Origin of the sequence: Thalassotalea litorea (assembly GCF_005843925.1) — a bacterium.
Lineage (GTDB): Bacteria > Pseudomonadota > Gammaproteobacteria > Enterobacterales > Alteromonadaceae > Thalassotalea_A > Thalassotalea_A litorea_A.
In genome coordinates, this window is sequence record NZ_VCBC01000002.1 from 57,672 (window position 1) to 288,357 (window position 230,686).

General features: G+C 44.1%; 188 protein-coding genes and 3 tRNA genes (2 of these 191 only partly in view). 76 read left to right on the forward strand and 115 right to left on the reverse strand.

The features are described 5' to 3' along the window. A protein-coding gene (locus tag FE810_RS00720) for a S9 family peptidase (RefSeq protein ID WP_246036828.1) crosses the window boundary here: on the reverse strand, positions 1-1,996 show its 5' portion. 509 nt of this gene lie to the left of the window's left edge; the window shows 1,996 of its 2,505 coding nt (coding positions 1-1,996); the start codon lies at positions 1,994-1,996; its stop codon lies beyond the left edge, outside the window. A 113-nt stretch (positions 1,997-2,109) separates the two neighbouring features. Continuing rightward, positions 2,110-2,289, reverse strand: a complete 180-nt coding sequence (locus tag FE810_RS00725) for a hypothetical protein (RefSeq protein ID WP_138318112.1) — start codon at positions 2,287-2,289, stop codon at positions 2,110-2,112. Positions 2,290-2,300: 11 nt separating this feature from the next. Between FE810_RS00725 and FE810_RS00730 the strand changes: the two genes are divergently transcribed. Further along, positions 2,301-4,526, forward strand: coding sequence for a YgiQ family radical SAM protein (locus FE810_RS00730; protein ID WP_138318113.1), 2,226 nt, complete (start codon positions 2,301-2,303; stop codon positions 4,524-4,526). 582 nt (positions 4,527-5,108) lie between these two features. Further along, on the forward strand, positions 5,109-6,206 hold the full coding sequence (locus tag FE810_RS00735; protein WP_171022171.1) for a retropepsin-like aspartic protease family protein: 1,098 nt from the start codon (positions 5,109-5,111) through the stop codon (positions 6,204-6,206). A 128-nt stretch (positions 6,207-6,334) separates the two neighbouring features. On the opposite strand, the gene FE810_RS00740 is transcribed toward FE810_RS00735, so the two are convergent. Beyond that, entirely contained in the window at positions 6,335-6,586 is a 252-nt protein-coding gene (locus FE810_RS00740) for a hypothetical protein (protein WP_138318115.1), read from the reverse strand. 131 nt (positions 6,587-6,717) lie between these two features. Continuing rightward, positions 6,718-7,608 (reverse strand): LysR substrate-binding domain-containing protein, encoded by an 891-nt coding sequence (locus FE810_RS00745; protein ID WP_138318116.1) that lies wholly within the window; start codon positions 7,606-7,608, stop codon positions 6,718-6,720. A 1,034-nt stretch (positions 7,609-8,642) separates the two neighbouring features. Here FE810_RS00745 and FE810_RS00750 point away from each other — a divergent pair. Beyond that, positions 8,643-9,296, forward strand: coding sequence for an NAD-dependent epimerase/dehydratase family protein (locus FE810_RS00750; protein WP_138318117.1), 654 nt, complete (start codon positions 8,643-8,645; stop codon positions 9,294-9,296). A 56-nt stretch (positions 9,297-9,352) separates the two neighbouring features. Here FE810_RS00750 and ligA read toward each other — a convergent pair whose 3' ends face one another. The 3 genes from ligA to smc form a co-directional block, all read right to left on the reverse strand. Then, positions 9,353-11,413, reverse strand: coding sequence for an NAD-dependent DNA ligase LigA (gene ligA / locus FE810_RS00755; protein WP_138318118.1), 2,061 nt, complete (start codon positions 11,411-11,413; stop codon positions 9,353-9,355). Between the two features lie 99 nt (positions 11,414-11,512). Next, positions 11,513-12,679, reverse strand: coding sequence for a cell division protein ZipA (gene zipA / locus FE810_RS00760; RefSeq protein ID WP_138318119.1), 1,167 nt, complete (start codon positions 12,677-12,679; stop codon positions 11,513-11,515). 12 nt (positions 12,680-12,691) lie between these two features. Further along, positions 12,692-16,177: a chromosome segregation protein SMC gene (gene smc, locus FE810_RS00765; protein ID WP_138318120.1), complete on the reverse strand. Its 3,486-nt coding sequence runs from the start codon at positions 16,175-16,177 to the stop codon at positions 12,692-12,694. Positions 16,178-16,442: 265 nt separating this feature from the next. On the opposite strand from smc, the gene cysZ reads away from it, so the two are divergent. After that, a complete protein-coding gene (gene cysZ, locus FE810_RS00770) occupies positions 16,443-17,192 on the forward strand; it encodes a sulfate transporter CysZ (RefSeq protein WP_138318121.1) in 750 nt (249 codons plus the stop codon). Between the two features lie 117 nt (positions 17,193-17,309). Here cysZ and FE810_RS00775 read toward each other — a convergent pair whose 3' ends face one another. After that, positions 17,310-18,173, reverse strand: coding sequence for an ATP-grasp domain-containing protein (locus tag FE810_RS00775; protein WP_138318122.1), 864 nt, complete (start codon positions 18,171-18,173; stop codon positions 17,310-17,312). A gap of 287 nt (positions 18,174-18,460) precedes the next feature. On the opposite strand from FE810_RS00775, the gene FE810_RS00780 reads away from it, so the two are divergent. Both FE810_RS00780 and FE810_RS00785 read left to right on the forward strand, forming a co-directional pair. Next, positions 18,461-18,790, forward strand: a complete 330-nt coding sequence (locus tag FE810_RS00780) for a hypothetical protein (protein ID WP_138318123.1) — start codon at positions 18,461-18,463, stop codon at positions 18,788-18,790. Between the two features lie 158 nt (positions 18,791-18,948). Then, the gene (locus tag FE810_RS00785) at positions 18,949-19,614 is read left to right on the forward strand and encodes a YiaD family glycine zipper/OmpA-like lipoprotein (protein WP_212744438.1); all 666 of its coding nucleotides are present in this window, start codon (positions 18,949-18,951) and stop codon (positions 19,612-19,614) included. Between the two features lie 207 nt (positions 19,615-19,821). On the opposite strand, the gene FE810_RS00790 is transcribed toward FE810_RS00785, so the two are convergent. Further along, entirely contained in the window at positions 19,822-21,630 is a 1,809-nt protein-coding gene (locus FE810_RS00790) for a M1 family metallopeptidase (RefSeq protein WP_138318341.1), read from the reverse strand. A 310-nt stretch (positions 21,631-21,940) separates the two neighbouring features. Here FE810_RS00790 and rnt point away from each other — a divergent pair, with 310 nt between their 5' ends. Next, positions 21,941-22,660, forward strand: coding sequence for a ribonuclease T (gene rnt / locus FE810_RS00795; protein WP_138318124.1), 720 nt, complete (start codon positions 21,941-21,943; stop codon positions 22,658-22,660). A 19-nt stretch (positions 22,661-22,679) separates the two neighbouring features. On the opposite strand, the gene FE810_RS00800 is transcribed toward rnt, so the two are convergent. From FE810_RS00800 to FE810_RS00810, 3 genes are all read right to left on the reverse strand, one after another. After that, positions 22,680-23,075, reverse strand: coding sequence for a VOC family protein (locus FE810_RS00800; RefSeq protein WP_138318125.1), 396 nt, complete (start codon positions 23,073-23,075; stop codon positions 22,680-22,682). Positions 23,076-23,245: 170 nt separating this feature from the next. After that, the gene (locus tag FE810_RS00805) at positions 23,246-25,336 is read right to left on the reverse strand and encodes a S9 family peptidase (protein ID WP_246036830.1); all 2,091 of its coding nucleotides are present in this window, start codon (positions 25,334-25,336) and stop codon (positions 23,246-23,248) included. 237 nt (positions 25,337-25,573) lie between these two features. Beyond that, complete coding sequence (locus FE810_RS00810; RefSeq protein ID WP_138318126.1) at positions 25,574-27,103, reverse strand: fumarate hydratase; 1,530 nt, start codon at positions 27,101-27,103, stop codon at positions 25,574-25,576. Positions 27,104-27,451: 348 nt separating this feature from the next. Here FE810_RS00810 and pabB point away from each other — a divergent pair, with 348 nt between their 5' ends. From pabB to FE810_RS00825, 3 genes are all read left to right on the forward strand, one after another. Further along, entirely contained in the window at positions 27,452-28,834 is a 1,383-nt protein-coding gene (gene pabB / locus FE810_RS00815) for an aminodeoxychorismate synthase component I (RefSeq protein WP_138318127.1), read from the forward strand. A 22-nt stretch (positions 28,835-28,856) separates the two neighbouring features. Then, positions 28,857-29,429 carry a CoA pyrophosphatase gene (locus FE810_RS00820; RefSeq protein WP_212744439.1) on the forward strand — a complete coding sequence of 191 codons (573 nt, stop codon included), beginning with the start codon at positions 28,857-28,859 and terminating at the stop codon, positions 29,427-29,429. A 222-nt stretch (positions 29,430-29,651) separates the two neighbouring features. Further along, positions 29,652-31,028, forward strand: a complete 1,377-nt coding sequence (locus FE810_RS00825; RefSeq protein ID WP_138318128.1) for an L-serine ammonia-lyase — start codon at positions 29,652-29,654, stop codon at positions 31,026-31,028. A gap of 164 nt (positions 31,029-31,192) precedes the next feature. On the opposite strand, the gene cysB is transcribed toward FE810_RS00825, so the two are convergent. The 3 genes from cysB to FE810_RS00840 all read right to left on the reverse strand — a co-directional run bounded on the left by cysB (position 31,193) and on the right by FE810_RS00840 (position 37,947). Further along, a complete protein-coding gene (cysB, locus tag FE810_RS00830; protein ID WP_138318129.1) occupies positions 31,193-32,167 on the reverse strand; it encodes an HTH-type transcriptional regulator CysB in 975 nt (324 codons plus the stop codon). A 232-nt stretch (positions 32,168-32,399) separates the two neighbouring features. Further along, a complete protein-coding gene (topA, locus tag FE810_RS00835; protein WP_138318130.1) occupies positions 32,400-35,063 on the reverse strand; it encodes a type I DNA topoisomerase in 2,664 nt (887 codons plus the stop codon). Between the two features lie 478 nt (positions 35,064-35,541). Next, on the reverse strand, positions 35,542-37,947 hold the full coding sequence (locus tag FE810_RS00840; protein ID WP_138318131.1) for an Ig-like domain-containing protein: 2,406 nt from the start codon (positions 37,945-37,947) through the stop codon (positions 35,542-35,544). Between the two features lie 183 nt (positions 37,948-38,130). Between FE810_RS00840 and FE810_RS00845 the strand changes: the two genes are divergently transcribed. Next, positions 38,131-39,474: a dicarboxylate/amino acid:cation symporter gene (locus FE810_RS00845; RefSeq protein ID WP_138318132.1), complete on the forward strand. Its 1,344-nt coding sequence runs from the start codon at positions 38,131-38,133 to the stop codon at positions 39,472-39,474. Between the two features lie 749 nt (positions 39,475-40,223). Here the strand turns inward: FE810_RS00845 and sohB are convergent. Both sohB and FE810_RS00855 read right to left on the reverse strand, forming a co-directional pair. Then, positions 40,224-41,261, reverse strand: a complete 1,038-nt coding sequence (gene sohB / locus FE810_RS00850) for a protease SohB (protein WP_138318133.1) — start codon at positions 41,259-41,261, stop codon at positions 40,224-40,226. A 146-nt stretch (positions 41,262-41,407) separates the two neighbouring features. Continuing rightward, entirely contained in the window at positions 41,408-43,780 is a 2,373-nt protein-coding gene (locus FE810_RS00855) for a VolA/Pla-1 family phospholipase (RefSeq protein ID WP_138318134.1), read from the reverse strand. Between the two features lie 299 nt (positions 43,781-44,079). On the opposite strand from FE810_RS00855, the gene FE810_RS00860 reads away from it, so the two are divergent. Then, positions 44,080-44,829 (forward strand): YciK family oxidoreductase, encoded by a 750-nt coding sequence (locus tag FE810_RS00860; RefSeq protein WP_138318135.1) that lies wholly within the window; start codon positions 44,080-44,082, stop codon positions 44,827-44,829. Between the two features lie 55 nt (positions 44,830-44,884). Here FE810_RS00860 and prmC read toward each other — a convergent pair whose 3' ends face one another. Genes prmC through hemA form a run of 3 tightly spaced genes read right to left on the reverse strand, consistent with a single transcriptional unit; the run spans position 44,885 to position 48,185 of the window. After that, positions 44,885-45,784, reverse strand: coding sequence for a peptide chain release factor N(5)-glutamine methyltransferase (gene prmC, locus FE810_RS00865; protein ID WP_281278309.1), 900 nt, complete (start codon positions 45,782-45,784; stop codon positions 44,885-44,887). A gap of 14 nt (positions 45,785-45,798) precedes the next feature. After that, complete coding sequence (prfA, locus tag FE810_RS00870; protein ID WP_138318136.1) at positions 45,799-46,887, reverse strand: peptide chain release factor 1; 1,089 nt, start codon at positions 46,885-46,887, stop codon at positions 45,799-45,801. 26 nt (positions 46,888-46,913) lie between these two features. Further along, on the reverse strand, positions 46,914-48,185 hold the full coding sequence (hemA, locus tag FE810_RS00875; protein WP_138318137.1) for a glutamyl-tRNA reductase: 1,272 nt from the start codon (positions 48,183-48,185) through the stop codon (positions 46,914-46,916). A gap of 258 nt (positions 48,186-48,443) precedes the next feature. Between hemA and lolB the strand changes: the two genes are divergently transcribed. The 10 genes from lolB to FE810_RS00925 all read left to right on the forward strand — a co-directional run bounded on the left by lolB (position 48,444) and on the right by FE810_RS00925 (position 58,030). Further along, complete coding sequence (gene lolB / locus FE810_RS00880; protein WP_171022173.1) at positions 48,444-49,058, forward strand: lipoprotein insertase outer membrane protein LolB; 615 nt, start codon at positions 48,444-48,446, stop codon at positions 49,056-49,058. An 18-nt stretch (positions 49,059-49,076) separates the two neighbouring features. Then, positions 49,077-49,946: a 4-(cytidine 5'-diphospho)-2-C-methyl-D-erythritol kinase gene (ispE, locus tag FE810_RS00885; RefSeq protein ID WP_138318139.1), complete on the forward strand. Its 870-nt coding sequence runs from the start codon at positions 49,077-49,079 to the stop codon at positions 49,944-49,946. 7 nt (positions 49,947-49,953) lie between these two features. Next, a tRNA-Gln gene (locus FE810_RS00890) sits at positions 49,954-50,028 on the forward strand. A gap of 139 nt (positions 50,029-50,167) precedes the next feature. After that, positions 50,168-51,115, forward strand: coding sequence for a ribose-phosphate pyrophosphokinase (locus FE810_RS00895; protein ID WP_138318140.1), 948 nt, complete (start codon positions 50,168-50,170; stop codon positions 51,113-51,115). 224 nt (positions 51,116-51,339) lie between these two features. Continuing rightward, positions 51,340-51,969, forward strand: coding sequence for a 50S ribosomal protein L25/general stress protein Ctc (locus tag FE810_RS00900; protein WP_370738908.1), 630 nt, complete (start codon positions 51,340-51,342; stop codon positions 51,967-51,969). 16 nt (positions 51,970-51,985) lie between these two features. Further along, complete coding sequence (gene pth, locus FE810_RS00905; RefSeq protein ID WP_138318142.1) at positions 51,986-52,579, forward strand: aminoacyl-tRNA hydrolase; 594 nt, start codon at positions 51,986-51,988, stop codon at positions 52,577-52,579. 19 nt (positions 52,580-52,598) lie between these two features. After that, entirely contained in the window at positions 52,599-53,690 is a 1,092-nt protein-coding gene (gene ychF / locus FE810_RS00910) for a redox-regulated ATPase YchF (protein WP_138318143.1), read from the forward strand. A 398-nt stretch (positions 53,691-54,088) separates the two neighbouring features. Further along, complete coding sequence (locus FE810_RS00915; RefSeq protein WP_138318144.1) at positions 54,089-55,909, forward strand: DUF3604 domain-containing protein; 1,821 nt, start codon at positions 54,089-54,091, stop codon at positions 55,907-55,909. A gap of 196 nt (positions 55,910-56,105) precedes the next feature. Next, positions 56,106-56,981: a peptidylprolyl isomerase gene (locus FE810_RS00920; protein WP_138318145.1), complete on the forward strand. Its 876-nt coding sequence runs from the start codon at positions 56,106-56,108 to the stop codon at positions 56,979-56,981. Then, a complete protein-coding gene (locus tag FE810_RS00925) occupies positions 56,978-58,030 on the forward strand; it encodes a HupE/UreJ family protein (RefSeq protein ID WP_138318146.1) in 1,053 nt (350 codons plus the stop codon). Before FE810_RS00920 ends, FE810_RS00925 begins: the two co-directional genes overlap by 4 nt. 25 nt (positions 58,031-58,055) lie before the next feature. On the opposite strand, the gene FE810_RS00930 is transcribed toward FE810_RS00925, so the two are convergent. Both FE810_RS00930 and FE810_RS00935 read right to left on the reverse strand, forming a co-directional pair. Next, positions 58,056-59,714, reverse strand: coding sequence for an AMP-binding protein (locus FE810_RS00930; protein ID WP_138318147.1), 1,659 nt, complete (start codon positions 59,712-59,714; stop codon positions 58,056-58,058). Between the two features lie 640 nt (positions 59,715-60,354). After that, the gene (locus tag FE810_RS00935; protein WP_138318148.1) at positions 60,355-60,564 is read right to left on the reverse strand and encodes a cold-shock protein; all 210 of its coding nucleotides are present in this window, start codon (positions 60,562-60,564) and stop codon (positions 60,355-60,357) included. A gap of 474 nt (positions 60,565-61,038) precedes the next feature. On the opposite strand from FE810_RS00935, the gene FE810_RS00940 reads away from it, so the two are divergent. Beyond that, positions 61,039-61,425: a hypothetical protein gene (locus FE810_RS00940; RefSeq protein ID WP_138318149.1), complete on the forward strand. Its 387-nt coding sequence runs from the start codon at positions 61,039-61,041 to the stop codon at positions 61,423-61,425. Between the two features lie 16 nt (positions 61,426-61,441). Here the strand turns inward: FE810_RS00940 and truC are convergent, their stop codons facing one another. Continuing rightward, the gene (gene truC, locus FE810_RS00945; RefSeq protein ID WP_171022175.1) at positions 61,442-62,254 is read right to left on the reverse strand and encodes a tRNA pseudouridine(65) synthase TruC; all 813 of its coding nucleotides are present in this window, start codon (positions 62,252-62,254) and stop codon (positions 61,442-61,444) included. 3 nt (positions 62,255-62,257) lie between these two features. Further along, positions 62,258-62,608: a YqcC family protein gene (locus FE810_RS00950; protein WP_138318150.1), complete on the reverse strand. Its 351-nt coding sequence runs from the start codon at positions 62,606-62,608 to the stop codon at positions 62,258-62,260. Between the two features lie 201 nt (positions 62,609-62,809). On the opposite strand from FE810_RS00950, the gene FE810_RS00955 reads away from it, so the two are divergent. Beyond that, positions 62,810-63,862 carry a DUF3549 family protein gene (locus tag FE810_RS00955; RefSeq protein WP_138318151.1) on the forward strand — a complete coding sequence of 351 codons (1,053 nt, stop codon included), beginning with the start codon at positions 62,810-62,812 and terminating at the stop codon, positions 63,860-63,862. An 11-nt stretch (positions 63,863-63,873) separates the two neighbouring features. Then, positions 63,874-64,176 carry a DUF3301 domain-containing protein gene (locus FE810_RS00960; RefSeq protein ID WP_138318152.1) on the forward strand — a complete coding sequence of 101 codons (303 nt, stop codon included), beginning with the start codon at positions 63,874-63,876 and terminating at the stop codon, positions 64,174-64,176. Between the two features lie 155 nt (positions 64,177-64,331). Here the strand turns inward: FE810_RS00960 and FE810_RS00965 are convergent, their stop codons facing one another. From FE810_RS00965 to mutY, 5 genes are all read right to left on the reverse strand, one after another. After that, entirely contained in the window at positions 64,332-67,163 is a 2,832-nt protein-coding gene (locus FE810_RS00965; protein ID WP_138318153.1) for a hypothetical protein, read from the reverse strand. Between the two features lie 125 nt (positions 67,164-67,288). Continuing rightward, positions 67,289-67,364: transfer RNA gene (locus tag FE810_RS00970), tRNA-Thr, on the reverse strand. 87 nt (positions 67,365-67,451) lie between these two features. Continuing rightward, a tRNA-Phe gene (locus FE810_RS00975) sits at positions 67,452-67,527 on the reverse strand. A gap of 176 nt (positions 67,528-67,703) precedes the next feature. Then, positions 67,704-67,973: an oxidative damage protection protein gene (locus FE810_RS00980; RefSeq protein WP_138318154.1), complete on the reverse strand. Its 270-nt coding sequence runs from the start codon at positions 67,971-67,973 to the stop codon at positions 67,704-67,706. Further along, on the reverse strand, positions 67,973-69,022 hold the full coding sequence (gene mutY / locus FE810_RS00985; RefSeq protein WP_138318155.1) for an A/G-specific adenine glycosylase: 1,050 nt from the start codon (positions 69,020-69,022) through the stop codon (positions 67,973-67,975). The genes FE810_RS00980 and mutY overlap by 1 nt, the downstream gene beginning before the upstream one ends. Before the next feature lie 323 nt (positions 69,023-69,345). Here mutY and trmB point away from each other — a divergent pair, with 323 nt between their 5' ends. Then, positions 69,346-70,074, forward strand: coding sequence for a tRNA (guanosine(46)-N7)-methyltransferase TrmB (gene trmB, locus FE810_RS00990; RefSeq protein ID WP_138318156.1), 729 nt, complete (start codon positions 69,346-69,348; stop codon positions 70,072-70,074). A gap of 680 nt (positions 70,075-70,754) precedes the next feature. Beyond that, positions 70,755-71,246 carry a hypothetical protein gene (locus FE810_RS00995; protein WP_138318157.1) on the forward strand — a complete coding sequence of 164 codons (492 nt, stop codon included), beginning with the start codon at positions 70,755-70,757 and terminating at the stop codon, positions 71,244-71,246. Between the two features lie 73 nt (positions 71,247-71,319). Here the strand turns inward: FE810_RS00995 and FE810_RS01000 are convergent, their stop codons facing one another. Continuing rightward, entirely contained in the window at positions 71,320-71,850 is a 531-nt protein-coding gene (locus tag FE810_RS01000; RefSeq protein WP_138318158.1) for a protein tyrosine phosphatase family protein, read from the reverse strand. 79 nt (positions 71,851-71,929) lie between these two features. Further along, positions 71,930-72,739, reverse strand: coding sequence for a ThuA domain-containing protein (locus FE810_RS01005; protein WP_138318159.1), 810 nt, complete (start codon positions 72,737-72,739; stop codon positions 71,930-71,932). A 387-nt stretch (positions 72,740-73,126) separates the two neighbouring features. Between FE810_RS01005 and FE810_RS01010 the strand changes: the two genes are divergently transcribed. Then, positions 73,127-73,567, forward strand: a complete 441-nt coding sequence (locus FE810_RS01010) for a hypothetical protein (RefSeq protein WP_138318160.1) — start codon at positions 73,127-73,129, stop codon at positions 73,565-73,567. A 97-nt stretch (positions 73,568-73,664) separates the two neighbouring features. Here the strand turns inward: FE810_RS01010 and FE810_RS01015 are convergent, their stop codons facing one another. After that, positions 73,665-75,842 carry a multiheme c-type cytochrome gene (locus FE810_RS01015; protein ID WP_138318161.1) on the reverse strand — a complete coding sequence of 726 codons (2,178 nt, stop codon included), beginning with the start codon at positions 75,840-75,842 and terminating at the stop codon, positions 73,665-73,667. Positions 75,843-76,193: 351 nt separating this feature from the next. After that, entirely contained in the window at positions 76,194-81,197 is a 5,004-nt protein-coding gene (locus FE810_RS01020; RefSeq protein ID WP_171022177.1) for a S8 family serine peptidase, read from the reverse strand. Between the two features lie 266 nt (positions 81,198-81,463). Here FE810_RS01020 and FE810_RS01025 point away from each other — a divergent pair, with 266 nt between their 5' ends. From FE810_RS01025 to FE810_RS01040, 4 genes are read left to right on the forward strand one after another with little or no spacing between them, the layout of a single operon-like run. After that, complete coding sequence (locus FE810_RS01025) at positions 81,464-82,390, forward strand: MipA/OmpV family protein (RefSeq protein WP_138318163.1); 927 nt, start codon at positions 81,464-81,466, stop codon at positions 82,388-82,390. Next, on the forward strand, positions 82,390-82,758 hold the full coding sequence (locus FE810_RS01030) for a DUF3019 domain-containing protein (protein ID WP_138318164.1): 369 nt from the start codon (positions 82,390-82,392) through the stop codon (positions 82,756-82,758). Before FE810_RS01025 ends, FE810_RS01030 begins: the two co-directional genes overlap by 1 nt. Beyond that, the gene (locus FE810_RS01035) at positions 82,743-83,465 is read left to right on the forward strand and encodes a response regulator transcription factor (protein WP_138318165.1); all 723 of its coding nucleotides are present in this window, start codon (positions 82,743-82,745) and stop codon (positions 83,463-83,465) included. Before FE810_RS01030 ends, FE810_RS01035 begins: the two co-directional genes overlap by 16 nt. A gap of 11 nt (positions 83,466-83,476) precedes the next feature. Further along, positions 83,477-84,697, forward strand: a complete 1,221-nt coding sequence (locus tag FE810_RS01040; protein WP_138318166.1) for an ATP-binding protein — start codon at positions 83,477-83,479, stop codon at positions 84,695-84,697. An 18-nt stretch (positions 84,698-84,715) separates the two neighbouring features. Here FE810_RS01040 and FE810_RS01045 read toward each other — a convergent pair whose 3' ends face one another. The 7 genes from FE810_RS01045 to FE810_RS01075 form a co-directional block, all read right to left on the reverse strand. Continuing rightward, the gene (locus FE810_RS01045) at positions 84,716-85,690 is read right to left on the reverse strand and encodes a hypothetical protein (protein WP_138318167.1); all 975 of its coding nucleotides are present in this window, start codon (positions 85,688-85,690) and stop codon (positions 84,716-84,718) included. A gap of 446 nt (positions 85,691-86,136) precedes the next feature. Beyond that, a complete protein-coding gene (locus FE810_RS01050) occupies positions 86,137-86,463 on the reverse strand; it encodes a YbaB/EbfC family nucleoid-associated protein (RefSeq protein ID WP_138318168.1) in 327 nt (108 codons plus the stop codon). A 191-nt stretch (positions 86,464-86,654) separates the two neighbouring features. Continuing rightward, positions 86,655-89,219: a DNA polymerase III subunit gamma/tau gene (gene dnaX / locus FE810_RS01055; protein WP_138318169.1), complete on the reverse strand. Its 2,565-nt coding sequence runs from the start codon at positions 89,217-89,219 to the stop codon at positions 86,655-86,657. Between the two features lie 8 nt (positions 89,220-89,227). Beyond that, a complete protein-coding gene (gene apt, locus FE810_RS01060; protein WP_138318170.1) occupies positions 89,228-89,773 on the reverse strand; it encodes an adenine phosphoribosyltransferase in 546 nt (181 codons plus the stop codon). Between the two features lie 99 nt (positions 89,774-89,872). Further along, positions 89,873-90,262: a response regulator gene (locus FE810_RS01065; protein WP_138318171.1), complete on the reverse strand. Its 390-nt coding sequence runs from the start codon at positions 90,260-90,262 to the stop codon at positions 89,873-89,875. A 587-nt stretch (positions 90,263-90,849) separates the two neighbouring features. Further along, positions 90,850-92,178 carry a ferredoxin reductase family protein gene (locus FE810_RS01070; RefSeq protein WP_138318172.1) on the reverse strand — a complete coding sequence of 443 codons (1,329 nt, stop codon included), beginning with the start codon at positions 92,176-92,178 and terminating at the stop codon, positions 90,850-90,852. Between the two features lie 310 nt (positions 92,179-92,488). Next, positions 92,489-92,851 carry an HvfA family oxazolone/thioamide-modified RiPP metallophore gene (locus FE810_RS01075; RefSeq protein ID WP_138318173.1) on the reverse strand — a complete coding sequence of 121 codons (363 nt, stop codon included), beginning with the start codon at positions 92,849-92,851 and terminating at the stop codon, positions 92,489-92,491. Positions 92,852-93,714: 863 nt separating this feature from the next. Between FE810_RS01075 and FE810_RS01080 the strand changes: the two genes are divergently transcribed. Further along, positions 93,715-94,323 (forward strand): transposase, encoded by a 609-nt coding sequence (locus FE810_RS01080; protein WP_138318174.1) that lies wholly within the window; start codon positions 93,715-93,717, stop codon positions 94,321-94,323. Positions 94,324-94,336: 13 nt separating this feature from the next. Here the strand turns inward: FE810_RS01080 and FE810_RS01085 are convergent, their stop codons facing one another. Both FE810_RS01085 and FE810_RS01090 read right to left on the reverse strand, forming a co-directional pair. Continuing rightward, complete coding sequence (locus FE810_RS01085; RefSeq protein WP_138318175.1) at positions 94,337-95,044, reverse strand: M15 family metallopeptidase; 708 nt, start codon at positions 95,042-95,044, stop codon at positions 94,337-94,339. Beyond that, positions 95,044-96,429, reverse strand: a complete 1,386-nt coding sequence (locus tag FE810_RS01090) for a Na+/H+ antiporter NhaC family protein (RefSeq protein ID WP_138318176.1) — start codon at positions 96,427-96,429, stop codon at positions 95,044-95,046. Before FE810_RS01090 ends, FE810_RS01085 begins: the two co-directional genes overlap by 1 nt. Before the next feature lie 557 nt (positions 96,430-96,986). Between FE810_RS01090 and FE810_RS01095 the strand changes: the two genes are divergently transcribed. The 4 genes from FE810_RS01095 to FE810_RS01110 all read left to right on the forward strand — a co-directional run bounded on the left by FE810_RS01095 (position 96,987) and on the right by FE810_RS01110 (position 105,087). After that, entirely contained in the window at positions 96,987-98,486 is a 1,500-nt protein-coding gene (locus FE810_RS01095) for an SH3 domain-containing protein (RefSeq protein WP_171022179.1), read from the forward strand. Between the two features lies 1 nt (position 98,487). Continuing rightward, a complete protein-coding gene (locus FE810_RS01100; RefSeq protein WP_138318178.1) occupies positions 98,488-99,579 on the forward strand; it encodes a dipeptide epimerase in 1,092 nt (363 codons plus the stop codon). Positions 99,580-99,598: 19 nt separating this feature from the next. Further along, positions 99,599-101,824 carry a transglutaminase domain-containing protein gene (locus FE810_RS01105; RefSeq protein ID WP_138318179.1) on the forward strand — a complete coding sequence of 742 codons (2,226 nt, stop codon included), beginning with the start codon at positions 99,599-99,601 and terminating at the stop codon, positions 101,822-101,824. Positions 101,825-102,213: 389 nt separating this feature from the next. Continuing rightward, positions 102,214-105,087: a TonB-dependent receptor gene (locus FE810_RS01110; RefSeq protein ID WP_281278310.1), complete on the forward strand. Its 2,874-nt coding sequence runs from the start codon at positions 102,214-102,216 to the stop codon at positions 105,085-105,087. Positions 105,088-105,097: 10 nt separating this feature from the next. On the opposite strand, the gene FE810_RS17025 is transcribed toward FE810_RS01110, so the two are convergent. Genes FE810_RS17025 through FE810_RS01120 form a run of 3 tightly spaced genes read right to left on the reverse strand, consistent with a single transcriptional unit; the run spans position 105,098 to position 106,598 of the window. After that, entirely contained in the window at positions 105,098-105,241 is a 144-nt protein-coding gene (locus FE810_RS17025; RefSeq protein WP_171022181.1) for a hypothetical protein, read from the reverse strand. Positions 105,242-105,300: 59 nt separating this feature from the next. Further along, the gene (locus tag FE810_RS01115) at positions 105,301-105,759 is read right to left on the reverse strand and encodes a methyltransferase family protein (protein ID WP_138318180.1); all 459 of its coding nucleotides are present in this window, start codon (positions 105,757-105,759) and stop codon (positions 105,301-105,303) included. Then, positions 105,756-106,598, reverse strand: coding sequence for a formyl transferase (locus FE810_RS01120; protein ID WP_138318181.1), 843 nt, complete (start codon positions 106,596-106,598; stop codon positions 105,756-105,758). The genes FE810_RS01115 and FE810_RS01120 overlap by 4 nt, the downstream gene beginning before the upstream one ends. Positions 106,599-106,759: 161 nt before the next feature. Here FE810_RS01120 and FE810_RS01125 point away from each other — a divergent pair, with 161 nt between their 5' ends. Next, entirely contained in the window at positions 106,760-107,581 is an 822-nt protein-coding gene (locus FE810_RS01125; protein ID WP_171022183.1) for a sulfotransferase domain-containing protein, read from the forward strand. Positions 107,582-107,645: 64 nt separating this feature from the next. Here the strand turns inward: FE810_RS01125 and FE810_RS01130 are convergent, their stop codons facing one another. From FE810_RS01130 to FE810_RS01140, 3 genes are all read right to left on the reverse strand, one after another. After that, positions 107,646-108,221 carry a hypothetical protein gene (locus tag FE810_RS01130; protein WP_138318183.1) on the reverse strand — a complete coding sequence of 192 codons (576 nt, stop codon included), beginning with the start codon at positions 108,219-108,221 and terminating at the stop codon, positions 107,646-107,648. A gap of 356 nt (positions 108,222-108,577) precedes the next feature. Then, entirely contained in the window at positions 108,578-108,901 is a 324-nt protein-coding gene (locus FE810_RS01135) for an Mpo1-like protein (RefSeq protein WP_138318184.1), read from the reverse strand. 19 nt (positions 108,902-108,920) lie between these two features. Next, positions 108,921-109,556: a GNAT family N-acetyltransferase gene (locus FE810_RS01140; protein WP_138318185.1), complete on the reverse strand. Its 636-nt coding sequence runs from the start codon at positions 109,554-109,556 to the stop codon at positions 108,921-108,923. A gap of 249 nt (positions 109,557-109,805) precedes the next feature. On the opposite strand from FE810_RS01140, the gene FE810_RS01145 reads away from it, so the two are divergent. Beyond that, on the forward strand, positions 109,806-110,036 hold the full coding sequence (locus FE810_RS01145) for a DUF2789 domain-containing protein (RefSeq protein ID WP_138318186.1): 231 nt from the start codon (positions 109,806-109,808) through the stop codon (positions 110,034-110,036). Positions 110,037-110,087: 51 nt separating this feature from the next. On the opposite strand, the gene FE810_RS01150 is transcribed toward FE810_RS01145, so the two are convergent. Then, positions 110,088-110,462, reverse strand: a complete 375-nt coding sequence (locus tag FE810_RS01150; RefSeq protein ID WP_138318187.1) for a DUF3192 domain-containing protein — start codon at positions 110,460-110,462, stop codon at positions 110,088-110,090. 318 nt (positions 110,463-110,780) lie between these two features. Between FE810_RS01150 and FE810_RS01155 the strand changes: the two genes are divergently transcribed. Further along, positions 110,781-111,110: a hypothetical protein gene (locus FE810_RS01155; RefSeq protein WP_138318188.1), complete on the forward strand. Its 330-nt coding sequence runs from the start codon at positions 110,781-110,783 to the stop codon at positions 111,108-111,110. A gap of 60 nt (positions 111,111-111,170) precedes the next feature. On the opposite strand, the gene syd is transcribed toward FE810_RS01155, so the two are convergent. Then, positions 111,171-111,746: a SecY-interacting protein gene (syd, locus tag FE810_RS01160; RefSeq protein WP_138318189.1), complete on the reverse strand. Its 576-nt coding sequence runs from the start codon at positions 111,744-111,746 to the stop codon at positions 111,171-111,173. 182 nt (positions 111,747-111,928) lie between these two features. Between syd and queF the strand changes: the two genes are divergently transcribed. The 7 genes from queF to FE810_RS01190 all read left to right on the forward strand — a co-directional run bounded on the left by queF (position 111,929) and on the right by FE810_RS01190 (position 118,778). Then, complete coding sequence (gene queF / locus FE810_RS01165) at positions 111,929-112,780, forward strand: NADPH-dependent 7-cyano-7-deazaguanine reductase QueF (protein ID WP_138318190.1); 852 nt, start codon at positions 111,929-111,931, stop codon at positions 112,778-112,780. A 202-nt stretch (positions 112,781-112,982) separates the two neighbouring features. Continuing rightward, on the forward strand, positions 112,983-114,341 hold the full coding sequence (gene ppnN, locus FE810_RS01170; RefSeq protein ID WP_138318191.1) for a nucleotide 5'-monophosphate nucleosidase PpnN: 1,359 nt from the start codon (positions 112,983-112,985) through the stop codon (positions 114,339-114,341). Between the two features lie 3 nt (positions 114,342-114,344). Further along, positions 114,345-115,166 (forward strand): flap endonuclease Xni, encoded by an 822-nt coding sequence (gene xni / locus FE810_RS01175; RefSeq protein ID WP_138318192.1) that lies wholly within the window; start codon positions 114,345-114,347, stop codon positions 115,164-115,166. Positions 115,167-115,236: 70 nt separating this feature from the next. Further along, positions 115,237-115,617, forward strand: a complete 381-nt coding sequence (locus FE810_RS01180; RefSeq protein ID WP_138318193.1) for a DUF3192 domain-containing protein — start codon at positions 115,237-115,239, stop codon at positions 115,615-115,617. 302 nt (positions 115,618-115,919) lie between these two features. Beyond that, positions 115,920-116,927, forward strand: a complete 1,008-nt coding sequence (locus tag FE810_RS01185; RefSeq protein ID WP_138318194.1) for an isocitrate dehydrogenase — start codon at positions 115,920-115,922, stop codon at positions 116,925-116,927. Positions 116,928-117,610: 683 nt separating this feature from the next. Beyond that, a complete protein-coding gene (locus FE810_RS17030) occupies positions 117,611-117,754 on the forward strand; it encodes a hypothetical protein (RefSeq protein WP_171022185.1) in 144 nt (47 codons plus the stop codon). A 97-nt stretch (positions 117,755-117,851) separates the two neighbouring features. Then, entirely contained in the window at positions 117,852-118,778 is a 927-nt protein-coding gene (locus FE810_RS01190) for a DUF4861 family protein (RefSeq protein ID WP_138318195.1), read from the forward strand. 417 nt (positions 118,779-119,195) lie between these two features. Here FE810_RS01190 and rlmM read toward each other — a convergent pair whose 3' ends face one another. The 27 genes from rlmM to rpsB all read right to left on the reverse strand — a co-directional run bounded on the left by rlmM (position 119,196) and on the right by rpsB (position 148,358). Next, positions 119,196-120,284, reverse strand: a complete 1,089-nt coding sequence (rlmM, locus tag FE810_RS01195) for a 23S rRNA (cytidine(2498)-2'-O)-methyltransferase RlmM (protein WP_138318196.1) — start codon at positions 120,282-120,284, stop codon at positions 119,196-119,198. Beyond that, positions 120,281-120,664, reverse strand: a complete 384-nt coding sequence (locus FE810_RS01200) for a DUF423 domain-containing protein (RefSeq protein ID WP_138318197.1) — start codon at positions 120,662-120,664, stop codon at positions 120,281-120,283. The genes rlmM and FE810_RS01200 overlap by 4 nt, the downstream gene beginning before the upstream one ends. Then, positions 120,664-121,344, reverse strand: coding sequence for an alpha/beta family hydrolase (locus tag FE810_RS01205; RefSeq protein ID WP_212744440.1), 681 nt, complete (start codon positions 121,342-121,344; stop codon positions 120,664-120,666). Before FE810_RS01205 ends, FE810_RS01200 begins: the two co-directional genes overlap by 1 nt. Continuing rightward, positions 121,344-122,270 (reverse strand): transcriptional regulator GcvA, encoded by a 927-nt coding sequence (locus tag FE810_RS01210; RefSeq protein WP_138318198.1) that lies wholly within the window; start codon positions 122,268-122,270, stop codon positions 121,344-121,346. Before FE810_RS01210 ends, FE810_RS01205 begins: the two co-directional genes overlap by 1 nt. Before the next feature lie 124 nt (positions 122,271-122,394). Continuing rightward, the gene (gene kdsA / locus FE810_RS01215) at positions 122,395-123,237 is read right to left on the reverse strand and encodes a 3-deoxy-8-phosphooctulonate synthase (RefSeq protein ID WP_138318199.1); all 843 of its coding nucleotides are present in this window, start codon (positions 123,235-123,237) and stop codon (positions 122,395-122,397) included. A gap of 12 nt (positions 123,238-123,249) precedes the next feature. Next, positions 123,250-124,494: a DUF819 family protein gene (locus FE810_RS01220; protein WP_138318200.1), complete on the reverse strand. Its 1,245-nt coding sequence runs from the start codon at positions 124,492-124,494 to the stop codon at positions 123,250-123,252. A 70-nt stretch (positions 124,495-124,564) separates the two neighbouring features. Continuing rightward, positions 124,565-125,365 carry a tetratricopeptide repeat protein gene (locus FE810_RS01225; protein WP_138318201.1) on the reverse strand — a complete coding sequence of 267 codons (801 nt, stop codon included), beginning with the start codon at positions 125,363-125,365 and terminating at the stop codon, positions 124,565-124,567. Between the two features lie 63 nt (positions 125,366-125,428). Beyond that, positions 125,429-125,800 (reverse strand): SirB2 family protein, encoded by a 372-nt coding sequence (locus tag FE810_RS01230; protein WP_138318202.1) that lies wholly within the window; start codon positions 125,798-125,800, stop codon positions 125,429-125,431. 412 nt (positions 125,801-126,212) lie between these two features. Beyond that, positions 126,213-127,388: a dicarboxylate/amino acid:cation symporter gene (locus FE810_RS01235; RefSeq protein ID WP_138318203.1), complete on the reverse strand. Its 1,176-nt coding sequence runs from the start codon at positions 127,386-127,388 to the stop codon at positions 126,213-126,215. 81 nt (positions 127,389-127,469) lie between these two features. After that, positions 127,470-128,900 (reverse strand): tRNA lysidine(34) synthetase TilS, encoded by a 1,431-nt coding sequence (gene tilS, locus FE810_RS01240; RefSeq protein WP_138318204.1) that lies wholly within the window; start codon positions 128,898-128,900, stop codon positions 127,470-127,472. Positions 128,901-129,223: 323 nt separating this feature from the next. Then, on the reverse strand, positions 129,224-130,180 hold the full coding sequence (accA, locus tag FE810_RS01245; RefSeq protein ID WP_138318205.1) for an acetyl-CoA carboxylase carboxyl transferase subunit alpha: 957 nt from the start codon (positions 130,178-130,180) through the stop codon (positions 129,224-129,226). 41 nt (positions 130,181-130,221) lie between these two features. Further along, complete coding sequence (gene dnaE, locus FE810_RS01250) at positions 130,222-133,707, reverse strand: DNA polymerase III subunit alpha (RefSeq protein ID WP_138318206.1); 3,486 nt, start codon at positions 133,705-133,707, stop codon at positions 130,222-130,224. 8 nt (positions 133,708-133,715) lie between these two features. Then, on the reverse strand, positions 133,716-134,318 hold the full coding sequence (gene rnhB / locus FE810_RS01255) for a ribonuclease HII (protein ID WP_138318207.1): 603 nt from the start codon (positions 134,316-134,318) through the stop codon (positions 133,716-133,718). Between the two features lie 30 nt (positions 134,319-134,348). After that, a complete protein-coding gene (gene lpxB / locus FE810_RS01260; RefSeq protein WP_138318208.1) occupies positions 134,349-135,497 on the reverse strand; it encodes a lipid-A-disaccharide synthase in 1,149 nt (382 codons plus the stop codon). Positions 135,498-135,500: 3 nt separating this feature from the next. Continuing rightward, entirely contained in the window at positions 135,501-136,271 is a 771-nt protein-coding gene (gene lpxA / locus FE810_RS01265) for an acyl-ACP--UDP-N-acetylglucosamine O-acyltransferase (RefSeq protein WP_138318209.1), read from the reverse strand. A 3-nt stretch (positions 136,272-136,274) separates the two neighbouring features. Then, the gene (gene fabZ, locus FE810_RS01270) at positions 136,275-136,727 is read right to left on the reverse strand and encodes a 3-hydroxyacyl-ACP dehydratase FabZ (protein ID WP_138318210.1); all 453 of its coding nucleotides are present in this window, start codon (positions 136,725-136,727) and stop codon (positions 136,275-136,277) included. 15 nt (positions 136,728-136,742) lie between these two features. Then, complete coding sequence (gene lpxD / locus FE810_RS01275) at positions 136,743-137,783, reverse strand: UDP-3-O-(3-hydroxymyristoyl)glucosamine N-acyltransferase (RefSeq protein ID WP_138318211.1); 1,041 nt, start codon at positions 137,781-137,783, stop codon at positions 136,743-136,745. 10 nt (positions 137,784-137,793) lie between these two features. Beyond that, positions 137,794-138,312, reverse strand: coding sequence for an OmpH/Skp family outer membrane protein (locus FE810_RS01280; protein WP_246036832.1), 519 nt, complete (start codon positions 138,310-138,312; stop codon positions 137,794-137,796). A gap of 51 nt (positions 138,313-138,363) precedes the next feature. Continuing rightward, a complete protein-coding gene (gene bamA, locus FE810_RS01285) occupies positions 138,364-140,826 on the reverse strand; it encodes an outer membrane protein assembly factor BamA (protein WP_138318212.1) in 2,463 nt (820 codons plus the stop codon). 24 nt (positions 140,827-140,850) lie between these two features. Next, a complete protein-coding gene (rseP, locus tag FE810_RS01290; RefSeq protein ID WP_138318213.1) occupies positions 140,851-142,215 on the reverse strand; it encodes a sigma E protease regulator RseP in 1,365 nt (454 codons plus the stop codon). Beyond that, positions 142,208-143,452, reverse strand: coding sequence for a 1-deoxy-D-xylulose-5-phosphate reductoisomerase (gene ispC, locus FE810_RS01295; RefSeq protein WP_138318214.1), 1,245 nt, complete (start codon positions 143,450-143,452; stop codon positions 142,208-142,210). The genes rseP and ispC overlap by 8 nt, the downstream gene beginning before the upstream one ends. A 6-nt stretch (positions 143,453-143,458) precedes the next feature. Beyond that, positions 143,459-144,361, reverse strand: coding sequence for a phosphatidate cytidylyltransferase (locus tag FE810_RS01300; protein ID WP_246036834.1), 903 nt, complete (start codon positions 144,359-144,361; stop codon positions 143,459-143,461). Between the two features lie 29 nt (positions 144,362-144,390). Further along, positions 144,391-145,110, reverse strand: coding sequence for a polyprenyl diphosphate synthase (gene uppS, locus FE810_RS01305; RefSeq protein ID WP_138318215.1), 720 nt, complete (start codon positions 145,108-145,110; stop codon positions 144,391-144,393). Positions 145,111-145,242: 132 nt separating this feature from the next. Then, positions 145,243-145,800, reverse strand: a complete 558-nt coding sequence (gene frr / locus FE810_RS01310) for a ribosome recycling factor (protein ID WP_138318216.1) — start codon at positions 145,798-145,800, stop codon at positions 145,243-145,245. 39 nt (positions 145,801-145,839) lie between these two features. After that, entirely contained in the window at positions 145,840-146,580 is a 741-nt protein-coding gene (gene pyrH, locus FE810_RS01315; RefSeq protein WP_138318217.1) for a UMP kinase, read from the reverse strand. Positions 146,581-146,720: 140 nt separating this feature from the next. After that, on the reverse strand, positions 146,721-147,560 hold the full coding sequence (gene tsf, locus FE810_RS01320; protein WP_138318218.1) for a translation elongation factor Ts: 840 nt from the start codon (positions 147,558-147,560) through the stop codon (positions 146,721-146,723). 69 nt (positions 147,561-147,629) lie between these two features. Further along, positions 147,630-148,358, reverse strand: coding sequence for a 30S ribosomal protein S2 (gene rpsB / locus FE810_RS01325; RefSeq protein WP_138318219.1), 729 nt, complete (start codon positions 148,356-148,358; stop codon positions 147,630-147,632). A 369-nt stretch (positions 148,359-148,727) separates the two neighbouring features. On the opposite strand from rpsB, the gene map reads away from it, so the two are divergent. From map to dapD, 3 genes are all read left to right on the forward strand, one after another. Beyond that, positions 148,728-149,624, forward strand: coding sequence for a type I methionyl aminopeptidase (gene map, locus FE810_RS01330; protein ID WP_138318220.1), 897 nt, complete (start codon positions 148,728-148,730; stop codon positions 149,622-149,624). A 104-nt stretch (positions 149,625-149,728) separates the two neighbouring features. Further along, on the forward strand, positions 149,729-152,314 hold the full coding sequence (gene glnD / locus FE810_RS01335; protein ID WP_138318349.1) for a [protein-PII] uridylyltransferase: 2,586 nt from the start codon (positions 149,729-149,731) through the stop codon (positions 152,312-152,314). A gap of 231 nt (positions 152,315-152,545) precedes the next feature. Then, positions 152,546-153,370, forward strand: coding sequence for a 2,3,4,5-tetrahydropyridine-2,6-dicarboxylate N-succinyltransferase (dapD, locus tag FE810_RS01340; RefSeq protein WP_138318221.1), 825 nt, complete (start codon positions 152,546-152,548; stop codon positions 153,368-153,370). A 102-nt stretch (positions 153,371-153,472) separates the two neighbouring features. Here dapD and kdsB read toward each other — a convergent pair whose 3' ends face one another. The 5 genes from kdsB to FE810_RS01365 are packed head-to-tail and all read right to left on the reverse strand — an operon-like array spanning position 153,473 to position 159,725. Continuing rightward, positions 153,473-154,246, reverse strand: a complete 774-nt coding sequence (gene kdsB, locus FE810_RS01345) for a 3-deoxy-manno-octulosonate cytidylyltransferase (protein ID WP_138318222.1) — start codon at positions 154,244-154,246, stop codon at positions 153,473-153,475. Between the two features lie 8 nt (positions 154,247-154,254). Beyond that, positions 154,255-154,434 (reverse strand): Trm112 family protein, encoded by a 180-nt coding sequence (locus FE810_RS01350; protein WP_138318223.1) that lies wholly within the window; start codon positions 154,432-154,434, stop codon positions 154,255-154,257. Next, a complete protein-coding gene (gene lpxK / locus FE810_RS01355; RefSeq protein ID WP_138318224.1) occupies positions 154,434-155,429 on the reverse strand; it encodes a tetraacyldisaccharide 4'-kinase in 996 nt (331 codons plus the stop codon). The genes FE810_RS01350 and lpxK overlap by 1 nt, the downstream gene beginning before the upstream one ends. A 56-nt stretch (positions 155,430-155,485) precedes the next feature. After that, a complete protein-coding gene (msbA, locus tag FE810_RS01360) occupies positions 155,486-157,258 on the reverse strand; it encodes a lipid A export permease/ATP-binding protein MsbA (protein WP_138318225.1) in 1,773 nt (590 codons plus the stop codon). Between the two features lie 52 nt (positions 157,259-157,310). Next, positions 157,311-159,725: a DNA internalization-related competence protein ComEC/Rec2 gene (locus FE810_RS01365; RefSeq protein ID WP_138318226.1), complete on the reverse strand. Its 2,415-nt coding sequence runs from the start codon at positions 159,723-159,725 to the stop codon at positions 157,311-157,313. Positions 159,726-159,781: 56 nt separating this feature from the next. Between FE810_RS01365 and FE810_RS01370 the strand changes: the two genes are divergently transcribed. Next, a complete protein-coding gene (locus FE810_RS01370) occupies positions 159,782-160,300 on the forward strand; it encodes a DUF2062 domain-containing protein (protein ID WP_138318227.1) in 519 nt (172 codons plus the stop codon). A gap of 315 nt (positions 160,301-160,615) precedes the next feature. On the opposite strand, the gene lolE is transcribed toward FE810_RS01370, so the two are convergent. From lolE to FE810_RS01385, 3 genes are read right to left on the reverse strand one after another with little or no spacing between them, the layout of a single operon-like run. After that, positions 160,616-161,866, reverse strand: coding sequence for a lipoprotein-releasing ABC transporter permease subunit LolE (gene lolE / locus FE810_RS01375; protein ID WP_138318228.1), 1,251 nt, complete (start codon positions 161,864-161,866; stop codon positions 160,616-160,618). An 8-nt stretch (positions 161,867-161,874) separates the two neighbouring features. Then, a complete protein-coding gene (lolD, locus tag FE810_RS01380) occupies positions 161,875-162,597 on the reverse strand; it encodes a lipoprotein-releasing ABC transporter ATP-binding protein LolD (protein WP_138318229.1) in 723 nt (240 codons plus the stop codon). Further along, positions 162,590-163,825 (reverse strand): lipoprotein-releasing ABC transporter permease subunit, encoded by a 1,236-nt coding sequence (locus tag FE810_RS01385; RefSeq protein ID WP_138318230.1) that lies wholly within the window; start codon positions 163,823-163,825, stop codon positions 162,590-162,592. The genes lolD and FE810_RS01385 overlap by 8 nt, the downstream gene beginning before the upstream one ends. 261 nt (positions 163,826-164,086) lie before the next feature. On the opposite strand from FE810_RS01385, the gene mfd reads away from it, so the two are divergent. The 4 genes from mfd to FE810_RS01405 all read left to right on the forward strand — a co-directional run bounded on the left by mfd (position 164,087) and on the right by FE810_RS01405 (position 171,755). Beyond that, a complete protein-coding gene (gene mfd, locus FE810_RS01390) occupies positions 164,087-167,578 on the forward strand; it encodes a transcription-repair coupling factor (RefSeq protein ID WP_138318231.1) in 3,492 nt (1,163 codons plus the stop codon). An 11-nt stretch (positions 167,579-167,589) separates the two neighbouring features. After that, positions 167,590-168,846, forward strand: a complete 1,257-nt coding sequence (locus tag FE810_RS01395) for a CsiV family protein (RefSeq protein WP_171022187.1) — start codon at positions 167,590-167,592, stop codon at positions 168,844-168,846. Between the two features lie 306 nt (positions 168,847-169,152). Next, the gene (locus FE810_RS01400) at positions 169,153-169,449 is read left to right on the forward strand and encodes a DUF1244 domain-containing protein (protein WP_138318233.1); all 297 of its coding nucleotides are present in this window, start codon (positions 169,153-169,155) and stop codon (positions 169,447-169,449) included. 149 nt (positions 169,450-169,598) lie between these two features. Continuing rightward, on the forward strand, positions 169,599-171,755 hold the full coding sequence (locus tag FE810_RS01405) for a TonB-dependent receptor (protein WP_138318234.1): 2,157 nt from the start codon (positions 169,599-169,601) through the stop codon (positions 171,753-171,755). 97 nt (positions 171,756-171,852) lie between these two features. Here FE810_RS01405 and rsuA read toward each other — a convergent pair whose 3' ends face one another. From rsuA to FE810_RS01425, 4 genes are all read right to left on the reverse strand, one after another. Beyond that, positions 171,853-172,542, reverse strand: a complete 690-nt coding sequence (rsuA, locus tag FE810_RS01410; RefSeq protein ID WP_138318350.1) for a 16S rRNA pseudouridine(516) synthase RsuA — start codon at positions 172,540-172,542, stop codon at positions 171,853-171,855. Positions 172,543-172,669: 127 nt separating this feature from the next. After that, positions 172,670-173,023, reverse strand: a complete 354-nt coding sequence (locus FE810_RS01415; protein ID WP_138318235.1) for a ribbon-helix-helix domain-containing protein — start codon at positions 173,021-173,023, stop codon at positions 172,670-172,672. Further along, the gene (locus FE810_RS01420; RefSeq protein ID WP_138318236.1) at positions 173,010-173,678 is read right to left on the reverse strand and encodes an AAA family ATPase; all 669 of its coding nucleotides are present in this window, start codon (positions 173,676-173,678) and stop codon (positions 173,010-173,012) included. Before FE810_RS01420 ends, FE810_RS01415 begins: the two co-directional genes overlap by 14 nt. Before the next feature lie 59 nt (positions 173,679-173,737). Next, positions 173,738-174,043, reverse strand: a complete 306-nt coding sequence (locus FE810_RS01425; RefSeq protein WP_138318237.1) for a PilZ domain-containing protein — start codon at positions 174,041-174,043, stop codon at positions 173,738-173,740. Between the two features lie 215 nt (positions 174,044-174,258). Here FE810_RS01425 and FE810_RS01430 point away from each other — a divergent pair, with 215 nt between their 5' ends. After that, positions 174,259-174,804, forward strand: coding sequence for a gamma carbonic anhydrase family protein (locus FE810_RS01430; RefSeq protein WP_138318238.1), 546 nt, complete (start codon positions 174,259-174,261; stop codon positions 174,802-174,804). Positions 174,805-175,333: 529 nt separating this feature from the next. On the opposite strand, the gene FE810_RS01435 is transcribed toward FE810_RS01430, so the two are convergent. The 15 genes from FE810_RS01435 to recR all read right to left on the reverse strand — a co-directional run bounded on the left by FE810_RS01435 (position 175,334) and on the right by recR (position 191,780). Then, positions 175,334-175,672 (reverse strand): hypothetical protein, encoded by a 339-nt coding sequence (locus tag FE810_RS01435; protein WP_138318239.1) that lies wholly within the window; start codon positions 175,670-175,672, stop codon positions 175,334-175,336. 294 nt (positions 175,673-175,966) lie between these two features. After that, complete coding sequence (locus FE810_RS01440; RefSeq protein WP_138318240.1) at positions 175,967-176,977, reverse strand: TolB-like translocation protein; 1,011 nt, start codon at positions 176,975-176,977, stop codon at positions 175,967-175,969. A gap of 107 nt (positions 176,978-177,084) precedes the next feature. Beyond that, positions 177,085-177,885, reverse strand: coding sequence for a tRNA-uridine aminocarboxypropyltransferase (locus FE810_RS01445; RefSeq protein ID WP_138318241.1), 801 nt, complete (start codon positions 177,883-177,885; stop codon positions 177,085-177,087). A gap of 14 nt (positions 177,886-177,899) precedes the next feature. Then, a complete protein-coding gene (locus FE810_RS01450) occupies positions 177,900-178,397 on the reverse strand; it encodes a YcgN family cysteine cluster protein (RefSeq protein WP_246036844.1) in 498 nt (165 codons plus the stop codon). A gap of 106 nt (positions 178,398-178,503) precedes the next feature. Continuing rightward, the gene (locus FE810_RS01455) at positions 178,504-179,547 is read right to left on the reverse strand and encodes a lytic murein transglycosylase (protein WP_138318243.1); all 1,044 of its coding nucleotides are present in this window, start codon (positions 179,545-179,547) and stop codon (positions 178,504-178,506) included. A 14-nt stretch (positions 179,548-179,561) separates the two neighbouring features. Next, positions 179,562-179,840 (reverse strand): YcgL domain-containing protein, encoded by a 279-nt coding sequence (locus FE810_RS01460; RefSeq protein WP_138318244.1) that lies wholly within the window; start codon positions 179,838-179,840, stop codon positions 179,562-179,564. A gap of 202 nt (positions 179,841-180,042) precedes the next feature. Continuing rightward, on the reverse strand, positions 180,043-181,185 hold the full coding sequence (gene rnd, locus FE810_RS01465; protein WP_138318245.1) for a ribonuclease D: 1,143 nt from the start codon (positions 181,183-181,185) through the stop codon (positions 180,043-180,045). Between the two features lie 380 nt (positions 181,186-181,565). After that, entirely contained in the window at positions 181,566-183,221 is a 1,656-nt protein-coding gene (gene fadD / locus FE810_RS01470) for a long-chain-fatty-acid--CoA ligase FadD (protein WP_138318246.1), read from the reverse strand. A 344-nt stretch (positions 183,222-183,565) separates the two neighbouring features. Continuing rightward, entirely contained in the window at positions 183,566-184,444 is an 879-nt protein-coding gene (locus FE810_RS01475) for an alpha/beta fold hydrolase (protein ID WP_138318247.1), read from the reverse strand. After that, positions 184,441-185,100 (reverse strand): M50 family metallopeptidase, encoded by a 660-nt coding sequence (locus tag FE810_RS01480; RefSeq protein WP_138318248.1) that lies wholly within the window; start codon positions 185,098-185,100, stop codon positions 184,441-184,443. The genes FE810_RS01475 and FE810_RS01480 overlap by 4 nt, the downstream gene beginning before the upstream one ends. A gap of 57 nt (positions 185,101-185,157) precedes the next feature. Then, positions 185,158-185,862, reverse strand: coding sequence for a tRNA (adenosine(37)-N6)-threonylcarbamoyltransferase complex dimerization subunit type 1 TsaB (gene tsaB, locus FE810_RS01485; RefSeq protein ID WP_138318249.1), 705 nt, complete (start codon positions 185,860-185,862; stop codon positions 185,158-185,160). After that, complete coding sequence (yoaA, locus tag FE810_RS01490; protein ID WP_138318250.1) at positions 185,859-187,829, reverse strand: DNA repair helicase YoaA; 1,971 nt, start codon at positions 187,827-187,829, stop codon at positions 185,859-185,861. The genes tsaB and yoaA overlap by 4 nt, the downstream gene beginning before the upstream one ends. A 254-nt stretch (positions 187,830-188,083) precedes the next feature. Then, positions 188,084-188,728, reverse strand: a complete 645-nt coding sequence (gene adk, locus FE810_RS01495; protein ID WP_138318251.1) for an adenylate kinase — start codon at positions 188,726-188,728, stop codon at positions 188,084-188,086. Between the two features lie 305 nt (positions 188,729-189,033). Further along, the gene (htpG, locus tag FE810_RS01500; protein WP_138318252.1) at positions 189,034-190,974 is read right to left on the reverse strand and encodes a molecular chaperone HtpG; all 1,941 of its coding nucleotides are present in this window, start codon (positions 190,972-190,974) and stop codon (positions 189,034-189,036) included. A gap of 206 nt (positions 190,975-191,180) precedes the next feature. Continuing rightward, complete coding sequence (gene recR, locus FE810_RS01505; RefSeq protein ID WP_138318253.1) at positions 191,181-191,780, reverse strand: recombination mediator RecR; 600 nt, start codon at positions 191,778-191,780, stop codon at positions 191,181-191,183. A 418-nt stretch (positions 191,781-192,198) separates the two neighbouring features. Between recR and FE810_RS01510 the strand changes: the two genes are divergently transcribed. Genes FE810_RS01510 through FE810_RS01540 form a run of 7 tightly spaced genes read left to right on the forward strand, consistent with a single transcriptional unit; the run spans position 192,199 to position 198,143 of the window. Beyond that, entirely contained in the window at positions 192,199-193,014 is an 816-nt protein-coding gene (locus FE810_RS01510; protein WP_138318254.1) for a putative hydro-lyase, read from the forward strand. Positions 193,015-193,058: 44 nt separating this feature from the next. Then, positions 193,059-193,784 carry a 5-oxoprolinase subunit PxpA gene (locus FE810_RS01515; protein ID WP_138318255.1) on the forward strand — a complete coding sequence of 242 codons (726 nt, stop codon included), beginning with the start codon at positions 193,059-193,061 and terminating at the stop codon, positions 193,782-193,784. Further along, entirely contained in the window at positions 193,775-194,542 is a 768-nt protein-coding gene (gene pxpB / locus FE810_RS01520; protein ID WP_138318256.1) for a 5-oxoprolinase subunit PxpB, read from the forward strand. Before FE810_RS01515 ends, pxpB begins: the two co-directional genes overlap by 10 nt. Further along, a complete protein-coding gene (locus tag FE810_RS01525) occupies positions 194,539-195,486 on the forward strand; it encodes a 5-oxoprolinase subunit C family protein (RefSeq protein ID WP_212744441.1) in 948 nt (315 codons plus the stop codon). Before pxpB ends, FE810_RS01525 begins: the two co-directional genes overlap by 4 nt. Beyond that, positions 195,486-196,352, forward strand: a complete 867-nt coding sequence (locus tag FE810_RS01530) for a DUF4392 domain-containing protein (protein WP_138318257.1) — start codon at positions 195,486-195,488, stop codon at positions 196,350-196,352. Before FE810_RS01525 ends, FE810_RS01530 begins: the two co-directional genes overlap by 1 nt. 14 nt (positions 196,353-196,366) lie before the next feature. After that, a complete protein-coding gene (locus FE810_RS01535; RefSeq protein WP_138318258.1) occupies positions 196,367-197,227 on the forward strand; it encodes an aminotransferase class IV in 861 nt (286 codons plus the stop codon). Further along, entirely contained in the window at positions 197,214-198,143 is a 930-nt protein-coding gene (locus tag FE810_RS01540) for an alpha/beta fold hydrolase (protein ID WP_171022189.1), read from the forward strand. Before FE810_RS01535 ends, FE810_RS01540 begins: the two co-directional genes overlap by 14 nt. A 134-nt stretch (positions 198,144-198,277) precedes the next feature. Here the strand turns inward: FE810_RS01540 and galU are convergent, their stop codons facing one another. Next, positions 198,278-199,186 carry a UTP--glucose-1-phosphate uridylyltransferase GalU gene (gene galU / locus FE810_RS01545; protein ID WP_138318260.1) on the reverse strand — a complete coding sequence of 303 codons (909 nt, stop codon included), beginning with the start codon at positions 199,184-199,186 and terminating at the stop codon, positions 198,278-198,280. 79 nt (positions 199,187-199,265) lie between these two features. Further along, entirely contained in the window at positions 199,266-200,354 is a 1,089-nt protein-coding gene (locus tag FE810_RS01550) for an NAD-dependent epimerase (protein ID WP_138318261.1), read from the reverse strand. Positions 200,355-200,714: 360 nt separating this feature from the next. Between FE810_RS01550 and FE810_RS01555 the strand changes: the two genes are divergently transcribed. The 4 genes from FE810_RS01555 to FE810_RS01570 all read left to right on the forward strand — a co-directional run bounded on the left by FE810_RS01555 (position 200,715) and on the right by FE810_RS01570 (position 210,089). Next, positions 200,715-201,578, forward strand: coding sequence for a universal stress protein (locus tag FE810_RS01555; RefSeq protein ID WP_138318262.1), 864 nt, complete (start codon positions 200,715-200,717; stop codon positions 201,576-201,578). Positions 201,579-201,758: 180 nt separating this feature from the next. Next, positions 201,759-204,521, forward strand: coding sequence for an insulinase family protein (locus tag FE810_RS01560; protein WP_138318263.1), 2,763 nt, complete (start codon positions 201,759-201,761; stop codon positions 204,519-204,521). 331 nt (positions 204,522-204,852) lie between these two features. Then, the gene (locus tag FE810_RS01565; RefSeq protein WP_138318264.1) at positions 204,853-209,238 is read left to right on the forward strand and encodes an EAL domain-containing protein; all 4,386 of its coding nucleotides are present in this window, start codon (positions 204,853-204,855) and stop codon (positions 209,236-209,238) included. Positions 209,239-209,549: 311 nt separating this feature from the next. Beyond that, entirely contained in the window at positions 209,550-210,089 is a 540-nt protein-coding gene (locus FE810_RS01570) for a hypothetical protein (RefSeq protein WP_138318265.1), read from the forward strand. Between the two features lie 294 nt (positions 210,090-210,383). On the opposite strand, the gene FE810_RS01575 is transcribed toward FE810_RS01570, so the two are convergent. The 3 genes from FE810_RS01575 to fadI form a co-directional block, all read right to left on the reverse strand. After that, positions 210,384-210,584: a hypothetical protein gene (locus tag FE810_RS01575; RefSeq protein WP_138318266.1), complete on the reverse strand. Its 201-nt coding sequence runs from the start codon at positions 210,582-210,584 to the stop codon at positions 210,384-210,386. 317 nt (positions 210,585-210,901) lie between these two features. Beyond that, complete coding sequence (gene fadJ / locus FE810_RS01580; RefSeq protein ID WP_138318267.1) at positions 210,902-213,034, reverse strand: fatty acid oxidation complex subunit alpha FadJ; 2,133 nt, start codon at positions 213,032-213,034, stop codon at positions 210,902-210,904. Beyond that, positions 213,034-214,344: an acetyl-CoA C-acyltransferase FadI gene (gene fadI, locus FE810_RS01585; RefSeq protein ID WP_138318268.1), complete on the reverse strand. Its 1,311-nt coding sequence runs from the start codon at positions 214,342-214,344 to the stop codon at positions 213,034-213,036. The genes fadJ and fadI overlap by 1 nt, the downstream gene beginning before the upstream one ends. Before the next feature lie 450 nt (positions 214,345-214,794). Here fadI and FE810_RS01590 point away from each other — a divergent pair, with 450 nt between their 5' ends. From FE810_RS01590 to putP, 9 genes are all read left to right on the forward strand, one after another. Continuing rightward, positions 214,795-215,751 carry an AAA family ATPase gene (locus tag FE810_RS01590; protein ID WP_138318269.1) on the forward strand — a complete coding sequence of 319 codons (957 nt, stop codon included), beginning with the start codon at positions 214,795-214,797 and terminating at the stop codon, positions 215,749-215,751. A 51-nt stretch (positions 215,752-215,802) separates the two neighbouring features. Continuing rightward, entirely contained in the window at positions 215,803-216,789 is a 987-nt protein-coding gene (locus tag FE810_RS01595) for a DUF58 domain-containing protein (protein WP_138318270.1), read from the forward strand. Beyond that, the gene (locus FE810_RS01600) at positions 216,777-217,265 is read left to right on the forward strand and encodes a DUF4381 domain-containing protein (RefSeq protein WP_171022190.1); all 489 of its coding nucleotides are present in this window, start codon (positions 216,777-216,779) and stop codon (positions 217,263-217,265) included. The genes FE810_RS01595 and FE810_RS01600 overlap by 13 nt, the downstream gene beginning before the upstream one ends. Further along, a complete protein-coding gene (locus FE810_RS01605; protein ID WP_138318272.1) occupies positions 217,262-218,284 on the forward strand; it encodes a vWA domain-containing protein in 1,023 nt (340 codons plus the stop codon). The genes FE810_RS01600 and FE810_RS01605 overlap by 4 nt, the downstream gene beginning before the upstream one ends. Next, a complete protein-coding gene (locus FE810_RS01610; RefSeq protein WP_138318273.1) occupies positions 218,274-220,241 on the forward strand; it encodes a vWA domain-containing protein in 1,968 nt (655 codons plus the stop codon). Before FE810_RS01605 ends, FE810_RS01610 begins: the two co-directional genes overlap by 11 nt. After that, entirely contained in the window at positions 220,235-221,875 is a 1,641-nt protein-coding gene (locus FE810_RS01615; RefSeq protein WP_138318274.1) for a BatD family protein, read from the forward strand. The genes FE810_RS01610 and FE810_RS01615 overlap by 7 nt, the downstream gene beginning before the upstream one ends. Positions 221,876-222,036: 161 nt before the next feature. Further along, positions 222,037-222,606: a sigma-70 family RNA polymerase sigma factor gene (locus FE810_RS01620; RefSeq protein ID WP_138318275.1), complete on the forward strand. Its 570-nt coding sequence runs from the start codon at positions 222,037-222,039 to the stop codon at positions 222,604-222,606. Beyond that, positions 222,599-223,312 carry a DUF3379 family protein gene (locus FE810_RS01625; protein WP_171022192.1) on the forward strand — a complete coding sequence of 238 codons (714 nt, stop codon included), beginning with the start codon at positions 222,599-222,601 and terminating at the stop codon, positions 223,310-223,312. Before FE810_RS01620 ends, FE810_RS01625 begins: the two co-directional genes overlap by 8 nt. Positions 223,313-223,618: 306 nt before the next feature. Next, on the forward strand, positions 223,619-225,088 hold the full coding sequence (putP, locus tag FE810_RS01630) for a sodium/proline symporter PutP (RefSeq protein WP_138318277.1): 1,470 nt from the start codon (positions 223,619-223,621) through the stop codon (positions 225,086-225,088). 150 nt (positions 225,089-225,238) lie between these two features. On the opposite strand, the gene galE is transcribed toward putP, so the two are convergent. The 6 genes from galE to FE810_RS01660 all read right to left on the reverse strand — a co-directional run. After that, entirely contained in the window at positions 225,239-226,249 is a 1,011-nt protein-coding gene (galE, locus tag FE810_RS01635; RefSeq protein WP_138318278.1) for a UDP-glucose 4-epimerase GalE, read from the reverse strand. 19 nt (positions 226,250-226,268) lie between these two features. Next, entirely contained in the window at positions 226,269-227,225 is a 957-nt protein-coding gene (locus FE810_RS01640) for a DHHA1 domain-containing protein (protein ID WP_138318279.1), read from the reverse strand. Positions 227,226-227,288: 63 nt separating this feature from the next. Next, a complete protein-coding gene (locus FE810_RS01645) occupies positions 227,289-228,050 on the reverse strand; it encodes a glycosyltransferase family 2 protein (RefSeq protein WP_138318280.1) in 762 nt (253 codons plus the stop codon). Between the two features lie 182 nt (positions 228,051-228,232). Further along, positions 228,233-229,039: a glycosyltransferase family 2 protein gene (locus FE810_RS01650; protein WP_171022194.1), complete on the reverse strand. Its 807-nt coding sequence runs from the start codon at positions 229,037-229,039 to the stop codon at positions 228,233-228,235. A gap of 4 nt (positions 229,040-229,043) precedes the next feature. Next, the gene (locus tag FE810_RS01655; RefSeq protein ID WP_171022195.1) at positions 229,044-229,985 is read right to left on the reverse strand and encodes a glycosyltransferase family 2 protein; all 942 of its coding nucleotides are present in this window, start codon (positions 229,983-229,985) and stop codon (positions 229,044-229,046) included. After that, a protein-coding gene (locus FE810_RS01660; RefSeq protein ID WP_171022197.1) for a glycosyltransferase family 2 protein crosses the window boundary here: on the reverse strand, positions 229,978-230,686 show its 3' portion. 551 nt of this gene lie beyond the right edge of the window; the window shows 709 of its 1,260 coding nt (coding positions 552-1,260); the start codon falls outside the window, past its right edge — the gene reads right to left on this strand; it ends in the stop codon at positions 229,978-229,980. The genes FE810_RS01655 and FE810_RS01660 overlap by 8 nt, the downstream gene beginning before the upstream one ends.

The following is a 230,686-nucleotide window of genomic DNA, read 5'->3' on the forward strand; positions in this document are numbered from 1 at the left end:
CGGTACGCCAATCTCGGCCATAACCTTTCGATGCCCGATAATCCATATCGATAACCGTATAGCCTTGTTGAACTAACATTGAATGGAACATAAATTCGCGGAAATATCCGGACCAGCCAAGATGTGAGTTTTGTAAGTAACCTGCGCCATGCACAAACATCACGGCTTTGCCTTCGCCGCCCTTACCTGCCAGAGCATCGCCTTGGTAAACTCGGGAGAAAACCCCTTGTTGTGTGTGCTTTGACGGCACTTCAACGATACTTGGGGCAACCCAAGGCATTGCTTTAAACTCGTCCGATACAGTATCTGTTAACTGGCTTGCTTTGTTATTGGAAGTCAGATCTTTGATATAGAGTTCTGGTGGCATGGTGGTCGTTGAATGCTCGATAAGCAACTTGCTTTCATCTGGTGACAAAGCATATTGATTCATACCGCCAAGGTCGGTCAACGCTTCGAAGGCACCACCATCTTTGCTCACTCGGTAAATTTCATAAATGCCCGGATGTTTAACATTCCCTTGAAAGTAAAACGCATCCTGATCCTTCGCCACGGTCACATTACGAACTTCATATTTTCCTGAGGTTAGTGCCTGGGGTTTTCCATCAACAGGTTTCACATACAAGTGGGAAAAACCCGACTCTTCCGAAAGAAAATAAAGGCTCGGCTCGTCTTGTAGCCAGCCAAATTCATTAAACTCCCAGTTAATCCAGGCATCGTCATGTAAGCGATGCTGACTAACCAGTTGTTTTTCTTCAAAATCAATTGTCGCTATCCAGCGGTCTTTGTTGTCCCAGGCTTCCATCATCACGGCAACCTGAGAACCATCGGGATGCCATTTAATGCTATCGGAAAAGCTCAACAAATGAATGTTTCGAGCGGATTTTTTCGACTCGTAGGTTTTACCTTCGCGGGCATGGTTTTCTTCACGCACATCGGCCAGCACATCCTCATCAAAGCCATCTAAGCTATCGTAGTTCATTAGATATTGTGCATTGTATTGCAAGTCAAGAAGATACAATTGCTCAGAATACTGTCGGTTGTCGCCTACCCGGCGGCGGGCAGGAACCGCTGCAATATTGCCATCCTCGGTAATATAATTCGGCATGATATCGGCGTCATTGCGCCAGTTTTCATTGCTACTGGTGCTAACGACTAAATAACGAGCATCTGGAGAAAGCTTGGCCTGAACGATGCGCTTGTCTTTGCCAAAATAGAATACCGCTTTGTTAATGCTGTCGTTTTCTGCACGAAGGGCGTTGTTCTTGTCATTTTGCAGGGCTTTATTGCGCTGCTGCAAAGCAACATAATCAATCAACTTGCTTTGCTCATTCGCCAAATAATTTGAATCACCGTTGCCGGATTTCGGTGTATCCGTCATTTGCAAATTCGCCAATTCTGCAATTTGGAACGTCGCAAGATCCAACGCATAGAAACTATTGCCTTGACGATAGGCGATGCGGTCATTGGTTAAGAATTGTACCGAAGATTCTTTGGCGGTGGTAAAGGTCAATTGTCGTATTGAGCTTTTATCCAAGTCTTTTAAAAATACGTTGCCTTCAAAAGTGTATAGCTCTTTACTGCCGTCGGGAGATGCAACCGCGTTGCGATCGGCAAATTTGTGAAGCTCAGCCAAACTAACCAACTGCCCCTGCTTTTCACCGAGTGCATGTTGGTAGAGATCGCGTACCGGATTACCTTCGCGTTTTTGTAAATATAGGACTTGTTCGCTGTTATCGCCCCAATACCAATTTGTCGGCGTACGGCCAATCCAGTCGGGGTTCGACATGATCTTTTCCATGGTGATCACATCGCTATTTTCACCTAACTTCTGGTTATCGGCCTTGATGGTTGGCGTAAGTTCGACATTTGCCGTCTGGCTTTCATTTGGTTGGGTGCTCTGTGAGGCTGCACAAGCTTGCAGACCGAACACGATTGATGCCACCAGCGCAGTACGTTTGGCCGTGCACATGATGCTCAATTGGTTAACTTTTGTCATTGACATCCCATTTATTTTAATCTTTAAACACTCATTTAAACAAAAACTTACCCATCAGGGCAAACAGAACTTGTCGTAACAGGTTAATCCGCCCTTTTTTCAAGATTAACGGCTTAAACTTTACGCCAGTTTCTGCATGGCTCGGTAATCGCAACCCGATTACCACGTTTTCGAATCGAAATATTGCTCGTCATCCTGACCACAATGTGCCCGATATGTTGCAATTTTATAAAACAAAGCTCAACACCTGCTTCTTGCTCTTTGCTATAATGCCCTACTATTTTCTCCATCATTGTTGTTTTCTATGATCCCACAACCAAAAGTCGGACTGTTTGACTATCCAAAATATTGGGCGGAGTGCTACGGCACCGCGCCATTCTTACCTATGAGTCGTCAGGAAATGGATGAACTGGGTTGGGACAGTTGTGACATAATTCTGGTTACGGGAGATGCCTACGTCGATCATCCAAGTTTTGGCATGGCGGTGATTGGTCGAATGCTCGAATCGCAAGGCTTTCGGGTCGGTATTATCGCGCAACCGGATTGGCATTCAAAAGACCCTTTTATGGCGTTAGGTAAACCGAATCTATTCTTCGGGATTACTGCTGGCAACATGGATTCGATGATTAATCGCTATACCGCTGAACGTCGGTTGCGTCATGACGATGCCTACAGTCCAAACAATGAAGGCGGTAAACGACCTGATCGAGCGGTTCTCGTCTATTCGCAACGATGTAAAGAAGCCTACAAAGATGTGCCTGTGATTTTAGGCGGCATCGAAGCCAGCCTTAGACGTATCGCTCATTATGATTATTGGTCTGACAAAGTTCGTCGTAGCGTTATTTTTGATGCCAAAGCCGATTTATTAATTTACGGCAATGCCGAACGACCACTGGTTGAAGTGGCGCACCGCATTGCTCGTGGTGAAACTGCAGATACATTAACCGACGTACGCGGTACGGCGTTTATCACCAAGCAAGCCTTGACCGGTTGGCGTGGTGTCGATTCGAGAAGTATTGATCGACCAGGTAAAATCGATCCGATCCCCAGTCCTTATCAGGAGATGACAGCACAAACCTGTGCCAGTGAAGATAAACCTGAGCAGGAATCTGCCGACGTGCAGATTGTCGATGTATCGAAAGAGGCAGTACCGATTCAAATAAGCGATTATCAAAATAAGAGCTGGGATAAGCGACACAAACCGTGGGAAAAAACCTATGTAAAACTGCCGAGCTTTGAGCAGGTTAGTAACAACAAAACCTTATATGCCCATGCCTCGCGAATTTTTCATCAGGAAGTGAACCCCGGAAGCGCGCGCGCGTTATTGCAAACCCACGGGGATCGCAGTGTCTGGCTAAACCCTCCAGCCTATCCCCTCGATGAATCAGAAATGGATGGTGTATTTGGCCTTCCTTATGCGCGAGTACCGCACCCTGTGTATGGCGATGCAAAAATCCCGGCCTATGACATGATTAAAACCTCAATCAATATCATGCGCGGATGTTTCGGCGGGTGCTCATTTTGTTCAATTACAGAACATGAGGGAAGAATCATTCAGTCCCGCTCTGAGCAATCGATTTTGGATGAAATTGAAGACATCAAAGAAAAAGTGCCAGGGTTTACGGGGGTGATCTCCGATTTAGGCGGGCCTACGGCAAATATGTATAAATTGCGCTGTAAAAGTCCAAAAGCAGAAGCGACCTGTCGCCGGCCGTCGTGCGTATGGCCGGATATCTGTGGCCATATGGATACCGATCACACTCCGACAATTAACCTGTACCGTAAAGCCCGCAAAGTTCGCGGCATTAAAAAGGTTCTTATCGCATCTGGCGTGCGATACGATTTGGCGATTCAAGATCCTGAATATGTAAAGGAATTAGCTACCCATCATGTCGGCGGTTATCTAAAAATCGCCCCTGAGCATACCGAAGAAGGCCCATTGTCAAAAATGATGAAGCCGGGTATGGGTACCTATGACAAGTTTAAAGAGATGTTTGATCATTACTCTAAAGTTGCCGGTAAAAAGCAGTTTTTGATCCCTTATTTCATTTCGGCACATCCTGGAACCACCGACGAGGACATGATCAATCTGGCCCTTTGGCTTAAAAAGCATGATTTTAAATTGGATCAGGTGCAAAATTTCTACCCTTCGCCGCTCGCGAACGCAACGACGCTGTATCACACCGAGATTGATTCGTTATCCAAAATCCGTAAAACGTCGGCCAGTGTTCCGGTTGCCAAAGGTGGTCGTCAGCGTCGACTGCACAAAGCCATTTTGCGCTACCATGATCCTGCGAACTGGCCAATCATTCGTGAAGCATTAACTAAAAAAGGACTGGCCCGAAAACTCATTGGTAGCGGTCCACAATTTTTGGTGCCTGCAGAGACACGACAAGAGAAATCCATGCAATATCGCAAGGGCAAGAATAACTCCAGCGGACACAAAACCTCGCCAGGACAAAAGAACAACCGTCGTTCGAAGCCCGGGCAACAGGGATTGACTCGATTCAGCAAGGATCAGTTTAAATAAATCCTTGGTTATTTCGGATGTAGGTTCTACTGCCAGAGCAATATAAGACAATCAATAGTGCCGTGATAATCGATTTGTTGCGAGCTGATTCATCTTTTTGTACTTGTGTTTCGTATCGAGTTCTATAACCTGTTAACAAACGATTTACGATGCGATGGTTTCAACACTAAAACGATTGGTGAAGGCCGGGGTCATGCTACTAGTTTTAAAAAAAGCTAAATCCAAAAAAGTTCAGGCCGAAAAAGACTCAGGTCGATACAAGCTCAATTAGAAAAATTTAGCTAATGAAAACTAAGTTCGTGAAAAGAATGATCTAACACTATAATTTGAAAAAAGAACAATTAGCAAGTTAACAGGGTTATCAATCAATGTAGTGGGTAGAATAATTTTCCTGGCTGTCTGCTACATCGATAAACACAGACTGTTTAACTGGATAACAACTTGAAAAGCAAACTTATACTATATTTAGGCACCCTGCTGCTTCTGTCAGTCGGCCTTAACACCTACCAGTTTTTCTCCAAAGTCGAGAAAACTCATGGCCCTATGTCCGCCCTCGCAGAAACCTTAACTGCGCAAGCCTCTATGAATAGACCCTCCTTAACAAACGAAGCATCAGTGGCAGCAACGGAGCCGGAATCAGAGGTTCAGCTGTCATTAGCGGAAATTCCAATTGGTGAATCCGATAGTGAAAATGTGCAGCTTCTCGCGGCAACGGCACAGCAATTTTTCCATGTTCGTCAATTTGATAATGCCGCCGATATTTTTACCGACCTCGAAGGTTTATCTCAGGTTTCGGCAACGCAATTAAAGAGCCAATGGGTCGCGCAATCCTATCAATGGCTTGACCAAAAACAGTTTACTTTGCTCAGTAGCTTGCTCGACAGCTTTCTTGCTTACGACCCGGAAGATGAAGACTGGTTGCTGGTGAAGATAAATTACTTCGAAGCCATCGACAAAAAACAAGCGGCTATATTTTTGTATTACGAGCTGATCCACAGTTCTTTCGACTATGAGAAAGAAGAGATGTGGTTAAGCCAAATTCATCAAATTGCCGAAAAGCAACGACGTAGTTACGCTCATAATGGCGCATGGCACGAACAAATCGACTTTTTCGAACCCTTATTGATGGAAGAGCCAAACTATCCTCCCTATATTCTGGCGTTAAGTCAGGCATTTATTCAACTTGAAGAATTTGTGATCGCAGATTCATATTTGGATAACATCTCGCACCTTACGGCCTACCAGGGGCAAGTCGCGAAGCTACGTCGACAAATGCATAGCTCGCAAACTGAGCTGCAAGCGATAAAACTGAATAAACTCAATGAACACTTTATGGTAAATGCGCGGATTAACAAACAGTATCGTACCAATTTAATGATTGATACCGGTGCCTCGATAACGGTGCTGTCTGAAGCGTATTTTAATGCCCTGAAAGAAAGTGGTGATATTCGTGTCAACAGGCAGCTAGAGATCAACACCGCCGCAGGCAACCAAGCGGCGTATTCGGTGATTGTTGAATACTTTAATATTGGTGAACACCAATTAGAGGATTTTGAAATTGTGGTGATGGAATTGCCCGGGTTCGAACATGCCGATGGTTTGTTGGGAATGAACTTTTTAAAACAGTTTAAGTTTGAAATTGATCAAGAAAACTCCTTGTTGTTCCTCTCTGAACCTTAATCATCACGTTCATCCACTACCCGTCTTGAACAAGAAGCAGTTGCATCTCTGATGCAACTGCTTCTTTTTATCAGTCAACCATCAATAACTGCGTATTGTATTTCCAACCGTATTGTTTTCCGACATGGTTATGCCGCCTTGCTTCTTCTTGCTTTCATCATGCGGTGCTTGCGTTTAATGGCTGGGAAAGATAAAAGTCTAAACCTTAATTGTTTGCCCTGCTCGTTAAGTAACACTCGTGCAAAATGTGTATCCAAAACCTTGGCCACTATCATTAATGCGAGACAAATTAAAGGCACATAAACCAGAGAAACAATCACCTGATCGAACCAAATCATATCCAGAATAATAGGCAAAGCAATGATTAGAATTGCTGACATTCTAAAAAACCATAAGTATTGCGTTCTTGTACTATTCATTGTGAACCTCACAATTAAACTAACCTCGAAGCTAAGAATAGAGAGAATCGTAAAATTCAGCAAAGGGATAATATTCACTCAATAGGTGAATTTCATTCACCTTCCATTAACATTTGTCGTACCCAGCTGATAAATGTCTGAATATCATGATTTTGTCGGTCAGCATCTCGGTAAACCGCATAAAGCGACATTGGAAAATCGGCTTTAAGATTGAAGGGATCCACCAATATTTTAGATTTTAATAGGTAGTTTTCGATTGGTGTCATCGCCAAGGCTATGCCTAGTCCCTGTTCGGCGGCCTGCAGCGAAGCATCATAGTCATTAAAGGTTAACTTGGGCAATACTTTCAGCCTGCCATTGCCAACAGCCTTGCTCCAATTGCCCCAGATATTGTCAAATCCAGCGAGATCGATTAACGGTACATCGGTAATTTGCGACACATCCGTTAATTGATTTTGTTCTTTAAAACTCATCGAGCAAACCGCTATAATTTCAACGTCCATGATTTTTTCAACCGCAACATCTGGCCATTCACCAGCGCCGATACGAAAAGCCAAGTCGATGTCTTCATAGCGCAGATCCAATAAGTTCATTGAGGTTTCAATGCGTATGTCCAAGCTTGGGTTTTGCTGTTGAAAGCTGGCGAGCTTAGGCAAAATAATATTTCGCGATAAGGATGGGAATGTCGAAATTTTTAACGTATTGGATTGAAAGCGATTTTGTAATTGTCGGGTTGCATGCTCGAGCTTTTGTAATGACATACTCACTACATTTAAATAGCTCTGTCCCGCCGCATTTAAACTTACCCCGCGTTTATCTCGCTGAAATAACTCAAAGCCAAGGAACTCTTCCAATGAACGGATTTGATGGCTGACTGCCGATGGGGTGATAAACAACTCAGCACTGGCTTTTTTGAAGCTCTGATGACGACCCGCCGCTTCAAATACGACGAGCAGATGCGCCGGTGGTAATTTTCTGGCCATAATGTCCTTCTGGGAATTAAATCTAACTCGTCACTGCATACTTAAATTCGCTATCTTTATAGTAGTCGTTCTATCTTTGTCTTTTGGTTAATCCGTGTCTTTTTGTCGTTTTCTTTTCACTCTTTATGTTCGTTTTTATACTCACTATTTATTCGTCGCGTGAATCAATTCAAACTCGTGTGTTCGCGGAAGAATCGAAAGGATTGGTAAATTAGGTTGATAAGTGAGGTTGATTAGTGACGGTGATAGGTGAGATGAATAATTACCATCTGCTTCCACGTACTAAACATACTTTTAACACGACGATGACGGCAGGTTATCCACTATTTAAGTCATTTTCAGGCATTAATTTGTTGATAAGTTAAAAAAGTTTGATTTCTCTCTCATTGCTTCCATTGTTGAGCGAGCGGAAAAACAGAAGGAGGAAACCGTAAGCAGTTCCTCCTTAACTTGTTTTTTGAATCGGCAAAGCATTAATAAATGCATTATGAATTTTCTTGATTGCATTTATAAATGGTTTAAAAAATATCCGATAACTGCCTGTTTACTCGTACGATTTCAAGTTTTTTCTGAATCTTTCATAAAAAACAAAAGTAATCTTGAGTGGTAATTGAAAAATCTACTCAACGGTTAACGCGAATTCGATCGGGATTTATTCCTCCCTTAAAGTTTAGAAATTCTGCAAATACAATTTAGATTTGACCACAAACCACCTGTGGATAACTATGTGGACAAATAAAACCTCAATAAAATTAATGCCTAGAGCACAGAAAACAAAAAAATCCAGTTAAAAAACCAAAGTAAAGATATTTTTTGCAATTTATTTTTTGAATTTTTATATGATTTATTAAGTTTTACACAAAAACAGTGGATAACTTTTGCGGTGCCTTGCCGTGTCTACCCTCTACTTTTGCAAGCACTTTTTAAAACTTTTTTTAGATGATTTTATTCTTGAAAAAAACCTTGGACCATGTTTCGATTTTGCACCAAAATGGATTACAATTTTATCCATCACCATCATTCTTGGAACATCAATGAAAACCGCATTAGTATTGGGCGCCACAGGACTCACCGGCTCTATTTGTATACAAAAGCTTCTTAACGATGAACGTTATACGAATGTGATCGCCATGAGTCGCCGTCAATTAGCTATCAGCCATGCCAAATTGGTTCGCGTTGAGATGAATGATGAGCAACTGCAATCCGTGTTTCATCAGCACAACATCGATGAAGTCTATTGTTGCCTAGGCACCACAATCAAAAAAGCTGGTAGCCAGCAAGCATTTAAAGCCATCGACAAAGATTTGGTCGTGGATCTCGCCAGCTGTGCGCTTGATTCAGGTGTGGGTAAGTTTGCCGTGATCTCAGCATTGGGAGCCAGTGAAAAAGCGTTTGGCTTTTACAATCGAGTAAAGGGCGAAATGGAGCAAGGATTGATCGCATTGGGATTTGCGCAGTTGGTCATCGTCAGGCCAAGCTTGATATTAGGGCCAAGAATTGAATCCCGTACCGGCGAAGATTTGGCAAAATCCTTTTATCGCATGGTGGCGCCAATTGCCAACAAGCTACTACCTGACCATCGACCAATCGAGGCAGAAGCCATAGTCACTGCGATGATTGATGGGGTTAACCAAGTGCAACCCCATGCCGTTACGATTATTGAGAATAAGGAAATGCACGTCGCCTGAAAAACCCTAAGCTAATCGCACAGCATTCATTCTACACGCGGTGATTTAACGTCAATTCAGATCGCACCATGCTCGGTTAACAATGCGATTAACTGCTCTTCTGTTAACACACCTACACCGAGATCTGTCGCTTTGGTAAGTTTAGAGCCTGCCTTTTCTCCAGCAACCAGATAACTGGTTTTTGCTGAGACACTGCCGGAAACTTTTGCCCCCAGCGATTGCAAATGGCCTTTTGCTTCGGTGCGCCCCATCTGACTTAAGGTGCCAGTTAGCACGAACGTTTGATCTTTCAAAGGCAATTCGTTTTCGGCTTTGACCTCAATTTCCGGCCAGTGAAGTCCCACAGCAATAAGCTGCTCAATGACTTGCTGGTTATGCGCTTCTGCGAGGAAATGGAGGATATTATTGGCAACAACTTCACCCACATCATCGACATCAATTAACTGTTCAAATGAGGCAACCTGTAAGGCCTCTAGCGTCTTAAAATGTTGTGCCAGATTGCCCGCGGTGGCCTCTCCGACTTCTCGAATGCCTAACGAATATATGAATTTGGCTAACGTCGTAGTTTTTGCGGTTTGCAATGCTGCCAGCAGATTATCCGCGGATTTAACGCCCATACGTTCAAGCGTGGTAAGCTGTGTTTGGTTTAAGGTAAATAAATCGGCGGGAGTTTGGATCAAATTTTCATCGACCAGTTGTTCCACCAGTTTATCCCCCAAACCATCAACGTCTAAGGCCTTTCTAGAGGCAAAGTGTTTGATTGCTTCTTTGCGCTGCGCACCACAAAACAAACCGCCGGTACAACGCAATACGGCTTCACCCACAACGCGCTCTACTGCCGAGTCGCATACCGGGCAAGCGCTTGGAAATTCAATGTCTTTGGCATCATCAGGGCGTTTATCCACGACCGCACTAACAATCTGAGGGATCACATCCCCTGCTCTGCGAATAATGACGGTGTCATGAATTTTGATCCCTAAGCGATCGATTTCATCCTGATTATGCAAAGTTGCATTCGAAACCGTAACACCACCGACAAAAACCGGCTCGAGACGCGCTACAGGTGTAATCGCACCGGTGCGACCAACCTGAAACTCGACATCAAGCAACGTCGTTAACTCTTCCTGAGCTGGAAACTTATAGGCGGTTGCCCAACGCGGAGCCCTGGCGACAAAACCAAGCTGTTGCTGGAAAGCGATGCTATCGACTTTTAATACCACTCCGTCAATTTCGTAACTGAGCTGGTCGCGACGATTCAAGATATCCTGATAAAAATCTACACACTCACTCGGATGTTCAACCTGAACGATTTCCGGGCACATCGGTAGCCCCAAACGTTTTAGCATCACTAACCGTTGATAATGGCTGTTTGGCAAGTAATTGTCGGCGTCTTCAACAAAGCCGACACTATAGGCATAGAAAGACAAGTTTCGCTTTGCGGTGATTTTGGAGTCCAACTGGCGTAATGATCCGGCCGCCGCATTCCTGGGATTGGCAAAGGCTTTTTCACCTTTGTTGATCGCTTGTTCATTTAACGCATCAAAACTTGCCTTTGGCATAAATACTTCGCCGCGCACTTCAAAAATGGCAGGGATATTTTCGCCGCGCAGTTTTAATGGAATTGCATTAATGGTTTTAACATTTTCGGTGATATTCTCACCCACCTGGCCATCACCACGGGTCGCGGCTTGCACTAAGATACCGTTTTCATAACGAAGACTTACCGCCAGGCCATCGAGTTTCGGCTCACAGCAAAAACGCAAACCGTCGCCATCAATACGACCAGCATTGCGACCAAGACGATCATTGATACGGCTGATAAAACCTTGCCATTCGGGTTCGTCAAAGACATTGTCCAATGACAACATCGGGATCTGATGAGTGACCTGAGAAAATGACTTAAGGGCTTCACCACCCACTTTTTGTGACGGTGAGTCTGCTCGCTTTAAATCGGGGTATTGGCTTTCCAGGGCCATTAAATCGCGCATTAAGCGATCATAATGGCTATCCGGTACGGTAGGTGCATCCAAGACATAATATTGGTAATTGTACTCATGTAGCTGGCCAATAATTTCTGCCATCTGGCTTTGTATTTGTGTGTGAGTTTGCTCAGACATCTATCTATACAACCTTAGTCACGTATCTCTTAGGTTTGATAACCTGTGGGTTCGGCTTATAAAAGTAAAGCCTCCACCGGAGGCTTTGAAAAGAATCTATTATACGTTAGCAATTCGGCTTTTGCGGTCGAATTCACGAATTTTGGTGAGGTAATGTTGCTCGGTTTGACGGGTCATCACACTGCGCTGCCCATCTAATACCTGGCCACCAAATTCACTGGCCAGCTGTTTTGCCGCAGACAACATAAGTTTGAACACTTTACTGGGATCGCCTGCATTTGGCAGGGTCATAAATAATGTTAACCCTGTGGTGGCAAAATGTTCCATATTGTCCAAATCAAACGTGCCTGGATTTACCATATTGGCCAGTGAAAAATGGATTGGACCTTTACCGGAATTATCCTGGTGGCGATGAAAGACGTTCATATCACCGAACTTCATACCTAAGGTGAGAAGACTCGGTAATAACGCAGCACCTGAAATTAATTGATGCTGACCGGCAACCACACTGATAGCCAGGACTTCTTGTTCAATATCGCTAGCAGGTTTGGGCGTTTCTTCGTCGACAAAATCGATTTCCATTTGATCGCGGCGAATTTGCGCTTTGGTTTTTTCAACACGGCGCTTCGTTTGAGTGCTCTCTTTAATTTGCGGCTCTGGTTGCTCCACAACTTCCGGTTGAGAATCAAACGTTGGCTCAGTAAACTTCATTTCCCTAGCTGGAGCGTCTTGCTCGTGGGCTTGAAAAATTCGTTCCATTTCTGCCATTGCCGGTTCACTGGCAACACTTAACGCCGCATCATTGGTATATTGGTCTTGCACAGAAATAATTTCTTCGGCAATGACGCGCTCATCAAAATTTTCACCTGAGTTATGCGTTGTCGTATTGAATCCTTCAGTGGCCACCGTTTCGGCCGCCAATGATTCCCTGCTATACGGCTCTGAGCTAAATGATTCAGAGCTATACGATTCAGAGCGAGTAGAGCCGGCACTAAAAGACGGCGCGGACAAATTATCGGTGATCGGATTCCCTTCTTCACCAGGATTTACCGTAACTTTTTTCGGACGACCGACTCCATCCTGATCAAAGCCAGAATTGTCGAACATCCTAAGATCTTTTTCTTCCGTTGACTCAGTGACAACGGTTTTCTTTAACTTATAGGGATTTTTGCGTTCTTTACGCAGGGTATACATACCGTGAATACAAAGTCCGGCAATCGCCAGAACACTGATAATGAGGAGAATATCTCTTAAATTAAATTCCATATTTAAGCCTGTTTATGATGCTTGCGCCATAGCGACTGCTTCATCGATATCCACGGCAACCATTCTCGAAACACCTGGTTCATGCATGGTTACACCGGTTAGATGCGTCGCCATTTCCATCGCAATTTTATTATGACTAATGTAGATAAACTGCACCGTTTTCGACATTTCCTTAACCAACTTACAGAAACGTTCTACGTTGGCATCATCCAACGGCGCATCAACTTCGTCCAACATACAAAATGGTGCTGGATTTAGACGGAAAATCGCAAACACCAATGATAATGCTGTTAGGGCTTTTTCACCACCAGAAAGTAAGTGAATCGTACTATTTTTTTTACCTGGAGGTCTAGCCATGATAGTAACACCGGTATCGAGCAAATCTTCACCAGTTAAATCCAGATACGCACTACCACCGCCGAACACTTTCGGGAATAAGTTTTTCAAATCGTCATTGACCTGGTCAAATGTCTGTTTGAATTTCGCCCGACTTTCACGATCAATCTTATGAATCGCGTTTTCAAGGGTCGACAGGGCATCTTCCAAATCGTCATTTTGCTTATCCAGAAACCCCTTGCGTTGCTGCTGGAGTTCATATTCTTCAATGGCGGCGAGATTAATCGCTCCTAAACCATCGATTTCTTTGGCAATGCGCGCAAGTTTAATTTGCCATTGATTTTCTTTTGCATCCATTGGCAGGTCTTGCAAAACATCCTTAATTGATTGATGCAATTCATCAAGTTGCTCAATAGCGGTATTGGCTCTTACCCGGTAGTTTTCCCCATCGAGGCTAAGTTTTGCCATCTTGTCTTTGATTAGACCGATGTGATTGACCAGCCCTTGTTGACTCTGATTAAACGCAAGAATCTCATCGTTTGCTTTGGATTGTTGCAGATGCAAGGCTTGTTGCTGTTGCTCAAGATCACTACTTTGCATCAATTTTTTCTGCAACCGTTGTTCATCATCAAGCAGCGGAACTTCGAGCTCCTGCAGGGCAATTTGCAATTCTTGCTGCTGCTCTGTGGCAAACTTAATTTGCTCTTCGATGCGCTGCATCATCAACATTGAATTTTTCAGGGTCGAAGCATATTGCTCGCGCTGCACCAGCTTTTGTTGCAATTGCTGATTGAAATTATTGATTCGGCTTTGCCATTGTTGCAGTTCCTGGCTTGCAGTTGTTCTTTGTAGCTCCAGCGAATCACCACCATCGACAAACGATTCCAGCTGCTCTGACAGCTCCTCTTCGGTAAATGCCAAGATTTGTGCTTGTTCGGTTTTTTCAGCAATCCCGTCATCCAGGCCGGTTAGCTCTTCATTAAGGGTGAGCGCTTGCTGTTGCAGTAAGCTCAATTGTTGCGAAGTCAGCTGCAATTGTTGCTGTTCCTGAACCAATTGTTGCTTGCTATGTTGCAATGATTGTTGTGCCGATTGCGCCTCAGCCTTGCTATTTTGCGCATCAAGTTGCGCTTGTTCACTGTCACTGACAATGACCTCGACGGCGTGAGCCTGTTTCCCTTGCAACGCTTTTAGATCCTGCAATTGGTTTTGTCTTGCCAGTTGACCGGACTCTCCCTGCAACATGCCTTTTTGCATCCAGTGTTTTCCAAACCAGACACCTTGCGGGCAAATTACCGACTCCCCGTCTTGCAAGCTTGCCACTTTATCTTTGGCTGCCTGCTCGTTGTCAGCGATATACACGTTTGCCAATAAACTTTGGACAACATTACCCTTGAGCACCTTCGCGCTCAAAGTGCCTGGCACAATCGTAACCTTTGCACCTGCATTTGCATCCACAACCAATGCCCCTTGTGGCAGGTCAAACTGTTCAGGCAGTTGCTCAAGGACATCCGCATCTAGCCAATGGCCCAGTACCATTTCTACCGCTAGCTCCCAACCTTTAGTTACATTAAGTTGCTCTGCAAGAGCGGTGTGACTCTTGATGTTGTGCTCGCCAAGATACTGCTGTTGTTGCTGTTGCCAGTCGCTTCTGCTCTGGCAAATCTGTTGCAAAGCATCGATTTGCGCGTCGATTTTCGCTAATGATTGTTGGCGCTGTTGTTGCGCATTGGCTAACTGCTGGGAACTTTGCTGTTTTTGTTCTGCAATCGCTTGCGCTCTGTCAAAATCGTCGGCAAGTTCCCGCACTTGTATTGTGAGAAGTTCGACTTGGCGTTGCTGCTCAGATTGTTTTTTTAATATTGTGTCGAGATCAAAATTGCGCTGTTGCACAGCAAGCTGTTGACGACGTTGGGTTAACTGCTGGATTTGCTGTTGTAACGATTCCACCTGGGATTTTGCCAACTGTCGCCTTTGCATCAGCTCATGCTTTTGTTGCTGAAATGATTGCCATTTATCCTGCCACGACTGCTGCTGCTCACTAACGAGTTCGGATTGCTCACGCGCCTGTTCCAGTTGCAGTTGCAACTCTTCAATCTCGGGCTCAATAATACTTAATTGTTGCTCAAGTTCCTGGCGGCGACCATTCTCCTGATTTAACTGTTGTTGATTTTCCTGAGCGCGCAGAGTCAACTTGTCCAAATCCTTAGACAAAGTAAGCTTGCGTTGCTTGCCATGCTTGATATTCTCTTCAAGCCTGGTGATATCAGTACTCAAGGTTAATTTTTGCTGGGCAAGCGTATTCAGTTCACTGGTGCTTTGCTCTTGGGCTTGCCGAGCTTTGACTATACTGAGTTCGCGCTCAGTTTGTTCCGCATTAAATTGCGCTAACTGGACCTCGAGCTTTTGCTCATCGGTTTTGAGTTTGTCCAATTTATTCTGGCAATGTTGCCAACGGATCGCAGCGATTTGCGATTTAAACAAACGTTCTTGTTGTTTTAATTCTTTAAAGCGTATCGCCGCTTGTGATTGACCATGAAGTTTTTCTAACTGGCTATGCAGTTCATGACGAATATCGGTCAGCCGTGATAAGTTTTCGCGTGTGGCCCGGATCCGGTTTTCCGTTTCCCGGCGTCGCTCTTTGTATTTCGATACCCCAGCCGCTTCTTCAATAAAGATACGCAAATCCTGAGGCTTGGATTCAATCAGGCGGGAAATCATCCCTTGTTCAATAATCGCATAACTGCGGGGACCAAGGCCTGTCCCTAAGAAGATATCAGTGATATCTTTGCGCCGGCATTTACTGCCATTGAGGTAATAAGTGTTTTGACTGTCACGGTTTACGACGCGACGAATGGATATTTCAGTGCGATCCGCCATCGAACCACGAATCCGTTGTTGCTGGTTATCAAACACGAGTTCCACACTGGCTTGGCCGGTTGGTTTTCGGGCAGTAGAGCCATTAAAGATAACGTCGGTCATTGAATCGCCACGCAGATTTTTAGCCGAGCTTTCACCCAGCACCCAGCGCACGGCGTCGATGATATTGGATTTACCACAGCCATTTGGACCGACAATGGCGGTCATCTCCTGCGGAAATGGCACATTGGTGACATCCACAAAGGATTTAAATCCGGCGAGTTTTATCTTTTTTAAGCGCATCGATTCTTATCGTTATGAGACAAACATTAAGTCTGCAATTACGTATCCTCGTTCTTACTGGTCGGTGATTTTACATTTGACTACTATTCTTCACCGGCGGTGGACCGTATTGATTTTCCAAGAATAACGGTACACTTTTAAGAACTGCTAAGTTGATAATACCTGATTCAAATAAATATTGAAGAAGTTTGTAACACTTATTCAGTTGCCAACCCCCATTCTTTCAGTAAGATATTTAGCATATTTACGTATTGTGGAAAACAGGATGAATCAGCCGCAGTTACAACAATCGGCAGCCCAAAGTGGCGCCAGTTATTTTATGCAGGGTTTTAAATTAATTCGTACCAAAGGTATTCGTCGGTACGTTTTCGTGCCACTTATCGTCAACCTGATATTGTTTGCTTGCGCATTTTATCAGTTAAGTTTTTATATTGATGACTGGATTGGGCAATTGGAAGCCTGGTTGCCTTCGGCACTTAGCTGGTTAATCGTTATCGTTGAACCACTAATTTATATCGCCAGCGTCATCGCCGCGTCGTTTGTATTTTCTACGGTTGCCAACTGGCTGGCGGCGCCATTTAATGGCTTATTATCGGAAAAAATTGAGCAGCATTTAACCGGGCAATCACTCAGCGATGGCGGCTTTATGGATATTGTCAAAGACATTCCAAGAACTCTATTTCGCGAATGGCGCAAGCTGATGTATTACATCCCTCGTGCCCTTGGTTTCTTTTTGATCTTCTTGTTTGTTCCTGTGATAGGGCAAATTATCTGGTTTGCTTTTATCGCCTGGATGATGGCGATTCAGTATTGTGATTACCCATTTGACAACCATAAAATCGATTTCCAGACGATGCGTGCCAGTCTCAGTAATCAACGGGGCAAATGCTTTAGCTTTGGCCTGACCGTATCCTTGTTTGCGATTATCCCAATTCTCAATCTGGTATTAATGCCAGTGGCTATCTGTGGCGCAACGGCGATGTGGGTTGATCACTTCCGCCGCGATCACGTTTAACACCGTTCTTTATTTTTGCCTTTTTATCAAGGGGTCAGAGTTGTTGAATTATCAACAACTCTGACCCCTTGATATTTAATTGCTGTGAAAGTCGTTGGTTAATCTATTGGTCGGCAATTAACCCATACGTTTTACAAAACAATCGACAAAGCGTTGCGGCGATGTCGGGTCCATATTGAAATATAAGGAAGGTTCGATAAGCTCTGCTTCCATCATCGCAAAGCCATCTTGATAACGAACAAAATCGAGGCGGGCGTACATGGGGATTGAGGGTAATTGTTGTAATGCGTGTTCTGCGTGCGCCAGCAATGTTGCTTCGGGTTCAATTAGCGCTAACCGACCACCGTGTTCTTCCTGTACTCTAAAATCATCTTGTTTCGGTGTTTTTAAAATACTGTGACTGTACTGACCGTTAAAGTAGAAACACGAAAATTCACCTTCGCCAATCACATGTTCCATAAACGGCTGTACCATAAAATCGCCTCTGGTAAACGCGCGTTCCAGAGCATTTAACGAATCCTGGAAATTGTGTTTATGCAGCCAGAAGGTATTATCGGCATTGGCCGATACACAAGGTTTGATAACAATCTGTTCGGTATCAAAATGTTCAAAGTAGCTTGCTAACTCAGACGCTGAAAAGTGTTGCTGCCATAACGTTGGTACTATGGTGACCTGATCCTGCTCGAGTTGTTGCAAATATTTCTTATTGATATTCCAACGCACCGTTGCCAGATCATTTTCCAAAATAGCCGTGGATGCTTCAATGGTTTCCAGCACCGCGATAAATTCTTGCTCATATTGCTGGTAATCCCAGGGACTGCGGATCAAAACCACATCATAAGCATTCCAGTCAATTGATTTATCATGCCAGTCAAGGGTATGGGTTTGCCATCCAGCCTCAAGAAATGGTGTATCGAGCAGTTCATCATAAACTTCGAACTCTTCCAGGTTTGCCATCGACAATATCGCACAGTGTTTCAAATTGGGCCTCTCAACTAACATCGGTAATGGTATTGGTATCAAGTGCGAGAGTGTAAACTCGATATTGTCTCGATAGCAAGACCAAGACAACAATTGTAGATAAACACTGTGTCGTTAACGAATTTGCTGAATTTAACCAATATTCAATTCGTTAATCCGGCTTTCGGGTCATAGGTATCATGAATTTACTTGACGATGTGCGGCGAAAAATTTACATTGTGGGACGAAAGTATTCGTGAAGTAATAGTGACGCAATGATATTAAAAATAATGTTAAAAAGAATGTTTGTGCTTTTACCACTCTTAGCCAGCGCAACTTTAGCCAGCGCCGAAGAATCCCAGGTAACCGATCCCGTCGTGGCGATCCCATTGACCAATGATGCTAAGGTTTTCTCTCGTTATGACGATGACTACCCTGCCATTTTGACGTTTTTCAGTCAGTTATCTGAATCCGAAATCAAATCATTTTATGATGATGAATTGGGTGAGCCGTTATCGGCGAAAACCGTATACGGTCGCCTAGAGCTTAAATACGCTCAAAACGACAAATCCTATCGCGTGATCATCGACTCTTTGCAAGAGAATCATCGTGAAGTCGATGTCTTGGTAAGCGAATAATTCAATACCAATGCCAGTCACCTGGCATTGATAAAATACCCTGCCCCCACACAATTTTCACTGCCTGGCTTTGGCCCGGCGGTTACTATGCCAATTCTGATGCGATCACTTATCTATCAATCTTGGTATCAATATCTGTAAAAAAAAAAGGAATAACCATGACTAAAACCATGAAAGCGTCTGCTTTATCTATCGCCTTAGCTTCTTCTGTTCTTTCTGGTTGTGTAACCACTGTCGATCCCTATACCGGCGAAGAAACAGTATCAAATACAACGGTTGGCACCACCGTCGGTGCGGTAGCAGGATCGCTACTTGGCGTTGCCATCGGTGACAATAAAGAGTCGGCAGCCATCGGTGGTGTCGTCGGCTCTGCAATCGGTGCCGGTATTGGCTATAACATGGATCAGCAAGAAGCTGTTTTACGTCAAAAGCTTAAGAACTCAGGCGTTAAAGTCGTACGTCAGCAAGACGGTTCAATCAAATTAATCATGCCATCTAACATTACGTTCGGTAATGATGAAACTATGGTAAACCCTGCGTTTGTAAATACCCTGGATGCAATCGCCGAGGTATTAAAACAAAATGACAATACCCGTATTCGAGTAATTGGCCATACCGACAGCATTGGTAAAGCCGAGTACAACCAAGGGTTATCCGTACAGCGCGCTGCGGCGGTAGCAACGGAAATGCGAGTACTAGGTGTTGCGGCAAACCGTATCGCTTCGATGGGAATGGGCGAGAGTCAGCCATTAGCCGACAATAGTTATGCCAACGGTCGTGCGTTAAATCGTCGTGTAGAACTATATATCGTACCCTCAGCTTAGGTTTAAGCCGATTTGACAACGCCCAGGGAGAAGGTTCTCTATCGAGGCGGTCTTGATATCATGTAAGTGAAATCCAATTGAAAAAGCCCCGGTTTAATTTTTAAACCGGGGCTTTTTATTGGCGGTAAATTAACGCGATTTATTTAGCTTTATCGACCATAAATAAGCAATTTCGATAAGAAATATTGGGCACGTAAACACGCTTAATTACCGCTTTAAAATCTCGTCGACTGTCCCCTGAGCGAGCGGATGATACCCTGGACGAGCTTTCTGATAAACCGGTTTTACCCAGGCCAGTCCTGCATCTGTTTCTGCCAGTTTAAGGTACAGCGGCACAATCAGTTTGCGTCGACCAATATTGATTAAATAATCTTCCAATTCAGGTTTGATCACATCATAGCCATTATTTAACGCTAACAAATACCAGGCATGGGCGATTTCCGCATTTTGACTGTGCGTTAAATCAAACGCTTTATCCAGTTCCTGCATCTTTTCCAAATCAAGATCACGTGGTAGTTCATTGATGAAATACAACCACTCATGAACCGTCCATTTATTGGTTGGGATCTTAGCTAAAGACAGTTTTCCCTGTTGCCAGGAAGATGACTGGCTCTTTACTTTGGTAAATACATCAGACGAAGGATTAGGTGCTGTTTTTGGCAGGCCTTCGCCAAACACCCATTCATCAATTTCTGCCTTACTTACCACACCCGGATACTTATTGATCAGGTTATTATTTAAGTACTGCAGAAAGTCCTTGGTACCAATACTCTGAAAACTAAAGTGATTAAAATAAGCAAGTACAAACGGGTCGAAACGATCGCGTCCAAAACGTTGCTCTAAAAACATCAAAAACAGCTGACCTTTAACATAAGGCACATTGGAAAACGCGGCATCTGGATCTCGGCCTTGTAAATCAAGATAGAGAATTGAGTCCGCAGCCGGTAGGGATTGCAAATCACCTTTTAAACTAGCAACGCCTAATACCTGCTCCATCACCGCGCGCTCTTTAGAGAAGACTTCTTCCATAATGCGGTTTTCCACATAAGAGGTGAACCCTTCATTAAGCCATAGGTCACGCCAAGTGGCGTTGGTGACTAAATTACCGGACCAGGAATGGGCGAGTTCATGGGCAATCAGATTGACTAAAGATTTATCGCCTGCCACAACGGTTGGAGTGATAAACGACAATCGCGGATTTTCCATACCACCAAATGGGAAGCTTGGCGGCAACATCAATAAATCATAACGTCCCCAGCGATACTCTCCATACATTTTCTCTGAAGCGACGATCATAGCTTGAGTATCATTAAACTCTTGTGCCGAAGCTTCAAGAATATAATTTTCCGCATACACACCGGTTTGCTCACTCATGGCTTTAAATTCAAGATCGCCGACCGCAATCGCAATCAAATACGCAGGAATGGCCTGTGGCATGGTAAATTGATAATCACCATCTCGCTCTGTACCCGGCTCGTTGTTGGCGCTCATCACCGCTAACACAGACTTATCGGTATTAATTTGAGCGCTATAGGTCATGCGAACGGCCGGAGTATCTTGAATTGGGATCCAGCTACGGGCATGAATGGCCTGATTTTGACTGAACATAAATGGCAGCTTTTTGCCTGCCGTCTGCTCTGGCGTCAACCATTGTAGACCTGACGCCTGTGGTTGAGACTGATAAGTCACTAACAGTTTATCCGCTTGAAACTTGGGAGAAACCGTCAATTTTGCGCCCATCACATCATCGCGCTTGGCAAGTTTAAAAGGAACCTCTACCCATTCTCCCTCACCTTCTTTGGCTTGGACCTGTTCAACGACGAGATCACGGGTATCCAGGTAGATTATTTGTTGATCTTTTGTTAGCCAATCGAGCGTCAATTGTGCCGAACCCACCAAGGCTTTTTGATCAAAATCGACCGTTAAATCCAAATGTACATGGGACACCTTAACCTGATCATAATTGGCATAGGTTAAATCATCATCTACCTTAGCGTATCCCTTTAACATCAACATCACATTCACGGCCAACGCAGCCGTAACTTGCTTGAACAAGCGTGTATTTAAAAACAACATGTTTAACTAAATCCTTAAAACAATTTGGCGGCATCGGTTATCAAGCAAATAACTAAAATTTGCGAAAACGACTGCCCCGATAAGTTGTACACGCTTAAGTGTACCGATGAAGTCACTGGTTGCAAGTATTGTAGGCACTCAAAAATTCGCCATAGCGAGCAACCGGACAACAAAATGATTGGCCTTAGCACGTGGTTTTCTGCGATAATTGTCAACCTTGATGTTCTTTAAAATTTATTGTGAAAAAGTCATGAGCGACACCCAAAAAACTCTGTTTGCGCAACGATTCCGAGGTTATTTCCCTGTCGTTATCGACGTTGAAACGGCCGGATTTAATGCCGCCACCGATGCATTATTGGAAATTGCTGCCAGCATATTGCAAATGGACGAGACAACGGGGTTGTTGTCATTAAAAGAAACTTTGCATTTCCATGTTGATCCCTTTGAAGGCGCGAACCTCGAGCCTGCCGCATTGGAATTCACCGGGATTGACCCCACCAACCCATTGCGTGGCGCGGTGGATGAAAGTGTCGCGTTAAAAGCAATCTACAAAGCGGTGCGTAAAGAAATGAAAGCCGTCGGCTGTCAACGCGCAATCATGGTGGCGCATAACGCGGCCTTCGATTTAGGTTTTGTCAATGCGGCGACTGAGCGTACATCAATTAAGCGCAGTCCTTTTCACCCGTTTGTCACTTTCGATACCGCAACCTTGTCCGGTTTAGCGTTAGGCCAAACCGTATTGGCAAAAGCGGCAATTGCCGCCAATCTTGAATTTGATAATCGAGAAGCGCACTCCGCCCTATACGATACGGAAAAAACAGCTGAACTATTCTGTTATATCGTCAATCGCTGGCAGGAACTTGGCGGTTGGCCATTACCGGAAGTGGAATCCAAAGATGAACCGGAAGATGAAGGTGAAGGTGAAGTGGAAGATAAAGGAGAAGCTCCGGAGAAGTCCGATAAGGATTAACTCTGGCGTTCGGTAATTATCACTTATCTGTGTGGTTTTTAGTCTTTGTGACTCGCCATGGTGGGTTTAAGCGGTTTTCACCGGCCCAATACAGTTTAATTTTATTATCACTTGGGTCTCTTAAAACCGCTTCTCGCCATAAATACCCCTTATCCTGGGCATCATGTTCAAATGTAATGCCGCGGGCTTTTAATTGCTCAACCCACTGATCTAATTGTTCATGTTCAAAATATATCACCGCTGAATTTTGAAATGACGTTTGTTCTAACGACAAAGAGAAAGTTGCATCACCTTGTGGACACATAAACCTGGCATAATGCGGCGTATCAACGATTTGGGTAAAACCAAGAGTTAAATAGAACTCTACCGCTTGTTCCATGTTATTTACCGGTAAAGTGATTTGATTGAGATTCAAAATCATTCCTGCTGGCTGCGTTGATAAGGACAAACTTGTTGATGAAATCAAGGGGTCAGAGTTGTTGATGTGAAGTTCAACGACTCTGACCCTTTGATATTTATTGCAATGGAATGCTTCGTTTACCGGAGCATTCTCCACCTCAGCGGAGGGAAATCAGAGATTTCCCATTACCTAGTTTGATCTGCACTTTTTGGCTTAAGATACTTGTCCATCCACGCAAACACTTCGCGATACCATTCTTTTAAATTATCCGGTTTACGAATATGGTGGTCTTCATCGGGGAACATCACTAGGCGTGAATCAATCCCTTTGCGTTGCATGGTGGTAAACGCTCCAAGACTTTGCGCGTACGGCACGCGATAGTCGAGTTCGCCCTGGATCACCAACATTGGCATTTTCCAGTGTTCAACAAAAAGTGATGGGTCAAATTTATCGTAGTTTTCGGCGTTGTTGTAATATGGGCCAGAAAAATCATGCTCTGGGAACCATAGCTCTTCCGTGGAATAGTAAAAACTCTTCATATCAAAAAGACCAGCATGATTTACAATACAATTAAAACCGTCGGACCATTTGCCCATAAACCAGTTCATCATATACCCACCATATGAGGCGCCCAATGCACAGGCATTCTCACCATCTAGCCAGCTCTCCTGTTCAGTGATAAAGGCGAAACCTTTTTGTAAATCGACAAGCGGCTTACCGCCCCAATCGCCACTGATAGAATCGGTAAACTCCTGCCCATAACCGGTAGAGCCGTGGAAATCGATCATCACCACACCATAGCCTTGTGCCGCCCATAATTGCGCATTCCAACGATAATGAAACATATTGCCAAAACTGCCCTGAGGGCCGCCATGAACTAAAAAGGCAATTGGATATTGCTTCCCTTGTTGATAGTTTGCCGGTTTTAACCAGTAACCATGGACTTTCTCATCATTCCAGCCTGGAAAACTGAACTGCTTAAATTCTGCCATTTGCAGATTTTCCAGCACGTCTTTATTAACCTTTGTTAACTGCTTGAAGCCATAACCGTCCTTGTTAATGGTGTAGACATCCGCCGGTGTATCAAGTGTATGACGGGTGAAGTAAATCGCTTTGCCTGAGCTTGTAACATTGGCTACGGTGCCATTTTGATAGACAGGCGTGACCTCGCCAAATTGTAAACTAATGACGAAAATGCTTTTTTGTCCGACATCCTGAGCAACCGCTATGACGGAACGATTGTCTTCACTGAAATGAAAGTCACTAATCGATCGATCCCACAAAGGGGCAACATCCTGAACTTTGTCGTTGCGTAAATCTTTCACCTTAAGGGTGAATTTACCAGACTCATAAACCGGCGTTTTCATCGCCTTCCAGGCCAGGTAACGACCATCGCTGGAATACTGAGGCTGTGCATCCCAGGCTTTATTATCAGCGGTAAGATTGGTCAGTGCTTTGCTTGCCAAATCTACTTCAAAAATATCCCAGTTGGTGGTCCATGCATGGTCTCGCCCCGGCGCTTTTGCAGAGAACGCTAACTTAGTCCCCTCGACATTGAAGCTTACCTGAGCCATGCCTGCGATATCAGCATTCCAGTCGGGCATCAAATCCACCGCTTCGGTTAACTTACCCTGCTCGGGTAATGTCGCGATGAACAAATGCGTGTTTAAACTATCAAGCCAGTGATCCCAGTGACGCACCATCAACTGATCATATGCCCGGGTATTATGTTTTTCGTCGGCCATTTTTGCTTTTGCATCCAAGGTACATTGCATGGTTTTACAACCGGCTTTTACATCAAATGCCAACGCAATGGTTTTACCATCATCGGCAAGCTTGTAACCACTCACATCTAATGGAAAATCGGTAAGCTGCTTTGCCTCACCGCCATCTAAAGACAACAACCAGACTTGGGTGGAACCACTTCGCGCTGACAGAAAGTACAGGCTTTTGCTGTCAGCCCCCCACTGCACAGAATACTCAGAGGTCGGGTTTGAAGTAATTTGCGTCACTTTTTCACTGGCGATGTCTTGCAGATAAAGATGATGCGTGCCCGTCTGCTGACCATTTTTAAGGCCATAGACCAAAGTGTTGCCATCCGGCGAAATTACCACGTCATTGAGTTGCCGAAAGTTATTGAGGTGTTCAACGGTCAACGTTTCTTGCTGGGTTACGGTTGAGGGTTGATTCGCCTGGGTTTGTTGGGCGATGACTGGCGCGCTCATTAGCGTGGTGCCAAATACTGAACCCAAGACAATGTTTGTAAATGATTTCATTTATGTATTTCCTGGTGTCAATGTTCCTGATGAACATGGAGTGCTGAAATTTTCATCCGAAATACTCAGCACAATGTGTTTTCAAAACAATTTGTTAACTGGCATCTATTCAACCATAAAATAGACCAAAAATAAAAACGGTCAAAATAGAGCTGGCGATAGTGAAATGCTCGGCAAACAAAAACGCCTCTGTGTTTTTATCCACAAGAGGCGCTTTATCTGATTGAAACGATTCGATTACGCTTTTAATTTCTCGTCCAGCTCTTCAATTTTTGCCTGCCAGATTGCAGGGCCGGTGACATGGGCCGATTCACCGGAGCTATCGACAGCAACCGTGACTGGCATATCTTCGACGTCAAACTCGTAAATGGCTTCCATTCCCAGCTCTTCAAACGCAACGACGCGAGATTTTTTGATTGCTTTAGAAACCAAATATGCAGCGCCACCGACGGCCATTAAATACACCGATTTATGATTTTTAATGCTTGCAACAGTACCTGGACCACGTTCCGCTTTGCCAATCGTGCCCAACAGGCCGGTATCCGCCAACATCATTTCGGTAAATTTATCCATACGGGTTGCTGTGGTAGGACCCGCAGGACCGACAACTTCATCACCAACCGCATCCACTGGACCCACGTAGTAGATAAATTTATTGGTAAAGTCGACGCCTTCCGGTAACCCTTCGCCGGATTCAAGCAACTGCTGAATGCGCTTATGGGCAGCATCACGGCCAGTTAGTATTTTACCGGATAATAATACCGTTTCTCCGGTTTTCCACTCGGCAATATCGGCTTTAGTCAAATCATTAACATTGACGCGGCGCACATTGTCGCCAACTTCCCAGGTCACTTCAGGCCATTCTTCTAACTTCGGCGGTGTTAAATCCGCTGGGCCTGAACCATCCAAATGGAAATGTACATGACGAGTTGCCGCACAGTTCGGGATCATCACCACAGGCTTGGATGCTGCGTGGGTAGGCACCGAATTAATTTTGACATCTACCACGGTAGTGAGACCACCTAAACCTTGGGCACCAATACCAAGCTTGTTCACCCGTTCGTAAATTTCCAAACGTAGCTCTTCTTCAGCCGTTTGCGGCCCGCGATCGATCAACTCTTGAATATCGACAGGATCCATCAAGCTTTCTTTCGCCAGCACACCGGCTTTTTCAGCCGTGCCGCCAATGCCGATACCTAGCATGCCAGGTGGGCACCAGCCTGCACCCATCGTCGGCAGGGTTTTTACTACCCAGTCAGCAATGGAGTCGCTTGGATTTAACATCGCCATTTTGGTTTTGTTTTCACTGCCGCCGCCTTTGGCCGCAATCATTACTTCCACCTGATCGCCAGCCACCAAATCAATATGCACCACCGACGGGGTATTATCTTTGGTATTTTTGCGGGCTCCGGCAGGATCAGCAACAATCGAAGCACGCAAAGGGTTGTCTGGATTGTTGTAGGCACGACGAGTACCTTCATCAACCATTTGTTGTACGGTCAGATCAGTTTCGTCCCACTTTACATCCATGCCGACTTTTACAAAGCAGGTGACAATACCGGTATCCTGACAAATAGGACGATGGCCTTCGGCAGACATACGGGAGTTGATCAAGATTTGCGCAATGGCGTCTTTTGCCGCCTGGCTTTGTTCTTTATGATACGCTTTTTCAAGCGCCTGGATGAAATCCAGCGGGTGGTAAAAAGAGATATATTGTAAAGCATCTTCAATGCTATCAATAAAATCCTGTTGCTTAATGATAGTCATAATATTCTCGTCGTTGTTCCATAAAACGGCCGATTGCGATATTTGCCCGGGCGCTTTCATTGAGGTATTGGTCAGCGTATCTTACAAGGTTCAATTTTAGCCATTTGCTTCGGATAAAACATAATCTTAATAGGATAACGCTCCTAATTATATTGAATTTATTAAGATTGTCCGTATGATACCTCGCCAAATCGTTATGAGCCAGACAAACGTAGTATCAAATGTACATTTCGTTCTAAATGAATTTATTTAGCGAACAAAGCATTTATCCAAATTCTTTAGAGTTTGGTAAACTTAGTAAAAATTCCCGTTTGTTTGTTCGAACCCGAATATTTCTGACCGAGCCTAATGTCGATATATACCGTCAATCTAACTGAAAAGACCCAACGGACTGTTGAGCAGGTATTTGCCCAGTTGCAACATCTGCCCTATGCCGTTTGGCTGGACTCCAATGCCAGCGAACATACGGACAGCCGCTTTGACATTATTGCCATCGAGCCGGTATTAACCCTGGAAACCCAACAGGGGAAAACCCGGGTTCACGATACCACCTCAGGCCAGGTGCAATATTCCATTGCCGATCCGCTTTCTTTGGTTGATCACTATCTGACTCGCCACTGTCATCAAGTCACGCCGCAATCTGAGCTGCCCTTTACGGGCGGTGTACTCGGCTATTTTAGCTATGATCTGAGCCGCTATTTCGAACGTTTACCGGCGACAAGCAAGCGAGATATTGATTTACCGGATATGGCTGTTGGTATCTACCGGCATGCGTTAATTTATGATCGCAAGACCCACAACTTCACATTGGTTAGCCAGGATGACAACCTGCAGGATTTAACAAAACAATACTTGCCGCAACCTTGCCCGCAATTTTCTAATGATACGAACTCGGCATTTAAATTAATCACGCCATGGCAAGCCAATATGAATGTCGAGCAATATCGGCAAAAATTTGCTCAGGTTCAGGAGTATTTACTTAGTGGTGATTGTTATCAAATTAATCTGACGCAACGATTTGAAGCCGCCTACCAAGGTTGTGAGTTTGACGCATATATAGCACTAAGAAACAGTAATCTGGCGCCATTTTCGGCGTTTATCCGTCTATCGCAAGGCTGTATTCTCAGCGTTTCCCCTGAACGTTTTTTACAAGTAAACGATTCTAAGGTGCTGACCAAACCGATTAAAGGCACTCGCCCGCGTGGTAAAAGCCATGAAGACGATGCACAGCTCGCCATCGAACTTAAACATGCCAGCAAAGATCAGGCCGAGAACCTGATGATTGTTGATTTATTGCGCAACGATATCAGTAAAAATTGCGAGCCCGGTTCGGTCAAAGTTCCGGAATTATTTGCCATTGAAAGCTTCCCTGCGGTTCACCACCTGGTTAGCACCGTGGTTGGCAAACTGGCGCATGATCGCAGTGCCACAGATTTACTGCGCGGTTGTTTCCCCGGTGGTTCAATCACTGGTGCGCCAAAAATCAGAGCCATGGAAATCATTGAAGAACTTGAACCAAATCGGCGCAGTGTTTATTGTGGGTCTATCGGCTATCTTTCAGCCTGTGGCAAAATGGATACAAGTATCACTATCCGAACCTTAATCGCTCATCAACAAACGCTATATTGTTGGGCCGGAGGAGGCGTAGTTGCCGATTCAGAAGTCGATAGCGAATACCAGGAAACCTTCGACAAGGTGCAGAAAATTTTGCCAGTGTTGGAGCAACTTTAAATACTCAGGGAGATAAGCTTAGGTGAATAAATTGGAATTTATCCAGCGGTTTTCATTAGCTTCCCTGACCACAAGTTGCCAGGAATTTCGCTACCCGGGAAAATTAAAAGACGCGAGCGTGCTCATTCCATTACAACAAACCGAGCGCGGTCTGGAAGTCATCTTAACCCGCAGAGCCGATCACTTATACCATCATCCCGGACAGGTAAGTTTTCCCGGAGGTAAATGTGAAGCCGTCGATGTCGATGTGATTGCCACGGCACTTCGAGAATCTCATGAAGAAGTTGGTATCCTTCATAGGGATGTTGAAATCCTGGGACAACTTCGCCAATACCATACCATCACCGGATATTTAATCACTCCGGTTGTCGGGTTCATCCCACCGCAGTATCCATTCAAAATTGATGCAAACGAAGTCGCCGAAGTATTTTCCGTACCTTTGTCACATTTTCTCGACGAAACCAATCACCTGCCAGTTACGGTTTCACGCCGCGGTATGACCCATAAAATCTATTTTATGCCTTACATGACATATAATATCTGGGGAGCGACCGCCGCAATTATTAAAGACTTGGTTCTCCATTTAAAGTCGTGATCGAGTATGCCGGCACATACGGCGTTGATATTCACCGCCTAAATCCACGTCATATTACGGTAAATCAAGTACTTAGTGGCGCATGAGAATTTGAATTGTTGAGAAACGCCAGGCAAACAAATAATTCGCCTTAGAAAACTGGGTTTTCATCTGAACATCAGTTAGAATCCGAATATTATTCTAACAATACCAGTTACAACAAACTATTATTCAGGTTTATCTATGATTAGTGTATTTGATATGTTTTCAATCGGCATTGGCCCTTCCAGCTCACATACTGTAGGTCCGATGCGCGCTGCAAACCAATTTATCGCTGCCCTGCAAGCGCAGGCGTTGTTTACCAAAGTCGAACGCATCAAAGTCGATCTGTTCGGTTCTTTAGGCCAGACCGGTATTGGTCACGGTACCGGCAAAGCGGTAATACTTGGGCTTCATGGCGAGGCGCCAGAAAGTATCAATGTTAGCTCAATTGATCAGATTTTAGAAACCACCGTTAATACCGGTAAAGTGCATTTAAATAACGAGCATTTTATTGATTTCCCGCGCAATGAATCGATTATCTATCACCGTAAGAAAACGTTAGAAGCGCACGCGAATGCGATGACGATTTATGCATTCGCTGACAATGAAGTGATTCTCGAGAAGACGTATTACTCTATCGGCGGTGGTTTTATTGTTGAAGACTGCGACTTTGAGAAAGAAAAAGACAAAGCCTTGTCTTTGCATGCAAATATCGAACGCCCGTATCGATTTACCAGCGCTGATGAGCTTTTGGCACTATGTCAGGAAACTGGACTAAGCATTAGTTCGATTATGATGGCCAATGAAAAGTGTCTCAATGATGAGTCTTATATTCGCGAAGAACTGTTAAACATCTGGCAGGCAATGGCCAATTGCGTTGAAAGAGGCATGAACACCGAAGGTATCTTGCCTGGCGGGCTTAAAGTCGTGCGCCGAGCGCCAAGCCTGTTTCGTTCATTATCTGTTGAAAGTAATTCCGATCCTTTACAGGCAATGGATTGGGTTAACTTGTTTGCTCTGGCAGTTAACGAAGAAAATGCCGCGGGCTCACAAGTCGTAACAGCGCCTACCAACGGAGCCGCCGGTATTCTTCCAGCCGTGCTTTGCTACTACGATAAATTTGTCAAAGAGCTAACCGAAGATGATTGTATTCGTTACCTGCTAACGGCTGCAGCAATCGGTATTTTATATAAAACCAATGCGTCTATCTCAGGTGCGGAAGTGGGCTGTCAGGGTGAAGTGGGTGTTGCCTGCTCAATGGCCGCTGGTGCACTGACTGAAATTGTAGGTGGCAACCCCAGGCAGGTGGAGAATGCCGCAGAAATCGGCATGGAGCATAACCTCGGGCTAACCTGTGATCCGGTTGGCGGCTTGGTACAAGTGCCTTGCATTGAACGCAATGCGATGGGCTCAGTAAAAGCCATTAACGCCTCTCGTCTGGCGATGCGCGGCTCTGGTAATCAAAAAGTTTCTTTGGATAAAGTAATCAAAACCATGTGGGAAACCGGTAATGATATGAAAACCAAATATAAAGAAACCTCACGAGGTGGCTTGGCCGTTAACATTATCGAATGTTAAAACAACGCGCTTACCTGGATTGAAATCATCCGCCTATTGCCTTGTTGAAAAATTTAGGTGAAAAAAAAGGTGCAGGACTAATCATCCAGCACCTTTTTAGTATTTGCAAACCTTAACCACAAAACCTAGAAGCCAAAACCTGGATCCTGCCCCCTTGCCCTTGCTTAACGCATTGGTAACGTCACGTCACTTAAAAATGCTTCTATCTCATCATTGTTTTTCAACAACATCGCTTTGGTCACCACATCTTTATTCAAATGCGGTGCAAAACGCTCAATAAAATCAAACATATAAGTGCGTAAAAAGGTACCGCGTCTAAAACCAATCTTGGTGGTACTCGGCTCAAACAAGTGCGCCGCATCAATCACCACCAGATCTTTATCCTGTACCGGATCGATTGCCATAGTCGCAACAACACCAATACCAACGCCCAATCGAACATACGTTTTGATCACATCGGCATCGGTGGCAGTAAAAACAATTTTTGGCTCTAAATCAGCACTTTGAAATGCCTTGTCTAACACCGAACGTCCGGTAAAACCAAACACATAGGTGACCAATGGGTGAGCGGCAACGTCTTCAATGGAAAGCTTGCTGATCTTCGCTAAAGGGTGGTCTTTGCGAACAATAATACTTCGGTTCCAGTGATAACATGGCAACATGATCAAATCGTTATATAGGTGTAGCGATTCTGTGGCGATAGCAAAATCTGCATCCCCTTTTGCCGCCGCATCACTGATTTGTGCAGGAGTGCCTTGATACATATGCAAAGATACTTTATCAAATCGTTTCACAAACCCCTGAATCACCTCAGGTAGTGCATAGCGAGCCTGAGTATGCGTGGTAGCAATGCGTAATCGACCTTCATCGGGTTGTGTGTATTCCCGGGCGACAGATTTAATGCCTTCAACTTTTGAAAGAATGTCTGCAGAAATCTTGATAATTTCCTGCCCTGCCTGGGTTACATGGGTCAAATGTTTGCCGCTACGACCAAAAATTTGCACGCCAAGCTCATCTTCCAGCATTCGGACTTGCTTAGAAATGCCCGGTTGCGAGGTGAAAAGAGATTCAGCAGTGGCCGAAACATTGAGGTTATTGTTCTGTACTTCGACGATGTATCTAAGTTGTTGTAGTTTCATATGGAATAAGAAAGACGTTTTTTATAACTAAAAGAATATATGAATTAGAAAATACAATCAACCAGCGAATGTGAAAATGGTCTCAAAATAAACAATTTTTTCCTTGATAGTGCACGATAACAAATTTACTCGCCTCCGCGACTAATCGTATGTTTTTGAAATATAAAAAAATACCGCCTTAAAGGCGGTATTTTACTGTTTTGAGAACCGCGTTGTATGCGGGTTTTCTACTCTATTTTTTCGATGCTGGCTTTTTCGCAGCCTTTTTCGCCGGCTTTTTCTTAGTCTGTTCTTCGACCCATTTACCATCGACAAATTTTGCGACCCAGCCCGTTGCCTTGCCATCGACTTCGGTCATCACGTATTGCTCTTTGGTCTTACGTGAGAAACGAACAATCGCTGCATTGCCATCAGGATCTTGTTGTGGTGCGTCGGCCAAATAGTAGAATTTAGAAGAAATTCTATCTCGAAAGCGATGCAGTTCCGCAACCAATGGTGCCCGCGTTTCTCGCGATTTAGGGAACGTACTGGCCGCAAGGAAGATACCCGCGGCGCCATCACGTAACTTAAAGAAAGCATCGGACTTTTCACAGCGAAGCTCTGGTAAATCCACCGGATCTTCTTTCGGCGGCGCAGCTTCGCCGCTTTTCAATAGTTTACGAGTATTTTTACAATCCGCATTGGTACAATCAAAGTACTTGCCAAATCGTCCCGATTTAAGCTGCATCTCGGAACCACAGCGATCACAATCGAGTATTGGACCGTCATAGCCTTTGATCTTAAATTCACCTTGCTCTAACTCCACCCCATCACAGGTTGGGTTGTTACCACAGACATGCAGTTTTCGGGTTTCATCAATCAGGTAGCTGTCCATGGCAGTGCCGCATTTTTGACAGCGACGCATTGCCATCAAGGCTTCGGTTTCGCGATCTTCACCAATCACACTTTCCGCTTCGTCACCTGGTGTCAGGTTCATGGTTTGCGTACAGCGCTCTTTTGGCGGTAAGTTGTAGCCACTACAACCTAAGAACACACCGGTAGATGCGGTGCGGATCGCCATCTTACGACCACAGTTTGGACAATCAATATCGGTTAAGACTGGCTGATTAGGTTGCATCCCACCGTCTTCGACCGTTTTATCGGCTTCACCTAACTGCTCGGTAAAGTTTTCATAAAACTCCGTCAGGACTTGCTTCCAGTACGCTTTATCACTGGCGATGTCATCAAGTCTGTCTTCCATTTTTGCGGTAAAATCGTAGCTCATCAGATCTTCAAAGCTTCCCGATAAACTATCGGTTACGATTTCACCCATTTTTTCAGCATGGAAGCGTTTACCTTCAAGGCGTACATAGCCACGATCCTGAATGGTCGAGATGATTGACGCATAGGTCGAAGGACGACCAATACTGCGTTTCTCTAACTCTTTCACCAGTGAGGCTTCACCAAAGCGCGCAGGCGGCTTGGTGAAATGCTGAGTCGGCTCCAATTTCTCAAGAGTGATCGGTGCGCCAACCTGTAAGTCCGGTAAGTGGGTATCTTTATCGCCTTTGGACAAATGCGCATGCACTTTTGTCCAACCATCAAAGCGCATGACTCGCCCTTTGGCTTTCAAATCAAAATTGGCAGCAGAAATCGTCAGAGTCGAAACATCATAACGTGCGGCAGTCATTTGACAGGCAACAAACTGACGCCAGATCAAGTCATACAGTCGACGTGCATCGGCTTCCATATCGTTTAAAAACGCTGACTCGACCTTAACACTGGAAGGACGGATCGCTTCATGCGCTTCCTGAGCATTGGCTTTGGCACCATAAGCTTTCGGATTTTCGGGTAAATAATTCGCACCAAAATTATCCGTGATATATTCTCGACAGCTTGCTACAGCATCTTTAGACAAATTGGTTGAATCGGTACGCATATAGGTAATATGGCCAGCTTCATACAAGCGTTGTGCCAATCCCATGGTACGTTTTACGCCAAACCCCAAACGGGTACTTGCGGCCTGTTGTAAGGTCGAGGTAATGAAAGGCGCGGATGGCGAGCTCTTAGACGGCTTGTCTTCACGTTTGCTCACCTGATAGCTCGCATTTTGTAAAACACTTAACGCTGCGTTTGTCTGGGCTTCATTAACCGGTTTAAAGGCTTTACCATCTTGATGGCTTACCTGTAACTGCAATGCTTGCTTGTCTTCGGTGAGTGTATCAGCATGTACTTCCCAGAATTCTTCCGGGATAAAAGCTTTAATTTGACGCTCACGCTCAACCACCAGCTTAACGGCAACCGACTGTACGCGCCCTGCCGATAAGCCTCTGGCAATTTTCTTCCAAAGCAAAGGGCTGACCATAAAACCGACGACGCGATCGAGAAAGCGACGTGCCTGCTGTGCGTTAACGCCGCTCATATTGAGCTCGCCCGGTTGTTTAAATGCTTCTTTAATTGCCGATTGGGTAATTTCGTTAAACACAACGCGACGGAATTTCTCGTCTTCGCCGCCAATAATTTCTTTTAAGTGCCAGGCAATGGCCTCTCCCTCGCGATCCAAATCCGTTGCGAGATAAACCATATCGGCTTTGTCAGCCAAAGTTTTTAATTCGTTAACGACTTTTTCTTTGCCGGGCAATACTTCATATTTTGCCGCCCAATCTTTTTCAGGGTTGATGCCCATGCGATTATACAAGGCGACTTTGTCACGCTTGGCTTTATATTTCTCTTTTTGCTCCGGAGTCATCTTCCGGACTTCTGCCGGAGATTTGGTCGGAGCTTTTTTGCCACCTCCACTGGTGGGCAAGTCGCGCACGTGGCCGACACTGGATTTAACGATGAAATCCTTACCAAGATATTTGTTGATCGTCTTTGCTTTCGCTGGTGACTCGACAATTACCAGAGACTTTGCCATAAATTCTTACTTTCCTGTTCACAGGCTAAGGTTATATGCAGTTTTTATACTGCCTGCTATATGTATCGATTAACGCCTATATGGGATCACCTAACCGTCTTTTAAAGGGAGGGTGTCCTAATATATTGTTTCAGCGTTAAAAACTTTTTTAAATTATGAATTGCTATTAGGTATATATGTAATTTTTGCCACTGACAAGCAAATAATTTTTCAAGGTCGGCCTGAAATTAACATTTCAGGGCTTATGTTCAGCCATGCGCTCCTTGCCAAAACTGCACCTTCATCACCAACAAAACTTCTCTGAGCTTAAAATGATCAATGAAAGACATAAACCAATTTTCTGATAATAATCAATCAACGACCATAAGTTAAAGAAAAATTTATTTAAATCTGTTAGTTGATGATTATTCGAGCGATTTAAGCAATTATCTTGACAAAAAAAAGCCACCCTAAGGTGGCTTAGTCAATTCTAATAAGATTATTTCACAACGATAGTAATTGGTGAAATCGTTGTCGTCAGACCTGCCGGTGTTGTAACTTCGACAATCAGACTACCGGATTTTGCTTCTTTTTCACCCTTAATCGCGACCGTTATTTCGCGGCCACCATTATGATTATTGCTTGGCCAGATATAAGTGTCCGGGCCAACAATACTACCAACAGTTGCGGTAAATTTAACCGAGGTTCCCGCTGGCATTGGTTGGTTGTGAAGATCAGCAAAAATCAACTTAGCGGCACCACTGCTTTCACCTTCAACCACAACACGATTGTCAGTCTCATCATAATCGACATCGCTGGGATCCATTGAATCAAGCGTTTGGGTTACTTTGTGATAGGCGGTACTACCGGACATGACCAAGACGATGCTTTGACGCACGTTAAGCGACTTGTCTTCGGTGTTACAACCTGCATGAGCAGGAATGGAACACAGGCTACCATTGTATAAACCATCGGCCTTATCGAAGTTACCACCACCATTAAAATCGATGAACTCTTCGTTTTCACCACCAATTTCTGTGCCACCCTCTTGTGGGTTGTAAACCCCATCTTCATTGTGGTCGACAAAAGCTTCAGCCAAATCATAGGCAGCACCACTGACATCCGTACCCATAAATGCGGTAACTTCCGTATCATCAAAGCGTCCATTACCGTTGGCATCCGGGAAAGACTCTTCACCGATAGCTGTGGCGACAATGGTTGCACGGCCACCATATTTCTGGCCATAAGGCGTCAGCGATGGCTCGGAGAATTCATCACCAATAATTTTCCCTTCTGGGCGTGGATATTGACTCACCCAAACAACCGAACATTTACCGTCAATGGTTACACAAGATGGCTGGATTGAACCACCTTCGGCTGTAAATGAAACGGCAGTTCCATCAGGTACAGGGTTATTAAATGCATCGGCCATGCGCGCGGTAACGACCACTTCAGTACCATCGATACTCCACCCTTCTGGATTTAGCACGTCAGCGGATAAGCTGAAGCTATCCTGATCTGGGATACCGGTTGATACAACAAGTAGGCTAGACTGAGAAGAAATCGCCGGCGAGCTGTCCGCAATTGATGCGGTAACTCGAACCGTAGTGGCGACAGAGCCCGAGTTCACGACGGTCTGCACTTCACCATTGCCATTGGTTGTGGCAAACGATGGCTCTAGGGAAATACCGCCAACGTCGGTGTTCAAGCTAAAGTTTACTCGAGTATTGCTGACCGGATTACCATTAGTATCCTGCACTCGGAAAATCACTGTCGAACTTTCCTGACCACCAACACCTTGTAACGAAATATTCTCCGGCGTTGCACTCACAAACTCCAGGCTACCAGCATCCGCCGCCAATACGTTGACCGTTGCAGAAGCTGCCAGGTTTACACCACCAGCATTTGCCGACACGGTTATAGGGTCGTCATTAACACAGCCTTTTGCTAAGTATGTACTGCTTGCCTGACCATTAGATGTGGTAACCGGTGATGTCATCTCAGACAAACTATTGTTCACACAATTTGAGGTAAACTGCACATCCACTGGCAAGGTATACGGAACGCCGTCTGCATCAACAATGTCAACGCTAACCACCGTGGTTCCACCGGCAGAGATTTGCGACAAGCTTAATTGTGCTTCGCCTTCAACAAAAGGTGTACCACTGCCCATTTTCAAATCTGTCGCGCCGACAACGATCAGCTGTTCACCGGATGAACCATCAGGTAAAGAGGCGGTAACGGTACCAGCACCTAAATCGTTGCCAGCGTATATATCAACAATTGCCTGATTGTTTTCATCAGTGATTGCCGTTGGAATTGGGATCTCACCAATATTCGAAGAAAATGTCACAATAACCGGCTCTGATACGCCAATAACAGTGGCAATAAGCTTTCCGGGATTGGTGGCATTTATCACAGTTGTTTCAGCACCCGTATTTGCATCCAGCATGCTTAAATCGACCACGATTTGTGAAACCTGATCACCTACAGTCTCAAAGCCGATAGAAGCGCTTTCGCCGCCATCGATACTTGCGGTAACAGTAGAAGCGCCACCGACAGCACCCGCGGTCAAGCCGATCGTTGCGATACCGTTATCATTGGTCAATGCGGTACCGGAGTCGACATCAAATTGTCCAAGGTCGGCAGAAAAAGAGACAACAATACCAGCAACAGCATTGCCGTCAGTGGTTACGGTTGCGGTGACAACTGCTGGGTTGGCAGCAGTAATATAGTTATTATCAATATCAATAGTCACTGTGGTATTGCCCTGCGGCGTGGTCACAGTACCAGAACCAGTATCCACGGGGGCATCAGTGGACTCTCCTTCACCTAAAGGGTCACCACCACAGGCGGTCAATAACGTGATAGATAAAAGGAAAAAAAGTTTTTGAAACAGCTTCATTTAAAGCGCACTCCCTGAGCATATTTTTATTAGCGCTCCCATATTAACCGATAATTTACTAAAGCGTTACACTTGATTACAAATCTCCTATGAAAAATTTCGGTGGCGGTATTAAGACAAATGGTTAACAATAGCGAACACTAACTAGAAACAGGCATCATGCCTAATAAATAGACGAATTTTATGGATAAACAGTTTGCACAAAGCCTTACGACTCGCATCGTAGTAGGTATGGGTGCCGGTATCGCGCTCGGCTTTATTTTCAAGTTAATTCTAAGCTTCGGTGAAAATGGGGAACTCCTCATTCCACTAGGATTGTTCGATTTTGCTATCAGAGGCTTTTTCGTTGATGGCATCTTCCACGTCGGTGGTCAGATATTTATTACCAGTTTAAAGATGCTGGTTGTTCCTTTGGTCTTTGTATCATTAGTTTGCGGTACAACGTCTCTGAATGACACGTCGAAACTGGGAAGAATCGGTGGCAAAGCCGTGGGCCTGTATTTAGTGACCACTGCTATCGCGATATCTCTTGCCATTATTGCTGCCCTTTTGATAGCACCCGGTGAAGGCATTAATATGACCGCAGAAGCCACCTATGCTGCTAAAGAAGCACCGTCTCTGGCGCAAGTCATTATTAACATGTTCCCTAGCAATCCATTTGACGCGTTTGCCAAAGGCAATATGCTGCAAATCATCGTGTTTGCTGTGCTGTTTGGTATTTCGGTGGCTTTGGCCGGGGATGCTGGACAACGCATCGCTAACCTTTTTCAGGATATGAATGAGGTCATTATGCGACTGGTGATTATTCTGATGAATCTAGCACCTTATGGTGTGTTCTGTTTAATGGTGAAACTATTCACCGATCTGGATTTAGGTGCCATCTGGTCGTTGGCTCAATACTTCCTGGTTGTACTGGGTGTTTTAGCGATTCACGGTTTAGTAACCTACCCGCTACTATTGAAAACGTTAACAGGCCTGAACCCTATTACGTTCTTAAAGAAAATGGAAACGACAGCGCTCTTTGCATTTAGCACCTCAAGCTCAAATGCGACGATTCCATCGACATTAAACACCACGACCAAGAAAATGGGAGTCGATAACTCCATCGCTTCATTTACCGTACCGTTAGGCGCCACATTGAATATGGATGGCACCGCGATTATGCAAGGTGTTGCTACCGTGTTCATCGCTCAGGTATTTAATATCGATTTATCCATCACTGACTTTTTGATGGTAATTCTTACCGCAACACTCGCCTCAATTGGTACTGCCGGCGTCCCCGGTGTTGGCATGATCATGCTAGCGATGGTTCTGGCCCAAGTTGGGTTGCCAGTGGAAGGAATCGCGTTAATTATTGGTATTGACCGTTTATTGGATATGGCACGAACCGCGGTCAATGTTACCGGTGACTCTATGGTAACGGTTATCGTTGGAAAAACCGAAGGACAATTTAACGAAGAAGTCTTTCACACAGACATCAAAGCAACGGATGATAAAGTCGATTTTCATCATCTCAAAGATAAGTAGTCAGATACAATTAATCGATAAATAGAAAAAGCCCGTAGCTGTAATTACTACGGGCTTTTTTCGTTTTACAAGCCTCTCATCTATTGCTCAGATAGACCTTCATCCATGCGCGCACCTTGGGTTCAACCCTACGGCAATTCCCGGTTATGCACTCAACAGCATATCGGCGTTACAACTACCATGAACCACAAAGACTCCGATGCACATATCGCCGCTATAAGACACTCGATGACGGCCGGTAATACTGAAAAGCGATTGGGTAATACCAATCCCATTAAATTAATGCTCACTCAGTGAGAATTTAAAGGTTTTTAGACAAGGCTTTGATTGCAGAGAATGGTTATTCCCCTCTCAAAAACAGCCAAAATTGGGCAAAATCAGTAACGCTGGATAAACGCCTTTAGAACTCCCCCGTAGGGAGTTAGTGAGAGGCCCATTTCCTGCCCTATATTTCATTAATATAGAATGACTATATCAATAAAATCTATGTTGTAACTGAGCCTCGGCCCTAACTCTGAGTTGTGCACAAACTTAGTGGGATTGGTATAACGATGGCAACCATAGGGCTAACAATCCGGTGTGAATACCAGATGCAAATACAGACTAATGGAAATATCCTTATGAAAACCACATTGATAGAAAACGTATGGTGCCATAGTAGCGGTATACATGGCTTTACTTAGGTGCAACAGATACAAAAATACCGGCAAAAGCCGGTATTTTCATTGTGTTAAATGGCTAGCTAAGCCTTAGCTTGGAAAGATTCGATTATTCTGCCAAAGCTTCATAACGACGTTTTCTATTGATAGTGATGCCGCCTTACCAAGTTTTTCCGCTAAGCCCTTTTTGACTGAGTACTTAACCGCCATCACCGATTTATCTTTCGCACAAGCCATTAAATAATCATCACTAGTCTGGATATTATCGACTAAGCCTAGCTCTTTCGCTTTTAAGCCAAACCAATGCTCACCAGTGGCAACGTTATCGATGTCCAACGATGGGCGATGTTCGGCAACAAAATGTTTAAACAAATCGTGAGTTTCTTCCAGCTCCTCGACAAACTTAGCACGTCCCTTATCGGTATTTTCACCAAACATGGTAAGGGTACGTTTGTACTCTCCCGCGGTCAGTTGTTCAAATTCAATATCATTCTTTTTCAGAAGCTTATTGAAATTTGGTACCTGAGCCAACACGCCAATTGAGCCTAAGATAGCAAACGGTGCACTGATAATTTTATCGGCCACACAGGCCATCATATAACCACCACTGGCAGCAACTTTATCAACTGCGACCGTTAGCGGAATGTTATTTTGGCGAATTCGGTCTAACTGCGATGAGGCTAAACCATAGCCATGCACCATACCACCGCCACTTTCTAAGCGAACCAGTACTTCATCCTGCTCGTTAGCAACCGACAACACAGCACTCACTTCTTCTCTTAACCCTTCCACTTCTCGAGCATCAATGCTGCCTTTAAAATCGAGTACAAATAATCGATGCTTACTTTCGGGCTCCGAAGTCTCGCCTTTTTTCGCTTTTTGCTCGGCTTTTTCCTGTTTTTTCTGGGCTTTATGACGGGCTTTAAGCTCATCTTTGTCTAGCAGGTGGGTAACCATATCTTCTTCAACGTCTTTAAACTGTTGAGTCAGATCAGTCAATTCCAGCTCGCCTTTTCGTCCTTTTTGCTTTTGCGCAACACCGGCGGCTGTGGCGATAATGGCAATTACCGCGATAACAAAGGTAATGACCTTAGCGAAGAACAAGCCATACTCATAAAGAAATTCCAATTTCTTTCTCCTGGGGATTCAAGTGTAAAATTAAAAGTTAAAACAGATAATCATAGATTTTATCGATGTTATCGCATTATGACAAAACATTGAATACAAAAAAGGAGGCTAAGCCTCCTTTTTCACTATCTTATTGCAAGCAAATATTACTGCAAGACGACATCGGTATCGGTGACTGGAATGACCGTGGCGCCAGTTAAGAAATACGTAACCGCCTGGTTCTGCATTTCCTGCGTTGCACGGGCACTGAATTCAACACTAGGCGAACCAGTGGTTGGTGCCGGGCTCAATAAAGAACCATGATGACCATAAACAAATTTCACCGCACCTGAAATAGGCATACCATCGGAAGAAACCGCAGTCTGGCGAATCACTGGCAAACCGATAGTTTCAATTAGCGGTGAAGAACCGGCGATTGGATGGCTAGAAACCGTATTCGGAATCACCTGATCCGGTAGATTATCCATGCCATTACCCACCACTTCAATCAAATGGATTGGTGATTTATTCGCTTGTGCCATTTTTGCATAATTTAACGGGTCACCCGCATCAAGAATCGATTGTGCAGCAAAAGCAAACATAGAGAATGTTGAATTCACAGCGCCAAGCTGTGCCGGCGTTAATGCATCAACAAACGGCTGCCAAATACCCGCAAGTTGCACAGGATCTGCCGCTGCATCACCTAAAGTAGCATCCGCAAATCCTTTAAACTCAGGTGAAGCGCTATATGCCAGGCTTGCTTTAATAATGTCTTCGAACGCTGCTGACTCAAGCAGGAAGTTAGGAATACCGCCGCCAGGTGTAGACAGCGTACTCGCTTTAACGGCAAACATAGAGTTCAATACCGCGTCCTGCTCGGCACTACCGGTATTGAATGAGGTATTGGTGGTCGCCATAAAGTTTAAACCAACGATACCACCCAAAGATGCACCGATAAAATGCGTTTGTGATGGGTCTATGTTAACACCTTGAGCAAAGTTGAGACCAAGGCGAAGTGCCATCAAATCCGTGGTGCTTTGACGCAAGTTATCGCGGGCATTTAACAGGTTTGCAATATTCATATAATGAAATGGGTTGCTGGAAGCGTCAATTTCATTGTTGCCATCACCGGTCAAGTCAACACCACGACTGGCGTGTAATGGATGATCGATGGCGACGGTTGCGTAACCTGCTGCCGATAAAATACCAGAAAGTGCCAACATTTGACCTTTGTTACCGGTAATACCATGCTGAAGAATCACAACAGGCCAGCCATTCGCAGGTTCAACCAGATCCGGTTCCATCCCAAAGGCAGGTCGAACCATATTCGCTTGCGCCACATCAGGGATTGTCATTTGAACTTCAACATTCTGTAGTTCAGCAAGCTTAGGTATTGGGTTGAATTTGGTAATGTTACGCTCAGGATCCAAGCCGAACTCAGGTAAATCACGCAAACCAAACTGCATACAGGCGCCATCGGTTGCAGAAACTGGCTCAGCCGGCAACATTGATGGATCAACTGCGGCTAACACTGCGCCGGAATCACACATTGCTTTCCAAGGCTGTGTCGTAGATTCAAGCCCTGTACCTAAATAATAAGGTAAAGTCACCTGCCCCATATGAAGCTTGGCGGATGCAAATAACTGACCTAATTGCGTAGCAGGTGCAAAACCAAGCGCCTGTGCCGCCGTTAATCCTGTGTTTTGGACACCGACAACAGGTGTTGGGAATAATTGTGTCGCTGGGTTTAAAGACGCAGCTAGCAATTCTTTGGTAACCATGACCGAGTCTTCAATTGACTGAGTCGTAAATGCTGCGGTGTAAATAATGCTATCGCGCTGAATGCCATAGCCTTCAGCGATGCTTTCAAAGCTATTCGTCTGCGCTTGCAGCGCAAATAATGTAGCATCGGGAAGCGGCGTAGAAATATCAGTACGGATCAACTCATACGTTGAAGAAGGAGCAATTGACAGACCTTCGGTATCCATTAAACGATCGGTTAACGCTAATACGTAGGTTGTCTTCGCTTTAAGTGGCTTTAACGGCACGATGGCTAAATCGTTACCTGCAGCTTGTACAATAAAGTCTTCACCCAGTACTAATTTTGCCCGCGGTGCACACGCAAGGCCACGGGTAGAGTCTGGACATTCAGCATCGCCACCTGCGGCGACTTCAATTAGGCTTACCGCATCGGTGCTGTATATCGCAACTGGATCAAGGCCAACGCCTTCGGCAAAATTAAATGATTGAATAAATGGTTGGTTTGTTGACCAGCCATCAAGGGCGTTTGCCGCCACTAAGGGATCAGACAAATTCGTCGGATCTGCCACTGGCAAATTCAACGTGCCGTCCATAGTTCCGGAAAACAGAATATTGTTGGGGAAAGAAAGTACCCCGTTAGAAGGATCGAAGGCTACCGTCGAAGTCGGTTTAAGTGCTTCACCTGAATTCTCATTGATAACATTATCAATCGATTCAGAATCACATCCACTAAGGCCTAAGGCGCTAGTAACCGCCAGACATAGTAAGAGCTTTTTCATGTATTCTCCCCAAAAGCCAGTAAAGTCTTTATTTCTCTTGTTATTCTACAAAGTCACTTTACAGTTGATTGTTATTGTAAAAATGCCTGTGCATTCATTTGTGTTATTAAAACATACAGACATAACTAGTTAGACCAGTTAGTTTTTTCTAACTTAGCTCAAGATGGCAGTCTAATCTAGCGTTTTTTTCAGAAAATAAAGCAAAACCGGCTTTTCTTATATAAATTATTAATAAATTCTCGAAAGCCAAACTTAGCCTAGGTAGAATACCTCTATCAGTTTCCTTTATCTATATTCTTATGTTTGATTATCAGCCAAGTGCACAATGTTTAACCAACAAAACCCTATTAGTGACTGGTGCCGGAGATGGCATTGGTAAACAAGCTGCAATTCATTACGCAAAATATGGTGCGACGGTCATTTTATTAGGCCGCACTGTTGCAAAGCTCGAACAGGTTTACGATGAGATCATTGCCAGTGGTTACCCTGAACCCGCGATTGTACCATTGGATATGAAAGGTGCGACGCCGCAAAATTATCAGGACATGACCAATACCATCCTTGATCAGTTTGGTAAATTGGATGGTGCGTTATTAAATGCTTCGATGCTCGGCGAACTGACCCCGTTTGCGAATATCGCCAAACAGATTTGGGACGACGTGATGCAAGTAAACCTCAATGCCCAGTTCTATTTAGCTCAGGCATTAATCCCGGCATTGGCAAAAGCAGATTCAGCCTCTTTGGTATTCACCACATCCGGAGTGGGCAATAAAGGACGCGCCTATTGGGGACCGTACAGTATCTCTAAGTTTGCCACAGAAGGTATGATGCAGGTGATTGCCGACGAATATGAAGACAGTGCGATTCGCACCAATGCTATCAATCCTGGGGCGACAGATACTAAGATGCGTCAAACCGCGTTTCCAGCAGAAGACAAAAGAAAAATAGCCAGCGCTGAAGATATTATGCCAGCCTATATTTATCTGATGAGTGACGACAGTAAAGAGATAAATGGTCAACGTATCAATGCACAACAAGCACAAGGTTAATTAAACGGTGATGCCATTTCACTTATTCGAAATGGCGTCTTGCACTCAAGTCAGACTAACTTGACTGCGCCCACTTACCTTTAGTCATACGCGGTTGCCCACCGTAATCACAAATAGTTTCAATCTCTTCAAAACCATAGTCTGCATAGATTTTCTGAACCTGAGTGTGTTGCTCAAAGCCATGTTCAATATACAAGGTGGCCCCCGGCATTAAATACTGACGGCTGAGGGAAATAATGTGGCGGATATCTTTAAAGCCGTGATCTTCGGCAACCAATGCCGAATTTGGTTCAAAGCGCACATCGCCTTGCGACAAATGCGGATCATCGACATCGATATAAGGGGGATTAGAGACTATCACGTCAAATTTGAGTTGCTCGGAAACGTTCGAAAACCAATTACTCTGATAAATTTTTACCCGTTGCAAATGCAAATGTTCGGCATTACTTCGTGCCAGGGCTACAGCATCGTGGCTGTAATCCACCGCCTCCACCTGCCACTGGGCTTTTTCGTGGGCGATAGCCAACGCGATCGCTCCGGTCCCCGTTCCCAAATCCAATAATCTGACATTGTCGTTTTGGGAATAATCTTGCAAAACCGTTTCGACCAGAACTTCGGTATCTGGGCGGGGAATGAGCGTACAAGGAGAGACTTTGAACGGCAACGACCAAAATTCCTGTTCGCCGAGTAAAAATGCAATCGGTTCACCTTGCTCTCGGCGACTTAACAGGTGCAAAAACTCATCATATTGCGTTTGAGTGAGACATTTTTCAGGCCAGGCATGTAAGTAGCTGGTGTCCACATTGAGTACGTGCGCTAACATTAATTGGCAATCAAGTTTGGGGCTATCGACCACCCGATTATCGAGCAGTTGCTGCTGACCTTGCGTTAAAGCCTTAGCGATAGACATATCGCTAAGGTCTGATTCAGCAGCTTTGTTTTTCGGCGTGTTCACAGGAATATCGGCAATTAGTTCTGTTCCGCCAACGCCGCTAGCATGTCCGCCTGATTTTCTTGCATAATCGGTTCGAGAACCAGATGCAAATTACCTTCAATCACTTCATTAAGACGATATAAAGTTAAATTAATGCGGTGATCTGTCATACGACCTTGCGGATAGTTGTAAGTACGAATACGCTCGGAGCGATCACCACTGGCAACCAAGTTACGGCGTGATGATTCTTCAGCGCTGCGGCGCTTTTCATCTTCCGCTTGTTGCATTCTGGCTTGCAATACTGACATCGCCTGAGCACGATTCTTATGCTGAGAGCGCTGATCCTGACACTCAACCACAATACCTGTGGGTATGTGGGTAATACGGATCGCAGAATCCGTTTTGTTAACGTGCTGACCACCGGCACCGGATGCCCTGAAAGTATCGACTTTTAGATCGGCTTTATTAATTTCAATCGCTTCCGCCTCTGGAATTTCCGGCATCACGACAACCGTGCAGGCGGAGGTATGCACCCTACCCTGAGATTCCGTTTCCGGAACACGTTGAACCCGGTGTCCACCACTTTCAAACTTCATTTGGCCATAGACACTATCGCCATTGAATTTAACAATAACTTCTTTAAAACCGCCGTGCTCACCTTCATTCATGTTAAGCACTTCCGTTGACCAACCCTGCTTTTCCGCATAGCGGGTATACATACGGTACAGGTCCCCGGCAAAAATTGCCGCTTCATCGCCGCCGGCACCTGCGCGGATTTCGACGAAACAGTTGTTGTCATCGTTTGGATCTTTTGGCAACAATAGAATTTGTAATTGCTCGGTCAATGTTTCAATCGACTCTTTCGCCGCTTTAAATTCTTCCTGCGCCATTTCACGCATATCAGGATCATCGTCTTTAAGCATTTCCTGAGACATCTCAAAGTTGTCTTGCGCCTGCTTAAAGTCATTAAATACTTTCGTCACTTCTTCAAGCTGAGAAAATTCTTTTGAAAGCCCACGGAACTTTTCCTGATCGGAAATTACATCCGGATCCGATAATAACGCCTGAACTTCTTCAAAACGTTCAACCAGAATTTCCAGTTTTTGATAGACAGATTGTTTCATTTAATTTGAATTCGCAATATTGTTATTTAAGAGTCTTTTTTATCTAAATCAAAGACATCGTGAAGATAAATAATTTTATCCAGTTCACCACCCTGGGCGGCATTTTGAATCGCCCGCGTTGGCGCGTGCATTAGATTATTGGTTAATTTGGTGGCAAGTTCAGCGACAACTTGCTCGGGATCTTTGTTGTTTGCCAATTGCAGCTTGGCTTTTTCCAGCAAGGCATCTCGTCGACCCAGACATTGTTCTCGGTAGGCAATTACCGCGTCTTGGGTGTTTAGGCCCCGTAACCAGGCCATAAAATCATCACTCTGGCCACCCACGATCGTTTCCGCTTGTTCAGCGGCCACCCGACGGTTTTCTAGGTTTTGAGCAACAATACCTTGTAAATCATCCACTGTGTATAAAAATACATCTTCCAGCTCGGCCACTTGTTCCTCAATATCTCTGGGAACGGCAATATCCACCATAAATATCGGTCGATGGCGGCGACGGGTTAACGCTTTTTCGACCATGCCTTTACCGATAATCGGTAAAGTTGACCCGGTTGACGATATCACAATATCGGCATCGCCAATATGCTCAGGAATTTGCGCCAGGGTAATCACATCGGCGCCAACACTGTTGGCCATATGTTCAGCTCTGGCCACGGTGCGGTTTGCGACAGTAATTTTGCCCACCTGGTTATCATATAAATGACGAGCAACCAATTCGATTGTTTCGCCGGCACCAATTAATAATACTTTTGTCTGTTTTAATTGACCAAAAATATGCTTGGCTAAATTTACTGCGGCAAACGCGACAGATACAGCACTAGCACCGATTTCTGTTTCCGTTCTTACCTGTTTGGCGACACCAAACGTGCGTTGAAACAGACGGTCCATAATAATTTTCATAGAACCGGCGGCTTTGGCCTGGCTGTAGGCTTGTTTCATTTGTCCGAGAATTTGCGGCTCACCTAATATGAGAGAGTCCAGACCACAGGCCACTCGCATCATATGATTTACGGCTTGCTGATCATGATGCCAATAAAGCGTTGGAGAAATAACACTCGCTGGAACCTGGTGATATTGCTCTAACCAACCAGTAACTTGCTGTTTTACGTCAGACACCGACTGGTCTTGTACAAAATACAGTTCGGTACGGTTGCAAGTCGATAAAATCGCCGCTTCTTTGCAGGATAATTCGCCAACCATTTCCTGCAGCGCATGGGTTAGGTTGTCAGGACTGAATGCTATTTTTTCACGAACAGACACAGGGGCTGTTTTGTGATTAATTCCAACGGCAAAAATGGGCATAGATTCGAGCTTTAGTCCGGTTAACGAGTAAAAGGTGTATCTTGTTGTCTTTATCGATTCTGCACGTAGAATTTTGAGTAACGATAAACGTAACAACAAACAATGTTGCTAATTTTACGAAATTAAACCGATGATTGAAAGTACCCTGATAAATGTGGTGCAATATAGATAGACAAATTCGCCATTCACTTTCGGTATTTTAGTTAATTTATGACTCTTCCTTTTGCATGCAGTAATAACAGCAGATCTTTTTCAAGATTGAAACAGTGGCGAATAATTGCGCAAGCCGCAGTCATTTCAACCATCTTAAGCGCCTGTTCGCTATTTAGCCAACCTCCGGAGCCGCAAAGTGTCGCCGCGCAAAAGTTGCGTCAGCAGCAAATGGCGGAAATCAGCGAATGGCTGGTGAAAGGTAAAATGGCATTTATGCAAGGTTCTGAACGCAAGAGCGCAAATTTATACTGGCGTCACAACCAAGATGAATTGAAGTTAAATTTAACCACGTTTCTCGGGGTTAATGTATTATCACTATCCTCCATTGATTCCGGTTATGAATTGCGAGTCGATGGTAAACGTTATACCGGCCCCCAATTGCAACCGTTATTGGCTGGCGTTTCTGGTATTGAATTACCCGTTGATGATCTGACCTATTGGATCAAAGGCGCAAAAGCAAAATCTCAGGATGCATTATTTTTCAATTCAGAAAATGGCTTACCCGCTCGAATTCAGGCGCTTCGCGGTAACCGTATGTGGCAGGTTGATTATCAGGAATTTACCAAAGTCGATGAACATTACATGCCCAGCAAGCTTACCCTAAAGCATGGTCAATTGACCATAAAACTGGCGATTACCGACTGGCAACTGGACGATTAATTTCTGACCTCAAATACTATGAAGACAACATACGCTTTTTCATCCCCTGCAAAGATTAATCGATTTTTGCACATTACTAATCGCCGCGAAGATGGCTATCACGAGCTGGAAACCGTTTTTCAGTTTTTGGATTTTAGCGATAACCTCACCTTCACCCCGCGCGATGATGACCAGATTACATTAACGCCCAATATCCCCGGTGTGCCATTGGTAGATAATCTTATTTATCGAGCAGCGCAGTCATTAAAAAATCGCGCACCAAGCACAATCATCCAACCTCTGGGCGTTGATATTAGTCTGGACAAAAAACTGCCCATGGGCGGCGGCTTAGGTGGGGGTTCATCGAATGCGGCAACAACATTACTGGCATTGAATCGCATTTGGAACTTAGGTTTCGAGTTAGAAACACTGGCAAATATTGGCTTGGCTCTGGGGGCGGACGTGCCTATTTTTGTTCACGGTCACAGTGCATTTGCACAAGGCGTTGGTGAAATTATTACCCCGGTTGATATCGACTGTCCGGTATTTTTGATTACCGTCCCTTCCTGCCATATATCAACCGCGAGCATATTCCAACATCCGAATTTACCGAGATGCACGGCAAAATTGACAAAGCAGCAAAGAATGAAAATGGATTTACGCACCTGTCACAACGACTGTGAAAATTTGGTCGCTAACCTGTATCCTGAGGTTGCCAAGTTAATGGCTTGGTTGTTAGAATACGCTCCGTCTCGATTGACCGGCACAGGTGGTTGTATTTTTTCCAGTTTTGACTCTGTGGAAGAAGCCCGTAAGGTACAATCGAAACTGCCTCCAAATGTGCGTTCATTTATCGCCAGGGGGTTGAATTCATCACCGGTTCTGGCCGAGCTTGAACAGGTGAGTTAACAATGTTTGGGGTATAGCCAAGCGGTAAGGCAGCGGGTTTTGATCCCGTCATTCCAAGGTTCAAATCCTTGTACCCCAGCCAATTTGCCAATTACCGAAAATAGCTGGCAAATGACAACACCAGGCAATATTTGTAAGAAAATAGTCTGAGTGTAATACCACATTAAAACTTGTTTTAATGTACTAACATTAATGATGTCTAAGTTTCTGAGGAACAGACAGTGCCTGACATGAAGATTTTTGCGGGTAATGCCACCCCTGAACTGGCTAAGAAAATTGCAGACCGTCTATATATTGGACTTGGTGATGCAAAAGTTGGCAGTTTCAGTGATGGTGAAATCAGCGTTGAAATTACCGAAAACGTCCGTGGCGCGGATGTATTTATTATCCAATCTACTTGTGCACCAACCAACAACAACTTAATGGAATTGATCGTCATGGTCGATGCCTTACGTCGTGCTTCTGCCGGTCGTATTACTGCGGTCATGCCTTATTTCGGTTATGCTCGCCAAGACAGACGAGTGCGAAGTGCCCGTGTTCCAATTACCGCAAAAGTTGTCGCGGATTTCCTTTCCAGCGTTGGTGTTGACCGAGTACTGACTGTTGACCTGCATGCGGAACAAATTCAGGGCTTCTTTGACGTTCCGGTAGACAACGTTTTCGGCTCCCCTATTCTGTTAGAAGACATGTTAAATAAAGATCTGGAAAACCCAGTTGTGGTTTCTCCGGATATCGGTGGTGTGGTTCGTGCTCGTGCTGTAGCCAAATTACTGGATGACACCGATTTAGCCATTATCGATAAACGTCGTCCTAAGGCGAATGTTTCTCAGGTAATGCACATTATTGGTGATGTCGATGGTCGTGATTGTATTATCGTCGATGATATGATTGATACCGGTGGTACGCTTTGTAAAGCGGCTGCGGCTTTAAAAGAGCATGGCGCTCGTCGCGTATATGCCTATGCAACGCACCCAATCCTATCCGGCAACGCTGCCGAGAATATCGCCAACTCAGAAATCGATGAGATGATTGTCACCGATTCGATTCCATTAAAACCGGAAATTCAAAAACTGGCTAAGGTTCGTCAATTAAGCCTTGCCGGCATGCTCTCTGAAGCGATTCGCAGGGTCAGCAATGAAGAGTCTATCTCGGCGATGTTTAAAGCTTAACCTTAAGTTTTGAGTTGTTGAAACGGAAAATTTCACCAAAAGCACGCAGTAAGCGTGCTTTTTTATTTTAAGGGTGTGAAAATTCTCAACAAAGTGTTATCATGCCGCGCCTTTTTAGTAATAGGATCCTTCCTTTGCTGAAAACCCCCTTCTTCGGAAGGATTAGAGATTATTTTTTGGTCGCGAAGAATAATTAAGTTTTACTTTAAATTGAGTACATTACTATGGATTTATTCACATTAGATGCTGAAGTTCGTACAGACATGGGGAAAGGTGCGAGCCGCCGCCTACGTCATGCGAACAAAGTTCCAGCTATCGTATACGGTGCAGGCAAAGAGCCAGTATCGATCACTCTTGCGCACAACAAAGTTTTCCGTGCACAGGAAGAAGAAGCGTTTTACTCTCACGTATTAACGTTAAACGTAGGTAAAGAAGCTGTTGAAGTTGTAATCAAAGATATGCAACGTCACCCGTTCAAGCCGCAAATCATGCACATGGACTTCTTGCGTGTAGACGCTAAGAAAGAGCTGCACACTAACGTTCCTCTACACTTCATCAACGAAGACGTAGTTGCGAAAACTGGTGCTGTTATCGCTCACTCTGCGAACGAAATCGAAGTTGCGTGTTTACCTGCAAACCTTCCTGAGTTCATTGAAGTTGACGTGAAAGACTTGGAAGTTGGTCAAACTATCCACTTATCAGATATCGCTCTTCCTAAAGGCGTAACTTCTGTTGAGTTGGCTAAAGGTGAAGATCACGACCAAGCTGTTGTTACTGCTAGCGCACCTAAAGTCAGCAGCGATGACGACGATGCAGCTGAAGAAGCAAGCAGCGAAGAAACCACTGAAGAATAATCGCTGAGGAATCTCCTTGACGACTAATATTCAATTGGTTGTGGGCCTGGGTAATCCAGGCCCCGAATATTCCAAGACTCGCCATAATGCAGGTGTCTGGTTCGTTGAAGAACTCGCCCGCATGCATAATATTACCCTGTCTCCGAACACTAAGTACTTTGGCCTTTACGGCAAAGGTATGATTGCCAATCAATTGGTACACCTGTTAATTCCAACCACCTTTATGAATCGCAGTGGTCAATCTGTGGCGGCGCTGGCAAATTTTTTCAAAATTCCAGTGGCGGACATTCTGGTTGCACACGATGAGCTGGATCTCGATCCTGGTGTGGTTAAAATTAAACAAGGTGGCGGACATGGCGGCCATAATGGTCTGCGCGATATTATTGCCCGTATGGCGAACAATAAAGATTTTTATCGGTTGCGGATTGGCATTGGCCATCCGGGACACAGAGACCGGGTGACAGGTTTCGTATTGGGCAAGGCACCTCAAGCCGAACAAGGTTTACTCGACCAGGCGGTGGATGAAGCCAGTCGTTGTTTTTCAATCTGGCTCGAGCAAGATTTGAAAAAAGCCCAAAACCGACTTCACACGTTCAAAGCAACAAACTGATTATCTACAGGAACTTATCATGGGATTTAAATGCGGTATTGTTGGATTGCCAAATGTTGGTAAATCTACCCTGTTTAACGCACTGACCAAAGCGGGCATCGAAGCCGCAAACTTTCCGTTCTGTACCATAGAACCCAATACTGGTGTGGTGCCAGTTCCAGATCCACGTTTGGATAAATTGGCGGAAATTGTCAATCCAGAGCGCGTCATCGCCACGACCATGGAGTTCGTTGATATTGCTGGCCTGGTGGCTGGAGCCTCAAAAGGTGAAGGTCTGGGTAATAAATTTTTAGCCAATATCCGGGAAACGGATGCGATTGGCCATGTTGTCCGTTGTTTTGAAAACGACAATATTGTTCACGTTGCTGGTAAAGTCAATCCAGAAGAAGATATTGATGTTATCAATACAGAACTGGCGCTTTCCGATATGGAAACAGCAGAGCGAGCGATTCAACGTCAGGCTAAACGTGCCAAAGGCGGTGATAAAGACGCTAAATTCGAAGTGCCAGTGCTAGAAAAAATCCTGGCGCACGTAGAACAGGGCGAAATGATCCGCTCCTTAGAGTTAACCAAGGAAGAAAAAGCGGCGGTAAGCTACCTAAACTTCCTGACAGCAAAACCGACGATGTACATCGCGAACGTGAATGACGACGGTTTTGAAGACAATCCATATCTTGATCAGGTTCGTGCTATTGCCGAAAAAGAAGATGCCGTCGTGGTGCCAGTATGTGCCGAAATCGAAGGCGAACTAGCGGAAATGGATGAAGAAGATCGCGTTGAGTTTATGGCTGAAATGGGGTTAACCGAACCGGGACTCAACCGGGTGATTAATTCAGGTTACGGGTTATTGCATTTGCAAACTTACTTTACCGCCGGCGTTAAAGAAGTACGCGCCTGGACCGTAAAAGTGAACGCAACCGCGCCGCAAGCCGCTGGCGTGATCCATACCGACTTTGAAAAAGGATTTATCCGCGCTGAAGTCGTCGGTTACGATGACTTTGTCAGTTGTAATGGTGAATCTGGCGCGAAAGAAGCCGGTAAGTGGCGCTTAGAAGGTAAAGATTACCGCGTCAAAGACGGTGATGTGGTTCACTTCCGTTTCAACGTCTAATCAGTGAAATAAAACATCCACTGTTAATGAAACAACCGGCTCAATGCCGGTTGTTTTGTTTTCAACGGTTTTTAATTCGTCGTTTGAGATAATGCTATCCTGCCAACCTTAGTCATTAAGTTCTTCTTTCAACTTTCAACCCACATCCTCTGACATCTCCCCTTCAACCATCATTTTCTCCGTTTTGTTCAGCCCAGTTTATTTTGATTTACTTTCGTTAAAAGGTGGAAAAATCTTTCCATTGGATTATTTTTAATAAGCAAAGTAATAAAAAAAAGCGTTGGTATTTTATTGTTACCTTATCTATTCCCCCATAAATCAGATGCTGGATTTATGCATGACAAAAACGCGATGTTGCAACCGGAAGCCGCAACTGAGCCGTAACTTTCAGGTGTGATATGAAAACCTTAACATCGACATTCGCCCTACTCGCATTGTCATCCTCTTTGCAGGTCTTTGCTAACGAAGGCGATGCCCCAACGGTATTACTCTGGGGCGATACTCATCTGCATACCAATTTATCCCCAGATGCCTACGTTAACAAGAACACCAATGTCGATCCTGATACCGCTTACCGATTTGCCAAAGGCTTACCGGTAATGTCTGATGACACTAGAGCGAAAGTGAGGTTGCATACTCCCTTGGATTTTCTGGCGGTAACCGATCACGCCGAATACGCCGGTGTACCCAAAATGCTTTGGGATGGGGATGAAGAATTATCAAAAACGAAAACCGGCGCACGTTATATCGAGATGATCAAAAATGGCAAAGGCACCGACGTATTCTTTGAATTAATTGCCGACGTTAATGCCGCTAAACCTAATATGGAATTACATAGTCAACGGGTACGGGATACGGTCTGGAAAGAAATTTACGAGGCGGCAGAAAAACATAACGAACCGGGCAAATTTACCGCCTTGATCGGTTGGGAGTGGAGTTCATTGCCTAACGGCTCCAATTTACACCGAGTCGTGTTTATGCCGGAAGATGCGTCTGTGGCGGAAAAATTTACCCCCTACAGCGCGTTTGAAAGTGACCGCCCGGAAGATTTGTGGAATTGGCTGGAAAAAACGGCGGACGAAACCGGGGCAAATTTTGTTGCGATTCCACATGGTTCCAATATATCCAATGATCTGATGTTCCAAAACGTCGACAGTGATGGGAATGCCATCACCAAAGAATACGCGAAAACCCGTATTCGCTGGGAACCCGTTATCGAAATCACCCAAATTAAAGGGGATTCAGAAACCAAAAGCGAGCTGTCACCGGAAGATGAATTTGCCGATTTCGAAACCTATGAACACTTAATTAAAGTCGGTGGAACAGAGGAAGAAAAAGAAGCGGATCCTGCGGCAAGTTACGTGCGCAGTGCCCTTATGCGAGGATTGGAAATCGAGCAAAAAGTTGGCATCAACCCATATAAGGCGGGTCTTGTCGGTTCAACTGATGCACACACGGGCCTTGCAAGTACCGAAGAGGATAACTTCTGGGGTAAATTTTCTCTTGATTCAAAACCTGAAGGCAAAGATCTCGAAGGGGCGCCAGGCGTAACGGGTTGGGATATGTCCGCATCGGGTTTGGCTGCGGTGTGGGCTAAGGAAAATACCCGTGAAGCCATTGTCGAAGCATTTAAGCGCAAAGAAGTTTATGGTACGTCAGGACCGCGAATCAAGCTTAGAGTTTTTGCCGGCTATGACTTTAAAGATAACGATGCCGAATCTGCGGATTTAGCCAACATTGGCTATGATAAAGGCGTTCCTATGGGTAGCGATTTACCTCCTGCGGGTAAACGCGATAACCCAAAATTGTTGATCCAGGCGGTAAAAGACCCTATTGATGCAAATCTCGACCGAGTACAGGTGGTTAAAGGTTGGGTTGATGATTCCGGTAAAGCTCAAGAGAAAGTTTATAACGTCGCCTGGTCAGGTGAACGCAAACAATCGAGCGATGGCAGCATCGAGGCAGTTGGTAATACCGTTGACATGGATACTGGGTTGTATACCAATGACATAGGTACCGAGCAGTTAACCGTTGTCTGGGAAGATGAGGATTTTGATCCTGATATGCGAGCCTTTTACTATGTCCGGGTTCTGCAGATCCCAACGCCTCGTCATACACTCTTTGATGCATTGGCGTTAGGCATTGAGCACCCTGAAGAATACGATGCGGTGATCCAAGAACGGGCCTACAGCTCACCAATTTGGTATACCCCCAAATAGCGAGCGAGTCGACAATAAAGCCATTGGGGTTTGCTACAAGGGAGCTGTACGAACCCCAAAAGATAGTTACACCAGTGTTGCAAAAGATGCAGTAAACGCGGTTATGTTATGTCAGATTAAGTTAAATCTGGGAGGGGATATTTAGCCATCGTTGCAAGATGCCCTTCCTATATTCATCAATAAAATAACAAGGTATATGATGATTTCTCAAATATTTCGCGAGCCACTGCTGCATTTCCTGCTTTTAGGAGGATTCATTTATTGGGCCTTTGAGGCGTCATCTGACGATAGCACCGACACCATATTGGTAGATAAAAAAAATCTGCTGACCTTTATGCAGTACCGCTATCAGGCTTTTGACCCGCAACAGGCGGACAAGACATTTAACAACCTGCCCCCGGAAAAATTGCAAGCGCTTATCAAGGAATATACCCGAGAAGAAGCATTGTATCGCCAGGCACTGTCTTTAAACCTGGACAAAAATGACTACATCATCAAAAAACGCTTAATCCAGAAAATGGAGTACATCGCTGAAGATTTTAACCTGCCTGACAATGCAGATACCCCGGATAATGAGCAAACCCTGATTGCTTACTTTAACGGACATCAACAAGATTACGTTCAGCCTGACTACATTACCTTTACTCACCAGTTTTTTTCCAATGACAGCAAAACAACATCATTATCTGCACAACAACGAGCTTTACAGGCACTGGATCAATTAAATAATGGCGATAGTGGCTTACAAGCCATCAAACAAGATTTATTTATGTACAATCGACACTATGCAGAGCGCCCACAATCTTTGGTCGCCAGCCATTTTGGTGATCCCTTTGCACAACAGTTATTTACCCAAACCACGGTAAATGAAGCGCTTTGGCAAGGGCCGTTTGAATCTCCTCATGGATGGCACATTGTTAAAGTGTTCAAACGCCAACCTGAAAAATATCCTGAATTTGCGGAAATAAAAGACCAGGTCAAAGAAGACTATTTACGAGAGCAACTACGTCAACAAAAACAACAATCCATAGAAAAAATTGTCGACCAATATCAGACAAAGGTTGAACTGTGAATCATACCTACCACCAATCAAATCTGCGTCGATATATCGCTGCTCAGCTAAAACCGCCATTGCTTTTCCTATTGGCGTTTTGGCTGATAGCGTCCGCACAAGTATTTGCCCATGAATCACGCCCCTTGTATATCAAGATTATTCAGCACGATAAGGCCAGCTACACGCTAAACTGGCGTTCGCCACAAAGCCTGAGCTGGGACAATCAACCGAACATCTTGCCCCCGGAAAATTGCCAATTTAATCAATCAAAGGCAAACATAACCGCTGCGGGTATTTATCAAATGCAATTACGGTGTGATGCGTTCACAGATAGTGATGTGTTTACCATTGACTACCCATTTGCCAACCCATCAATCAGTAGCCTGATTGATATTCAATTGTTAGAGCAGTCAAAACAAACGGTGTTGTTAGGACCAGAACAGAAAACCTGGCGACTAATGTCTTCTAAAGGGTCAGATAAAAGTTGGTTTGCTTATGGCGAATTGGGGGTCAAGCATATTTGGATGGGCATCGATCATCTTTTGTTTGTCGGTTGCTTAATATTTTTTGCCCGCGGCTGGCGCAAATTATTTTGGACGATAACTGGATTTACCCTAGCCCACTCCATCACTCTTGGACTGTCCAGTCTTGATATTATCCGAGTCAATATTATCCCTATCGAAGCGATTATTGCACTGTCGATCATATTTCTTGCGGTGGAATTAACCAAACCCAAAGACACCACCCTAACCTGGCGCTATCCGGCAATCGTGGCGATCAGTTTTGGGCTATTGCATGGGTTTGGCTTTGCGTCGGTGTTGAGCGAAATCGGTTTACCTGAACAAGATAAGATATTGAGTTTGTTGTTTTTCAATCTTGGCATTGAAGTGGGACAATTAGTGTTTATTGCGCTGATATTTGTTATCGCATGGCCCTTTAAAAACATAGCCCGTGCAAAAAAATCGACCGAAGAGGTTGTTGATTTAAGCCGCTATTATCGAATCGCAGCTTATTTTATTGGGCCATTAGCCGCATTTTGGTTCTGGCAGCGGCTCGCACAGTTCTAAAACACTTACTAGGATTGCTATAAGACTATTCTTCAAAAACAATCGGTTGCTTCACCGAAGTTGGCAGCTTGTGTACATAATACTGCTCAATTTCATTACGTTTGAGCTTTAATGTTGGGGTCAGAAGTTCATTCTCTGGTTTCCAGGAATGCAAACAAACCATGATGTAATCCAGCCGTTGATGACTCTCTAACTCCGCATTTACCTGTTCCAGTAACGTTGCTAAAAGTTTGACTTGCTCAGCCTGAGATTGCGGTGCATTTTCACTCAAAACCACTAAGGCGATGGGCTGCTTCATACCTGAACCTATCACACAGGCTTGTTCTAACGCGCTATTACTCAGCAATAATCGTTCGATCGGTACCGGTACCACATATTTGCCTTTCGCAGTTTTAAACTGCTCTTTAATCCGACCAACAATTTTATAATCGCCGTCGCCATTCAGTTCGCCTTTATCTCCGGTATGGAACCAGCCATCGGTAAAGGCTTGCTTGGTCGTTTCGGGGGCAAGGTAATACTCGGTAAATACCGCATCGCCACGGATCATGATCTCCTGTTCAGCGGAAAGCTTCATTTCAACACAGGGCAAAGCTTTGCCTATCGTCCCGATCCGGCTTTCTTCGAATGGCAAATTGCCACAGGATAAACCTGAGGTTTCCGTCATCCCCCAACCTTCACCAATATTCATCCCAAGGCGCTGATACCATTTCAGTAACTCTTCCGATACAGGTGCCGAACCACAGCCAAACACCTGAACGTTGTCCAGGCCGAGTTTCGCACGTATTTTTTTCGCCACAAGATTGCCGATTATCGGCAGTGATAATAATACGTTGAGTTTTTTCTGCGGCATGGCTTTGAGGATTTGCGCCTGGAACTTCACCCACAGTCGAGGCACAGAAAGAAAGAATGTTGGCTGTGCGTGCTGAACATCACTGATAAAGGTGTCCAGACTATCAATAAAGAACACTTCCAGAGGCAGTTCGTAGGCAATTCCTTCAATGAGTCCCCGTTCAGTAATGTGCGCCAACGGCAAATAAGAAACGACCCTTTGTGGCCCGGAGTGAGCGATGCCGATGACATCAACTGCCCCTTTGGCTGCAGACGCAATGTTTTTATAGGTTATAACCACCCCTTTGGGGTTACCTGTGGTGCCTGATGTATAACAAAGCGTCATAGTATCAAGCAAATCAGGTGTCGCGATTTGTTCCATTGGCTGATGATCAGCCAGCATCGACTCCCAGCTTTGGTTATTGCTAGCAGCAAATTCTGCAACATCCGGATACGGCATCGTAATTATTGGCAGTGTGTCGGAAAGGACTTGTTGCAAAGGCAGGTAATCATCCAGACGCCCCACAAACAATGCTTTCATATCACTATGTTCCATCACATAGCTTATGGTTTTTTCACCCGCTGTGGCGTAGATAGGTACTGACACCATTCCAGCCATCATGATCGCCAAATCGGCAATAAACCAATGGGCGCAGTTCTTGGATATGATGCCAACTCTGTCGCCAGAGTTCAGGCCAAGAGCAACCAACCCTTGTGCCATCCGTCTTGCCTGTTGCTCAACATCCGTAAAACTGTACTGCTGCCAACGCCCGGCAACGGGCTGGTTTAGAAACGTTTTATCTGGTTGCTGCTGAGCATGTTGCAAAAAGCGATGCAGGGAAGATTGATAGGCCATTGGCATTCCTTCAGATGAATTTTTATTAAGTATATAAACAACATACTCTTAATGCAGGGTGTTAGACAAGACCGACCATAGGAAAAGGCGCTGGATTGCGAGCCTTAGTTCATTCACAAAAACAGGGTTTTCTAATGGCTTAGATATTACGCAGTCATTTAAGCATGATGTCCAGCAATACACTCAACACGCTAAAAAACGTTTTATTTACACTCGCCTAACCAAGCGTCGAGTTGCAACGAACTTGCCGAATATCAAGCAGTCAGTTCCGTATTCAACAGGACACCGTTAAGGTGTGCTAGCTAGTAAGAATAGTCGATGATAATTACAAAAGTAGGATTAATCCGTTCCGATATTTTAATAACAGCAAACAGGCATTGAATCGCGTAGGAAAAGCATAAAGTTTAGAGACAAACTATTGTATTCCTGCAGTATTCTATTCCTGCAGTATTTTAGTGGGCTTATAAAATATGAAAAGTAACTTTACCAGAACAGCGATGTTCAAAGCGTTGGCGCAGGTTGAAGCTAGGGGCGGCTTTATTGAGTCAATGCGTTTTGTTCGAAATAGTTGGTCTCCCTTTCCTCCTGAAAATGCGATCAAAAAAGGCAGCCGTAGCTGCCTTTTTTCAGAATTTTTTGCTTACAACGCTTTAACGTTATCCGCTTGAGGACCTTTTTGACCTTGAGATACTTCAAACTCAACCTGTTGACCTTCAACAAGAGTTTTACGACCAGTACCTTGGATAGCGCGGAAGTGAACGAAAACGTCCGGACCTTCAGATTGCTCGATAAATCCAAAACCTTTATCGTCGTTAAACCATTTTACTTGACCTGTGCGAACATCAGACATATGTGTATTCCTAAATTTCTAAATTAATGTTACAGGCTCCAATGAAGGAGCTTCCTAGCTTATTGATGTATCTGTTTAATATGTCGAGATGTATGTACTACTTAGAACGATAAAACCGAGATAAAACGTATAGCATTTTCAAGCTTGCCTTTTCAGTATACAGCTTTTAAAAACCTACACAAGGAAATAGCGCATGAAACTTGAGGGAAATTGTTGATTTCATTGACTTGTCATTAAATTGTAACAAACAAATTGTGCTCGATTTCCGTCGATTTTGGACATTTTTTTCCGTTTTATATTGTTAGAAAATGAAGGAAATTCTTTTTCATCAAATAAGCACTCATCATGGCGCCATCATGGTGCCGCCTTTGCCAAAAAAATCCCTGCATAAATTGCACTACACTGGGTTCAAGCAATGTCCGGTATTGATTGTCGGCATAGCTTCATCTTAATCAATAAGGAGATAGGAACAATATGGATATCCAAAAACCGTTACAAACCCTGGCCTGCCTCGCCCGCGGCGTCGACCCCATTTCAAAGCAGGCGTTTGCGAAAGATTCGCCTTACAATCACCCACAAGTTATTCGCGATTTATTTAGCTGTGTCGATTACATTAATGACCGAGCAAAACGAATAAGAATGACTCCGGAGCAAATCAAACAGAAAAATATTGATAAGGGTTTGCCGGTTAATTGCGGTATGCCCTGGACACCGGACCTAAAACACCAACTTGCCGAGCAATTTCGGCAAGGACTTTCCGTGAAAGATTTGGCAACCAAGTTTCAACGGACCAATGCTTCAATCAATGCTGAACTCAAGCGTCAGGGACTAATAACAGAAGGTGCAATGCCTGAATTTTAAACTGATTGGTACGCAGCTACCTGCAAATATCCGGGCAACCGTCATCTGGGTTTTGCCATTGCAACGAAGTCAATACATGCTGCCACTGGTCATCCAATGGTGCCCGGATATTTACCCTTTGCCTGGTTACAGGATGAACAAACTCAAGTTGCCAGGCATGGAGCATCAGACGGCGAAAACCGAAATGTTCACCAAAAAAGGGGTTTTGCTTGTTATCACCATAGTTAATATCGCCCAACATAGGATGCCTTAAATGAGCCATATGACGTCTCAGTTGATGGCGACGTCCGGTTTTCGGCTTTAATTTAACCAAAGAATAGCGAACCGTTGGAAACTTACCCAAAGCAATCGGTAAAGTCGCCTGGGCGAGGGTTTCATAACCACTAACGGCTTGCTGTGCCGGTTTATTTTCACTGACAAATTTATCACCCAATTTGTCCAGTTTCTCTTTTAATGGATAATCAATTATCCCGCCCTCTGGCGTAAATCCCCGACATATGGAGATATAAGTTTTGTGGATGCGATTTTCACTAAATTGTTCACCCATGATCCTGGCGACCTCTTTCGACAAGGCAAAAAGCAACACCCCAGAGGTCGGCCTGTCGAGGCGGTGCAAAGGATACACGTATTGTCCTATCTGATCGCGTACCAGCTGTAATGCGAAGTATTTTTCATGCCGGTCCAGATATGAGCGATGCACGAATAATCCGGCGGGTTTATGTACCGCCACCAGGTGCTCATCCTGATAAAGAATATCTAACACCGGTGCTTGTTCGGTTAATTCGTCTGGAATGTCGAAACCGCAGGTGTCTATTTTGTCATGTGTCATAGGTTAAGACTGGCAATAGTAAGTTTGCTGGCGCTGGCCGGACAGTAATTCATCAATGTCGGCGATAAGGTTTATCAATACAGAGATATCGTCACCATAACGTTTAAACGATTCCTCCGCCATGGGACATAAAGATATTTGATTTGGCAGAGGCTGATTTTCAGCAAGCATCTGTGAAATCTTTGGAATGAATACAAACTGAAGCCACTGCTCAAACGTTAACGTGTCTACACAAAAGGGTTGTGTAGATAACAGCAACTCTGGATTGAGTGCATTTTGTTGCCACAGGGACAGTGCCTGCAATTCATTTTGTAAACGGCTTAATAAATTGGCCAATTGCTGGTTTTTATTCATTACTGTTTCATCACAACTTCATCACAACTTCATCACAACTGCACGAAAGGATCGATTGAGGTTAATTATAACTGGCCGTCGTGCGGATGAGCAACAATATCGAGGCTCGCCGAGGAAATTACCGGGTGTATTCAAACCCGGTAATTGTTATAATCGCGGCCACGATTATTGAATTCCACACGGTTTTAAACGTCCTAAGTTATGTCGCAAATCGATACCTTATCTGAGCTATTGCAGCTTTCCAAGAGCAACTACAAAGTCTTTGACCTTGGCCGCAAAGTCGAAAAAATATCCAAATCCGATTTTGAGCGCATGGAACAGGCAATGCTGCCTTATCCGACGCCATTGCAAGGCCATGCGCATCTGGCCGTTGTGTTTTGGCAACAGCGACCGGAAAAACCGTATATCTGGTTTATCAAGTTACCCTTGGATGAACGAGGATTACTTAATCAAGCCGCCCGTAATCATTTTATCGCCATCATCATTGAAGCGCTTGGCAATGACTTAACCGTTGACCCTAGCGAGAAGCAGGAAGAATTGTTGAAAGGGAATCCATACAATTTTACTCCTTCGCAGTACAAGCTGGCGACGCTTAACGCCACCTTAACCTTTGAATTTAAACAACCGGCTTCGCAATACCTTGAACTTTGCCGTTCCTATTTGAGCGGTGATCTTGGCTGGGACAACTGGCAAGGTATCGGTGTTCAGGGTTTATGTGACTTTGCCGTGCGAATTCAAGACAATGATAATGCTGAGCTGTTATCAAAGGCGCTGCCAAACCTTCCTGAACAAGTATTTACGCCTTTAAGCGTCGCTCTTGAAAATCAGCAACTTCCGGTTGCATTGATTGATAAACTGCAACAGCTGGCGAATACAGAGTTACAAAATCACGACATCGATATCGCCAAACTCAGCGCCATTATTCGCGCAATGAGTGGTAATGCGCTTCACCCGATGTTTTTGCAGCTTACTGATATTCTGCTCGCAGAAAAACGTTGTCAACAACTAGAGCTTTTTGTCGCCATTTCCGGGCGGGGTTGGATGGCTTTAGCGGATTACCCACGGATGCAGCGATTCTTAGAAGCCATTGTCGAGTTTGTTGATCAACCAACTTTCTTCGCTGTGTTCCAAGATCTGGTGGCATTACCCATGATCCGTCCAATTCTATTACAGGTAATTCGTTCAGCGGACAGAAGTAAGGCCCTGGAAATTGCCATCGGTGAGCTAATTAACACGATGCAAAAACAAGCATAAGGATAAAAATAATGGCTGAGATTTATGTCGCACTCGTCGGTTTTCTAATTATTTGGTATTTGTTTTTTGTTCGCAAAGTGGCAGAGACTGCTCGCATATTTGCAAGCAAGCACTGTAATCAACAAGGTCTGCAGTTTATCTCCATTGCCCGCACGTCATCGCGTTGGACCGTAAACAAGCGCCAAGGCTTGCATCTGGTTAGTGTGTTCGAATTTGAGTTTTCTGGTGATAACTTATCTAGCTATGTCGGCACGGTACAAATGCGTGGCAATCGCTTAGAAAACATCGAACTACCGCCCTATAGCATTTCTTAAAACCTCCACGATATTCGATTGTCATATCAGACTTTCGAAAAAGTACCTTAATGATTTTCAATGCATTAATGTACAAAGACTATTTTGAGAATACTGCAGTGAATAAAAAACCTCGCTAAAAGCGAGGCTTTTATATATCTGAGAGGCTGCAATAACTAAACTTTACGTCTCGATAATTGCAATAAACACAAGCTAAGTAAGGCCAAAATCGCTAACGGTGATGTAATTCCGCCTCCGCTATTGCCTCCACCGGCTTTTGGTGGCTGACCGCTAGCATTGACGACAATTGGAATATCGAAGGTTAAACTCAGTCCGTCTCGCTCAGTGGCAACGACGGTGATGGTATAAGTACCTTTTTTAGCAATTGCCCCTTGTATCGTGCGACCATTCAACAGTTCCATTCCCGAAGGCAGGTTAGAAACTGAAAAGTCCAGTAAACCGCGGTCGGGGTCGTAGGCAATTTCAAGTAGCTCGCCTTGATACAATTCGTTGGCTTTCAGGTATTGAGTAGTAAGTGGTGCATATAAGTCAGGCGCATCATTCACATTGACTAATTTAATCGTAAAGTTACTACTGCGTTGAATTTGATTTTCGTGCCACTTTGCCTTGATCCGAAGGTTAGATGCAAATCCCTCATCATCAAACATATCATCATTATCCAACGTGCCAGACAGTACTTTTCCATCCCATTTTAAATTTCGATGATTAAAATTAGTTTCATCAAATCCAGAATTCAGCGACAGCGTAATATCACCTGGCTTCAAATTTAAAAAATGGTCTGAAAAATCAATATGCAGCGGCTGATCCTGAACACCTTCTACAGATAAACTCGATAACGTTCTTTTATCGACAAAAGGTTGCGTATCTACAAATTCAAAAGTGCGAATTTCAGGCAAAGCGCCATGATAAAGCGCAAAGCCTTTTGAATCGTCAACGACGATATAAGATACGTATCCATCACTATTTAAATTGTTGACTTGCTTACTCCGATAAAAACCAAAATCTTTTGTGTCAAAAACCCAAGCCCAGCCAATATAATCAATAAAGTAATCGTTCGAATGCGATCCTTGCAAACCTTGACCTATATTAAAGGCAGAGCGTGCCGCTTGCTGCGACTCCCAGGATGAGCTGGTTTCATTAAATTGATAATAAAACTTTGATGAATAGTTGTAATCAATCAACACATTATTTTGGTCAAAATGGAGCACATTATCAACGCCAAGATAACGAGTTTCATGCTCATCTTTTTCCAATTTAATTTCACTTTCGACTACAAACTGTTCTAGTTCATTATCAAAGGACAATATCGGCATCGTCGTTCGATGTGCCAGTGTTACGTCAATGTCACGTTTGGAGGCGAACAATAATTTGTAGGAATCTCCCAAACGAACGAACTGATAGTCCGAACTACCGGAATTAAATAGCTGATGTTGTAAAAATGGAGAGCTCTGACAATCAATATTTGCGGTTAACTCTTCGATTTTACAAATACTGATATCAAATGCCTGCTCTCTGGAATAATGTAATGCAACAATAGTGGTGTCATTGACAATGATTGACTGCAAAACCGCACTAATTTCGCCATTTAAGGTCAAGTTAACTTCTTGCTTTAGTTTAAATTCTTCACCGTCTAGTTGCATACGTAACAAGGTCGAACTCGCGTCTGTGTTGCTGCGTACCAAGAAGAAATAGCTCTCTAGGGTATATCCAACATATTCCATCTGGCTGACGTTTTGAATGGTGTCATTTTGAGAGATATGTGAACGAGCGCGATAGCTAATATCATTGGTAGGTGGCTGATAATTCCACACAAAAAATTCATTATCACCAAATAACATTAACTGATTCGTTTCGCTTTCAAAAAAGCTGTTTTGTTGCCCAAGAGAGCTAGGTAACTTTCCTGAAAAACCACCAACAACGCGTTTCTCAGTATCGCGAAGAACATTGCCATTAAACTCAATAAGTTTAGTTTCATTGGCATCAAAATCAGGAACCATGAGAAGTTTGTTATTTAAAAAATGGTGGATGCCGATACTTACTATTCCCGAGTTCTGGCGAACCGGTTGTAAGTTTTGCCAGTCGATACGAACAAGTTTATCGCCTTCAACGTGATAGTCGAGATTGTCAGGTGAAGCTGTTGCCGCAGTATACTCCGTGTCTGCTTCAAACTTGTTTTCAACGACCTCGTTCACCGAAAAAATAAATTCCATCCGAGACATTCGAACATAAACTAAGTTTTCCAATGAATTTATCTTAGTTAAGTACAGGCTATTATTTACGTAATCGAAACTATCATCCAATACAGTGGTTTGATGCAGTAATTGTTCCCCAATTCCATTTTCAAAATCGAGCTGATACTTTAAAAACTTAAAAGTTCTCTGGTAGACAGATACAATCCAAAGCTGATCGCTTAAGACATCGAAATAGTACTGTTCAGATTCACGTAACTGTTTTTCAGGGATGGGTATGTCAAATGACTTCGTCAATATACCCGAATCATCTAAATGTAAAACATAGCCTTTCTGTTCTTCATGGTAGTAGTCATATGCAAGAAAGTAAGACGCTTTCAGTGGTTTAATGGAGAAGTTTTCAGACAAGGTCAGCGGAAGAGGTAAGGATTCAATGAAGGATACATGGCCATCACCGGTAACCGAAAAGCGGTGATAATTTCGTCTTGAGAAAACGATTAGGTACTGATCAATAATTTCAACGGCGGTTACCTCGTCACTCGGCATTTCGATATCTAGGTTTTGTACCAAACGATATCGATTTTCCGCTTCAGAATATACCTTTAACTTCAAGTGGTTTACTTTGTTAATTCGTTCAAAGCTCGCGGAATATAACGTATTCGAAGTTGCGTCATACACCGTATTTTTTTGAACAATGGCACTTTCATTTACGACCGAAGAGATTTCCCTGTATATATTTTCATTGCTCCATGCATTAAAACTTAACATTCCCAAAAGGAATAAGATTATTATGCGCATTGGCTGACCTATCTTAATTATTTGTTTTTAATCATTAATTGTTTTTCAACTCCGAATAGATGGATAAGTCCATTTTTCGGACAAAAAAAAACCTCAGCATTTCTGCTAAGGCTTTCCTTAATAAATGGTGCCGACTGCCGGAGTCGAACTGGCGACCTACTGATTACAAGTCAGTTGCTCTACCAACTGAGCTAAGTCGGCACACAAAACTGTGTGCGATAAAAGGTAAACTTTTATCTTGGCACCAAGTTACTGTCATCTACATTTAGAAACAATAACTTTTAAAAATGGTGCCCAGAGGCGGAATCGAACCACCGACACGGGGATTTTCAATCCCCTGCTCTACCGACTGAGCTATCTGGGCAAATCATGTTTAAGGGCAATCCCCTGTATGTTTAAGGGCTTCCCCTGCTGTCCTTGAGGACGGGCGCTATTAAACGTTTTTTCGTGCGCCCCGTCAACCTCTTTTTTTACTATTTTTTCTGTTCGCTTAATTTAAAAGCAAGGTGCACTATTAATGAACAATAATTTACAGGAATATTACTTTTGCGGGGTATAACCTTCAATTTCAGGCTCTTTACCTTCAAACAGGAACGCCACCATCGTTTCTTCCAAATACTTACGGTCTTCGGCATTCATCATCGACAGCTTGTGTTCGTTGATCAGCATAGTCTGCTTCTTCTGCCACAACGTCCAGGCGGTTTTACCTATGTTGTCAAAGATTCGTTTACCAATTTCACCCGGGTAAAATTGAAAATCCAAACCGTCATCTTCTTTTTTTAAATGTTGGCAAAATACCGTACGACCCATTATGTGCTCTCTTTACTGGTTGTTAACTTGGCTAATAAGGTTTTGCTTGATGCGGCCAAACCTATATCGGCACCGTGTTGCAGATGGTACCAAAGCTGGCCTTGGTGATCATTAATAATTGTCGGTTGTTTGTGGATTTGCAATTTTACCGGCACAATATCCAGATGAAAATGGCTAAAGGTATGACGAAACTCGTCTAGTATTTCCTGAGAATCCACTTCCAGACCGAGGTTTTTGCCAATATCGGTTATTTGTTCCGGTTGTTCCGCTTCGTAAAAACTCCATAAACCGCCCCAAATACCCGACTGCGGGCGCTTATACATCAGTACCTGCTCACCATCGGTAAACATTAACATATAGGTACGTTTTATCGGTTTGTCTTTTTTGGGTTTCTTACCTGGGTATTCATCCGTTGTGCCGCTGCGTTGCGCTTTGCAGTCTTTGGCAACGGGACATGCTTCACAACGAGGCTTACCGCGGGTACAAACCGTTGCTCCCAGGTCCATCATCGCCTGATTGTAATCCGCCGCCTGTTTTAACGGTGTTAACATTTCGCTGTGCTCCCACAGCGCCTTGTCGTACTGACTTTGTCCAGAATATCCAGGTTGTGTGTAATAGCGAGCTAAAACCCGTTTAACATTACCATCAAGGATTGGATGGGACTGGTTGAGCGATAGCGACAATATCGCACCGGCGGTGGAGCGGCCAATGCCCGGCAATGCAATCACAGATTCAATATCTTGTGGGAACTCACCATCATACTCATCACGAATTATCTTCGCCGCTTTATGTAGGTTTCGAGCTCTGGCGTAATAGCCAAGACCGGTCCAGTGATGTAAGACGGTGTCTTCATCGGCGTTGGCCAAATCCACAACGGTAGGGAATGACTTCATAAACCTTTGATAATAAGGGATGACTGTTGCGACTTGAGTCTGTTGCAGCATAATTTCAGAAATCCAGACTCGGTAAGGAGTTTTGTTTTGCTGCCAGGGAAAGTGTTTACGCCCCTGGTCTTTAAACCAGGACAACACAAGTGAGCTAAACGACATACATTCTACAATTTTGTTTTTTCATCATTGTACCTGTAACGCATTATCGCGCCAATAGTGCTTGACCCGCTATTGGTGTTTTTAAACGGTGATTTTTGATCAGGTTTATTAATCAGTTTTTCATATCATGCGTTTAAACGTTGTCTGTCGCCCTTTTGACCCATCCCTGTTTACTTGAGTTTTGAAAGCAAAACAAAGATAATACGCCGCGCCTTAAAGCGCTATGCTTAGTATGAGAATACGTCAAATCATTGCTTATTCTTGCGTACATATACAGGCTTAACCCCATTATCATTTATCGATAAACCAATTGAGTGCAATTCATGAGTAACGACAGAACCCATAAAACCGTAGAACAAGCAGAAGCGGAAGGTAAATACATTCGTAAAGTTCGCAGCTTTGTCAAACGCGAAGGCAGGCTGACTAAAGGTCAGGCCAAAGCTTTGGAGACTTTATGGGATACCATGGGTTTAGATCACAGCAAAGGCATGTTGGATTTAAACAAAGAGTTTAACAATGACAATCCCATTACCTTGGAAATTGGCTTTGGCATGGGCAAATCGTTAGTAGAAATGGCAAAAGCTGCACCGGATCGTAACTTTATCGGTATCGAAGTTCACCGCCCAGGCGTTGGTGCCTGCCTGGCACTTGCCGAAGCCGAAGGGGTGAGTAATTTAAAAGTGTACGAGCACGATGCTATCGAAATTCTTGCGGATTGTATTCCCAAGCAATCTGTCGATACGGTGCAGTTGTTCTTCCCGGATCCCTGGCACAAAGCCCGTCACCATAAACGTCGCATCGTAAAGCCTGAATTTATTGAAAGCATTCGTCAAATACTGAAAATGGATGGTGTGTTTCATATGGCGACTGACTGGGAAAACTATGCGGAGTGTATGCTCGATGATATGCGCCAAGCTGAGCATTTTGAAAACCTGTCAACGACTAACGATTACGTGCCGCGCCCGGACAATCGCCCACTCACTAAATTTGAAAACCGTGGACAAAACCTAGGCCACGGTGTGTGGGACTTACAATTCAAACGCATTAGCTAACGTATTTCATCGGCAGACCACAAGGACAAGCAATTCCAGACTTGTGGTTTGTCTCTAGCTTCAGCCTATCGCCACAAAGCGTGTAAGACATATCTCACAACAGAGTGCGATAACTACCGCAATTTTTCCTTTCAATTGGGCCCCCTTTTCCCTTTATCCCTTTTAAAATAAGCGTTTCCCAGTTTTTAACGGATTATGACAAATTTATGACAGTAAAGAATCGAAAAAAACTCGCTATTTTTTGCGATCGCTTACGTCAATAATTAAATCGTCAGGATGACAGAGAGGTTCAGGATGAGCCGGCAAGGAAGCAACAATTCTTTTTTAAGCGCAAGCTTAAAAAAAATGCTCGCAACAGGATAGGTCTTTCAATCACAGATTGATTTGACTCCTAACAAAAACAAAGTTATCCACTGAGCGAGTTTAAACCAAAAATAACAGATGTATTGGATGAAAGGATACTGGTTCACCAAGTCGTAATTAATGGCTTAAACAGAACTCTAAAGCAACAGGATGCTTAAGTTTAAGATATGGGGCGTTTTCGCCCCTTTTTTTATGCACTTCGGATAAAACCGCACTAGACTCTAATAAATAGACTTCGGCTGAATTCCGAAATACCAATAATACTAAGATAATACATCGGCCAGCAGACCCTCGCCTGTAGCTCGCCAATCAAAATAATGAAACGACATTTTTGCATTAGCGACAACTTATCCCACTTACACTTGTTCTCACTGGAGTTAGAGCAAAAAGGCTTTTTGGCGCCTCAGTTTCGCATACTCAGTGAACAAACCGGTATCAATCAATTAAAAACCTATTTCCCCAGTGGACTCTATTGGTTTATTAACCTCTACCGCTCGGAAATTCATACTATTTTTTGGTATTTCATCGCCAGCGTGCTGCTTTACCTTGGCTATATGCTCGGACTAACCAATACCGATGCTGGCTGGATCCCGCTAATCGCAATTATCATTGTCTTTGTTGCATTAACCACCGTTTTGAGTGCCCCGGATGGCAAAGATTCCATTTTGATCAACCGGCAAAGACTGACCCAGGAATTAGAGTCGGGAAAACACGTGCTATTGCTAGAAGTGGAAGAAGAACAGGAAGTGACCCTATTCCAAACCATCATGTTGCACCCTGAGCTGGAGTTCGGCGAGTTGAAGGAATAAATCGCGCTCCAAAAGCGCTAACAAATATTGGTTCTTTTGATAAATCAGGATGGAATTACTCGAAATGGTCGGTTCAATATTTCGCTTTTACATCATCAATAAATTTTTGCCAGATCTCATCGGGTTGCCAAATCGCCAGTAAATCTTTCTTCGCTATCGCTTCGGATTCATTTAGTTGCGTTACTCTGTATAGGTAGGTAAACGCTGCTCCGCGCCAGTTTAATTTACAATGAGTAAGGGTAATCCCATCGTTTCCATCGGACAATTGCATCAACGTCACGTAATGTTCGAAATCTTCAACCCTTGGATTTTCCCATACGACGGGAATATTGTGGTAGGTAAGCCCCAATTTTGCCATTAACGCAGATTCTTCGCTACGATCCGATGGGATCAAATCGATAACCTTGGTCACTCCGATTGCCTGCAATGCTTCAAACTGCTGTTGATTGGGCTGGCCAGAGCTCATCATACTCTCGTTATTCACCTGAAAGTTTTCCAAACCCGATAGCCTTGAATATGACTCGGTTTCGTCGGCTGTTACCAGGTTGACGCTGGCAAGATAAAGCCCGGTAAGCGCAAACAGATGTAACAAATACTTCACCATGGATTGTCCTCTCCCAATGATTGTTTAACGTCCGCAAACACTATGCCTGACCTGCATTTGCACAATAAACTCGCCAAAATTAATTGTCGATACCCGCCGCCCAATGAATTCCGCCACTAAGATGCTGCAAGAATTCGGGGCTTTGATAAGATTCTTTGGTATGCCCTAATCCGGTAAAAAAGGCTCTACCCTGTTCTACGTGGTGCTGCCAAGCTATGGGATGATCCCCCATGGCCCCGGGTCCAGCATCATAACTGTGTTCATCGAGTGACAACAATACGTCCACATCTTTTCTGGGGTTGCGATTAAAGTTATACCACTCATCGCTATGCAACCAGGCGTCATTCAGGTGCTCCGTTGCCAGCTGATCATTGTCTTCAACGACTAATCTCGCCTGTTGTACTTCAGGGTGACTGTTAAATTGTGCCCCCACTAACTGTCCATACCAGGGCCAATCGTGTTCCGTATCGCTGGCAGAATGAACGCCGACAAAACCGCCGCCCGTTGCAATGTAATGCTCAAATGCCGTCTGTTGTTCGTCATCAAGGACGTCGCCTGTGGTATTTAAAAACACCACCACCGCATATCTTCCCAGACCTTCTTTTGAGAAAGCTCTGGCATCTTCAGTAAAACTTAAACGCCAGTTGGCTTGTTCGCCAAGCGTTATTAGGGCTTGCTGACCACTGGCGATGGAATCGTGTCGAAATCCCTTGGTTTTACTGAAAACCAAGATGCGCGCTGGCGCTGCCGTTGTCGCACCAATTTCTTTCTCATTCTTTTTCGTTCCAACGTCTGAACTTCCTTTGGTTACTGATTTTTGACTCGACTGACAACCACTAAATCCCAACACAGCGATCAGACACAACAAATAAACGCCAACAGTTTTCATAGTAAAATTCCATCTTGCAAATGCTATTGTTCGCATTACGAGCTCAAGGAGCATCACTGGCGCTGGTTCAGGCGTCACACCTGATTATTCCCTTTTAAAAACACCAGTATTATCAGCATAATACATTAAAGAGGCGAGAATAAAACCAGACCACTGAATAAAATCATCTATTCCTGGCGTGGTTGCATAGAATTGGCGTTCGCCAGTCGATAAATTCTTCAAGTTGTGGTTCGCATAATAAATTGCCAACGTTTTGCCGTGAAACGATGTGTAACGCAAGAAATTAAACACTCAACACCATTAACGCCTTTTTCTTTCGCAGCGTTTGTTTTATCGTATCCACTCTCCTTTATTGATCAGAACGACTTTAATTAAGAGCCCATAACAATGAAATTATCAATTCCACTGATTTTAAGTGCTTTCATCATAGCTTGCGATTCTAAGCCTCCAGCACAGAGTACTGACGAAGATTCAAAAACCGCAGAGCAATCTCAAACCTTTGAGCAACGTCTTTTGGATTCACAACAACAAATTGAGCAAACTCTAAAAAACGCGGAAAAGCAGGTGACGGATAAACTGCAAAAATCCAAAGACACGCTTGAAAAAAACGTTGATGAACACGTCGCGTCAGTACAGAAATCGATTGATCAACACCTTGACCTATCAGAAATAGATCTGGAAAAAAGTGTAGAAAAATCAAAGCAGAGTGTTGAAGAAACTTTAGAAAAGGGTGAGAAATGGCTGGCTAACGAATTGGAAGAATCGAATGAGTTGAAAGAAAAGCTGAAAAAGTTGGACTCGATATTTTCTGGAAATGGTAAAGAATAGACCTTTCAATCAGATAACATTCGTTTGCAGGTCAAAATCGATTAAGCGACAAGCAGTTAAGGTACCTTTACCTTAACTGCTTCATACGATTACGGCTCTACCTTCTTTGTTTCGTCATAAAGAACTGATAGGAATTAATATCCTGCAGTTTTTGTGAAAAGCTTAAGCCCAACTGCACTAGTTGTGGATCATTGTTATACCCTGCCAGGATCTGTTTTAATCGATTCAGGGCCTCGCGGGTATTTCCAACGCTGTCCAAGCTCAATAGATATACATACACATACTGCACGTTTTCGGTATCTAGTTGCGAGGCTTTTTCGAAGGATTGCAGAGCCGCTTTCTTATCACCGGCGCGAACCAGGTGCATACCATAACCATAGTGCAGCATTGCCGATTTAGGCACAGCCTTAAGACCGGTCTGATAGGTCGTGAGTTCCTTATCCACCTGATTTAACCCGCGGTATAAATCCGCAAGATTGACATACGCAGGATCAAAATATGGGTCGGCAGCAATGGCTTGTTCTAACGCCTGTTGGGCTTTGTTGTATTCACCCAATGCAATATGCAACATACTCTGGTTTAGGCCGCCTTCGCCACGCCAGCGGTTTTGCTCGTTCGCAGTAAACAGCTCGGAAATAGCGTTTGCCAACGATGGCGAAAACTGTACACCTAAGTTTATTACTTGCTGCGCGGCAGCCACTCGCACTGCTTTGTATTCGTCATCAAGAAGGTTCATATATAAACCTTGCTGCTGATCTGCTGGTAGCATAAAGCCCATATGCGCCATCGCCAGGCGAATTAACGGCTCATCCGATTGAATCCAGGGTTTTGCCATCGATTCATTTATCGATTGCGTGGTACCAGGCAATAAACGCAAGGCACTGGCGCGATGAATTTCATTCAATGAATCGCTATTAATAACATTTAGGTGTTGTTGTAAAGTTATCGGGTTGCCATGCTGTAAATTGCGATAATGTAGCTCATCGCTACTCAATGCTTTGGGTTTGCCGTGCAGTTTTCGAAGCTCACTACTCGCCCAGCTATTAGATTTATCGTCATGGCACTTGGTACAGGCATTCGGGCTGGAAAAGCGGCTGCTTAAATCAGGACGCGGGATTTTAAAGCTATGATCTCGCCTGTCATCAACGCCCATATAGGTGGTTTCGCTCATATGACAATCAACACATTGGCCTCCGGGTTGATCCAATGGATGGCCGGTATGCTGCGTTTGTTGATATTTTTCAGGGCTATGACATTGCAAACATAAGCCGTTACCCTCAACCTTGATTTTCATTGTGTGTTTATCATGGCAATCAATACAGTTTACGCCGGCTTTGAACATTTTACTTTGCAAAAAAGAGCCGTAAACATACACTTCTTCTTTGATTTGACCATCGCTGTAGTACAAAGGATGCGCCAGCATACTTGGTGAAAACTGGTCTAGAAATGCGGTACCAGGTGCAATGCCATCAGTAAGTGGTGATCGCAATGAGTGACAGGCAAAGCATGAATCCATGAATTGATTATCTCGTTTCTCGCCTTGCCAACTTGCCACATCTTCACCCGCCATTCTTAACCACTGGCCGATATCCTGATTTGATCTTGTTACGGATGGTGCTTGTACGAGTGCAGAATATGGGTCTGCGCTTTGCGACTGATGATTTTCCATATCGCCATGACAAGACTGGCACCCGACATTGATATTGTCATAGTGGCTGGAAAAAGTATTTTTGCTGGCGTCATAATTGCGAGTTAAGCCGTCGGAGTGACAATCGGCACACATGCCGTTCCAGTTTTGCATCGGTTGTTGCCAATGCAGTCGATCCGCCGATTTAATGTCTTCATCCGCATACATAGGATACCAGCGTTGGCCACCATCGTCTTTGTTGCGACTGTCCCAGGCGAACGGAAATACCTGTAAACGTCCACCATCGGCTTCAATCAAATATTGCTGCAGCGGGAAGTGACCAAAGACAAATTTTGCTTCATATTCAACGACGTTATTTTCATGGTTCAGGGACATGAAATACTTGTTTTGTTTTTGGAAAAATTTCGCCGTCTGGGAAAAGTGCTGAACACTGACACCATTGAAATTGCCGAGTACCGTTTGCTCACTCACTTTCGCCATGGCTTTGGCATGGTCCGATTGCTGCCACGCTGTAACCTGCTGTTGATGGCAATTCGTACATTGTTCCGGCGCACCAGTATTAGCAAGAGTGACACCGCTAAAGGCAATGAAAAGTAGGAAACTGATTAGATAAGTTGAAAATTTCATTATTATTTTTATCTGGGTAATTCTGAAAAATGTTGTGATCCAGACATATCGCCCGAGCCAGAGTTAATACCAATCACACTCACTCCCTACGGGTGAGTTTTAAAGGCGTTTATCCTGCGTTACTGGTTTTGGCCGATTTTGAGATAATGGAATAACCATTCTCTGCAATCAAAGCCTTAATTAAAAGCCTTTAAATTCTCACTGAGTGAGCAATAATTAAATGGGATTGGTATAAGTACTTCATTAAACCACAATTTATTGAAACTACCCTATGGCTTTCGGGTATTAAAGTCAAAAAAATCCCGCCGAAGCGGGATTTTAACTTAAGTGAAGTGTCTTTGATTTAACCGGTTATCGTACCGAACGTCTTCTTAGTGCAAGAGGAAGCATTAACAGGGTGAGCCACGCTAAAGCACCACCTGATTTTTTCTTCTCTTTCTTCTCTTCTTCCGGATAGATACAGCTACCGTTATCATCGGTTGCATTTTCATCGAAGTTGTTGGCATTTGCATCCGTACAACCATATTCAATGCCATCAGACAGAACCGTCAGCATAAAGCTGGCACTTGCCATATCGCTCGGATTTGACGCATCAGCAACCGTTACTGTCACCATGGTTTCACCATGGAAATCCAGTTCAGGCAACAATGAGAACGTACCGCCCGGCTGATGACTGTGAATTTCCGCTGTAACGTTATCACCGCTCACGGTAACGATATTGCTACGATTATCCGCATCTGCATAGGAGATCAGAAGATCATTTACCGATTCGTTCTCGTTGATCGTTAAGTCAGGATATACGCCCATGGTCAGGTTACCATTAACGGTAATTGCCTGTTGGACTTCAACCGTCGCGATACCTTCAACGTCGCTCGTCGTGTTGATGTTCAGATCTTTACCGGCTGCATCTTCATCTACGCGAGCTTGTAGGGTCACCTCAAACCGACTCATCTGCGGGCCAACATAGTCATAACAAAGCACCAGACCATTCGATAATTTCTCATCGATATCATCGAAGGCGTACTGAGTGCCGGAATAACCATCCAGAGGACCAAAGGTAGAGCGAATGCCGGAATAACCATGGATACCCACAGTACCAGCGCTTTGACCTGCGAAATCGAGGTTATCATAAGCCATGATCACTTCATACTGACCAGCACCAAACTGGTAAGGACCTAAGTTGAAAATCACCTCAAAGTCGTAACGGTCGGTATTATTCTCAACCACGTTTTCCTGCAAAATCCAATCCCAGTATGACGATTGCGAACGGACATTATCCCACTCAACAATCACGGTCTGATCTTCAGTGTAAGCAAAGGTAATACCTGAGTTTAACTCGCTATCCCAAATATTTGGCTCATACGGCGTACCAAACGCTTGTCCAAAGAACTCACCTTTCCAAAGCGGTGCTACCATAGCATCTGGGAAGTTCGTCATTGGGAATGGCATGTGGAATGGGAAGAACAGCGGCAGATCATCGAACTGCAGATATCCCATCGGACTCAAGGTAAATTGCGGGTAAGACTGATACTCGTGATTATGATACAAAGAATACGTCGGATTACCGCCCCATAACCAGGCAAATGGTAAGGATAAGTTTTCATTCCAGACGCCACCCCAATCCGGGCCAAAGCCGACTTTAGTTAACAAGTCGATATAACCGCCATCATGATTCGGCAAACCGAATGATGGTGTACGACACATTGCATCCTGTAAGTTAGTTGTTACCAGATACTCAGGTGCCACTTTCGAGGTATCGGCTTGCACGCCACTAACCACAATCGTATTACCGTCAACCATTAGCTGCTCTTCACCAGAGTTATGCAATTGTATTGAATCAGCAATCGGGCTCATGCCTTCAGGTAAGGTCGTGGTCAAGGTAAAATTGCGATCACTACCTGTGGTGTTTTCCATGACATTTATGGTGACATCAACAACATCGCCACCAGCAGCCATAGTTTGACTGGTCTGGATCTGAGTGTCGTCTTTTTCGCGGTTTAAACGATACGGAATTAACCCAAGATCTGCCATGTTATTGGCATCAGAGCCTAACTCCATTGCGCCGTAATAGATATCGCCGGACATCATGTCCATGTTCCACTCAACATCTAACTCGAATGAAGATGCACCATCATAGCTTTGCGGACCACTTACCTGAATGCTGTCGGATAAGTCATTACCAACAACTGCCGTTGCTACCGTATAGGTATCCACTGGAATCGGCTGAGATGGATCCCACCAGTTTTTCCAGTTATGGAAGACAACCCAGTATTTACCCGCATCCGGGTTATTGATGTTACAGAAATCATTTCGTAAATCGCTTAACGAGATACAAATTGCTTCTTCATCCATCTGTACCATGTTATCGCCATTGGCATCGATACCAACGATAATATCTAAGTCACCACGAATGTAATCTTCAATTGCGGTGGTATCATCAGAGCTAATCACCTCGGCGATCAAACGCTTGCTACCTGCTGGCACATCAACCCAATGTGTATAGGTAGATTCATCAAGCACACCACTGATAAACGGTGAAACTGAGGTTTGTGCCTGAGGTAAGGAAAAACTCGTCAAGTCCGCTTTTTTCTCCTTGTAGCTCGTGACATTCAGATTTTTGAAGTTTGCACTTGTCAGGCTACGTAACGTGTATACATCGTTATTACGGTGTGCCGACATGGTGATGTTTTCAGGTAACGTACCGTGGTTGTATTTCAAAGCAACCGGTATATAACTATCGGCACTTTGTTGATTATCTTCTTTGATAACCACGCTACCATGAACTTCTACTTCGGAATTGTTGATGGCCGATTGTGAATCGAGTATTTTCGCTTCAAAAACAACCGATTGCTTCTGGCCTTTTTTCAGTGCAAAGCTTGAAGGGTAAGATGCCAGCTGTACCGAGTATTCGCCGGTTTGCGTTTCTACCGTCCAGCTGCCGTCATGAGTGGCTTCAAACGTGCGTACCCAGCTACAGCTACCTTTACAGTTAAAGTTCACCAATTCTGGCATATTCAAGGCTTTCACATCACCGCCGTTTTGCGGATTAGCAAGCATGAAATTTTCGGATGTTTCATCCAGAATAAGGCCCGCAGACGCTGCCGCGGCCACATCGACTCGACCAGAACCTGCACGATAAATACCAGCCTGGGTAATACCATCCGGCCAGCCCGCATCATAACGAACGTTACGATTGGCAGTCATCATGATCGCGGATTGAATTTGCGTCGCTGTCCAGTCTGGATTTACCTGACGGATAAGCGCTGCTGCACCACTGATATGAGGTGATGCCATCGACGTACCGCTATAAACCGCATATTTGCTCGACAGATTTACAGTTGAGAATGGATGCTCGTCGGCAGCCCCAGCATAAATATCAACACCAGGCGCAGAAATTGACGGGATCAGATGCTCAGGGTTAGTTTGGCTAGGTCCACGAGAGGAAAAGTCCGCCAGCATATCGGCATTATCTGGATTCACATTGCGGTTTATTTCACTGGCTGTGATAGTTGCCATGTGGCCGCTACCGGATTGCAACCAAGGGATCAATGACCACTGTGCATCGCTGCTGATATGTACACCCGGTATCGAGTAAACGTCATTGTTTAACGAATCGCCATATTGGGTGTTATAAAGAACGAAACCGCCAGCACCACCGGCAGCTACGTTATCGGCTTTAGCAACCCGGGCAATATCACCGCGTTTACAAACAACGATTTGATTTTCGGTGAATGTATCCGTTGCAAATGGCTCAAGACAAAGCTCGTCACCATAGTTAGCGGCTAATACGATTTCACCACTGAATTCACCAGAAATACCTTTACCTTCAAACATGCCAGGTGCCGGTGTGTCACCGCCGCTCAAGCTACCTAAAGATTTACCGGTAATATCGATAGTACGTCCAGTAGTTGTTGCGCCAACGGTTAATAACCAAGGTGACGTATGATCTGCAGAAGACATGTATTCGTTGAAGCCATCGGTACCGCTGTTACCCGCTGATGCGGCAACGACTATGCCCGCTTCCTGGGCAGATAGGAAAGCAAGTTCAACGGGGTTTTCCCAAGGGAACTGCTCACTACCACCAATGGAGAAGTTGATAACATCCACACCATCAGCAATGGCATCTTCGATACCCGCTAATAACGCTTCGGTCGGACAACCGGCGTACGGATCACCAGCGCCCCCCGGATAACAAACCTGATAAGAGATAATGTTTGCATGTGGAGCCACCCCCGAAATGGTGCCCATATTCAAACCCGTGTCGATACCATCGCCATCACCTACTTGTGGTACTACATACGGTACATCATAAAGGATGTTACCGGCTGCCGTACTGGCGGTATGGGTACCATGGCCGTTGTAGTCTTCACCATTTTTCGGTCGAATTTGCACCCCTTCCATCCACTCTGGATGATCTGGCGCCTGAAATTCTAATGCGTTATAAACATCGGTAATGACATCATAACTGCGCACACCAATCAGTTTGTCGTTACAAAGACTGACAAATTCGTCCTTAGCACAATCACCGACATAGTTGCCATCACCAAACGGGTTAACATGTTGATAGCCGTCGCCGCCAATGGCAGCAAAAGATGGATGATCGGTATTAATACCGGTATCTAGGACACCAACGATCAGTCCTTCGCCTTGCATTGCTGGCACGCCTTCACCACCCGATTGCCATACTTGCTCGGCACCAATCAGTTGTGGGCCGATATCGGTGTGTAGCTCATGTAAGGTTGAACGAGTTACCGCAGTAACCTGAGGTAAACGGGCCAGTTCACTTGCCTGTTGCTGATTTAACTCAACCGAGAATCCATTGATCGCAACGGTAAACTGCTTTCTCGCTTCAATCGCCATGCCACGAGCGCTTAAATTATCGATAAATTGATTTTGTTTGTTTTTCAGATAATTTTGATAAGCATTGATATCTGTCTTATTTCCAGCACCTGCAAAAAGGTTGAATTTCCCTTGAATGCCTTGGTTATTGGTGTTTGACAGAGCCGTAGCGTTTAACCCCTGAACGCCACCTTGGTATTGAGTAACCGGCGCTTCTTTCATACGCACGATGTAGGTATGGCTACCATCAAGTCCATCTTCCGGACTGAATTTTTCGGCGCTGTTAGCACGGGTAATATGTTGGTTAACATTGTCAGCACGCTTTAATACGTTGTTTTGCGTACGGCTTTGTTGGCGGCGCTGTTGCATCTGCTCGAGCTCCGCTTTATCGAACGGTAATTTTTTTAAACTACCACTGCTTAGTGTTGCTGATGAAGGCTCTGCCAATGTGGCAGCCCCTACTCCTAAGGCATAGCAAGCGCTGGCTATGCAAAGGGAGATAGATTTTAGTTTCATCGTGTTCTCCATGATTGTTATCATTTTTAGTTATGATTATGCGAACCACTCTTACTGGTGGACCACTCATGTTAAACACCATCGCTGTGCAAATACCCGTCAATTATTGTGCAAAATTGTGTACGAAATGGGGTCTGATGTTGTTGCGATTAAGTTGTGCAAAATTGTACACAGGCCTTTAAGTACGGTATATACAGGGTTAGTATTTACTGTCACAAGCGCTAATAACCCAATATCAAAATAACGATAACAAGCAGTTAACAATAATGAAGTATTCCCGAGCCTGTATATTTGCCGCTCTATTGTCGGCCAGTGCAGTTGCAGCTCAGCCATCTGATCAAGAGCCTTCTGAATCATCCGGGATTCAGGAGCGAAATGTGTGTGAAGGTGATTGTGTCGCAAGCAACAGCTGGGCTGTGGGTGCAGCACTTGGTTACGGCAAATATTCCAGTCCTTTGCATAGCGGTGCAGGGCTTAGTGGTAAAGGGCATAGCGGTCAAGAACGACATATCGCCTTCCTCCCCTCTTTCTATGTCTATGCTGACAATTTCTATATTGAAAATACTGCGATCGGTTACACCTTGTTTGAAGATCAATTCTGGTCCATTGATATCAAAGGCGAGCTAAATCCAGATGGGGTTTATTTTCAACGTAATAAACTGGATGCGTTTTTAAGTACCACAGGCAGCGCTGGGCTATTTCCACTCCCTTATCCAGACGAAGATACAGAGCCCAAAGACATTGAGCGTTCTCTGTCTTATCTAGGTGGTGTTGGTGTCGACTATTATCCTAATGCCAGCTGGCGATTAAGCATTGATTTATTGACCGATATCTCAGCGGTGCATCACGGTCAGAAACTCGGTCTGGGTCTGGCCTATCAAAATCAATTTGGTGACTTAACCTATCAACTAAGTACAGGCGCGCAATATCGAAGCCAAGCGCTAAATGATTATTACTACGGCGTCGAAAATGGCGAGTTAATCTACAGGAGCCCTGCTTATCTGGCAGATGCAGGATGGAATCTCAATTACGAGCTAAATTTTAATTATCCTATTTATGAAAAATTTGCTGTTATCGGACGTTACCAGTATCAGGATTTAAGCGAACAAATCGTCCTCAGTCCACTGGTAGAAGACAATTCTACTCACTATTATTTTATTGGGGTGAGTTGGCAAATCGGAGGGGGATTTTAATGAAACCCTGGTGGTTATTAGGTTTTCCGTTAATTTCTCCCATCGATAGCGCCCGCGCTAATCAAGTAGCTCTGTCGCCAACCCATTGTGTAAAAACCCAGCATTCCTGTGAACTTCCGCTCACCATCACCTGGAATTTCGACCAACCCAGGGACTTTTGTCTGCGCAGAAAAACCACTAACGAAGACTTGTATTGTCATAAACAAACTCAGCAAGGGAAAATTACGATTCATGTGCCATTTGCGCAAAGTGAGCCACTGCTATTTATTGATCTACAAACCAAAACTACGATTAAGCAGTTCAGCTTGAAAGTTATGGTCCCCAGTACCTTGCGCAAACGCAAACGACACGCATGGAGTATCCTGTAGTGATCACTCATCAAGAAAATACATCGAGGCTATGCCTGATTGAAGACGATATAAAACTGGCGGCATTAATTTCAACCTTTTTTGTCAATAATGGCTTTGAGGTTTGTCATTTCGAGAATGCTGAATCCTTTCTCACTCACGGTAAGCTATCCCAGTTCGATGTCATTGTTTGCGACATTAATTTACCCGGTTTAAATGGCTTTGATATATGCCAACGGTGCCGTGAGTCTTACCGCGGCGTTTTTATCTTTCTTACTGCAAAAACAGAAGATATTGATCATATTTCGGGACTGGATATGGGCGCTGATGCTTATATTGCAAAACCGGTAAGGCCGGCAATTTTACTGGCAAAAATTAACGCCTTATTGCGGGCGGTAAATCGTCATTCGTCGACAACAGATTCGCAATGCATTGAATTGCCAAAATTGTCGATTGATAATAACGCCCGAAGCATTCATGTCTGTAACAAACGCTTAACATTAGCCACCGAAGAATTTGATTTACTCTGGATTTTGATCAGTAATCGGAATCAAACCCTGAATCGGGAGCAGCTATTTTTACAAGCGGTTGGAAGAGAATATGACGGGCAGGATCGGATTATTGATGGCCGAGTCAGTCGAATTCGTAAGAAGTTTAATCAGATAGAAGACAACCCATATGAAATAAAAACCGTATGGCGTAAAGGCTATCTGTTCGCCCAGAGATAGCGAGTCCGTCCATGCGATTACAATTTATCAAACTATTCTTGCTGATTTTTGTCACCTTATTCTTTGTTGCTATCGTGACCGACAAGCTTTCTCAGCTTTCCAAAAGCCCGACTCAGCACAGCATAGAACTCGAGCAAGTATTTAGTACGTTTCAAACGAACAGTGAGACGGACATGCCTTCCCAAATTGCCCGTTCCATTGCCATCACCAATTTGCACTGGCCGGGCGATATGAAAGCCAAGCTATCTGCTGCACAAGTTGTTGCTCTGCATGATGGCAGGCAAACTTTCTACTATCGGCTCAATGACAAAGATAAAACCAGGGTTTGGGAGATGGGGCCCTTTCAAAACCAGATTGAAGACGATGTGATTGAGCCGATAGTGATCATTTTCTATTTCAGTTTTGCGGTGTTTTTGTTTTTATGGATATGGCCAATGTTTCGCGATTTAGAAACGTTGAATCAAGCCAGCAAGCGATTTAGTAAACACAGAGAAATCAGCAAACTTGCTATCAGTAAGACATCACGGGTTTATCCTCTGGCACAAAGTTTTAATCAAATGGCTAACCAATTACTGCGCTATATGTCATTGCAACGTTTCCTTGCCAGTACCCTATCCCATGACATTCGCACACCAGTCACTCGCATCGACTTTTGTTTAGAAGTGATGGATCACAAAAACTTTTCAACCATGAAAACCTCCATTCAGCAAGATATCGATGAAATAAACGGTTTAACCCATGAGTTTATTGAATTCTCTAAGCTTGAAGAAGAATATGACAATCTGGATATCAAGCGCCACAATGTAACCTCGATGCTTTGCTCTTTAACGGAGAAAATGCAAATCAGTAGTCATAAAGCCATTAACCTCGCTAATGATTGTCCCTTGTATTGGCGTTTTGATAAGAGTTTTTTGCGACGCGCGGTGCAAAATGTCATCGCTAATGCCCTCACCTATGCCACGCTGCAGATAAAAATTGAGGCGAAGGTAATTGACAATAACTTGCTGATTGCCATTGAGGACGATGGTAAAGGGCTAAGCACCACGTCATATAAAGACGTCACTCAACCTTATGTCCGCGGTAAAGATATTGAGGATCTAGGTAATGGCTACGGATTAGGGCTGGCATTTGCCAAAGTGATTTGTGAATGGCATCAAGGAAACCTAAAAATAGAACAATCACAATCCCTGAATGGCTTAAAAGTATTGTTCCGATTACCGAACATTACTTGAGCGCGCTGCACCAAAAGCTTACTTGAGCGCGACAATGTCGTGTAAATCTCCGGTGCGACCTAACGATAGAGACATGATTGGGAATGCATTACCGACAGGAATGAAAAACAATCGACTGTCTCCCTTGCCTCGAAGGTTTGGATCGGAGCTCGATACCGTACCTCCTGCGATCAGGTGATTATCAATTAAGGTCAGCCCACGCAAAAAATAGCCTAATTGAATGTTCGGCAACTTGGGATGAACCAACTGACCATTAGCGGAGTCGCAAATATAAAACCCTTGCTCACATGGCACGAGATTATGACAAGCTTTACCAACATTATCGGTACGCTCGAGAACATTGAATTCATGATCCAGTTTTAAGTAAAAGCTATTTTTACTTTTGTCGGAGCCCGCCGAATTATGAGCAAGTAAATACAGGAAATTCTCGTCAATATGGATGGAATTAAAGTGATGATAGTCCTGGCTATTACGCGCGGTTTTTCTCACAACGTCAGTCGATGTACAGCCAGGAGCATAGTTAAAACTTTGCGAATAGATAAAGGATTTTTCAATCCGGCCATTAAGATCACAGCGCCATACAATATTCTGACGTGTGTTCGTGACCCAAAGTTTACCGTTAAAACAAATAATTTGATGTACTCTGACTGGGACTTTCACTTCCCCTTCAGCACTGATGAAATTAAAGCTTTTTTGTGCTTCGGCTTTATTACCCGCTAACTTAAACGTCAATGCCAAGCTACGCTCGTCCTTAGTGCCATCTTGCACATACGTAACCGCAAGATAACGCTCATCGGGCAGTTGAGTAATACCAAAGAAATTGCCCGATAGCAGTTTGTGAATTCGTCCCCGGTCAAACAAAAACAGGCCACTGCTACTGGTAAATAAAAATTTAAAATGAGAGCGCTGCTGCGTAAACCCATATTGGCCCATCAGACTTTTAAAGACATTAAAGCTGTATCGTTTCAGATTTGAAATTTTCTCGATGCGCATTGTGTTTCTCTGTTGTTTTTAATTTCACACTAGTTGGGGAAATAACCAGAATCGTCATTAACAAAAATCGAGATGAGGAGTGTATTTCATGCGCCTGATTAACCGCTCAATCCCTCATCCCTTAGATTAAAGGTACGACATTTTTCTAATAATTCGAGAATTCATCGGTAACTAAACGAAATGATGACGCTTGAGTTCGTTTAAACAGGAGGCAAAAATAACATAAGGTTCCCTTGTGCCATTTCTGACATATTAACAGCAGGGGTGCAGAAACCCATGGTTCGCCAGGAACGACTATAGGGATAGGAAACATATCGAGCAGAAAATATAAAATGACTTTTGGAATGTCGCGCTATTACAGGAGGTAACACGACGACCAATTGCATCCCTGTATAAAAAAATAGCGCCTGAAGGCGCTATTTCTATAAACTTGACAAGACCTGCGATTAAAACGGAAGTTTCATGCCAGGAGGCATTTGCATACCGCCGGTGACCGAACCCATTTTATCTTTAGTGGTTTCCTCAACACGACGGACGGCATCGTTGAATGCAGCGGCGACTAAGTCTTCAACCATTTCTTTGTCGTCTTCCATCATGCTTTCATCAATCTCGACACGACGGACGTTGTGGTTTCCGGTCATCGTTACTTTAACCATGCCTGCACCGGCTTCGCCAGTCACTTCCATACTGGCGATCTCTTCTTGAGCTTTCGCCATCTTCGCTTGCATTTGCTGGGCTTGCTTCATCAAATTGCCCATGCCACCTTTCATCATATTCGATTCTCCAATATTAATTTGGCTGAAAATATCAGCGCTTAGCCGATCCAGATATATTGCATAATATCTGGGGGCAGAAAATGAAAACGCAATGAGTATATCAGAATTTGGTTACCATACGCACTAGCTAAAGATACTGGCGATATGTACTCGATATGCTCAATAACCTTAGTCTGCTAGGGTTAACGCTATAACGCCTGAATACTGTTTATAGCCACTTGCGCTTGAAAATCTTGTTGCAATTGAAGGATAAATTCATCATCGCCAATCACTTGTTTTGCATATTGCAGCCGGCTTTCGTTAATCAATAATTGAATCGACAACGGTGTATCGGCAACATTTTCCTGGACGTCAATTACCAATTCAGCCGGTTGTTGCTTAAGCAAGGAATAACATTTTGTTAAATGATCAATCGCCGCCTGACTTTGCAGGTGCGCAAACTCGCTGTCGAGAATGATATGTAATTGTTGATCGTTACAGTTATCCCCTAACACGGCATTCAATGCCAGTTGCCGTAGTCGGCCGCCGAGTCCCATGGCATCAATCATATTGGCCCATAAATCTATTTGGCTGGCATCACGAATTTGGGTGGGATCGATTAACTCTGGGCTAAATCCATTCTCACTATCAATATTTACCACGCGTTGCTGATTTTTCGCCTGAATTTCAGGTTCTTTTTCAGCTGACGCTTGTTGCTGCGCTCGAGCAATCAATTGTCGGGCGGGCAAATCGTCCTCAATTAGCGTTTCGATGCCATCGGATTGTTGCGCAATTTCCTGAGCCGCTTGCGCTGCAGGGGTATTAGCTGTTGGTACCGCCTGGGGCTTTTTTGCCCTACCCTCCACGAGCTTCTTACGGCTCCTTAACATATTCCTTGTGGCTAACACGTTATCGACTGAACTGTTACCCATTGAGCTTGGTTCTGTCGCTGGAGTATCTGCCACATTCTCCATGGCAGTCGCTTGCAGTGCAGCAGTGCTTTCTTCACTGGCTGTTTGGTTATTCTCCGCGAGCACTGGCTCTTGAGGTCTTGGCTCTTGAGGTGTTGGCTCTTGAGGTGTCGGCTCTTGAGAGTCCGAAGTCTGCGGTATTTGCTCAGAGACTGGTGCAATATCTGAGGTTTGTGGCCATAAACCTTCATCCCGAGCCTGCGCTTCGAGACCTTGCTGTTCGATATCCAGCATTTGTGGTTCTTTATCTGCTTGAGCGGCAATTGGCGAAGCTTGTTCTAAAACATTCGCCAAGGGTTCGCCTTGTGCTTTACTTGCCGGAAAAATCGCCTCAGAGTCCGCAGCATCGAGTTGTGTGCCCTGCGGCACTGTGGTTACCTCGGTATCCATTTTAGGGGTTTGAGCGCCGACAACTTTCGGACTTGGATCATTACCAGTGTCGCTCTCAAGGACGTTTTCATTCACGCTTTCGACGATGATTTCGACGGCATTTTCTGGCCCTGTATTTTCTGGCCCTGTACTTTCTGGTGCAGTATTTTTTTGAGCCGTATTGGCTGAGCTTGCTACCGTATTTTTAGCTGCCATGCTTTTGGCATCCGAAGTTTGAGCAACCGTATCTGCCAATGCTTGATTCAGATCGTCACTGATACTATCAACTTCTGCAGTATTCGGCAGTGTCGCTGCACTCACATTCGCTTGCTCTGGCAGCAATTCTCGCTGGGTAGGTTTAAACGCCAGCATCCTTAATACCACCATATCAAAGCCAGCCTGCTCATCAAAACCAAATGGCAGATCACGACGACCGTTTAACACAATCTGATAATACAATTGCACATCTTCCGGGCTCATCGCCCGAGAAAACTTTTCCAATAAATTATGGCGTTGCTTATCGACATCGACCGATTCCGGGACGAGTTGCCACATGGCGATTTGATGCAGCAATTGCAATAATTCCGCCAACAATCGCTGGTAATTTGGCGCATAACTGGCAATCGTCTGGGTTAATGTCATTAAGCTTTGGGAATCTTGTTTCACTAAAGCTATCAATATTTTATAGACCCAGTTTTGATCGACCCCACCCAACATCTGTTGCAAGTTAGGAACCGTTAAATGTCCCTGACCTTGCGCGATCGCTTGATCAGATAAGCTTAAACAATCACGCATACTACCGCGTGCTGCTTTTGATAAGAGCCCTAACGTGCCTTCGTCAAAGGTTACCTCTTCGGCGTGCAAAATCTCGGTTAACTTGGTTTCAATTTGTTTGGGTGTCAACGCTTTAAGGTGAAATTGCAAACAACGGGATAAAACCGTTACCGGGAGTTTTTGCGGATCGGTCGTTGCGAGAATAAATTTCACATGCTCCGGAGGCTCTTCCAGGGTTTTTAGCAGCGCATTGAAACTACTTTTAGAGAGCATATGCACTTCATCAATGAGGTAAACCTTATATCGGCCTCGGCTGGGTGCATATTGAACGTTATCAAGAATTTCCCGGGTATCATCCACTTTAGTGCGTGAAGCGGCATCAATTTCCAATAAATCGACAAATCGACCTGCATCAATATCGACACAAGCATGACACGTACCACATGGAGTGGCAGTAATACCTTGTTCGCAGTTCAGGCTTTTAGCAAAAATTCGCGCGATTGTGGTTTTCCCGACACCGCGAGTACCCGTAAATAAATATGCGTGATGAAGCCGCTGTTGCGTCAGTGCATTGACCAACACAGTGACAACATGCTCCTGCCCCATTAATTCTTGGAAATTTTTAGGGCGCCACTTTCTTGCCAGAACTTGATAACTCATAATGCTATTTATTCGCCTTCATATTCAACCATAGAAAACACATCGACATTTAAATTATGTAAACGCTCATGACCTTTTAGTCCGGGTAAACCAATGACAAATACGGCATGATTGACTTTCGCTCCCACAGCTCGAATTAAGTGGGTTGTCGCTTCTATCGTACCACCGGTAGCTAGCAAATCATCGACCATCAACACAACATCATCTTCGGTCAACGCGTCTTGATGTATTTCCAGTGTATCCTGTCCATATTCAAGTTCATAGGTTTGTGAATGAGTCTCTCGGGGTAATTTACCGGGTTTGCGAACCGGAACAAAGCCAACACCCATTGCCAGAGCCAGCGGCGCGCCGAATAAAAAACCACGTGCTTCAGTGCCAACGACTTTGGTTATGCCCTGTTCCTGATAACGGGTTTTCATTGTATCAATACAAAGTTGGAAAGCTTTGGCATCGTCAAGAATGCCAGTGATATCGCGGAAAATTATGCCGGGAATCGGATAATCCGGCACATCATGAATAACACTTTTTAGGTAGGATACGTCGCTTTCAGTCATGGTTAGCAAATAGTAAATCAATTTGCTAACAGGATAATCGAAAACGACAAATATTTATAGTCGCAATAACAGCATTTGGTTTAGAAAAATGAAACCAAATTAGCCTGCCGCTGCCCAATCCTCAGATTCAAGCAACTTGCCCATGGCATTTAAAAATGCTTCTTTTTCAATTGGTTTCGTTAGACAGGCGTCTGCAAGCTTGGTTTCTGCCAGGCTATTGACCAATTTAGGATCCTGAGTGCTCAAAAACATAACGGCACGGGGGCTGTTATTTTCCATTCCCTTAAGATTTTTTAATAGTTGCGGGCCATCCATAAGCGGCATCAAGTGGTCAACTATACACAGGTCATAAGTTTCAGCTAACGCTTTGTTATAACCATCAAGGCCATTGCAAGCGGTTGTTACCTGGTGACCCTGTTGTTCTAATAGCTCTTTTAATTGAGCCTGAACGGACTTATTGTCCTCGACCAGTAAGATTTTCTCGGCCATAGCGCTTCCCCAATCAATCTCGATAAACAGGTGGAATTAATTTTTATTAAAGGTTTAAGTACCTGTAATTAAAGGTAGGTATACCAGCCCATTAGCATAGGTAGTAATGGCATCCCCACTAACGCCAATAAGGCAAAAAACAAGTGACGTTTAGAAGAACTTTCTTTAAAAGAATTATCGTGTGACATTGCAAGTACAACTCCGCATTAATCAAAATCGGCGGCATCATACCTGAAGATTCGTCTATTTAATAGTCATTTCTTCATCAATTAGCTATTTGTCCAATTATCAACAATAGATCAATCATAAAATGAGCTAACGACATGAATTAGCGCGTAAAAAAAATGTTAAAAAGTGAAACCATTACGTACATATAATATTTTTTCGCTAATAACGATATGAAAGATAGACGAAAACAGTAAGATTTAAAGCCTTGGTAGTAAATACAACCTTTAGCTTGATAAAGGCATTTTTGCTTGATATGCCGGATATAGGAAAAGCGTGTAAGGTGAACCGGATTTATGTTCGAGAGGCTTTGTGGGTAAAAATCCTTATCGATTAAATCGCTTGTATTTTAGAATACTGACTTAGCGAAATTGAAACAGTTCCTGATGGAAACCATGTAATTGAATGTGCTGTCGTTGAATCGATTTTTGTAATGATTTAGCAAACCCTCCAGGACCACAAAACCAAAGGTCAGCAGAATCCAATTCTCCGGTCTGTGCTAGGATGTCTTCAAGGGACAGTAAACCATCAACATGCTCATCGATAATGTATAGGTTAATATTCGCCTTAGCCGCCAAAAATTGGATCTTATCGATAAATTCCTTATCCGGCGAACGGGTACAATAAAACAGGTCGATATCCTTACCATCGCTATGCTGCTCTAACTCCGCCATACGCGCCATAAATGGCGTAATTCCGATTCCCGCGCCAATCCACACCTGCCGGGCTGCCGATGATTTGAAGTTAAACTGTCCGTAAGGACCTTCAATCGTTACCAAGTCCCCTTTTGCTACGCGCTTTGGCAATAATCGAGTGTAATCTCCAAGCCCTTTGATATGAAAACTCAACTTGCCATCATCGTGCCATGACGATGAGATTGTGAAAGGGTGATGTCCCTCTTTGCTATCGAACTGAACAAACGCAAATTGCCCCGCTTCATGCCCAGGCCAGCGATCTTTTAAAGCAACCTCCACCGCCAACACCTTATTATCTGGATGCAGCTCAGCTTTTTCAACCACACCAATGACAGTCCGTCGCTCACCTATCTTGCGCAACAGGGAAAACAATGCCGATACGATACCTAACACCATTAATATCCCAACCAACCCGGCTAGCGGAGTTTGCCAGTAACTAAACTTCATTAATACCGTGGAATGAAACACCAATACAAGAAAGAGAATGGCCAGTAATCGATGCATTTTGAAAAATAACCGATAAGGAAACCACTTAATCAATGCCACCACAATAAGCACCACAAGGATATAAAGACTCCACTCTCCAAGGGTCTCTGCCAAGCCATGCCAATCGCGAAACAGTTGTTCAAGCTCTGAATTTGCTACTGGTTTCGAGACCTTTTCTGGTCTGTTCATCAATCCCGCATCGACTAACCAATGTGGGGCTTTGATCCATAGGTAGTGCGCCAGAGAAAAAACCAAGGTCGTAATACCAAGCCATTTATGCAACCGATAGGATTTATCCAAGCCGCCTAAATAATTTGATAAAAATACTGGTCTCAAAGCAAGGACCATCCCAAAAGCCATGGCAGCAATGGTAACCACACCCGTCAGGTAAATCATCGATTTTCGAAAGCGAAAAAATTCGTAGGGGGCGGCGAGGATTTGCTCAGCACTGATCCACAGGCCGATAACTAACAGGAGTCCAATCCAGAAAACGGTTTTATTTCGAGTCATAAGACACACCGGAATGAGTAAACTGGCATCAAGATTTGATGGGTGTCACGGGTTTAATCGTTTAAAGTTTGATGGGATTAATAATAGGACAGAATCTTATTCCCGCAAATGACATCACCGACAGAATAATGTTTGCTATTGCGTAGTGCTTTGATATTTGGAACAGGCAGACGATCAACCGTTAGAGGAATTGTGATGGCCATAACCTTTTATCAGGTGATTCAAGGTTTGGGATTGTCCACATGATATAAAAAACCCTGGCTGAATCCAGGGTTTTGAGAAAGCGTATTGGTTCAATTAAGCTTGCGAGTTATTCGCCACACTTACCTTCACCACATTTACCTTCTTTCTTTTTACCTTCGCCGCATTTACCTTCGCCGCATTTTTCTTTCTTTTTACCTTCGCCGCATTTACCTTCGCCGCATTTTTCTTTCTTTTTACCTTCGCCGCATTTACCTTCGCCGCATTTTTCTTTCTTTTTACCTTCGCCGCATTTACCTTCGCCGCATTTGCCTTTCTCTTTCTCTTTGTCGCCAGCGTCAAAATCAGCAGAGAAAGCTACGTCCTGAGCGACAAATGGGTTTGATTCGGCTTTCGCTGGAGCACTGGCTAGCAGGCCTAAAACAAACGCACCCATCAATGCAGTAATTAAATATTGCTTGAACGATTTCATATTTATCTTCCTAAGTTATTGTAAACTAACCAAATAGATATTCAGGGTTGTTATTCTTTCGAGGCTGGCAAGCAAACCTTCAGGTTTGCGAGAAGCGGTTTGATAAAGCTAAAAGATTTATCAAGTCACTGAGCAACCTCTACAAACCCGATCGCAAAATGCAAACACGAAAGAGCAAAAACCCCACTCAAATGGTGTTGATTAAGACCACCTGTGTTGTTAAATAATTTCATTAGATCCAGAAATTATCAAGTAATTAACGTTAAAGTAACAAATATCTATGATAAAACATGCAATTCCAAATTGGTTTATCGGCGGTTAATCCTCACAATCGGGCAATTTCCCTGTTTAAATTGAGCAAATTTTGCTCCGGACACATAAGCGGTTTCGGGTATTATTCGCAAACCAACAAACGCGCATCCCGCTAATAAAAATGGCACTTTCAAGCAATCATTAAATTCTAAGCGCCAATAAAACCTGTTGGCTGAAATATTTTCAAGCTTTAACGCATTGCGTGTTTAACATTTTCTGATTAAATTAAAATTGTAGCGACTAAGTAAAATCGAAAAACCTTTTAACTAATTGTTTTTGTTATCGATTACTTAAAGCTACCAAGCCAGGGAGGCTTGGATCAGGGACGATGTGATGTGGTAATGGCAGGAAGCCATTGCATAGGGATATGCAGATATGCTCATCAAGGAGGATTAAGAGGCGCTTTAATAGTTATTGGCATGAATGCCAAAAGGAATACCAGATGGGTTTTCTATCGTTTTCGATAACTATTCCTCTTATGAATCTGCGATGCAACATATGCACTTCTTAGCACCTTCTCTGAAGTCAGAACACAACTTCAAGGAGCTCCTATGCCAAGGAAATCTCGAAACTACTTTGCCAATACCCCTTATTTAATTTTTCAGTTCGGGTACAACTTTCAACCCTGTTTTTTTGATAAGGCGGATTATCAGTTCTTTATTGAATTGATTGAGACAAATTGCCTGCAATTTCAGGTGCAATTAAATAAGTATCAATTATTTAATAATCAATTTTTGATGGTAATAACCGCAGCCCAAAGTCATTCTATCCCCAAGGTGTTACAAAGTACGTGCAGTATCTACGGCCGTTATGTGAATGAAAAATACGACCGCAGCGGGTCACTGTGGCAAGGTCGTCATAAAGCCAGTCCTGTGCAGGCCGGACAGTTTCTGGATGCGGTATATCAATTTATACAAATGCCAATACTGCCAAAAAGCTTCAACCGTAGTAAACAAGCTGAGCTACCATTGTCCGTCGAAGAGCAAACGTCCTGGCTGATCCACCAAAATTTAACGAAGAATCAACCAATTGGCGATGAAACATTTTTGCGAACTGTGAGTAATCACAAAATGGTGCAACGACGCAAAACCATAGTGCCCCGCACTCGAAACGGCTTAATGCCGTTGTTGAGCGACAGGCCGGGTATTATGCGTTCTTAGTCCAACAGCAAAACTATTGAACATCAAAGTCATAATATTGCTGCTTTTGCACTTCAGTCATGTTGGCATAGGTAAAGTGCCACCATTCCATATCATAAGCAGCAAAGCCATGTTTTTGCATCAGGTTTTTCAGCAGTTCGCGATTGGCTTTTTGCTGAGCATTGATATTCGGGCTCTCGGTATTGGAAATGGCATCGAACATATCATAAGGTGAGCCCATATCCAGCGCTTGATATTGGCCATGGGGATCCAATTCAACCAAGGTCACGTCAATCGTAAATCCACGACTGTGGCCGGATTTTTCTGCGATATAAGGGCCAACAAGCGCAGATTTAGGCAAGTTCGGGTAATACTGAGCTTTGGTTTTAAGATCCGTCAGGTCTTTGGCCCATCGCATAAAATGCGCAACCGCTTTTTCTGGACGATAACAATCAAAGAATTTCAACGTCATTTGCTTGTTTGCCAATTCGTTTACGATAGCTTTTAGCGCAGGTAAGGCATCACGATGAATAAAACATTTGCTTTCAAGATAACCATCTACGGGTTCACCGACAAAATTATTATAACCCGCATAGCGAATATCATATTCAACGCTTTCGAGTTCGGTTTTGATATCAACAAATTGTTGTTTCCCCGCTTCATTCGCAAAACATTGACTGCCCGCGAACAATGCCAGCAACCATAATGGCCATTTGATCATCGCTTGGCGCCGCTTCACCATTACGCTCCAATAACCACAAGACCAGTGACTATATATGCCAACACGGTCAAGCCACCGGCAAATAGCGCATAAGGCAATTGAGTTCTAACATGTTCAAGTAAATCACATCCGGACGCGACCGCACTGACCGCAGTCGTATCGGATATTGGTGAGCAGTGATCACCAAACACCCCACCACCGAGGATCGCAGCCAGTAGCAGCGGCGCGGGTAAGTCGAGGTTAATCACCAGTGGCATACCTATCGGGATAAGCAATGCAAAGGTTCCCCATGAGGTTCCAGTGGTAAATGACATCAATCCGCCGGCGATAAATAACATTGCAGGAACTAAAAACAATGGCAGATTTTCGGCAACCAAACCGGAAATAAATGCTCCGGTACCAAGCTGTTTCAGGCTGGCTCCCAGAGCCAGTGAAAATAACACAATACATACGAGTGGCAGTAGTTCTGACATTCCCTTAAAACCGATTTTGGTCATTTCCACGTGTTTAAAACGCTTCGAGCCGACCATCATAATGTAAGCCACCAGACAGGCTAACGTCGTTGCGTATAATACCGACTTAGAACCAGATCCCTGGGTAAAATCGCCGCCACCGGTGAAAAACATAAAGAACACCATAGACAAAGACATGGTCAAAAGTGGAATTAACATAAAGGAAGGTTTTGAGGGTTCCACATCAAGCTCAAGATGTTTATGGCTACGTTGCTGATCTAATTCAGCCTGCTTTAATGGGCCATGGGTTTTATCTGCCCAGCAGGTATAAACCACAACGGCTAAGGTAATGAGTGCGTAAAAGTTTAATGGTATCGTGGCAATGAGAATACCAACCAGAGATTGCTCCAATTCGTAGTTACCTAAGAGTCCGAGTACGTAAGCGCCCCAGCCATTCATCAGTAGCAAAATACAAATAGGTGCGGAAGTTGAATCAATAATGTACGCCAGTCGTGCTCGACTCATCTCGAATTTATCAAACAATCCTCGAGAAATAATACCGGCCATTAATACACTAAGGTTCGATTCGATAAAAATTACGACACCGGTGAAAAAGGCAAGAAATCGGGAGCGACGGGCGCTACCACTAACGCCTTTGCGGATCAGAAAGTTAACGGTTGCCGTTACCCCGCCTGACTCACGCATAAACGCTAACAACGCGCCAACTAACAATGAAAACACCAGAATACGGGTATTACCATCCGATTGGAAAACCCCCACTATTCGCTCGACACTCGCAACACCAAAGGTGAATAGCGAATCTCCGGTGCCTGACATTAACATCAAAAGCTCGGAGCTGGCGATGGCGAGTAACAATGCCAGAATTACTTCTTTTTTCCAAAGCACCACAATTATGGCAACTAAAGGGGGTAGTACCGAAATCCAATCTGACACAACAACTCCTGCAAATTTTATTTTTATTGTGAATGAATACACGATCTCTCGCGCTCAAACGGCCAGCCTGTCAGCAAAACCTGATGAAACCATTCATGTTATTGAACAATGATATCCTTGCAGACGTTTTTGCTCAAACACTTTCGTGGCGAAACGGCACTGCGACGTTCAAGAATGGTGCTAACCGAGTCAAAAGAATAAATTATGACTGTTGCATTGGACACTAAGAAAGCATTATTCTTCACTAGTAATATCCAGCAACATATAAATAGCAAGTGCCATGAGCCACTTTACTCTGGAATACCCGAGTGTTAGATCTGAAATTGTTCCGTAAGACAAAGGAAAGATAATATATTTCAGTGATTAATTTGGTATACACTGAATTTAGCGATATTTTAACTTAGTTAAGGTTCACACCTAATCGATTAAAACAAGGGTTGTCCCGTATATATCATTGGCTAGGGACAAACAGCAGGGCTTCTTTGCAAGTTTAATCAAGCGACTTCAGCGACAATGACTGAAGTTTTGAAATAACAATAAATAGATATGCGATGAGTATGACAAAATATAATGGAACGTCAGAGCCCGCCAGAATAACCAAATGGTGGCCTTTATTGATTATTGCCAACATCCTTTCAATGAGCCATGCGATAAGTGCAGAGAATAGTCGAGCGGTAACCAACATTGCAGCAACTAGCGCTTCAACAACCGATACCGAGGAAAGCGGCACAGCCAAAATCGACACACTCTACAGCAACGTAATTGATGTCGACGAATTAAAGTTAACGCCACAATTTTGGCAACAATCTCTACGCAACCAACAAGGCAGTAATGCCAATAAAGTGTTAATGAGTCCGGAGCAAATTGAGGCGTTTAACGACGAACAATTCACGCGTGGCTCGTATTTAAAAAATCCCTTGAGCTTTCCTGTACGGCTCGCCCCGGATACTATCGCCAAGTTTATTCGCGCCATTAGTAAACCAGCGAGCTCCGAACGCTTCTATGCGAACGGTGAAATCCTCACCCCGGCACACTACCAATCTTACGATGAGCAAATGAATTTGGTGTCGCTTAAAGACTATCAGGATGTTCGGTTTGCGGTGGTGACAAAGCGCACCAGTTTACGCACCTATCCGACTCTGGATCGGGTATTTAATGCCAATATGGATCTTGATTTAGACCGTTTTCAGGAAACCGGGGCGTTTCCAGGTGAGCTCTTAGCCGTCGTCCATACCTCCAAAGATGAAAAATGGCATTTTGTTCGAAGCTATAATTATCGAGCCTGGGTTCAGGACAAAGATATCGCCTTTACCAGTCGTAGCGAAGCCAAACAATTCATCGGCGAGCAACAGCGATTGATCGTCACCGGGGATAAGGTCCATACCACGTTTAATCCAACGAATGAACAAACCTCACAAGTACAATTAGATATGGGCGTCTCTCTGCCGATCCTCCAACACAGTGACTTTGAAAAATACCAGCTACATCGCCACAACCCTTATACCGGATATATCGTTCAGTTACCCACGCGAGATGCGAAAGGACAATTAAAATTAGAGCCGACTCTGATCCCTAAAAGTGCGGATGTCTCAATTGGTTATTTGCCGTTTACTCAGGAAAATATCATTAATCAAGCTTTTAAATTTCTCGGTGAGCGTTATGGCTGGGGCCATGACTACAATGGTCGTGATTGCACAGGCTTTGTTGGCGAAATTTACAAAACCTTTGGTATTTTAATGCCGCGTAATTCAGGGCAACAAGGTGGCGACAGTTATGGCGTGAATTTACGCTTTGACAAAGCATCAACGCCGTCCCATAAGTTGCCTGAATTAGCCAACCTCGAAGTCGGCGACTTGCTATACCTCCCTGGTCATGTGGCAATGTTTTTAGGTTATCACGACGGTAAACCTTATATCATTCATGACGTATATGGTTTGGGATATGTCGACCATCAGGGCAACCCTGTAAAAGGGATACTCAATGGGGTATCTGTCACCCCTCTTCTCCCATTCAAGGGCTACATTCATTCTTTATATAACATCAAACGAATCCGTTAATATGAAACTATCTAAATTACGCCTGGCCAGATTAAAAGTACCACTGGTCACGCCATTTAAAACCGCGCTGCGCAGTGTCGATCATGTCGATGATATCGTTGTTGAAATTGCGATGGATAATGGCATGGTCGGCTTTGGCTCTGCCCCTGCCACAGCGGTAATTACCGGCGATACCCATGCTTCTATGGTCAGCGCTATTGAAAGGTTTATCTGGCCGGCAATTGCCGGCAAGAATATCCGCGATTTAAATGAGATTTGTCGACTGATTGATAAGTCGATGATCCACAATAGTTCTGCAAAAGCCGCAGTCGAGATTGCCATTTATGATCTCTGGTCGCAAAGCTTGGGCGTCCCTTTATATCAAGCGCTGGGTGGCGGCATTGCGAAATTAAAGACGGATATTACTATCAGCGTCAATAGTCCCGATGAAATGGTGGCTGACGCAATTAAGGCCGTGGATCTTGGTTATGACACCTTAAAATTAAAAGTAGGAAAAGATTTGCAACTGGATATCGATCGCATCGATGCCGTTGCCAAAGCAGTTGGACCCGATATTCGATTACGTCTGGATGCGAATCAAGGCTGGAGCGCCAAGCAATGCATTCAAGCTATTAGTGCCATGAATCGAGCCGGCATTGAATTTGAACTGATTGAGCAACCAGTTGCCGCCGAGGATATTTCAGGCCTGAAACACTGCACTGAACAATTGCATACGCCTGTGATGGCGGACGAAACGGCGTTCTCTTTCGCCCAGTCATTGCAACTAATGCAAAACCAAGGCTGCGATATCATTAATATTAAATTAATGAAAGCTGGCGGCATCTCTAAAGCGCTCAATATTGCCGATGCTGCCGCGGTTTATCGGTTGCCTTGTATGATGGGCTGTATGCTCGAAAGTAGCATCGGCGTCGCGGCGGCGGCTCACCTGGCAGCATCCCGCTATCAGGTGATCGAGAAAATTGATCTCGACGCCCCTACCCTTTGTCAATTTAATCCCGTGGTTGGTTCCGTAGCGTTTAATGACGCGACAATCACACTCAATCAATCCCCTGGACTTGGGATTGAATCCATCCAGTCATTAGCATACCTGTAGACAGGGAGTTGTAAACATTATGCCCGCGTGTAAACGAGTTCATCCATTCATCAATTTAAGCACACTGATTGCCTTGGTATTATTGCAAGGATGCGGTGAAGCCCCTGAAAGTGCATTAGCTGATAAACCGACAAAAGTTAGTCAGCAACAATCTCTGATCAAAGACGGTAAATTTGCCGAAGCAAGGGACAATATTCAACAGCTGCTCGATAGTAAAAAATTATCAGCAAAACAACGACAAGGGCTGGAATTTGAGCGAGAAAGAATGGTTCGTATTGAGCAGGATTTCAGCGCCGATTTGGCCGATGTCCGAGCCTATATCGAAAAACATATCGGTAAGGTATCCGAGCAAGAACTTGCGAAATGGCAATCCGACGGATTATTAGAGCATCGTGTGATTGACGGCAAAACTAAGTATTTTCGCAGTGCCGGATATAACTTATTTCAATTGGATGAGCAGGCGCTTAAGCGTCGCAAAGGCTATCAGCCATTTACCGAACGAGCACCGCTTTACGCCCTGAACCAACATCATAAAGACATTGTGGATCAGGTTGACCCGGACAATTCACAGGCTGAGAAAAAGCGTTTTAAAATCCGTTACAATCTCAAAGTAAATGCCAATGTGGTACCTGACGGTGAATTGCTTAAGGCATGGATCCCCTACCCTCGGGAAATTTTGGGACGCCAGGAAAATATTCGTTATATTGATTCCAGCCCGAAAGTGCATCAAATTGCCGGCGAAGATAAATTGCAAAGAACGATATATTTTGAAACCCCGGCGATAGCAAACCAACCGACAGAGTTTTGGGTCGAATACGAGTACGACACCTATGCCATGTCAGTTGCGATCCAAGCCGATAAAATCACTACGGTTATGCCCGATGATGTACTTAAGCAATATTTAGAACAACGTCCTCCGCATGTGGTGTTTACGCCTGAACTCCAAGCGCTTTCAAAACGCATTGTTGGTGATGAAACCAATCCCTATAAAATCGCACAAAAACTCTTCGCCTATGTCGATAATATCCCCTGGGCGACAGCAATTGAATATTCAACCATTCCCAACATCAGTGAATATGCAATGACCGCCGGTCATGCCGATTGCGGCCAACAAACGTTACTGTTAATTACGTTATTGCGATACAACGGCATACCCGCGCGTTGGCAATCTGGCTGGGAATTTTCGCCGAAAGAATTTGATACCATGCATGACTGGGGCATGGTCTATTTCGCCCCTTACGGCTGGGTACCAATGGATGTTACCCATGGGGTTTTGGACAGCGATGAAGACGCGTTAAAGTGGTTTTATTTAAGCGGAATCGATTCTTATCGTTTGATTTTCAATGATGATTACTCTCAGGATTTTGAGCCGACGAAACAACACTTTCGCTCTGAAACGGTCGATTCTCAACGCGGTGAGGTGGAGTGGCAAGGCGGTAACCTGTATTTCAATCAGTGGCGTTACGAAATGCAATGGCAAGATATATCAGACGAATTAATCAGTGAACAAGCAGTGTTGTCGACGCTCGCCGAGCCCGATTTCTCGTTACCGGAATTAAACGGTGACCAAGTCGTTATGGTGATTACTGATGATGAAAATGCGATTCAGGGAAAGTTATTTAGCTTTGAAAAGCAAATCGAGACACAAAACAACTCCAGCATTTGGAAATCTGCCAATATTGAAACCGATATTGTCGTTGGCAAAACAGGCATTGCCTGGGGCAAAGGATTACATCCAGAGCAAGTAGGGCAGCAAAAACGTGAAGGGGATGGTAAAGCCCCGGCGGGCATATTTCGACTTGGTACCGCATTTGGTTATTTGCCAGATTTACCGACTGGCTTAAATTACGAACCTATGACCGCGAGCCACTATTGCATGGATGTGGGCGGTTCACCGTTATACAACCAGATTGCCGATACTAAGATTGTTGGCGAACAAGCATTGGCAGGAAATTCAGAGCCAATGCGCCGGGATATCCATAAAAACGACCAAGTCTATAAGAAAGGCATTTTTGTACATCACAATCCTGGGAATATCGCCGGCAGTGGCAGTTGTATCTTTATCCATTTGTGGCGCTCTGACTCCAGCCCGACGCTTGGCTGTACCGCCATGGAAGAAACAGCTATGGATAAGCTATTAGCTTGGCTAGATAAAGATAAAAATCCGCTAATGGTAACGCTGACCAAAGCCCAGTACCAATCATTAAAACGTGACTGGCGATTACCTGAAATACCGGCTAACTAAACCTCAATGAAGTAAAAAAAACGGCTAAAAGCCGTTTTTTTTGATCCGTAACAAGACAACCGAAAGATTGTCGAAGAATAAAAGCGGCTAACAACTATCGGCCCTGCCTTTAATTATTCGACGAAACAACTCCCCCTAGTTATTCATCACAGCAAAACGGTCGCGCATCGCCGTGCAATACTCGGCCGTTATATGACAAACCCACCATTCACAGTTGAAGAAAAGTCACTTGACATAAATTATTCCAAAAAATAAATATAGATATCAATAAATTATTTACAGAAGATGAAATTGTGGTAATTTATTACTAGGTTAAATTTCGACCAGCTTGTTCCTATTAAGCTGTAGAAATTATGTCGCTGAAAATAACAACAACAGGAGAAAGCACAGTGCAACTTAATAAGATAGCAATGGTTCTTGCTTTATCAGGTATTTCTTCACAGGCTCTTGCCCAAGAGGCTGGCGAAGCAATTAACACAGAGGAAGTAGAACGCATTGAAGTTACAGGTTCCAGTATTAAACGTACGAGCCTTGAGGGTGATTTACCCGTAACCGTCATCAGCAAGGCGGATATTGATGCCGCCGGCATTACGTCCGCCGATCAGTTATTACTGCAAATGAATATCGCCTCAAACTCTAATGACAACTTAGCAAGTAACGCGGGGATTGTTGGTGGTGAAGAACGTGGTAATAACGGATCTTCGAGTGCTAATTTAAGACAGCAAGGCGCAAGCTCAACCCTGGTTCTACTTAATGGTCGTCGGGTTGCTACCCATGGTTTAAAAGGTCGTTCTGTTGATCTAAATTCCATTCCATTTGCTGCCATTGAACGTGTTGAAGTGCTTCGCGATGGCGCATCTGCCGTATATGGTACTGATGCTATCGGTGGTGTTATCAACTTTATTCTTAAAAAGAATTATCAAGGTGCTGAATTAGGCGGTTTAGCTGACGTTACTGAAGATGGTGGCGGCGATATTTATCGTTTTACCTTCGTTGGTGGTTTCGGCGATCTGAACAGCGATGGTTTTAACGTTATGGCCACGGCATCCTATAAAGATGTAAAAATCTTAAATGGCGATGACCGAGATTTTACCAACACGTTCCAGCCTGGCAGAGGCCTGTCACCCGATACGCGTGGCGCACCATTTGCTTCCATTAATGACCGCTGGAGCAGCCCAAGCGATCCAACAAGTAGTCACTACAACCTCATTGGTAGTGGTCTAATCAACCCGGAAACCGGTCTTGAAAACAGCGTACTCAACGTAATGGCTTTACCGGGTCAACCAGGTTGTGACGCATTTCCAAATATGGATGTTGATACCGGTGCATTATGGAACCGAGCGAATGAAACAGCAAGCTGTGCATGGGATTATCCTCGCGCCTCGGTTTTACAGCAACCTGTTGAAAGTATTGACTTAGTTACCAGGGGTACGGCAAAGATCACTGAAGACCTCGAAGGTTTTATCGAATTTGTTGGCTCAGAAGTCACCACGAAAAAAAGGTTCGAGCCGAATCAAATTACCCCTTGGTCTATTGGTAATGGTGATTGGGAAACCTTCGGCGGCGGCTGGTACCCAAGTAGCGGTGCGTCATACGATTACATTGTTGATGCCCTATCTTCCTACTACGGTGCTGAGCAGTTAAATATTGGCGCACCCATTGCGTATCGATGGCGTTGTATGGATTGTGGCCCTCGCGAAATTGAAACAACCACAAAAGCGTACAAGTTACAGTTAGGTCTTGACGGTTCGTGGGACGATTGGGATTACAAAGTTGGCTTATCACGCTCGTCTAATGAGGCGGATTCCGAGCTAGGTGGAGGTTATCATTATACCGAGATGTTAGCTCAAGCAATTGGTACTGGTCTGGTGAGTCCATTCTTATTGCCAGGCGAATCGCAAACTGCAGAAGCCATGGCGGCTATTGAAGCGGCATCCGCACGCGGTGTTGTCCTGTTTGGCGGTGAAACCGTTATGACTCAGTTTGACGCGTCAATCACCGGCGATACCGGATTTGAACTTGGTTTAGGCGGTGATTCTATTTATGTTGCTGCAGGGGTTGATATTCGCCGTGAAGAATATAAATTTAACGGCGATCGTCGTGCTTCAGAAAATCGTCCTGACATCTATGGCGCACCATTTGATGATGCCAATGCACTAGATAATGTTCATCGCACCATTCAAGCGGTATTTGTTGAAGCATTAATCCCGATTGTTGAATCATTTGAACTGAACTTAGCAGTTCGTCATGATGATTACTCAGGCTTTGGGGGGACAACGAATCCTAAATATGGCTTTACCTGGAAACCACACGAGAGTGTGTTATTCCGTGGCGCCTATAGTACCGGTTTCCGTGTACCTACGTTTAATCAGTTATTCAATGGCATCACCGAAGAACCATATACTGGCCTAGACTTTGCGGATCCAGCCGTTTGTGCCGGTGGCATCGTCCAGGTTGATGACCCACAATGTCAGCCAATTCAACCTACGATTCTCTATGGTGGTAAACCAGACCTAGGTCCAGAAGAGTCGGAGCAAGCTAGCTTAGGTTTTGTTTGGGCACCTTTCGATGATTTCAGCATGAATGTTGATTGGTGGGAAATCATTATTGAAGGCACCATTCAGGTACCAGGTCGTGATGATTTAGTTGAAAACTATGATGTGTTCGAAGAAAACTTTATTCGTGATAGTTCTGGTGAGTTAATCTCAATTGACCAACGTTACGTTAACGCTGGTGAGCGTAATACCAGTGGTGTTGAGTTTGGTGCTAAGTATGCAACGGATATCGGCGGTGGTCAGCTTTCCGTTAATTTCAACGGTAGTTATCTGATTGAAGATAAGAAAAAGCTACTGGATGATGCACCATTCGGTGAAAACTTAGTGGGTACCCATTCTCGCGGTAATATCCCACTTCGTTGGAAGCACACATTAGCGTTTAACTACAATTTCGAAGATTTTACGGTGAATTTAACTCAAGTTTTCCGTGATAGCTATGATGACGAAGTACCACCAGGTATCGAATCTGGCGAAATCAATCCACCGGGCTGGGATCCAGAAGTAGATAGCTACACCGTCTACAATACCAGTGTCCAGTACACCGGTTGGGATCATTTAAGCCTGACTTTTGGTATTAAAAATCTTTTGGATGAAGAGCCGCCCTTTACTGCTCACCAAAATGACTTTTCACCGGGTGCAGCCTTTGACCCTCGTGTAGCAGATCCTCGCGGTCGAGCCTACACACTTCACGCAACCTATACCTTTTAATGTCCCAGGTTTAGGTTAATGAAAGCGGCTGATTTTTCTCAGCCGCTTTTTTATTGGTGATACCTAACAACGGCTTTGCTATCGGTGAATCCGAGTGGTGAGTCATCGCACGGATAACGTTTAATGTCATAACAACAAAGCGTAAATGATTCATCGTAACGATTGATGGTGTTGGCCGCTAAAGCCGAATGAAGACTGCGATATAATCATGGATTAAAGCCAACGTCTGACTCTGGCTTTATAGGCTAAATACTCCTGCTTAAATATACTCTCCAGAATGCGTTCTTCTGGTTGTATCTGCCACCGGTCTAAATAAAACATAAAAACAGGTACCAGCAATGCAGCAGATAGCGAGGCAAGAAACACGCACCACCCGGTTAAAATGAGAGCAAACCCTAAATACATTGGGTTGCGGCTAAACCGATAAATTCCATGAGCAACTAAACTGGATGTCTGATCAGGAAATCGGGGATCGACACTCGTTTTTTTTTGATGAAAGTGAAAAACGCCAAGCATGATGGCCAGCAAGCCAATTAACCCCACAATAACCGCGAGCATATTGTGGAAATTGATCGCGATTAATGGCGCGTTAGGCGCGCGTAGCAACCATGCCCCAGCCATAAACGCGATCAATAATAATAATGGCGGAATTTTCAGTTCAAGAAACTTCATTGTCGACTCCTTAACCATAGTGCCTCCTGCGCAGTGAATGTTTTCCGGTAGTAGTGTTCGAGCATGGCTGATATTTCGGCAGTATCAAATAGCGTCAATCCCTGTTGCAAGAACTGAGTGCAATGTTCTTGTTTGGGAAAACTGTAATATCCCGCTTGCCCCGATTGCACTCGCTTTTCCATTGGTATGTTTTTTTCGAGAGCTTGCAGGTAATTTTGCAACAATTTTGGTGCCGACAAGTAAAGCTGCAATACATGCCATAAATACGATTTTTGCCGCTGCACGGGTATGCGACTCTGGGCGATCACCTGACCGGTATCGATACCACTGTCATCAATGGTATGCAAAGTCGTGCCGATTTCTTTTTCACCGTTTAGCATTGCCCAAAATGTTGCCATAACGCCACGGTATTGCGGTAGCAAACCAGAATGCAGATTGATTACGCCAAAACGTGGCACTTTAATGACATCAGGTTGCAGTATCTTGCCAAATCGAATACTGATAATCAGATCCGGCGTGTTGCAGGTCAACTTTGCTAAGCCCGATGTCTGATTGATATCATTAAGTGTTGCTAGGGGTTGCTGGGCATAACACTGCAATTGATTAAAGCCAAGAAACCTCGAACGCTTGCCGGTCAGTTTTCGGTTAGATTCCAGCAATGGCAAAATCACCTTCGATTCCATATCGGCGAGTAACGTTGAATGCCCACTATGATCAGAGGAATTTCCGACTTTATCCGACAAAAAAACCGTCAAGTTGTGATGTTGCATTGTGGGTAAAATCAGATTCAGCGCAAAATTACTGGCTAAATCTCGATTCACCAGAAATGTAATATTCAAACCATCTCCTGACCTTCTCACCGTTGACCTCTATTAAATCAATAATATTGCGGAAAAAACACCCACATAGCTTAAAAATATTCAACTACACTGAAAGATAAAGGAATAATAATTAACGTCCAATGATCAACCACTTAAGTCCAGAAAGCAAAATAAGCCGAATGTTTGATAAAAAGCATCAGCAATTTCGCTTTAAATATCGCCTATTGACAGCCAAAAGTCGGGTGTTACCCAATTTTATGGTTCTCGGTGCCCGATATTCCGGTACAGCCAGTTTGGTAAAGTTGATCAATGAACACCCTAAATTACATGGCACCTGCCAATCTCAAATCCACTATTTTGATGGCGGTCTTTTTCCAGAAAAAGACAACTTCCTTAAAGGTGAAAACTGGTACCGAGCGCATTTTCCAATGCGCAAGGAAATGCCTCAGGGGCATCTGGCCTATGAAGCCTCGACATTTTATAGCTTTCACCCGCTCGCAGCGAAACGACTTCACGACTTACTGCCGAAGGTTAAATTAATTTTTGTGCTCAGAAACCCAGTGGATAGAGCCATTCACCAATACCGAGATGCCAAACGCCACAATCGTGAATACCTGCCTTTGATTAATGCGCTACAAATTGAAGAAAAAAGGCTGGCCTGGACGCTTAAAAATAAGGATTACAAGAGCGGTACATTTATCCATGCAACCTACAAAACCCGAGGACATTATCAGGAGCAGATTGCACGTTACTTAGAGCTTTTTCCTAAAGAGCAAATTAAGCTGGTCAGTATTGAGGAGTTAACGCGTCACCCAAATAAAGTGATAGGTGAAATTTATCGTTTTCTTGGAGTTGAAAATACTACCAGAAAAATCGACTCAATTAATCTGCCCCAGGTTAACCTTGAGCATGAGTCTGATGTGAGAAACTATTTACAAGACTATTTTAGTCGCCGTAATCAAGCCTTCTATGAGTTTTCAGGAAAGTCATTTAACTGGTAACGATTCGAACCTGTTGCCGTCACCGTTAAAATTCAAACCTTGATGCTACTCACCTTCATTATGGCTAAAATCGAAAGCCGAAGGTGTAGGAAAGAATACCATCACTATTTTCAAAGCGCGATGCGATGACCGTATTAAACAGTTTTGTTTTTAATACTACGCCATAAGCGATGTGATCGTCTCTTGGCACTTTTTCAGAACCGATAACACGATACTCAATAAAAGGTTCAACAAACTCGAACCGATATGCGGTTTTTAGCGAGATATGTTCACGCCAGTTCGAGTTTACCCACTCAAGCTGGCATACATGACAATCACCACTGCGTTTTTCGATTACCCAACGCTCTTTAGTGTCTTCGCCAAAAGCGTTCAGGGAGAAATCAAACTGCTTATATTGATAACCTAAACCTAATGTAAAGCCGATATAGTCGGCAATATCTGCCCGTGTGGCGTAAATAAGATTCTCGGTAAAAAAATCACCAAATTGATAGCGAAACGTATATTGAACCCCCATTTCGTTATTTGTGGTGAGTTTTGAAACATTGGCTCCACCACGATAGCGCAACGAAATTTCATTATAATTTTCAGCCCAGCACAAACCACTCATCAAAGAAAATACAAGCACAATTATTTTTATCATAACCAGCCTTACCGTGTCGGAGAATCATCCTTGGGGGAAACGGCAATCCTTTTTACAACAAGTTACGCCTAGATAAACAAAATTAAATTAGTGGCAAAAGTTGGCCACAGAATACATTTGAATTTAAAAACTTCAGCATTTAGCCATGGGATATGAAATTTAAAACGTCACTGTTTCATGGGGGACAAACATTGTCCGTTTGTCTATGGCACTCAACTTGAGTGTAGGTGAGAAATAATTATTTTCTAATAAAAACAGGGATTAATTAACCAATAAAAATAAGGGATTCGCGTGGTATCAATCATAAAAAAAGGGACACAATCGTCCCATTAGCATCGTTTAAGTGAAATATCTGATTATGCCTTCGGGCGCTCAATAAGTTTTTTACCGGTTAAAAATTCCGCCAGCATCACCCAATCGCCAAGAAAGCTGAACCATGGATAGGTAAACGTTGCGGGCCTGTTGTTTTCAAAAAAGAAATGCCCAATCCAGGCAAACCCATAACCGAGTATCGGTAATAATACCAAATACCCTGCCCGTCCCGTTACCAAAATAGTGACAATCATTGCGATAACCAGCAGGCTACCAACGTAATGTAACCCTCGACAGGTTTTGTCTTGATGCTGGGATAAATAAAACGGATAGAATTCCCGAAACGTTTTATATTGTTTATCTGACATTACACTCTACCACGCTTAATTATTGTCGATAATGGATCATCAACGTCCCGGTCACATTACCTACCGTGACATTTTTCACCACCTGATAATCACACTCTTTGAAAAACTGATGATATTTATCACTGGTCACATAAATAGCAACGCCCTCACTTTCTGGGTTTTCTTCCAGCACAGTATTCACTGCTGCGACCAAGTAGTGACCAAAACCCAAATGTTGATGCAATGGATGTATCGCAATAAACGACAGCATATGAAATTGCTGCAAGGGCACAGAATCCGTGATGATTTGCTCTTTTTCAATCATTTGTCGAGTATTGAAGTACCCTGCACCAAGCATCATCTTCAATCGCCAATGCCAGAACCTGTCAACGCCTAAACCACGCCCTGGGCTATTGATACAAGCAACGCCGACCAATGCTTCGCCAAGGTACAAACCTAAAATTGGTTGATCCGCTTGCCAGAAAGCCGCTAACTCTTCACGAATCGCCGCTCGTAACCGTTGTTCATAACCACTGCTTTGGGCATCAAATATATCCATAAAGACAGGGTCATCCTGATACGCTTGAAATAGCAATGAAGCAGCAACCTTTAATTCACTGGCGGGTAAATAAGACGCTCTTATATCGTTATCTGTGGCCACTTTCACATCATTCATGACAAGTTCACTCTTTCTTTTTGGCTGCACGGTATATTGTGCGGTTGATTCCCTTATCGCAGGGAGACAATACAATGAAAATTGTTCGTTCATTCCTGCAAGATGACAGCACTACTTGAACACCATATCAGGGAAAATTAATTATAGTCAAACCAAGCAGTTATTTGATGACCTGATAAAGAGGCAAAAATCCCGTAAAAGCGCAACTATAATAAGTACTGTTCATTTAACAACGTCGAGGATCAGAAGATGGATCTTTCAAACCATAACCTGCAAGGTTTGTTCGCACAGTTGGGCTTAGATAATCAACCGGATAATATTAATCAGTTCATTGAACAACACAAAGGTCTGGCATCCGAGGTAAGGTTAGAAAAAGCAGATTTTTGGTCACCAGCACAGGCGAGTTTTATACAGGAATCGATTGATGAAGATTCCGATTGGTGTGAAATTGTTGATGCATTAGACAGTATGTTGCGATAGCAGGATCAGGCGCCCTTTGCGGGCACCTGATGATTAATGATGTACCTCAACCTAGATCTGATTAAGCGCTTTGTCACCCCAGCTTACTAATACATTATTTTTAAAAATCAGTGGGGTACATTCGTCTTTCGTGGTCATGCTATCGGCATGCTTACGATTTGTGCGATAGTAAAGCACTTGGATGCTCTCACCATCTTTGTCATAGACTTCATTAAAATCCGGCACGCCCATTTTTTTCTTTACGGCAGAAAAGCTCATGTTCTCTTCCAACTCAGCAAGGTTTTTACGGTTGTCATAAGCCGCGTCATGACTAGACTGCATTGTTTTCGCATCCCAGTCACCTTTGCCATCAACAGCGATGACACAACCTGTCAATGCGACCGATAATGGCGCCATTACTAACAAAGCAACAAGAGTTTTCTTCATGGTTTTACCTTTTATAATTAATTGAGCGATATAGATCGCGAATACAAATTCCCTGGCGACAAAATACCGAACTCTGAATTTAGTATGATGCCTGAGGTTTGAACAACTTACATTGGCAACCGAGCGCATAAGCGAATTGTTATCGGTTAACCTCTACAATCAAAGCAATTAGTTTGCCAAAAAACATAACCTATTGTATTTAAATGACTTTATCGAACACGCAATAAATTCATCATGACAAAGTTGGCGACTTTCGCTATTATTTAGCAAATTTCCCAATCTATGGGTAAAATTTAAGCATTTAAGGTAAATATCCCCGTGAGTCAGCAAGAAATCTATCGAATTGCCCAGCAATTAAATGCACAAGGGAAAACCCCGAGTGTCGCTTTAATCAAAAGCCAATTATCCGTAACTCTGCCGTTAACCACCATTATTAAAGGCTTACAACAATGGCAGAAAAACCCGCAACTTGGCGAGACAACGACACCATCCTCAAGCCTAGCGGCTAAAGATAGCGTTGCGGCGGAAGATTTAAGCCTTAACCAAGTGCAACAACAATTCATCGATTTACAACAAAAAGTTCAAGCTCTCGAGCTAGAAGTCAGCCAATTAAAGCAGCAAGTAAAGGCGTTAACATCAGACAGCTAGGAAGCCATATCCTAAGTCTGGTGTTCAGGGCATTGTCGCCTATAAGCCGCGAGCCAAGTGCTAAACGTGCGACTGCGGCACCTTGATTTTCAATGAGTCGAGAAACTCTGCCAATGAATTCGCCAGTTTTTTACTGCCTTTCAGGCCTACCGGTTCCACCCAGACGCTACCATCGGCGTTATCAACGACGAGGTTAATATCTTCTTCGTCTGTAATCGCAAAGAATATACTCAGCGGCTGACGCAGGCGCCTTTTCATTAATACATGACCGATAATGTTTTGCTGCAGCCGCTCAAAATCTTCGAAATTCCAGGGAAACAATAACGATAATTCCCCATCTTCGCTGTTAGCGTCAATGTTTTCACTGTAAGCAAAGCTAAAATATTCTTTGATGCTCGGATGCAGCGCTTGTTCCAATGCAGTTTCGACATTGGAAAATGTCAGGGTTTCTTCGATTTTATAAGGCTGCCATCGCGTAAGTTTGCCCTCTTCAACCGTATCCATTTCCGCCTTTGAAGGCCACTGGCTGTCATGCTCTATGGATGGAAGAGACCCGAGTTTGTCCTGACACTGCTCGATAAAAGTAGTCAACAGTCTATTTAAGCTTGTTTGGGTCGCGGTCATTTCAGATGTCATTACATTTGCCTTAAATTGCCAAAAATCAGGTTCAATCGCGTTCAACAGGATAAAACGATGCGAAAGAGCGATAAATTGAATAATGAATTTATTTTATCATCGATAGCTATGTTTAAACCTGCATTCCGCCGACAATAAAAAATTGCTATTATAACGGTCTTTGCAGACAAATTTAAAACGCTATGAGTAATTATCACGATGCCGACGAATTAAAGGCATTGCTGTTAGGAAAAGAAACCACATACCAAAGTCAATACGATGCCGGGTTATTGCAGGGCGTCCCACGTAGCCTCAATCGTAATTCTTTGGCCGTCGATCAACAAGCTTTACCATTTAACGGTGAAGACGTCTGGTATGGCTTTGAATTGTCCTGGTTAAACGACAATGGATTACCTCAGGTGGCAGTCGCTGAATTTCGCTTTCCCTGCACCAGCGTCAATATTGTTGAGTCTAAGTCCTTTAAGCTCTATTTGAATAGTTTCAATCAAAGCAAATTTACGGATTGGCATAGCGTTCAACAACGCCTTCAAATTGACCTGTCGAACGTATGTGAAGGTATGGCGACCGTCACCCTTTTTGATGTTGAAAATTGCCCGCCATTAGCGCTTACCAATGACGAAAAATATTCGCGAATTGATGAGCAGGATATCACTATTGAAGATTACCAACTCGATCCTAATATACTCGATGGTGCTTGCATTTCATCACAAGTGGTAGAGGAAAATCTCGTTAGCCACCTGCTAAAATCCAATTGCCTCATTACCAACCAACCGGATTGGGCAAGTTTGTATATTCGCTATCGGGGCAAGAAAATTAATCGAGAAAAATTACTACGTTATCTGGTTTCATTCCGCCAGCATAATGAATTTCACGAGCAGTGCGTCGAGCGGATCTTTGTCGACCTAATGACGTTTTGCCAATGCGAACAGCTCACGGTTTATGCCAGATACACCCGCCGTGGAGGGTTAGATATTAACCCCTATCGTTCAACTCAAAACGACAAAGCACCAAACTTGAGAACTTTGCGTCAATAACTGTAAAAATAATTACTAAGTTTTAGAGTGAGTTACGGTACTTTTCATCCAAAATGGAAATTTCTGTTCTACACTGATCATAACCCGATATCGATTTAACTATCGATGGAGCTTAAGAGTAAGCCACCAAAAAACCAATGCTTAACTCTGCTTATTCTCAAGCGAAAAGGTAATAAATAAAAACAACAATGTTGAGGTCAGTATGCAGTATGATTTAAATCCCGTCGGCGAAATGCGCCTGCTTTCACCATTAGAAGTCGAACAATTACAACAATCTGCGAACAGTGAACTTTACCAACTTTATCGAAATTGTTCTTTAGCTGTGCTCAATGTTGGCAGTGACACCGATGATGCCGAAGCAATCTATCAACGTTATAGAAACTTCGATATTCAGGTACTAAAACGCGAACGTGGGGTTAAGCTCAATCTAGTCAACCCGCCAAAACATGCATTTGTTGATGGTAAAATCATTCGTGGTATTGCCGAGCAGCTATCGGCCGTATTGCGAGATATTTTATTTATTTCAAATCGTTATATGTGCATGCCAAGTGCACAATCGAGCAACCTGGCAACCCATATCGTGTTTGACATTATTCGCAATGCAAACGTAATTAAACCGGATGCAGAACCCAATTTAATTACATGCTGGGGCGGGCATTCAATCAATGATATCGAGTATAAATACACCAAAGAGGTGGGGTATCAGTTAGGACTTAGGGGGATCAATATTTGTACCGGCTGTGGCCCGGGAGCAATGAAAGGCCCAATGAAAGGTGCAACCTTTGGCCATGCTAAACAGCGTAACTACCAAGGTCGCTATATCGGCCTGACAGAGCCAAGCATTATCGCCGCCGAACCACCAAATCCAATCGTCAATGAATTGGTTATTATGCCGGACATAGAAAAGCGTCTGGAAGCATTTGTCCGCCTCAGTCATGGCTTGATTATTTTTCCAGGGGGGGCGGGCACCGCAGAAGAGTTGCTGTTCGTGCTTGGCATATTACTCAATCCGGCAAACCGCCAGCAAAAGCTTCCTATTGTATTGACCGGACCTAAGCAAAGCGAACAATACTTTCGTGAGCTTGATGAATTTATTGGTAAAAATCTAGGCCCTCAGGCTCAGTCTTTGTACACCATAATTATTGATAATGAACGGGAAGTTGCACAATATCTGCAAAGTAAAATCGCATCGGTAATCAATTACCGTAAAGCCGTGGGTGACGCCTATCACTACAACTGGTCACTTCATATCGAAGAGGAGTTTCAGCAACCGTTTGAGCCAAACCACGATAATATGGCGTCGTTGAAGATTGAAAAAAACATGCCGGTAGGTGAACTGACGGCAAATTTACGCCGGGTATTTTCAGGGATCGTTGCAGGCAATGTGAAACCGGATTGGGTTAAGCAAATTCGAGAAAAAGGCCCTTACCAAATATCTGGTAACAAAGAAATTATGACAGATATGGATAACCTGTTATCATCATTTGTAAAACAACAACGTATGAAATTGCCAGGAAGCAAATACGTGCCTTGTTACCAAATAGTCTCTGATAACGAATAAACCATGCCAGCACATATAGTTTTAATTGATGCGATGAATTTGATCCGTCGGGTGTACGCGGTGCAAGAGCGCCCGTTTCACTATATGGATACGTTGTCAGAAACGACCAAACAGCAAATCGTCCACAACACCATCATCCATACAGTGCAGGCGGTCAGAAAAATACTCAACAACCAGCAACCCACTCACGTGCTGGCAGTTTTCGATAGCCAAAGCCCTTGTTGGCGCTATAAATTGTATCCCGATTATAAAAAAGGCAGAAAAAAAATGCCTGAGCATCTGGAACGAAGCCTAACCGATATTCAGGACGCTTTGCTGGAACTGCACGTCGATTCGCTGGTTTCCGATGAGGACGAAGCCGATGATTTAATTGCAACGCTGGCGATTAAAGTCGCCCTGCGCGCTCAGGATGTGACAATCATCTCCACGGACAAAGGGTTTTTACCTCTGCTTTGTGAACATATCCGGGTCTTTGATTATTTCAACCAACGGTTGCTCGATGAACAATATGTGCAGGATAAATTCCAGGTTAAATCGACGCAATTGATCGATCTTTGGACCCTAAGTGGCGATGCAACCAATAAGATCCCAGGTGTGCCAGGTATTGGACAAATCACTGCTGCACAGCTATTACAGCAGTATCAGTCGTTGAAAGGTGTTTTGGGCGCGACGGATTTAAAACAAAGCCTGGCCAGTAAGCTGCAAGACCATAACCCGCAGATGCAACTGTATCAAGAGCTGTTAACCTTAAAAAAAGATATTCCATTAGGGTTTAACCTGAAAGACATTCGTTTAAATAAACAACTGAGCCAACAGGCTGTTTAATCTAACTCGTTTTTTCGCTAAATTAAGCAACTTAATTCACAATAAAGCCAAGATAAACTGGATTCGTACCATGAATAAAACCATCGCCTTCCGAATTTTAATTGCGGTCGTTCTTTACGGCATCTTTGCAGCCGCAGTTTTACATTTTCATGAAGATGATAAGCCTCAGGATATGGGCTGGGAAGATCGCGAAGGATATAACCGACAATACATCGCAAAATTAACTTTAAATGGCATGTCTGTTGATAAGATCCTTGCCGAATTAGGAAGCCCGGATTTGACCGAAGCCAAAAAAGTCACGGTCAATAATTATCAGGTAATGTTCTATCGCACCCAACATCGCCACAGCGATGGCATTACAACTCAGGATGAATGCACAGCCCTGTTATTCAAAGATGGTATCTTGGTTGGCATCGGTGAAACCGCCTATCTGGACTACAAAGAACTTTAACCTGACGACCAAATCCTTGCATCTTCAGCAAACATTTCGCTGTGTTTGCTGTTATCACGTTTTATTTCTCACTCAGTAACAAATGGCATGATTTTTGGTCGATTCCCCTCGTTTTGTAGGAATATTACGAAAACCATAGTCTTTTAGGCTGATTTTCTTGTTAAAACTGGAATCATCTGACCAGTCATGGTATAAAGCCGCCATAAAAATTTCTGCTGAAGTTTTTCAAAATTTTTTCATCATTTTGTCATACTTGAACAGGCAGTATTTGTACATTTCTAACATTGTTAAGGCTAATTTCCATGACTAAACAAACTATCACGGTTATCCCTGGTGACGGTATCGGTCCCAGTATTATTGATTCATGTTTAAAAGTGCTCGATAAAGCAGGTTGTAATTTCGAATATGAATTTGCGGATGCCGGTTTAGCGGCTTTGGAAAAACACGGTGAATTGGTTCCTGCAGAAACCATTAAGCTAATTGAAAAAAATAAAATCACCTTAAAAGGTCCTTTGACGACGCCAGTCGGTGAAGGTTTTACGTCAATCAACGTTACCTTGCGTAAGCAATTCAAACTTTACGCGAACTTACGCCCGGTTCTTTCTTTTAAAGGTACTCGTGCGCGTTACGAGAACATCGATATCCTGACGATCCGTGAAAATACCGAAGGTATGTACTCAGGTTTAGGTCAAACCGTTTCAGCAGACGGTTCACAAGCGGAAGCGATGAGTTTAATCACGCGTGACGGTGCTGAGCGCATCGTAACGTTCGCCTATGAAACTGCGCGTAAAGAAGGCCGTAAGAAAGTTACAGCGGTCCACAAGGCAAACATTCTAAAATCTACATCAGGCTTGTTCTTAAAAGTTGCCCGTGAAGTTGGCGAGCGTTACCCAGACATCGAATCTGCGGAAATGATTGTTGATAACTGTTGTATGCAGCTTGTAATGAACCCTGAGCAGTTCGACGTTATCGTAACCACCAACTTATTCGGCGATATCATTTCTGACCTGTGTGCAGGTCTTGTTGGCGGTCTTGGTATGGCACCGGGTGCAAACATCGGTAAAGATTGTGCGATTTTCGAAGCGGTACACGGCAGTGCTCCTGATATTGCAGGTAAAAACCTTGCCAACCCAAGTTCCGTTATCTTGGCGTCAATCCAAATGCTTGAGTACTTAGGTATGAACGATAAAGCGTCTGCTATCCGTAATGCGGTGAAAGACGTTATCGAATCCGCTGACCGTACCACTCGCGATTTAGGTGGTGTGCACGGAACAACTGACTTTACTGATGCGGTACTAGAGCGCCTGTAAGCTCAATCGGTATTGCGAAAAAAAGGAGCTTATGGCTCCTTTTTTGTTTTAAGAAAACGCATCTTTTCTGCGCTGATGCATAAGGTGCCTAAGTTGTCTAAGGTGCATAACAAATTGACACCTGCTTCTTCGCCACTTTAGTGGGTTAGCATCATCTTAAGCTCGTCCCTACCCTTAACCCTTATTATTTAATGACCCAGCCGTTCATCGTCATCAGCTCTGAACTCACAGATTTGGCCACGTGATTGTTGGCGTACATTAACATTAAAACGGCTTGCGTTAGCTTTTCAACCTCCCCGGTATAACATTCAATGCGGATTTATCGTATAACCAGGGCCTCTACATGGCTGCATGTGCGCATTTTATGTCAGTACAAAGTAATCTAAAATAAATGAAAACTGCAGTAACAGCGCCATTTATTCCTCTACTTCATCGCAAACGGTAACTCCTTCTAAATGACCGCAATTGCTACGGATAAACAAGCATTATTTTGACACTCGCTATCAATCGGTAATCGCAGTACTAGGTTACTGATTTGATTCGCAATACCAGTTATTATATCGTGATAGCCGCAGTAAACCGAAACGGATAATTCGGTAACCAGAGATTATCGGCGCGAGGCTGTGATTGCCTTTATGCGGGCGCCGTTCAATGAGTGCTGTTTATAGATAAAAAGGTCCGAAATGGAACGTTTTCCATGGTTCATTTACAGCATTAAACCGGCAACAGAAAGCTCGACTCGCAAGCAGATAATCCGAAGCGATATTGGCTTAGCAAAAGAAACTGACTCGGAATGTGTGGTCGAAACCTCTTCGAATGATGAGTAATAAACACATTTTGTTGTGTTGTGAATATAAAAAATGTTCGCTTCCAGTAATAAAACGCAGTAACAATAACTAAGCATTAAAAACCAAGGACAAACTTATGACAAACCGACACGTGAAATCAATCAATGCGCTGCTGGTGTTACTCTCCAGTGTAATGCTTCTCAATGGTTGTTCCGGTGCTAACGAGAGCAACGAAACCGTCGCTGAACAATCAACAGCGGTAGCAGAACCTAAAGTCATGGCTTATGCCCGATTTGTGCCGGAGCGCAATGATGACTTTGCCTGGGAGAACGACAAAGTCGCGTTTCGCGTGTATGGACCCGCGGCGCCATTAAAAGGACATTCAAGTGGTGTTGACGCCTGGTTAAAGCGAGTTGATTATTCAATTATCGACAAATGGTATAAAAATCATATCAACGGTATTTCGTACCATATTGACCACGGTGAAGGCTACGACCCCTATCATACGGGAATTAGTCGCGGCGTTGGTGGCTCTGCGGTATGGGTAAATGGTACCGCGTATGCGCCACACAGTTACAAGAGCTATAAGATACTTGAAAGTGGAGGAGATAACGTAGTTTTCAATTTAGTGTATGAGTGGTACACACCACTTGGCATTGTCAAAGAATCCAAAACTATCTCGCTGCCGCTCGGCAGTCAGCTTTACACCGTAAATTCAGAATTTACTCTGAACGACAAACCTGCTTCATTACCGATCGTCATTGGTGTTGCCACACATGATGAAAAAGCCGAAGCCTTTTTTAATGAAGAAACGGGCCGTATTTCCACCTGGGAAGATTTTGATGGCCAAGGGTTAGGTACGGGTGCTCTTGTTGAACCGAGCCTGGTGAAAGAAATCAAACATATCGCCAGTGATGTCAAAGACGAAAGTCATATATGGATATTTACCCAATCGAATGAGCAAGGAAAGTTGTCTTATCAAGCAGGGTTTGCCTGGCAGGCCGCGGGAGATATCTCCACCAACGACCAGTGGCAGGAATATCTAGACAATATATCTAAATAGGTACGCCACCTTTACCATTAATCTAAGTTGAATGGAAAAACCGCTTTTGTTATGGCGCTGCTACCGAATATTGTCCGAATGCAGAGGCGTCACAATGGGGCTTTACCGATCTCAGTCAGCGCCTTGGACGGCGCTGGCGTTTGCTGTCACTCCATATTTTTTTGACCCGAAATCCAACAAATTATCCACGGCCTTTAACCACAATCTTGGTCATTGAGGTGAGCGCTCAATAAAGGTTTTGAAAAGCCTGCGCCCAATACGGTAGAAATACAACGAAGGCCAATATCACCGTCAAATCTGGCGCTAACTTCGTCAATATCGGCAGGTATACCTATGGGGTGGCAATCACTTCACATTACGTTGAAGTGATTAACGCTTTGATCCTTGATGTTTTCTCCCTCGCGCCTTTGTAACTATTTATCGTTTGCCTAGGGCGCGAACATGAACCGTGACTTCTTCACGATCATAATACAGATGTTTGGCATACATTTCGTACCAGATTTCATTTTCACTTAATGCATCTTTGATTAACTGCAAACCTTTATTTACCTGTTGGTAACGGCTTTTACCCGGCATCAGTTTCAGGTTGAAAATGGCTTCTTTGCAATCGCCGTCAACAATCCAACTGGCCATCAATTTGGCCACTTTAATTGGGTTTTCAATCATGTCACACACGAGCCAGTAATTGTTTTTCTTGCTGGGACGAAACTTAAAGCCATCTTGCTGGTAATGTTTCACCTGACCGGTTTCCATTAAAGAATCAGCCATAGGACCATTATCAATGGCTTTTACCATCATTCCACGGCGCACAAGTTGATATGTCCAACCGCCCGGAGCTGAACCTAAATCCGTGGCATTAAGCCCAGACGTGAGACGCTCTTCGCGCTCATCTTTGGGAATAAAGTGCAAAAATGCTTCATCGAGCTTTAATGTTGAGCGACTCGGCGCAGCATTGGGGAATTTTAATCTTGGGATCCCCATCGGATGCGGTGAGGTATTACTGGCATAGGAATAGCCCAATTGCACCTGTTGGCCACTGTAAAACAACGCATGCAATATTGCCGCACCCTGCACGTACTCATCACTTTCTTTCGGGGCGAGCACAGACGATTTTCGCAACGCTTGGCGCAACGGTACCGACAATTTGCGAGTAAACTTACTCAGCGCTTTACCGTCATTGGTATCGAGCGATTCTACCCGCAATTCTTCATAATGAAAGTCTTCACCTAATGCCTCGGCAATCGCTTCTACCCGCTGGAATTCTGGCAATTCAATAACGTCACCTAAGGTTAAAAACCACTGACGCGCAAAAATCAGGCGCTTTAGCGGCAATTTTTGCAAAAGGATATTGCCCTGCTCCGCTTCATAAAGGTGAAACTCTACCAATCCCTGGTTTTTTTTCAGTTTAATAAAGCCAAAAATCTCATTCCAGGCGGCTTTTTCCTGAATTTCTGCCGCGCATTCTTTTTCAAAACCGGGGCGACAATAAAGTACGATTGCTGTCATTTTGTATAAAAACCTTGTATGGCAATCAATAACCAGGCGCTAATCAGCGCCAGACCACCAATTGGTGTCAGTGACGATAGGGCGGCAATTATACTGCCCGGCCAAACGACTTTGAATAGAATAATAAAACAAAACAGAAATATTCCTACGATCAGTAAGATCCCTGAACTGTTTAACACTCGACTGCTTTCTTCTTTAAGGCTAAACCCTACTTGCAGTAATAACAAAGAATGAATAAACGCAAACGCGCTGGCGATCGCAAGCGATGCAACATCTTTGTCTGAATAATTTGCAGCGCCATGCACCAACCAGGCACTGATAACCAACCAAATAGCCCCATTGCTCCCCCCGAAGAATAAAAACATACGTTTAAGAGCCATTAACTTATACCTTGTTGGGTTACCTGACGGATAAACATCAGTAAGTCCTCACAACTTTGTTCAATGTGTTGTTGATGACGAAAACCAGATTTTACCCGAGGCTTTAGATCGTGATCACCATCGCCATAAAACACGACTTTGATATTGTCGCCGAGCCCATAGGACTCAATCTCTTGTTCATTGCCCAGAGCATCTCTTTGCCCCTGCAAAATCAGCACCGGCTGTGTCTGTTGCTGTAATGGTTCAAGGCGCAATTTCTCTGGTTTTTTTTGGGGATGAAATGGATAACCAAAACAATAACCACCCTGGATTTTCTCGTGTTCGATTAACGTCATTGCCACCCTTGACCCCATTGACTTTCCACCTACGAACAACGGAGTTTCACCACGATAGGCATCGATCACAGATTCAAAGCATTGTTGCAATGCTGGCATCCGATTCGGCGGGCGTCGCTTACCATCAATTTTACGTTGTTGCATATACGGGAAGTTAAAGCTCAGCACATGCACGCCACCTTGAGTTAATAACCTGATGACATTGCGAATAAATTCACTGTCTTTATCAGCGCCAGCCCCGTGGGCAAAAATTAACGTCGCAACAGGCTCTGCAATGGCGCCATCATAAGTGATTGCGTCGACATCAAAGGTGGGTGAGTCGCTAAAATCAAAACAGGTTTCCATTAATTTATTTTATCCTCGTCGATGGCCAGCTCTTCTTCGGCTACGGTGTCCAACACCCATTCTCGAAATTGCGCAATGCGTCCTTCTTCCTGTAAAGGCGCGCGACACACAATGTAAAACGCATCTTTATTCACCAGAATTTCTGAAAACGGCGCAATCAACCGACCCGCTTCGATTTCAGGTTTGGCGAGTAAATTATGCCCCAGAGCGATGCCTTGACCATGGATCGCTGCTTGTAGCACTAAGGCGGAGTGAGAAAATATCGGGCCTTGATCGACATTTCGCGAATTGATGCCGATATTCTTAAAAAAACGTTTCCAGTCGCGACGAGAAGTGTCATGCAATAGCGTTTGCTCTGCCAGATCGCCGATGCCCGCCAATTGTCCCGGCTTACCGATATCTTGCAACAGGCTCGGTGCACATACCGGTTGTAAGTATTCCGTCATCATCCGATCGGCTATCACCCCTGGCCAGTTTCCGCGGCCATAATAAAAAGCGATATCGACATCATCGGTTAACGTACCTTCATCTTTGTCATCGGCACTGATCCTTACGTCGATATCCGGGTATAAACGATTAAAATCACTGAGTCTTGGTACTAACCACTGAATCGCGAAGCTAGGATGCACACAGACAGTAATCGCCCCTTTAGAGTTGCGCGCAAGTAAGCGCTGAGTTGCGTCGTGCAAGGACGTAAATATATCTTTGATATCCAGATAGTAGCTTTGCCCTTCCTCGGTCAGCAATAGCGTCCTGTTTTTGCGCATAAACAATTTGATCTCCAAATGACTTTCCAGAGATTTTATTTGATGGGATACCGCAGCCTGGGTCACAAACAATTCATCTGCCGCTTTGGTAAAACTTAAATGACGGGCAGAAGCTTCAAAAGCTTTAAGGGCATTTAACGGGGGAAGACGATTTGCCATGGATTAGAAAATCTAATGAATAATTGTGAAATTATAAAGGCTTGATTGAATTAAGGCTATAGCCATATTTACAACAAAGCCGGTAACAACCGGCTTTGTTAATAAACTTATCAAAATGTCGTGGTTAATCGGTGATTAATTTAGGGAAAGATTTTACTAATTGATCGACCGCCTGCATCTGTTCAAGATAAGGCTTTAATGCATGCAGCGGCAAAGCACAAGGTCCATCGCACTTGGCATTATCGGGATCCGGATGAGATTCAATAAATAAGCCACCAATGCCTAATGCCATACCAGAGCGTGCCAGCTGTGCCGCCTGAGCACGACGCCCGTCGGCTGAATCTGAACGGCCACCAGGCTTTTGTAATGCATGGGTCGCGTCAAAAATAACCGGTGCCATGGTCTTCATTTCATCCATCGCCAGCATATCAACCACAAGATTGTTATAACCATAACAACTACCACGTTCACACAGGATCACCTGTTCATTCCCTGCTTCTGAAAATTTATTGATAATATGGCGCATTTCGTGAGCCGCCAGAAACTGTGGTTTTTTCACATTGATCACAGCACCGGTTTTTGCCATCGCGACAACAAGATCGGTTTGTCGCGCCAAAAATGCCGGCAATTGGATAACATCCACGACTTCGGCCACAGGTTGTGCCTGATATGGCTCGTGGACATCAGTGATCACCGGAATATCAAAGGTCCTTTTAATTTCTTCAAAAATCTTTAACCCTTCATCCATCCCTGGCCCCCGATAGGAGTTCACGGACGAACGATTGGCTTTATCAAAAGATGCTTTAAATACGTAAGGAATCCCCAATTCACGGGTTACCTCGACGTAGCGTTCGGCAATCTGCATTGCCAAATCTCGCGATTCAAGCACATTCATTCCGCCAAATAAGACAAATGGTTTGTCATTGGCAACCTGTAAATTGGCGACAGAAATTGTTTGTTGACTCATAAAAACCTCAAATTACGCGATTGACTGCAGGATTTGCCCACATAACCAGGCCGCAAATGTTCCGACAGTGTAGCCCAGGACAGCTAATAGCACGCCTACTGGCGCTAACGACGGGTGGAAGGCTGATGCGACTATTGGCGCTGAAGCTGCGCCGCCAACATTTGCCTGACTACCTACCGCCATAAAAAACAGCGGTGCTTTAATTAAACGCGCGACTATTAGCATCAGTACTGCATGAATGGTCATCCAGACGGCACCAACGGCAAAGAACAGTGGCGCCTCTTTGATCATGGTAACATCCATTTTCATGCCGATAGAAGCGATCAATAAATATAGCATTGCTGAGCCGATTTTTGATGCGCCAACGCCTTCAAGACTGCGCGCTTTCGTAAACGAAAGGGTGATACCAACCGTGGTCGCAAATACGATCATCCAGAAAAATTTACTATGAAAGCTTAACTTTGCAAGTTGCGGATAGTTTTCAACAAAAAATGGCGTCACAGTATCGGCAAATAAATGGGCAAAGCCGGTAACCCCGAGTCCGACGGCCAAAATGACCATAATGTCGGGTAAGGCTGGAACTTTGGTGTGCTTTTCCTGGAAGCTTTCCACTTTTTCCTGAAGTTCGCTGATTGCATCCGTCCGGGCACCTGCCTTGGCATCCAGTTGTTTGGCATTGGCAGACATGATTAATAGCACTGCCATCCATAGATTCGCAACAATAACATCAACCGTGATCATGGCCGAGAAAATATCATCACCGACATTATATATCTCTTTCATGGCTGCCTGATTTGCACCACCGCCAATCCAGGAACCCGCGACAGTCGTTAAGCCTCGCCATACTGCGTCAGGGCCATTGCCACCGAGTAACTCAGGATAGAAGCTACCAACGGTCATCAGTGCAATCGGACCGCCAATAATAATACCTATCGTACCAATTAAGAACATCACCGGTGCACGCCAGCCCAAGCTGGCAATGGCTTTTAAATCAACACTTAAGGTCAGCAATACCAAACAGGTAGGCAGTAAATAGCGGGAAGTAACGTGATAGAGATTGGATTCTTCACCATTAATCACACCAAAGGTGTTTAATAATGAAGGCAAAAAGTAGCACAGCAAGACAGCAGGCACGACGGAATAAAACTTTTGCCATCCCGAATTCGAACTGTTTGCCGTATAAAATACAGCTCCTAGCATCAATGCCAGCAACCCTAGGATGGTTGCATCATTGGTAATTAAGGCGGTGTGTTCCATAACTTCTCCCGGTTATTTCTTTTGCATCGCCGAGCGTCTGTCACTGATAGATGAGCGCGCTCAGGCTGAATTAATGTAATACGACTTCTGTTTCGGTAAACAGGTCTAGTTGCATTTGCAACATTTTCGCCGCCGGATCCTTAGGGCAACGTTCAACAAAGTAACGATAATCATCAAAGGCAACTTTAAAGCAATCCATTTGTTGCAATAAAAACCCACGATCTCGACGCTGATAGGGATCATCAGGTGTCATTGCCAATAATATATCGACACAGATTAACGCCTGATTGAAGTGTTGCTCGCGAATCAAGGCATTTTTCAATGACGTTAGATATTGGCTGATCAGTTTATTATCTTCAACCCCCTGTAACGGTGATTGAGAATCATTAAGGGTAATTTGATTCAGTCGTTGATCCAAGTCCTGCCAGTCAATGGGCTCACCTTTCACACAATCAAAAATCACCGCATAGGTATCGTCACAGGTAATTCGAACCATCATCTCATCGGGAATAAACACCGCATCCACGTCTAAGCCAGTAGTTCGAATCACATGCAACATGATGATTATCTTCAATGTTGGCGCCATATCAATAAAGTCGAGACCATAGTCAAGACGATGATTGGCAACCCCATAAAATGATTTTGGGGTATCGGCCATTAATTTTTGCACGAACAATACATCCAAAATTGTCTCGGCCTGTTCAAGCGGATCTTCAATATTGGATAATTGTGAAATTAACGTATCAGCTAATTGGTTGACTTGTTCTGTTAGCCTGGGTTGCTGGTTAAATATCTCTTGCTCCAGCAAACACAGACTGTCTAATAAATTTACTTTTTCCGGCATCAATTCCGAAATTAACAATTCTTTCATTACTTCTACTACTGCTGTTAAATGCTGAGGATATCGTTGTATCGAAAACGCGTTAAACGACGCCTAAAAAAACATGGTCTGGTGGGTGATTGCCAGTTTGACAATCAAAATAAACCAGCCTAATGCACCCAAGTATCCGAGATACTTCATGGCGTTGGTACGAGCCCACTTCAAGGTATAAAATCCGGTAAAGATGTAGGCAAATATCGCCAATAGTTTTTCAAGCATCCAATCATGTTGGGTCGGATAGAACGAAAACGAAATCATTAACGTAATGCCGAATATCAGTAAAAAAGTATCCACCACATGAGGCAATATTTTTAACCATTTTTGCTTGAGCTTTTCAGGTTTTCGCATCAATAAAATAAAACGATAGCTGAACAAAAGTACGCTTGTCATCGCTAAGCTAAAGTGCAGGCTTTTAACCAATTCCATATCGATACCGGCTTATAAAAAATCAGCGCGTAGCATAGCATAATTCCCATTGCTTGCCATTAGTTAAGTTAGTCGGCAAATACCCAAAGTGGATCTTGAAGATCGCCGATCTTTATCACTAAGATCCGACTTTTTAGCGGAAGTTTAACTCCTTTTGATTAAACAACAATTAACCATCTTTCGCTCAGGTAAAAACCAACACAACGAAGCTGTACAGAAAACAAACAACGGCTAAAACAGCCTGTTTTGCTGCGCTGAAATAATCTCTCACAAGCTAATGCACAATGTTATCCACAGTTTGTGTGATTAACTTTTTGTGCAAAAAAAAACCATGAATTCACCCATAATGCTGGACGAATTCATGGTTTTGGCATCACCATTCGATCAGATATGATCCAATGGCAAATAACCCCTATTCTTTATCCTGAGCGGCGGTTAATCCTTGTTCTCCGGCAAAGCGATTTACCCATAGGGCAATCACACCATCGCCGGTAACATTACATGCTGTACCGAAACTATCCTGAGCCAGGTATAAGGCAATCATTAAGCCCAGCGCAGCTTCATTAAAGCCGAGCATGCTGGCCAATAAGCCAAGTGCGGCCATTACGGCACCACCAGGCGCACCAGGCGCTGCTATCATGGTGATCCCCAGAACCAAAATAAACGGGATCATGCCCAGTAAGTCAGGTACCGCTAATGATTCGGTAAGTAACATTACCGCCGTGGCACAGGTGACTATGGTAATCGTCGAACCACTAAGGTGAATCGATGCACACAATGGAATGGTAAAGTTAACCACGCCTTCATCAACACCATTTTCCTTAGAGCAATTCAGTGATACCGGAATGGTCGCGGCGCTGGACATGGTGCCAAGCGCAGTAAAATAGGCTGGCAACATATTTTTTAACAATACAAGCGGAGAGCGCCCCATCACAATACCACTGACAACGTAAATCGTGGTGATCCATAACCAGTGCATGATCAAGGCTAATACCAGCACCACCGCAAAGGTTTTCAAAGTCGCAAATACGGTACCAGCGACCGTCATCTCAGCAAACACACCAGCGATATATACTGGCAACAGCGGAATGATCACCCGAGTCAGTAATAACTCGATAATATCGCGCCCTTCTATCAAGTTGGCACGTAGATTTTTCGAGTTTGTGGCACTGATACCAAGGCCAAAGACAAACGCCAGAGCCAATGCGGTCATTACCGAAAACATTGGAGGAATACTAAACTCGATAAAGGATTTTAAGCCTTCACCTTCAGCGATTGTCTCGATTTGCGAACCATCCATTAAACCCGGCAGTAAAGCAGACGCAACCAGAAAACTTAGGATCCCAGCCGTAATTGTCGAGCCATAGGCCAATCCGACCGTTTTCCCTAACAGTTTTGATGAGCCTTGTGGCAAAGTCGCAATACCGCTGGCGATGTAAAACAGAATGATTAGCGGGATGGTGAAGGTGATCAGTTGGCCAATCAAGGTTTGAATGGTTAATAAGGTTCGGGTGATCGCTTCAGGGGCAAACATACCGATCACAAAGCCGGCGGCAATACCCGCCACGAGTTTTAAAATTAGATTCATAGATACTCCATTTTCACCAACCCCCTATCGTTGACATTGATTTAAACATCGCAGCAAGGTTCAGGTGCCCTATTAGGGTTATTATTTTTGAATGAGATTCGTCGTTAGTTTAATAATGCGCTTATTGTGCGCTATATCCGTTGCTAAGGTAAAGTCCTGGCAGACAAAGTGTCCTGCCAGGGCGGCAAATTTATTGTCCACATAGAGATATATTTGACGAGTTCGCAGCCAGGGAGGGATACCTCGCTCCTGAAGCACTTTTTTCAAGGATCTGCTGTGTGCTCTGTCCTCAGGTTTACATACCGGGTTATCATGACGACAAGCTAAGGTTATTTTTGCATCGGCTGGTACCGCAATATATTGACAATCGCCTTGGCCGATTTGTTTTGGGATAATACCCACCGCTTCTAGGGTTAGCGATCCTAAGCCATCGGGCAATTCAAATTGAAGGGCACCGGTTTCGCCAGTGCCGGTTTCAGCAATGCCGTTTTCGCTGAGCGATACGGTTTTAGACCAATTCTGGATGTCTTGATAATCAGGGGTGATAAATAATCGTCCTTGATAGCGACGCAATACCGCACTAGAACATTTAATCTGCGGGTTTTTATCTGCGGCTGCGGTTTCGATTTGCGTTAACGCCTGCAGCAATTGCTTTTGTTCCGGCATGCGAATTTGCAATTGCTTAAAACGATAGCGCAGTGCGTTTAACTGACGATTGTGAGATAGCTGCAAAAACGCATCGAGAACAATCGGCTGATCTGCCAAGGACATTTGTAAATCCGTTTGTGCAACCTCCTCCAGCAATTGTTGGGTTTGTTGCTGGATCTGCGCCGATTTACTGACGCTGGTGGCAAAGTTTTGCCAGCGCGCACTGATCAATGGTAGCACCCGCTGTCTTAAAAAATTGCGATCGAATTTGGTGTCCTGGTTCGATTCATCTTCGACCCAAGACAAGCCTCTATGCTCTGCATATTGTGTTAACTGAATCCGACTGATATCTAATAATGGGCGACCGATAAGCCCAACACCGGGCAAGTCTCGTAGCATTTGCATGGCCGATAAACCCAGCACACCGGCACCACGCTTTAGCGCCAGCAAAACGGTTTCGGCTTGATCATCCAAATGATGCGCTGTAACGATCACCGCATTTTGTTCACAGTGTTGCGCAAACGTTTGATAGCGAGCATTTCGGGCTTTTTCCTCAATGCCACCACCTTGTTGCAACGTTAAATCAACACGGACCGCCTGATAAGGAATTTTAAACGTCGCACATTGCTCTTTGGTAAATGACTGCCAGGCATCTGCATTATCACTTAAACCATGGTTGATATGAATCGCGCGAATATTGGTGTTGATTTTGCCCTGTGCTTTAAGCGCTGCCAGGGCATGCAATAAGACTTGCGAGTCGAGACCACCGCTATAGCCAAGCAGCAGCGACTTACCTGCTAATTCAGGGCGATTTAAAAACGCAATTAACGCCTCATAAACTGGGTTGCTGTTATCGGTGTTCATCAATTGATTCGCTGTCTCAGTTTTGATTTCAATAGATAATACCAATCACATTAAGTTTGTGCACAACTCAGAGTTAGGGCCGCAAATGGGACTCTGATAAACTCCCTCCGGGTGAGTTTTAAAGGCGTTTATCCTGCGTTACTGATTTTGGCCGATTTTGAGATAATGGAACGACCATTCTCTGCAATCAAAGCCTTGTCTAAAAACCTTTAAATTCTCACTGAGTGAGCAATAATTTAATGTGATTGGTATAATTTGCCATTAAAACAAAAATGTCCCAAACAGGGACATTTTTATCACTTAGTTAATCACAACGGTGGCGTTTAGCAATAACCGTATGTCATTAAGCGCTGGTAACGATTTTCGATTAATTCGTCTTTTTCGTGATCTTCAAGGCTGGCTAAATCCGCTTTTAAAGCCTGTTTAAGATTCGATGCCATCAGATCGAAATCACGATGGGCACCACCAAGTGGCTCATCGATGATGTTATCAATCAGTTCTAATTCTTTAATTCGATCAGCGGTAACACCCATCGCTTCAGCCGCAGTTGAGGCCTTTTCTGCGGTTTTCCACAAAATTGACGCACAACCTTCTGGCGAGATCACTGAATACGTTGAATACTGCAACATATTAACTCGATCGCCAACACCAATGGCCAATGCGCCACCAGAACCGCCTTCACCGATAACCGTACAAATAATTGGTACGGTCAGGCGTGACATCACTTTCAGGTTTCGGGCGATGGCTTCACTTTGACCACGTTCTTCCGCGCCAATCCCCGGATATGCACCTGGAGTATCAATAAAAGTGATAATCGGCATATTAAAACGTTCTGCCATTTCCATCAGGCGTAAAGCTTTACGGTATCCCTCTGGGCGAGGCATGGCAAAATTACGGCGAACTTTTTCCGCAGTATCACGACCTTTTTGGTGACCAATAACCATCACTGGACGACCGTCAAGACGCGCGGTACCGGCAACAATGGCTTCGTCATTGGCGTAGGCACGATCACCCGCTAACTCATCAAAGTCGGTAAATATTCGTTTGATATAATCGACCGTGTATGGTCGACCGGGGTGGCGAGCAATTCGTGATACCTGCCATGGGTCAAGATCGGAAAAAACTTTTTTGGTTAACTCTTCACTTTTATTGCGCAACTGAGCGATTTGTTCTTCTAAATCCAAATCAAGGTCTTGCCCTTGATTGACCAATTGCAATTCTTCTATTTTTGCTTCTAAATCGGCAATGGGTTGCTCAAAATCTAAAAAGTTGAGTGACATATTGGTTACCTAATCATCTATGCGGGAATATTCCCGACGATTTATTCTTTAAATGCCATGGCGACGTTTTCCGCGCCAAGTAATAATCTTAATTCATGTACTAATGCATCGCTGGGGGTTACCCGCCATTGCGTCCCTAATTCTATGGTCGCACTGGCTTCTGGTCGCTGATAAAACACTCGCACCGGACACGTCCCCTCTTTAAAAGGCGTCAGTACCCGATAAAAATCGGCAACAAAGGTATCTCCGATTTGGTTGCGATGCAACTGTATATCAAGAGATTTTATATAATTTTCACGAGCTTCAGCAATACTCATGATCTCTCGACCGGTCATTGTAATACCACCGGAGTAATCATCAAAGCTGACCTGTCCACTACAGACTAAAATAGCATCTTTTTCAAGGATATCCTGATATCGTTCAAAATCATCCGGAAACAGGCGTACATCAATCCGCGCACTCTTATCATCTAAAGTGACTAATGCCCAACGACGCCCTTTCTTATTGACCAGCACGCGAACGCCAATGACCAAACCGACTGCGGTCTGCACTCTATCTTTGCCAGCCGGTTGCAGATTGACTAAACGGCCAGTGCTGTAATGTTTGATTTCAGAAAGATATCTATCGATAGGGTGGCCCGTCAGGTATAAACCTAACGTTTCACGCTCGCCATCAAGCCAGACCTCTTCTGCCCAACGTGGTACATCTTTAAACGATTGTCGGGTATCTTCTTCTTCAATATTGATTAAGCCAAATAAATCATCCTGACCCAATGCCTGAGCTTTGGCATGTTGATCAGCAGCCTTGATCGCGTCGGTCAGGCTTTCAAACATGGCGGCACGGTGCGGGCCTAAATTATCCATGGCTCCGGCTTTGATTAATTTTTCAAGCACCCGCTTGTTAATTTTCTTGAGATCGAGGCGCGCACAGAAATCGAATAAATCTTTAAACGGACCACCCTGCTCCCGCGCTTCGATTATCGCCGCGATAGGTCCTTCACCAACACCTTTGATGGCACCAATACCATAGACGATTTGATCGTCGTTATTTACCGTAAACTTATACAGACCGGAATTCACATCCGGCGGCAGTAGATCCATGCCCATATTGGCGCATTCATCGACCAAAGTGACGATTTTATCGGTATTATCCATATCTGCGGACATAACCGCCGCCATAAACGGCGCTGGAAAATGGGCTTTCATCCAGAGCGTTTGATAGGAAACCAACGCATAAGCCGCAGAGTGAGATTTGTTAAATCCATAACCGGCAAATTTTTCTACCAAGTCAAAGATTTTCATCGCCAGTTCGCCATCAACGCCTAGTGATTCTGCACCTTCTTTAAAGCCGCCACGCTGCTTTGCCATCTCTTCCGGCTTTTTCTTACCCATTGCACGACGCAGCATATCCGCGCCACCCAGGGTATACCCGGCAAGTACCTGAGCAATTTGCATAACCTGCTCTTGATACAAGATGATGCCGTAGGTTGGCTCTAGAATCGGTTGTAACCATTCGTGCTGCCAGGTGGCATCTGGGTAAGAAATTTCTTCCCGTCCGAGTTTTCGGTCGATGAAGTTATCTACCATGCCCGATTGCAAAGGACCGGGACGGAACAGGGCAACCAGTGCGATCATATCCTCAAAGCAATCTGGCTTTAAGCGTTTGATCAAATCCTTCATCCCCCGTGATTCCAGCTGGAATACTGCGGTGGTTTCGGCTCTTAAAAGTAGCTCATAGCTTTTTGTATCTTTTAAAGGAATGGCGGCGATATCAATCGGCTCTTTGCCAGCTTTTAACAATTTTTCATCGGCCATTTCGATGGCCCACTGCAAAATGGTCAGGGTTCTTAAACCGAGGAAATCAAATTTAACTAACCCTGCTTCTTCGACATCATTTTTGTCGAACTGGGTAACCGGGTTATTCCCTTCATCATCACAATATAAAGGAGCAAAGTCGGTGATCACGGTTGGCGAGATCACCACACCACCAGCATGTTTCCCTGCATTACGGGTGGTCCCTTCCAGGATCCGGCACATATCAATTAGGTCTTTGACTTCGTTGTCTTGCTGATACACCTCTGGTAAACGCGGTTCGACTTCAAAGGCTTTGGCCAGCGTCATTCCAGGGTCGCCAGGTATCAATTTGGAAATGCGATCGACAAATCCGTAAGGATGGCCAAGTACCCGACCAACATCGCGGATAACCGCTTTTGCAGCCATGGTACCAAAGGTAATAATTTGCGACACCGCATCACGGCCATAGAGTTCGGCGACGTGATCAATCACTTCATCACGACGATCCATACAAAAATCGACATCGAAATCCGGCATCGAAATCCGTTCCGGATTCAAAAAGCGCTCAAACAGCAGGTCAAATTCTAACGGATCAAGGTCGGTAATTTTCAGTGCGTAAGCGACCAAAGAACCGGCACCGGACCCCCGCCCTGGGCCAACAGGGATATTGTTATCTTTCGACCATTGAATAAACTCCATTACGATCAAGAAGTAACCAGGAAACCCCATGTTATTGATAACTTCCAATTCGATTTTTAATCGTTCATCGTATGGTTTACGTTGTTCAGCAAAATCTTCAGAATTTGCATCAAATAAAAACTCAAGGCGTTCCTGCAAACCATCTTCTGAAACCTTGACCAGGAAATCATTGATGTGCATGCCTTCGGTAGGGAAATCTGGCAGAAAGTATTCGCCCAATCGCACGGTAACGTTACAGCGTTTGGCGATTTCTACGCTATTGGCAATGGCTTCAGGAATGTCTGAAAATAATTCCAGCATTTCCTCTTCGCTGCGCAAATACTGCTCTTTGGAATAGCGTTTGGGACGGCGTTTATCTTCTAAGGTAAAGCCATCGTGAATCGCCACCCGGATCTCGTGAGCGTCAAAATCTTCGGGCTTTAGAAACACCACTTCATTCGTGGCGACAACCGGTATCTGTTTTTCCGCTGATAACGCGACGGCCATATGCAGGTAGTTTTCTTCTTGTTCCCGGGAGGTGCGGATCAATTCAAGGTAAAATCGGTCGGCAAAGTGCTGCTGGTAAAATGCCAGGCAGGTATCCACCAAATCACGATTGCCTTTTACCAAGGCCTTGCCGACATCTCCTTCGCGACCGCCGGATAATATAAGAATGCCATCGCCATATTCCACTAACCAGTTTTTATCTAATACGGCCTTGTCCTGAATATGACCTTGCAGATAAGCTTTAGATATCAGTTCGGTAAGGTTCTTATAGCCGGTGTTATCCATTGCCAACAACACCAAGCGAAATAATTCATCTTCAAACTCTTCGCTTTTCACATAAAAGTCGCAACCGATAAGCGGTTTAATACCCGCCCCATGGCTGGCTCCGTAATATTTCACCAAACCACACAGGTTGGTTTGATCGGTTAACGCAATGGCCGCCATGCCCTGTTCACTGGCACGGGCAATAATGGGTTTTACCTTGTTCAAACCATCGGACATTGAAAAGTCACTGTGGACTCTCAAATGTACAAACTTCGGCTCGGCCATAATATTCCTTACTTAGCTGAATCGCGGGCGATAATTTCGGCTACGGGTCTAAAAGATTTACGATAATTGTCCAGTACGCCATATTCCTGAATGATTTGCAAATGGGCTTTGGTCGGGTAGCCCTTGTGGTTTGCAAATCCATAATGGGGGTATTGTTCGTGTAGTTCGTGCATTTCCTGGTCGCGGGCAACTTTGGCGATGATAGACGCGGCACTAATGGCAGCAACTCTGGCATCACCTTTGACCACACTGTCGGATTGCATCTCTAGCTCAGGACAACGATTACCATCGATCAAGACAAATTCTGGCTGAACGCTTAACCCCTTTACCGCGCGTTGCATGGCAACCATAGTTGCTTGCAAAATATTGAGTTCGTCGATTTCCCAGGCCTCGCAACGACCAATACACCATGCCAGCGCACTTTCTTTAATTTGTTCGGAGAGGATGTTGCGTTTCTTCTCTGACAGTTTTTTTGAGTCCATCAGGCCAGAAATCGGTTTGTTAGGGTCAAGGATAACCGCGGCAGTAACCACCGCACCAACAAGAGGTCCTCGGCCTACCTCATCAACGCCAGCAATCAGTTCAACATCCGGTAGGATATAAGGTTCCATAAATTCTTCTCAGCGACTTCAAGAGCCCGATTAACGTTGCGTTAATACCTGTTCAACGGCATCTGCCGCCCGAGCACTCGCATTTTGTTTTAGGATTAGATGAATTTTCGTAAATTCATCGATTAGCGTTTGTTGATCCGCAAATAATAATGGCTCAACTTCACTCGCCAGATTTTCTGGTGTTACCTGAGATTGCAATAACTCCGGCAATAACGACTTATTCGCTAAAAGATTAGGCAGCGAAAACCATTTAAGTTTTACAAGTCTTCTGCCAAGCCAATAGGTGAGTTGTTGAAACTTATAGGCAACCACCATAGGTCGTTTTACCAGAGCCCCTTCCAACGTCACAGTCCCGGATGCGGTAAGTAAACAATCACTGGCAGCCATCACTTGTTGGGTCTGATTGACAATCGTTGTTACCTTCAAATCTGGGGCATGCTCGGCCTTAATTTGTTCAAATTGAGCCAATCGAAGGTCATGGATCAGCGGTGCGACAAACTTTAATTCGGGATGTTTTTGCTGCAGGATTTTTGCTGCGGCAAAAAAATCCGGTAGCAAACGTTGCAATTCCGAGCCACGGGAACCTGGCATGATCGCCAGATATTTCGCCTTTGGATCTAGCCCTAATTGTGTTCGTGCCGCCAGTTTATCACTATGCATTGGAATATCATCTGCCAGAGGGTGGCCAACAAATGTACATGCGACCTGATGTTTATCATAAAATTGCTTTTCAAAAGGCAGCAATGACAACACCATATCGGTGGCTTTATCGATTTTAAAAATTCGCTTTTCACGCCAGGCCCAGACGCTCGGACTGACATAATGCACGGTTTTAATGCCTTTATCTTTAAGGCGCTGCTCCAGCCCTAAATTAAAGTCAGGGGCATCAATCCCAATAAACACATCAGGAGGTGTTTGCGAAAAGTATTCAACTAGGGTTTTTCGTACATGTAATAAACGTTTTAAGCGGCCAAGCACCTCGACAATGCCCATCACTGCCAACTCTTCCATGGCAAACAGGCTGTCAAACCCGAGTTTAAGCATTTTGGGACCACCAATACCGACGAATTTGGCATTGGGGTAACGTTCTTTTAACTGTGTCATTAAGCCAGCACCCAGGGTGTCTCCTGAGTGCTCACCAACAACAATAGCAAAGGTTATTGGATTGGAATTGCTCATAAATTAGCGAATGATGCCGCGGGAAGAGTTGTTGATAAAGTCCACGAAAAACTGAACATGCTTGGATTCTTGTGCCAGTTCATTCAAAGCGGGCATTGCTTCGACTAGGGTTTGGCCTTTACGGTACACTTCTTTGTAAGCGCGGCGAATGGCGAGAATATCTTGTTTCTCAAACCCGCGGCGCTTCAACCCTTCGGTATTTAATCCAAATGGTGAAACCGGGTAACCCGAAGCCATCACAAACGGAGGCGTGTCTTTAAGGACAATTGCGCCACCGGCAATAAATGCGTGAGAACCAATATGACAAAACTGATGTGCCCCGGACATACCGCCAAAGATCACCCAGTCCCCCACATGGACATGTCCTGCTAAGGTTGCGTTATTGGCAAATATACAATTATCACCAATCATACAATCATGAGCAACGTGGGCATAAGCCATAAATAAGTTGTTACTGCCGATTTGTGTCAGAGATTGGTCTTGAACGGTACCTCGGTGCACGGTCACGCATTCGCGAAACACATTGTTGTCACCGATAACCAAACGAGTATCTTCGCCGGCATACTTCTTATCCTGGCATTCTTCACCAATGGAACCGTGTTGAAAAATACGATTGCCTTTGCCGATTTTCGTGGGGCCTTTGATAACCACATGAGAGCCGATAATACAATCATCGCCAATTACTACATCATTACCAATGTAAGTCCAAGGACCAACTGATACATTATTGCCAAGTTGAGCACCGGGCTCAATAATCGCTTGCGGATGAATCACTAACTACATCTCTCTTCTTGCACACATCAGATCTGCACTACAGACGACTTTCCCTTCGACTTTGGCTTCACCATAAAACTTCCACATACCTCGTCGGTCCTTGAGAAATTCAATATGTAAATGCATCGTATCTCCGGGATGAACCGGACGTTTGAATTTAGCATTATCTATGGAAGCAAATAAAAACATTTCGCCATCAGTACGATTTTCGACACTTTTAAAGCCAAGAATACCACTTGCCTGAGCCAGTGCTTCCAGGATTAAAACACCTGGAAAAATTGAATACCCTGGAAAATGTCCAGTAAAAACCGGCTCATTCACAGTAACATTTTTGATGGCATGAATGGATTTACCCGGTTCAAAATCTAGAACCCGATCCACCAACAAAAATGGATACCTATGTGGAATCAGCTGCTTTATCTCTTCAACATCAATGACATTTTTGCTACTTTCCAAAACCTATCCCTCTGTTTAATCGTTATTCTTTGCATCATCCTTAGAGCTGGACAATTGCTTTTCTAATTTGCTCAGGCGCTTATACATATCATCCAACTGTCGCAATCTTGCGGTTGTACGACGCCATTCACGACTTTCTGCTGCTGGCATACCAGACGAGTATGTGCCGGGTTTATTAATCCCCTTAGTGACCATCGCCTGACCGGTAAGCACTACACCATCACATATATTAATGTGGCCATTAATCCCCACTTGTCCGGCAATCACACAGTATTTGCCGATTGTGGTACTACCTGCGACAACACTGCAGCCAGCAATCGCGGTACCTTCGCCAACGTGGACGTTATGAGCCAAGTGCACCTGATTATCAATGATACAGTTCTGTGCGACGACGGTATCTTTTAACGCGCCCCGGTCAATAGTAACACCGGCACCAATTTCGACACTGTCGCCAATTATTACGGTGCCTAGCTGCGGTATTTTTTCCCATTTACCCTTATCATTGGCATAGCCAAAGCCATCTGAGCCTATCACAGTGTTTGCCTGAATCAGACAATCTTCGCCTATCACCACGTTGTGATACACACTGATATTCGACCAGAGCTTACTTCTGGCGGCAATTTTAGCACATTTTCCGACAAAACAATTGGCGCCGATAATCACGTCGTCCGCTAACACGACCCCGGACTCAATAACCGAGTTTGCGCCAATACTGACATTTTCGCCGAGTTGTGCATCGTCAGCGATAACCGCAGAAGCGGCAATGCCATGACTTGGGCTTGGAGTTGTATCGAGAAATTGCGCAACTTTAGCAAACCCCAGATAAGGATTGGCCAATATTAAGGCATTGGAGGGGCAGTAAGGTGCGTCTTCTTCGCTAACAATAACGACAGACGCCTGACTATTTTGTAGATGTTGTCGGTATTTTGAATTAGCCAGAAAGGCGATATCGCCCTTCCCGGCTTCTTCTAATGCTGCCAATTTGTGGATGACACAATTACCGTTGCCCTTTACGGTGCCGCCTAGCTTGGCGGCCAGCTCCGCTAATGTAATCATTAAACAGCTCTTAGTTAGATTTTGATGCTTGTTCTACAACTTTAGCTGAAATATCAAGCTCTGGCTTGGCAAATACGATTGCAGATTGTTGTAAAATCAAATCGTAGCCTTCCGCTGCAGCAACCGTATCGACAGAAGCTTTTACCAATTGCAGAATTTTTTGCTGTTCTTCCTGCTCGCGACGTTTAAGACTTTGTTGTAAAGGTTGAGCCTTAGCTTGGTACTCTTTGGTCAACGCGTCAATTTTACCGTCTAATTCGTCAATCTCTTTTTTGCTCATGATCGCTTCGTCACGCTTGCGCTTTTCAAGGTTGTACTTGATATCGCCTTCAAGCTTTTTCAACGCGTCCATTGGCTCTTTGAATTCAGCGGTAATGGTTTGCTGAATCGTTGCCATTTGTGGCAATTGCGAGACAACTTTTTGTACGTTTACGGTTGCAATTTTTTGATCCGCGGCCATCGATGCGCCGGAAAATAGCATAGTCGATGCAGCTGCAGTGAATGCTAAAGTTTTCATTAATTTGTTCAACTTACTTCTCCTAGTTTTTGTTCTTCGTTGATCAGCCTATCCTGCCTGAAACTAAAACGTTTTACCAATATTAAAGCTAAAGAATTCATGATCATCGCCTTCTTGAGTTTTTAATCGCTTGGCAAAGTTAAATATCATCGGTCCCATCGGTGACAACCATTGTATCGAGATACCTGCCGATGCACGGAAACGCATTGGATCGGAATAATCGTCAATCATATTGAAGTAGACAGGGTCGATTTCTTCATAATCGGATAATTCAAATTCTGTATCCCAGACATTACCGATATCTGCGAACAAACTGGTACGGACACTGTTCGCATAACTTTCATCTAAAAATGGGGTCGGGAATATCAGCTCTGCCCCACCAATTAATAACGCATTACCACCAACGCTTCGGCGGTTATCAATAATAATCGCGTCAGAGTCTGGACCTAGAACTTCCTGCTCACCAGGCAATCCTGGTATAGAGGTCGAGGTTCTGAAGATCGCACGAGGACCGACAGTGTTATTTTCAAAACCGCGCATGGTATCGGAACCACCGGCGCGGAAGTTCTCCCAAAACGGTAACAGAAAATCATTACCATTCGTGTCACCATAGCCGTTACCGTAACCGGCTTCTAAGCGGGTTAGGAAAGTCCAGCGATGATCACGGCTTAAAGGAAAATAAAATTTCGAGTCAAATTTACCTTTGAAATACTGAATATCAGAATTCGGAGCCGTCACTTTCGCGGACAATGACATACTCGAACCTGCCGTTGGGAAAGTACCACGGTTTAATGTAATTCGAGAAATCGTACCGTTTAAGTCATAGGTATTGAAATTCAGCTTCGCATCAGGATTTTCTGGATCCTGGAAAATCTTGTAAAAATCTTTGATTTGTTCATAAGACTGAAGGTTCGAAATTTCACTGTATTTGTATGCAGCACCAAAATTCAGTCGTACGTATTCGTTAATTGGGAAACCAAAGTTAACACCCGTTCCATAGGAGGTCTGATTATAGTTAACAAGGTTGGCTGAACCTGCATCAAATTCAGAGTAGAATATATTTCCGCCCAAAGAGATGCCATCAATCGTAAAATACGGATCCGTGTATGAGATATTCGCGTTGCGAGAATAACGGTTGGTATTAATCTGAAAACCTAAGCGGTTCCCGGTACCTAAAAAGTTATTTTGCTGGATCCCGGCATTCAAACTTAAGCCGGAATATGAACCATAACCGATACCTGCGGTAAATGAACCTGAGGGCTGTTCTTTAACCGTAAAATCAACATCGACCAGATCTTCTTCACCCGCGACCGGTGTTGTCTCGAACTCAACCGTTTCAAAATATGGCAAGCGCTGGATCCGCATTTTTGATGCTTCGACCCAAGAGTTCGATAACCACGAACCTTCCATCTGACGCATTTCACGACGCAATACAGTTTCAGACGTCACATCATTGCCGGAGAAATTAACCCGATTGACATATACCCGTTTGCCCGGATCGACAGAGACCACAAGTTTCACAGTTTTGTCTTCTTCATTAATTTCCGGAACCGTTTTCACTTCCGGGTATGCATAACCAAACCGGCCGAGGAAATTGGAAATCAATTCTTCACTGTAGGTAACTTCCGCACCGGAATAAAGCGTATCGGTGCGCAGCGGAGTGATGCGTTCAATGGTTTCTTCATAACCGGCCATATCGCCGACAAACTCAACTTCACTAACGGTATATTGCTCACCTTCAGTGACATTTAACGTGATATAGACACCTTCTTTGTTTGGACTCATTGAAACCTGAGTTGAGTCAACATTAAAACGCAGATAACCGCGATCTAAATAATAACTCTCAATGGTTTCCATATCCCCTTGCAAAGTCTGTTTCTGATATCTGTCCTGAGCCATGAAATTCCACCAAGGGGAATCATAGGTCAATTCAATTTTTTCTAACAGCTGAGCATCCGTGAATAGTTCATTACCAACAATGTTGATTTGCTCAATTGCCGCCGCATCACCTTCTTCAAAATCAAAAACTAAATTCACTCGATTTCTTGGTAAATGCGTAATTTTAGAGGTTACCTTGGCGTTATATTTACCAACACTGTGGTAAAAATCTTCAAGGCCCGCTTCGATGTTGGTCAACACTGAGCGATCGAGTGTTTCACCAATACGGATCCCGCTATCGTCGAGGCTTTCCTGAAGCTGCTCATCTTTAATGTCATCATTACCATCAAAGGTAATATCAGAAATGGTTTCCCGTTCCTTGACACGGTAAATAATGGCATTGCCGTCTCTGAACACACTAATTTCGTGGAAGTGTCCAGAAGCATACAAAGACTTAATGGATTGTGAAATTCTAAATTCACTTAACTCATCACCGACACTCACAGGTAGATGTGTTAGTGCAGCTCCCAGCGCAACCCTTTGCAGTCCTTTAATTTGAATATCTTCTACAACAAATTCATCAGCTGCGTTTACATTGCAACCAATGCTGCCCAGTAATACTGCTAAGGCGAGTTTTCTTATTATCATACGATCTGTCAACTTATTTACTAACTATTGTCCAAGCCGGGAGAAATCGTTAAAGAGTGAAATACTCATCAACATCAAAAGAACCAGGGCTCCGAACTTAAAACCGATTTCTTGAACTTTCTCGGGTACCGGTTTGCCGCTGAAAAGTTCTATAACATAATAAAGTAAGTGGCCGCCATCAAGTACTGGCAGCGGTAAAAGGTTAATTATTCCTAAATTAACGCTAATCAAGGCTAAAAAGCCTAGAAAATAGACAATTCCATAGCTCGCAGAATCTCCTGCTCCCTGAGCAATGCCTATTGGACCGCTTAAATTACTAACACTAACGTCTCCGGTAATCAGCTTACCTATGGTCTTAAAACTTAAACTGATTAATCTCCAGGTTTCATCGAACGCCTTTCCAATGGCCTCTAACGGGCCGTATTGGACATTGATCAGATATTGCTCTGGCCATGCTTCGGCTGTTGGGGAAACCCCAATAAACCCTACCTTACGACCATCATCGGAATCTTTGGTTCCCGGTGTAAGGTTAATTTGTTGTATTTGTCCGTTTCGCAAAACCGACAATTGAATATTTTCACCTGGATGTTGTTCTACCTGGCTAACTAGCGCTTGCCAATTATCCTTAACCTCTACCCCATCGATCATCTCAATATGGTCACTAACCTTCAGTCCAGCTTCCTCTGCAGGACTGTTGGCACTAATTGCCGCGATTTGGGTCAACACTTTAGGTCGGTAAGGCTCAATACCTAAACTTGTCATCGCCGAAACTTTACTTGGCTCAAACTCCCAGGCCGAGGTATCCAGCGTATATTTCCGTACCAATGAGCTGCCCACATCGCGAGCTGAAATTGATACACTGTCGTCACCAATCAAACCCACTAACGCCATTTGCACCTGTTGCCAGGTCTGAGTTTTTTCATCATTTATGGCGACAATTTCTTGTTTTGAGGTAAGTGCCGATTGACTAGCAATGGAGTCCGGTACGATATTGGCAACGATTGGCTTGGTATGGGTTTGCCCAATTAACATCAAGCAATAAAAAGCAAATACGGCAAAAATAAAATTTGCCAAAGGACCCGCTGACACAATCGCTATGCGTTGCAGAACACTTTTACGATTAAAGGCATAGGGCAGATCTTCTTCTGCAACATCATCGACGCGTTCATCAAGCATTTTGACATAACCCCCAAGCGGGATCAGGGCAATCACGAATTCCGTACCATGCTTATCGTAGGTTTTAAACAATGTTTTACCAAAACCGATAGAAAATCGCTCAACCTTTACATTGCAGCGTCTGGCAACCCAAAAATGTCCATATTCATGAACCGTAATGAGTAAACCTAATGCAACAATAAATGAGGCGAAATTCCACAAAAACTCAAACATGTAGTGTTCCTTCAACCATGCAGGCAATGTGCGATAGTGCTAATTGCCTTGCATCTTGGTTTACTTGATTAACATCGTCAAGCGTTGTGATCCTGATACTGGCAAAATGCTGCATTACCTTGTCATTCACAATCGCAATATCGGTAAACTTTATTTGCTTATCAAGAAATGCCGCGACTGCAACTTCATTGGCCGCATTGAGTGCCGTGCATGCCCCTTGACCCAATTTGCAAGCTTCTATCGCCAACAATAAGTTCGGGTATCTTTGCCCGTCTGGGGCACCAAAGTCAAATGACTTACAATTAAAAAAATCAAAATCGGCAACGCCTGCGTCAATCCGTTGAGGATATGCCAAGGCGTGAGCAATCGGTGTTCGCATGTCCGGATTACCCAATTGAGCAAGCACGGAACCATCTTGATATTGCACCATGGAGTGGATCGTACTTTGTGGATGCAAAACCACTTGAATATCGGATACATCTAAATTAAACAGCCACTTAGCTTCAATAAACTCGAGGCCTTTATTCATCATTGTGGCAGAATCTACGGAGATTTTTCGGCCCATATCCCAGTTAGGATGTGCGCATGCCTGATCCGGCGTAACCTCTGCCAGTTGCTCTAACGGAAGCGTTCGAAATGGACCGCCAGAACCGGTAAGAAGAATTTTTTTAACTCCATGTTCGTGGATGTTCAAAGCCGTGCTATTTGCCTGAAAATTTTCAGGAAGACACTGAAAAATTGCATTGTGCTCGCTATCTATCGGTAATAGTTGCGCATTGGATGCCTGTAATGCATCGATAAAAATTTGTCCCGAGCATACCAACGCTTCTTTATTCGCCAGTAATACCCGCTTATCGGCATTGATCGCTGCCAGTGTTGGTAACAAGCCACTGGCGCCAACAATCGCTGCCATCACAATGGGTGCCGTTTTTTCACCGGCAATGGTCTGCAAAGCAAGATCGCCGGAAAATACCTGAATATGCGATAGTTGCTCTTGGGCCAGGCTGTCTTGCAAACGCTGCGCGGCGTCAGGGCACACCATAACAACCTTCGAAGGGTTAAACTCTCGACATTGAGCCAACATCAGCTCATCACGTTGGTTGGCGCTGAGCGATTCGACCCGGTATAAATCCGGATGGCGACGAATAACATCCAGAGTATTTTGTCCAATCGAGCCCGTCGAACCCAGGATACAGACCCCCTGAGGAAAGGGTGAACTGTTGTGCGTTTGGGTCATCAGCAATTACCAGCCAAACATCACGTAACACAAAGCAAAAACCGGTGCCGTTGCGGTTAAACTGTCAATACGATCTAATACGCCACCATGTCCTGGCAATATGGAACCACTATCTTTTACACCGGCTTGTCGTTTCAACATACTTTCGGTCAAATCGCCTAACACCGATACCGTACTTATTAACAAGGCTAAAACAACCGCCATGATAATTTGCTGGCTTTGCCAATCAAAAATTAGCCCCATGATCACCATCGCAATTGCAGCGCTGACATTGCCACCAAAAAAACCTTCCAACGTTTTACCGGGACTTACATTAGGCATCAGCTTGCGTTTACCAAATCGTTTACCGGCAAAATAGGCTCCGATATCCGCACTCCAGACGAGCATAAATAGTAATAATAACAGACGGGTACCGTGGAATTCATCGACATTTATATCGGCGCTTCTTAACACTAGGAACGCTAACCAGGTCGGTACTAAAATGAACAACCCAAACAGGCCTCTGACACTGCGATGTTTGGCCCAGAAGTCTGAGAAATTCGGATAATTAAAAATCAGGACAATGGTAAATAACCACCATATGGAAGCGATAGAAAGCACCCATATCGCGATAGGATTTAACGTGTCTTCAGAATCCGCACTTTGTAGCCAGATTTGCTCCGGTGGTAATACCATCCACAGAGCGACAATTGCAGCCGAGATCCCCAACACAAAAGCAATACGACGACGCTTGTTGTCAAACCCCATTAACGGGCCCCATTCCCAGGCACCTATCGCCATAACAAATAATAGTGCCGCGGCTAACCAGGGCAAGCTTAGAAAAAATATGGCTGCAATGGCAATCGGCGCTAAGATTACTGCAGTAATAATACGTTGCTTTAACAAACGTGCTTCCTTTTTAAAGTTCATAAACTCAGGTTAAACTACCCAAGTCTATTTCAGATGCCTCTGACCTGCTCACCGGTTTGTCCAAAGCGACGTTCGCGATGGCTGAAAGCTTGCAAAGCTTGTTTGAACGCGTCTGCGTCAAATTCCGGCCAGAGTTTTTCGGTAAAGAAAAACTCCGCATAAGCGGCTTGCCACAAGAGGAAATTGCTAATCCGGTAATCACCACCGGTTCTAATCAACAAATCCAGCTCTGGCAACTGGGACAACTGAATATATCTATCGAGCATATGCTCATTAATTTCGGCGGGATTTACCTCGCCATTCACGGCTTTTTGAGCGATTTTTTGACAAGCCTTGGCAATATCCCAACGTCCACCATAATTGGCAGCAATGGATAACACCATAGCGTCATTGTTTTTAGTTAGCTGCTCAGCCTCTGTAATCTTCTTCTGTAGTTTTTGAGAAAACCGCTTTTTATCTCCGATAAGCAGGAAACGAATATTGTTTTTGTGTAGTCGCTTAACTTCTCGAGTCAGGACAAACATAAACAAATCCATCAACACACTAACTTCTTCTTCGGGTCGCTTCCAGTTTTCACTGCTAAACGCAAACAAAGTTAATGCTTTCACCCCCAATTCACGTGCGGTTGTCACCGTAGAACGAACGGTTTCCACCCCCGCTTTATGGCCCGCGACACGGCCTTTGCCGCGCTGTTGAGCCCAGCGTCCATTGCCGTCCATGATAATAGCAACGTGTTGCGGTACAGACATGATATCCCTTTAAATTACAATTTTTTTCATTACGATTTGGCATCATATAAAAATGCCGTACATTTTATCAAGCCAAGCAACGCTATGTTACTTCTGTTGATAGAAAATACGGCGTTTCGTTAATGCAAAACCTTAGATTTCCATTAACTCTTTTTCTTTTTCTGCGGCGATGGAATCACACTGCTTAATGTATTCATCGGTAATTTTTTGAATTTCGTCTTCACCCTGACGCGCTTCGTCATCACTGATGTCTTTATCTTTGTTTAAGCTTTTGATATCGGAATTTGCATCGCGACGAATATTTCGAATGGCAACTTTACCGCCTTCAATCTCGCCACCAACAACCTTAACTAGGTCTCGACGACGTTCTTCCGTTAGCGGTGGAAGTGGAATTCGAATCAATGTGCCTTGTGATGATGGATTTAAACCCAAATCAGAAGCCATAATTGCTTTTTCAACCGCACCGATCATGGCTTTATCAAACACAGTAATCGCGATAGTACGAGCGTCCGGAGTAGATATATTACCGACTTGATTCAAAGGCGTTGCCATGCCGTAATATTCTACGCTGATGTTATCTAATAAAGACGCGTGAGCACGACCGGTTCGAATTTTATTCAGGTTGGTCTTTAACGCTTCTACGCTTTTCGCCATTCGGGTTTTGGCATCCAGTTTGATCTCATTAATCAAAATATTCTTCCTTCTTTAAACCTGTGTATTAACAGGAGTTTAATTCAAATTTTCAACATGGTCGATAACGGTACCTTCGCTACCGCCAAGAATAATGGATTTCAATGCGCCTTCCCTGTTCATATTAAACACGCGAATCGGCATCGAGTGGTCGCGAGCTAAGGTAAATGCTGCTAAATCCATTACTTTCAATTCTTTATCTAAAATTTCTGAATACGAAAGCTTAGAGTACAATTCCGCATCCGGATTGGTCACCGGATCATCAGAATAGATGCCGTCAACTTTGGTCCCTTTAAATACCGCGTCGGCTTCAATTTCGATACCGCGCAAACAGGCTGCGGAATCTGTGGTAAAAAATGGGTTGCCTGTACCGGCGGAAAAAATTACCACACGGCCCGATTTTAGTAAGCTAATCGCTTCAGCCCAGTTGTAACTGTCGCAAACACCGGTTAAGTCGATTGCAGACATCAGGCGGGCATTCACAAACGCACGGTGCAATGCGTCTCGCATCGCCAGACCATTCATTACCGTTGCCAGCATCCCCATTTGATCGCCTACAACTCGGTTCATTCCAGCTTCCGCGAGCCCTTTGCCGCGAAACAGGTTACCACCACCGATAACCAGGCCTACTTGCACACCCATCTCAATCAATTCTTTAATTTCATGAGCCATTCGGTCAAGGATTTTGGGATCGATACCAAATCCCTCGTCGCCCATTAAGGCTTCACCACTTAATTTGAGTAAGATTCGACGATATGATGGTTTGGGATTTGTGCTCATAAAATAAACATTCCTTGAGGTTGTTAAAAAAATAGCCACGGACATTTCTGACCGTGGCTATTTTAATACGTTTATGTGACTTTAAAAAGTCCTAAAAGAAAATAACACCGTAAACTGCGCAGCAGTTTACCAAAAGGTGATTATTCGCCTTTCGCTGCAGCGATTTGCGCTTCAACTTCAGCGGCGAAATCTTCTTCTTTCTTCTCGATACCTTCGCCTACTTCTAAACGAACGAAATTCGAGACTGAAACACCTTTCTCTTTTAACACGTCACCAACAGTACGCTTTGGTTCCATGATGAAAGCTTGACCAGTCAATGAAATTTCACCAGTGAATTTCTTCATCCGGCCAATAACCATTTTCTCAGCGATTTCCGCAGGCTTGCCTTCGTTCATCGCGATATCGATTTGGATAGCTTTTTCTTTTTCAACAACGTCAGCTGGAACATCTTCAGGGTTGATGTACTCAGGCTTAGACGCTGCGATATGCATTGCTACGTGCTTAAGAGATTCTGCGTCACCTTCACCGGCAACAACAACACCAATTTTTGCACCGTGCTTATAAGAAGCAAGGTTTGCACCTTCAACATAAGCGACACGACGAACATTGATGTTTTCTCCGATTTTTGCAACTAAAGTCACACGCTCATCTTCGAACTGTGCTTTTAACTCTTCAATTGAAGGTTTAGTTGCTGCGGCAGCATCTGCAACTTTGTTAGCAAATGCTAAGAAGTTGTTGTCTTTAGCAACGAAGTCAGTCTGACAGTTAACTTCAACCAAAGTACCATCTTTGATGATGATTTGACCTTCAGCAGCGATGTTACCCGCTTTTTTAGCCGCTTTTGCCTGACCGGACTTACGCATATTTTCAATCGCAAGTTCCATATCGCCATCAACTTCTTGAAGGGCTTTCTTACAATCCATCATGCCAGCGCCAGTGCGATCGCGTAATTCTTTAACTAATGCAGCAGTAATTGCCATAAGTTAATTCCTCAAAATAAGTATTAAGTTTGGCTGACTGAGAAACCAGTCAGCCGAGATACAATTCGCTTATTCAGCTTCTACAAAACCGTCTTTTTCAGCTTGTACAGCAATGTTAGTCTCACGACCTTCGATTACAGCGTTTGCTGCAGAATCAAGGTATAAGCTTACTGCACGGATCGCATCATCGTTACCTGGGATGATGTAATCAATACCGTCTGGGTTTGAGTTAGTATCAACAACAGAAATTACTGGGATACCTAAGTTGTTTGCTTCTTTGATCGCAATGTGCTCGTGGTCAGCATCGATAACAAAGATAGCGTCTGGAAGGCCACCCATGTTTTTGATACCACCAAGGCTTTTCTCAAGCTTTTCCATTTCGCGAGTACGCATTAATGCTTCTTTCTTGGTTAAAGCATCGAAAGTACCGTCTGTGCTTTGAGATTCAAGATCTTTCAAACGTTTGATAGATTGACGAACCGTTTTCCAGTTAGTCAACATACCACCTAACCAACGATGGTTAACGTAGAATTGATCACATTTTAGCGCTGCTTCTTTAACAGCATCGCTTGCCGCGCGCTTAGTACCAACAAATAAAACTTTACCTTTCTTCGATGAAACACCAGATAAGAAAGCTAGAGCGTCATTGAAAAGTGGTACAGTTTGCTCAAGGTTGATGATATGAACTTTGTCACGTGCACCAAAAATGTATGATTTCATTTTTGGGTTCCAGTAACGAGTTTTGTGACCGAAGTGTACGCCGGCCTTAAGCATATCGCGCATAGATACGTTTGGCATTTTATAATCCTCATGGGGTTAAGCGTCCATACATCCCGTATTACCGACCGCAGCTGATTCTATATCAGAGCAGCACCCCGGAACACGTTTGCCGATGTATGTGAGTTTTTAAATAATATGTTCAAAAATTGAACTCGAACCCTTGAATCAGCCAGTGGCTTTTTCATGGGCGGTGCTTTATACCATTAACCGACTAAAAAATAAAGACTCGAAGAAAAATTCTTATCGTTTTCATTGTTTCGACAACCGAGTTGCGTGCCGCAATTTGCAACCTAGAATAAAATAATTAAGTATTTACTCAAATTTGCCGGTACCTTACCCTACTCGTTATGGCATAAGCCCTTATTTTAGGTTATTATTTCGGCTTTGATGCCCACTTTCTCTATCCAGAGACAGTTGTCCAATTCTTTGAGGAATCGAATGAGTATTGTCATTAAAAGCCAAAGTGACATTGAACATATGCGCGTTGCCGGAAAGCTGGCCGCCAGCGTTTTGGAAATGATAGAGCCCCATGTTAAAGCCGGGGTAACGACAGAACAACTGGATACCCTATGTGCCCAGTATACGAAAGAGAACAATGCCCTTTCTGCACCATTAAATTACGGTGCTGATGCCAATGGCGATGGTGGATTCCCTAAATCCATTTGTACTTCCGTAAACCACGTTGTCTGCCATGGTATTCCCTCGTCACAAACTCTCCAGGATGGCGATATCATCAACATTGATATTACCTGCAAGATTTCCTTCGATGGCGAAGATACACCGCAAGATGAAAAAACCTATTATCATGGCGATACCTCCAAGATGTTTATGGTTGGCAATGTCAGCCCGGAAAATCGTCGCCTGTGCCGGATCACCCAAGAGAGTCTTTATGCCGCCATTCGCAAGGTGAAGCCCGGTAATAAATTTAATGAAATTGGTGCGACCATTCAAAAGCACATCAAAAAAGCCGGTCGTTACGGTATCGTCAAAGATTTCTGTGGCCATGGAATTGGTACGGTGTTTCATGAAGAGCCGCAAATATTGCATTATAAAAATGGCGATGGTCGAGTCATGAAAGAAGGGATGATTTTTACCATTGAGCCGATGATCAACCTTGGAAAAGGTGGCACTGTGCTCGATAAAGACGACGGTTGGACGGCCTATACCCTTGATGGCAAAAATTCAGCCCAGTGGGAACACACCATTTTGGTGACTAAAAACGGGTGTGAAATCCTAACCCATCGAAATGAAGAAAAAGACCTGCCAAGGGTGTTGGTCAACTAAGTAAAGCGGATTTTGCCAGTCAAGAAGGATGTATTTGTACCGTGGTTGAAGCAAGTTTTTTACCCCAGCGATTTCAAGAGCGTTTATCGCTTGCCGCTCCATCAATGGAAATTAGCGATTTTCATCAGCAAAGTGAAGAATTCTATCAATGGCTGGCGGATTCTTTTGCCGGTCATGAGATAACCCAATTAGTTCATGCCCGAGCCGAGTACGTTGATCGCGTACTCAATAAAGTCTGGTGCCAGCAGCATCTTGATGAACATCAAATCGCGTTAATGGCCGTTGGCGGTTACGGGCGCGGTGAATTACATCCTTATTCCGATATCGACATCCTGATTCTTACCCAAAAGAAGCTGACCAAAGAGTTGGAAGAGTACATTGGTGGGTTTATTACCCAACTTTGGGATATTCGCCTTGATATTGGCCACAGCGTTCGCAGTGTCAAAGAATGCATTAAATTGGCAAGCAGCGATGTCACCATTGCCACCAATTTGCTGGAGTCACGACTGATTTGCGGCAACCAGGCACTGGCAGAAGAATTATGGCCACAACTGTGGGTAAAAAAATTCTGGCCGTCTGAAAAATTTTTTATCGCTAAACGTGATGAACAAATTAAACGTCACCAGCAATACAAAGGCGCAGCTTATACCCTTGAGCCAAATTTAAAGGCGAACCCTGGTGGCCTTAGGGACATTCAGAATATTTCCTGGGTTGCCAAACGCCATTTTCACGCCGATAGCCTTGACGAATTGGTGCAACACAAATACCTGACACAAAATGAATTCTATGAGCTTATTGAATGTCAGGATTACCTATGGCGGATGCGATTCGCGCTGCACATCATCGCCGGTCGAAGTGAAAATCGGTTATTGTTCGATTATCAAGGCGACGTTGCCCGCCTGATGGGGTTTGGGGAAGACGGTAAAAAAGCCATTGAACGGATGATGAAACGATTTTTCCGGGTTATCAACTATGTGTCCGAACTCAATGAAATGCTGTTGCAGCATTTCCAGCAAGCCATATTGAATCATGATGAAAAACAACGTGAAGTTGATATCGATAAAGACTTCATGATGATCGGTAACCTGATCCAGGTAAAAAGCTCCCGCACCTTTGTACGCCCGGAAATGATGATGAAATTATTTTTAGTCATTGCCGACAATCCTCAGGTAAAAGGGATACATTCCGATACGATTCGCTTACTGCGTAATTCTCGCCGTCGCCTAATTTCTGAACTCATTGATTACGCTGAATGCCGACGCCTGTTTATGGCATTAATGCGCCATCCGCGAGGCCTGGGACGTGCGTTTAACTTAATGCATCATCATGAAATTTTGGCGAACTATTTGCCGGAATGGCAAAACATTGTCGGGCAGATGCAATTCGACTTGTTCCACGCCTATTCTGTCGACGAGCACAGTTATCGCTTAATCAAAAATCTCTATCGTTTCTCCTTGCCGGAACACAATCATGAGTTCCCTTTGTGCAGTAAAATTGTACAGCGCATTCGTAAACCCGAATTATTGTATATTGCCGGTATCTTTCATGATATCGCCAAAGGTCGTGGTGGCAGTCACAGCGAACTCGGCGCCGTCGATGCGATAAAATTTGGTGAAATGCATGGTCTAAGTAAGCATGATACCAATATGATTTCCTGGTTGGTGAAATACCATTTGTTGATGTCGGTTACCGCACAACGCCGGGATATCTCCGACCCCAATGTTATTCGTGAGTTTGGCGAGATCGTGCGCGACGAAGCGCATCTCGATTACCTTTATTGCTTAACCGTTGCCGATATGCGAGCGACGAATGAAAGTTTGTGGAATAGCTGGAAAGGTAACCTACTTGACGAGCTCTATTTCTCCACCAAAAGAGCCTTGCGCAGAGGGCTGGAAAAACCGGTTGAATACCGAGCACAGATCAAAGAAAACCAGCAACAGGCGCTAATGCTGCTAAATCAGGATGAACTCAGTAAAGATTTGATCAAACCGGTTTGGAAACAATTTAAACCTGACTATTTCCTGCGTTACAGTCCACAGCAGATACGCTGGCATTCAAAGGCGATTTTCGCCCATGACCGATCCAAGCCTTTAGTGTTAGTTAGCCCCAAGGCCTATCGTGGTGGTACCGAAGTTTTTGTCTACACCAAAGACAAATCCAATATCTTTGCCACAATCGTCGCGGTACTGGGTAGCAAAAAATTATCGATTCATGATGCAAAAATATTGAACAGTAAAGATGGTTACACCTTAAATACGTTTGTGGTGTTAGATGGCAAAGGCTTGGCGTTGAAAGATGACTACCACATGAAGGACGTTCAGGAAACATTGGAGCAATGTTTGTCGGAACAACAGGCCATTACCATTGTGCCACAACCTGTGCCCCATAAATTTAAGCAATTTGATATCCAAACCGAAATCAGCTTTATTCCTCACAATAATACCAAGGTTACTGCGATGGAACTCGTGGCACTTGACCGCCCTGGATTACTTGCCGAAGTTGGCAAAGTGTTCCAAGAGCAAGAATTGACGATACATTCAGCAAAAATCACTACTTTTGGTGAACGGGCCGAAGATATGTTTTTAATTTCTACCGCGGAAAACTGTGCACTAAACGAAGAGCAGCAAGCGCAGTTAGAAGCGCAGCTTTGCCCGCATAAACACCCAACGCCTAACACTGAAACCATGTAGTTATAAGGTTACATTGTATTGAAATGGCGCATGATGATGCGCCATAAATAAATTTACAAAAAAAAGAGATAGAGATGAACTCTGTCAATTGATAGCAACAGCGTTAATTTGAACGTTGGCTAAGTTTGCTATTTTGAGCAATCCGTTCAAGAAAAACAAACCTCGGCTCAATGCTCAAGCAATGCGCGAATACTTTAAACTTAAAGATAAATAGTCCGTAGGAAACCATCAATGAAAGAAATTCAAAGAATAATTGAACAAGCTTTTGAGGACAGAGCAAATATCAGCCCAAGCAGTGTCGATCCTGACGTTAAAAATTCAATTTTAGCGGCTTTAGATTTATTAAATAAAGGGCACGCCCGCGTTGCCGAAAAAATTAATGGCGACTGGGTGGTCAATCAATGGTTGAAAAAGGCGGTTCTGCTGTCTTTTCGTATCAATGATAATCAGGTGATGCACGCCGGTGAAAGCACTTATTTTGATAAAGTGCCGTTAAAATATGAAGGCTATGGTCGTGCCGATTTCAATAAAGATGGTGTGCGTGTAGTGCCAGGTGCTAGCGTTCGTACCGGCAGTTTTATTGGTCAAAATGTCGTCGTCATGCCTTCGTTTGTCAACATCGGCGCGTTCGTTGATGACGGCTGTATGATCGACACATGGGCCACGGTCGGTTCCTGTGCACAAATTGGTAAAAACGTTCACCTATCTGGCGGTGTTGGTATCGGCGGTGTTTTGGAGCCATTGCAAGCTGGCCCCACCATTATCGAAGATAATTGTTTTATCGGTGCTCGTTCGGAAATTGTTGAAGGCGTTATTGTCGAAGAAGGCTCTGTGATTTCAATGGGTGTATACATTGGTCAGTCTACCAAGATTTTTGACCGTGAAACCGGCGAAGTGCATTATGGTCGAGTACCAGCAGGCTCAGTTGTGGTGCCCGGAACATTACCGTCTAGTTGCGGTACCTGTCAGTTATATGCGGCAATTATTGTGAAAAAAGTCGATGCCAAAACATTAGCAAAAACCGGTATCAATGAATTACTGCGTTCTGTAGAGTAATTGAGATTCCGTCACGTCAGCGTTCAGGTCAGCTTGACCTTCGTTGACGTGACTTTTTAAGAACATCAAGCGAACCGGCATGAATCCAATCCGCCAAACCTCTTAACCCGCTAATTGCTTCGCATAGGCTCTGGCTTTTTCTAAGTCTTCTGGTGTATCAACACCTTCTACCGGCAAATGACTTTTGGCCACTTCCACATGGATTTTTTCGCCATACCAAAGCACGCGCAATTGCTCTAACGCTTCGATTTTTTCGATCTCGCTGCTTTGCCAGGATATATAATCTTTAATAAAGCCTGCCCGATAGGCATAGATACCTAAATGACGCAAAAATTCGCTGCGCAGTTGCGGTTTTATATTTTGGCCCTGAGTAAACTCATCGCGGTCAAACGGAATGCCTGCTCGAGAAAAATACAACGCATAGCCTTGTTTATCTAAGACCACTTTTACCGCATTCGGATTAAACACTTCTTCAATCGAATTTATCTCTACGGCCAAAGTTGCCATTCTTGCCAACGATTGATTCTCAAGGTTTTTTGCCACCTGAGCGATATTTTCACTGGGAATAAATGGCTCATCGCCTTGCACGTTTACAATGATCTCATCACTGGAAAACTGATATTTTTCAACCACTTCAGCCAACCTTTCGGTACCTGACTGATGATCCGCGCGGGTTTCACAAATCTCGACCGACAATTTCGCGACCGCTTCCATGACCAAGGGGTGGTCGGTCGCAACTATGACACGGTCCGCCCCTGAGGCTAACGCCTTCTCAGCAACCCATGCAATCATGGGCTTACCTTCTATTTCAGCTAAGACTTTGCCTGGCAAGCGACTGGATTCGTAACGCGCTGGAATAACAACTGTAAAACCCATGGTATTCGTTACTCTTCACTCGTCAGTTTACGGGCCTGATTTTCCAATAGCACTGGAATATCTTTTTCTATTGGGTAGGCAAGCCGATCAAATTTACAGATTAATTCCTGCGGTTCTTTGTTATACGCCAGTTTGCCCTTGCAAATCGGGCAAGCGAGTATATCGATAAGTTTTATATCAAAAGCCATTAGTTCAGTACTCTTGTGTTAATTAAATGAAGCAAGTGTTGCTTATCGGCATCAGACAATACGCCATCTACTGGCAAATACCAAGCGTTGTTAGCGCATATATTACGGCATTTGACCACATCTTTTTCGGTCATCAACAGCGGTAACTCTGGATCAAAGGCGATAAAATCAGAGGCGATAAATTTATGGTGATCAACAAATTCAGATTGTTTATTCAAGGTAAATGATAAATTGGTCAGGGTGTTAAAAAAACGTTGAGGGTTGCCGATCCCGGCCAGAGCCTGCACCTGACGCCCGTGAATTTCGATAAACTTTTCTAAGCTCAGAGTGTTACCAGATTGAACATGGACCAAATGTTCCGGTTGCAGAGTTAATTGCATTTCTGCCGATTTTGGCACCCCGCCATTGCATATCACGGCATCGACGGTTTGCAACCGCGAAGGAAGTTCCCGCAAGGGCCCGGCAGGCAGCAACCAACCGTTACCGAATCGACGCTGACCGTCAATAATGACAATTTCCATATCCCGCTGTAAACGGTAATGTTGCAAGCCATCATCGCTAATCACAACCTGGCACCCCTGGGCAGCCAATTGCTTACAATTGGCCACGCGATCTGGCCCTACGACAACGGGTATCTTACAACGTTGATAGATAAGTACCGGCTCATCACCGGCCTGTTGAGGCAAGGTATTAGGATCTAGAGTCAAGGGGTAGGACTGGGCGTTACCGCCATACCCTCTTGCCGTCACGCCGACGCGAACGCCAAGTTTTTGTAGTAAATCAACCAGGTAAATCACAACTGGGGTTTTGCCATTACCACCAACGCCAATATTGCCGACAACAATGACCGGCACATCGGCCTTAACGCTTTTCTTTAAGCCACAGGAATATGCCCATGTGCGAATCGATGCTAATAACCAGAACAGTATCGACAATGGCAACAGCAACCATTTTATCGGATGATTTTGATACCAGGCTTGCTCAATTAACCGCATTCGCCAGTCCTTGTACTCGCCTTAGTATTATTGTTGTTACGCAAACCATATTCAGACTATGAGTCTCCAAATTGGAACTTATGCAGCTGTGCATAAGCACCTTCTTGCGCCAGCAGTTGTTGATGGTTACCCTGCTCGATTAACTTACCCTTCTCCATCACCGCAATATTATCCGCACTCTCAATCGTGGATAAACGATGAGCAATCACAATACAGGTGCGATTTTGTTGTAAAAACTTCAACGCATCCTGAATGTGGCGTTCGGATTCGGTATCCAATGCACTGGTTGCCTCATCCAGAATCAGAATCGGAGCATCACACAACAGAGCCCGCGCGATGGCAACGCGCTGGCGCTGACCGCCACTAAGCATTGAGCCGTTTTCGCCAATAGCCGTTTGCAAACCATTCGGTAATTCTTCAGCAAACTCCATCACATGGGCATGCTTGGCAGCATCAATAATTTCCTGTTCACTGGCGTCCGGACGACCATAAGCAATATTGTTGGCCAGTGTATCGTTAAACAGAACAACTTGCTGCGAGACATAGGCAAACTGTTTTCGCAACGACTTTAAGCGGTAATCCTGAATATTCTCGCCATCAATTAACACCTTACCGGATTGGGCATTATAAAAGCGTAAGAGTAATGAACTAATGGTCGATTTACCGGATCCAGAGCGACCAACCAAAGCCAATGTCGTGCCTTTGGGAACCTGAAAACTGACCTTATCTAACGCTGGATTTTCCGTCTTAGCATAAGCAAACTCAACATCACTAAATTCAATTTCACCACGGCTACGTTGCAGCTCTATGGTGCCGGTATCGGCTTCTATCGGTTGGTCGAGAACATCGAATATGCTGGTACAGGCAGCCATGCCTTTTTGAAATTCGCTATTCACGGTGGTGAGCAATTTCAGCGGTCGCAATAACATGATCATTGACGTTACCACGGTTGTAAAAGTACCCGGTGTCAGATTTTCAATCATGTTATCCATACTGGCAACGTAAAGCACAAATGCCAGCGCAAATGAGGCGATAATCTGGATCACAGGTACGCTAATCGCCTTTGCTGCCACCATTTTCATCCGCTGTAAGCGGTTTTCGTTATTTATCTTGGCAAAACGTTCATTCTCACGGGACTGACCGTCAAATGTTACCACGACTTTATGACCATTAAAGCTTTGCTCAGCTGCGCCGGTAACCTCTCCCATCGCCTGCTGAATATGCTTACTGACCGCCCGAAAACGCTTCGAGACAATCACAACGATCACTGAAATCACTGGTGTAATTAATAAAAAGATTGAAGATAGCTGCCAGGAATAATAAAACATCAAGCCCAGTAAGCCGAGCACAAACGCCCCTTCACGAACCAGAGTCAATACCGCTTTCGACGTTGTATTGAGCACTTGCTCGGTGTCATAGGTTAATTTGGAAATCAGCGCCCCGGTGGATTCTTTATCATGAAACGACACTGGCATGGCAAGAATGTGCTCAAACAACTCCTGACGCAGTTTCATTACGACATGATTGCCAACCCAAGCCAGGCAATAGGTACCGATAAAGTGGAAAATGCCGCGAAATAAAAACGCCACCAACACAAAGATTGGCGCATATTTTAAAATATTTGGATTTGATTGGGTTAAGCCTTCATCAATCAGCGGCTTAAGTTGGGAGAAAAACAGGGTATCAATACCTGCATAACCGAGCATGCCAATGATAGAAATCAATAATCCCGCTCTCAGACCTCGGGTATAGGTAAATAGGCGGCGAAAATTAGGCCAGGTGCGACTCTTTTGGGAGGCGTTTCGCTCTAACGACTTTGTAGCTTGCATTCATACTCTCAAGTAAACCGATACTTCGGTATTCTAACGATAATTGTTTGATCTACCAACTCTTTGACAAACCTTTCGTGCGGGAGTGATCCCCTGCAAGTGTAGCAAACTGATTGTAAAACCATAACGGCGCCATCTGTTGGCGATAGTGGGAGACGAAAACTTTTTGGTCTGTAACGGTCATCTTAATCATCCCTGAGTCGGCCGTATTGTGCATTCTGGCCCCGACATTTTGATACCTTGACGTCACTGTATCTGAGGGCATATTCCATCGATTCAAGTAGCCTGTGCTAAAAATTACCTGTTGTGGACGAATGGCATCGATAAACGCCTGCGAAGACGAAGACTTGGAGCCATGGTGTGGCGCGATCAATATATCAATGTTGATCCCTTTTAACCGGGGGATCAGGGTTGTTTCCACCGCAGATGGAATGTCGCCGGTAAGCAATAGATTGTGGCGACCATCGGTTACCAGTAAAACACAGGAATCTTCATTTTCTTGCCAACGCCATTCTTTGGGCCACAGAACGGTGACCGTTAACTGTTGCCATTCCCACATGGAATTTTGCAGGCAGGGATTGATGATCAACTCTGTTCCCTGTCGAGGGTGATGCTGACCCAGTAACTCTTTGGCGCGTATATTGGCAACGAGTTTTTCTGGGGGGAGTTGTTTCAGAAAATAAGACAGACCTCCGGCGTGATCGTTGTCGCTATGACTAACCACCAAGTAATCGGGGTTTGCCAAGCCCTGAGTGCGTAAAAAGGGGTGTACTACCGATTGTGCAAGACTTTGACCACGACCATAACTGGCTCCGGTATCGTATACCATGGCCCGGCCATTACGCTCTATCACGACACTTAGTCCATGGCCAATATCGAGTACATTTATTGTCCAATCCGACATCGAATGTTTCTTTAATTCTTGCCCTAGGCTCCCTTGATACAGACCGATAAACAGGATTATCACTACAAAGCAGCCGGTCAGTCGCATTTTGACAATAGTCGATTGCTGCAGTAAGTATGAGATAAACAACAAGCTGCAGCAAAAACCTAAGATAAGTAAAAAATCTGAAGAGTGAAGCACGGAAAATTCCAGGTCGCTTAGCCAGATGAGCTGTTCCCAAATAAAGGATAACTGCCAGGTACAAAGCTTTGCCAACCACAGACTGAGCGTCTCGGATACCAGAGCAAGTAATGTCATTAACAATAACATCGGCATTAATAGCAGACTAAACCAAGGCAATATCCACACATTCGCAAGCCACGGCAGCAATGGTGATTGAGCAAACAACAACAAATTTACGGGGATCAACAATAATGATAAGGCAAACTGCAACTTAATAAACAGCCAAACCCTGGCCAGCCATCCATTGCCACTCGTTTGCAACGCCCAAAAAACCAGAACTAATATGCTAAATAGTGCGCAAAAAGATAGCCAAAATGACGTAGAAATCAAACTGAACGGGCTTTGCACAATGACCAGGAAGATGCCTAGCAGCGCCCAACGTAGCATATTGACCTTGCCGTGACTTAAACGTATGCCCCAAAATAGCACCAGCATGATCATCGCCCGTATCGTCGGTGTCGAAAAATTAGACAACTGACCATACGTTAATGCCAATAAAATGCTGCACCCAATCGGCACGAAAAACACCCATCTTTGATAGAAAACTTTTATCGGCAACAGAAATAAAAATGCCCGCCCCAGCCAATAGCCTAACGTTGCCACTATCCCTAGGTGCAAGCCAGAAATCGCCATCAAATGGGCAGTCCCGGTGTTTTGTAATACCTGCCAATGCTCTGTTTCAAACTCCTGTCGATACCCCAAAGCCAGAGCCAACATTAATGGTCGTACTTGCGGGTCATCAATAATCCGCTTAAGGGCCTCAAGAATTCGTTGCGAATAACTAATGGTCGCATGATCCGTGCGATTAGCTTCAAAGTCGCCCTGCTGTACATAGCCTTTAGCGACAATAGCATGACTTAGCAACCAACGCTGATACGAAAAACTGCCGGGGTTGGCAAAGCCATGGGCAGGTTTTAATCGTGCCTTTAAGTGAACCTGCTGCCCCTGATAAAGCGCCTTATCTGCCCGATACCAAGTTAAACGAATATGAAAAGGTACGGTCAATCGCTTCTGGTTAATGGTGTGAACCGCAAGGGTGAAGCGTTTATCGGTCGCATCATTGTTGACCAATGTCTGAATCTTACCCTGCAGTTCAATGGCATTTGTAAAAAAGCCGATTCCGTGCAGATTATTGGTTTCAAGCACCGAAAAGTGATTATTCGCCTGCCACCAAATAAAGGCGGCTCCGAATAGCAACCCACTAATAAACCTAAACTTATTGATGGAAAATAGGATAAGGCCAAAGATAAATGTAACAATAATTAAAAATAGTGCTGGTACTGTCGGCAAAAATAGCGACAATATGGCTCCTGAAATAAATGTAAGCAACCACCGTTCCATAGTGATTTTAATCCTGTAATAATTGGTAGGTTAAATATCCTTATTTAATAATTTTTATGCCCAAGAAATTGATAAAACGCTGGCTGCCAGATCACCAAAAACTGAAAAGCCATAAACATTTACAGATCTTTGGAGACTTGCTCCATGACGGAAATCTCTGGCATCTAAACAGACGTTCGGTAACGAAAGCGTTTGCGATTGGTCTGTTCATGGCATTTGTGCCATTGCCTTTTCAAATGCTATTGGCTGCGGGCACAGCAATATGGTTACATGCGAATTTGCCGTTATCCGCCGCTCTGGTCTGGTTAAGTAACCCTTTTACGATCCCACCAATTTTTTACGGCTGTTATAAGCTTGGCACAATATTACTCAACGTCCCGCAACAGGATTTTACTTTCCAGTTGAGTATGGCCTGGATCAGTGAAAGTCTGTCGGCTGTATGGGCACCATTCCTGCTTGGTTGTCTGGTATGTGCGGTATTCTTTTCAACATTAGGCTATATCGGCATCAGTACCTTATGGCGCTTAAATGTGTCGAGAAACTGGCGCAATCGCCAGCAAAGAAAAAAGCGCTAACTCTCCCATACGTGCTAGGGGTTGCCTCCAGTAATCCAGCACAGGAACATTCGCAAATTCTTCCTTAACTATCATCAACAAAATCTCATTATCGTGCCGCGCTAATGCCGGCAAGGCGGCTTATCAGCCTATACCAGTCACCGTTTAACCAATGTCATGTCACTACCGCAATTTACTCATTGTATAGTCAAGCGGCCTGTTTAAGCAGTTGTTTATGCGTTCAATTAATGCAAATCCGTTAACGGATATCTGAGGTAATCGTGCTAAATTGTGATGTTGCGCACCCAATAACAGATGCGCTTGTTCGGAAGGATTTTATACTTGCCCAAGCACTTTCGCCGGTTCAATTTGCGTTGCTCTAAATGCCGGATACAAGGTTGCCAGTAAGCTTAGTATCAGCGCCGAAGTAATGGTCATAATCACATCGGAGGCCTGTAATTCGGTCGGTAAAAAATCGATGAAATAGATGTCTCCGGAGAGAAAACTCATCCCTAACCATTGTTCTAGCTTACCAACAATTGCGGTTAGGTGTTGCGACAATAAGATTCCGAGACTGCCACCTAAGGCACAACCCAAAACACCATTCACTAAGCCTTGATAAACAAATGCTAGCATAATGGTTTTCCGTTCAGCGCCCATGGTTTTTAAAATCGCAATATCGCCCTTCTTTTCGTTTACCGCCATAATTAGGCTCGAGACAATATTAAAGCTAGCCACGGCAATCACCAATAGCATCACCACAAACATCACAGTGCGGACCAACTGAATATCATTAAACAGGTGACCTTGGGTTCGGGTCCAGTCATGCATGTAGACATACACATCCAGACGTTGGCCTATTTGTGCAACCACTCGCGGGGCTTGAAATACATCATCGATTTTGATTCTGACACCATGGATAGCATCACCAAGGCCAAGAAATTGAGCCCCTGTAGCCAATGGCATAAATGCCATCGAATCATCGATAGTGCCACCAAAATCAAAGATGCCGACAATCGTCATATTTTTCTTTATTGGCGCCAAAAATCGACCACTTAACCCCTGCCCGGCATCTAGCCTCGGCATTAGCAACTGCACGGTATCCCCGACATTCACCTTAAGCTTGCTGGCAATCCCCTGACCAATCACCAAGGATTGTCCTTGTAATTGTTGCCAGCTCCCCTGGCTCACAAAGTTGGCAATATCGGAAACCGACTTTTCCAGCTCAACATCGACGGCGCGAACTTCCAGGGCTTTAATGCTATCGCCCTTTTGTAACATGCCACTGAGTTTAATAACCGGTGCTGCAGCAATGACATTATCGTGACGCTTGGCGACAAGGATCTCATTTTGCCAATCTTCGATTGGCTCATGCACGGTAATAAATTCACCATGGGGAACCACCGACAACAATCGTTTTGCCAGCTCTCGCTCAAATCCATTCATTGCCGACAGGACAATAATCAACACCATAACGCCAAGCGCGATGCCGAGCGTCGAGGATGCCGAGATAAACGAAGAAAAGCCCTGGCCGTGGCGGGTACGGACATACCTTAAGCCAAGAAACATACTAAGCGGTTTAAACATACTCAGAATTACTCCGCCGAGTCTGACATTGACACTTCAGGCATTGACACTTCAGACATTGACACTAATTTACCGTGATCCAATTTAAGCTGTCGATCCATTCGTGATGCGAGCGTTAAATCATGAGTTACGACGACAAACGATGTCCCTTCCGACTGGTTTAATTTGCGAATTAAATTAAATATCTGTTCAGCGGTATCAAAATCAAGGTTACCTGTCGGCTCATCGGCAAGCACCAAAGACGGTTTGCTAACCAATGCCCGGGCAATGGCGACACGTTGACGTTCACCACCAGACAATTGTGACGGTCGATGACTCAGGCGATGAGACAAGCCAACTTTATCGAGCATTTCCTCGGCCTGCTGTTTTGCATGTTTTGGCGAATCCCCACGGATCAACAATGGCATTGCCACATTTTCCAACGCGCTGAACTCCATCATTAAATGATGGAACTGGTAAATAAAACCGAGTTTTTCATTGCGAAAACGGGCGCGTTTTTTCGCCGATAATTGATAGATATCGGTACTATCAATAAACACCTGTCCTGAGGTGGGTGTATCCAGCGCTCCGGCCAAATGCAAAAATGTACTTTTACCACAACCGGAGCTGCCAACAATCGCCACCAGTTCACCGGCATTCACCGTTAGATCCAAACCTTTCAGTACTTTAGTGACCTGCGGCCCTTGCTGATACTCTTTTATCAGTCCCTGACATTCCAATACCTTACTCATTCCTTAATACCTCTGCTGGTTGAGTCTTGGAGGCCCGATACGCCGGATATAGTGTCGCCAGAAAACTCATTAATAACGCGGAAACTAAAATTACCAGAACCTGTTCAGCCCTAAGCTCAACCGGTAATTTTTGCATAATAAAACCGGAGCCCAAGATATTGACGCCAAATACTGACAATAAACTATTTAAATTCAGAGTAACCAGAACCCCGCCAATGCTACCGAGAATGGTTCCCCAAATACCATTGACCATCCCTTGGGTCATAAATATTTTCAGCACTCCAAAAGGTGACATACCTAGCGTCTGTAAAATACCAATCTCACCTTGCTTATCAATCACCACCATAACCAGCGCCGAGACAATATTAAATGCCGCCACCGCGATAATTAAAGACAGCATTAACCACATCATATTCTTCTCAACCTTAACCGCGGCAAATAGATTCCCCTGGGTTTTGTCCCAGGTAGAAAACTCAAAGTTTTGAGTCAAAGGTTGGGTTTGTAATTGCGCGACCACGTCTTTAGCAGTAAAGGCATCGTTAAGATATAGGCGAATGTTTTTGACCCCATCGGCAGGACGGCGCAACAATCTTGCAGCGTCCTGACCATGTATCAAGACCATCTGATTATCGACCTGTGACCCCAGATAGAACACGCCGGCGACGGTAAAGGTTCGCTGCACCGGTACCCTGCCCATAGGCGTAAATATCGTTTTCGTTGGCAGTAATAAGCGGACTTTATCGCCAGTCGAGACACCCAGTTCCCGGGCGAGTGATGCCCCAATGACCATTTTGTAATCTCCCGGCACTAACGCCGAAAGACTGCCAAATTGCATATGCTTTTCTATAATGGAATCCGAGATTTCATACTCGGGGAAAATTCCCTGCATCAGAACGCCACTTAATTTATTGGCAGATTGCAGCAAAGATTCACTTTCAACATACGGCGTGGCTTTATTAATCAGCGGATCGGATTGCAACGTTTCAGCCACCTGACGCCAATTGTCAATGGGCTGTTCCGAGCTGATCACGGTATGAGGTACTAGTCCAAGAATGCGTTCCTTTAACTGCCCTTCAAAGCCGTTCATTACTGACACCACCGTAATTAAAGCGGTAACGCCAAGTAAAATACCAGCAATAGAGAAGAAAGTAATAAAGGATACAAATCCAGAACGATTTTGGCTACGAGAGTACCTTAAGCCAATAAAAAGACTAACTGGTTGAAACATTTAGTTTTATAAATTTAAGAGAATTGCACTGATGATAAAAGGTCACCGACATAAGTACAAGTGGCGAAATGGCTTAAGGGAAAATAAAAAAACCATACTCGACGCTTGGAAATGGGCGCAGCAAACTTGCATCCCATTGAGATCTAATTACAATCTGTGCAGCAATGAGAATTTCAGTCGATAAAGACCCTAATACAACCGCGCTTTTTCCTGCTCATATTTATCCATTTATTTAGCGTGGCAAACAACACAGAAGGTATCATGACCAAAAATTGCAGCATATTCCGGCCAACACTGGCCAGCGCTTCAAAAAAAACCAATGCGGATAAAAAGATCTGGCAACAATTACCTGGCAGTAGTGATTCTCTGGCTCTGTATCAGGCAGCGCTTCTGGCAAAACAAGTATTACTGGTGGTTTGTGAAGACACCGCATCGGCATTAAAGCTTGAGCATGAATTGCAGTCCATTAATGACAGTGAAATTGATATTTGTTTATTTCCGGATTGGGAAACACTGCCTTATGATAACTTCTCTCCCCATCAGGATATCATTTCTCAGCGCCTGGCAACCTTATACCAACTGCCGAGAATGTCCGCAGGCATCGTTATTGTTCCAGCCCATACCCTGAGCCATCGCTTAGCGCCGCGTCAGTACCTTGAAGCCAATAGCCTGCTTATCGAAACCAATCAGCAAAAAGATATGCATCAATTACGTCAGGAGCTGGAATCCTGTGGTTACCGCGCAGTGGATCAGGTCATGGAGCACGGTGAATTTTCCGCCCGCGGAGCGATATTAGATCTTTACCCGATGGGCAGCCAATTGCCCTATCGTCTCGATTTTTTTGATGATGAAATCGATAGTATGCGCATATTCGATCCCGATACCCAACGAAGCGGCGATCGTTTAACGAAAATCGAATTATTACCCGCCCATGAATTCCCAACGGATCAGGATACGATTAACCTGTTTCGCCAGCAATATCGCGACAACCTTAAAGCCAGTAACGAAAAAGATTCGGTGTATCACCAAGTCAGCAAAGGCATTATGCCAACGGGTATCGAATACTATTTGCCCTTGTTTTTTACGGCGACGCAAACCTTATTCGATTATCTTCCCAAGGCATTGCAGGTTATCTTGCATGGCGACGTTCAAAAGCAGTTGCAACAGTTTTGGCTTGATATTCAGTACCGCTATGAAGACAGGCGTTATGATCCAATGCGCCCTCTTCTGGCCCCACAAGAAGTGTTTATTCCCGTAGAAGAGCTATTTGCTCTGATAAAACCCTACCCGAAAGTTATCTGCAAAGCGCCGTCTGTGAAAGTTGATAGCGGCACCTGTCAATTTGATCTGGCGCCACTTGAAGATGTTGCTGTAAATCATCAGTTAAAGCATCCCTTGCAAAAACTGACCAAGGTTATGGCTGCTCAAGCTGAGCGCGGTGCCAAGATTATCTTTATCGCGGAAAGCCAGGGCAGACGGGAAACCTTAATTGAACTTCTGGCCAGAGAACAGATAAAGCCGAAAAACCGCGAAAGTTTAGTTAAGGCGTTTGCCGATCCCGCGGAAATCAGTATCACCGTCAATGGCCTGGCCAATGGATTCATCATTGAAGACCCGAAACAACCCTGGGTCATCATCTGCGAAGACGACCTCTTTACGGACCGAGTACGACAAAGTCGTCGACGAAATAAAAGTCAGGATACCAACAGTGAAGCCATATTCAAGAACCTCACGGAATTGTCTCCCGGACAGCCCGTGGTTCACATCGAGCATGGCATTGGCCGCTATCAGGGGTTACAAACCATAGAAAATGCCGGATTGAGTACCGAGTTTTTGGTATTGAACTATGCCAATGATGCCAAACTCTATGTGCCGGTTGCGTCGTTACACTTAATATCACGGTACAGTGGTAGTGACAGTGACAGCACCCCTATCCACCGTTTAGGAAATGATGCGTGGAACAAGGCGAAGAAAAAAGCGGCGGAAAGAGTTCGCGATGTGGCAGCGGAATTATTGGATATCTATGCCAAACGAGAAAGCTCGTCAGGGTACGCCTTTAAACGAGATAAGCAGGATTACCTGAACTTTAGTGAAAGCTTTGGCTTTGAAGAAACCGATGACCAATTGCAGGCAATACACAGCGTTATTGCGGATATGCTCGATGACAAACCGATGGATCGCCTGGTCTGTGGCGATGTCGGTTTTGGTAAAACCGAAGTCGCGATGCGCGCAGCATTCGTTGCCGCCAATGACAATAAACAAGTGGTGGTATTAGTGCCAACCACGTTGCTGGCACAGCAGCACTACGAAAACTTCCGCGATCGCTTTGCCAACTGGCCGATAAATATCGAAGTGTTATCTCGATTTAAAACCGCAAAGCAACAAAAACAAATCATTGCAGATATTGCTGTCGGCAAAATTGATGTGTTGATCGGAACTCATAAATTGTTATCGGATGATATTAAATTCCATGATCTCGGTTTACTGATTGTCGATGAAGAGCACCGGTTCGGGGTCAAGCAAAAAGAAAAAATCAAAAAACTCAGAGCCAATGTCGATATTCTCACATTGACCGCAACACCAATTCCCAGAACCTTGAATATGGCCATGGGGGGCATGCGTGACCTGTCGATTATTGCCACGGCACCGGCCAAACGTCTGGCAGTCAAAACCTTCGTGCGCGAACGGGATGAAGCGCTGATCCGCGAATCCATATTGCGGGAAATCCTTCGTGGCGGGCAAGTCTATTTTCTCCATAACAATGTGCAAACCATCGAGAAAACCGCACAGGAAATTCAGCAACTGGTTCCCGAGGCGAAAATCGTCACCGCCCATGGACAAATGCGAGAACGAGATCTTGAGCGTATTATGAGTGATTTTTATCACCAGCGATTCAATGTCCTTATTTGTACCACCATTATTGAAACGGGTATTGATGTACCAACGGCGAACACCATTCTAATGGATCGTGCCGATCACCTCGGCCTGGCTCAACTGCACCAATTGCGCGGTAGGGTCGGACGTTCGCATCATCAAGCATATGCCTATTTATTAACCCCGCACCCCAAGCGTATGACCAAAGATGCTCATAAACGCTTAGAGGCGATCGCGTCACTAGAAGATTTAGGCGCGGGTTTTGCCCTTGCCACCCACGATCTAGAAATTCGTGGTGCCGGAGAATTACTCGGTGAAGATCAAAGTGGACAAATGGCCAGCGTCGGATTCACTTTGTATATGGAAATGCTGGATCAAGCCATTAATGCATTGAAAAATGGCAAGCAACCATCACTAGAAGATCTTTACGCCAAACAAACCGAAGTTGATTTGAAGGTTCCGGCACTGTTGCCTGACGACTATATCTTTGATGTCAGCTCCCGGTTGTCTTTTTACAAACGCATCGCGAGTTGCAAGAGCGACGCTGAGCTTGATGATATTCAGGTTGAGCTTATCGATCGCTTTGGTTTACTGCCACAAAATGCAAAAAACATATTTCATATTGCCAAACTGCGCTTAAAAGCAGAAACTATAGGCATTACCCGAATCGATGCGGGCCCCAAAGGTGGTTCACTGGAATTTGCCGAACACACGCAAATCGATCCTATGGTCATAATTGGGCTGATCCAAACACAACCTGCAAGGTTTAAAATGGATGGCGCCAATAAATTAAAGTTTGTGAAAGACACTGAAGACGACAAAGCAAGGTTTCAGCTGGTTCAGCAGTTGCTGAGTGACTTTGGTGCCAGTGCCGCATGATTGGAAGTAATATGACGCTAATAACCAGATCTAACAAAATTAATAATGTATTTAAAAAACGCTTTGCCCGCTCGGTATTAAGCCTAACCACGGTTGTGAGTTTATTCACACCGGCTTTGGTCAATGCACAAACCCAGGAACAAGAGCAACCTCGTTGGTTTGAAATTGAAGTCATTCTCGTTCAGCAATTACAAAACCAATATCTCTCAAATGAGCAATTTGACACGGATATTCTAACCCCATATCAGGGGAAAAGTATTGAGCTGATTGAACCCTATCTTTATGAATTAAAGAATTTCCAACATGCGCTACCTGAGTGTTCGTCATCTAAAGCCGATATGGCGCGCGCGAGTGATAAAGCCTATTTACAAGCCGCAATATCGGGCCATACTCTTGCGCTGCAAGCGCCGGAAAAAGTCAACATCGAACTCGGTTGCAAACCCGATCAACCACCACAGTTGTTCGATGAGTTAACGCAAGGTGATATCACCGAGCTCGCCTATATCCCCAAGTATTTTAGTGGTTATGAGTATGCACTTGCCGAAAGGCCTCATTTGTTGGCACAAGGCTCATTACAGTTAAGTCACATCTATCGTAGCTTAGCCCGTTCTAAACACTTTCGTCCGTTGTTACACCTTGGCTGGCGTCAACCGGTATTCGCTCAGGAAGATGCATTGCCGGTCAAATTAATGGCGGGTGAAAACATTAACTTCCAATATCCGGAACAGGCACAAACTCTGAATGAGTTGCTACTTGAGAAAAAGGTCGAACAACCACAACCTGGGCTAAATGATGAAACGCAAATTCAAGCGAATCTGCAGCGCATTATTGAACAATTGCAAGCCTCTGGTGATGAAATTGATGTGGATCCTATTTTGGCTACTTTGCAGCAACAACAGGATCTGCAGAATCGGCAACAACACGCGCAAAAGCTTGCGCAACTGATTGCCAGCCCGAATCAAGATTGGTTCTTAGAAGGGTTGTTCAAAGTCCATTTAGATCATTATTTGTTTATCAATAGCGAATTCAATGTTTATCGACCATTAACCGAAGAAACGATTGAGGCTGCACAGAATACCCAAACTGCCGCCGTTGATAATGTCGTCACGTCCATTCCGTTTAAGCAAAATCGCCGGGTAATCTCAGGTGAACTGCACTATTTCGACCACCCATTTATGGGAATGGTAGTGCAAATCCGTCGCCATGAGCGACCTGAGGCAGAACCGGAACTGGAAACTGAACAGGAAGCTGAATCCGACACGGATTAGCCACTCGTATTTGGTTACGCGGTGAGGCAATTTACGACGAAGAGAAAGAATAATATCCGACCAATGGTCCACTAAGAGACGAACGTCAGACGCATGGAGAATTCAATGACACATGCGCAGCTCGTTGTATACTCGAAATGATGGCCAAAACAAGACATTATGCAGACAATCGCAGTTGCTGTGATTGTCATCACGTATTTAAACCACATGTCAGATTACTTTTTGGTGCTGGCAACAACTATCAACCAACGTCAGGGGAAATGAAAACCTTTTGCTGTTGGACTCTATTTACGATCAGGATTAATGATGGATAAAACGACCGAAATTCAAGCAGCGGTATTGCGCCGTTTACTCGCGCATCTCGACAATCGTAAAGATGTGCAAAATATCGAACTGATGAACCTGGCTGGATTCTGCCGCAACTGTTTTTCCAAATGGATGGTCGCAGAAGCGGAACAATTAGGGGTTACGATGGAACTCGATGAAGCGCGTCAGGCTGTTTATGGCATGCCCTATGAAGAATGGAAAGAGAAACATCAGTTGCCGGCAACCGAAGAGCAAAAAGCAAAATTTGCACAATTGCAGCAAGCAAAACAAAAATAACCGGTATTACTCTGTTATATAACCGCAATCAATCGATTGCATTTGCCTTGAAGTTTTTTAACATCGCTCACTCTCAAGGCATTGATTCACAGGCCCAAAGTAATGAAGTATTGGCTTTGGTTCACAGTCATTAAGTTGCCCTAGTTAAAATGATAATAAAAAAATCCGCGTATGGCGTGATGGTTTGTGCTGTACTCACTGCCCTGCCATCAATGAGTCACGCTCAGGCTCAAGCACCGAAAGCCACTCAATCAAAAGCAGTACAAACGGACAAATCCGACGCATCGGCATCGTTGGTCTCTGGCTCTTTGTCCGATAGCTCTTTGTTGGAAAACACATTGCTAGATACAATTGTCGTAACTCCGAGTCGGCAGTCGACGAAAATGCGTGACTCACAGGTGACTGTGGCTCGATTAGATCAGGATGCGATTGCTCGAGAAAACATCAGCCATATTCAACAGGTGTTAAATGGCGTATCCGGCGTTAATTTGCATCGCGGTAGCGGTCAGGAATATCTTTCGGCAATTCGCTCTCCAGTGCTAACGGGTAGCGGTGCATGTGGCGCAATATTGCTGCTTGAGAATAATATCCCATTACGTCCTGCAAGCTTCTGTAACGTCAATGGCTTGATAGAATCTCATCATGAGCAGGCAGAATTAATTGAAGTGCAAAAAGGCCCGGGAAATGGCTTTTACGGCAGTAATGCCGTGCACGGAGCAATTAATGTCATTAACCCATCCAGCATCAATCAAGATCAATCGTTATCGCTACAACTTGGTGAGTATGGCCATGGTCGCGTGGGGTTAAAAACCGCGGGAGATAAGTTTTCAACAACCACAACTCTCTTTCATGAAGACGGATATCGACACGACGCCCGGGTCGACTGGCAAAAATTCAGCCTTTCCTATGAAGGAGACAGACAACATACACTGCAAAATTCCTTATTGACCATTGTAAATCTCAATCAAAACACCGCCGGTTATATCACCGGCAAAGACAGTTACCAAGACAAACAAAAAGCGCGCAGTAATCCAAACCCAGAAGCTTACCGGGATATTTTCGCCGCACGCGTTAGCCAACGATATCAGTTCGAACAATTCGGACAATTTACGCCTTATGCCAGAGTGTCAAAAATGGAGTTTTTGATGCACTTTTTACCCGGAAAACCTCTGGAAACCAACGAACATATTAGCCTTGGTGGCATGTGGCAAAACCAGTGGCAAAGCGATGCCCTCGGCACAATCAATTACGGATTTGATATTGACATTGCTGACATTGAGCTCGTACAGGAACAATTTTCGCCAACACAGGGCTCGGCATTTTTAATGGCAACCATCCCGTCTGGTAAACAATATGATTTTAATGTACGCACCATCAATAGCGGTGCTTTTGTACAATTGCAGAAGAAGTTAACGCCCAAATTGCAGCTAAATACCGGTTTACGTGCCGAATATTCTCGCTACGATTACGACAATCAAATGAACAGTGGTCGTGTCGATGAGCTTGGAGATGCCTGTAGTTTTGGCGGCTGTCGCTATACCCGTCCAGACGACTCCATTGATAGTTTTACCGATGTTTCGGTAAATATTGGGATGATTTATCAGTTAACGGAGCAGCAACAGTGGTTAGTTACCGCAAATCAAGGTTTTCGCCCGCCACAGGTAACGGAGTTGTACCGGTTGCAAGGCGAGCAATTCGTCACTGAGTTGGATTCTGAAAAAATTCAAGGCCTGGAACTCACCTGGCGCGGCGATTGGCATCAACAACAATTTAATTTATCGGCCTATTATTATCAAAAACAAGACGTCATTTTCAGAGATAGTGAGCAATATACTCGCAATGGCGGGGAAACAGAACACCAAGGGATTGAAGTTAGTTGGTCATATCAAATAAGCGATTCATTACAAAGTCAGTTGGAATACACGTTTGCCAAACATAGTTATGCAAATACGCCAGCGGGTCTTGATACGGATATTAGTGGCAATGACATGGATACAGCGCCAACAGGATTCGGCCGCTGGCGCTTGCTCTATCAAGCCAATGACCAGCACAATATTACGCTATCAATCGGTCATATGGGCGAGTATTACACCGATATCGACAATTTACACCGCTATTCAGGCCATGTTCTTGTCGATGCCTACTACAACTGGAAAATCTCTGATAAATGGCAATTAGGTGTCAAGGGACTCAATCTAATGGACAGGGCCTATGCAGAGCGCGCCGACTATACGGTATTTACTCAGGACCGATACTTTCCTGGCTTAGACCGACGCTTTTTTATTCATCTAAATTACGCCATTTAAGACAAAATCCATAATCAATAATCAATAATCAATGGACCAGAGTTGTTGCTAGCGGTTCTGATGTGTAATCCGATATCAACAACCCTGCTCCTAGATATTATATTGAAGCAATCTCGGCTTCACTAAGCGGTCGCCACTGGCCCTGCTCAAGCTCACAATCGAGTTCAATCTCTCCAATCTTTTCTCGGTGCAGACCCCCGACCCGATTACCAATGGCGGCAAACATACGTTTTACCTGATGATATTTACCTTCACTGATCGTCAACAAAGCCTCTCGTGGCGCTAAGATTTCAAGTGTTGCTGGCTTGGTTAATTTTGCTTCGTTTTGCAGTTGCACGCCGTCAGCAAAAGCTTGAATGGCGCTTTGAGGAATGTCTTTGGTGGTTTGTACTCGATAACGTTTAGCACAATCTTTTTTCGGTGAGGTGATTTTATGGGACCACTGGCCATCATCGGTGATCAGTACCAACCCTGTAGTATCCGCATCCAGGCGTCCGGCAATATGCAAATCAAAGGCACGATCAACATCAAGGAAATGCAACACGGAAGGGTAAAGCTCATCGATATTCGAGCAAATACAATTTTGTGGTTTATGCAGCATGTAATAGCGGGCCTGTTCAAAACTCAAGCGATTATCAAACAGGGTCACGTCGGATTCTGGATAGACCTGAAACCCAGGGTCTTTAACAACGGCTCCGGAAACTCGGATCTCTCCTTGTTTAAGGAGCTTTTTCGCTTCAGAACGGGTAAGTTCGGTACAACGGCAAATAAATTTATCTAAGCGCATAAAGTGAGCAACAGGCCTGATAGCAGGCAACAAGATGAAAAACCTAAGTTTAACACCCTGTTCCCAACCACTAAAGCCAGATTCACCAAAATTCGTCAAATCCACCGGCTCGGTGAATTGCCATTACCTATTTAATGTCAGAGAGAAACAGTTTATTCGGATTCTCATTAAAAAAGAAATCGTCAACCATAATCCGCAATAAACGTGATTTCGGAATATGGGTTTGTTCAGAAAGCTCGCTTAACTGTTTTATCGCTTCTTCACTTAAGGTAAAAGTCGCATGCTTGAACGGTCTGCCCGCTTCGCAATGATTATCCTGAGCAAATTGCTTTTTAAATATCTCGACTTGCTGATTGGCTTCGGCGCTGACAATTTGCGGATTACCGGCGGCATAATTATTGGCATCTTCGATAAAATCGTCGACGCTAAAATTGATTTTTGCTTTCGGTTTTTCCTGCTTTTTCAGATCAGCTAAACTCATAGCTCAGTTCCTGCTCAATAGATAAGAACTCATTGGCGATGGCTCGAATTTCGTCGGCCGCTTTGCCGTTAGGTTCCGCTTCAAATACTGATGTCCCTTTTTCTTCCGAATCATCGTAAATATTACGGTTATAAGTGACCGAATCCAATACGTTGATACCGTATGAAGAACAGACTTCTTTGGCTTCAATGATCCGTCCGGCCTGATTCGGCAAAGATGGACACTGGGTGATAACAAAAGATGCAATCATCTTTGGGTTTACCATTTTACATGTACTGAGCATATCTTCCATATGCGGCGCGGTTTTTATATCGCGGCGTTTGGGACGCAATGGAATAAGAACATGTTGAGCGACAGACATGGCCGCACGCAGCGCTAGGTTATCCTGACCACCACAGTCAACAATGACATAATCATAGTGTTCGTTCAGGCTTAATAAATCATTACGGATTTTCCCGTATAACTGAATGCAATTAATCGTAACCAGATCCGGATCATTATTTCGAGCCTGGATCCAATCAGAGGTCGTTCTTTGCGGATCGCAATCGGCGATCAATACACTGGCATCTTTTTCTTTAGCAAGATAAACACCTATATTTTGAGCCAGACAGCTTTTACCGCTGCCGCCCTTTTCACCACCAACCAGAACAATCATGAGTTTAATTCCTTGTAATTGAGAGAATATTTTTTTAGTGGGGGCTAAAAAATAGAGGGTTAGTCAACCATTTGCAGGCCTATCGAGAAACGATTACCCGTTAACTCGATACAACGTACAACTTTGGCGACGAGTGTTTGACTTTCAGGGTGATCGGCCTGAAAACAAATACTGACTTCGGTATCTTCTGTAATCGCAAATTCATGTTCAATACGAAGTCCACCGCGGGAAAAATCTAAACAAACAGATTTCACTTTGTGGGCCTGGCCTTCTTCATCGCGCCATAGTAAGTCGACAGTTTCATACTCCATATCAATACGAAAATATTGACGGCGTTCAGATAGGCTTTGCTCAGAGTTAGACATTTTTATTCCTTTTATCTAAATCAGGTAACGCCAATATAACAAAATTAACAAATGAATTACAAACATCGAGTTACGTGATAAAACGATTAAAACGCTGCAATGAGAGTCTAATGGCGGCGGATAGCAAAATTTCCCCGGACTGTAACTTCTGGCTCTGCTGGCATAAACTCTAGGTTTTGCCCTACAACCATCCCTACCCACAATAAAGGATCCCTATGATATTTCAGCTTGATGACCATAAACCTGTAATCGATTCATCCTGTTTCGTTGCCGACAATGCCACAGTTATCGGCCGAGTCACATTAAAAGCCAATGCATCGGTGTGGTTTAATGTAGTGATAAGAGCCGATAATGACACGGTGACGATTGGCGAAGGCAGCAATATTCAAGACGCGAGTGTCCTGCACATTGACCCGGGTTTTCCTTTGACTATCGGTAAAGCGGTCACCATCGGCCACAAAGTGATGCTTCATGGCTGCGATATCGGCGATGGCAGTTTAATTGGCATAAATGCCGTTGTGTTAAACGGGGCGAAAATCGGTAAAAACTGTTTAATTGGCGCCAATGCGCTGGTCACCGAGAATATGGAAATTCCCGATGGCTCACTGGTATTAGGATCGCCCGCTAAAATCGTAAAAACGTTAAATGAACAACAGCAACAGCAAATTCGTAGCGGTGCTGCGCACTATGTCGAAAATGCGAAACGATATAAGGCGGGATTGAAGTCCCTTAAGCAAGCAGGTGGCAGGTTTCAGGGTTAAGAAAAAGCGCGCCGAGCCAACGTCATTTCAAACATGATTTGGGATCTCATACCCATTGGCCTGAACGGCAGCTTGGTGCCAATAAGAGCAGTACGTATCGCAAGCGATACTCCGGGAACGCGACGAAAAACGTCACTTCGAGTACACAATCAAAGATTGTTCCGGGTACACGACGAAGAAGGTCGCTTCGGGTACGCTGATGTCATCAGCTCCGAGTACACGCTGTTTCGAGCACACAGCAACCCAGTCTCGCGTCATTCCCTGCCACGACAGGGAATCTTAGCTAGAGCCGAATGTCTCTAAAGTGCAAAACGCTATCATCGAATATTTACTCCGTCATCCCCTGCTCCGACAGGGGATCTCCCCTCGTTTTACTGAGACTTGTTTACTTAGTTCTTGAACTAAGAAGTTGAAATAAATAGGAGCACAGCATGCGATAGGAGGTCCCGCATCAAGTGCGGGATGACGGCGCATTATTAAAAGAAAGTGGGAGGTTCAATGACTCAAACTCGCTCTTTTCAGCCAGAGTTTACATTTTTTTCAGCACAAAAAAAGCAGAGCCAGGTGCTCCGAATTTGATTTCGTTTTCGCCCTTTGGAATAGCCATCATAGTACCCTGCATTTCGCCTTTTTCGGAAAGTATTTCTACTCCCCATGACTTATCGAGCTCCTGATATCGTACGCTCACAGTCTGAGCGTTTTCTTTTATATCTTCTGAGGTAGACATGGTCATTTTATCAGCCTCAAAATGGACAACCATCACGCCATTTTGTCCTGACATTTTCCATTTTCCCATAAGGGGGTTTTCACTTGCGTAAACCGAGAAGCAGGAAAGTAAGCAATATATTAAGATGAGTCCTTTCTTCATTTTTAATTCCTATTTTTATTATTTTATTCTTATATGCAATGACCGTTGTTCGCTCTATGAAGTCATTAACCTTTTCAATCAGTTGCGTTAGTTCTGTGCCCGATATGCTACTGGTGGTTACTGACAACTCTAACTGTGAAAAATTAAAGCGAAAAGCAATACCTGTAACCACACCTTAATCATTTTGTGGCTTCCATTATGCCTTACCGATTAAATTCACGTTTAATAATGTAAAACCGCGGTAAAAGGCATACGAGTATTAGCAGGTTTAATGTTGCAACAATCTGAAATTTTCTATTTTTCCGTATTACAGACAAAAGCAAAGTGCTTTTGATCATCACTCATCACCATACGGGTGATATTGCCTTTGCATTCATTGGAAAAATCTTGCCAGATAGCCCATTTCGCGCCACTTACTTTGGGTTGTTTTAAAGTCACAGCCTCTGGGCTTGGAGTTAGATCGACACTGGTCTGATAGACTTTATTGCCTATTGCCGTTAACAATGAGCCATCCATATGCCATGCGTAGTACATGTTGTCAGATGGAAGGTTGATATTGGCGTGGGTTGTTTTTTGGTCACGGTCATAGAGGTACATCTGCCATCCCTGACCATGTTCTTTGTTATAACTGAATAGTTTTTCACCGGGAACTTGACGTAAAGTTCTGCCAATATTCATATCGACAACATCGGCTTTTTTATCTTTGATATTGGCGCGTTGCAACTGCATTGGCTCTCCTAAGACAAACAACAATAATTCTTCATCATCTAGCCATACATGGTAGCCAATATCGTACAGTTCTGGGTATAGCGCAGAGCCTTGCGCTTCGCGCTTAACAACGCCCTCACTATTTTCCGCGGTTAAAGGATATTGCCACAACAATTGTTTGCCATCACTGCCGACACGGATCACACTAAAATGTTCGCTATCTGGGGTCACGGTCGGAGAGTATTCACTGGCGGCAGATTGGGTCAGGTTTGTTAATTGCCCGGAGCTAAGGTCATAGTGCATGCTGTCGGTTTGCTGAGCAACGTCTTCTCCTTTTCCGGTGGTAAACATGGCGGTAAATAGCAAGGCTTTAGAATCTGGCGTAAAGTGTGGCTGGTTATCATAGCCTGGACGGTTGGTGATATTTACCACCTTACTGGCTTTATCTGCCGTTAATGTCGCCAAATAAATTTCATCTTCCGCCTGGACAACACTCGAACCACCAAAAAACAAAATCATTGCCGCCAGTACATGCGTTGGTTTTTCTTTGTACTGGGTATGATTAAATGAGGATATTAGACCCTTGGCGATTTTCATAGATGACTTCCTTAACCGGTTGAAAATTCCGTTAACTGTCGCCTGTTCACATGCTGTTGTCAATATTAGCTAAGGCAATACTCACCAGTAAAATCTGAATCGGTGAATCACCCGTTAAGGTAAGCAAGGTATCGTTCTACCGCTTCGGCATCGCCTAAATTGTTTTGTTTAACGCCACACTGATAACGATAGCTAAATACATCAAACCAGAGGTTTAACACATCTCCCGCTCGATGATTGCCGGATAACTGCAATATCCTCGCGGCGACCTCTGCAGTGGCAAGTTGTTGCTCCTTTTGCGCCGTGCGCACATGATAACGAGACAAAATCTCAGATGCACAGCCATGCTGAGGCATAACGTGAGGGCGCATTAATTCCGCGGGTACAGAAAGCATCGGGATCTGATGCAAATACGGACTTTTACGATACATTTTCCGAGCCTGTCGCCAAGTCGCATCGAGCAGAATAAACAAAGGTCTCGATGAATGGCAATTGGGATTGACTGACGTTTTACTGAATTTCTGAATATCGAGTACAGGTTGCTTCTCAACCGCATATTCCTCGGGAAACACCAGGAACGGCTGATACTCTGCAGATTTTAATAATAAAAGAAGCTCGTCGGCCACTTCGGTGCGATGCCATAAAAACGCCTTAGTGTCAGGCAAAATATCGGCTATCAAGCGGCCAGTATTGCTGGGTTTTAGTACTTCATCATCGTACATCAATAACGCAAAGCTGGCATTGGCCGACTGAGGTTTTAATAAACTGCAAATACAATACTTAACATCGATTCGACAGTACTGGCAACGCTCAACACCCGCGCCGCGGGCATTGAAAGGTCGAGTACTAATGGATTTTCGATATTGAAAAAGTTTATGAACCGCGTGGGGAAAGGTGTCGGGGATCATTGTCTGGTAGCCGACTAATCAGTATCGTCTAAAGGCCAGGTAACTAAATGATCTTCATAATCGTGAATATCAACCACGTTGTCTTTTAGCACTTTACCCCGTACCGACATACCCGCTTTATGCATTGCCGACTTTTTGCCTTTATTTAATAAAGGGTGCCAGGATGGTAACCCTCGACCTTCGTGCAAGCGACGATAACTGCAGCTCGTCGGCATGAAGAAGATATCTTCGAGGTTGTCTTGAGTCAATTGCACACAATCAGGCACCAGGCGGGTTCTTTCGCTGTACTTGGAGCAACTACAGGTTTTGTCATTCAATAGATGGCAAACAACATTGGTATACAATAATTCTTCGCCATCTCGAATATAATCGGTAGGGTTTAGCAACTCGACCGGCTCATGGGCTTCGCCTTGTTCTAAATCTAAGTCATCGTCAGAGTCGTCCTCAATGATTTTGTGCAAGCAACATTTGCCGCAACCATCACAAATGGCTTCCCATTCAATGCGATTCATTTCTGCCAGAGATTTCTGCTTCCAAAACTCTGGCGCTAAGGTTTTATTCAAAATTCATGTCCACATTTACCACAAAACAAAAATGACCCGACAAAGGTAATCTACGTTAAGGGTTAAACTTAATACGGTCAGCAAGATGGCCAACACTGGTGACAAAATAATAGGACAAATTCCAGTGCATCAGGCATTTATAATTATCATAGGCCAGATACGCTCGACCTTTCTCTCCATCCGGAAAGACCATTGCCGCGGTGATATCAACTTGCGGTAGATCTTGACCATTGAATCGTCGCACACCGGCTTTTTGCCAATCGGCCAATGACATTTCGGTGCGTTTCCATGCTTTTAACCAATTCGAACGCCCCCCGGTATTTTGTGGGATCGCTAATGAATAATCAAAATTTTCCGGTAATTGCACCTGCCTGGCCCAGGTAATCGAATCATCCCAACCAACTGATTTCAGATATTTGGCAATCGAAGCAAACACGTCCGTGGTGTTATTCCAGATGTCTTTTTTACCATCGCCATCACCATCGGCGGCATAGGCCAAAAATGAACTTGGCATAAACTGGTTATGGCCCATCGCGCCAGCCCAGGAACCTTTCATATCGGTAGGGCTGATATGACCTTGATCCAGTATCGTCAACGCATCTTTTAACTGCTTCTTAAAAAACGTTTCCCGGCGGCCTTCATAAGCGAGCGTGCTCAGGGCGGATACAACATTGTAATTACCGGTGATATTGCCAAAGTTTGATTCCAGGCCCCATAATGCAACGATAAAACGTGGCTGAACACCATATTCTTTGCCAACTTTTTGCAGTTCAGCCTGATGCAGCTTCATCATTTCTTTGGCTTTGTTTACCTTCCAGTCAGAAACGCGAACCGGTAAATAGGTTTCGAGTGTTTCAACGCGTTCAGGCTGGTTTTTATCGGCTTTAATTGCGCGTTTGTGAAACTCCACATCGGCGAACGCAGAATCGATAAGATCCTGGCTAAACCCTTGCTCCAACGCTTCTTTTTTTAAGGTTTCAACATACTGGTTAAACCCTTCTTCAGAGAGCTGCTTTTGAGCGAATGTTGCAGGAGAAATGCACGCAGAAGAAATTGCGGTAAAGAAAAAAAATCGACGAATTTTGCTTGTTGAAAACATAGCAACCCCTATCACTATTGTTGTGGTAATTGATCAGCTTTATGCTGTTTTAATAAGTCTTCGGTTGGGGGCGGTAACTGCAGATAATAGCCTTTACCCAAAAGCTCAGTTTTCACTTTTTCTATATCTGCTAAAGCCAGTTTATCTCGATTTGACAAATTTACCAAGGTTACCAACTGTGGTGAGCCAAACGTTTTTAGGAGCGCTTCAGGCACCGCTGAAAAATCATCCCGCTTGACAATATATAAGAAGGTTTGCGGCTTCTTCGGGCTTCGGTAAATCACACAAATCATAATTTAGTCACTGGCTTGAAAATGGCTCAGCAATATACCACGCTACGCCAATCAGGCCAACGCCTTACTCGATTTTAGTGGGCGAAAGACGGCTTACGATGACGCGGCTAATGCTAACAGTTGCTTAACTTAATAACGGAATCACTGAAACATAAACAACCGAATTGAAACCAATCTTCATTGTTGTGCGTTCACTTCACAGCTAAAGCTTAAAGCCCCCTTTGGAAAATTCGAGCAAATCTTTTTCAAAAAGTTCCCCACGCCAGCCATTAATCAGATCGACCTGCTCTGGCTGTAAATGCTGATCATTTAATTCCCAAAACCAGCTTAGGTACTGATTCATATGCTTTTTACCAGCAACAACGGGTAATTCCAGCTGCTGTTGTTCGGCCAGTTTGCCCAAATAGGTTTTTAAATTTTTGAATATATTTTTGTAACCCGGATAGCTATCCAAGCGAGAGATTGGTTTCGGTAGGTGTTCGGGTGGCGTTTTCGTCGCCTGGCGGATCACGGCTAACATCGCCTTCCCCTGATGGCGGACATCAAGAATATCAATGCCCTCATAGCTGGCCATAGCACCGACATTGCTGGGTTTACGCCGCGCCAAAATTAACAAGGTGTTGTCTTTGGCAATAAAATTTAAAGGCAGATTACGTTTAACCGCTAATTGATAGCGCCAGGCGTATAACTGCTGCAGCACAGCAAGCTGTGAGGAATTTAGCCGAAACGCTTGTTTGTTGTCCAGATATAATTCTTGTGGTTCCAGCGGCTGGAACTTTTTATCGATCATGCGAGTGCTATCTTGCATTGCCTGCTCAAACCAACCTGCGGTTTCAAGCTCTTGCAATATTTGCCCACTGACCTGATGTAAATAACGCACATCAGCCGCCGCATAAACTAACTGGCTTTCTGACAATGGTCGTTTCATCCAATTGGTACGGGATTCACTTTTATCTAGCTCTATCTCAAGGTAATGCTGGATCATCGCCGCATAACCTAATGATAGGCCGTGCCCTAAAAATGCCATCGCGATTTGCGAATCAAGCATATTCGCGGGTTTGCAGTTTCCAGCATGCAAAAACACTTCGAGATCTTCGGAGCAGGAATGAAGTATCTTAAATATTTCAGGGGATTCGAGTAATTGCCAAAATGGCGTAAGATCGGTGACAGCAAGTGGATCAATCAACACTAATCGATTGCCATCACAAGCCTGGATAAGTCCTAAATTGGGAAACAATGTACGAGTTCTGACAAATTCAGTATCGACAGCGAGGACAGCGTCAGATGTGACGGACTGACAAAAGGAATCCAGAGCGGATTGATCTTGTATATATTCAGCTTGCACAGTTTCTCCGGGGGCTTGGCAGATTGGCAATTATTTAATTACAGCAGTTCATGCAATACAACGGCAGACAACATCCACCAAAAACAATATGTTAGCAATAATCGAAAACAATACCAATGCTTATATTTATCTGGCCAATGACCAAGCATCTAACGCAGTAAAATACCTGTATCACCTCTCAAGCATCTGCAAAGTAATTTCCAGCGCGTCCTTTGTCATCACAAGATAGGTTGATTAAGACAAATTGGGTGCAGTAATTGCAAAATCTCACGAGGAAAGTCACACTAAAACTCAGCAGAGAAAAACACAAAAGCGTGGGTCAGAACCAAACTGACACCACGCTTTTATTGATCATTTGACGGTACCGTCTGACTTGCTCGTTATCTAAGCTCCCGGCGTAAAATCTTGCCGACATTACTTTTTGGCAGTTCATCTTTGAATTCCACCAGTTTAGGAACCTTATAGTTGGTTAAATGCTGTTTACAGTGTTTGATCAAATCTTTTTCACACAGCTGGGTATTACGAGTCACCACAAATATCTTAACCATTTCGCCGCTGACGTCATGAGGAATACCAATTGCCGCAGCCTCAATAATATCCGTATGCATCATCACAACTTCTTCGATTTCATTGGGAAATACATTAAAGCCAGACACGATAATCATGTCCTTTTTACGGTCAACAATTTTAAAGTAACCATTTTCGTCCATCGTGGCGATATCGCCGGTATATAGCCAGCCATCTTTTAACACTTCGTCAGTGGCTTCCGGACGATTGTAGTACCCTTTCATCACTTGTGGACCTTTAACGATCATCTCACCCGCTTCACCCACCGGGCGTTCATTGCCCAATTCATCAATCACTTTTACGTCAGTAGACGGTGCCGGCAAACCAATTGTACCGTTATAGGCTTTTTGATTATATGGACTTACGGTTACTAAAGGCGCACATTCAGTTAAACCATAACCTTCCAATAATCGGGTGCGGGTTACTTGCTGCCAACGCTCAGCAACAGGTTGTTGCACCGCCATACCGCCGCCTAACGCCAGTTTAAGGTGGCTAAAATCCAGATCTTTAAAGCCTTTGGTATTAAGCAGACCATTAAACAGAGTGTTTACTCCGGTTAACGTCGTAAATTTATACTTTTTCAACTCTTTAACAAAATTAGGCATATCTCTTGGGTTGGTGATCAATAAATTAGTCCCGCCCAGAGTTATAAACAGCATGCAATTCGCGGTCAATGCAAAGATGTGATAAAGCGGCAGTGCAGTGACCACAAACTCCTTACCATCTTCCAATATTGGTCCTAAAAAGGCTTTGGCTTGTTCGAGGTTGGCGATCATATTGCGATGGGTCAGCATCGCGCCTTTGGACACACCTGTCGTACCACCGGTGTATTGCAAAAATGCCAAATCGTCCCCACTGACAGCAACGGGTTGGAAATTTAGCCTAGCGCCTTTATCCAATACCTGATTAAAGTTAATGGTATTGTTTAACTTAAAGGCAGGTACCATTTTTTTCACATGGCGAACCACCAGGTTGACCAAATTGCCTTTTAGGAAACCAAGACGATCCCCCAGGGACGTTAAAATGACTTTCTCAACCGGAGTATCATCAATGACCTCCTCTAAGGTATGGGCAAAGTTTTCAATGATAACGATGGCTTGGGTGCCAGAATCATTAAGCTGGTGCTTTAATTCCCGAGCTGTATATAACGGGTTGACATTAACAATGGTTAATCCTGCCAATAAACCGCCAAATAATGCAATTGGATATTGCAAAGTATTGGGCACCATAATGGCTAGCTTGTCGCCTTTTTTTAAGCCCAAATCTTGTTGCAAATAGGCTGCGAAAGCTGTGGCTTGCTCAGCCAACTGGCGATAAGACAACTTCACATCCATATTAATGAATGCAATATTGTCCGCATACTGCTGGCTGTATTTAATCAATAATTCCGCTAAAGATTGATACTTATCGGCATCAATTTCTGCCGGTACTCCGGGAGGATAACTTTTTTCAAGCCAAATTTTATCCACAACACTTCTCCTAAAATTTTTCAGAGCATCGTTTATTATCTGAATTTGTTTTAATCAAGCACACGCTATGCGGGAATACTCAACTTCGATGCCGTATCATTATTGTTTTTGTCGCAGGCAGCTAAATCGCAGATGAGCTGAAAAACACCTATTCAACCTTTAACTAAGGCACAGATAAGAATTAAGTTAGCTCAATTATAGTCGAATTGTGTGCAGGCTCTGCTTAACCACGAAAGTGCTCTATGATTCCACACTGGGGGCTAAAAGCAAGAGGTAAGACCAGAAAACTTACATTCTTGTCATCGCTCGGTCATAAAATCAGCAACGTATTCACCCACTTGGGATTAAGTGCGTAAATATTTTGTTAATTGTTCAATGAATGAATCCACATCTTCCATATGAACATGATGGCCGCCACTCAATTTTACAGAGTCTAATTGTCGGTACACACCTTGCCACTGGGTAATTCCTGTTCGCACCGAAGCAAAGCCAGTATCGCCATAGAACACCGTAACGGGGCAATCAATATGGGCAATGATTTGTGCCACTTCGGGCATTGAGTAGCGAATCACTGAGGTATTTCGAACCCGAGGGTCAGACAACCATTGATAATCCTCACCGATTTGTTTCATGCTTCGTTGAGTTAGGCGTTTTGCTTGTGGGTATTTAAGATCCGAAACATTGATTCGTGCCTGAATCGCGGTTTCCAGTTGTTGATGTCGGCTCTTCAATCGGGTTTTCTGACGGCTTAAAATACCATCACGTAACTGTACGGATGGGTGTTCGGCAAGTGGTAGTAAACCAATCCCTTCGATAAGGAATAGTGATTTAACCCGTTCATTAAATGCAGAGGTAAATAAGTTTGCTACCATCGCCCCCATAGAATGCCCTAATAAAATCACTTGCTGCCAATTTTGCGCGTCAATCAGTTGATATAAGTCGTCTACCCAGTCAGTAAAATAATAGTAGGCATCTGAGGAACGATGCGATGACAATCCGTGCCCTGCCCAATCAATGGCGACAAAATAATATTGTTCTAATAGCTGCGAATTCAATTGCTGCAGTGATTCCATCATCGGGGTAAAGCTTGCGGCATTATCAAGCCAGCCATGCAGGCATAACACGACCTGCCCTTCCGGGTTTCCTATAGTAAGTGCTGCCAACTGGAAAGTGTTGTTGGTTTCGCCTTTATTGAGGTAAAACTGTTTACGATTAATTGTCATGCTTTACTTCCCTGACTACGTCGCCCTAAAAATAACAGTGCCCAAATAGCCATCGTCAGCCAGATCAATATCCACACAAATGCCGGAATATAAGTAAGTTGGGCCAAAGAATAGGCATCATTTTTTTGCGGGGTTGACCACAAATACCAGGGGCTTTGCAACGCGTTTAACATCACGATTAGCGCTATGATTTTTAAGATTGGCGCTAACCAAGTGGCTCGACTGTAGGTTAGTTTCAACACAAAAATGGCACCGAGCACGAAACAAATAAATGCGGTAAGTATATCCTTCACCCATAAAACACAGGTCAGAAGGATTAGTACAATCAGCATTGTACTGATTATTTTAGCCCCCTGACGATGTGCGCCTGTGCCAAGGTACATTAGCATCCCAAAGAATACGGCGCCGGCATAACCGCTGAATGCGGTTACGATTGAGTTGCCACCAGCGCTGGTACATAAGCCTGCGCCATTGGCAAATAATTGGATGCGAATGATCCTGCCACCGGTTAGCATCGCCGCTAAACCATGGCTAATTTCATGGAAGAAGCTTTCCAGCCATTGAAACGGGATATTCACAACGGGAATTTGGCTAAGTAATATCGCGACTAACACTAAAAACCAGAAGTTTTGTAAAGGTAATCCAATGGACTTCATTACCGATTTCTTCTCCTTAAGAAATGACAATCAAGGGGTCAGCTCCCTTGATTAAATTTACTCCTTACCAGGAAGCTTTTTCCAGGTAACCGTATCGCGCACATAAACCGGTTGAGCCAAAGCGGCACTTACGCCCTCACCGTCGGTAAAGGCTTTGGCACCGATGGCAAGCATATATTGCGCCTGCGGAAAGCGTATCTGTTCGTCAATTCGATTTAACTGACAATCCTTCAGTGCCTCGCTATAGGACTGCCAGGCAGAGCCAACACCAGCCACCTGGTTATGATTGATTGCTAATTCATTAAGTTTTCCCGCCAACAGCTCCGGAGAAAATACCTGCTCTGGCACTAACGGTTGCATAATACTATTGTCATCTGCCTGAAAAGCGCCGCAATATATTTCAGACATACGTGCATCAATGGCGGCCACTGCAATCGACGCTTTGGTCTGCTCAAATGCCTGTTGAGCCATGGTTTGTAATGTCGATACTCCGACAACCGGTAATCCTGAAGAATACGCCAACCCTTGAGCCACACCAATGCCGATACGCACACCGGTAAAACTGCCAGGACCTCGACCGAAAATCAAACCGTCCAGCTGCTTTAAATTCACCCCAGCTTCCTTGAGCACTTCATCCACTTGAGGAAGTAATAATTTACTGTGGGATTGCGGACTTAGTGCATAGCGGCAAAAATGCTCGCCTTGGTATTGAAGGGCGACAGAACAGGCTTCTGTTGAAGCGTCAATGGCCAAATAGTTCACTCAATTTCTCTCTTTTTCTTGGCGGTAATCGCCTCTAAAAATGTGACAGCGCGATGTAGTTCACGGGTGCGTTGCATATCCGGTAAGCTGTTTAAAAACACTTGCCCATAATGACGATTGACTAACCTTGGATCGCAAATTGCCATCACGCCTTGATCGTCAATATCTCGAATCAATCGCCCAACCCCTTGTTTTAATGCGATAACCGCTTGGGGTAATTGTATTTTCGCAAAGGGATCTTTGCCCTGTCGTTTTACGTCCTGGCTTCTCGCTTGCAATAATGGATCATCCGGTGATGCAAATGGCAATTTATCAATAATAACACAGGTTAAACTATCCCCTCGAACGTCAACACCTTCCCAGAAGCTCGCGGTTGCTAATAATACCGAATCTGGTTGCTCAATAAAATGATCAAGCAGGACTCTTTTTGCCATCTGTCCCTGCACCAAAAGCGGATTTTCAATCATTTCTGCGAGGATTTCTGCAACCTGATTAAGCATACGATAGGAGGTAAATAACATAAAACAACGCCCTTTGCTGGCCTCTATCAATGGCATAGCGATATCGACCAATGCCTGGGCCCGATTGTTGGCATGGGCTTCCGGCAGGTATCTGGGAACGAGCAACAAGGATTGCTGCTGATAATCAAATGGGCTATCCAACAACATATTGCGGGCATTGTTTAACCCCAGCTGTTTGGAAAAATGCTCAAACTGACTATCTACCGCCAGGGTTGCCGATGTAAAGATCCAGGCACTGTCACTTTTCGATATCACTTCAGAAAATTTATCGGCAACGCTAAGTGGAGTGAGATGCAATGTGATATGGCGTCGGGTAGTTTCGTACCAAAGGCTGGTTCCGGGTTTATCCAGCTGTTGCATTAAATCACACAGATTCAGGAGTTGTGTGGCGCGTTCAAAGCAATTGTCGATGCCTTCCGTCCGGGAAATACACAGTTTCAATACTTCATACAAAAACTTTAAATCATCAACAACGTGACTAAAACCTTGTGAAAAGGTTGTCATGCGAAGACGTTGACGCCAATCACCTCGCTCTGGATTTTGCCCAAATAACAAACGAAAATCCGCCGCAGAACGTTGCAGTTTTTCCGCCGCCTTGCCAAGCTGTTTCACATCGGTTAATTCAACTCGATATTGTTGCAGACAATCGCTGGCCAAATCCAATAGCTGGCGGGTAGAAAAACTCTGGCCAAAATATTCAGTGGCAATGTCAGGAATTTGATGAGCCTCATCAAAAATAATGGTTTGAGCTGTCGGGATCAGTTCGCCAAACCCCGTATCTTTTAATGCCAGATCCGCGAAAAAAAGGTGATGATTGACAACTAAGACATCCGCTTCAATCGCTCGTTCCCGAGCTTTTACCAGATAGCAAGACTCATAATCCGGACATTGTCTGCCAAGGCAATTGTCCGTTGTCGACGTGACTTGCGCAAAGATAGCAGAATCATCCGCAACATCGGTTAACTCTCCCAAATCACCTGATTTAGTATGACTCGACCATTGTCTGACTTTCACTAAATCGGCTAAAGTCGCGGCATCGAGTTGCACGCCGGCCTGGCGTCGTTTTTGTGGTTGACTGGAAAAATTCTCTTCTAGCCGATATGTGCAAAGATAATTGCTTCGACCTTTTAACAGCGCAATTTTTAATTGGCTGCTCAAGGCTTTTTTTACCAGTGGCAAATCTTTATGAAATAGCTGCTCTTGAAGAGTTTTCGTTCCCGTAGAAACGATGGTCTTTTGTTCGCTGAGAAATGCCGGCACTAAGTATGCAAAGGTTTTGCCCGTTCCGGTGCCCGCTTCCACCAATAACGTCGCCTTATCGGCTATCACCTGTTCGACTTCTAAGCTCATATCAAGCTGAGCCTGACGCGGATTAAAACCAGTAATGGCTTTTGCGAGAGAGCCCGTTGACGAGAACGCCTGAGAAACGGATTTTGTTGTTTTCATTTATAAAAAAGTGCACACAAGGCGATAAGTGTTGGCAGTATAACGAAAACCCATCCATCCCGAAAGACAAGACGATATCAAGGGGGCTGAGTCGAATTCAAGGGGTCAGTTCAAGGGGTCAGTGTTGTTGAATCTTATTCAAGGGGTCAGTGTTGTTGAATCTTATTCTCTGAGCAACCACTTTGCCCGTTGATATTGCTGAAACCAAAAAAAGCCACCTTGAGGTGGCTTTTCGAAAATATGAGTTTTGCAATTTAGCCAAGTTTTTCCGCTAAGATAGCGCTTACGGCTTCAACTTTTTGAGTACCATCGATGGTCAGGTACTGACAGTTTCCAACTTGCGCTTCTGCTTGGTAATAATTCACTAGCGGCTTGGTTTGCTCGTGATAGATGCCTAAACGTTTACGAACCGTTGCTTCTTCATCATCGGGACGAATTGCCAGATCTTCGCCTGTTTCGTCATCTTTACCTTCCACTTTTGGTGGATTGTAAACGATGTGATATACGCGGCCTGAACCTGGGTGTACACGTCGACCGCCCATACGTTCAACAATCACTTCATCAGCGACGTCGAATTCAATAACACTATCGACTTTAACGCCATTTTCCTTCATTGCATCCGCCTGAGGGATCGTACGTGGGAACCCATCGAGAAGAAAACCGTTTTCACAATCCGGTTGAGCGATACGCTCTTTTACCAGGCCAATGATCAATTCATCAGAAACCAATTGACCAGCGTCCATTACTTGCTTGGCTTGTTTGCCCAGCTCAGTACCAGCCTTGATTGCTGCACGTAACATATCACCAGTAGAAATTTGTGGGATACCGTACTTGTTCATTAAAAATTGTGCCTGAGTTCCCTTACCGGCACCAGGTGCACCTAATAAAATAATGCGCATATTGCTAAACCCTAAGAAATAGTCGGATTAAATCTTTCTTTGCCAAATATTGTTTAGCAAAGAAACTATGTTTTTTAAAGGCACAATCATACTTGCATGACAAAGCGCAAACAAGGGGCGTTGTGCAAAATAAACAAACAATTTTTCGGTATATCGTACAGGGTTTAAGCCAGGCGAAACCGAAGGCTAAAAAAGCAAAAACGAGAAACCGAATAGAACAGAATGAAAATCATCTCGCTCGTCAGTTTCTCGTTGTTATTCGGCTAGTTTGTCGCGGAAATTGACGCTGTCAATTTCCGCAATCATTACTTGGTCAGACTTAACATCAGTTTGTTAAGACGGGCAACGAAAGATGCCGGATCTTTCAAACTGCCACGCTCTGCCAGCATCGCCTGCTCAAACAACACTTCGGCCCATTCGCCGAACTTATCATTGTCCGCTTCATCTGCCATATGCTTCACTAAATCATGTTCCGCATTGATTTCAAAAATCGGCTTAGACTCAGGCACTTCCTGTCCCACAGACTGCATCAGCTTGATCATTTGTGAGCTCATGTCATGTTCATCGGTGACGATACACGCTGGAGAATCCGTTAAACGCTGAGAAATTTTCACCGATTTCACTTTATCGCCCAAGCTGTCTTGTAAACGGGTGACAACGGAATCGAATTCTTTTTCCAATTGCTCCTGAGCTTCTTTTGCTTGCTCATCATCCATATCGCCTAAATCAAGGCCGCCACGGGTAACCGACTGAAATTGTTTTTCTGAAAAGTCGGTTAAATGGCTCATTAACCATTCATCGATGCGTTCTGACATCAATAATACTTCAATGCCTTTTTTGCGGAACACTTCTAAATGAGGGGAATTTTTCGCCGCTTCAAAACTGTCGGCAACCACATAGTAGATTTTGTCCTGCCCTTCTTTCATACGTTCAATGTAATCGGTAAGGGACACATTTTGCACCGAAGAGTCGTTTTCAGTTGAAGCAAAGCGCAGTAATTTGGCAATGGCTTCTTTGTTCGCCATGTCTTCTGCAGGACCTTCTTTGATCACCTGACCAAATTCATCCCAGAAGCCTTGGTATTTTTCTTTATCATTTTTGCCTAAACGATCCAGCATGGTCAATACGCGCTTGGTACAGCCCTTGCGCATCGCCTGAGTCACTTTGTTGTCCTGCAAAATTTCGCGGGATACGTTTAACGGTAAATCGTTAGAATCCAGCAAACCTTTTACGAAACGCAAATACGTTGGCATAAACTGCTCGGCATCATCCATGATAAATACACGTTGCACGTATAGTTTTAAGCCATGTTGTTTTTCGCGGTTATGTAAATCAAATGGTGCCTTGCTTGGTACATATAAAAGTGAAGTATATTCTGTACTTCCTTCAACTTTGTTATGGGCCCAAAGCAGTGGCTCAGCAAAATCGTGGGATACGTGTTTGTAAAACTCTTGATACTCTTCGTCTTTGATATCTGATTTTTCGCGGGTCCAAAGCGCTTCGGCTTTATTCACCCCTTCCCATTCGGCTGGTTTACCTGGCACGGCAGGGATAACTTCCCCATCTTCACCTTCGCTCTCAGGCACTTCTGGTACCGCAGGGGTAAGCATTTCGACCGGAATGGAAATATGATCGGAGTATTTAGTGACGATAGACTTTAAGCGCCAGTCATCTAAAAATTCTTGTTCATCTTCTTTTAAGAACAAGATAATGTCCGTACCACGAGTCGACTTTTCGATGTCTTCAACCGAGAAATCCCCTTCGCCTTTTGACGTCCACTCAACGGCCTGATCTGCGTCAACTCCGGCTGCCCGTGAACGCACTACGACTTTATCGGCGACGATAAATGCCGAGTAAAAGCCAACACCAAACTGACCGATTAATTGTGAATCTGACGCTTGGTCACCCGACAGACGACTAAAGAAATCCGCAGTACCTGATTTAGCGATGGTACCCAGGTGAGTGATAATATCATCACGGGTCATACCGATACCATTATCTGAAATGGTGATCGTATTATTGTCTTTGTCAGCGCTGATGCGCACACGTAAGTTACCGTCACCTTCATACAGGCTGGCATCAGATAGCGCTTTGAAACGCAACTTGTCCGCAGCATCCGCTGAATTAGAGACCAACTCGCGCAGGAAGATTTCCTTATTGGAATAGAGCGAGTGGATCATTAATTGTAGTAATTGCTTTACTTCAGTTTGAAAGCCGTGAACTTCTTTATGGCCGGGATCAGACATAAACACGTGTCTCCTAATCTTATTTGTCGGTAGTGGTTGCCGAAGCAATTGTTATAGAGATCAATGTGGGGATAGGAAAAAGGTTTTAAAGAGCTAGGCCGCAATTTTTTCGATTTTGTTGGTATTTAAGTGATAATAAAGGGTCTAAATCAAGGGGTCAGAGTTGTTGATTATGGCATCAACAACTCTGACCCCTTGATTTAGAATTAAAGCTTTTTCCGGCCGGAAAAAGCATGGGATAAGGTGTTACCGTCAACATAACCAAGCTCTCCTCCAACCGGAACGCCATGGGCAATTCGCGTCACAGAGACATCATAAGAACCCGCTAAGTCCGCGATAAAGTGAGCAGTTGCTTCGCCTTCGACGGTTGGATTGGTAGCCAGAATCATTTCATCGAATTCATCGCTCGACAATAAATTTTGCAGTTGATCCAAACCCAATTCCTCCGGGCCGATGCCATCGATGGGCGATAAATGCCCCATCAAAACAAAATAACGTCCGATAAACTCACCGGTTTGTTCGATTGCCAGAATATCCGAGGGTGATTCAACGATACATAACAAACGACTCGCCTGGCGCTTGGGGCTGGCGCAAATATCACATTGCTCCAACTCCGTGAAAGTACGACAAGTGCGACAATGGCCGATATGCTCCATCGCTTTTGCCATTGAATTGGCGAGCTTTGTGGCGCCTATACGGTTGCGTTCAAGCAAATGAAACGCCATCCGTTGCGCCGATTTTGGCCCAACACCGGGCAAGTGTTTTAGGTTATCGATAAGTTCCTGTACTAGCGGACTAAGTTTCATAAAGATGGCTTGTGAAAAAATAATATCGCAAGAATAACATAGGAGTTGGAAAGGAGTGAAGATAGGATTTTGCAGTTATTGGTCAACACGTTGTTGACGTTAAATCTTGTTAAAGAATATTAGTTCAATTATTAAGGATTTTTAATAATCACAAGCAATAAAAGCTCTTCCAATTCAATAAGATAACTAGGTATACAAAGGAAATGTTAAGCCTTTTCATATGCCATAGGGCTAAATTTTCAACGTATTCTGTAACGGCGCCAAGTACTGGCAATCACAACAAAAAAAATAAATTATTCCCACACGATTGCTTTTATAAATATAAAATTCTGATATGGTATAATCAATGTCCATTTATTTGCTAAAAAACGCTTTAAAATATAGAGTTAGCCAATAACCCACGAGTTGAATTTATCTCATGTCTGAATCATTCATTGCAACTCAATTCGATGCCCTGTCCACTCCTAAGCAAGTTCGCAAGGCAATTCGTGACAATGAATTTGTCGGCCATACTTCAGGCCTGGCGAAAGGTTTTGTACAATGTAATCTAGTGATTTTAGAACAGGCATTGGCAGCGGATTTCCTACTGTTTTGCCAAAAAAATCCCAAACCCTGCCCAATCGTGGCGATGTCCGATGCGCCTGGCAACCCGGTCATTTCAACAGCGGGCACAGACATTGATATTCGCACGGATGTTCCTAAATACAAACTATTTAAGCATGGTGTTTTGGTTGAACAGCCCTTGGATATCAAAGATTACTGGCAAGATAATTTCGTTAGCTTTTTACTTGGCTGTTCGTTCTCATTTGAAGAAGCGTTGATTGATGGTGGGATTGAAATTCGAAATATTACTGAAGGTGTCAATGTGCCTATGTATAACACCAATATCGCTTGCGACAGCGTAGGGGCGTTTAATGGCAATATGGTTGTCAGTATGCGACCCATGCTAGCAAAAGATGCAATACGAGCCATTCAAATATGCAGTCGCTTCCCCAATGTCCATGGTGCACCGGTGCATCTTGGCGATCCAATACAGATTGGTATCACCGACCTTGATAAACCCGATTATGGTGACAAAGTTTCTATAAAGCCGGGAGAAGTCCCCGTATTTTGGGCTTGTGGGGTCACGCCTCAGGTAGTGATAAATCATGCAAAGCCCCGAATAAGCATCACCCATAGCCCGGGTAGCATGTTGATCACCGATATTCGAAATAGTCAGTTATCGATTTTTTAGTGGATATAAATCAGGCATGAGCAAAAAATACAAGGACTGCAGATATGAAGTTAAATTGTGATTTAGGTGAAAGTTTCTCTGCCTGGAAAATGGGCCAGGATGAACACGTAATGCCGCACATAGATATGGCAAATATTGCCTGTGGTTTCCACGCTTCCGATCCAAATACATTGCAACAAACGCTCGCGCTTGCAATCAAGCATAATGTCATGATTGGCGCGCACCCTTCATATCAAGATTTAGTAGGATTTGGTCGTCGCTCAATAAAACATAGCGAGCAAGAAATCATCAATTTAATGCATTACCAAATTGGAGCCATTGACGGTATGGCACAATCTCAAGGCTCACTTGTCCAATACGTAAAACCTCACGGCGCACTATACAACGATATGATGGCCAACGATGATATTTTTACCGCGGTAATTAAAAGTATTCATGGATTCTACCGGCCATTGAAGCTAATGATTTTAGCCACAGCACAGGCCGGGCATTATCAAACCATTGCCCGTAACTATTCCGTCGAACTCTTGTTTGAAGCATTTGCTGACCGGCGTTACACGAGTGACGGGTTACTTACTCCCCGCACAGAATCCGGCGCCGTTTTAACTAAATCTGAGGTGTTGGAGCAAGTCAAAAACCTAGTCACTGATGGGGTGGTAATGACTTCTGAGGGGACTCGTCTGCCATTACAAGCCGATACGTTATGCGTTCACGGCGACAATATTGAAGCCGTTTCATTAGTCAAGGAAATTAGGGCGTTATGTCTGTAACATCGGGCACTGAACCGATTTCAACAAAGCAATCCGAGCCAATACGCTTTTATATTGAAGTCGCTTCGGAGAATTCGCTGATGGTGTATTTCGGGACCAATAATGCCAACCTGCAACCGGAAATCTCACTAGAGCTATGTGCCATGATTGGCCGCGCTCAAACACTCATCAAATCCTCGCTTGGCGATACAGTCCTGGATACGATCCCTTCCTACAGCTCGCTGATGATCACCTATGATCTTTGGCTTGTTGATCATTTTCATATTCGCAATCGCATTCAAAAATTGATCAAACAGTTAGTAAGCGATTCTGTTTCTGAGCATAAACTAAACGGTAATACCTTCACCCTGCCCGTCTATTATGACACGTGCGTTGGTCCTGACTTACCCCGTATCGCCAAAAATGCCGGCATAAGTATTGAAGAAGTCATTCAACTGCATGTGCAACAAGAGTATTACGTATACACCATAGGTTTTGCTCCAGGATTTGCTTACCTTGGCGAGGTTAATGAAACCATTGCCATGCCTAGGTTAGCCACGCCTCGTGCGACTGTTGCACAAGGTTCAGTGGCTATAGCCGACAAACAAACGGCTATATATCCTGCCCCCTCTCCGGGTGGTTGGAATATTATCGGCCGCTGTCCAACCCCAATGTTCAACCCTAATAGTGAAACGCCGATCCCGGTCGCTGTCGGCGATAAAGTACGATTTAAGGCCATCACTGAAACGCAGTTCCTTGAATTAGGTGGTCAGCTATGATGTCTGGGTTCTACGTCGAGCATCCCGGCATGCACACCCTGATTGAAGACGCTGGCCGCATTGGTAAAGCAAATTTAGGCCTTACCACCGGAGGGCCTGCGGATCGCATGGCATTTTACTGGGCCAACCGGCTTGTAGAAAACGCCCGCGGTTGTGCGGCATTGGAAGTTACCTATGGCGGTTTAAAGCTGCACAGTAGCTGCAACTCCAGTATTGCGCTTACCGGTGCCGACATAGAATTAAAAATTAATAATCAGCGAGTCAGAAACTGGCAAAGCCACATCATTGAAAAAGGGGATTTTATTGAATTAGGGTTTAGTCAAAATGGCATAAAAGCCTATCTAGCGATTAAAGGGGGGATTCGGGTAGAGGAGCAATTCGGTAGTTGCGCAACTGTGGTCAGGGAACACATTGGGGGGATAAATGGTTCGGCATTGATCAAAGGGGACTGGCTGCCAGTTGAGGAACAAATTTGCGCTCACACCAATGCGTTACCTGAAAATGCAATCCCAACTTACTTAACCTCCCTAAATTTACGGGTAATCACAGGTTATCAATATCAACAGTTTTCCGTGCACCAGCGCCAGCGTTTTTTTAGCAGCGAATACCAGGTTTCCAGTCAGTGGGATCGGATGGGTTATCGACTGCAAGGTGAAGCAATAACATTCCCAAAACAAAACATGTTAAGCGAAGGTATCGCGTATGGAGCGGTGCAAATTCCTGCCGATGGCCAACCGATTGTGTTGCTAAATGACCGGCAAACCATAGGCGGTTACCCTAAAATGGGCTCGGTATTTTCTCTGGATGCCTATCAACTTGCGCAATGCCAACAGGGCGCAAAGATACGATTTGAGCCAATCAGTATCGAAAATGCTCACAATGAATTATATCTGGCTCAGTCCCGCTTTAAGCAAATTGAGTTTATCAAAAAGGCTGCCAATTGATGAGCCACACATCCTCTGAAATCGCATTAAGCAAAGCGATAGAACAACTATTGGTGAGTCGAAACACCCGGCAAATGCAGTTTGCTCGACAATTCCTCAGACCCGGCTACATAATAAGGGCTGCCAAACAAATCCATGATTGTATGGGAACAATCGTGATTGCAACCGGATTTCCAGTGTGCGATACCTTCGAAACCGATGGTCCTGTCGGCGCTCTGGCACTGTATGAGTGCCTTTCTGCCTTGGATAAATCGGTTGTACTTGTTTGTGACAATCCTTTATTCCAAGCCCTTCAACCTCACTATCGTTGCGCTCAAATTCCCCTTGGCATAGGTAAAGAACAGCAAATTGCAGGCGTAGTTGAACAACTCGCACCACAATTAATTATTGCCATTGAACGTCCAGGACTGACAGAAGACAATACCTATCGCAATATGCGCGGTGAAGACATTTCCCACCGTTGTGCTCGATTTGATGATTTCATAACACTAGCCAAGTGTCCTACGATTGCGGTTGGCGATGGTGGCAATGAGATAGGCATGGGAAATATCGCAAAGCATATTGCATCGTTAGATATTATCCCTTCTCAAACAGAATGTGATGAATTGATTGTCGCCGATGTATCGAACTGGGCTGCGTATGCACTCATTGCCTTTTTGGCTATTTGGCAGAAAAAGAATTTACTGGCACAAATTGACGTGGAGACACTGCTGAGGTTTTTATCCAGCAAGGGTAGTGTTGATGGTGTGACCCGGAAAAATCATTTAACCGAAGACAGTTTGTGCTTCAGCGCTGGCGTTGAAATCATTAAACAAATAACACGACTTTGCGAAGAACTCCGCGCAGCAGAATCGATAAAGATATAAAGGTAAAACAAGGTATGAATTGGGTATTTCTAAATGATGAATACATAAGTGCAGATCAGGCAAAGATTTCACCGATGGATCGGGGCTTTTTGTTTGGCGATGGTATTTATGAAGTGATCCCAAGCTATGATGGTAAATTTGTTGGATTTACCCCGCACATCGAACGTCTGATTAAAGGGCTTAGTGAGGTAGAAATAAATCTTAACTATGAACGGAGCAAATGGCTTGAAATCTGCGAGCGACTCGTTGCTAAGAACGGCAAAGGCGATCTTGGTGTCTATTTGCACGTATCACGAGGCACAAGCCCAACGCGTTTCCATGCCTACCCTGAAAATATTGCACCAACGGTTTTTGCCTATACGTTTGCGATACCACCTGCGCCAAACGCTAATAAAGATCAAGTAAGAACCTATCGGGTAAGAACCTTGCCGGATTTACGCTGGCAGCGCTGCCATATAAAATCCACGGCATTACTTGGCAACGTCATGCACTTTCAACAAGGTTTTAAAGATGGTTATGATGAAGTATTGCTTTTTTCAGAAGAAAATAGATTAACCGAAGCGGCAGCCTGCAATGCTTTCGTAATCAAAAGTGGTAGTGTCGCTACACCGCCGTTAGATAGCCAGTTATTGCCAGGTATCACTCGATTTATTTTGTTGGATGTCTTGAAAAAGTACTCGTCTTTGCACGTTGCAGAACGTGCTATCAGCAAAGAGGAAGTACTTAATGCCGATGAGGTATGGCTCACCAGTTCAACCAAGCAGATTGCTCCGGTGATCGCCATCGATAATAAACCAGTCGGGGATGGCCAGGTTGGAGACATTTGGACGCAGGCACAATTATTGTTTAGCGAGCATCAATTTGACTATCAATAACATGTCAGACACCTCGCTCAATCATGCCGATAGCTGGTATAAAAAAGGCCTGTTTTTTAAGTATGGTAACGACCAGGTGTTTTTTCGCGAAAATGTTACCCAAGCACCAGAAGACACCCTCTCGACCGTTCAAAAACCAGTATTGCTATTACTTCATGGGTTTCCAACCTGCAGTTGGGATTTCGCCGCGATATGGCCGCAGCTCAGTAACTCGTTTCGCCTGGTGACGTTAGATTTTCTCGGTTTTGGCTGTAGCGACAAACCTAACACCGGCTACTCAATCTCTCTTCAGGCGGATATTACTCAAGCATTGCTCAAGCATTTGAATATCGATAGATTCCACATTTTATCCCATGATTTTGGAGACACCGTCGCCATCGAGCTGGTCGCTCGCATGCAGAGCAAAGGCGATATTCAGTCTTTAATACTCACTAATGGCGGCATCTTTGCGGACTTTCATCAACCATTGCTGATTCAAAAATTGCTCGCATCTGCGTTGGGGAAAATAATTGCGCCTTTGATCGGATTTAAACACTTTAAAAAATCGATGGAGAGCATCTTTTCAGTGCCGCTTAATGAGTCGCAACTTGAGCAATATTGGCAATTACTCAACCTGCAACAAGGCAAACGGGTATTTCCACAATTGATTAAGTATATGAATGAAAGAAAAACCTACCAGCAACGTTGGGAAGGCACGCTGGAGGCGACATCTGTCCCTACGGGGCTTATCGCCGGAGACGATGACCCGATTAGCGGCTCGCAAATGATCGCAAGATATCGGCAAATAAAGCCACAAACCACCGCGATTGCGATGGCTGAAACTGGACACTACCCTCATGTAGAAAGACCATCGGAATTTATTCGGCACCTATTCAATCTTTATCAATGTTTGAATATCGATATTTCAGCGTCGTAACTCACGGCGGGTTTGCAACAGATCACATACAACCAATGCGAAAACATACTGCGCTGAAAACAAAAAGGCCCTGATATTTCTATCAAGGCCTTTTTAATGAATTACGCTTTATTGCCGTAATAATATTGGCGTAGCTATTTGACAACCGATTGCAAATATGCCTTAAAGCCTTCCGCTAATTCCGGATGACGCAAACCATATTCTACATTGGCTTTCATATACCCCATTTTAGAACCACAATCGTGTGATTTTCCGGTCATATGGAAAGCTTCAACGGTTTCGATTTTCATCAAACTCGCAATGGCGTCGGTTAACTGAATCTCATCACCGGCGCCCGGTGGTGTAAACTCAAGTAAATGCCAGATTTCTTTAGACAAGACGTAACGTCCCACTACCGCCAAATTTGACGGGGCATCTTCTACTGCAGGTTTTTCAACAACCGCTGACATAGCAGCAGAGTCACCTTCTAATAATTGATTGCCATTACAGTCGACAACACCGTATGAACTTACCTTATCCATTGGAACTGGTTCTACCATGATTTGGCTATGCCCTGTCTCGTCATATCGAGACAGCATTGCCGCAAGGTTTTCAGTTTTCGGATTCGATGTACTGTCATCAATCAAAACGTCAGGTAATACCACGGCAAATGGTTCTTCACCGACGATAGGCAGCGCTTTTAAAACCGCATGTCCAAGACCTTTTGCTTCACCTTGGCGAACATGCATGATGGTCACATCTTTTGGACAAATTGCCTGAATTTCATCAAGAAGTTTGCGTTTAACGCGCTTCTCCAATGACGTTTCCAACTCAAATGACTTATCAAAATGGTTTTCAATGGCATTTTTCGAAGAGTGAGTTACCAAAACGATTTCTTTGATACCAGCAGCGATACATTCGTTGACGATATATTGAATCAGTGGTTTATCCACCACAGGTAACATTTCTTTAGGGATAGCTTTGGTGGCAGGTAGCATCCTTGTGCCCAGCCCTGCGACAGGAATAACCGCTTTGCGAATACTCTTTCCTGCGTTTACAGACATATTACTTCCTTATTTAGTTCTTTTTCTACTTACTTTTTACCACGGAATTAGGTCCGTATCATAACAAATACGGATTAAATTAATTCACGTGTTGGTAATATTCTTTATACCAGCGAACAAAATTTGCCACCCCATCGGTCACCGATGTTTGCGGGCGATGTCCGGTCACTGAGTATAAATCTTCGACCTCTGCAAAGGTTTTTTGTACATCACCCGGTTGCATAGGTAACAGATTCTTTTTCGCTTCCATCCCCAACGATTGTTCTAGCGCCTTGATGAAATCCATCAATTTCACCGGGCTACCATTACCAATATTAAACACTCGGTAAGGTGCCGAACTCGTCGCAGCAGAACCGCCCTCGACAGACCAGTCTGTATTTATCGCAGGGATATTTTCTTGCACGCGTATTATACCCTCAACGATGTCGTCAATGTAAGTGAAATCTCGACTCATATCGCCATAATTGTATACATCGATGGGCTCGCCAGAAAGCATGGCTTTGGTAAATTTAAATAACGCCATATCCGGACGTCCCCATGGCCCGTAAACCGTGAAAAAACGCAAGCCAGTGGTGGCAATACCGTAGAGGTGAGAATAGCTATGAGCCATTAACTCATTGGCTTTCTTAGTCGCGGCATATAGCGATACTGGGTGATCAACGCTATCTGAGGTCGCAAACGGCGTTTGTTTATTTAGCCCATAAACTGAACTAGACGAGGCATACACTAAGTGCTCAACATTGTTATGACGACACCCTTCAAGAACGGCCAAATGACCAATTAGGTTGGCATCGGCATAAGCCATGGGATTGTCTATTGAATAGCGCACTCCAGCTTGTGCCGCCAAATGAATGACTCTTTGAAATTTTTCTCGCGCAAAAAGCTCAGCCATCGACTCTCGGTCTTCCAAATCAAGCTTCACAAAGCGAAACAGTCCTGATTGAGGGTTGGCCTGTGACTGAGAAACAATATCCGAACCCGCCACTAAACTTTGCGATTGTTGTTTGCTGGAAAATTTCTGCAGTTTATTTAGACGTGATAATTTGAGGTTGACATCGTAATAGTCGTTAAGATTATCCAAACCAACAACTTCGTGCCCCTGTTCACACAAACGAGTTGCCACGAAATGACCGATAAAGCCCGCAGCGCCTGTAACCAAGTATTTCATAAGTCTTCCATATTTTAAGAGGTACTCAAATCAAAGCGTGCCTGGCTTTACTTCCTGCTCCTGAACACGGAATCTGTCATATAGGCAATAACAGAGTGCTTTGACCTATCCAAAGACAGCGGGTTAAACACCACCGCCTCATAAAAATATAGTCGAGATAATTCACCTTAAACAAAAAACTGAAATTTAATTACGGTATTAGTCAAATCAATACCGGCGCAAACGTCAACAATGACTTTAAAAACCCCATGCTCTTTCTTAGCTACTAATTTTTAAAGAAAATTTCTGTTCTAAATCAAAGCAATTTCTGGCAAAAAACATTAATCTTAACAATAGGTCAAATAGAGTTTGGAGAATTCAATGCGCAACGTGCTTGTAGTTGCAGATCCCAATTTTGAAACAACGACTGCCATTGAGCAGGCAAAGCGCTTATCCATTGCCGATGATGTAAAACTGCACATTGTGTATTTTTACTATGAGAATCTGCGAGGCATGGGTAGCAAAGGAGAAGCTCTAAAGCAATCATTGCTTACTCGCTTAAATGAAAAAGCCAAGGAACAATTAGGGCAGCTACTGGACGGTGAAATTCCTTTTAGTTTTGAGATCGTCTGGGAGAAAAACCTGCATACCTGGGTTAATACCTATGCAGAATCGAATAACCCGGTGATGGTAATGAAAACCGGACATCGCTCTGAAACAATGTTTTATACACCAACAGACTGGCATCTGATTCGAGAATGCCCGGCTCCGGTGTTAATTGTCGCCGAAAAAAAATGGCGCACCCGAAGTGGTATTCTAGCGGCAATAGACTTACAAACAGAACAAAAAGAAAAACAGAGACTTAACGAGAAAATTCTCGCAACATCTAAATATTTAGCGACGGTTTTCGATGTTCCTCTTCATGTCTGCTATACCCCTGTTGTGCCTGATATTCTGCGGGATTTTGGCATTCAGTTTCTAGATGAGGTTGAAGAAGATGCACGTCAGGATTTAATCAACAAGATTAACCACCTAGGGAAAACCTACGGCATTCCTCCAGAAAACTTTCATGTCAATGCTGGTAAACCGGAAAAAGTCATTCCCAGTACCGCGGCAAAATTGCATGCTGGACTCGTTGTTGTTGGTACAATAGGACGCACTGGAATTACCGGCAAATTACTCGGTAATACCGCCGAAGAGATACTCAGCCTGTTAAAAACCAACGTATTAACTTTAAAACCCTAAACTTTACCTCTAGCCTGGCAATCGTCGGGCTCTTTTTTAATCTTATCCTCCTTGTTATTTTCAACTATATTATTGTGTATTGGGCCGAATAATTGGGCAGCACAATTTCTGGTCAAAGCTTTAATTAACGGGTGCCTGACGAGCCAAAAAGCGGCAGACTCGCACAGCATGGAGATTTGATTGAAAACCAGCCCTAACGATCACCGGCTCTACCATCCCATAACCTTAGAGAATGGCTTACGGGCAGTCGTTGTCGAAAACAACGAATCCACTCGCGCTGCAGCATCTATTGTCGTCAATGCAGGGCATTTTGATGACCCAGACGATACTCAGGGACTTGCCCACTTTCTCGAACACATGCTGTTTTTAGGAACGAAAAGTTTCCCGGATAGCGGTGAATACCAACAGTTTATCAGTCAGCACAATGGTACGAACAATGCTTGGACGGGGTCCGAGCATACCTGCTTTTATTTTGATATCGACAGTGAGTTTTTTGAGCCGGCACTGGAGCGTTTTAGCCGTTTTTTCAGTGAACCCCTGCTTGCTGTAGCGCATATTGAAACCGAAAGAAATAATGTCGATGCTGAATTTCAAATGAAATTAAAAGAAGATTCCCGCCGCATTTATGACGCACAAAAGGAAACGGTAAACCCCAACCACCCATTTAGTAAGTTTTCCGTCGGGAATCTAACAACACTGCAAGACCGGCCTGAGCGGTCATTGCAACAAGCCTTGCAACAATTTTTTCAAAGTCATTACCATGCTAAAGCAATGACATTGGCGGTTGAATCGCCTTATCCGTTAACGACAGTTCAACCTTGGATCGAATCATTATTTGCACCTGTCAGAAAGCCATCGCACCCTAAACCTGTCATTTCTGAACCGCTTTATCGACAAGAAGATCTTGCCATCCAACTTTCGATCCCTCCACAGCAGTCACAACGAAAACTGATCATCACTTTTGCTTTACCGGGCCTGGACGATTACTACGAAAATAAACCGGTAAGTTATTTAAGTTATTTATTAGGTCACGAAGGTCCGGGGAGTATTTTATCCGTATTGAAGAAACGCCAATGGGCAATGGCTTTGACCTCTGGGGGTGGGGTTAATGGCTCTAACTTTAAAGATTTTAACATCAGTATTGCACTTACCGAGGTGGGTGAACGCTATCAAACAGAAATCATTGAACTGCTATTTTCCTACCTGCGTTTGTTAAAAAAAGCAGGGATCCAAGAATTATACTTCAATGAAAAACAGGCGTTGACGGAATTTGCATTCAATTATAAAGAAACCAGTAAACCTTTGGATAACGTCAACCAGTTGGCGATAAATATGCAGCATTATCCGCAACAAGATTATGTATACGGTGACTATAAGATTGAATCGTTTAATCCTGATCTTTTACAGCAGTTTCTGGGTTACTTCGTCCCCGAAAACATGCGCATTATGGAGGTTCGAAAAAATGTCACAACCAGCAAAATTAGCCGCTGGTATAAAACCCCCTATCACCTTAGCGATATTGATCAACAGCGATTAATGCGGTGGCAGGATGTTAGCATCCACGAAGAGTTAAGACTGCCACTCGCAAACCCTTTTATTGTCGCAGATCCTAGATTGTATCGCGGAGAAACAACGGACATTCCGATAAAAATTTACCAACGGCCGGGGTTTAATTTTTGGTTTAAACAAGACAAAACATTCAGCTCGCCAAAAGGGCAAATCTTTGTAAGCCTGGAATCTGGTTTCACAACGCAATCGGATAAGCACATTGCCATGACCCGACTATTTGTCGAGTTGTTCAGTGAATCTGTACAGGAACAAAATTATCAGGCGGAGCTCGCCGGAATACACTATCAAATCTATGCTCATCAAGGCGGAATTACCTTACAGATATCTGGCATTAGTGAAAAACAACCTTTGCTTCTTGATAACCTTTTGACCGCAATATGTGACCACTCATTACCACTTGAGAGATTTAAGCTATTCAAAAAGCAACTGATCAACAATTGGCAAGATATTAGACAAGGAAAGCCCGTAGCACAGCTATTTGCGGTGTTAAATGGCTTATTTAAACCCTATAGCCCGCATGCCTTACAACTTGCCACTGCCCTGACAAATGTTGGATTTGATGACTTCGCCGATTTTTGCGCCAAACTTTTTCAGCAACTGAGTGTTGAAGCCTTTGCTTACGGCAACTGGCCAAAATCCGATGCACTGCTCATCGCTAAAAGCATAGAAAAACACCTTGAAGCAACCATAAAAGAAACGGCGTTGGTGCAGCCTGACATTATCGACTTTCAAGATACTGTTCCTGCCCATATCCCTGTACCTATCGCGGATAATGATAATGCCTGTGTTATCTATTTCCCGATGCCCGATAAAGACTTCACCAGCAAAGCCATGGCCATCATTGCCAGTCAGGTGCTTGCTCCGCAGTTTTTTCATCAATTAAGAACGGAAAAACAATTAGGGTATTTATTGGGGGTGAATTACATGCCGATGAACCGTTACCCAGGGATTGCATGTTTTGTTCAGTCACCGCAATTTTCACCACAAGCGATTGAAACGGAAATGATGGCGTTTTTCGAAAATTTTGCAAAAAAGACGCAGATAGAAGGCTGGGAAAAATTGCAGCAAGGCATTATTAATCAGCTTGATGCTAAGGACTCAGGTCCTAGGATCCGTAGTCAGCGATTCTGGCATAGCATTAGCAATCACGATTATGAGTTTAACAACCGGTTGATACTTAAACGCGAAATCCAGCAATTGACACAAACCAAAGTTCTGGAGTTTGTTAAAACTCAGTTAACCAGGCCTTCAGGTATACAACCCATTATATTAAGTACTGTACTGCCGGGCACGGAGCCGACAACGCCTAAAGACAAATCGTTAGTGTTTACCAATATCGGCACATTTCACCAACAATATCCATTGAAAAATTAACGAGTTAATGCGCGTAAATTCCTTCATCGCTTTAATTTATCGGCCATTTGTTTTAAGATGATTTTCGACGTCAAATAAAAGTCGAATAAATTATTCGACGAATAATAAGAATCCTTAGTTAATGTATTGTTACTAATAACTGAGTTGTAGCTTTCAGGGTTTACTTGTGCACTTTATCAATAATAAAAAAAAGCATGCTTGCCATGTACCGCTTTTTCATCAACTTTTTCTGATTATCAGTCTCTGTCTGAGTTTTGTTGCCACTGCAGAACAACCACCGCTTAAATTTCAGCAGTTTTCTGTGGAGCAAGGACTCTCACAAAGTACTGTTATGTCCGTAACTCAAGATCATCATGGTTTTATTTGGCTGGCAACCCAAGATGGGCTTAACCGGTTTGATGGATATGAGTTCACACACTACAGATATCAGGCAAACAGTCTTAATTCTCTGGCCAATAATTTTGTTAGAGTTGTTTTTGTGGATAGTAAAAACACTCTTTGGGTTGGAACTGTTGATGGACTCAGCCGATACAATGCTACAAAGAATAATTTCGATAACTTCTTCCATGAAAAAGGTAATTCAAATTCACTTAAAGATAATACGGTTTGGAGTATTTACGAAGACAATGACAACAACCTTTGGGTAGCAACTGCTTCAGGCCTTCATAAATATAATGCTACAACTGAAAATTTCACTGTTGTTAACTTCAAAAGTTACAGTTCAGTTATCCGAGACATTAAAAGCATTTTTCAGGACTCAAACGGCAATTACTGGCTAGGGACATACGAAAATGGTCTGTTTTTCGTTAACAAAGATCTTGATTTCATATCAGCAGCCAATGGAGAAAACATTTGGAAGCTAAATGTCAACGCACAATCTATTTTTGAAATAACTGAGGTAAACCAGAAAATATGGCTTGCTACAGGAAATGGTGTTTATGCCATTGATAAAGAAATGACTGTGACCAATCACTACCTGCCCCATAATTATACAAATGAGCAAAACAATAATAGCGTCAGAAGCATTCATCAAGTCGATGATAGGTTTTTATGGCTCGGCACAGAGGCCGGACTTTTGGAGCTGGATTTAGTCGATGAGCGAATTTATTTTTTGGAATCTTCAGCTAATAACGCTAATGAAGTTACTAAAACTTTTATATTTACCATATTCGAAGACAATTCAAATTCAATTTGGTTAGCAACATTTTATGACGGGGTTAGCAGGTATAATTTAATATCCTCCCTTTTTACTCATCACCTATCAGGTAACTTCAACGACAAAAAAAATATCAGCGCATTTACCGAGGCAGACGACGGCACGATATTAATTGGGTCAGAGAGCAACGGCATTTACTATCAAACTCCAAATTCAACTACCGTTGGTAAATTAGATATAGATCTTGAGGATACCATTTCATCGATACATGCTGACCGAAGAAATCTTTGGATCATTACCAATAAAGAAACGCTGTTAAATTATGACATGGTGACACAAGACCTCACGCAACAAGATGACTGGCTGCAGGGATACTCCGAACAGCATGGTCGCCTAGACTACATATTTACTAAAGGATCTTTCTGGTTTGGCTCGTCGGCATCCAAGCTTTATAGATACTCTCCTGTAGACAAAACATTAACAGCTTTTACCCTCGAGCGAGGGAAATCTAACGACTTATATGCGATCAATGTTGCTTCAGATGCCAATATTTGGACATATAGTGCCAATGAAGAAATTTATTTATTCGATATAGAAAAAGAGAAATTTAAGGTACTGGACATACCAAAGTCCGATATTTTTTCAGGAGACTCCATTACCGCTATTCAAGAGTCCAAAGATTACTATTGGTTTGGCTTTGATGGCAAAGGTGCTGCAGCGCTAAATAAACAAACTAACAAATTAATTCATTTCACGGAAAGCAATGGCCTTGCAAATAATAAAATCGCGGGTCTATTAGTTGATGATGAAGGAATAGCTTGGGTAAGTACCAACAAAGGAATAACCAGCTTAGATCCAGTCACTCAGAAAGTTGAAAATTATAATATCAACCAAGGTGTACAAGCAGATGAATTTTTCTCATTCTCTTATTTGAAAGCTAATGACAACAAGTTTTATTTCGGTGGGGTTAACGGTTTCAATAGCTTTTTCCCATATAATATCAAGCTGGAATCTGAAGTCATTAACCCACCGCAAAATATGCATTTGCTAATCGCCAATGAACGAGTAAATTCCTCGGATGTAATTACTTTTTCAGATAGCCAGGCAAATACTAAGCAGCTTTATCTATCCGAAGATATTACTTTAAAGTATGATCAATCCCCTTTCAGTGTTGAATTCGCCTCACCAAACGCAACGTTTTCCAGTGAAGTGAAATATCGTTATAAAATGGATGGTATAGATGATTCATGGGTGTACACCGACTCGTCGAATAAACGTGCTACCTACACGAAATTAGATCCCGGAAGTTATGAGTTTCAGGTCCAGGCATTTAGTTCTAACTCAAAAGACTATAAAAATGCGCCATCATTAACAGTAAATATTCTTCCCCCTTGGTGGTTAACGAATTGGGCTTGGGCAGCTTATGGCTTACTATTTCTGTGCGTTGTATTTTATTTTTACCGTCAGGCCAAGCAGAAACAATTGGTAAATTACCAAATCAAAGAAAGTGAAGAGCGGTTGAAACTGGCGCTTTGGGGTTCTGGCGATGAAATGTGGGACTGGAATATAAAAACCGGTCAAATGTTCCGTTCAAATATTTGGGGGATCCTCGATTTCCCTCAGGATGGTCATCGCAATAAGCAGGACAGTTCAAATAAAGGCAATATTCACCCCCAGGATTCTACCCGGGTGAATATTGCGCTGGATGAGCATTTTTCCGAAAAAACCGATCACTTTGAAGCTGCGTATCGCGTTAAAAATAAAGAAGGCAAGTGGACCTGGGTGTTAGACCGAGGCAAAGTGGTTGAGCGTGATATCAATAATGCGCCGTCTCGAATGACAGGGACAATCAAAGATATTTCAAAGATTAAACAAACGGAAGAAAGCTTAAAATTATTCGCCAAATGTATTGCCAATATTTCCGATGCCGTAGTTGTTTACGATGAAGAGTTTAAAACCGTAGATTGTAATCCTTCGTTCCAGAGGATTACCGGGCAAACACGTTCAGAGGCCATAGGCCGTGCACTGGAGTTTAAGTCCTATCCGCAAAGCTTTTTGCAAAACCTAAAGAAAAATCTGATTCATCATGGTTCCTGGCAAGGCGAAATTGAAAGTAAGCGCCTTAATGGTCAACGTTACCTTATCGATATCACCATGGATGTTATTCGTGATGAAAACCAGAAAGTTACCCATTATGTAGGGGTTTTCTCTGATATAACTAAGCGTAAGGAAACCGAGAAAGAATTACGCAAGCTTGCGAATACCGATACCTTGACAGGACTACCGAATCGCTCTTACTTTCAGACTAACCACACCATATTGGTTAATCAGGAAACCGTGCACGCGTTACTGGTCTTTGATCTAGATAACTTTAAGAAGATTAATGACTCCCTGGGCCATCAAATCGGTGATGTATTACTGTGTAAAGTGACAGAGCGAATTGCCACAGTAGGTAATCTAAAAGATACCTGTTATCGCCTTGGCGGCGATGAATTTAGCTTGATTATTGAAGGCACCAACGATCTTCATGAGATCACTACCATCGCCGATGAAATTCTTAGAGCCGTTGCAGAGCCTTACAATATCCGTAATCAGGAAATTGCCCTGTCATGCAGTATCGGTATTGCCTTATTCCCCGAAGATGGTGTGAACTCCCATGAACTGCTAAAAAACGCGGATACCGCCATGTATCATGCCAAAGACAAGGGCGGTGATTGTTATCAGTTCTTTAACGATTCGATGAATACCCTGGCAGTGAAAAGGCTGCAGGTTGAAAACCTGATCCGACATGGTCTTAAAGAAGACTTGTTCAGTGTTTACTATCAACCTAAGATCAATATCACTACCGGCAAGGTTAGTGGCATGGAAGCATTGGTTAGATTTGAAGCAGGAGCCAAAGGCTTAATTCGTCCAGATATCTTTATTCCAATTTCCGAAGAAACCGGACAAATCATTGAAATCGGCGAAAATGTCCTTCGTAAAGCCTGTCACGCAACCAAAGTATGGGTTGATAAAGGCGTATTTGATGGTCGAATCGCGGTAAACCTTTCCGCAGTGCAGTTTAGACAACCAAACCTAGTTCATATGATCGAGTCTATTTTGGCTGAAAGTCGACTTCCAGCTCAATATCTTGAGTTAGAAATCACCGAAGGTACGGTAATGAATTCTCCGCAGGAAGCTATTGAAACCATGCATCGACTAAGAAGCATGGGGATTCATTTATCCCTGGATGATTTTGGTACTGGTTATTCATCGCTAGCTTACCTGAAAAAGTTCCCGCTCAATACATTAAAAATAGACAAAGCGTTTGTTGATGATATTGAAGCATCGGAACAAGGTAAAAACATGGTTGCGACCATAATCACCATCGCCCATAACCTGGGTCTTGATGTGGTAGCCGAGGGCGTAGAGAATCAAAACCAGTTGGATTACCTAAAATCCAAACAGTGTGAACAACTGCAAGGGTATTTATATTCTAAGCCTCTGAGCGAAGAAGACTTTAGTCGCTATTTGCTTTCTCATATTATCACTCGTGAATCCGCTCCCTACTCTACAAACTGATAAGTCATTATTTTTGATAGAAAGAGCGAGGCTAACAACCTCGCTTTTTTATGTCCTATAAAAATTTATCGCAGCATTGAATTGTAATATTGAAAGCGCAAACCTAGTTTATAACTATAATGGCCCTTAATGACCAAAACCGTAAGGCCAAACCCACCCTTTTATATTGGCTCTGAAAATTCCGGCAATCACAGAAAACGTCCCTTTGATCAAAAATATTAAATTTTTTATAACAAAATTAAAAAGTTGGCACACTACTAGCATTAAATTAGGCAGTTAAAATTTACTTATAAAAATAAATAGGAATAAAAATGCTTAGTTCACTAATTTTGTCTGCAGTTATGTCTGTTTCGAATCTACCAGTTGTTGAGAATCCAAATAATTTTGCGATTGAAAATACCGTAAACAGACGTATTCGCATCAAACCAACAGTAAATGTAGAACTCCAAATAGAGCAAACAGTAAACCGTCGCATCCGCATTAAGCCGACATTGAATTCAGAGCTAAACATTGACCCGACTGTCAACCGTCGCATCCGCATTAAGCCGACATTGAATTCAGAGCTAAACATTGACCCGACTGTCAATCGTCGCATCCGCATTAAGCCAACATTGAATTCAGAGCTAAACATTGACCCGACTGTCAACCGCCGTATCCGTATTAAGCCTACATTGAATTCAGAGCTAAACATTGACCCGACTGTAAACCGTCGCATCCGCATTAAGCCAACATTGAATTCAGAGCTAAACATTGACCCGACTGTCAACCGCCGCATCCGTATTAAGCCTACATTGAATTCAGAGCTAAACATTGACCCGACTGTAAACCGTCGCATCCGCATTAAAGGTTAAGGAAATGATCATGATTGCAAAAATTAAATTGTTACTTGGCAATAAGAGCCAGACGAACAAAGTAATCGCCGGTATCGAGATAAAAGAAATGTCAGCTAACGGCTGGTGGTCATAAGGAATATAACCATGATTAATATAATTAAAACGTTGTTGAGCCCAAAATCAAGAAAACCATCTATCGCGAATATAGAGATGATGGAAATGTCTGCCAATCACTGGTGGTCATAACCTAAGGTAGACAGACTACTTGAAAGAACTAAGCATAGATCTGCGTGTCCCCCGTAAACAACGGGGTTACACGTAAATCAAGCTAAAGAAATTACCGTGTTGTCGATAGATAACCAAACGTTTTTCCATGGCGAACATTGGCCACACTAACGGCCCAAAAATTAGCCCAGCGGTAGTCCAGCGCTTGTAACCTAAACCTGACTTGATTGCCTGGCAATAGAAAAACAAACCGCTCAGTAGCGAAACAAAAATAAGCATCAGAGTCATTTAGGGCTCCTGTAATATCGAAAACTGGTCATCATTGAAGAGGTCCGGATTGTAGCAAAAACAAGCAATCGGAACTATTAACATTTAGTTAAAGAATGTAACTTTCCGCTATATGAAAGCGCTAACGAACAGTTTGGTTGGCGAGTATATCAAAGGCTATCTATTCACCCTTTGGGTTCGAATCATTTCAGCCCCATTCATAATCAATTGATTTATCCTCCCCGCCGTTTTTGTGTCGGAAATAAAAAAGGGCAAAACATTGCCCCTTTGGTATCCATGGGCGGCAAATAATTTCCGCCCAATAAATATAATGGATTTTAGTAGCAGCTTTGCTCGTTATCAGCCATTGCAACCAATGCTTCACATGGTGTGAAATGATCACCGTACTGGCTTTGAAAGTTTTTAAGCTTTTCAACAACCTGTTTAGCACCAAGGCTATCCAGATAGCGGAATGGTCCGCCAAGAAACGGAGGAAAGCCAATGCCGAAAATCGTACCAATATCGCCATCACGACAGTTGCGAATAATTCCTTCATCCAAACAACGCACCGCCTCATTTATCATTAACAGCACACAACGATCGCTGACTTCCTGTTCCGACAATTTAGACTGCGGCGATACGCCAAGCAAGCGATAAACCTGCTCGTCCACCGCTTTGCCCTGCTTCGATTTTTTCCCCGTATACAGGTAGAAACCTTTGCTGGTTTTTTTCCCTTTGCGATTATCATCAATTAACTTATTGAACGCTTGAGGTGCTTTAAAGCGCTCACCTAACTCAGCTTCCAGAATTGGGCTAATTTTCGCGCCGATATCAATGCCCACTTCATCAAGCAGTTTAATTGGACCGACAGGGAATCCAAAATTCACCAGGGCACGATCGATTTTTTCAATCGGCTCACCAGACAACAGAATATTTGCCGCTTCATTGACGTAAGGTGCGAGTATGCGGTTTACGTAGAATCCAGCTTTATCTTTAACAACAATCGGTGTTTTACCTTGCTTTTTCGCAAGAGCAACCGTTGTTGAGATCGTCTCGTTGGAAGTTTTATCATGGGCAATAATTTCTGCCAATGGCATTTTATCCACTGGCGAAAAATAGTGCAGACCAATCACGTTTTCAGGTGCTTTAGCTTGCGCCGCGATTTGGTTAATTGGTAGCGATGAGGTATTGGAAGCGAAAATAACACCTGGCTTACAATTGGCTTCGACATCCGCAACCATTTGTTGTTTCAGCGCAAGATCCTCAAAAACCGCTTCAATAATCACATCTGCTTGATTGAAACCACTGTAATCTGTCGTTCCGCTGACCATATTGAGCTGCTGTTGCATCACGCTCTTTTTGATAAAGCGACGTTTGACTTTTTTATTCAATAAATCAAAGCTGTACTTCAGAGCATTACTAATGCCCGTATGATTTATATCCTTGATCCGCACAGGTAACTTCGCGTTATTGGCTGTGACGTAGGAAATTCCACCGCCCATTAGCCCACCACCAAGAACACCGACGTGACTAATAGCCGCCGGTTCAACGCCGTCAACTCCCGTTTCCTTTTTCATCTCGGTTGTTGCAAAAAACAGGTTGCGCAATTGTTTAGATTCGCTGGTTTTTACCAAGCGGCCAAAATGTTCAGCTTCACGAGCTAAACCTTTAACTCGACCCTTTTCAACGCCAACACGAATCGCATCAATAATCTTCAAAGGCGCTGGGTAATTACCTTTGGTTTTTGCCAAAACCGTTTTAGTTGCCTGATCAAAAACAAGTTTGCGCCCCCACGGGTTAGAATCTAATGCTTTTTCTACCATGGGAGATTTGCGCGGCTTAGCTTTTTTGCCGCTCAGCGCCAATTCCTCGGCAACGTTCAAAAGTACGGACTTAGGAACCATATCACTGACAAGACCCGCTTTAAGTGCTTGTTTGGGGCGTAAATGCTTACCCGTAAGCATCATATCCAGAGATTTCTGCAAACCAACGATTGCCGGTAAGCGCTGAGTACCACCACTGCCGGGCAACAAACCTAATTGCACTTCAGGTAAACCCAATACCGTTTTATTGTCATCGCTACACACTCGCTCATGACATGCCATGGCAAGCTCTAAGCCACCACCGAGACATGGACCATGGATCGCCGCAATAACCGGAATGGTTAATCCTTCAATCTGGTCAAAAATCGCCTGCCCCTGGCTTGCAATTTCGCTCGCTTGCTCAGCCGTTTCACAGGCATCCAGCATGGTAATATCAGCACCGGCGATAAACGAATTATCTTTGCCGCTATAAACCACGAGCCCTTTAATGGCGGAATCCCCTTTAATTTGGTCAAGGACCGCTGAAAATTCTTCGGCAAATTCCGCTCGTAACGTATTCATGGTCTCGCCAACCACATCCATTTTCAAAAATGCTATGCCGTTATCGTGACGTTCCAGGGTAAATGTTGAGTTATTTTCCATTGTCATTACTCCACTTCAAGAACCATGGCAGCACCAAGGCCACCAGCGGCACATGCTGTTGTTAAACCAAGCCCACCACCACGACGTTTTAATTCGTTCAATGTCTGGGTTATCAGTCTCGCGCCGGTTGCGGCAAACGGATGTCCATAGGCCAGTGAACCACCGAGCACATTAAATTTGTCCATATCGATTTCACCGATGGCTTTATCCTGACCCAGTTTTTCCTGAGCAAATTTCGTACTGGCAAACATTTTCATATTCGCAAGTGCCTGCGCCGCAAAGGCTTCGTGCATTTCAATTAAGTCAAGATCGGCTAAAGTTATCCCGGCGCGTTTTAATGCCAAAGGTGTGGCATAAGATGGCCCCATTAACATATCTTCCCAAACATCGATTGCGCTAAAGGCATAGGAACGGATGTAACCAAGAATGTCATAACCAAGCTCCTTAGCACGACTTTCACGCATAAGCAAAACGGCGGCGGCACCGTCGGTTAGCGGCGTCGAGTTTGCTGCCGTTACGGTGCCGTGTTTGCGATCAAATACCGGACGTAAACGGGCATAACCCGCAAGCTCCGAATTATCGCGAAAACAGTTATCTTTATCGATAAACGATTTGAATGGTTCTGGGTGAGCCGTCATGACTTCATCTGCCAGAACACCCGATGCCCAGGTTTTCGCTGCAAGCGTATGAGAGCGATGAGCAAGTTCGTCCTGCGCTTGGCGGCTGATACCATGAGACTTGGCCATCTGCTCGGCGGTTTGTCCCATGGATAAACCGGTTGAATATTCCGCCACAGCAGGCGGTACTGGCAAGATATCTTTGAACTTCAATGAAGAGATTAACTTCATCCGTTGCGAAAAGGTTTTTGCTTTAGATAAATCGAGCAAGGTTCGAGCAAATGTTTTCGATACACCAATCGGCGTTACCGATGTGGAGTCAGCGCCACCAGCGATACCCACATCAATATTACCCACTAGAATAGATTCTGCGACATTCACCGTCGATTGGAAACTCGTCGCACACGCTCTAGAGACACTATACGCATCAGTATTCACTTGCATTTGTGTACCTAACACAATTTCTCGGGCAATATTTGGTGCTTCCGGCATTTGCACCACCTGCCCAAAGACAAGTTGCTCAACTAACTGCGGATCCAAATCATTTTTGGCAATAAGTTCATTTACTACCATTTTTCCCAAATCTACTGCTGGCACACCATGAAAGGCGGTTGCCTGTTTTGCAAATGGCGTTCTCAGTCCGGCGACAATTGCGACTCGGTCCCCGCCTGCGGTTTTCAGGCTTTGCATTGATGTCATTATAATTCCTTATCCAAAGAGGTCTGACCTGATCATCATTTGATTCTATCTATTAAATAAAAGAATGAAAAGTCTTGATTTCGAAATAGCTGTAACCATATATTCTGTAATGCCAATCCGCATCGCTATGTAATCAAATTAGAAAGCGGTCAGATTTATTCGTACAAGGCGCAGAAATATAACCCTGGTTAACCATTTCAAATTGCGCTTATACGATACAAACGACTCGACAAATAGTGAGTTAAATAGCTTAATAGCATGTCAGCAAAGTGAACAAGACCTGCAGTAGTTTTGCAGTACAAACTTCGCCAGAGCACGTTAGCATCAGAATATAATTGACGCCCTATTTATGCGGTTCGGTAAACGCAGATTTATAGAAATAATAGGCGAAAGCTGGGATCCTGCACTTCCGGTATCGCCCTTTCAACGTTCAGGAAAATAATTATTATTATGACAGTTGAATACTTTTCCTCATTAAAAGAGCATTTAAGTGAACAAATCATCGGTCAACGGGATCTTGTAGAAAACCTGTTAATCGCGTTACTCGCCGACGGTCACCTGATCGTTGAGGGCCCTCCTGGTTTAGCCAAAACCCGAGCGGTTAATGCGTTGGCACAGGGGTTAGATGCCGATTTTCATCGCATTCAATTTACACCGGACCTGTTACCAGCAGATTTAACGGGTACCGATATTTATCGACCCGAAGATGGCAGCTTTGTGTTTCAACAAGGGCCGTTATTTCAAAATCTGGTTCTCGCCGATGAGATTAATCGAGCGCCAGCAAAGGTTCAGTCCGCATTACTCGAAGCGATGGCAGAAGGTCAGGTTACGGTGGGCAAAACCACCTATCAACTTCCGGATCTATTCCTGGTTATGGCAACGCAGAACCCTTTGGAGCAAGAAGGTACGTACCCTCTACCTGAAGCACAGCTCGATCGTTTCTTGATGCACCTTGAAATCGATTACCCAGACGCAGCTAGTGAGCTTGAAATCTTACGCTTAAATCGAGGTGAAGCGTTACAGAAAAAATCTGAGCCCGTAACCGTGATTGCTCAGGAAACGATTTTTGCCGCCCGTCGCCAAGTACTGGAAATCTATTTGGCTCCGGTTCTGGAACAATACATTGTCGATTTAATTATGGCGACACGCGAGCCGGGTAAATACGACGAGCAACTGGCTAACTGGTTGGCCTATGGCGCCAGCCCACGCGCGACAATCGCGTTGGATCGCTGTGCTCGTGCTCGTGCCTGGTTAAATGGCCGTGACTTTGTTAGCCCAGAAGATATCCAAGCAGTGCTCCATAACGTGTTACGACACAGATTATTGCTAACCTATCAAGCCGAAGCGGAAGGAATTACAACCAATAAAGTATTGGATCACATCCTGAATCTCGTCGCTGTCGGCTAATACGATTTTGGTCCATGTGAATACTCATGTGAATACTGTGGTGAAAGACTAATGTGGTTTAACAAGGTAAGTGATTCCCCTACCCCTGCCAATATCGACCAGCAACTGGCGACGCTGGCCAGCGATGGAGTGCACCTATCGATTGACGAAATGCTTTATTATCAAGGTAAAGTTTCATTGATCGATTTGGCGCCTAAGAAGGCGCTGCATGGCCAATTGGCCGGCAACTATCTGGCGCGTACTAAAGGCCGGGGGATGGAATTTGATGAAGTACGTCATTATCAAAACGGCGATGATATCCGTGCCATTGACTGGCGCGTAACCGCTCGCACGGGTAAAACCCATACAAAGCTATTTCGGGAAGAAGTCGAGCGTCCTGTGTTGATTGCCACGGATTTTGGCAACTCCATGTATTTTGGCTCGCGTCTATTGTTTAAATCCGTTCAGGCAGCTCATGTCGCAGCGCTACTTGGCTGGCATGCCAGTAAGCGTGGCGACCGATTAGGAGGCCTGGTATTTAACCAAAATCAACACATGGAGCTAAAACCGAAAAGCCGACAAAAAGGTGTCCTCCATTATCTGCATACACTCGAAGAGCTGCATAAGGTGCAATCGACAGAGAACACCGACAATCAATATTTTTATGATAATTGTCTGCGCTTGAAACAAATCGCCAAACCCGGAGCTCTTGTCTACCTCATTACCGACGGCTATCACTTCGATAGTCGAGCGATCAAACCGTTAAGCCAAATTAGCCGTCACTGTGAACTTGTGGTTTGCCATATTCACGATCCGATGGAGTTAGCACTACCGAATTTTCATCAGAAAACCGCGGTAGCTCTGACCAATGGTGAACAAGAATTACAGTTGACTTTAGGTGACAAGAAAACAGCCCGGCAATACCAAAAACAGGCGGATGAAAGGTTTGAGCAATTGCACGGGTACTTTCGAAAAGCAGGCGCCCGCTGTCTGTCCTTCTCCGCCGGCGAAAGTATCGAACAACAATTAAAATCAGGAGTTGCATCTTGGATCCCTTAGAACAATTGAAGGATATCCATTTACCTGAAACGATATCAATCTGGCCACTGGCCCTGGGTTGGTGGATTATCATTGCTATATTTTTGGGTTTGATTGCCTTTGCAGGCTACCGCTATCGGCAGCACCTAAGTTACTGGCAAGTAAAAAAACAAGGGCTCAGCTATTTGTCTAATGACGAAGCAATTAGCAGTGAACAAGCGTTAAACACATTAAAATGGATATGCCTGCACTATTTTTCACGTCAGCAGGTGGCGAGTTTACATGGCGAAACTCTGTTGCGTTTCTTGCTAACCCAATTGCCGACCCAAGTGCAGCCAAAATTCAAAGTCTTGGCACAAGACGCAATTGTTGAACATTACCGTAGAAATAAACATGATATTTACGCGCCGCAGATGCGCCAGGCCGCCATTCTCTGGTGTCAGTCTGCGCAACTACCTAAACCTCAAGATAAAAAGCTAACCGGAGGCGATTCATGATTACTTTCGCCTGGCCATGGCTGGCATTATGTTTGCCTTTACCTTTTGTGCTCGCGAAAATATTGCCAGCACGAACACAAACCAATGCGGCGTTGAAAGTTCCCTTCACTTTGGGACAAGTCCGTTCAAGTTCGTTAGTGGCGAATAACCGTAATCTCCCCTTACCTGTTTTCGTTATCTTGTGGTGCTTATTTGTTTTGGCTCTTACCCGCCCTCAGTGGTTAGGAGAGCCAGCGCCAATTGCCAGCGAAAGCCGGGAAATGATGATTGCCGTCGATTTATCAGGCAGTATGCAGATTGAAGATATGGAGCTTAACGGTCGTCAGGTTAACCGACTGACAATGCTCAAACAATTATTGGGTGAATTTATTGAACGTCGTCAGGGAGACAGACTTGGACTCATCCTGTTTGCTGACGACGCCTATATGCAAACACCGATGACTTACGACCGACAAACGGTTAAACAGATGCTCGATGAAGCTGTGATTGGTCTGGTCGGACAAAAAACCGCAATTGGCGATGCCATCGCACTTTCGGTAAAACGTTTCCTAAATAAAGATGATTCGAATCGGGTATTGGTGTTGCTAACCGATGGTCAAAACACCGCAGGCAAGGTTTCACCAGATCAGGCTCTGGAAGTGGCAATCGCCAACGATGTGACGATTTATACCATCGGCATTGGCGCTGAAGTGATGATGGAGCGCTCTTTATTTGGCAATCGAAAAGTAAACCCTTCCCGAGATCTCGATGAAACCAGTTTGAAGCATATCGCCAAACAAACTCAAGGCAGTTACTTTCGAGCAACAGATAGCGCCACGATGAGCAATATTTATGAAATGCTGGATCAGTTAGAGCCGGTTGAACAAGAGCAACAACAAATGCGGCCATTAACCGCTTTGTATTATTACCCATTAGCTTTGATGATCGCGATCATTCTTGGACTATGCCTGCTACCTTCGGTGCTAAACGTCTATCAATCATTACGTCAACAGATATCGGGGAAACGTCATGTTGGATAACTTTCATTTTCTTCGGCCGCTTTGGTTATTGGCGTTTTTTGCCCTGCTATTCATTCTTTGGCAACTAAAAAAGCTACGATTAGCAAACTCCGCCTGGCAGCGGATTGTTCCAAAACATCTGAACCGGGTATTACTGGCAAGCAACGAAACCGCAAAGCCCATCGCTTTACTACCAATATTACTGCTCGGCAGTGTATTAATTGTGGCGCTCGCGGGCCCCACCTGGAACAAATTGCCACAGCCAGTTTATCAAACCGATAAAGCCTCAGTGATCGTGATGGACATGTCATTTTCCATGTTGGCAACAGATACTAAACCGAACCGGCTCACGAGAGCACGCTTTAAAGCATTAGATCTTCTTGAGAAAGTCGCAGATGGGGATGTTGGATTAATCGCCTATGCGGGTGATGCCTTTGTAATTAGTCCATTAACCGAAGATATTAATAATATTCGCTTATTACTGCCATCGCTATCGCCGCAAATTATGCCAGAGCTCGGTTCAAACCCCTACCCTGCACTAATATTGGCGCATGAGATGTTATTTAATGCCGGTTATCAAAAGGGTGATATTTATTGGTTAACAGATGGTATCGATAGCGATGACCTGCAAGATATTAACGAATTTGGCCGGGAACACGAACACTCTATCAATATACTTGGTATCGGCACCGAACAAGGTGCCCCTATCACCCTTGATAATGGTGAACTGATGCGCGATCGCGGTGGCAGTATCGTGATCCCGAAACTCAATGGACGTATGTTAGCAGGGATCAGTGAACGCAATGACGGAAACTATCAAACCATCCGTAATGATGACGAAGACATCGAAGATTTAACCAGTACCGGTCGCATTTTAAGTGCTTCAGAAAGTCAGGAGCAAGAGGTTCAGGGCGATCAATGGCAAGAATCCGGTCCTTACTTATTGCTGATTGCTCTGCCTCTAATTCTGTTCTACTGCCGCAAAGGAATATTGTTGTCCTTGGCCTTACCCTGCCTATTATGCGCCTCGTTATTTACACCGGCCCCTGTTCAGGCATCGATTTGGGATGATTTATGGAAACGTACCGATCAGCAAGCACAAGAGAAATTTGAGCAACAGGATTTCAGTGCTGCTGCCTCCCAATTTAAACAACCTGCGTGGAAAGCCTCAGCCCAGTATAAAGCGGGCGACTATGAAAAAGCACTGGAAGCGTTTAGTCAGTTAAAAGGCATAGATGCGAAATATAATGAGGCGAACACGCTGGCTAAAATGCGCCGTTTTGAAGATGCCATCAAAGCTTATGATGATGTTCTTGCACAGGTCCCTGAACATGCAGATGCACTTGCAAATAAGGCTCTGGTCGAGCAATTGCTAGACCAGCAAAACCAGGACCAGCAAAACCAGGACCAGCAAAATCAGGACCAGCAAAACCAGGACCAGCAAAACCAGGACCAGCAAAACCAGGACCAGCAAAATCAGGACCAGCAAAATCAGGACCAGCAAAACCAGGAACAGCAAAATCAGGACCAGCAAAATCAGGACCAGAAAAATCAGGACCAGCAAAATCAGGACCAGCAAAATCAGGACCAGCAAAATCAGGACCAGCAAAATCAGGACCAGCAAAATCAGGACCAGCAAAACCAGGACCAGCAAAATCAGGACCAGCAAAATCAGGACCGGCAAAATCAGGACCAGCAAAATTCTGAACAATCGGATTCCGAGCATAAAGAGCCCGAGCCTGAAGGCGCGAATCAAACGGAGCAGGATGAGCAGCAATCAAAATCGGAGCAACCCGGACAGGCTCAGGAAGCTCAGGCACAATTGACCGAGCAAGAACTCGAGCAGCAGCAAAAACATCAACAGATATTAAAAAAGGTCACCGATGACCCTAACTTATTGCTGAGAAATAAAATGCGCCTTGAATATCGCAAACGTCGCCAAAATCGCAGTAGTATCGGAGTAAAAGAAAAGTGGTAAAACTAACAACAACATTGTGGTTAATCCTATTTAGTCTGATGGCACCTTTGAGTTATGCCCTCGACTCATTGACCACGAGCATCGATAAAAACCCTGCAACCGTAAACGAATCTTTGGTATTAACGGTTATCGCCAATGACTCGATGGATGCCGATGCCTTTGATCCCTCTGAATTAAACAAAGACTTTATTGTCGGCCGCACTTCGGTAAGCAGCCAAACTAGCATGGTCAACTTTAAGACCACTCGGATGACGCGTTGGACTACGGTGCTTGTGCCGCAAAAGCCTGGGAAATATACGATCCCGGCCTTCACTATTGAAGGCATCAGTTCTCAGCCAATTGATGTAGAGATTCTGGCCTCGAGTGACACTCGGGCCAAACAAAGTAAAGACGTTTTTATCAGCACTAAAGTATCGGACACACGTGTATACGTGCAGCAACAATTTACCTTAAAAGTTAAACTGCATCTTGCCCAGGAATTAAAAACCGGGAGTTTAACCGAGCCGAAAATGACCGGTGCTGAAATCAAACAAATAGGTGAAGATAAGGAGTCGATGGAAATCATCAATGGTATTCGCTACCGTACCATTGAACGCGCCTATTCTATCAAGCCTACCACCAGTGGCGAATTTACCTTGCATACGCCAATATTTGCCGGCGAAATCGTATCCGGCCAGCGTCGAGCCTTATTCTCTAATTTCGACCAGGGCAAGCCAGTTCAAGTCTCAGGGAAAGAAATTGTTATTGATGTAAAACCCAAACCAAGCGAATTCGTCGGTGACTGGTTACCCAGTGAAATCTTAACCATTGAAGATCAATGGCCAGAGCTAGATACCTTTCCATTAGGAGAGCCGATCACCCGTCGAGTTACGATAACGGCAGCGGCTCTTTCCGAAGAACAACTACCACAAATCAACTTTCGTGTGCCCGAAGGGATAAAGATTTACCCTGATCAACAACAGTCGCAATCGAATGTACAGTCTGGCTTACTTATCTCACAAAAAATCCAGGACTTTGCCATCGTGCCGAGTAGGCCTGGGATCTATACCATTCCAGAAGTTCAAATCCCATGGTGGAATACCAAAACAAATCAGGTGCAATATGCGACGTTGCCGCAACGAACGTTTACTATCGAAGGCAGCGTAGCAGCCATTACGCCTTCGCAACTCCCCATCAGTGAATCGGTCAACCTTGCCGGTAAACAAAATTTAACTTTGCAATGGCTATTTCTAACCGGTTGGATTTTAACGGCTCTTGCCTGGTTAATTACATCACTGAAAAAGCACGGAAAACTTCGTTTAAAGCCGAGCTCGAAATTCTCACCTGCGGCGCTTGGAGCAAGCGCTCCGTATTTACAAATCATGGCTGCATGTAAAGCAAATGATGGCAAGCGGGTAATATCACTGGTGCCCGAGTGGGCAGCAATCGTCTTCGATGATCCCGAGATAAAAGGCATCAATCAGGTTAACAATGCCTTTAATGACCCAGAACTTGCTCAATTGTTGAGTGATTTGCAAGCCAGTTACTTCGGCTCTAACCAGTCGATCTGGAATGGCGGCCCCTTACTTCAAAAAGTGATGGTACTGCAAAAAATCAAACCCAAATCAGAAACGACAATAAAGATGAATCCATAGAAGTTGCTAAAATGCATGAATTACAGCGACAGTAATGTCATTGGCTGTTTTGGGGTGATCATAGATCAAAAACCTCGCTTGCAACGTATTGTGAAGGGTCTGTTGCCATCAATGGATGAAAAGCCCTAAGATAAATTAAGTGTTAAAAGTGTGTTAACCCTATGATCCAGAAAATTTTTCGAAAGAAATCTTCACCCACTCAGGTCTCTAACGATATGGCGAGTAAACAAATAAGATACGAAGCGCTGGTAAATGCTTTGCACGCAGATCTATACCGTTATGCGTTCTGGTTGGTTCATGACCAGCACATTGCTGAAGACTTGGTTCAGGAGACCTTCCTGAGGGCATGGCGTGCCCTTGACTCTTTAAAAGATGAGAAGGCGGCTAAATCTTGGTTAATCACAATTCTTCGCCGTGAAAACGCTAGACGTTTCGAACGTAAACAATTGGATATGTCCGAATACGAAGAGCCCAGTATTGTTGACAACATCAGCACGACGACTGAGCAACAATTGGAAGATCACTGGTTGCGAGAGAAAATCGCCCGTTTACCTGCAGATTATCGGGAACCCTTAGTGCTTCAGGTGATCGGTGGGTTCAGTGGTGAAGAAATCGCAAATATGTTGAATTTAAATAAAAACACGGTCATGACACGACTATTCCGTGCTCGGAATCAATTGAAAGATGCAATTGAGTCCGAACAGAAACTTAAGGGGCGAAGCAATGGATGATTTAGAATTTCGGCGTCGACTCTATGCCGACCCAAAAGATAATAATTCCGACATTCAAAAAGGCATTGATGAGGACTCGGCGAATGCGAGGTTCTATGACGAGATCCAGCAGTTGGACAAACGCATCAATAGCGCTTTGCATGTTGAGGTACCTGAGAACCTGAGCAACAATCTGATCTTGAAGCAAACGTTAGCGAGTCATCGCAAACAAACAACGCAAAAGCGCTGGCACTTGGCGGTAGCGGCATCGGTCGCGTTTTTTGTTGGGGTGGGAATTAATTACTTTAATGCCTCACCGGTTTACACGTCAGTCGCGGATTATTCTCTTGCTCATTATTACCATGAAGAAGGTAAGTTTAGCCACAGTGCAGATGGCAGCGTGAATCTGGCCTCTTTGAATGACAAAATGCGCGATGTGAATGCGAATTTTAATGGTGAAATAGGCAACATTGTCGCGGTCAAGGATTGTTATTTCGATGGCATGGACAGTGTCCACCTGGTACTCGAAGGCAAGTACGATAATATTACCGTGTTTGTGATCCCGAAAGTTCAACATTTGGCGCAATCCCGGCAGTTCGCAGATAGTAAAATTCATGGCCTTAGCCGCGAATACCAGCAAGGTGAAGTGATCATTCTCGGGGATAAACGTGAAGCGTTAGATCTATGGCAACAAAAAATCGATGAAACCATCGAATGGTCAATTTAACCCTCTAGAATTGTGACGATCGACAGACCCTTAACCTATTGCATAGCCTGACACCTGTCAGGCTTTTTAATGCTGGTTCAAAATAAAACCGTGTATGGCACACATCAACCATTGTAGTTTTGGATTTCCCATGTCAAGACACCCGCTCTGCCAATAACCTCAGGTAGCCTGATTCATGGTTCTGACCCGTCCTCCTAATCGTTGCTCGCGCGATATTGAATACAGGATTTTGGGCAAATGTCTCTGGCAGAGAATCGCTTTCCTTGTTAGGATGCAAACCATAATTCCGACACTACAATTACAACTATGACATTGGAACTTCCGTTAATCGTAACTTTTATAGGTTACCTGCTCACAACCTTGCTTATCGGCTTTTTTGCGTATAAAGCAACAAACACATTAAGTGATTACATCCTAGGTGGGCGTCAATTAGGTCCTGCAGTCACAGCTTTGAGTGTGGGTGCGTCAGATATGAGTGGCTGGCTACTCCTTGGTCTGCCCGGCGCCATTTATCTTTCCGGAATCGGCGAAATATGGATCGGTGTCGGCCTGGTCATCGGTGCGTTTTTCAATTGGATCATTGTTGCTCCAAGGTTGCGAGGCTTTACCGAAAAAGCCGGTAACGCACTTACCATTCCGGAGTTTTTCGAAAACCGCTTTCAGGACAAGTCCGGTGTGTTGCGCATGGTATCTGCAATTACCATTTTGGTATTTTTCACCTTCTATGTCTCTTCGGGTCTCGTTGGTGGTGCCATCTTATTTGAAAAAGTCTTCGGCCTTGATTATCTACAGGCATTATTAATCGGCGCCGTAATTATCGTGTCATACACATTTCTTGGTGGGTTTCTGGCCGTTAGCTGGACGGATTTTTTCCAAGGTTGCCTGATGCTGTTAGCGTTGGTCATTTTACCGATTGTTGCCATTTCCCAAATCGGTGGTTGGCAGCAAACGGAACAAATTTTAATGTCAGTAAATCCTCAATATGCCGAGCTCTTTACCAATTTTTCCTGGATTGCATTTATTTCGCTAATGGCCTGGGGTCTTGGATATTTTGGTCAGCCTCACATACTTTCCCGATTTATGGCGATTCGCTCAGTGGAAGACATTCCAACCTCACGCAATATTGCGATGGCCTGGATGGTGTTGTCCTTAATCGGAGCTTTGGCTGTGGGCTTAGTGGGAATCGCCTATTATGCCGATAGTCCGTTAGAAAACAGCGAAACAGTATTTATCTTCCTCGCCAAAGCAATATTAAACCCATGGGTTGCCGGGGTGATTATTGCTGCAATTTTATCCGCGATAATGAGTACCATCGATTCCCAGTTGATCGTATGTTCATCCGTTATTGTTGAAGATTTCTATAAGAAATATAGCAAGAAGAAAGCCACCGAAGGTCAACTTGTCTGGTTGACGAGATTTTCCTTATTGGCCATTGCCATTTTAGCAACCGTCATTGCCTTGAATCCACAAAGTACGGTTTTAGGCCTAGTTAGCTATGCCTGGGCTGGTTTTGGAAGTGCATTTGGGCCAACGATTATTTTGGCGTTATATTGGCAGCACTACACACGATTTGGCGCCATGGCTTCAATCGTTACCGGTGCATTGGTCGTCATTGTTTGGGGTGAGTTAAAAGGATTGGGTGGTATCTTTGCCCTATATGAAATGATCCCTGGTTTTGTACTGGCATTATTGGCTGGTTTCCTGGTCTCTAAGTTAACCTATCGCGACAATGCACCTGAAACAAAAATGTTTAACACATTAAAGCATTCGCAATAACAGCTAGCCCAAGAGAATCGTTCACATTGAAAGCGCTGTGAATGGTTGAATTGGCGGGCGAAAACCAGCAATAAAAAAGGGGCAGATTAAGCCCCTTTTTCAATTGTAGCGTTAACGAGATTTTTTCGTGATCCGCTTTCGCGACGACGATTACTCAAATCCGTTAGGATTTTTCGACTGCCAATTCCAGGTATCCGCGATCATCTCTTTTAAGCCGCGTTTCGCTTGCCAGTGAAGCTTTTGCGCTGCCAGATTTGCATTGGCAAACACAGTGGCAATATCACCAGGACGACGTGTTACGACTTGATAAGGAATATCAACACCAGATATTTCTTTAAACTGATCAACAATCTGTAATACCGAGGTGCCATTACCCGTTCCCAAATTGATCGCGGTACAGCCTGGATTTTGCGCCAACGCATCAACCGCTTGCAAATGGCCCAGAGCCAAATCAACAACATGGATATAATCCCGAACGCCTGTACCGTCAATGGTATCGTAATCATCACCAAAAATTTGCAACTGCTTCAGTCGACCCACGGCAACCTGCGCTACATAAGGCAATAGGTTGTTTGGAATACCATTAGGATTTTCGCCAATCAAGCCACTTTCATGAGCGCCAATCGGGTTAAAATAACGCAAAGATATGATTGACCATTGAGGATCACTTTTGGCTAAGTCGAACAGAATATGTTCAATCATAAGTTTGGTTTGACCGTAAGGGTTCGTCGCCGAAGTCGGCATCGTCTCTAATAAAGGTGAAACATTGTATTCCCCGTAAACCGTTGCGGAAGAACTGAACACTAAACTTTTAACATTAAATTCAGCCATCACCTGCAGTAAAACTAATGTTCCGGCAACGTTATTTTGATAATAAGAAAGAGGGATTTCATTGGATTCGCCAACGGCTTTTAATCCTGCGAAATGAATGACGCCATCAATATCGTAATCCGTGAAAACCTGGCGCATTGCCGCTTCATCACAAATATCGGCTTTAATAAAGGTCGGTTTTACACCCGTGATTTTCTCGATGCGGTCAAGCACCAGTGTCGATGAATTACTTAAGTTATCAACGATCACAACTTCTCTGTCGGCTTTAATTAATTCGACAACGGTATGGCTGCCAATGTAGCCCGTGCCTCCAGTAATTAATAAACTCATATTCTTCTCTCTCTCAATATTATTTATAGTATTCTGATAAAACTTGAATAAACTGCTCCACTTGAGACTCAGGTAAAGCATTGACTCCGGCAGCGCCTGCACGTCCGCCACCGGTCGGGAATTGTATACATACCTCATCCGCCCCTTGCTTATTATTCAGCGGCGCCCGCACCGAAACCGTGTAGCTATCGTCAATATTTTTGGTGAATACTGCATGGGCTTTATCGGGTGACTGATTGGCGAGATCATTTCCAAAGACGCCACTAACTCTTCTTGACCATGCAGCATCTTCCAGACAGGCAACTTTGCAATGCTCGACATCAAATAACACTTCGGCACGAGAGGCTTTGGCCATATCATCGTTATACGCCTGTTGTAGCTGATAATATAACGAATCTTTGTCGCTAAACAAAGGTTCTGGGCTCTCAAAACCTAATAGCTTTTCATACAGTTTAGCTGGATGAAAGTGCAAATCGTCTGTGCTACGGCCATAGCCGTTGTAATTAATATAAACCCCAAGCTGCTCAAGTTGCTGAGTTAGTTGCGAAGATAAGCCAAGTTTTTTAGCGTGACGGTGAGCCGTTGCTTGCAAGTTATCGCCAAACGCTGCGGCGATAGCCCAAAGGTAGAATTTTCCTTTTAAATGATCATTGACCAGCAAACTGGTACAAACTTCAGGAGAAGTGTTGACCATGGCGTTTAAAAAAGAACTCGCGGGGATATCCCCAGAGCGATGATGGTCTATATAAACAACCGGAATTTGCTTGTCTAGTAAGGGTTGCAAAGCATCAATGTTCTTTTCCATGGAAATATCAAGAACGGTTACTGATGTCGCTTGGGTTAGGTCAACTTGCTTAAGTAGTGAGATATCACGTTTAACCCCAGTGATAAGTGTCGAGGTTTTTGGCTCTGCCAAGCGTAATTGCAATAACGCCAGGATGCCATCGGCATCACCGTTGAACACATCATAATGCATTGTTTTTATTCCCTATAAATTTTGGTAAACGTTATTTTGTTAATTCAATTTCCGGCTCGATTACTAGCTTCGAAATGTTGCTCTGTAGGCATAATTGATAAAGCAAATCATCGAGCGTGTCACGCCAAGCTTTTCCTGCTCGCGATATATCTGCCATTGGCGTTGAGCTTTGCGAATTTTATTACGCGAAATTGAGCCTGGCGTGATTCGGTAGTTCGTTAAAGGCTGCGGGTAATGGTGTGCATACCCGACTCGTTTGATGATGCTTAACCAGGTTGCATAATCTTGCCCCGTACGCAAATCCGGCATCATAAAGTAGCCCGTTTTGTTTTTGTCTACAACCACCGTAGAGCACCCAAAAGTCACGCGTTTTTTCAGCAGATCATCATAGCCAATCTGCCCTCTTGGTAAATGATCGACTAACCCGAGATTATTGCCCTGTTCATCAACCACTTGGTAACTGGTGCATGATACGGGGATCTGATGGCGCTGCATAAACGCGACCTGCTCGGCTAATTTATCTTTTTGCCAGCTATCGTCAGCGTCAAGAAACGCCAGATATCGACCTTTTGCCTGATCCATCCCCCGGTTGCGCGACAATGCCGCGCCCAGGTTTTTCTCATTTAAAAAAACATGAATATTATCATGTTTTTGGGCGTAAAAAGTTAAAAGTTGCCAAGTGTTATCTGTCGACGCATCATCGGTGATTAGCAATTCCCAATTAGGATAGGATTGCGCCAAAACACTCTCTATCGCTTCACCAACATACGCCAGTGAATTAAACGTCGACATTATAATCGAAACTTTGTCTATTTGCTCAGCCATATCGATCTGCTATATGTCTAAGGTATATATGCATCTTTGTCTAAAGATAATACCCACTAGGCAACGTCCGGTATCGCCGCGTCTATATTGTGCTCAAACCACATTCCTGTGTGCCTCTATATGCGCACCATTGTAATTACCTTCCTTTAAATATCAGAGCAACCGTTTATCAAACATGGTGTCTACAAAAGCGCCTGATACCCTTGATAATAGCCGCGGATCAGACTCTTCACATAACTTAATTGTCGATATCTGAGAAAATATCGCCACCCCCAACGCAATAATAATAATGGCCCTAACACCCCAAACCTCGACGCTGTTGCACCGCGAGCCTTAAAAATTCCATCACAAGCGAGCAGTCTTCCCTGCTCATGACAGGTGTGATAAATCAATATCTGATTGAGATTAATAATGCTGCCATCAACGCTCTCAATATCCAGTAAAAAGTTAACTTCCTCAGTCGCCGGTAATGGTGTGCCCAGCCCCAACTTTTCGTTGAACCGGATATTATGGTCGATGATAAACTGGCGCTGTACAATCAGCTCAATAGAACTCACCTGCAGCAATTGCAAACGCTTAAGAACTTTGTTGGTGGCGTAGGGTTTATAATAATTGCCGCGATTTTCAAGACAGCCGATTTGCGCTCTGAAAACCTGTGAGTTCGACTCTGATGCGATTAATTGCAACAGATCATTCAGATTATCCTGTTCAATCACAACATCATCATCAAGAAACCAGATGTATTGACCATGACTGTTCTCGATAACTAGGTTGCGGCTATGGCTTAAGCCTAGCTGTGAGTCAAAAACCGTAGTGACAAAATCAAGACAAGCGGGAAGCTTTTCATCTTCCCCCTGAATGACTACAAGAATTTCAACGCCAGCCACTTCTCCGAGTTTTTCCAGCATATCAATCAGACTTTCCATCCGACCGGCCATCGTCGAAAAACCTAGAGTAAGCTGAGGTTGGCGCCTAGCCGAGCTATTCAACGTGCTATTCCTCATGTAATGGTGTCTGGCGCAGCGGCGTTTTGAAAAATGCGATCTGCGCCGCCATTGTTCTTTTTAGTAACGGCCAAATCGGAACATCTCCCGTAAAGGCGTTGCTATACGTTAGTTGTACACAGCGCCATAGGAACCTCGGATACGCAGTGAACCCGCCACGGCGGTTATATAGCTCCTGGCTAATCTGAGCCCCTGATTTTAGCTGATGCAGGTGAGTATTAAGATAAATCGCCTTACACGCATTAGCCCATTGTATATCTTGCTTAGTATCCGATTGTGACTGACCGCTTATCCGATATTGTAAGAGTGGTTCCGGCAAATTCGCGAATTTAACCGCGTGACTTAACACTAACCATAAGGCCAGATCTTCAGCCCCTTCATAGTCGCAGTCATATTGCCAGTTCATTGGCAAGCGATCGCGATGCAGCATTACCGAGGGGTGCGCGATAGGGTTACCGAAAAAAAAGCTGGCAACGATATTTTCATGTTCGGTTTGTATTTGGCGTCGACCGAGTTTGTTTCCTGTATTATCGATATATTCATAGCCTGTTCCCACGATGGCAATGTCCCGGTGCATAGCAAAGAATTGAACCTGCTCTGCCAACCGAGTTGGTGAACTGATATCATCGGCATCCATTCTTGCAATTAACTCGCCCCGAGCGTGGTTTAGGGCAAAATTTAGGGTCTTTATCAAACCATGATTGCTACGGGAAAATATTCGAATACGAGAGTCTTGTTCAGCAAATTCATTCAAAATATCCATACTGTTATCAGTAGAACCATCATTCACAATCAGTAATTCATAATCCTCAAAGGTTTGGTTGAGAATGCTAGTGATAGCGTCGTGTAGGTATTGACCACCATTAAAGACTGGCATAATCACACTCACCGTCGGTGTTTCAGTTAAAGCTTCATTTTTCTGCTCAGCCATTTTTAATCGCCTTGGCTTTGCCATTGTCTCGCAGTTTGGCGGCAACCTTCTCTTGGTCTTGGTCTTGGTCTTGGACTTGCTTTTGGTTTTTATCTTGGCCTTGGCGTTGCTCTTGGTCTTGTCGATGTTGTTGAGGAATAATTTGCGCGTCGCTATCGATTCGCGGTAACGCTTTAATCAGGCCTAATGCACTCAATTGCTCGCTTGACTGATATCGCGCCGAAATATCCTTTGCATAGAAAACAGCACAACTCAGCAATTGTTGATAGCGGGTATATTCACTGGAGTTATCATAGTGCTGACGGCGAGTTTGTTCCTGAATCACTTTATTGATATATCCAGGGGAGAATTTAAAATGCAGCAAGGCGCCGGTTTCACGCTCTTCAAAGCAGGAATTCAGGCGTCTCGGACTGACCGTGTGCATCGACGATAAATACGCAAAGTAAGGCTGCCATTTAATCAACGGAATTTTTTGTAATGCGGGGCCTTTGTCGGCTTGTTGCTCGTATAAAAGTCTTTGTCTGACTCCACCTCGTATCATTTGTGACAGGTACTTTTTATTGTATGTGTATTGAAAACCGGATTGATCAAAATACGGACAAGACTCAATTAACGATGCTTCTTCGCCTTTGAACAATTGCGCTGAAGTGTGCAAATGCTGTTTAGGGTACATATCTAGCATCAAGGTATAAAATGCCTGT

What these genes read in the sequence shown, in the direction of transcription:
- FE810_RS00725 (WP_138318112.1), bottom strand. Translation starts at nt 2,289, where the DNA reads ATGATGGAGAAAATAGTAGGGCATTATAGCAAAGAGCAAGAAGCAGGT.
- FE810_RS00730 (WP_138318113.1), top strand. Translation starts at nt 2,301, where the DNA reads ATGATCCCACAACCAAAAGTCGGACTGTTTGACTATCCAAAATATTGG.
- FE810_RS00735 (WP_171022171.1), top strand. Translation starts at nt 5,109, where the DNA reads ATGAATAGACCCTCCTTAACAAACGAAGCATCAGTGGCAGCAACGGAG.
- FE810_RS00740 (WP_138318115.1), bottom strand. Translation starts at nt 6,586, where the DNA reads ATGTCAGCAATTCTAATCATTGCTTTGCCTATTATTCTGGATATGATT.
- FE810_RS00745 (WP_138318116.1), bottom strand. Translation starts at nt 7,608, where the DNA reads ATGGCCAGAAAATTACCACCGGCGCATCTGCTCGTCGTATTTGAAGCG.
- FE810_RS00750 (WP_138318117.1), top strand. Translation starts at nt 8,643, where the DNA reads ATGAAAACCGCATTAGTATTGGGCGCCACAGGACTCACCGGCTCTATT.
- ligA (WP_138318118.1), bottom strand. Translation starts at nt 11,413, where the DNA reads ATGTCTGAGCAAACTCACACACAAATACAAAGCCAGATGGCAGAAATT.
- zipA (WP_138318119.1), bottom strand. Translation starts at nt 12,679, where the DNA reads ATGGAATTTAATTTAAGAGATATTCTCCTCATTATCAGTGTTCTGGCG.
- smc (WP_138318120.1), bottom strand. Translation starts at nt 16,177, where the DNA reads ATGCGCTTAAAAAAGATAAAACTCGCCGGATTTAAATCCTTTGTGGAT.
- cysZ (WP_138318121.1), top strand. Translation starts at nt 16,443, where the DNA reads ATGAATCAGCCGCAGTTACAACAATCGGCAGCCCAAAGTGGCGCCAGT.
- FE810_RS00785 (WP_212744438.1), top strand. Translation starts at nt 18,949, where the DNA reads ATGACTAAAACCATGAAAGCGTCTGCTTTATCTATCGCCTTAGCTTCT.
- FE810_RS00790 (WP_138318341.1), bottom strand. Translation starts at nt 21,630, where the DNA reads ATGTTGATGTTAAAGGGATACGCTAAGGTAGATGATGATTTAACCTAT.
- rnt (WP_138318124.1), top strand. Translation starts at nt 21,941, where the DNA reads ATGAGCGACACCCAAAAAACTCTGTTTGCGCAACGATTCCGAGGTTAT.
- FE810_RS00805 (WP_246036830.1), bottom strand. Translation starts at nt 25,336, where the DNA reads ATGAAATCATTTACAAACATTGTCTTGGGTTCAGTATTTGGCACCACG.
- FE810_RS00810 (WP_138318126.1), bottom strand. Translation starts at nt 27,103, where the DNA reads ATGACTATCATTAAGCAACAGGATTTTATTGATAGCATTGAAGATGCT.
- pabB (WP_138318127.1), top strand. Translation starts at nt 27,452, where the DNA reads ATGTCGATATATACCGTCAATCTAACTGAAAAGACCCAACGGACTGTT.
- FE810_RS00825 (WP_138318128.1), top strand. Translation starts at nt 29,652, where the DNA reads ATGATTAGTGTATTTGATATGTTTTCAATCGGCATTGGCCCTTCCAGC.
- cysB (WP_138318129.1), bottom strand. Translation starts at nt 32,167, where the DNA reads ATGAAACTACAACAACTTAGATACATCGTCGAAGTACAGAACAATAAC.
- topA (WP_138318130.1), bottom strand. Translation starts at nt 35,063, where the DNA reads ATGGCAAAGTCTCTGGTAATTGTCGAGTCACCAGCGAAAGCAAAGACG.
- FE810_RS00840 (WP_138318131.1), bottom strand. Translation starts at nt 37,947, where the DNA reads ATGAAGCTGTTTCAAAAACTTTTTTTCCTTTTATCTATCACGTTATTG.
- FE810_RS00845 (WP_138318132.1), top strand. Translation starts at nt 38,131, where the DNA reads ATGGATAAACAGTTTGCACAAAGCCTTACGACTCGCATCGTAGTAGGT.
- FE810_RS00855 (WP_138318134.1), bottom strand. Translation starts at nt 43,780, where the DNA reads ATGAAAAAGCTCTTACTATGTCTGGCGGTTACTAGCGCCTTAGGCCTT.
- FE810_RS00860 (WP_138318135.1), top strand. Translation starts at nt 44,080, where the DNA reads ATGTTTGATTATCAGCCAAGTGCACAATGTTTAACCAACAAAACCCTA.
- prfA (WP_138318136.1), bottom strand. Translation starts at nt 46,887, where the DNA reads ATGAAACAATCTGTCTATCAAAAACTGGAAATTCTGGTTGAACGTTTT.
- hemA (WP_138318137.1), bottom strand. Translation starts at nt 48,185, where the DNA reads ATGCCCATTTTTGCCGTTGGAATTAATCACAAAACAGCCCCTGTGTCT.
- ispE (WP_138318139.1), top strand. Translation starts at nt 49,077, where the DNA reads ATGAAGACAACATACGCTTTTTCATCCCCTGCAAAGATTAATCGATTT.
- FE810_RS00900 (WP_370738908.1), top strand. Translation starts at nt 51,340, where the DNA reads ATGGATTTATTCACATTAGATGCTGAAGTTCGTACAGACATGGGGAAA.
- ychF (WP_138318143.1), top strand. Translation starts at nt 52,599, where the DNA reads ATGGGATTTAAATGCGGTATTGTTGGATTGCCAAATGTTGGTAAATCT.
- FE810_RS00915 (WP_138318144.1), top strand. Translation starts at nt 54,089, where the DNA reads ATGAAAACCTTAACATCGACATTCGCCCTACTCGCATTGTCATCCTCT.
- FE810_RS00920 (WP_138318145.1), top strand. Translation starts at nt 56,106, where the DNA reads ATGATGATTTCTCAAATATTTCGCGAGCCACTGCTGCATTTCCTGCTT.
- FE810_RS00930 (WP_138318147.1), bottom strand. Translation starts at nt 59,714, where the DNA reads ATGGCCTATCAATCTTCCCTGCATCGCTTTTTGCAACATGCTCAGCAG.
- FE810_RS00935 (WP_138318148.1), bottom strand. Translation starts at nt 60,564, where the DNA reads ATGTCTGATGTTCGCACAGGTCAAGTAAAATGGTTTAACGACGATAAA.
- FE810_RS00940 (WP_138318149.1), top strand. Translation starts at nt 61,039, where the DNA reads ATGGATATCCAAAAACCGTTACAAACCCTGGCCTGCCTCGCCCGCGGC.
- truC (WP_171022175.1), bottom strand. Translation starts at nt 62,254, where the DNA reads ATGACACATGACAAAATAGACACCTGCGGTTTCGACATTCCAGACGAA.
- FE810_RS00950 (WP_138318150.1), bottom strand. Translation starts at nt 62,608, where the DNA reads ATGAATAAAAACCAGCAATTGGCCAATTTATTAAGCCGTTTACAAAAT.
- FE810_RS00955 (WP_138318151.1), top strand. Translation starts at nt 62,810, where the DNA reads ATGTCGCAAATCGATACCTTATCTGAGCTATTGCAGCTTTCCAAGAGC.
- FE810_RS00960 (WP_138318152.1), top strand. Translation starts at nt 63,874, where the DNA reads ATGGCTGAGATTTATGTCGCACTCGTCGGTTTTCTAATTATTTGGTAT.
- FE810_RS00965 (WP_138318153.1), bottom strand. Translation starts at nt 67,163, where the DNA reads ATGCGCATAATAATCTTATTCCTTTTGGGAATGTTAAGTTTTAATGCA.
- FE810_RS00980 (WP_138318154.1), bottom strand. Translation starts at nt 67,973, where the DNA reads ATGGGTCGTACGGTATTTTGCCAACATTTAAAAAAAGAAGATGACGGT.
- mutY (WP_138318155.1), bottom strand. Translation starts at nt 69,022, where the DNA reads ATGTCGTTTAGCTCACTTGTGTTGTCCTGGTTTAAAGACCAGGGGCGT.
- trmB (WP_138318156.1), top strand. Translation starts at nt 69,346, where the DNA reads ATGAGTAACGACAGAACCCATAAAACCGTAGAACAAGCAGAAGCGGAA.
- FE810_RS00995 (WP_138318157.1), top strand. Translation starts at nt 70,755, where the DNA reads ATGAAACGACATTTTTGCATTAGCGACAACTTATCCCACTTACACTTG.
- FE810_RS01000 (WP_138318158.1), bottom strand. Translation starts at nt 71,850, where the DNA reads ATGGTGAAGTATTTGTTACATCTGTTTGCGCTTACCGGGCTTTATCTT.
- FE810_RS01005 (WP_138318159.1), bottom strand. Translation starts at nt 72,739, where the DNA reads ATGAAAACTGTTGGCGTTTATTTGTTGTGTCTGATCGCTGTGTTGGGA.
- FE810_RS01010 (WP_138318160.1), top strand. Translation starts at nt 73,127, where the DNA reads ATGAAATTATCAATTCCACTGATTTTAAGTGCTTTCATCATAGCTTGC.
- FE810_RS01015 (WP_138318161.1), bottom strand. Translation starts at nt 75,842, where the DNA reads ATGAAATTTTCAACTTATCTAATCAGTTTCCTACTTTTCATTGCCTTT.
- FE810_RS01020 (WP_171022177.1), bottom strand. Translation starts at nt 81,197, where the DNA reads ATGAAACTAAAATCTATCTCCCTTTGCATAGCCAGCGCTTGCTATGCC.
- FE810_RS01025 (WP_138318163.1), top strand. Translation starts at nt 81,464, where the DNA reads ATGAAGTATTCCCGAGCCTGTATATTTGCCGCTCTATTGTCGGCCAGT.
- FE810_RS01030 (WP_138318164.1), top strand. Translation starts at nt 82,390, where the DNA reads ATGAAACCCTGGTGGTTATTAGGTTTTCCGTTAATTTCTCCCATCGAT.
- FE810_RS01035 (WP_138318165.1), top strand. Translation starts at nt 82,743, where the DNA reads ATGGAGTATCCTGTAGTGATCACTCATCAAGAAAATACATCGAGGCTA.
- FE810_RS01040 (WP_138318166.1), top strand. Translation starts at nt 83,477, where the DNA reads ATGCGATTACAATTTATCAAACTATTCTTGCTGATTTTTGTCACCTTA.
- FE810_RS01045 (WP_138318167.1), bottom strand. Translation starts at nt 85,690, where the DNA reads ATGCGCATCGAGAAAATTTCAAATCTGAAACGATACAGCTTTAATGTC.
- FE810_RS01050 (WP_138318168.1), bottom strand. Translation starts at nt 86,463, where the DNA reads ATGATGAAAGGTGGCATGGGCAATTTGATGAAGCAAGCCCAGCAAATG.
- dnaX (WP_138318169.1), bottom strand. Translation starts at nt 89,219, where the DNA reads ATGAGTTATCAAGTTCTGGCAAGAAAGTGGCGCCCTAAAAATTTCCAA.
- apt (WP_138318170.1), bottom strand. Translation starts at nt 89,773, where the DNA reads ATGACTGAAAGCGACGTATCCTACCTAAAAAGTGTTATTCATGATGTG.
- FE810_RS01065 (WP_138318171.1), bottom strand. Translation starts at nt 90,262, where the DNA reads ATGGCCGAGAAAATCTTACTGGTCGAGGACAATAAGTCCGTTCAGGCT.
- FE810_RS01070 (WP_138318172.1), bottom strand. Translation starts at nt 92,178, where the DNA reads ATGACTCGAAATAAAACCGTTTTCTGGATTGGACTCCTGTTAGTTATC.
- FE810_RS01075 (WP_138318173.1), bottom strand. Translation starts at nt 92,851, where the DNA reads ATGAAATCGTTCAAGCAATATTTAATTACTGCATTGATGGGTGCGTTT.
- FE810_RS01080 (WP_138318174.1), top strand. Translation starts at nt 93,715, where the DNA reads ATGCCAAGGAAATCTCGAAACTACTTTGCCAATACCCCTTATTTAATT.
- FE810_RS01085 (WP_138318175.1), bottom strand. Translation starts at nt 95,044, where the DNA reads ATGGTGAAGCGGCGCCAAGCGATGATCAAATGGCCATTATGGTTGCTG.
- FE810_RS01095 (WP_171022179.1), top strand. Translation starts at nt 96,987, where the DNA reads ATGACAAAATATAATGGAACGTCAGAGCCCGCCAGAATAACCAAATGG.
- FE810_RS01100 (WP_138318178.1), top strand. Translation starts at nt 98,488, where the DNA reads ATGAAACTATCTAAATTACGCCTGGCCAGATTAAAAGTACCACTGGTC.
- FE810_RS01105 (WP_138318179.1), top strand. Translation starts at nt 99,599, where the DNA reads ATGCCCGCGTGTAAACGAGTTCATCCATTCATCAATTTAAGCACACTG.
- FE810_RS17025 (WP_171022181.1), bottom strand. Translation starts at nt 105,241, where the DNA reads ATGAATCATTTACGCTTTGTTGTTATGACATTAAACGTTATCCGTGCG.
- FE810_RS01115 (WP_138318180.1), bottom strand. Translation starts at nt 105,759, where the DNA reads ATGAAGTTTCTTGAACTGAAAATTCCGCCATTATTATTATTGATCGCG.
- FE810_RS01125 (WP_171022183.1), top strand. Translation starts at nt 106,760, where the DNA reads ATGTTTGATAAAAAGCATCAGCAATTTCGCTTTAAATATCGCCTATTG.
- FE810_RS01130 (WP_138318183.1), bottom strand. Translation starts at nt 108,221, where the DNA reads ATGATAAAAATAATTGTGCTTGTATTTTCTTTGATGAGTGGTTTGTGC.
- FE810_RS01135 (WP_138318184.1), bottom strand. Translation starts at nt 108,901, where the DNA reads ATGTCAGATAAACAATATAAAACGTTTCGGGAATTCTATCCGTTTTAT.
- FE810_RS01140 (WP_138318185.1), bottom strand. Translation starts at nt 109,556, where the DNA reads ATGAATGATGTGAAAGTGGCCACAGATAACGATATAAGAGCGTCTTAT.
- FE810_RS01145 (WP_138318186.1), top strand. Translation starts at nt 109,806, where the DNA reads ATGGATCTTTCAAACCATAACCTGCAAGGTTTGTTCGCACAGTTGGGC.
- FE810_RS01150 (WP_138318187.1), bottom strand. Translation starts at nt 110,462, where the DNA reads ATGAAGAAAACTCTTGTTGCTTTGTTAGTAATGGCGCCATTATCGGTC.
- syd (WP_138318189.1), bottom strand. Translation starts at nt 111,746, where the DNA reads ATGACATCTGAAATGACCGCGACCCAAACAAGCTTAAATAGACTGTTG.
- queF (WP_138318190.1), top strand. Translation starts at nt 111,929, where the DNA reads ATGAGTAATTATCACGATGCCGACGAATTAAAGGCATTGCTGTTAGGA.
- ppnN (WP_138318191.1), top strand. Translation starts at nt 112,983, where the DNA reads ATGCAGTATGATTTAAATCCCGTCGGCGAAATGCGCCTGCTTTCACCA.
- xni (WP_138318192.1), top strand. Translation starts at nt 114,345, where the DNA reads ATGCCAGCACATATAGTTTTAATTGATGCGATGAATTTGATCCGTCGG.
- FE810_RS01180 (WP_138318193.1), top strand. Translation starts at nt 115,237, where the DNA reads ATGAATAAAACCATCGCCTTCCGAATTTTAATTGCGGTCGTTCTTTAC.
- FE810_RS01185 (WP_138318194.1), top strand. Translation starts at nt 115,920, where the DNA reads ATGACTAAACAAACTATCACGGTTATCCCTGGTGACGGTATCGGTCCC.
- FE810_RS17030 (WP_171022185.1), top strand. Translation starts at nt 117,611, where the DNA reads ATGGAACGTTTTCCATGGTTCATTTACAGCATTAAACCGGCAACAGAA.
- FE810_RS01190 (WP_138318195.1), top strand. Translation starts at nt 117,852, where the DNA reads ATGACAAACCGACACGTGAAATCAATCAATGCGCTGCTGGTGTTACTC.
- rlmM (WP_138318196.1), bottom strand. Translation starts at nt 120,284, where the DNA reads ATGACAGCAATCGTACTTTATTGTCGCCCCGGTTTTGAAAAAGAATGC.
- FE810_RS01200 (WP_138318197.1), bottom strand. Translation starts at nt 120,664, where the DNA reads ATGGCTCTTAAACGTATGTTTTTATTCTTCGGGGGGAGCAATGGGGCT.
- FE810_RS01205 (WP_212744440.1), bottom strand. Translation starts at nt 121,344, where the DNA reads ATGGAAACCTGTTTTGATTTTAGCGACTCACCCACCTTTGATGTCGAC.
- FE810_RS01210 (WP_138318198.1), bottom strand. Translation starts at nt 122,270, where the DNA reads ATGGCAAATCGTCTTCCCCCGTTAAATGCCCTTAAAGCTTTTGAAGCT.
- kdsA (WP_138318199.1), bottom strand. Translation starts at nt 123,237, where the DNA reads ATGAGTCAACAAACAATTTCTGTCGCCAATTTACAGGTTGCCAATGAC.
- FE810_RS01220 (WP_138318200.1), bottom strand. Translation starts at nt 124,494, where the DNA reads ATGGAACACACCGCCTTAATTACCAATGATGCAACCATCCTAGGGTTG.
- FE810_RS01225 (WP_138318201.1), bottom strand. Translation starts at nt 125,365, where the DNA reads ATGAAAGAATTGTTAATTTCGGAATTGATGCCGGAAAAAGTAAATTTA.
- FE810_RS01230 (WP_138318202.1), bottom strand. Translation starts at nt 125,800, where the DNA reads ATGGAATTGGTTAAAAGCCTGCACTTTAGCTTAGCGATGACAAGCGTA.
- FE810_RS01235 (WP_138318203.1), bottom strand. Translation starts at nt 127,388, where the DNA reads ATGAATCTAATTTTAAAACTCGTGGCGGGTATTGCCGCCGGCTTTGTG.
- tilS (WP_138318204.1), bottom strand. Translation starts at nt 128,900, where the DNA reads ATGAACACCGATAACAGCAACCCAGTTTATGAGGCGTTAATTGCGTTT.
- accA (WP_138318205.1), bottom strand. Translation starts at nt 130,180, where the DNA reads ATGTCACTCAACTTTTTAGATTTTGAGCAACCCATTGCCGATTTAGAA.
- dnaE (WP_138318206.1), bottom strand. Translation starts at nt 133,707, where the DNA reads ATGGCCGAGCCGAAGTTTGTACATTTGAGAGTCCACAGTGACTTTTCA.
- rnhB (WP_138318207.1), bottom strand. Translation starts at nt 134,318, where the DNA reads ATGGAACCTTATATCCTACCGGATGTTGAACTGATTGCTGGCGTTGAT.
- lpxB (WP_138318208.1), bottom strand. Translation starts at nt 135,497, where the DNA reads ATGAGCAATTCCAATCCAATAACCTTTGCTATTGTTGTTGGTGAGCAC.
- lpxD (WP_138318211.1), bottom strand. Translation starts at nt 137,783, where the DNA reads ATGATTACATTAGCGGAGCTGGCCGCCAAGCTAGGCGGCACCGTAAAG.
- bamA (WP_138318212.1), bottom strand. Translation starts at nt 140,826, where the DNA reads ATGATAATAAGAAAACTCGCCTTAGCAGTATTACTGGGCAGCATTGGT.
- rseP (WP_138318213.1), bottom strand. Translation starts at nt 142,215, where the DNA reads ATGTTTGAGTTTTTGTGGAATTTCGCCTCATTTATTGTTGCATTAGGT.
- ispC (WP_138318214.1), bottom strand. Translation starts at nt 143,452, where the DNA reads ATGACCCAAACGCACAACAGTTCACCCTTTCCTCAGGGGGTCTGTATC.
- FE810_RS01300 (WP_246036834.1), bottom strand. Translation starts at nt 144,361, where the DNA reads ATGAACTTTAAAAAGGAAGCACGTTTGTTAAAGCAACGTATTATTACT.
- uppS (WP_138318215.1), bottom strand. Translation starts at nt 145,110, where the DNA reads ATGTCTGTACCGCAACACGTTGCTATTATCATGGACGGCAATGGACGC.
- pyrH (WP_138318217.1), bottom strand. Translation starts at nt 146,580, where the DNA reads ATGAGCACAAATCCCAAACCATCATATCGTCGAATCTTACTCAAATTA.
- tsf (WP_138318218.1), bottom strand. Translation starts at nt 147,560, where the DNA reads ATGGCAATTACTGCTGCATTAGTTAAAGAATTACGCGATCGCACTGGC.
- rpsB (WP_138318219.1), bottom strand. Translation starts at nt 148,358, where the DNA reads ATGCCAAACGTATCTATGCGCGATATGCTTAAGGCCGGCGTACACTTC.
- map (WP_138318220.1), top strand. Translation starts at nt 148,728, where the DNA reads ATGCCCACTTTCTCTATCCAGAGACAGTTGTCCAATTCTTTGAGGAAT.
- glnD (WP_138318349.1), top strand. Translation starts at nt 149,729, where the DNA reads ATGGAAATTAGCGATTTTCATCAGCAAAGTGAAGAATTCTATCAATGG.
- dapD (WP_138318221.1), top strand. Translation starts at nt 152,546, where the DNA reads ATGAAAGAAATTCAAAGAATAATTGAACAAGCTTTTGAGGACAGAGCA.
- kdsB (WP_138318222.1), bottom strand. Translation starts at nt 154,246, where the DNA reads ATGGGTTTTACAGTTGTTATTCCAGCGCGTTACGAATCCAGTCGCTTG.
- FE810_RS01350 (WP_138318223.1), bottom strand. Translation starts at nt 154,434, where the DNA reads ATGGCTTTTGATATAAAACTTATCGATATACTCGCTTGCCCGATTTGC.
- lpxK (WP_138318224.1), bottom strand. Translation starts at nt 155,429, where the DNA reads ATGCGGTTAATTGAGCAAGCCTGGTATCAAAATCATCCGATAAAATGG.
- msbA (WP_138318225.1), bottom strand. Translation starts at nt 157,258, where the DNA reads ATGCAAGCTACAAAGTCGTTAGAGCGAAACGCCTCCCAAAAGAGTCGC.
- FE810_RS01365 (WP_138318226.1), bottom strand. Translation starts at nt 159,725, where the DNA reads ATGGAACGGTGGTTGCTTACATTTATTTCAGGAGCCATATTGTCGCTA.
- FE810_RS01370 (WP_138318227.1), top strand. Translation starts at nt 159,782, where the DNA reads ATGCCCAAGAAATTGATAAAACGCTGGCTGCCAGATCACCAAAAACTG.
- lolE (WP_138318228.1), bottom strand. Translation starts at nt 161,866, where the DNA reads ATGTTTAAACCGCTTAGTATGTTTCTTGGCTTAAGGTATGTCCGTACC.
- lolD (WP_138318229.1), bottom strand. Translation starts at nt 162,597, where the DNA reads ATGAGTAAGGTATTGGAATGTCAGGGACTGATAAAAGAGTATCAGCAA.
- FE810_RS01385 (WP_138318230.1), bottom strand. Translation starts at nt 163,825, where the DNA reads ATGTTTCAACCAGTTAGTCTTTTTATTGGCTTAAGGTACTCTCGTAGC.
- mfd (WP_138318231.1), top strand. Translation starts at nt 164,087, where the DNA reads ATGACCAAAAATTGCAGCATATTCCGGCCAACACTGGCCAGCGCTTCA.
- FE810_RS01395 (WP_171022187.1), top strand. Translation starts at nt 167,590, where the DNA reads ATGACGCTAATAACCAGATCTAACAAAATTAATAATGTATTTAAAAAA.
- FE810_RS01400 (WP_138318233.1), top strand. Translation starts at nt 169,153, where the DNA reads ATGGATAAAACGACCGAAATTCAAGCAGCGGTATTGCGCCGTTTACTC.
- FE810_RS01405 (WP_138318234.1), top strand. Translation starts at nt 169,599, where the DNA reads ATGATAATAAAAAAATCCGCGTATGGCGTGATGGTTTGTGCTGTACTC.
- rsuA (WP_138318350.1), bottom strand. Translation starts at nt 172,542, where the DNA reads ATGCGCTTAGATAAATTTATTTGCCGTTGTACCGAACTTACCCGTTCT.
- FE810_RS01415 (WP_138318235.1), bottom strand. Translation starts at nt 173,023, where the DNA reads ATGAGTTTAGCTGATCTGAAAAAGCAGGAAAAACCGAAAGCAAAAATC.
- FE810_RS01420 (WP_138318236.1), bottom strand. Translation starts at nt 173,678, where the DNA reads ATGATTGTTCTGGTTGGTGGTGAAAAGGGCGGCAGCGGTAAAAGCTGT.
- FE810_RS01425 (WP_138318237.1), bottom strand. Translation starts at nt 174,043, where the DNA reads ATGTCTAACTCTGAGCAAAGCCTATCTGAACGCCGTCAATATTTTCGT.
- FE810_RS01430 (WP_138318238.1), top strand. Translation starts at nt 174,259, where the DNA reads ATGATATTTCAGCTTGATGACCATAAACCTGTAATCGATTCATCCTGT.
- FE810_RS01435 (WP_138318239.1), bottom strand. Translation starts at nt 175,672, where the DNA reads ATGAAGAAAGGACTCATCTTAATATATTGCTTACTTTCCTGCTTCTCG.
- FE810_RS01440 (WP_138318240.1), bottom strand. Translation starts at nt 176,977, where the DNA reads ATGAAAATCGCCAAGGGTCTAATATCCTCATTTAATCATACCCAGTAC.
- FE810_RS01445 (WP_138318241.1), bottom strand. Translation starts at nt 177,885, where the DNA reads ATGATCCCCGACACCTTTCCCCACGCGGTTCATAAACTTTTTCAATAT.
- FE810_RS01450 (WP_246036844.1), bottom strand. Translation starts at nt 178,397, where the DNA reads ATGAATCGCATTGAATGGGAAGCCATTTGTGATGGTTGCGGCAAATGT.
- FE810_RS01455 (WP_138318243.1), bottom strand. Translation starts at nt 179,547, where the DNA reads ATGTTTTCAACAAGCAAAATTCGTCGATTTTTTTTCTTTACCGCAATT.
- FE810_RS01460 (WP_138318244.1), bottom strand. Translation starts at nt 179,840, where the DNA reads ATGATTTGTGTGATTTACCGAAGCCCGAAGAAGCCGCAAACCTTCTTA.
- FE810_RS01475 (WP_138318247.1), bottom strand. Translation starts at nt 184,444, where the DNA reads ATGACAATTAATCGTAAACAGTTTTACCTCAATAAAGGCGAAACCAAC.
- FE810_RS01480 (WP_138318248.1), bottom strand. Translation starts at nt 185,100, where the DNA reads ATGAAGTCCATTGGATTACCTTTACAAAACTTCTGGTTTTTAGTGTTA.
- yoaA (WP_138318250.1), bottom strand. Translation starts at nt 187,829, where the DNA reads ATGAAAACAACAAAATCCGTTTCTCAGGCGTTCTCGTCAACGGGCTCT.
- adk (WP_138318251.1), bottom strand. Translation starts at nt 188,728, where the DNA reads ATGCGCATTATTTTATTAGGTGCACCTGGTGCCGGTAAGGGAACTCAG.
- htpG (WP_138318252.1), bottom strand. Translation starts at nt 190,974, where the DNA reads ATGTCTGATCCCGGCCATAAAGAAGTTCACGGCTTTCAAACTGAAGTA.
- recR (WP_138318253.1), bottom strand. Translation starts at nt 191,780, where the DNA reads ATGAAACTTAGTCCGCTAGTACAGGAACTTATCGATAACCTAAAACAC.
- FE810_RS01510 (WP_138318254.1), top strand. Translation starts at nt 192,199, where the DNA reads ATGTCTGAATCATTCATTGCAACTCAATTCGATGCCCTGTCCACTCCT.
- FE810_RS01515 (WP_138318255.1), top strand. Translation starts at nt 193,059, where the DNA reads ATGAAGTTAAATTGTGATTTAGGTGAAAGTTTCTCTGCCTGGAAAATG.
- pxpB (WP_138318256.1), top strand. Translation starts at nt 193,775, where the DNA reads ATGTCTGTAACATCGGGCACTGAACCGATTTCAACAAAGCAATCCGAG.
- FE810_RS01525 (WP_212744441.1), top strand. Translation starts at nt 194,539, where the DNA reads ATGATGTCTGGGTTCTACGTCGAGCATCCCGGCATGCACACCCTGATT.
- FE810_RS01530 (WP_138318257.1), top strand. Translation starts at nt 195,486, where the DNA reads ATGAGCCACACATCCTCTGAAATCGCATTAAGCAAAGCGATAGAACAA.
- FE810_RS01535 (WP_138318258.1), top strand. Translation starts at nt 196,367, where the DNA reads ATGAATTGGGTATTTCTAAATGATGAATACATAAGTGCAGATCAGGCA.
- galU (WP_138318260.1), bottom strand. Translation starts at nt 199,186, where the DNA reads ATGTCTGTAAACGCAGGAAAGAGTATTCGCAAAGCGGTTATTCCTGTC.
- FE810_RS01550 (WP_138318261.1), bottom strand. Translation starts at nt 200,354, where the DNA reads ATGAAATACTTGGTTACAGGCGCTGCGGGCTTTATCGGTCATTTCGTG.
- FE810_RS01555 (WP_138318262.1), top strand. Translation starts at nt 200,715, where the DNA reads ATGCGCAACGTGCTTGTAGTTGCAGATCCCAATTTTGAAACAACGACT.
- FE810_RS01565 (WP_138318264.1), top strand. Translation starts at nt 204,853, where the DNA reads ATGTCCGTAACTCAAGATCATCATGGTTTTATTTGGCTGGCAACCCAA.
- FE810_RS01570 (WP_138318265.1), top strand. Translation starts at nt 209,550, where the DNA reads ATGCTTAGTTCACTAATTTTGTCTGCAGTTATGTCTGTTTCGAATCTA.
- FE810_RS01575 (WP_138318266.1), bottom strand. Translation starts at nt 210,584, where the DNA reads ATGACTCTGATGCTTATTTTTGTTTCGCTACTGAGCGGTTTGTTTTTC.
- fadJ (WP_138318267.1), bottom strand. Translation starts at nt 213,034, where the DNA reads ATGACAATGGAAAATAACTCAACATTTACCCTGGAACGTCACGATAAC.
- fadI (WP_138318268.1), bottom strand. Translation starts at nt 214,344, where the DNA reads ATGACATCAATGCAAAGCCTGAAAACCGCAGGCGGGGACCGAGTCGCA.
- FE810_RS01590 (WP_138318269.1), top strand. Translation starts at nt 214,795, where the DNA reads ATGACAGTTGAATACTTTTCCTCATTAAAAGAGCATTTAAGTGAACAA.
- FE810_RS01595 (WP_138318270.1), top strand. Translation starts at nt 215,803, where the DNA reads ATGTGGTTTAACAAGGTAAGTGATTCCCCTACCCCTGCCAATATCGAC.
- FE810_RS01605 (WP_138318272.1), top strand. Translation starts at nt 217,262, where the DNA reads ATGATTACTTTCGCCTGGCCATGGCTGGCATTATGTTTGCCTTTACCT.
- FE810_RS01610 (WP_138318273.1), top strand. Translation starts at nt 218,274, where the DNA reads ATGTTGGATAACTTTCATTTTCTTCGGCCGCTTTGGTTATTGGCGTTT.
- FE810_RS01620 (WP_138318275.1), top strand. Translation starts at nt 222,037, where the DNA reads ATGATCCAGAAAATTTTTCGAAAGAAATCTTCACCCACTCAGGTCTCT.
- FE810_RS01625 (WP_171022192.1), top strand. Translation starts at nt 222,599, where the DNA reads ATGGATGATTTAGAATTTCGGCGTCGACTCTATGCCGACCCAAAAGAT.
- putP (WP_138318277.1), top strand. Translation starts at nt 223,619, where the DNA reads ATGACATTGGAACTTCCGTTAATCGTAACTTTTATAGGTTACCTGCTC.
- galE (WP_138318278.1), bottom strand. Translation starts at nt 226,249, where the DNA reads ATGAGTTTATTAATTACTGGAGGCACGGGCTACATTGGCAGCCATACC.
- FE810_RS01640 (WP_138318279.1), bottom strand. Translation starts at nt 227,225, where the DNA reads ATGCATTATGATGTGTTCAACGGTGATGCCGATGGCATCCTGGCGTTA.
- FE810_RS01645 (WP_138318280.1), bottom strand. Translation starts at nt 228,050, where the DNA reads ATGGCTGAGCAAATAGACAAAGTTTCGATTATAATGTCGACGTTTAAT.
- FE810_RS01655 (WP_171022195.1), bottom strand. Translation starts at nt 229,985, where the DNA reads ATGGCTGAGCAGAAAAATGAAGCTTTAACTGAAACACCGACGGTGAGT.